This is a genomic window from Flammeovirgaceae bacterium (assembly GCA_015180985.1).
In the GTDB taxonomy this organism is placed as follows: domain Bacteria; phylum Bacteroidota; class Bacteroidia; order Cytophagales; family Cyclobacteriaceae; genus UBA2336.
In genome coordinates, this window is record CP054185.1 from 864,934 (window position 1) to 1,095,619 (window position 230,686).

Below are 230,686 nucleotides of genomic sequence, written 5' to 3' on the forward strand. Positions count from 1 at the left end.
CATATCCGGTGCAGGAGGCGAAAAGGTTATTGACGCCTACGTAACCAACAATGTTTCGCTGCGACTGCCGGGAGTGGAGGGCCGGGGGCATGCCTTGCTGGTACTGGAAGAAGATTACCTGGAACTTCGTAATTACCTCGGTACCGATGTTCATGGCATTCTCGGATATGAATTGTTCAGCCGGTTCATCGTTAAGTTTGACTACCAGAAAAAAATCATGACCTTAATGTTGCCGCAGAAATTCAAACCGGGTCGTAAGTACACGCCTATCCCCATCCGCATTCAGGACACCAAACCCTACCTGCTGGCGCCCATCAGTATTGATGAAGGCCACGCACTAAATGCAAAATTGCTGGTGGATACCGGAGCCAGCCATGGCTTAATGCTTGAACCTGAGTCGGACGAACGTATCCGGTTGCCGGAAAAAACCGTAAGCGGCACCATTGGCAGAGGACTTGGCGGCCCGATATCCGGCAAGATTGGCCGAATTGAATCAATTGAGTTGGGCGGGCGCATATTGCGCAGAGTACTCGTTAACTTCCCTGACAGTAACAGTTACTATGCCGACTCGCTATACATCGAACGGGTTGACCGCAATGGTACGCTGGGTGGTGAAATCCTGAGTCGTTTCCAGGTGATCATCAATTTCCCACAGGAGAAAATTTACCTGAAGCCCAACAGTGAGTTTAACAAAGAATTTTATTTTAACCTCAGCGGCATCAGTGTTCGGGCCAAGGGTTCATCGCTCAGTGCTTTTGAGGTATCGGAAGTGCGGCCTGCTTCCGTTGGTGAGCGTGCCGGTGTTTTGCCTGGTGATAACATTGTTGCCATTAACAACATCCCGGCCAATGAAATGAAACTCAATCAGATTAATGCCTTATTCAACTCCAGGCCCGGGCGAAAACTAAGATTGGAGATTGATCGGGCCGGTGTTAAAAAAATAATTAACCTCGTTCTCGAAAATCAGATCTAACGCAACAATTTCAACAATTCGCGCTTGCGCTTGTTATAGGCTTCTGCCAGATATTGCCGGGTTCTTCTGAGTTTTAATGAATTCCTGATTGTATTGTACAGGGCCTCCCCTGTAAGATTTCTCTTTAATACATAATCCGCTATCTCATTGGAAGGCAGGGCCTCCTCAAAGTTGGAATTTTTCAGAACCGTAATCGGCACATCTTTGGTTTTACGATTGGCCGAAAGCGTAGCCACGGTTTGGCTAAGTTCCTGCCTGCCGATGTTATCGTCTATCAGAATAAAGTTCGGACGAAACTGCAACAGCCGTTGCCAGATGCTCTTCAGGTCAAAGGCAATTTCGGCCATTACCCGATACCCAGGCACCCGTTGCAACAACTCGCGCATTTTACTCAACTCAATCGGATTGTTACCGACCAGCAGTACATTTACTGCTTTCTCCGGTTTGGGTGTAGTTTTGATATTAGTTTCCATAAGCCAACTGTAGTTTAAACATAGGAATAACAAAAAAGGTTACTCTTGCCGCATGTCTTTTTATTACCTTTTCTGAAAAAAAAATAACCAACTCAAGTAATTCTTTAAACGATTTGAAGCAGGTTGCAATTATTGGCGGAGGGTTGGGGGGGTTAATCGCTGCCATCCGGCTGGCCGGGGCTGGCGTGCCGGTAATGTTGTTCGAAAAGAAAACGTACCCCTTTCACCGCGTTTGCGGTGAATATGTGTCGAACGAAACCCTGCCTTTTCTTAAACACAACGGGCTTTTTCCTGAAAAATTTAAACCGCCTTCTATTTCCAGGTTTCAGCTGAGTGCAGCAAATGGACAAAGCACTTTTCTTCCGCTCGATCTGGGTGGCTTTGGCATCAGCCGGTACACGTTTGATCATTTTCTTTCACAGCAGGCACGCGCAGCAGGTGTTCAGCTTTTTGAACAATGCGAGGTTACTGATGTACATTTTGATACTAACCGGTTTAAAATACATACTTCAGAAAAAGTTTATGAGGCAGATGTAGCTTTGGGCTCCTTCGGAAAGCGCTCCCGGTTGGATATTCAGCTTAACCGCGACTTCATCAAGAAACGTTCACCTTACGTTGGGATTAAGCATCACATCAAAACTGATCATCCTGATGATTTAATCGCACTGCATAACTTCAACGGTGGATACCTCGGCATCAGCAACATTGAAGCCGGCAAAACCAATATGTGCTACCTGGTTCACCGCAGTTTGCTTAAACGCTACGGAGCGATTCCGGCACTCGAAAAGCATGTGCTCTTTCGAAATCCTCATATCAGGCATATTTATGCAAACGCAACATTCCTGTTCGAAAAACCGGAAGTGATAAACGAAGTTTCCTTTGCTCCGAAAGAGCCTGTTTATAACCACATGCTGATGGTGGGCGATGCAGCCGGCATGATTACGCCCCTGTGCGGCAACGGCATGGCCATGGCCATACACGCAGCCAAACTGGCTGCCGATTTGGTGTTGCAACAAATTGCCGAAAAACAATCCAGATTGTGGCTGGAAAAAAATTATGATACCGCCTGGAAGAAAATTTTTGAGGGCCGGCTGCGATATGGCCGCAGGGTACAGCATTACCTTTTCGGAAGCCCTTTGCGTTCGAATTTGGCCGTTCAACTCGCTATTCACCTGCGGCCGGTAGCCCGTTTACTGATTAAACAGTCGCACGGAGAGCCTTTTTAGAAGGCATCCAACACATGGGTCGAATCCAAAAACAGGTAAATAAAAAATCCGTTCAGGCAGGTGGCAGAAATAAAATTCATCAGCATGGTGTTGGAGTAATTCGCTTTTGATGCGTCTGTTCGTACCCGAAAGAACCAGTAACCAAAAAACAGCAGAACCGGCACCATGAAAACCAAAAACAACACGGCATACTTCAGTTGAAAATAACTGATGAACAAAAAAACAAAGCCGCCAACAGCCAGTGTAAAGATTATAGCGGTAAAATAAAAAGTGCCGTTTATGCCAAGCCGCAGGCTCATCGAAATGTCGCCCCGCTTTAAGTCTTCTTCGTGCTGGTACACCTGCGTAAGCGGATAGCTGCCCCAGAGCATCACACTGGTTAGCATGGCGGGTGTTAAAACACCCGGTCGAAGGAACTGAATGAAGGTAAAGTCATTCAGCCCTACATAGCATGTCAGAAACATGAAAAATCCCTGGAAGAAGCCGGTAATCAGCCAACCGCCAACCGGATATTTCTTTAATCGGGTTACCGGATGGCTGTATGCTTTGGAGGCCAAACCGTAAATGAAAACCATTACGGCAAAAGCGGTGTTAATTTTTACAAAAGCCAGCAGGATGGCCGCACCATCAAACAGCAATGAAATAAAGTATAAACTTTTATTTACCGGTGGCGGATTTTTAAGTCCGCCAATGCTTTTTTCATCACGGTCGAAGTAACTGTTGTACCCATTGCTTGCGGGATATAGAAAAAAATGAAGAATGATAAATACCCACAGCAGCCTGTCTTGATTAAGATTGGGAGCAAAACTGAGGCTGAATAAATAGATGGGAAGCAGAAAGTACGAAAACGGAATGCGCAAGTGTAAGAGAGACGACAACATGGTAACCGGGTTGCGAACCAAAATAGATTATTTTACGGTATTATTGAAAGCATGAGTTTTATAACCGCCATTGGTACAGCTGTTCCGGAAAACCGGTTTAGCCAGGAGGTGATCGCCAGTTTTATGATAAGGGCGATGGGCCTGAATCGCGAAGACAGCCGTAAACTACGCACCATTTTCAAAGCAAGTGGTATTGACTGGCGCCATTCGGTATTAAGTGATTATGGCAAAACAGAAAACTTTTCATTTTACCCCGAAACATTCGATCCGTTTCCTTCTACCGAAACACGCTTGGACGTATATCGCAAAAGCGCCCTGGCACTAAGTGTACAGGCTATTACCGATTGTATACATGATGCATCATTTGATTATCAATCCGTCACACATCTCATCGTAGTAAGTTGTACCGGCATGTATGCCCCCGGGCTGGATATCGACCTGGTAAAGCAAGTTGGATTACGCGAAAACATTAACCGGCTGTGCATCAACTTCATGGGTTGTTATGCAGCCTTTAATGCCATTAAAGCAGCCCATGCATTTTGTACTGCCGAACCGCATGCGCGTGTGCTGGTTGTGTGCACCGAAACCTGCAGCCTGCACTTTCAAAAAAAACCAACCGAAGATAACCTGCTGGCCAATGCCCTGTTTGCCGATGGTGCCGCAGCGCTGCTGGTTGAGAGCAACCCGCGCTCCGGTATAAATTTTCAGCCCGAAGCCTTTCATAATGCACTTGCGTACAATGGAACTGAACACATGGCCTGGAGCATTGGTAATATGGGTTTTGAAATGAAACTATCAAGCTATGTGCCCGATATCATTAAAAACGGAATCAGGAGTTTGACGGAGCACTTGCTTTCGCATTTGAAAAAGCGACTTTCGGATATAAATTACTTTGCCATTCACCCGGGCGGAAAACGCATCCTTGAGGTAATTGAAGCCCAACTGAATATACCAACCAACCAGAACCACCATGCCTATCAGGTGCTGCAGAATTACGGAAACATGTCATCGCCAACCGTGTTGTTCGTTTTAAAAAGAATTTACGATGAGCTGAACGATAAAGATGAAGGCGCCCGTGTTCTGAGTTTTGCCTTCGGTCCGGGCCTGACCATGGAAAGCATGCTATTGAAAACTGTTAAAGCATGAGCCGGTTTTTATTGCGGTCAGGGGCACCGGAAATCATGGACGATCTTGCCTGCTCAGGCGAAGTAGTTGATCAAACCCTGCGCGAACTGGAGTTTATAAACAAATGGCTGGGCGGCAATGCCATCACGTTTAGTGGTATTGATGCCTTGCTGAAAAACCGGGAGCATGCTTCCGTTTACATTGCCGACCTGGGCTGCGGAAGCGGGGAAATGCTGAAACGGATTTCGCACCGGCTGCAAGTAAAAGGAGTCAAAGCAATTTTAACCGGTATTGATGCCAACCCGAACATTATTGAGTACGCTAAGAAAAATTGTGCCGGCATCTCTGCCATACACCTGGTAACCGAAAATATTCTGACAGCCGATTTTCAGCAAAGGAAGTTTGATATTATTGTGGCCACTCTGTTCTTTCATCATTTTTCTTCGGCCCAACTCATCGATATTCTGAAACAAATAAAAAAGCAGGCTGATGTCGGTATCGTTATCAATGATCTGCACCGGCACGCGCTGGCTTACTATTCAATTAAACTGTTAACCTGGTTGTTTTCCCGCTCCGATATGGTTAAGTACGATGCGCCCCTTTCGGTATTGCGCGGTTTTACCCGTTCGGAGTTGACTCAGATTTTAAAGGAAGCCGGTATAACCAGGTTTACCATCCGCTGGAAGTGGGCCTTCCGCTGGCAGGTGGTTATACCGGCTTAATAAATTTACCGTCCAAAATAAATTGATATGCCCAGGTTTAGTCCGAAGAGCGAGCCTTCTGCATCTCCGCCATATTTGGAATAAAACAAGGAGGGCTCCAGCGCAACAATATCGGCCAGGAATAATGCATAACCCACTTCGACTGGAATAACAGAATATGAGTAATCATCTACACTGTAACTTGTAAAGCCAGCGCCCAGGAAGAAACGCCCGCCAACATAATAGCGCGCAAACGGACCGATACCAATAGTTTTTGTGTTGGTTCCAAAGGGTTTATCAACTGATGCATTTAAACCAACTGCAAGGTTATTGATAAGAAAATATCCTCCTTTAACAGAAAGATTAAATGTCACATCATCACCAGAGTCTTCATCCTGCTGGATGCCGTTCAGGCTTGATGAGCCTGCAAGAAATATTGTTCCTTTATCAATCTGAGCAAGTGCCTGACTGATAACAAAAAGGGATAGGATTACTAAAACATTTTTCTTCATGGTAGTTAAAATTTAAAAGTTATTGTCTTGTATATATTGAGATGTGTTCGTTGGCGCCTACATTAACTTTAAACCATATTTCAGTGAAATCGGTCTTGATGTAAATCCGGTAATTAACATCCGCCCAGTAAATGTATACATCATAAAATATTCGGCTGTGCATGCTTGCGATAGCCGTTTGGTTCACACTGTTGTGAATAAGGTCAAAGTCAGTTGTTGCCTCCTTGCCGGTACATACATCGGTCCCTTCACTGTAAAACACACCACCGTTTCTCTTTAATTTCAGGAAGTTGTCCTTACTGCAGTCGGCCACGCTTCCAAAAACGGTTGAGCCATTCACCCATACATCAGTTAATAAATAGATTTTGGTTTCATTGGCCAGGAAGTTCTGCATAAACGTTTCGTAAAGATTACTTCCCCCTGTACGCCTGTCAGGATAATTAGAGTCTTCTAATAACGGATTTCTAAGAAATTCTGGCCAGTTATTCAGTGAGCCGCTCTCAGCATAAGCAACTGAACCCTCCGGAAACTTGTCGTTTGCGCCAAGAATTTCACCCTGTGCATTCGTGGTAAATGTCTTTAACGGGGCTTGTCCATCAAGCCAGGCCTGGGCAGATTGGTAAACTTTAACCGTTGCATTGGGCGCACGTTGCATTTGCCCATCTATGGGCGGTGCCTCGCCATTGAAAACGGTGTAATCGAAATACCCTGGATGACCATCTCCGTCACCTCCGCAACTAAGTGCCAGGCCTGATAACAGGACGAATAAAAGGACTGAATTTTTCAGCATGGTTTGAGTTTTTTTGATTGAAAATGCAAACCTGCTGAAAGAAAAGAATGCTCGATTTTACAAAGCCCACGGATTTTTTTGTAAAAGCTGCACTCTGGTTTATTAACCTATCAGATGCAGTGGATTCTGTTCATGAAATTCATCCGGTAGCTCTCGCCAATAGGGATACGCTGATTACCCACAAATACGTATGCTTCGTCAAACGAGTCTATTCGCTTGAGGTTAACAATGTAGGAGCGATGAATTCTGATCAAATCCGGTAAGGGTGTTTTTTGCATAAATTGACTTAAATTCTGAGAAATTGTGTATTGTTCCGTATCGGTTTTCAGAATTGTGTAGCTCCCGCTTGCCTCAGCAAATCTTATTGATTCTGGTGCAATCTTTTTATGCTTTCCGTTCACCCTGATAAATAAGCTTTGATGAATAAGGGTTTGAAAGTCGGGGCGGCCCGGTTCAATAGCTGTTTTAATTTGAGGGGGTACTTGATTTTGTGAAAAATTGTAAAGGGCCAAATCAATTGATGCAAGTAAGTTGGCAGGTGTAAAGGGTTTGATCAAGAATGCATTGGGTTTGGTGCTTTTGGCCCGGTTATATGTTTCCGGATCTGAATTAGCGGTAATATAAATTACGGGTACTTCCATTCTCTCACTAATCTTTGATACGAGGTAAATCCCATTAAGGGCCCCGGCCAAGTTAATATCAACCAACATTAAATCAGGGGGTTGCTTTAATATTTCCGGTAAAGCTATCTCGGCCGATGGGTAAACCCCGGTAACATGATACCCGTGGTTGTGTAATAGGCTGGAGATGTCCTCGGCAATTACAAACTCATCCTCAACTATTGCTATCCGTATGTTGTTCATGCTTCATGGATTTTACGGGCTTCAGGCTCATGCAAACTGAAAGACCCTTGTTGTATGTAATTTCAATTGTTCCTCCAAGTTTTGTGGTAACAACCTGTTCAACAAATCGTAAGCCAAATGACGATTTAATTTCTTTTTGAGACCTGAACAGACTCAATCCATTGTCAGAAATTTCAAACTTTATCGTACCATTTTGTCGGTATAAATAAATCTTCACTCTTCGATCCGGTTGGTCGGTGGTAAAGGCATATTTCATTGCGTTAGTTATCAGTTCATTATTAATCAATCCAATATTCATCGCTGTATCAACATCCACCCAGATCGGCTCTATACTGATTTCCGGCTTTACTTCAACTGAAAAATTATTTAAGGTTTTGAATAATAACACAAATTGCTGGCTTAGGTACTCCTTCAGGTTGATATTACTTAAATCGTCTGTATTGTAAAGCATTTCATAAATTAATCCTAATGCATAGATGCGATTGACTACATCATCTAAAACGACTTTACTGGACTCATCGGTCGTGCGCGCTTTAATGTTAATGAGGCTTGACATGACCTGAAGATTATTCTTAACCCGGTGGTGTACCTCCGCCAACAGCACTTCCTTCTCTTTATTTTGTTTTAGAAGGGATGTGTTCTGTTCTTCTATTAATCGATTCTTTTGCTCAAGCAGCTCAGACATTTTCTTTTTTTGCCGGAACCTTAAGAAATAAAAGCCAGCCCCTGAACCTACCAGGGCTACTAACGTTATTGCCAGCCCTATCTGAAGATTACGGGCGCGGATACGTGCATCTTTGATTTCGCTTTGCTGGGTTAACCGCTCTACCTCACGTTCCTTAATCGAGGTTTTAAAATCAACCTGAAGTCGTGCCAGATTCACGGCAGTTTCATTTCTATGTATGCTGTCCGACAGGGCTGAATACAAGCCTTGGTATTGATATGCCCTTTTAAAATCGCCCATTTTTTCAAACAGGGCCCTTCCCGCATTATACAGGTTGCGAACATGGATTAAAGAAACCGGCCTGGCCAGTCCAAGACCCTGATCAAGGTGATATTGCGCCTTTTGAAAATCTCCTAACTGGGTATACGCACGTACATAATTGCGATGCTGACCGACTACTGTAAGCCGATTATTAAGTTCTTTGTTACTGCGCATGGCAATATCATAGTAATAGATTGCTGAGTCCGGGCGGCCAAAATGTAAATGAGCATCGCCTATTAATTCAATTATCCAATCATTGTATAATCGTGTTGCCAGGTCTCTCACTTTTAAAGATTGACGATAATAATAAAAGGTAGAATCCTTATTTGCAGCATCCTGATAAGCCATGGCTACATATTGCCATTCAGGAATTTTACCTGCCTGAACCTGCGCCTCACACATTTTGATATAAAACCGTGCTGCCAATAGCGGATTTTTAAGCTGACTGTATGCCTTCCCCAGGTTGAAATAGGCTCTCGAAATCCCGTTTTTGTCTCCGCTTAATCTAAATCGATCTAATTCAATATGAGCCTTGTTTATCTTTTCCAGATAATACAATGAATCGTTAAGCAAACTGCCCATTGCTCCATACGATTCAATTTCAGCTAAAACTTCAGGATGCTGAGCTTCCAGTTGTTCCTTTTTAAAGATATACTCGATTGTTTTTTTAAAATCGCCCTTTCGGTGAAACATTAAGGATATATCGTGCAAAATTCTTATCTGGCCGGCATAATCATCTGCCAACTCAAACGCCTTGAAAGCAATTTCGAAATACTGTAAAGCTGAATCGTAATAGGCCTGATAGTAATAGGTGTTACCAATTATGTTGGCGCAATCCGCAACAGTTTCGTAATCAGCCTGGCCCCTGGCGATTGCAAGTGCAGGAAATAAGTAATTAAGTCCATCCTGATAAAGCCCATCGGCCCATAAATATTTTCCATACATATAACCTGCACGGGCTATACAGGTTGCACAATTGGAAGCAACTGCCTTTTCGTACAACAACCGGGCCTTGGCAACCTCCAAACGGTATTTCATCAGCATCCGCTCTTCCTGCTGCCTGATGGCTGACATTAACTCATTATCCGGGATCTGAGCAATAGTTGTTATGCTTGCTAAACCAACCAGAAGGATGAAAAGCCTCCTGTAATTTATTAACCAGCTCCTATTCCACATTCTTTTTTAATATATAGGTTATTTAGGTGACCCCAATTTAGCTTGGCACAATTTTTCGTACTTTTCGAGCAGACCATCAACAAAATTTATGAAATCGGTTAAAATCACTTTGTTCGCTATACTGACCCTCCTCATTGCCGCCTGTTCTTCTGGGATATTGGGGAAAAAAGTTAAAGAGCCCTTTCAGGGAAATGCCTATGAATCAAACAACCGCTTCTGGCGCGGAACAGGCAAAGGCTCCAGTTCGCAGGATAATATTGCACGCAGCAAAGCCGACCTGGATGCCAAAGCCCAGTTGGCCGGACAGGTTAACACCACCATGAAACAGGTGGCCGACCAGTACCTTTCCGATACCGGAAATGAGCGCGCAGCCGATATAGCCGATAAATTTCAAAGCCTCGTCCGCCAGGTGATGAATACCGACATCTCCGACCTGCGCAAGATTGGCGAAGAGAAATACTACAACGAAAAAACAAAAGAATACACCGTATTCATGGCGTATGAAATAAAGAAAAACGCCATGCTGCGGTTTATGAAAAAACAAGCGAAGGTTGACCAAACCATTAACGAACGCCAACGTGACCTGATTGAAAAAATAATTGATGAGGAATTGAAGAAAGCTGACGCTGCCGATAAAGATTGATCAAAAAAACAAGTTGGCTGTAATCAGTGAAGTTTACCTGATTAATTGTCTGCCAGTGATTTCATCATCCTGATTTGCTGCTCGGTATATTTTTTTCTACCAATCTCCTGTGAGGTTGTTTCTACCGATAGAAGATTGTGCGGCAGGCTATTGGCATCCATGCGGTAGAACATTACATCAAAGACTCCTTTTTTATCGGCTATTTCCGTATTGTTTACCACTTCTTTGTACTGAATAATAATCGGAACAGAAAACCGTGTTATCTCGTGCCAGGTCCATGCCTTTTCGGGGTCAATAGCCACGGTACTCACTTCTGTAATTGAATGTTCGCGTCCACTAAATACTTTCTTCAAATTCTGATTAACATAGTTTGTGAGTGCCTCTGCGGATGGTGTAGGAATGCCCTCGTATTCATTTGAAGTCGTATAAAACTTTTTAAACGTGTACTTACCTCCCAGCACATTGTACCGGGCAAGTCCTTTAACAACAACTACGGCATTTGGTGCACCGCTTATATTGGCTTTGCGTTTAATTACCACTCCGCGATCCCAATACCAGGCCTGGTCTCCGCTATGCCAATACTGCTCTCCTGTTTTGCCCTTTGTACAGGTCGCTTCAATAAGGCCGTCCTTATTTTTCACACAATCGGTAATAACCTGGCTATCGCTAGGCTGTGCATGTACTGCTCCGGCCACAATCAAAATAACTGCGGTCAGCGGGTGGGTAATCAAACGTGTCATATTTCTGGGGTTTTGAATGCTTCAATGAACGACACATTGAAGTTAACCTGTATTCAATGAGAATGTCAACCCCTGATTAGAAATAAAATAAGTAAGAATCCAAAACCTAGTAACTTCTGCAAAATGGCTGTTCCGATCTAACGATACCTTATGCCATCTTTCATCACAAACTCTGTTTTTCTCAATTCCGATATATTCTTTGACGGGTCGCCCTTAACCGCCACCAAATCGGCCAGCAGCCCGGCCCTTATACTGCCAATTTCATTTTCCATGTGAAGTGCTTTGGCATTTACCGAGGTTGCCGCTTTGAGTATTTCTATCGGCTTCATGCCGTACTCGGCCATCAGTTCCATTTCGTAAACATTTTCACCGTGATGATAAACACCCACATCACCGCCCATGCCTATAGTAACTCCGGCATCGAGCGCAATTTTAAAACTTCGCTTCTTTTGTTGCACAAGTGACGGCTCCGGATCTTTTCCTTTCTTCCATCCGCGGTATTGCTGTATGGCGTCAACTGCACCCAGCGTGGCGTAATAGGTAACATTGTGTTGCTTCATCAACTGCGCAATCTCTTCATCCAGGTAGTCGCCATGCTCTATGGTTTCGGCTCCGGCCAGGATGGCGCGTTTCATGGCCTCTTTTGATTTGGCGTGACACACCAGGTAGCGCCCGCTGCTGCGCGCCACTTCATTAACCAGTTTCAGCTCATCCAGTGTAAAGGAGGGGCGGTCCTCTCCTTTCGTTCCCCACCGGTAATCGGCATATACTTTTATAAAGTCAGCGCCCTTTCCAATCTGGTCGCGCACCACGCGGATCAGCTCGTTGCCATCGGCCGGTTCAGCGCCAAGCATGATCTTTGAATCATCATCGTAGCCTTTTGGTCCGTACGAACCCGTGGAGACGATCGCTCTTCCGGCCACAATCATCCGCGGACCGGGAATGATTCCTTCATTAATCGCACGCTTCAATGCCACATCGGCATAGCCTGCGCCTTCAGTGCCCAAATCACGCACCGTAGTGAAGCCGGCCATGAGTGTATTCTTTGCGTGAACCGTTGCCCGTGCTGTACGATAGGCATCGGTTTCTTTCAACACCTGCGTGTCCCAATCGGTAATGTTGTATGGATAAAGAAACAAATGGGAGTGCCCCTCAATTAACCCCGGCAACAGGGTGCATCCGGTTAGTTTCAAAACCGTTGCCTCTTTTGGTGGCTTTACCTGCGAAGCAGGACCGGCCGCGGCAATTTTATTTCCGACCACCAGTACGGCCCAGCCTTCCTGCATCTGTGTGCCGTCAAACACCCGGTCGGGCTGCAGGTAATAGCTGCTCTGACTGAAAAGTTGCGTAGATGCGAACAGTACTAAAAGAAGCAGTGTGTTTTTCATGAAGAAAAGTTAGTTTTATTTATGATTAAATCCACCATGAAAAATTTACTACTGCTTTCCCTTTGTCTGATTGCGCTTTCAGCACTTAGCCAGCAGCCGCCCGGTACCGATATTTACCTGTTTGATCTGAATAAGAAAAAAGGAGCCTTTGTGCTCAGTAATCCGAAGAACATTACGGCCCGGCCGGGTTACGACAACCAGCCGTATTTCCATCCCGATAAACCGCTGCTCTACTACGCTTCGGCTGATGCTACCGGTCGTACGGATATTATGGAATATAATTATGAAACAGGTTCTACCAGAAAATTTACCCAAACACCTGAACGCGAGTACTCGCCTACTGTAACGCCCGATAAGAAATTTATTTCCTGCATTATTCAGCGCGACAACGGTGCGCAGGATCTGGGCAACTATCCCATTGAAGGCGGAGAGCCCGTTGTGTTAATCAACAACCTTACGGTTGGTTACCACGCATGGATGGATGAAAGGCGTGTACTGACATTTATTTTACCTCAGCCGTTTACGCTGCAGCTTGTAGATGTTGAAACAGGCAAGGCAACCTTACTGGCCGAAAACATTGGGCGGTCGTTACACAACATTCCAAAGGAAAATGCCATGAGTTTTGTGCAGCAGCAAGCGGATAAAACATGGGTAATCAAAAAACTCAGATCCGACAACCTTTCCATTACAGACCTGGCCGTGCTGACAACTGAAAAAGAACCTCTGCTAACCTGGACTCCCGATGGCACTTTGCTGCGCAGCATGGAACTGGAGATTTATTCGATGAAGCCCGGCAAGAATAAAACGTGGAATAAAGTTGAAATTCAAAAGGCTTTAACAGGTGTTTCAAGGATGGCAGTAAACTCACAGGGCAACAAAATCGCAATTGTGGTTAGTGAGTGATCGGCTATCTTTGACACCCTTAAAAAAATGACCCAGCTAAAACACATTGCCATCTGCGGAAACATCGGGTGCGGCAAAACCAGCCTGGTTGAAAAACTGAGCAAACACTACGGGTGGACACCGCTGTACGAATCGGTTGACAAAAATCCGTACCTGCGCGATTTCTATAACGACATGACGCGCTGGGCCTTTCACCTGCAAATCTATTTTCTCAACAGCCGTTTCCGGCAGGTAAATGAAATCCGCGCCAACAAAAAAACCACCATTCAGGACCGCACCATTTACGAAGATGCTTACATTTTTGCGGCCAACCTGCATGCCAGCGGACATATTAACGAACGCGACTACCAGAGCTACCTCGATATTTTTAATTCGATGATCAACTTTGTGCCCCCGCCCGACCTGCTCATCTACCTGCGCTCCGACATCCCCAAGTTAGTGCGTCAAATTCAGAAACGCGGCCGCGATTTTGAATACGCCATGCGGCTCGATTACCTTAAAAACCTGAACGAATACTACGAGAAATGGATTAGCAGCTACAAACTCGGCAGGCTGCTCATCATCAATACCAACGACCTGGATTTTGTAGAACGCATTGACGACTTTGCTTTTATTGTAAGCCGGGTTGACCTTGAATTAAATAACCTGTTCACGTAACCTGACCACTCCTGTAACTTCCAAAAATTCATTTCGTTTATTTCAGCATCTTCAAATTAAAATTCCAATCTCATGAAATACGCTCTTCTCATCATCGTAAGCCTGCTTCTTTTTCAAAGTGCCAATGCCCAGGATGAAAAGAAAGATCCGAAACCGGATACCGTAAAAAAAGAAAAACCGAAAAAGAAAAAAGATCTGCCGCTGGAAGCAGCCCGAAAAATAAAAATCAAAACCAACGAAGGCTCGTGGATGTCGCTGGATGTGAGCCCCGATGGAAAAACCATAGTGTTCGATTTGCTTGGCGATTTGTACTTGCTGCCGATAACTGGCGGCAAGGCGCAGCCCTTTATGAAAGGCATGGCCTTCGATTCGCACCCGCGTTTCAGCCCCGATGGCAAAAGCATACTCTTTATTTCTGATCGCAGCGGTGGCGAAAACGTGTGGCACTTCTCGCTCGACAAAAAGGATTCAACACAGGTAACCAAGGGCAACAACGACAACTACCAGTCGGCCGAGTGGACACCCGATGGCCAATACATCGTTGCCAGCAAAGGCCGGTTAAATCTGAAGTTATGGCTCTTCCACAAAGATGGTGGGGGTGGGGCACAACTGATCAGCCGGCCCGATAACCTGAAAGTGATTGAACCGGCCTTCGGAAAAGACGACCGGTACATTTGGTATGCCCAGCGTACTGGAGGCTGGAATTACAACGCCATGATGCCGCAAATCCAGCTTGGTGTTTACGATCGGGAGCGCGGTGAAACCGAGCTAAAAACTTCACGCTATGGTTCAGCATTTACCCCCACCTTATCGCCCGATGGTAAGTGGCTGGTTTATGGCAGCCGATACAACGAACACACTGGCCTGGTGCTTCGCAACCTGGAAAGCGGTGAAGAGCGCTGGCTGGCTTACCCGGTACAGCGCGATGAACAGGAGTCCATCGGCACGCTGGGCATGTTGCCGGCCATGTCCTTCACACCCGACAGCAAAGAACTGGTGGCATCCTATGGCGGCCGGTTCTGGCGCATACCGATAGCCGGTGGCAATGCTGTTGAAATTCCTTTTGAAATGGATACGGAAGTGGAGGTGGGCCCGCTGCTGGATTTCAAATACCCTGTTACAGATGACCCAACATTTGTGGTAACCCAAATCCGCGATCCGCAGGTTTCGCCCGATGGTAAGCGGGTTGCTTTTACTGCGCTGAACCGGCTTTACGTTATGGATTTACCCAGCGGCACGCCCAAACGGGTAAGTACTTTTAATTTCACCGAAGCACAACCGATATGGAGTCCGGATGGCAATCAACTGGCTTGGGTAAGCTGGGAAGGAAACGGAGGACACATTTATAAATTTAACTACAAAGCCAAAGCCCCAACGGTTCAGAAATTAACATCAACACCGGCACTGTACAGCAATCCGGCATGGTCGTACAAGAATAACCGTATAATTTTTGAGGCATCGCCTCCCCAATATTTTAAAGATCAGGACGGACCCGTTGGTTTTGCTGAGCGAAATATCGGTTGGATTTCAGCTGATGGCGGAACTGTAACGATTGTCGATAAAGCACGCGGAAGGCACACCCCGCACTTTACCAAAAGTGACGACCGTATCTACTTGTCGCACGGCCAAAAAGGGTTGGTATCCGTCCGGTGGGACGGCTCCGATGAAAAAGGACACGTTAAAGTTACCGGCATCACCACCTTTGGTATGTCGGCCAAACACCATTGCATGATGGTGGAAAGTGAACAGGAGCCCACTCCGCAGCCCTCGCCAGCAGCCGTCATCCTGATGGCCCCGGAAGGCGATAAGGCGCTGGCACAAATTAACAATGAAGTTTATGTGGTAACTGTTCCGAAAACCGGTGGTGAAACGCCCACTATTGCAGTTGCCGATGCGGCTAATGCGCAGTTCCCGTCAAGAAAACTGACTAAACTGGGTGGTGAATTCCCATCGTGGGGAAGTTCCGGTAACGTGGTGCACTGGTCGCTGGGTAACGCGTTGTTTTCGTTTAACCTCGATTCTGCCCAGGCCAAAGAACTTGAGTTGAAAAAGAAAAAGGCGGAAGAAGAAAAACTGAAAGAGCAGGGAAAAGGCGAAGAGAAAAAAGAAAATGAAAAGGCTGAACCCGAAAAGAATGGCAATAAAAAAGAGGAGAAAAAAGACGAAAGCTATAGGCCGACCGAAGTGCGCATTAAGGTAAACGTACCGCGCGATATTCCGAAATCGAAGGTGTTGTTACAAAATGCGCGCATCATTACCATGAAGGGTAATGAAATTATTGAAAGTGGCGATCTGCTTATCGAGAACAACCGGATAAAACAGGTTGGCGCTGCCGGTACCATCAGCGTGGATGGCAGTGTACAAAAAATGGATATGCGCGGGAAAACCATTATACCCGGTTTTGTTGATACACACTCGCACATGTGGCCGGCGTGGGGCATTCACAAGAGTGAAATCTGGATGTACCTGGCCAACCTCGCCTATGGGGTAACCACCACGCGCGATCCGCAAACGGCCACCACCGATGTGTTAACCTATGCCGATATGGTTGAGGCCGGCCAGATTATGGGGCCGCGTGTTTATTCCACCGGCCCGGGTGTTGGCTTCTGGGCATACAACATTAAGGATGCCGATCAGGCCAAAGATATTCTCAAGCAATACTCTGATTACTACAATACCAGGTACATTAAAATGTACCTGGTAGGAAATCGCCAGCAACGACAATGGGTTATTCAGGCTGCCCGTGACCAAAAACTGATGCCCACTACCGAGGGCGGACTGAACATTAAACTGAACATGACGCAGATTATTGACGGCTACCCGGGCCACGAACATGCGTTTCCGGTTTATCCGCTGTATAAAGATTTCACCACTTTCGTAGCCGAATCAGGAACTACCTACACGCCAACATTGCTGGTTGCCTATGGCGGCCCTTTTGCCGAAAACTATTACTGGGCAACCGAGAATCCGACAAAAGATGAAAAGCTGAACCGGTTTACACACAAAACCGAACTCGATTCCAAAACACGCAGGGTTGACAGCTGGTTTATTTACGAAGAGCACGTCTTTCCCGATCATGCAAAGTTTGTAAAGGATCTTGTAGAAGCTGGCGGTAAAGCAGGTGTTGGTTCGCATGGCGAAATGCAGGGCATCGGGTTCCACTGGGAGTTGTGGTCCATGGCGTCCGGAGGTTTATCAAACCACGATGCGTTAAAGGTGGCTACCATTCATGGCGCAAAAGGATTGGGCTTGGATGGCGACCTGGGCAGCATTGAACCCGGCAAACTTGCCGACCTGATTATTCTCGATAAAAATCCGTTGGAGAATATCCGCAACACCAACACCATCAGTAAAGTGGTGAAGAACGGCCGGATATACGATGGCAACACCTTGGAAGAAACCGGTACCGGAAAGCAAAAGCCTACTTTCGAGTGGCAGCAGAAGAAACCGGAAAACGTTCCCGGCATCCGCTAATAAAAAACCCCTGCACTTACGTGGCGGGGGTTTTATTTTCTGCTTGTAAGTTCGCTACATTCGCCTTGTGAAGCGCTGGATTGCCATTCTGTTTCTTTCTCTCTTCGCATTAAACTTTGCGGGCATTTACCTGTACTTTGCCTTCAGGCTGATACGTATAAAACAGGAAATGCGTTTTGCTTTGAAAACCCTGCCGGAAGAAAATCTGACAAAACTGGTGTTAACCGAAACTGAGTTTAAGCGCTCACGCGTTGAAGAACACGAAATAAAAGTGGATGACAGAATGTATGACATTGCCCGTGTTCAGTATGATGGCGAAAAGGTTACTGTTTGGTGCTTGCACGATGAGGCAGAAGATAACCTGATGTCGTTCCTGGATGCTGTTTCAAACCGCGCTCATCAGGATTCAACCCCGTTGCCGTTATCAATACAGCAGTTTCTTTCGCTTACTTTTCTGGTGCCTGAATTTCAGCTACACTTTATTTATATGGCTGATGCAAAAGCAGAAACAGCCTATCACCTGCCGGTGTATTCGATTTTAATACCGGTTCAAAGCCCGCCACCACGTGTTTAGATTTCTTTTCTTCTATTAGTAATGATCAGCAGCAGTTGTTGCTGAACAATATTCTTTATTCATTAATCTATTGTCGAATGAAACACATCATTACCGTATTGGTATTGATGTGGGTTTATTACTTTCCTGTTTATGCACAGGAACAAAAGGATACAACCTACATCAATCCGAAAAATTTTATTCTTGACGAAACGGTTGTTTCGGCAAGCCGGTGGGAGCAGAATATACGCGAAGTTCCCAACCGCATTACAAAGATCAGTGCGGCTACCATTCAGTTTCAAAACCCGCAAACCGCAGCCGACTTGCTGGGAGTGTCCAACCAGGTATTCATTCAAAAGAGCCAACTTGGTGGCGGAAGCCCGATGATTCGCGGGTTTGCTACCAGCCGTGTGTTGCTGGTAATAGATGGCGTTCGGATGAACAACGCCATCTTCCGCAGCGGCAACGTGCAAAACATCATCTCGCTGGATGCCAGCACCATTGACGAATCGGAAGTGATTTTCGGTCCGGGTTCGGTTATCTATGGCAGCGATGCCATTGGCGGGGTGATGGACTTTCACACGTTAACGCCCCGGTTTTCTGAAAACGGAAAACTCCGGTTCAACGCGAATGCATTCAGCCGGTATTCATCGGCCAATAACGAAGCAACCAATCACCTTAACTTTACCCTTGGTTCAAAGAGGTGGTCATGGGTGGCGGCTTATACCCACTCCAATTATGACGATTTACTGATAGGGAGCAAAGGACCTGATGAATATTTACGACCCGATTTCCAGCGAAGGGTTAACAATACCGATTCCGTTTTTGTAAACAGTAATCCACGGCTGCAGGTACCTACCGGTTACAGTCAGGAAAATATTTTGCAAAAACTGGCCTTTCGCCCGACTGAGAACATTACGCTGCTGTATGCCTTTCATTATTCCAGAACTTCGGATGTGCCCCGGTACGACCGGCTGATTCTGAAAAATTCAGGCGGCACCTTTACCACTGCCGAGTGGTATTATGGCCCACAAAAATGGCAGATGCACCACCTGCAGGTAGCCGTGGATCAGCCTACGGCTATTTGGGATCATGCACGATTTACGCTGGCTCACCAGGATTATAGCGAAAGCCGCCACACCCGAAACTTTGGTTCATCCAACCGCACCAACCGGTTTGAAAATGTAAAGGCGCTTTCGGTTAATGCCGATATTGATAAAGACCTGTCGGACCGGACTAAACTTTTCTACGGCCTGGAGTATGTAAGCAATAAAGTGGGTTCAACAGCTTATCGGGAAAACATAAACAATGGCAACATCTCTACAGCAACTACCCGCTATCCCGATGGTTCAACCTGGGCATCCATTGCCGGATACGCCAGTGTTCGCCATAAACTGAGCGACCAGTTTTTACTGAACAGCAGTGCACGGATTACCAATGTGCAAACAGAAGCAACCTACGACACCGCTCTCTTTGATTTTCCATTTACATCAGCAAGCCTAAACAACACCGCGCTTAACGGCAGCGTGGGACTGGTTTACAATCCAAATCCGAACTGGAAGTTGTACAACAATCTTTCCAGCGGCTTCCGTGCACCCAATGTTGACGACATCGGTAAAGTATTCGATTCACAGCCCGGTAGCGTGGTAGTTCCCAATCCGAACCTTGAGCCGGAACTGGCATATAATGCTGAGCTTGGAACAACCGGTCGCATCGGGCCGGTAGAAGTGGACGTTGCCGCTTACTACACCCTTATTGATAATGCCATTGCCCGTGCACCGGATACGTTTAACGGGGCAGATAGCATTATTTATGATGGTGTGTTAAGTGCCGTGCTCTCTCAGCAGAATATCAGCTCGGTTAAGGTTGCCGGTTTCCAGCTGGGCTTGCGTTGGAATATTGCCCGATACTGGTTGCTAACCTCCCATCTCAACTATCAAAAAGGCAAAGAAACCTATCCGGGCAGCAGCGAAACCTATTCGCCTACGCACGTTGCACCCTTGTTTGGCGCTACTCATTTGGTTTTCTCCTGGAATGATTTACGGGTTGATTTATACTCGGTTTACAATGGCGAGATTAGCTACGATAACCTGGCATTATCCGAAAGAGCTGATGCACATTTGTATGCGAAGGATGCCAATGGCAATCCGTACGCACCTTCGTGGTGGACGTTGAATCTGAAAACATCGTTTCAGGCAGCAACGTATTTAACGGTTGATGCCGGTATTGAAAACATGCTTGATAAACGCTACCGCCCGTATTCTTCAGGCATATCGGCACCCGGCCGCAATGCAATTATTACCTTGCTGTTTAAAATTTAAAAACCCAGACCTGTCAGGTTTAAGAAACCTGACAGGTCTTAAGGTTTTAAAAAGATGGACAATAATAAAAACATAGCCCGCGCCACCCGCTTCTACCGGAAAATCCATAATTGGATTGGCACCTTCCTGTTTGTGTTTTTCTTTTTCATTTCGGTTACCGGATTACTCTTGGGCTGGAAAAAACATTCAGGCGGATTGATTCTTCCAAAAACCGAAAAAGGTGTTTCTTCAAATATGAAAGACTGGCTTTCGTACGATAGTCTGCACACCCTTGCCGTAAAAGCATTGCACGATTCTTTTCCTGAAAATCTTTCTCCGGCACTGGACCGTATTGATGCCCGGCCGGATAAGGGTGTTGTAAAATTTGTATTCAAAAATCATTACACCGAAATACAATTGGATTGCACTACCGGCAACGTACTGGCAGTTAATACCCGCACTTCAGATATCATTGAACAAATTCATGACGGCTCCTTACTCGATTTTGCTTTCAACACCAGCGATGGGCAAATTAAACTGGGCTACACAACTATTGCAGGGGTAAGCCTGCTGTTGCTGACAGTTACAGGATTTTTTTTATGGTACAATCCTGTTCGGATACGGTCATCAAAGAAAAGTTCTCACACCTGAATCATTAACAGGATATCTTCCACATACTCGCGTGTATTGGAAAGCCGGGGTACCTTATTTTGCCCGCCTAATTTACCGCGCTTCTTCATCCAGTTGTAAAACGTGCCCGGATCTACGCTGTGAACTTTTGGGGCCACCAATGCCAAATCGTGGGATCGCTTGGCATCATAATCACTGTTTATTTGACGCAGCGTTGTGTCAAGCACGTAGGTAAATTGGGCCAGGTCAGCGGGTTTAACTTTAAACTCAACTATCCATTCATGCCCGCCCTTTTTGTTAGCATCCAGAAATATAGGAGCTGCCGTATAGTTATCAATAATAGCACCTGTAGCCTCGCACGCCTTTGTAATAGCCACTTCGGCATTGTCAACAATAACCTCTTCGCCAAAGGCATTGATGAAATGTTTGGTCCTTCCGGAGATTTTTATGCGGTAAGGCGATAGGGATGTGAATTTAATGGTGTCGCCAATGTTGTAGCGCCACAGGCCTGCATTGGTGGTAATAACCATTGCATAGTTTTTCCCGATTTCAACTTCACGTAAGGGAATAACTTTTTGTTTGTTATCTCCCGCTTCATCCATTGGGATAAACTCATAATAAATGCCATAATCAAGCATCAGCAGCATTTCATCAGAGTTGCTCCGGTCCTGAATGCCGAAAAAGCCCTCACTTGCATTATAGATCTCCCAGTATACCATATTTGGATTAGGTATGAGGTCTTGAAACAGTTTCCGATAGGGTTTGAATGAAACAGCTCCGTGAAAAAATGCTTCCAGGTTGGGCCACACTTCCATGATGTTTTTCTTTCCGGTTAATTCAACCACACGCTGAATGAGCAAAATGGTCCAGGTGGGTACACCGGCAATGTTGGTCACGTTTTCAACCGATGTTTCCTTAGCCAGTTTTTCAATTTTCTCTTCCCAGTTACTCATCAAGGCTGTTTCCAGCTTAGGCGTGCGAATGAACTCGGCCCATACCGGCAGGTTTTGCATGATCACAGCCGACACATCGCCATAGTAGGAAGAGGCCGTTGGATCATTTTCATTTACCTGGTGGCTTCCGCCAACAGCAAGCCCTTTGCCATCAAAAATTTTTGTATTCGGATTATTGTTCACGTAAATGGATAGCATATCCTTGCCTCCCTTAAAATGACAATCCTCCAACGCTTCGTAAGAAACGGGGATAAACTTGCTTCGTGCGTTGGTGGTACCTGAAGATTTTGAGAACCATTTAATTTCGGTGGGCCAAAGCAGGTACTGCTCTCCGCGCATCAGCCGTTCGATATAGGGGTATAACTGTTCATACGTGTGAACCGGAACCCGCTGCCTGTACTGCTCATCATTTTCGATACCGGCAAAATCATAGGTTTTTCCAAACTCAGTTGCCTTGCCTGCGTGAACTAACTTTTTATAAAGTTCTTCCTGCACTTCATGCGGATATTTCATAAAAAGCTCCATCTGGTGGATGCGCTTTTTCATTACCCAGGTAAGGATGGAGTTGAGCAGGCCCATAGGTTAAGAAGAACTCCAAATATACAGAAAGGCAATAAGGGTTGCGCGTAAGCAACACCTATTGCCCATCGGGCAATGTTACTTTTGCCCTGCGCAGTTCAAAGTTTTGTCCGAGATACACTTTGCGAACCTGTGGGTCGTTGGCGAGTTCTTGCGCTGTTCCCGACTTAAACAATTTGCCGTCAACCATCAGGTAGGCCCTGTCGGTAATCGACAAGGTTTCATCTACATTGTGATCGGTGATGAGAATACCGATGTTTTTATTTTTGAGTTTTGCTACGATAGACTGAATTTCTTCAACGGCAATCGGGTCTACTCCGGCAAAAGGCTCGTCCAGTAATACAAACTTCGGGTCAACAGCCAGCGCCCGGGCAATTTCGGTGCGCCTGCGTTCACCGCCCGAGAGTGACATGCCCAGGCTTTTGCGCACCTTATGTAAGCTGAATTCATTAATCAGTTCATCTACTTTTTCTTTTTGCTGTTGCCGTGTTGTGTTGCGCATCTCGAGCACGGCCATAATATTTTCTTCAACCGTTAGTTTTCTGAAAACGCTGGCCTCCTGAGCAAGGTAACCTATGCCCTTTCGGGCCCGTTGGTACATGGGCATGGGTGTGATCTCTTCTGAATCGAGAAAGATTTTTCCTTCATTGGGTTTGATGAGCCCCACTATCATATAGAACGAAGTGGTTTTGCCGGCACCATTGGGGCCAAGCAGACCAACAATTTCTCCCTGAGCAACCTCAACGGATACATGATCAACAACGGTGCGTGTTTTATATTTTTTAACAAGGCTTTCTGCTCGCAATACCATATTTGCCAATCAGTCAAATTTAATATCCTTTACCCGCAATTGAATGCTGGTGTTTCCATTATATACGTTCTCTTCAAGGTTAAACACCATTCTGAATCGCTCGCCAATTGAAAGGCGGTTATAATGTTCGGCCAAATCAAACGCAACAACCTGCAAAACAGTGTCGCTCCCTTCTTGCATAGCCAAAAAGCGCAGATGCTTGTCTTTAAAACTTGTCAGCGCGTTGAATACAAACACATTCCGTGCCTCAAATACCGGCTTGTGGTTTCCCGGTCCGAACGGTGCCATTTGCTTTATAATGCTCATGAAGCGGGGTGTAATCGCTTCAAACTTAACAGGAACATCAATTTCGATTACCGGTGTTAGCTGCTCAGCGGTAATTTGGCTGCTAACCACTTCTTCAAAACGTTGCCGGAACGCTTCAAGGTTTTGCTTTTCCAGGGTGAGCCCGGCCGCATACTTGTGCCCTCCGAATTTCTCAAGCAAGTCGCTGCATTGTTCAATAGCTTCATATAAATCAAAACCGTTCACGCTGCGGGCAGAGCCTGTTATCTTACCATTTGATTCGGTAAGGATAACCGTAGGCCGGTAAAATTTTTCAATGCAACGCGAAGCAACAATGCCGATGACACCCTTGTGCCAGGAGTCTTTAAACAGAACCGTTGAACGTGCCGTTTTGAAAGATTCATTTTCTTCTATCATGGCCAGCGCTTCTTCGGTAATGCTTAGATCAAACTCTCTGCGCAAATCATTCTTATCATCAACGTGTTGAGCAAGGTCTGCAGCCTGGCCTTCGGTTTTAGTAATAAGCAATTCAACGGCCGCACTTGCGTGAGCAACCCTACCGGCTGCATTAATGCGCGGACCGAGGGTAAACACAATTCCTGAAACATCCAGTTCTTGTTTTAATGCAGAAACTTCCTTCAACGCTTTTAGTCCCGGTAGTGGATCATCATTAAGTTTTTTAATTCCATAAAAAGACAGGATGCGGTTTTCTCCGATAATTGGAACGATGTCGGATGCTATGCTAACCGCCACTAAATCCAGGTACCGATAAACATTCTTTTCAGTTCGATACCGCCTGGCAAAGGCCTGAATAAGCTTAAAGCCCAATCCGCACCCGCTCAGTTCTTTGAATGGATATGTACAATCGCTCCGTTTTGGATCGAGCACGGCTACGGCATGTGGAATTTTTTCATCCGGCAAATGGTGGTCGCAGATAATAAAATCAATGCCTTTACTGTTGGCCAACACCACCATGTCCGATGCTTTGATGCCGCAATCCAGTGCAATTATCAGCGTAAAATTATTTTCACCGGCATATTCAATTCCTGCCTTAGAAACACCGTACCCTTCTTTGTTGCGATCGGGGATGTAAATTTCGCAGTGGGGATAGAATTCATTCAGGTAATTATATACCAGGGCTACCGCGGTAGTGCCATCCACATCGTAGTCACCATAGATAAGGATCTTTTCATTATTGTCTATTGCCCGCTTTAGCCGTTCAACAGCTTTATCCATGTCGCGCATTAAGAACGGGTCGTGCAATCCTTCCAGCGATGGACGAAAAAATTCTTTAGCTTTTTGTGTGTTGGTAATACCACGCTGTAGCAGAATGGCTGAGAGGTATGGATTAAGGTTTAAGGCCTTTCCAAGCGCCCGGATGTCCGCTGCCGGTGGAATTGTTTTATAAGCCCAACGCTTCTCCACTTGTCTTAGTTGGTATGAAATGTCACTACTCCATCTTTCCCCCGAACACCCCCTGTACCTTCGGCACCGGGCAGGCCGTCTTTTCCGTTTTTGCGTGACGGCCCCAACCCCGCTGAACCCTGATTACCACGTTTACCTGCCAAGCCGGGTATGCCTCCGTAATTTTTAATAATAAGTTTAGTGCCAACCCATTCTTTCACTGTCAGTGCCTGGGGAGACTGTATAAGTAAATTGCCTCCGTTGCCCCCGTCACCACCACGGCCGCCATTACCGCCATTGCCACCGTTGCCACCGTTGCAGTGAACCGTTCCGGCACTGCCGTCACCCCCGGCTCCGCCATGGCCACCGTTGCCTCCTCTTCCTCCGGTAAGAATTATGGTTAATTGACCATTGATGATGAGGCGATCGAAATACAAAAAGAGGTTTGTTCCATTAACACCGGTAAGCCCTGCGGTGCCCATCGTTCCGTCTGTTGCATTTTTGCACGGCCCCGAAGCAACTGTTCCGGGTCTGCCATTGCGTCCATTAGCTCCGTTGGCACCGTTACCCATAATGCTGGTGGCCTTTCCGGCAATAATAACTTTTGAACGAATATAATTTTCGGCCCGCAGGGGATTCAGCATAATGGTGGATGAATCCATCAGGATGAGCGTATCGGCTACAATGATATCGGATTGGGAATCAATTTTGAATACTTCGCGAGGCTTGATAACAAGCTTGTCAACCCGGATTTGCGAAAGTGCTGCAGTGGTAGTAGCTATCAATCCAAGTAAAATCCCCCACTTTTTCATGTAGCAAACCTGCACAATAACCGGCATTCTTAAAAATAAAAAAGCAGCACCAACCGGTGCTGCTTTGGTGTGTTGACAAAAACTGACTATTCCGTTCCTTGCTTCTTTTCAGCAGTTACATTTTCAAGCACTTCTTTGATTTCGGTGCGCTGTCCGTCCTTATACGGCACAATCCAGGCATCTTTAACGCCCATTTCGCGCATATACTTTTTAAACTGGTCGGCTTCCCAGTAATCACGGAAGATGCCTATGGTTACACGCTGTGGTTCATTTTCGCGCACCTCGCCTCCAAAATTCGGGTTGTTATCAAAGTACTTCGACAGATCTTTGTTCTTAAAAGCACCCACCTGCACTTTAAACACCACTCCTTTCGAAAAATCCATCGGGTTGATAACCGGAGATTCCTTTAACTGCGCAAGTTCGGCACGGGCAGCGGTTAACTGGCCGCGTATTTGCGACAGTTGATCTTCCAGTTCGGCAATGCGCGCATCTTTATTACTCATGGCACTTTGCATCTCCGAAATTCTGCGGTTTAATGCAGCAACCTGGTTATCGGCATTTTGCTTGTCTTCCGTTAACTGTTTCAGGTTAGCGGGCTGCTTGGCGTATTCTTTGGCTTTTTTCTTCCACTCTTTCTTTTCCTGCTTGGAAAGCTGGGCGAAAGCTTGAGTGCCCGCAAAAAGTAAAGCCAGACAGAAAAGTAACGTTAATTTTTTCATTGTGAGGAGTTTAAAAAGTTTACTAAAAGTACGAAATATTTTCAATTTCCTATTTTTTCACAGGGTGCCTACCATTTTCTCGGGCCGTACCCACTGGTCAAACTGTTCGGATGTAACAAGGCCCAGTTCAATGGCAGCCTCACGAAGTGTTTTATTTTCTTTGTGGGCCTTCTTGGCAATTTTGGCGGCATTTTCATAACCAATATGCGTATTCAATGCGGTAACGAGCATCAGGGAGTTCTCCATATGGCGTTTAATAATATCATGGTTCGGCTCAATACCTTCAGCGCATTTATCATTAAATGATATACATGCATCTCCAATGAGTCGTGCGGACTGCAGCACATTGGCAGCAATAACGGGCTTAAAAACATTCAGTTCAAAATGTCCGGTGGCCCCACCTACCGATACGGCTACATCATTGCCGATAACTTGTGCGCACACCATGGTTAATGCTTCGGGCTGCGTTGGGTTTACCTTGCCCGGCATGATTGATGAGCCGGGCTCATTATCAGGAATGATGATTTCGCCAATACCTGAGCGCGGGCCGGAGCTGAGCATGCGGATGTCGTTGGCAATTTTCATTAGCGCAACGGATGCCCGTTTTAGCGCGCCCGATAATTCCACCATGGCATCGTGCGCAGCCAGTGCTTCAAATTTATTAGGTGCGGTTACGAACGGATAGCCTGTCAGTTCAGCAATTTTTTTTGCTACCAGCACATCGTATCCTTTTGGTGCATTGAGCCCGGTACCCACGGCTGTGCCCCCCAACGCAAGTTCCCTTACCATTTCCAACGCATTTTTAATTGCCCTGACGCTGTTTTCCAATTGTTGAACATACCCTGAAAACTCCTGCCCAAGTGTTAGCGGTGTGGCATCCATGAAATGCGTGCGGCCGGTTTTAACAATGTTATTATACTCCTTTGATTTTCGCGCGAGCGTTTCCTTGAGTTTTTGCATTCCCGGAAGCGTAATCTCAACTACCTGCTTATAAGCCGCAATGTGCATGGCTGTGGGAAATGTGTCGTTGGAGGACTGGGATTTGTTTACGTCATCGTTAGGATGAAGCACTTTTTTCTCATCGGTTAGTTTTCCTCCGCTGAGAACATGCGCCCGGTAGGCAATGACCTCGTTCACATTCATGTTGCTTTGTGTGCCCGAGCCGGTTTGCCAGATTACCAATGGAAACTCGCCATCCAGTTTTCCGGCCAGTATTTCATCGCAGACGTTCGCAATCAGATCTTTTTTCTCAGCCGGCAGCACACCCAGTTCATGGTTGGCCAAGGCGGCTGCCTTTTTCAGGTAAGCAAAAGCATAAATGATTTCCTTGGGCATGCTGCCTTCAGGGCCGATTCTAAAATTATTGCGCGAGCGCTCGGTTTGTGCTCCCCAGTATTTATCGGCCGGCACCTGTACTTCGCCCATCGTGTCCTTTTCAATGCGGTAGTTCATTTTATACAGTTTTTTTCAAAGGTAGGAAAACATCAAAAACAAAAATGCCGGAGCAGACCCGGCATTCAGCTTAATATCCGTCCTTTTTCCTGAAATATTTGTCCTCATCAAATTCATCTTCAAGCGACTTGGGGATAACACCAATCTCCAGAATTTTAAATTCCGTTCTGCGGTTTTTTTGACGACCGGCCGGATTATCCGAACCGTCCGGATTGGTGTTGCGGGCAATCGGGCGCGATTCTCCGTACCCTTTTGCCACGAGACGGTCGTTGGCTATACCCCGCTTTACCAGGTAGTTCACGGCCGACTCTGCACGTTTTTGCGACAGCCACATGTTGTATTCTTCGGTATCAACACTATCAGTATGTGAGCTTAACTCTATCTTGATCTCCGGATTATCCACCAACAATTGCACAAGTTTATCCAACTCGCGTGCGGCATCCGGCCGGATATCGTATTTGTTGAAATCGTAATAGATGTTTTCGAGCACAAAAATTTTATTGATCTCAATCTTATCGAGTACCACAATTGTATCGAACGTGATGTTGGTAACCAGTTCGGTAAGTGTTTTCGGATCAACCGATTTTCCTTTTGTAGTGTACTCCTGGCGCTTTACCAGGTAGCCTTCGGTTTCACCCACCAGGTTGTAATCTTCATTATCGTATACTCTGAACAAAAACTTACCGTCATTGCCGGTAACATAATCCTGCATCAAATCACCTTTTGCATCAAGCAGGCTTACTTTGGTGTTTGGAAGAATCTGAAGTTTCCCTTCTTTATCCGGTGTATAGGTTACTCCGGCCAGGTAGTAGTTGATAACCCGCAAGTCAGGATCTTCATTGACGAAGGTGTAAATATCATCATCGCCTTTGCCGCCCTCCCGATTGGAAGTGAAGAACCCGCGGTCAGGTCGGAACAGGAATAACCCAAAATCATCGCCAGTTGAGTTAACGGGTTCACCCAGATTCTCTACTGTAGTAACACCTGACGATCGTTTTATCACAAACAGATCAAGGCCTCCATAGCCCGGGTGGCCGTCCGAAGCAAGATACAGTTTACCATCATCAGCAACATAGGGAAACATTTCGTTACCGGGGGTATTGATTTCGGGGCCCAGGTTGCGCACCCGCGAAAACCGACCGCGCGAATCAATTTGTGCGGCATATAAATCGGTACCGCCATAACCGCCTTTTCGGTTTGAAGCAAAATACAAGGTGCGCCCATCCGGACTGAATGCGGGAGTTGAATCCCAAAATTCCGGAGTGTTAACCCCTCCGGTAATGACCTGCGGCTCCGACCAACTACCGTTTCTAAAACGCGAAATGTACAGGTCAACGTCTTCCGCTCCTTTTTTCTTCCCGGTGTTACCTTTAGCAAATACCATGGTACGGCCATCGGGCGTAAAGGCTATGCATCCGTCATTCACATTTTCGGAGTTGATTCCTGCGGGCAAGGGCGCCAGGGTGGACACATCCACATTGGCTCCGCGACTGGCCACTTTATACAAATTGGTAAATGGCGTTCCCGTAGCTGCATAAAGTTTTCCGTTACCGCGCGATGAAGTAAAGTAAAGCTCATTGTTCAGATACACCGGGTTGTACTCGCTGTGTTGCGTGTTGAGCGATTCGAGATTCTTTACCCGGTAATAGTTGGGTTTATCCCGCAATTTTTCCAAGTAGCCCAAGCCGTTTAATTCAATGGTTGCCCTGTCTTTAAGTTTTTCATTCGAGGTACGGGCTATCAATTCTTCCAGTTGCTTGCGGGCATCATTGTATTTTGAGTTAGCCTTGAGTGCCTGAGCATAATAAAACTGAACGGAGTCTTTGTCTATACCACGCCCGCCTGCTTTGGCATAATAGGGCTCGGACTCTTTTAACCGGTTGGAAAGCCTGTATGACTCTGCAATGAAATAATTTGCCTTTCCCTGATCTTTCGGCTTTGCCGATTTGAGGGTGTTGATGGTATATTGATACTCTCCGCGCTGAAAAGATTTAATGGCTTTCCTTTCAGGGCTGCAGGAGGCCGCCAGGCCAGCAATACTTAGTAGAATAAAAAACCGCATCTGTTTCAATCAATCACTAAAACTACAAAAGAAACCGGTTTTTACTGACATCAGGCCGGTACCCTGTTCAGGTATTTTTTAAGCCACGTTTTACCGGCAGGTGCAATAAACCGATCTCTAAAACCGGCCATCGTGTTTACGGTTATATCAAAAACCAACGTATCTGCATTCCATTTATTTTCTGCCAATAAAGATTGAAGTTCTTTAACCGGAACAGTATGGGGTGTTTCGTTCTGCAAAAAAGTTAATACCATCCTGTTAAAAAGCCCTAAAGAAAAAAACTCATCCAGTTGCCGGATTAGGCGAGTTGACTCATCGATAGAACACCCGCTGGGCGCCTGTACAAGCTCATCTGCAGCCAGCACAATAAACTGGTTGTGTAAAACTTTAAACGATCCCTGCACAGGATTGCCGTGCGTGCTCCAGCCTTCAATGAATGTGTGAAGCCTGCTGCTAATCGTGGCTATTTCCTGGGCACTTAATTGTCTTTCGGCCTGGTAAATCCACAGCCTGGCGGTTTCCGGCAGTTGATCAAAAGGGATGAACATTTTCTATCCGATATCTTAAGTTAAACCCTGCGCTTCGGCAATTAGTTCGGCCAAATCTTTAACGCGCACCTCGTCTTCTTTCTCCTTCGCTTTAACACCATCGGTAAGCATGGTCATACAGAATGGACAGGCAACGGCAATGGTACCGGCACCGGTTTGCAGGGCCTCTTCTGCTCGCTCAAGGTTGATTTCCTTTTTACCCTTTTCAGCATCTTTAAACATTTGCGCCCCTCCTGCTCCGCAACACAGGCCGGTTGCACGACAATGTTTCATTTCAACCAAATCTGCATCGAGTGCCTCGAGCACTGCACGCGGAGCTTCATAAATGGTATTTGCCCTACCCAGGTAGCAGGAGTCGTGGTAAGTGATTTTTTTTCCTTTGAAGGGACCTCCGCCAGCCACTTTAATCCGGCCTTCATTAATCAACTGCTGCAGAAAGGTGGCGTGGTGAATTACTTCGTACGTGCCACCCAATTCGGGATATTCATTCTTCAGGGTGTTAAAACAGTGCGGACAAGCTGTTACAATCTTTTTAATTCCGTAACCGTTCAGCACCTGGATGTTATTCATGGCCTGCATCTGAAAAAGAAATTCGTTGCCAGCCCTGCGGGCCGGATCGCCCGTGCAGGTTTCTTCTGTGCCCAGCACAGCGAACTTCACGCCAACGGCATTCAAAATTTTTACAAAGGCTTTGGTAACCCGTTTATACCGATCGTCATACGATCCGGCACAACCAACCCAAAAAAGAATTTCGGGTATCTCGCCTTTTGCTGTTAACTCGGCCAATGTGGGTACGTTCATCTTCCTTTAAATTTTAAGTTAGGCATCTTTAGCCCAGTTAAACCGGTCGGCCGCTGAAAACTTCCACGGAGCAAAGTTGGTTTCGATGTTTTGAAACATGGCGTTCCATGCGGGCGGTGAGCCAGACTCTTCCATAGCTACGTACCGCCTGAGCTCAACAATAATTTCGAGCGGATTGATTAGTACCGGGCAGGACTCCACACACGCATTGCAACTGGTGCAGGCGTTGATTTCTTCCTTTGTAATATAATCGCCTAAAAGCGATTTACCGTCATTCAATCCGGGGCCGCCTTTCGCCAAACTGTGTCCAACCTCTTCCATACGGTCGCGCGTGTCCATCATGATCTTACGAGGTGATAATTTTTTACCGGTTAGGTTGGCCGGGCACTCCGAGGTACAGCGTCCGCATTCGGTACACGCATAGGCAGCAATAAGGTTTGCTTGTGACAGATCATTAACATCTTTCGCACCAAATCGGCCAGGCTCAGCCGGAGGTGTTACGCCTTGCGTAAGTCCAAGCATGGATTTCACTTCGTTGGTAACCACCGGCATGTTATTGATATGACCTTTCGGTTCAAGCTTAGCATAGTACGTATTAAGAAAAGCCATGAAAATGTGGAGGTGCTTGGAGTACGTAATGTAAACTGCAAAGCCCAGAATGCCGATAATGTGAAACCACCACGCGCAGCGCTCAATGAGTAGCAAAGCAGGAGTACCTGCATTTTGAAAAAGTGGCATCAAAAAACCACTGAAATAAAGTGAACCGGTTATTGTGTAGTGTTCATCGCGGGTTTGCAAAATCTGGTCTGCGGCATTCATGGTGAGGATAGCGAGCATCAACACAATCTCGGTAACCAAAATTAGATTGGCATCCAGCCGGGGCCAGCTTGTCATTTCGGCTGACCAGAACCGCGGAAGCTTGAGCACATTTCTGCGGATAAGGAAAAACACGCAGGCGAGCAGTACGGCAACCGCAAGAAACTCAAAAATGTTTATCAGCCCGGTATAAAAACTGCCCAGGTATGGAGCAAAGATGCGGTGGGTGCCGGTCAATCCGTCAATAATAAATTCCAACACCTCCAGGTTAATTACCAGAAAGCCTACATAAATGAAAAGGTGAAGTATGGCCGGAATAAATCGCTTGAACATTTTCTTCTGACCGAATGCTACCAGCAACACATTTCTAAACCGTTCAGGCTCCCGATTGGTTTTTCCGATCGGCTTTCCCAATCGGACGTTATTGCGTAGCTGCAGCACCCGCTTTCGGATAACAAATCCGAAGAAGGCCAAGGCAAAAATGAAAAGCACCTGCTGGATCATGACGTAAATAAATGATTATGGCGGCAATCTCAAAAAGCAACGTCTTCTTGGCACCGATTATAAATTTACATACTTTTGTGCCCCTCTTGCCGGATTTCGGCAAGAGTCTTCCGGTGACGTAGCTCAGTTGGTAGAGCAAAGGACTGAAAATCCTTGTGTCGGGGGTTCAATTCCCTCCGTCACCACGGTTAAAATTCTTGGGTCAGGAGTTCAACCCTGACGTGGCCCTGGCCAGTCAGGGTGCTGACCGGAGCGTCAGCATTCCCTCCGTCACCACAAGCTAAATGCTGGTCTGTGGCCGGCATTTTCGTATTTCCGTGGAGTACTACGTTTACATCCTCCAAAGTCAGTTTAACTCATCTTTCTACAAAGTGCATACTGATAATCTTATCCGCAGAGTAGCTGAACACAATGCCGGTACCATCGTTTAAAAATTGTTTACTTTGGTTCCGCATGCGGTTTGAAGGCCTTGAAAATGAAATTATTGCGCGCACAGGTGCCACTTATTTTGCAGAAATGCTGATTGGGATTATCCTGGCGGCAACGTTTTATTATTTCAGCAAACTATATAATCGCCATTACCTTTCTACCTGGGCCATCAGTTGGGTATTTTTTTCGCTGGCAGCATTTTCGTTGGGCTTTGGATCATGGTATGGGTACTCCCGCATGGACTCCGTCAGGCTAGCAAGCACCTACATTACCCAAGTGGGTAATTTTCTTCATGTTATCTTTCTTTTAGCCGGCCTGATAGAATACAGGCGCGGAAAAAAAATAAGCGTAACTTACTTGTTATTCATCTCCACTATAACACTTGTTGCGAGCTTTGTTTTGGTTTGGGCTTACCGGGATTCGACTAACGATAACGAAGTTCTGCTCCGCTATTTTCTACGGGTAGGGGTACGGTACTTTGTAGTGGCGGCCGGATTTCTTGCAGCCGGCATTCTGGCGCTTCGCAGCAAACTCTTTTTACAAGGCATTGGCCGCAGAATTTTTACTGTTTCATTCTTTCTTTATGCCTTAACCTATAGTTACTATTTTTCAGTAGCCTTGGCCAATTTCATGGGGAAGAATTTTGTATTCCCATTCTTCTTTGGCATGATCGAAATGGTCATTATCAGCGCAACCGGCCTGGGTATGGTTATCTGGTTGCTTGAAGATGAGCGCGAACGCCTCAATAAAATAAACAAGGAACTCGACAGTTTTCTTTATAGTACCTCTCACGACTTACGCTCACCCATCGCCTCCATTCTCGGTATCACCAACATCGCCAGGCTGGAACTGAAAGACGAGATCACCAAACGATACATGGAAATGATTGATGACCGGGTGAAGCGACTTGACCTGGTCATCAGCGATATCCTCAAACTTTCGCGCAGCAAAAAAATTGAATTAAAAATTGAACCAATTGACTTTAACGCCTTGCTAAAAGATGTTATTGCCGATGTAAAATTCAATGAAAATGCCCCGGCTATCCGCCTCGACTACACTGAAAACACGGCCAACGTATTTCAATCGGATTACCAGCAGATGAAGATTGTTCTCGGCAACCTCATTGCCAACGCAGTAAAGTATCATGATATAAGCAAACCCGATCCGCTGATACGTGTTCAATTTCTACGCAACGGCAGCAGGGTTGAAGTAAGCGTTGAGGATAACGGACAAGGCATCAGGCCCGAGGCCCTTCCAAAAATCTTTGATATGTTTTATCGTGCAACTACAACTTCCGAAGGCACCGGGCTTGGCCTTTATATTGTGCAGGAAGCTCTTTCGAAGGTTGGCGGAACCATTACCGTTAAATCGGAACATGGAAAAGGAAGTACGTTTACCATTGTGCTTAATGATGCCTGATTACTTAAAATGTTTCAGGCGAAGAATTTCATCGGGCCTCAGAAACCTCCACTCCCCTCGTGGTAAATCTTTTTTATCAAGCCCGGCATAAACGGTTCGGTCCAGTTTAACCACCTGGTAGCCCAGCGCTTCAAAAATCCTACGCACTACACGGTTCCATCCGATGTGAAGTTCCAGGCCAATGGTTTTGGCATCTGGCGAAACAATGGCCAGATCATCAACCATTGCCCGGCCCTCTTCTAACGGAATTCCTTCCAGAATTTTCTGAAAGTCGGCTTTGGTCAGCGGCTTATCCAATTCAACCTTATAAATCTTTTTAACATTATAGGATGGATGGGATAACTTCTCGGCCAGGTCGCCATCATTGGTCAGCAACAATAAACCGGTGGTGTTCCGGTCAAGCCGGCCAACCGGGTACACCCGCTCTTTCACAGCATTACCAATGATGTGCAATACGGTATTTCGCTCCTGCGGATCGCGGGTGGTGGTTAAATATCCCTTCGGCTTATTCAATAATATATAAACAGGTTTCTCCGCACGCAGCACCTTGTCTTCGTACCGCACTTCGTCACCGGGGTTTACCTTGTAGCCCATTTCGGTTATTACTTTTCCGTTTACCGAAATCAGCCCCATGGCTATCAGGTTATCGGCCTCACGCCTGGAGCATACTCCGCTGTTGGCAATAAATCTGTTGAGCCTTATTTTTTCTGATTGCCCTTGCGGCTGTGTTTTCTTTTCCCTGAAATCTTTTACAGCTTTTTTATTATCAAACTTTCTGCTTTTGAAAAAACCGCGCCTTTCCTTATCAACCTCCTCATTACGTTTGCTTCGCCTGGCATGGGTTTCATTACCCGGTTGGGTGTAGCGGGTTCTGGCAGATGCTTTTTCTTCCCGCTTATCGCTTGCTCTTTCAGAGCCTTGCGATGATTTAGCAGCTGACTTGCGCCAGGGTTTGCCTGTTTGTGCAACAGCACCTTTAAAATTTTTCAGTGGTTTAACGCGGCCGCCTGTGCTGCGTCCGGCTTTTCCTTTACGGGTGTGGCCGGATGATTTAGGCCTGGGCATCGGGCTCTTTTAAATCGGGTTCTTCGCCAATGGTATTGATCTCACCGGAGAAATCTTTTGGTGTTGGCAGATCGGATAAGTCGTTAATACCAAAGTACTCCATAAATTTCGGTGTCGTGCCGTACAGCAACGGCCGGCCAACTGTATCGGCTTTGCCGGTAATCTCCACCAAACCTTTATCCAGCAATTTCTGGATGGCATAATCGCAGTTAACACCGCGGATGGTTTCAACTTCCGGTTTTGAAATAGGCTGCCGATAAGCAATAATGGCCAATGTTTCCATGGCTGATACCGACAACCGTTTTTTGGATTGTTGCTTGAGTAAGATGCCGATACTGGCCTGGTAAGCCGGCTTGGTAAGAAACTGGTAGCCACCGGCACTCCGGTTCAGTTGAAAGGAAAACTCATCCGACTGGAATTTTTCATCAAGCCTTTTTATGGCATTAACTATATCCTCTTCCGGAACATCAGCATTAAACATTTCGGAAAGACACGCCCGGATATCCGCCAGTTTGATTGGCGTGGGCGAACAGAAAATCAATGCTTCAATATGGTTTTGCAGAAAATCCACCGTTGTTTGATGCTTATTCTGTTTGCATCATTTTCGCTTCAATGGATTGCGTGGTGTGAGGCACGGCAATCAATCGCTCTTTCGGAATCAGCTTACCGGTAACGGAACAGATACCATACGTTCCGTTCTTAATCCGCACCAGGGCATTCTCCAGATTGGTAATGTATTTCTGCTGACGGGCGGCCAGTTGGCTTAGATTTTCCTTTTCAGCAGTTTCGGCACCATCTTCAAGAACCTTGGTGTTCCCTCCCGATGTCGCATCCGTACCCTCATCATTATTTCGGTTAAGGGTTTCTTTCAGAATACGGTACTCGCTTCGCGCCTTTTCCAGTTTCTCGTTAATCAGGTTTTCAAATTCCTTTAGCTCCTCATCCGAATATCGAGTCTTGTCTTCCGGGGTTAAACTTTTAGCCGGCTTGTGTGCGATGGGGCGCTGGGTTAAAGCCGGAAAAATAGTGAGATGAGGCCCGGTTGTTTTAACCTGACTTTTTTCTGTTTTGCGCGCAGCAACCGGCTTAGCCGCTACTTTCTTAGGTGCAGATTTGGCGACCGCCTTTTTGGCTTTTGGTGCTGCTTTTTTCGCTTTGGGCTTTGCCTTACCAGTTTTTTTGGCTGCTTTGGCGGTTTTCTTTGTTTTTGCCATAATCCCCTCCTTTAAAGTTGCGCAAAAATACGTGGACGGTACTGAAACAAAAAATAAAGCGATATTAATTGCCATAAACTCCCCGGCCTTAAACGTTAAGACGCATGCGCACACTTGGTGTTGTTTCGCTCTTCTTTATTACCATTTCCTGTTCCGTTTCTACTACCGAACTTGATCGCTGGAAAGAACAGGCAGCGCGGGTTACGATTATCCGCGATGATTTTGGTGTACCGCATATTTATGGTAAAACCGATGCCGATGCAGTCTTCGGCTTATTATACGCACAATGCGAGGATGATTTTAAACGCATCGAACGTAACTACACCTGGGCCATTGGCCGGCTTGCCGAAGTGGAGGGCGAGGCTGCATTGTACAGCGATTTACGCGCCAACCTTTTTATGACCAACGCGGAAGCCGTTAAACAGTTTAATGAAAGTCCGGAGTGGTTAAAGAAATTATGCCTGGCTTTTGCTGATGGCATTAACTACTATCTGTACACCCATCCTGAAGTAAAACCAAAACTGCTTACCCGCTTTGAACCCTGGATGCCTTTTTACTTCAGCGAGGGTTCTATTGGCGGGAATATCGAATCCATTTCTGCCGCAGCTATCAGTGCCTTTTATGAAAAACAGTCACTTGCCTATATGCCTGCTGTTACAATGGCCGATGAGCCGCAAGGCTCCAACGGCTTTGCTATTTCCGGTAACCTTACCGAATCCGGAAAGGCCATGCTGCTTATCAATCCGCATACGTCATTTTATTTCCGTGGCGAAGTACACATGGTGAGCGAAGAAGGATTGAACGCGTATGGCGCGGTAACCTGGGGACAGTTTTTTATTTACCAGGGATTTAATGATAAAGCCGGCTGGATGCATACCAGCTCAGCCACTGATGTAATGGATGAGTTCATTCAAACCATTGTTGAAGAAAACGGAAAAAAGTTCTATAAATATGGAGATGAACTTCGCCCGGTGGTTGAAAAGGAAATCACATTGAAATATGCTTCAGGCGACTCGCTTAAGGAAAGAACATTTACCGTCTATCGTACACACCACGGCCCTATTACACACACCATTGATGGCAAGTGGGCAGCCACCGCCATGAACTGGCAGCCGGCCAAAGCACTTGAACAATCCTTCATGCGGACAAAAACAAAGTCGTTGGAAGAATTTAAGCAGGTATTGGACTTGCGCACCAATTCATCAAACAATACGGTGTATGCCGATGCGGATGGAAACATCGCATTCTTCCAGGGCAACTTTATACCTAAACGCGACACAACCTTTGATTATTCTAAACCCGTGGATGGAAGCAACCCCGCAACCGACTGGCAGGGACTGCACGAAGTAAGCGAAACCATCCAGGTGATAAATCCCGGTAACGGATGGATACAAAATTGCAACTCCACGCCATTCACCTCAGCCGCAGAGTATAGTCCGAAGCCGAAGGATTATCCTTATTACATGGCCACCGAGCCTGAAAACTTCCGGGGTTTACATGCCATTAAAGTGTTAACGGGCCGCTCAGGTTACACATTAGACAAGTTGGTTGAAACGGCTTACGATCCCTACTTACCCGCATTCGAAAAACTTATTCCGGGTTTGGTCGAGGCGTTCGATAAATCAGGAAAAAAATATGCCTCACTAAAACCAGCTATCCATGTACTGCGCTTGTGGGATAAAACCGTGTCGAAAGAATCGGTGGGCATGACACTGGCTCATTTTTACATAACCTTCTATCTTCAAAAGGGGCCCCGCCCGGAAGGCCTGAATTTCATGGAGCGGATAAACTATTTCGGAACAGGAACACCGCACGAAGAACGTTTACAGATCTTTGCGGAAGTTATTCAAAAGCTTACCGATGATTTCGGTACCTGGAATATTGCATGGGGTGCGGTAAATCGTTTTCAACGGTTAACCGGTGACATCCAGCAGCAATTTGATGATGCTAAGCCCAGCATCCCGGTAGGTCTTGCTTCGGGCAATTGGGGTGCATTGGCGTCTTATGGTGCACGGGGTACATCCAATACCAAAAAAATCTATGGCTCGTACGGAAACAGTTTTGTTGCCGTAGTGGAGTTTGGCGATAGGGTTCGTGCTAAAAGTATTCTGGCTGGAGGGCAAAACGGAGACCCGGCTTCACCGCATTTTATCGATCAGGCGCAACGCTATGCTGATGTACATTTTAAAGACGTTGCTTTTTATAAAGAAGATGTTGAACAACGGGCCGTACAAACCTATCAACCCGGAAAAAAACAATAACGAGTATGAAAAAGATTTGCTGCCTTATCTCGCTGTTGGTTGTTGCTGTTAACATAACTGCACAATCCAACCTGCTGCTTCAAACCAGCGAAGTGCACAACCTGATGGTGAACTACGAAGCCGATCGCGGAAGCCTGTACCGGTTTTACACCATCACCAACTCGCCTGAACGCAGGGAGCGTCTCAAAACATTTTACACCGACTACCTGAACCGGCTGCAGCAACTTCCATTCGAAAATCTTTCGCAAGGAGGCAAAGTAGATTACGTGCTTTTTAAACGCGACCTGCAGGAGGCGCTTTACCAATTGGCGGTTGAAGAACGGGAATACAACCAGATTAAGCGGTATGTAACCATGGCCGACCCATTGTACGACATTGAAAAGAAACGCAGGCGTGGTGTGAGTCTGAACAGTGAAGAAGTTGCCGGACAACTGAACGAGATCCAAAAGAAAGTAAACGAGGCCATCAAAAAACTTCCTCAGGAACCGAGCTTCACACCCGAACTGGCCGAGCGTGCCGAACAAACCGTGCGTGGGCAAAAAGCAGCCTTGCGCAGCGTGTATAATTTTTACAACGGCTACGATCCGCTGTTTACCTGGTGGGTTGAAAAGCCCTACCAGTTGCTTGATACCGCGTTGGGCACTTATGCCGCACAGCTTAAAAAGAAAATCGATCCGACCAAACTACCCAAGGATGACGGCAGCGGCATCATCGGCAACCCCATTGGCCGGGATGAAATCATCCGCCAATTAAAATACGAGATGATGCCCTACACCCCCGAAGAACTGATTGACATTGCCAATAAAGAGTTTGCCTGGTGTGATCGTGAAATGCTGAAGGCCAGCAACGAAATGGGTTTTGGCAACGACTGGAAAAAGGCGCTGGAAAAGGTGAAACAAAGTTTTGTACCTCCGGGGAAACAGCCCGAAGCCATGGTTGATTTGTACAACCAGTCGATGGATTTCATCCGCAAGAATGACCTGATTACAATACCGCCTTTGGCGGAAGAAACCTGGCGTACGCGCATGATTCCGCCCCAACAACAATTGGTGAGTCCGTTCTTTTTGGGTGGCGAATTATTTCAAATCTCCTACCCAACCAACACCATGAACCACGAGGATAAGCTGATGAGTATGCGTGGTAACAACCCGCACTTCTCGCGGGCCACCGTCCATCATGAACTCATTGCCGGGCACCACCTGCAACAGTTTATGAACAACCGCAACAAAGCGTACCGGAATTTCCGCACGGCCTTCTGGACGGAGGGCTGGGCCCTTTACTGGGAAATGATTTTGTGGGACATGAACTTTCCGCGCAATGCCGAAGATCGGATCGGCATGCTGTTCTGGCGTATGCACCGATGTGCGCGCATTATCTTTTCCCTCAACTACCACATGGGCAAGTGGACTCCGCAACAATGCATTGATTTTTTAGTTGACCGCGTAGGCCACGAGCGCGCCAATGCCGAAGGCGAAGTGCGCAGGTCATTCACCGGGCGGTATGGTCCGCTCTATCAACTGGCCTACATGATGGGTGCATTGCAATTTTATTCGCTCAAGAAAGAACTGGTTGACAGCGGCAAGATGACCTACAAACAATTTCATGATGCCGTGATGAGCGAAAACAGCATGCCAGTAGAAATGGTGCGCGCAATTTTAACCAATCAAAACCTTACAAAAGACTTTATCACACAGTGGCGGTTTTATGGAAGTAGAAACTAGAAGCCATCTCAAAAATCAGGCTAACCACAAAGTAGCACAGAGAAAGCACAAAGGTCACAAAGAAAGAGGTCAGTATATTGTGTTTCTCCGTATTCTTTGTGTGTACTTAGTGGCCTTTGTGGTTAAGTTTATTTTTGAGATGGCTTCTAATAACGTGCGGCAACCACAACCCGTTTTCTGAAAGTCTCTACTGCGCCAGACGAATCAAAAACCTCAAACCACACCACGTAATATCCGGGGCGTGCTTTGATGCCGTCATTGCGGTCGCCATCCCACCGGTAAAAACCTTCGGTTGCCAGGGTTTCGTTGTTGGCAATTTGTTTGATTTCTCTTCCCTGCTGATCAAGAATTTTGATGTTGGCCACTTTGCCTCCCTGATCAAACCGATACCGGATCTCGGTAAAATCGGGTTGGCCGTAAAGCGGAATAAACAACTCGGGTTCTATTTTAACCTCACCTGAAATAACCGGTGTAGTTACTGAATTTGAGTTTGGCAAACCGGGTGTGGCAAAGCCTGCTACCGATGCAGCCGATTTCCAGTTGTTCGCATCGTTGGTAGGACTGTTCATGTGTATACGTTCGAGCGAAACACCCTCCTTATCGCGAAGAAACACTGAATGGTAATCGCGTGAGTACCTGAAATTATCAAGCACAATGCCACCTTCATTAACGATACATGATGTACCTTCATTATCAGGAAATGATGGAAGTGAACTTACTTTTATAATCATCCCTGATTGTGCCTTCGGGTAATGTGAAAGAATGGTAAACGGATCGGTAGTAAACGCCATTATCTCACCAGGCGCTAAAAGTAAATCATCAGTGGTAAGAACTTTGGGGTTAGCCGGCACTCCATTATCAAAATTGCCGACAGAAAAATTTTTAAGATTAATGTACTTCTGTGAGCGGTTTAACACCTCCAAAAAATCAACTCCGAATGGCTTTGGATTAAACAGTATTTCATTGATAACTATATCAAAAGGGTTTGCTTGCTCAGGTAAGCCAAAATTTACGGTGGTAAAGTCTGGCTGAATCTGGTTGCCTGCGCAGTCATAAATGTTATTTACTGTAATCGAATAGGATTGCTGCGGCTGAAAGGCGGTTGTCACATCCAACCATACTTCCCGAAGCGATGATGATGCAAACGAAACAGCCGTAACTGTGTTGGGTGGTGTGATCAAGAAGCTTCCAGCTGCGGGCAGTGTATTTTCCAATCGCTCATCAAAGCGAAGTTTCAACTGTGTTGCCGTTACCGGAATAGCGGATAGCAATTTCGGGCCGGTCAGATCGGGTTTGTTTGCTTGAACGGAATTTTGTTGCCCGGGCGTTCCCCCGGAAGGATGTTCCGAAGCCACCCAGTTATCTTCTTCAGCACAAATATTTTCAGGATCAATAAGTTCTAGTGTCCAGCCTCCCTGTTTCTTATCATCATTTTTATACCAGGCATCGGTGTAATTAACCTCATCAATAAGTTGCAAACCGGCATCCTGGAGTTTAATGTTATCGCCACTGTTGTTGAGTGTTGGAAAATTAGAAACGCCCAATGTAGCTCCAAAAGCAGCGTAAGCTGCTGCTGATGTAGTGGTCGTTATAACTACGTAAGCGCCAGGAGCAAGAACATAGTTTGGCAGTGTAGCCGTTGATGACAGATCGGCAAGCTTCCAACCTGCCAGGTTAACCGGGCTGCTGCTGCGGTTGAACAACTCTACAAACTCGGCTTCGGGCAAACCGATTACCGGGTTGGGATCAGGAAAAAGTTCTGTAATAATAACGTCTTTGAAATTTGATGGCGGAGGAGGGGCGTACGGATCGCCTGTAACAATGAAGTCATCGAAATAAAAGTGCGAAGAGCGGGTTGAGGTGTAGCTGCAATAGACACCGAAGTAAGCGGAGGTCGGATGCACCACATCATTCACGGTGCCTTCCGAAATAAAGGTGCCCGTTATTCCGGCATCCGAAAACAGTTCCCAGTTGCCGTTGTCATCCCGTATTACTTTTATCCGAATTATCACCGGATCGGCATTTACCCTTCCATCAAGGCCGTCAATAATTTTTGTGCGCGTGGTTCCGGTTTGCCGGTACAGGCTCACCTCATCGGGTGTATCGCCTATAAGAACAAAATACCCGTTAAATGCTGCAGAAAGATCGCTTTGACTGGACGAAAGATATACCCGTGCAAAGTTGCTGGAAGACGGATTAAAATTGAGCTGTACGGAAAACTCCCACACTGCATTATTAATTGCCGTGCTGGCAGTTGACAGATACGCCATGTCGGCCACGGCCGGGGCCTGGAGCCGAAGCCGCCCGGCATCTACAATAAATTTTGAGTCAGTGCCTGCCCAAACTGGATTGGCTGTAAAATCCCCATCCGAAAAATTGTCGGTAAACTGGGCAATACAGGATGGAGAGCACAAACTAAAAATCAATACACCTATTACCATACCCCTCAGAGGGGACAACGGGGGGTGTTGATTATTATCATGAACAATGGATATCACCACTATTACCAAAAATACTATTTTTGCGCGGCCGTTCGGGAAACCGGCCGGCTCTGCAGTTGAGTTGCCCGTCAGGGCTTTAATCAGAATGCCAAGAGAAATGAAATTAGCCGTTGTGGGGGCCACCGGTTTGGTTGGCCAGGAAATCCTGAAAGTACTTGAAGAACGAAACTTTCCTTTTGACGAGTTGTACCTGGTAGCCTCCGATAAATCGGTAGGCCAATCCGTTACCTTCAAAGGAAAACCGTACGAAATCAAAAGCATTGATGAGGTTTGCAAACTCGCACCCGACATCGCCATTTTTTCGGCAGGCGGAAGTACCTCGCTGGAATGGGCGCCCCGTTATGCCGAGATGGGCACCATTGTTATTGATAACTCCTCGGCCTGGCGGATGGATCCGACCAAGAAATTAATCGTGCCCGAAATCAACGGCCATGAATTAACCATTGATGACCGCATCATTGCCAACCCGAACTGCTCCACCATTCAAATGGTAATGGTGCTGGCCCCACTGCACGTAAAATATAAGTTGAAGCGCGTGGTGGTTTCAACGTATCAATCCGTTACCGGCACAGGCAAAGATGCTGTACAGCAACTGATGGACGAACGTGCACAAATAAAAGGAGCCAAAGTTTATCCGCACAACATTGATATGAATGCGCTGCCGCATATCGATGTGTTTCTCGACAACGGGTACACCAAGGAAGAAATGAAAATGGTTAACGAAACCCGCAAGATTCTGGGCGATCAGACCATTGGCGTTACGTCAACCACCGTGCGCGTTCCTACCATTGGTGGGCATGCCGAAGCCGTAAATGCCGAATTCTATCACGACTTTGCCTGCAGCGAAATCCGGTCCATTTTGGCCAACACCCCGGGCGTTATCGTGCAGGACGATCCGAAAAATAACATCTACCCGATGCCCATCAACGCCAAGGGCCGCGATGAAGTGTTTGTAGGGCGCATCCGCAGGGATGAATCACAGCCTAATACTGTTAACCTCTGGATTGTTGCCGATAACCTGCGCAAAGGCGCAGCAACCAATGCGGTGCAGATAGCCGAGTTTATGTTGGAAAAGAGTTTAGTGTATTAATTTCCATCTCAATCTTACAATATAAAGCCGGAGCCAACCGGCTTTTTGCTTTTCATACAAACGAAAAAGTTTTGCAACTTCCGGCAGTCATGATACATGATTTAGCCCAGTCGAATATTCAGCAATTTATCCGCGACCATGAAAATGATGATGTGCGGGAGTTGGTTCTAAAAAAAGCTTTTATTGAAGGAACACCTTCATCCGTAATTGCCAACCAGATTGCCTGCCGCAGAAAAGCAAAAGAGAAACTACCGTTATGGTACAATACAGCCGGAATTATTTACCCCCCCATGGTAAATCTTGAGCAGGCCTCATCAGAAATAACGGCTCAGTTCAAATATGAGGTGCTGACCAACAGAATAAACCCTCCGTTCCCCCGGATTAAGGGGGGTGTCGGAGTTGACTTAACCGGAGGCTTTGGGGTTGATTCTTTTTTTATTAGTCAGTCATTCGGACAATTCCACTATGTGGAATCAAATGCCGAACTGGTTGAAATTGCCCGGCACAACCACCGGCAGCTTGGAAGTACAAACATTACTCATCACTGTACTGCTGCTGAAGAATTCTTGCAGGCCTTTCCGGGTACAATTGATTTTATTTACCTCGATCCCTCGCGCAGAACAACCGGCAGCAAAAAAGTAGTACAGCTTAGTGATTGCCTGCCCGATGTACCTGCATTATTGCCCGCACTGCTTGAAAGGTCATCGCTGGTTTTGATAAAAACCTCGCCCCTGCTGGATATTCAACGCGGATTGAACGGTTTGAGATCCGTACGCAATGTATTTGTTGTTTCCGTAGCCAACGATTGCAAGGAGGTTTTATACTTGTGTCAATCAGGTTTTTCGGGGGAGCCGGTCATCCATGCTGTAAACCTGCAGTCGCCCGATGATGAATTTACCTTCTGTATAAGCGAAGAGAAAAAAGCAGCAGTAGAATTTTCATATCCCCTCGCCTATTTGTTCGAGCCAAATTCTTCACTGATGAAGGCAGGAGCATTTAAAGTTACGGCTGAGCGTTACGGGTTGTTCAAACTTCATAAGAATACTCATATCTATACTTCTGACAAATTAAGTTATGAATTTCCAGGACGGATTTTCAAAATAAAATCGCTGGTTACGCCTTCGGAGATTAAAACAGTATTTGCGACAAAACAGGCTAACATCATCAGCCGTAATTATCCGCTAACAGCCGAACAACTGAAAAAGAAACTCCATCTTCGTGATGGCGGATCTGATTACCTTATTGCGGTTGCCGGTCTAAAGAAAAAATACTTAGTCGCAGCCGGCAGGATAAAGTGATTAGGGTATCCACGCCATAATCCAGTAAAGTGCATAGCAAATAAGGGCCGCCAAACCATACACCTTAATAATCTTTCTGCGGTTCTGCACATCCTCCCACCAAAGCATGAGCCAGGGTTTAAAAAGACCGATGGTCAGGAAAAGCAAACAGGCCATCGTAAGCAGTAAGAAGAAAAAGCGAACTTGTTCCATCGCCTCAATGTACAACTACCTTAAGTATTAAGCATGCGGATTTATAACAGGCTTATCTGAAATCCGAAAAAAGATAGCCCGGAACAGAGCGCCTTCAGCATAACATTGCCTCCTTGTTGTCCTGAGCCAGCGAAGGACCTCTTATCATTGATAATTATCCACTACGAATATGGGAACTATTGAAGAATCTTAACATTCAATTTTACAAACATCATTTATCTTTGCAGCCCGCAATAAGCGGATCGATTGAGGGCGAGTGAGTTTTTAAACCAGTATTGCGCGGATAGTCTTGTACAGACCGTAGCCGCAGGAATTACTGCGCCCGATACTCAGAATATCCTCATAAAAAATCTTGCCGGAAGTCTGGATGCGGTGCTTGTCGCTGCGTGTTTCCGCTTACATCCCTGCGATTACTTTATTGTACTGCACGACCGGGAAGAAGCAGCCTATTTCCAGAATGACCTTCAGCAGCTATTAGAACGTGAAATTTATCTGTTTCCGATGTCGTACAAACGGCCGTATGAGTATGAAGAAACAGAAAATGCCAATGTGCTTATGCGCACCGAAGTACTAAACCTTATCGCAACAAAGAATCAACCTCAAATCATCGTATCGTACCCTGAAGCACTCTCAGAAAAGGTTATCAGCAAGCGCTCGCTCACCTCAAACACGTTTCAGGTAATCACCGGTTCCAATCTGGATATCGGTTTTCTTGAGGAGTTTCTTCACACGTACGATTTTGAGAAAACCGATTTTGTTTACGAAGCCGGGCAGTTTGCCGTGCGGGGTGGCATTATTGATGTATTCTCCTACGCGCACGAACTTCCTTACCGGATTGAACTAATTGGCAATGAAGTGGAGAGTATCCGTTCGTTCGATCCGGGAACGCAGTTATCCATTGAACTACTCAATCAGGTTAACCTGATTCCCGATGTACAAACCCGGCTGGTAAAAGAGCAGCGGCAATCGGTTTTTGAATTTCTGCCGAACGATACCGTATTGTGGTTTAAAGATTACCAGCTCACCCGGGATGCGGTTCAGCAAAATTTTAATAAGGTAGCAGATTCCTTCCAGAAAATCCTCGCTGCGGCCGGAGGGGCATCCGTGGCGCTCAAACCTGTTGAACTATTTGAATGTGCTGACGATTTTCTTATCCACACCGGGGCTTTGCGGAAAATTGAATTTGGCAACCGGTTTTCATTAACCCCTGCAAAGACGTTCGAGTGGTCGGCCGGTGCGCAGCCGGCCTTTAGCAAAAATTTTGAATTGCTGTGTACTAACCTCCTCGATTTGCAGCAAAAAGGATACACCAATTGTATAGCGGCCGAAATGCCCCGCCAACTCGAACGGCTCACCGGCATTTTTGAAGAAATCCGCCCGGAACTTCGTTTTACCCCGCTGGAGTTTCCGCTTCGGCAAGGTTTTGTTGACCAAACCCTGAAACTTGCCTGTTATACCGACCACCAGATTTTCGAACGCTTTCATCGTTATCATGCGCGCGAAAAGTTCAGCAAATCAAAAGCGCTTACGTTGCGCGAACTGCACACCCTTCAACCGGGCGATTTTGTTACCCATATCGACCACGGCATTGGCAAGTTTGCAGGCCTGGAAAAAAAAGAAGTGAATGGCCACGAGCAGGAAGCCATCCGCCTGGTGTATCGCGATGACGATGTACTGTACTTAAGCATTCATTCTCTTCATAAAATTTCACGGTATACCGGCAAAGAAGGTTCACCACCGGTAATCAGTAAGCTTGGTTCGCAGGAATGGGAGAGTAAAAAGGCCAAAGTAAAAAAGAAGGTAAAAGACATCGCCAAGGAACTGATTGAACTTTACGCCAAACGCAAATCGGCCCCGGGGTTTTCGTTCTCGCCCGACAGCTACCTGCAGGCTGAACTGGAGTCATCCTTTATTTATGAAGACACACCCGATCAGGCCAAGGCAACTGAAGACGTTAAACGCGACATGGAGGCCCCTCACCCGATGGACCGGCTCATCTGTGGTGATGTGGGTTTTGGTAAAACGGAGGTGGCCGTTCGGGCAGCCTTTAAAGCCGCCACCGATGGCCGGCAGGTGGCTGTGCTGGTGCCCACTACCATCCTGGCCATGCAGCATTTCCGCACGTTCAGCGAACGATTAAATGGTCTTCCGGTAAAGGTTGATTACATCTCGCGCTTTCGTACCCATCAGGAAATAAAAAAGATTCTTGATAATGTTCGCGAAGGCAAAACCGATATCCTTATTGGCACCCACCGAATTGTAAGCAATGATGTACATTTCAAAAACCTGGGCCTGCTCATTGTTGACGAAGAGCAAAAGTTTGGCGTTAAGGTAAAAGACCGCTTGAAGGAATTGAAGGTGAATGTTGATGTGTTAACACTAACGGCTACGCCCATACCACGCACCCTGCATTTTTCCTTAATGGGCGCCCGCGACTTAAGTATTATTTCCACGCCTCCGCCCAACCGCCAACCGGTAACCACCGAACTGCACACCTTTCACGAAACGATTATTCGCGATGCTGTTAGCTTTGAATTGCGCAGGGGCGGACAGGTTTTCTTCGTACACAACCGCATCAACGATATCGAAGAAGTTGCCAACATTATTTTCAAACTGGTTCCTGATGCGCGCATTGCTGTTGCGCATGGCCAGATGGAGGGCGACCGGCTGGAGAAAACAATGCTGAAATTTATTAATGGCGAATGTGATGTGTTGGTTTCAACCAACATTATTGAATCGGGGCTGGATATACCTAACGCCAACACCATCATCATTAACCAGGCCCACCTTTTTGGATTATCCGATCTGCATCAGATGCGCGGCCGTGTTGGTCGTTCCAACAAAAAAGCATTTTGTTACCTGCTTACCCCGCCTGCCTCTCTGCTCACGTCCGATTCACGAAAACGATTAGCCGCCTTGGAAGAATTTTCAGAATTGGGCGATGGGTTTAAAGTAGCCCTGCGCGATCTGGACATTCGCGGGGCCGGTAATTTGCTCGGTGCCGAACAGAGTGGTTTTATCAATGATCTTGGCTTTGAAACCTATCATAAAATTCTTGACGATGCCGTTCAGGAACTCAAGGAAACCGATTTCAAAGATCTGTTTGCCGCAGAACTTGCCGAAAAGGTCAAGCTTATCGTTCAGGATTGTACTATCGAAACCGATCTCGAAATTCTTATTCCCGAAAATTACGTTAGCAACACCAGTGAGCGCCTCCAACTGTATGCACGATTGGATAATATCCGGGATGAAACCGAGTTAAGTCGCTTCGTTACCGAATTGCGCGATCGGTTTGGTGAACTCCCGCAATCGGTGGAGGCGCTTATCAATACCGTGCGGCTGCGTTGGCTTGCCGAACAACTTGGCTTTGAAAAACTATCGTTAAAGAAAGGCGTGTTAAAAGGATACTTCGTAAGTACAAATGATGCGTACTTCAATTCTGAAACATTCGGAAAAATTCTCCGGTATATTCAAAATCATCCCCGGCAGTGCCGGTTACGCGACCACCAGGGCAAAGCCATGGTTACTATTGAAAACATCGGGGATGTAGCGTCTGCCATGTCCATTATGGTTCAACTGACAGGTCTTGAACATAAACCGGCCAGCGAAATGATTTCAGGATAAGGCCGGTTCAAGCAGGCAATCAAGCGCAAACAATACGATGCCCCACCTGTCGGACCCCTGCATTTTATCTTTTATCTTCACTTATGGCAAACCACCGGAGAACGCCTTCTCCTATTGGGATTAGGCCATCTTAAAACAATACTTACTGCCATGTGGGCGTTATCAGTTTGGATTGTATTAAAGATTTATCAATAAAAAGTCTTCTGCTTGGAAAACACGCGTTTATCTCTTTATATTAGCAGTTGCTTTAAAAACTAAAGTAAAATGAGGAATTACATTAAGGTTCTTTTACTGCTTGCCGGAGCCTCTGCCGTTATATCAGGGTGCTCACTTTTTGGTAGGGGAGGCGGCAAACCCACAGCCCAAAACCCCGGATCGGTAAGTTCGGCAACAGGTCTGGCTTATAACGATGAAGACGAAGGCGGATTTATGGTAAATCCCTACGAAGGCCAACCCGATGCCCCCAACATGGTGTTTATTGAAGGAGGGCGGGCAGTTATGGGTTCGTTCGAAGAAGATGTGATGTCCTATCGCGATAACATCGAAAGAACGGTTTCGGTAGCCTCATTTTATATGGATGAAACCGAGATTGCCAACATTCATTGGCTCGAATACCTGCACTACCTGGCCCGCGATTCTTCACAAGAGGTATATCAGGCTGCAAAACCCGATACAACCGTGTGGGTAGGCAAACTCGCTTTTAATGATCCGTACGTTGAGCACTACCTGCGTTATCCGGGATTTCGTTATTTCCCTGTTGTTGGTGTAACCTGGAACCAGGCCAGCGCTTATGCCGTATGGCGTACGAAGGCCGTGAATATGGACCTTGCTAAAAAAGCCGGTGAAGAATATGCTGAAACTGACGGGCGCATTCCGCTTGAATCAGGGTTTGTAGTGCCCGCGTATCGATTACCTACTGAAGCCGAGTGGGAGTATGCCGCCCAAGCCATGATCGGAACACAGTGGCTTGAAGAAATGCAAACCCATCAACGAATCTATCCGTGGGATGGCCACGCTTTACGAAATCCGTACGGTAAGCAAATGGGCTTTATGCTGGCCAACTTTAAACGGGGCCGTGGTGACTACGCTGGTATTGCCGGTCGTTTAAACGATGGTGCACTTATCACTACCTACATATACGAATTCCCTCCGAACGATTATGGCTTATACAACATGGCCGGTAATGTTAGCGAATGGGTGCAGGATGTTTATCGTCCGCTATCATTTCAGGATTTTGATGACCTGAACCCGATACGCAGAGATGGTTTCCTCGATAAAGCCTCTGGTACCGAACAGGAGGGCAACGTGTATAACAACGTTGACCGCAACCCCGAAAGCTTTACCTCACTTATTACTGACAGAGCCCGGGTTTACAAAGGCGGAAGTTGGAAAGATGTTGCCTACTGGATGTCCCCCGGTACGCGCAGGTTCCTCGATCAGGACAGCGCCACCGCTACAATTGGTTTCCGCTGCGCTATGATTCGGGCCGGCTCAAATTACTAGCAATTAATTAGCTCCTTCCATAAAAGCCTCCGGTAAATACCGGGGGCTTTTTTATTCGCCCGCATAGGCAACGCTTACCGCGCTTAACGTTGCGCAGCCCGCCTGTAATAACACGCTGCCACAGGCTTCTATGGTTGCCCCGGTGGTGATAACATCGTCTGCAATAAGCACGCGCTTGCCTTCAATAGCCCGCGGGTTTGCTACAACAAAAACTTCGCTCACATTTTCCCAGCGCTTAAGCCGGCTTTTTCGTGTTTGAGTTTCCGTGTTAACCGCGCGTTTTACAACCGTTGTTTCAACCGCTACATTTAAAGCAGCCGCCAGGCCAATGGCAAATTCTTCGCTTTGGTTGTAGCCCCTTCGCTTTCTTTTCCATTCGTGAAGGGGAATCGGAATAATTACATCGAGTTGCCGGTCATACCCTGCCTGTGCCAATTCATTTCCGTAAACGCGCCCAAGCGTCTGGCCTATTTCAGGCCGGTTATTGTATTTTAATTCGTGGAGTAACTCCTGCACAAGGCTGCCTTTACGGAATAAAAGGAATGCGCCCGCAAATTGTAACGGCAACCTGCTGCCAAGCCTCAGGCGTAGTGGGTTATTATTAACCCGGTGATAATCAGTGCGCGGCAGATGATGAATGCAGCGGGTGCATAATATCTCCTCTCCCTTTGCCAGGCCCGATTTACAAGCCGCGCAGTAATTTGGATAAACTAGTGATACCAGGTCAGAAACAATATCGGCCAGTGCAGATTTCAGTTTGGTATATTTACGCCCATTAAGGTATTAAAAATTAAAATCAGCAGAAATGGGACTGGTTACCGACTTCAACAATTATCGAAGCAAAATGAATGAAAAGATTCTGGCTTCTGATAATCTGATCATCAAACGCATCTTCAACCTGGACACAAACGCTTACGCTGCGGGTGTACTCGATTTGAAGACCAAAGAACTTATTGGCCTGACCTGCTCGCTGGTTTTGCGGTGTGATGACTGTGTAAAGTACCATCTTGGCAAGTGTAAAGAGGTTGGCCTTGCCACCGAACAGGTAAACGAAGCCATGGGTATAGCTACCTTAATTGGCGGAACAATTGTTATTCCTCATTTGCGCAGGGCATACGAATACTGGGAAGAGTTAGCTAATGTATAAGCGCGATCTCGATCTGGAACGAAGGTGGCAGAAACTGCTTGACAAACTCACGGATGCTATTGGCAAAAAACCGAAAGATTTAAATGCCGTGTTGTTCCTCATCGGTGTACAGGAACTGGGTCAGGGACAAAAGTCCTTCTCAAAAGAAGAAAAACAGGATTTGATGCACATTGCCATTTGCCGGGTACTCAGCAGTTCAGGATACTACAGTTTGCTTGGGCTGGATGAACAAGGATGGCCACATTGGAAACTGGAAAAAAAACTGCCCAATTTCGATCTGCTTGAGCAAGAAAAGCTGCTGAAAATGCACATCATCGACTATTTTGAAGAAGAATACAACTGGTCGTTTGATGCCCGTTCAGCCGAGTAGCTCAAATACAAAACCGTTTGCTCCCTGCCGGCAGAGCATTTATCTTTAGGATACTTCCAAAAACTTTGGGGTTACTGTTAACGTTTCCATCTGTATACTGTTAAGCGCATGGGCCGCATTGATCAGATTGAAGAGAAGATAAATACATTCCGCAAGAAGTATTACATCAACTTGTTGGTAAGAGGCCTTATCCTCACGCTAACGGTGTTGCTTGCTTATTTTATTCTGGCGGCCTTATTTGAATTTGCTTTCTGGTTAAATGGTTCACTGCGTTTTTTTATCCTTCTATCCTTTTTTGTGCTGGCCGGGTATTGTTTTTGGCGGTTTCTGAGCCAGGCTGTTTTGTTTTTGTTCTCCGGTAAGGGCATCGATAATGAACAAAGCGCCCGCCTGATCGGTGAGCGACTGCCAACCATCAGCGATAAACTCCTTAACCTGGTGCAGCTTTTAAAGGTATCGGGCAATTCAAGCCTGGCTTACGCCAGCGTTACACAAAAAGCTGGTTTGTTTGAACCCATTCGATTTGACACCGTTATTGACCTTCGCGAGAATCTCAGGTACCTGCGTTATCTGGTTATTCCGGTAATAGTTGTTGTTCTGCTGCTCGTGCTGAACAGCAACATGCTTACACAAAGTGCTCACCGGATACTACACTATAATCAGGCCTTTACTCCAACGGCCCCCTTTCAATTTATTGTTACCAATAAATCGTTTACCGCTTATCGAAACGAAGATTTTACCGTATCGGTAACACTGGAAGGTACTGCTTTACCCGAAAGCGTCTATCTGACCTACGGCACACACCGTTTAAAAATGGAAACAGTGGATGGAAGCCACTTTGTCTATACGTTCGAAAAAATTCAGGAACCAAAAACAATCCGGTTTGAAGCAGCCGGATTTTATTCAACTCCGTTTGAAATAATTTTAGCTGAACGGCCTGAATTAACCCGGTTAACGGTAACGCTGGAATATCCCCCTTACCTCCATCGCAAAAATGATGTGTTTGCCAATGCCGGAAACCTTGAGGTGCCTGATGGTACAGTGATTACCTGGCAGGTGCAGACAGCGAACGCCAACAGCGCCTCCATTCAATTTGGCGAACAAGCACCCGACCCTATGCAGTTGATTGATAATCAAAGCTTTACGTTAAAAAAACAACTGCGTGAATCGGTGGGTTATGAAGTTAAGCTGGAAAACAAGTTCAGTACGAATAAAGACCGCATTGCATATTCTATCGGGATCATTACTGACCAGTTTCCGCAAATCAATGTGAACAATTTCAACGATTCCGTTTTCTACCGGCAAATTGTTCTGGGCGGCATGGTTTCAGACGACTACGGGCTAAGTGAATTACGATTACATTTTTCTGTAAAAGATGCAAGGCGCGAAGAGGTTGCTAAGAAAAGTCTATCCATACCTATTTATAAAAATCAGCAGCAACAGAGTTTTCTTTTCAACTGGCGGCTTGACTCGCTTCAGTTAAAGCCTGGTGAGCACCTTGAATATTACTTACAGGTTTGGGATAACGATGGGGTTAATGGTCGAAAATCAACCCGCTCAGCCTCCTATTCCTTATTTATACCCGATAGGGATCAGATTACTGCCGATATATCACGATCGCAATCCAAAGCGGAACAGGCCCTTCATGAAAGTGCTGAGCAAGCCGAGCAACTTCGAAAAGATATTGAAGACGCTAACCAAAAACTTAAAGGCAAACAAACACTTGACTGGCAAGAGAAGAAGCGCCTGGAAGAACTTATTGAACAACGTAAAAACCTGGATCAGCTAATTCGGGATTTAAATGAAGCCAACAAACTGTTGGAGAAAAAGAAGGAATCATTCACTGAACAGGACGAACGCATCAGGCAGAAAGCCGAGCAGATACAAAAACTGATGGATGAGCTGCTTGACGAGGAAACAAAAAAGTTGCTTGAAGAACTTCAAAAACTTCTTCGTGAAAACGCCAATGTGTCCGAAATCCAGAAGTTAATGGATAAACTGAACAGGAACTCCAAAAACCTGGAGAACGAACTGGAGCGCACCCTTGAACTTTTTAAACAACTGCAGTTCGAATACAAGATGGACCAGGTGATTAAAGACTTGCAAAAGGATGCCGATGGGCAAAAAGAGCTGTTAGAAAAAACCAAACAACTGGAAGAGGAGGGTAAAGAAAAGGGGAATATAAAAAACGAAGAAAAGACCGCTAAAGCGCAGGAGTTGGCAAAAGAACAGCAGGCATTAAGCGAAGAATTCAGGAAAACCGCTGAAAAAATTGAAGAGCTCAATCAGCTTGCCGAAGAATTGGATAATAATCAAGACCTTCCTGATCAAGTTGATGTTGACCAGATTGATGAACTTCAGCATCAAAGTAAAGAAAACCTGCAACAAAATGCGCCTGACAAATCCCGGCAACAGCAGCAGAAGGCCATCCAGAAAATGAGCGAAATGCAGCAAAAGATGGAGGAGATGCAAAATGCCATGGAAATGGATATGCAAAACATAGAATCCCTCCGCCAGATAATACACGGCCTGGTTAAGCTCTCATTTGATCAGGAGTCACTTCTAAACCAGTTTAACGAACTGCAGGTTAACGATCCGCGTTTCAACAGCCTGGCCCAAAAGCAATTAAAACTTAAAGATGATGTTAAAGTGCTGGAAGACAGCCTGTTAGCGCTTTCAAAACGAGATGAAATGATGGGCTCTTTCATCACACGCGAGATAAACGAACTTAACGACCACCTTACTAAAGCAATTGATGCTAACCGCGAACGAAGAAGGCAGCCGGCTTTAAGTGAAATGCAGTTTAGCATGACATCCATCAATAATCTGGCATTAATGCTCGACAGCCATTTTGATATGATGATGCAGATGTTGGCCAACGCAAAGCCTTCAATGAAATCGAAAAAGAAAGGAAAAGAACCCAACCTCTCGCAACTTCAACAGCAACTTAATAACCGCATTGAGCAACTTAAAAACAGTGGAAAGCAGGGGCGCCAACTCTCCGAAGAATTAGCACAAATGGCTGCCGAGCAAGAAAGGATACGCAGGGCCCTGCAGGAAATGCAGGAAAAAATGCAACAAAAGGGAACAGACGTGCCCGGAAGCGACATTCCTGATAAAATGGAAGAATCTGAACTTGATTTGGTTAATAAGCAACTGACCGATCAACTGATCCAGCGCCAGCGAGAAATACTGACCCGACTATTAGAAGCCGAGCGATCAATGCGTGAACAGGATTTTGATGAAGAAAGAAAAGGTGAAACGGCCAAAGACTATCAAAATGAGATTCCGAAAGCCATTGAGGATTATTTGAAATTAAAAGAAAGGGAAGTAGAACTGCTTAAAACCATGCCGCCTAAACTTTATCCGTTTTACAGAAAAGAGGTTAGTGAATATTTTAAGCGATTGCGCGAAAACTAAGCGATATTGCGAAGAATGAACACAATCAGTATTCACATTCCATCTATACTCGATAATATCCGGATTATTGAAAGCTTTATTGATAACGCCAAGGAGCGATTTCAGTTAAATGACGACCTGTATGGCAATATTATGATTGCCGTAACTGAAGCAGTAAACAATGCCATTAAGCACGGAAATGCAGGGGATAAGCAGAAGAATGTTCACCTGAGCCTTTCTCTTGATTCATCATTACTTCGATTCACCATAAAAGACGAGGGAAGCGGCTTTAACTTTCAAGACCTTCCGGACCCAACTTCTCCCGAAAATCTGAATAAGCCTGGGGGAAGAGGCATATTTCTGATGAAGCACCTGTCTGACGAAGTGGAATTTATGGATGGTGGCCGGGTTGTCGTGCTTAGTTTTTATATGAATTCCTGATAATGCCTATCCGCTATTTCTGCGAAGGGGTACAGTTTCAGGTATTACAGCCCCGAAAAAAATCGAAATGGCTGAACGCGGTGGTTAACAAGGAGGGCCATTCAGTTTCCTTAATCAATATTATTTTTTGCTCCGATTCATACCTGGCCAAACTAAACCGCAGGTATTTAGGGCATAAAACCTTAACCGATACTATTACATTTCAATATTCAGCACCACAAGAATCCATCGAGGGCGATATTTTCATCAGCATTCCTCGTGTTAAAGAGAATTCAAAAAAATTTAAAGTTGATTTTGACATTGAATTAAGCCGGGTCATGGTTCATGGCGTTCTTCATCTTTTAGGCTATTCCGATAAATCATCCTCAGATAAGGCCATAATGCGCCTTAAAGAAGACACTTACTTATCTTTGCGATAGTTTCACGTGAAACCACAAGGGTTGTGGATAATGTTTGTGGAATTGTTAATAAAAATTAACGGTTCCACGTGAAACAATAAAAAACCATGTTTCCAGAGTACGATATTATAGTTGTGGGGGCGGGCCATGCCGGGTGCGAAGCCTCTGCCGCGGCCGCCAAAATGGGGTCAAGGGTTTTGCTTGTAACCATGAACATGCAGACAATCGGCCAAATGTCGTGTAACCCGGCTATGGGTGGTGTAGCAAAAGGGCAAATTGTACGAGAAATTGATGCGCTGGGGGGGCTTTCCGGGATAGTCTCCGATAAATCAATGATTCAATTCCGCATGCTTAATCGGTCAAAGGGGCCGGCAATGTGGAGTCCACGTACCCAAAACGACAGAATGAGGTTCTCAGAAGAGTGGCGTTTGGCCCTTGAAAAAACGCCCAATATCGATTTCTGGCAGGAAATGGTTACTGGAATCCTGGTCGATCAAAACAGGGTCTGCGGAGTTAAAACATCCCTTGGAATTGAAATTAAGGCAAAAGCAGTAATACTTACCAATGGCACTTTCCTGAACGGGAAAATTCACATCGGTGAAAAGAGTTTTGGCGGTGGCCGAACCGCTGAAAAGGCTGCGGTTGGAATAACGGAGCAATTAATACAATTGGGTTTTGAATCAGGACGGATGAAAACCGGTACGCCACCACGGATAGATGGCCGTAGCCTTGATTATAGCCGAATGGAAGAACAAAAGGGAGATGAAGCACCCGGCAAGTTTTCATTTACCGATACACCACCTCTTAAACGCCAATTAAGCTGCTGGATCACGTATACCAACAATCAGGTTCATGACCAACTGAAACGCGGCTTTGAGAAGTCACCAATGTTTAATGGCCGGATTGAAGGGTTGGGGCCTCGCTATTGCCCTTCAATAGAAGATAAAATTAACCGGTTTGCTGAGCGTGAACGGCATCAGATATTTGTTGAACCGGAGGGATGGAACACTGTTGAAATCTATGTTAATGGATTTTCCACATCTCTTCCTGAAGATATTCAGTATCAGGCACTTACAAAAATACCTGGCTTTGAAAACGCCCGAATGTTCCGGCCGGGCTATGCTATTGAGTACGATTATTTTCCGCCCACACAACTAAAACCTACTCTTGAAACACAACTAATTGATAATCTGTACTTTGCTGGGCAAATTAACGGCACCACCGGCTATGAAGAAGCGGCATGCCAGGGTCTTGTTGCCGGCATAAATGCCCATAATAAACTAAACCAAAAAGAACCATTCGTTTTAAAGCGTTCTGATGCATACATCGGAGTTCTTATCGATGACCTGGTTACGAAAGGCACGCAGGAACCATACCGTATGTTTACCTCCCGCGCAGAGTACAGAATACTCCTGCGACAAGATAATGCAGACCTGCGGCTTACCGAAAAAGGGTATGAACTAGGGCTTGCCAGTTCGGAAAGGATAACCGCATTATTGAGCAAGAGAAAAGAAATAGAAGAAGTACTCACTTACCTTAATACGATTAAGGTGGACCCTGACATGGTTAACTCAAAGCTTGCAGGCCTAAATACCGCCTCCTTGCGAGAAAAGACTACGCTAAGCGCACTGTTAAAGCGGCCGGAAATCGGAGTAAATCACTTGTCAGTTTTGCATCACGATATTGAAAAACTTCTCCAAAAATTTTCAGCTGAAGCGCGTGAACAAGCTGAAATTGCTGTGAAATATCAAACCTATATCGAGCGTGAGGAAAAACTTGTTCAAAAAATTTCAGGCCTTGAGGATTATTCCATCCGGCCTGATTTTGATTACGACAGGGTAAAGGCCCTATCTGCCGAAGGTCGCGAAAAACTTAAAAGAATCAGGCCGTTAACAATAGGGCAGGCCTCGCGAATTAGCGGAGTAAGCCCGGCTGATGTGTCAATCCTTACCATTTACATGGGCCGGTAATGGAAGAGGTGCTTTCTTGTCCGGTATGCAACTCAGTTAAATTTGAGCACCATCTCGAGTGTATGGACCATGCACTGACCAAAGAAAAGTTTACACTAAAGCGGTGCATTCAGTGCGCGCTGGTAATTACTTCGCCCAGGCCCATTTCAGATAATCTAGCCCGGTATTACAATTTTTCTGCTTACATATCGCACACAGGCAAAACAGATTCACTGCTCACAAGCTGGCTTTATAAATCAGCACGCGGCATTATGCTGCAACGTAAATATTCAATCATTAAAAAATTATGTACAACTGGCCGGATTCTTGATGTTGGCTGCGGAACCGGGGAGTTCCTGAACACCATGCAAAACAGGGGTTGGGATGTAACCGGGGTGGAACCCTCGTCAGCAGCGAAAGCAAGGGCAGAAAAGTTGCTACAGAAACAATTATTTACCACGGTAGACGAGCTTTCTGAAAACGGGTATGATGTCATTACAATGTGGCATGTGCTCGAACATATAGGTGGGCTTAATGAAGTTATCACTAAGCTGCGGAGTTTATTAAAGCCTGGTGGGCTATTGTGTGTTGCGGTTCCCAATTATCATGCTTATGACGCTCAAAAATATGGCAGCGGCTGGGCCGGATATGATGTTCCGCGGCATCTTTGGCATTTTACAATAAATAGTATGACGGGCTTTCTTGAAAACAACCGATTCAACCTATTGCAAACAATTCCAATGAAACTTGATGCATACTATGTTAGCCTGCTGAGCGAAAAATTGATTAATCCTGATAAACCAATTACAAACTACCTGCGGGCATTATATTCAGGCATATTATCAAACCTTAAAGCACGCAAAACATCAAATTATTCAAGTCTTATATTCCTTGCCAGGTTAAAACCGAACTGATGCGGGTTCTGCTGGCTGTCTGTTTGGCGCAACTCAGTTTTAGTTGTGCCAAACAGACAACACCTACTGGGGGCCCCAAAGATGAGGGTGCGCCACAGTTAATTCGTTCGGTTCCGGCAAATCGGCAAACCAATTTTAAAGGCGACCAGATTGAATTGGTGTTCGATGAATATGTTCAGGTAAACAATGCACGTGAGCAAATTGTAATCGTCCCAACAGTCGGCAAAAAGTTCGAGGCGATAGCCAGGAAAAACAAAGTAACAATAAAACTTAACAGCACACTTCTTGATACCACAACCTATACCATTAACTTCAGGGAATCCATCCAGGATTTAACCGAGAAAAATCCTGCAAAAAATTTAAAACTTGCTTTCAGTACAGGGCCTCACATTGACTCGCTGTTTATAAAAGGAACCGTTAAGGATTTGCTGAAAGGAGTGCCTGCAGAAAATTTTACAGTAGCTATTGCTCCGCTCAACGACACGTTTAACATCTTCAACCACACAGCCCAATTTTTTACGTTAACCGATAAAGAAGGTGAGTTCGCCATAGAAAATATTAAAAGGGGAAATTACCGCCTTTACGCCTTCGAGGATAAAAACAAAAATCTGAAGGTCGACAGTCGCAGTGAATCATTCGCATTTGTTTCTGATACACTGAGCTTAACACAATCAATTAACAGTCAGGTGTTGTATGCCATTCGCCTCGACATGCGGCCCATCCGGTTAATTTCTGCCAAGCCAATTGCCAATCACTTTTTAGTCAGGCTCAATAAAGGATATTCAACCAGTACTATCCAAAGTGTTTTAAAGGAATACAAGGTGCAATACGATATCCCTGAATTTTCAAGTTTACGCTTTTACAATACACTGACCGGACTTGACAGTTTGCCGGTTCGCCTCGTTTTAACTGATAGCCTTTTAAACACACTGGATACCACTTTATATATATCATTTAACAAAACCAGTCTGCAAAAAGATCGCTTTGAATTAAAGCCTCAGAACATGAGTTATGTGGAAAACAAACAATTGGTTAAAGGCGAACTCGTATTCACCAAACCGGTGGCTCATCTTGTGTATGACAGCATTTATATCCGTGCAGATTCATTAACTACAGTAAAATTTACCAGCGAGGATTTTACCTGGGATGCAACCAATACAATTGCCAAAATCAACAAGCCGCTAACAAAAGCACTCGATTTGACCGCGATCAAAGTGTCCAGAAACAACCCTAACCAACAAAGCCCGCGACTACCCGGGCAAGATACCAGGCGAGCCACTTCAGGAGCTAAACCGGCTATAAAACCCACGGCCTCTAAACCCTACAATCAACTAATTATTGCAAAGGGCGCATTTATATCTGTCGAAGGCGACACAGTGGGTCATACCAGTCAGCCCTTTTCGGTAACAAAACCAGAAAATACCGCAACACTGTTAGTTGAAGCAGTTGGTGCCGGTAACATTATCGTGCAGCTACTAAATGCGGACTATAAGGTTGTTACTGAATCAACCCTAAAAAAACCGCGTTTTGATAATCTTCTGCCGGGAGAATACCAAATCCGTGTTGTACTAGATAAAAATGACAACGGAAAGTGGGATCCGGGAAATTACCATCTGAATATAGAGCCAGAAATGATTACCTTTTATACAGACGATACCGGCAGCAAAAAACTAAACCTAAAAGCAAACTGGGAGCTAGGACCCTTGTTAATTCGATATTGATAACATGTGGAAAACTATCAGTAAAAGAGTACTTGCCTGCCTCCTTAAGTAAAAACGACTATTGCACAGAAAATATGTTTACTAAATCAAGGTTAACCACATCCATTCACAAACCGTTTAATCAACAAAAGATTGCTATGCATAAATACCCATGCTGTTCATTACTATACTAAGCTGTTATAAACTAACCGGTTAAAACTCACAATAAATCCACAGGAAATAAAAAGTAACTTAGAGGTTTGAATCTATCCACAAATGCCCACCGCTAATTATAACAATACTATTATTAAATACGTTTTAATAATAAGCCATTTGACCTTGTGGTTAGAAACAGGACGAGCACAAAATCAAAATGAAATTCAGTTAGCAAACGAGTATTTATTAAAAGGAGAGAAATCAAAAGCACTGGATATTTACCGCGATCTTGCCAAGAACGAGGTGAATGTTCCGTTTATTCATAATAACTATATCAACTTACTTGTTGATGTCGGTGCCGCTGAGGAAGCACAAAATTACCTTAAACGGGTATTGCGCAGAGATGCGGATAATTTGCAGTACCGTGCTGATGTGGGTATAGTTTATGTTCGTTCTGGTGATCTTACCAGGGCTGATAAAGTTTTTAAAGAACTGATTGCAGAGAATAAAACCAATGTATCCCGGATTAAAATGCTTTCGGATTACCTGGCCAGCCGATCGTTGGCGGAATATGCCATCGTTGCGTTAACAGAAGGACGGGATGCCCTTGGCAATCCGTATTTATTTTGCCTAGAACTGGCTTCGCTGTACCGGATTAAAGGGCAGAAGGATAAGATGGTACAGGAGTACCTTACCTACGTTATGCAAAGTTCGGCCAATACTCAGTATGTAAAGAATGTAATGCAGGTATTGCTTACTCAGCCCGAAGAACTTGAAAGCCTTGAGAAAATCTTGTACGAACGTGTGCAGAAGTACCCGGATATGGAAGTGTATTCCGACCTGTTGGTTTGGGTTACTATGCAACAGAAAAATTTTAGCGCTGCCTTTATTCAGGCTCGTGCGTATGACAGGCGAAACAAAAAGTTTGGTGAAAAGTGCCTGGAGGTGGCGCGGGTCGCGCTGGATAATGAAGATTACAACAACGCCCTGTCCGCCTATGCCTATGTGGCGCGCGAATACCCCGATGGACCGTTTTATCTCCAGGCACGGTTGGGGCTTATACGAACGCGCGAAACACGGGTACGCAACACCTTTCCGGTGCAAGCCGATTCGGTGCGGGCACTAATAACAGAATACAAAAAGTTTATTAGTGAAAACCCCGACAATACCAATTCATACGAAGCGCAACGAAGCGAAGCACTGTTGTGGGCATATTACCTTGATGATAAAAGCAAAGCCGTTCAGTTACTTAACCAGTTAATAGGCAATTCCAGAGCTTCCTTGCAGTTAAAATCAAAAGCAAAGCTGGATTTAGGGGATATTTATTTACTCAATGGCGAACCCTGGGAATCGGCATTGCTGTATGCGCAGGTGGAAAAGTCATTAAAAGAAAACCCGCTGGGATATGAAGCCAAACTGAAAAATGCCAAACTCTCATACTATAAAGGCGACTTCCGGTTAGCGCAGGAGCACCTGGATATATTGAAAGAGGCTACCACCCGCGAGATAGCCAACGATGCCATGGAATTGAGTATGCGCATAAAGGAAAATATTGCACTTGATTCAGCCGGACTGGCTTTGCAGGCATATGCAGTTGTTGAGTTGTTGTTGTATCAGAACAAAACCGATCAGGCACTGGAAGCAATAAAACAATTGAAAGAGGGAAGGTCAAAATTTTCAAAAGAAGATGCTTTCTTAAATAACTTTTCATTCGATGCTGCAACACAAGGCGATTCAGTTTGGGTAACCTTCAGCAACCACACTATTCTTGATGATGTGTACTGGCTGGAAGCAACCCTGCGGATGAAACGTGGAGAATTCGACAAATCGCTGGCCTTGCTTCAAAAAATTCTGGATGACTATTCGGAGGACGTCCTGGCTGATGATGCCTTTTTTATGCAGGCCGAAATCTACGATCGTCAACTAAACAACAAGGATAAGGCTATTGAAATGTACAGGGAATTTCTGAACCGCTACCCGGGCAGTGTTTATGTAGCCGAAGCCCGCATGCGGTACCGGGTGCTGCGGGGGGATTTTGCCAATCCGCAGATAATAAACCCGTAGAGATTTCGTTTACGATTTGCAAAAACTCCCGGAGTTGATTACTTTTCTTTAAGTAACCATTGGGTTTATGTGTCTGCTGAAAAATTTTGCTGCTTTTTTTTCGCTGGTTATAATACTTAGCGCATGCGAGCCCTTTGAATCAGGGCCCTCAGTTACAAGCCTGGAGCTGCCCCGCACCCCCTTTCAATACAACGTTCCCGGGGCTTCTGATAACCTGGTAACCCTGGGTCGGGTGTTGTTTTATGATACGCGCCTCTCTGTCAACAACGCTATTTCGTGTGCGAGTTGTCACAAGCAGGTGTTGGCTTTCTCCGACAACGTTGCCTTTAGCCGGGGCTTTCAAAACAAACTCACCTTGCGCAACTCCATGCCCATCCAGAACATTATATCCGATGTTTTTGCCGACAACGTGATTATTGAAGAAGATTCCACACCCGTAGTACTACCCGATACTGTTTTTGGATATTTGCCAGGTGTAGTGCCCCCTCCTGCATTTTTCCGTACAGATACACGACTTTTCTGGGACGGCCGCGAAACATCTCTTGAAAGCATGGTAACGCGCCCCATTATGGATCATATTGAAATGGGTATGCACGATTTGCCCACCCTGGCAAAAAAATTGAAAACAATATGGGAGTATCAGCATCTTTTTACCAAGGCCTTTCCTGATGAAGATAATGTTACCCCGGATAAAATTTCCCTCGGGCTAAGCGCCTTCCTGTTAAGCATCCGTTCCAGCAATTCAAAAGTAGATAGGGCATCTCGTGGCGAAGCCAAACTCAGTGCCAGCGAAGAATTTGGCCAATTTCTGTTTACTCAAAAATTTGGTTGCGATGGCTGCCACGCGCTTGGCGGGTTTGCCAACATCGGGCTTGATGCACTTTCATCCGACCCGGGCCTTAGTTCGTTTACGGGCAATCCGAACGATGCCGGCAAATTTAAAATACCGGCTCTGCGTAATGTTCAATTAACAGCACCGTACATGCACGATGGCCGGTTTAAAACACTTGAGCAAGTGCTCGATCACTACAGCAGCGGCATAAAAAATAATCCAACATTAGATGGACTACTCCGTACGGAGGATGGTAAGCCCGTTCGTATGAACATGACTGCGGCAGAGAAGGCAGCGCTGATAAGTTTTTTAAATGCGCTTACAGACCACACGATGATCACAGACCCCCGCTTTTCAAATCCGTTTAAACAATATTAACATCGTAGCACTTTGTTTTATAAGCTGGTTGCCTTTTTAGCTTTTTCAGTTGCAGCAAACGCCCAAGCAGTTTTTTTAAAGGGATACTTCATTGACCACACCGGTTACCGAAGCGAGTGCTTTATACGGCCCGAAAACTGGCGACAGGATTCTTACCTGAATTTCCGTCTTCACCTTTTGGACACACTCCATCAAAAGCCCGTAGTTGAGTTACGGGAGTTCGCTATTTACGGCAAGGTAAAGTACATTATTTCGAATGTGTATGTTGATCGCCCGGAGGATAGTCCGCAGAACCCCGAATGGCTTGAACAAAAAGTCTTGTTGAATGTGCTGGTAGAAGGTAAAAGCAGCCTGTACTTTACACAGGTTGAAAATAAAAGATACTTTTTTTGCCGTGAAGCAGCCGGTCTTATCATCCTGCTTTCACCAACACCTGCGGTAACCGATACAACAGCAAAATCATTTCACCTGCTTTTAAGAAACAGGTTTAATTGCCAGGGTAATCCTGACAGCTATTTTAGGTCACTTAAGTACGAAACGGCAAATCTGTCGGAATACTTCGTTTTCAACAATCGCTGTCTCGGCCTGGAGGCCATAACTTACCCCGGCCTTGGTTCGCTGGTATGGGTGGGTGAAGCACAAAAAGTTCCGAAACAAGCGGCTCGACCGGTTTCGGAAGGAAAGCCTGAATCACAAAGCATAATCACCGATAAACAAGAAAGTCCTGAGCAGAACACAGTACAAACCAGCACGAAGCGTAACTGGCATTACATAAATGTGGAAATCAACCCGCTCATCAGGCAGGTCTTAAATTTCAGCGATGAATCCACGCCCACCAATAATCCGTTTCAGTTGCAATACGCAGCCAACAACAAAACAACAGGGGTTGGATTTGCCGGGGCATTTAGCTATGCCCGCGAAAAATTTTCAGACAACAGTAACGGAAATGATTTTGAAACAATAACGAGAGATTTTGTACTCCGGCTTGGCTATGAACACAAACAGCAGGCAGGCACCCGGTGGATATATCTTTATGGCTACGACCTGTTGATTATAGGAGGCAAGGAAGAAACCACGTTAGACAATTTTGGGGGAGGCATAACCATAACCACCAAACGAAGTGGCTGGGGTATGGGTCCCCGGGGCGGTATTATGTTTCAGTTGGCCACCCAGGTGTTTATCGGAACTGAAGTAAGTCTTTATTACTCCTCGGTGGTCCGAACGGAAGAATTTCCAGATGTACCCGAAACTAAACAGCGGACTCAAAAAATAGAAGTAAACCTGCCGGTAGCTATTTTCCTCGGAATCCGACTGGGTAAGTAACTATTTCGCACGATCGTATCAGGTCAATTAGCGCAAGGACCCTCAATTATTTTTCCTTTTTTCTGATCAACATCAGTGCAATGATTACCCGTCTGGTGTAAAATTTTACCCTCATAAAAAGGAAGATGTATGAAATTTGAAAAAATTCATAACAAAGGTCAGGCCCGGTTGTTTGAAAATCCATTTCTGGAAATGCTTACCAAAGCCCACCCGCTGGTAATCTGGGGTATGTATTTACCTGTAATTTTTTACCTGCTGTATTACAGCCTCACCATGCTGCAATTTTCAGGAATACGCATTACCGTAACATTTTTTGCCGGTATGTTTTTCTGGACATTTTTTGAATACCTGGCGCACCGGTTTATTTTTCATCTGGTTCCAAAATCAGAAACGGCCAGAAGAATGGTTTACATTCTGCATGGAAACCACCATGAATTTCCACGCGATAAACAGCGCCTGTTTATGCCACCTGTGCCCAGCCTGATCATCGCTTCTATAATTTTTGGAGTAATGTTTCTGATTATGGGTAATTATGCCACCATGTTCTTTCCCGGTTTTATGCTGGGCTACCTGCTTTACGGAAGCATGCATTACGCTATTCATGCATGGAGCCCTCCCTTCCGCTGGATGAAAGGCCTGTGGCGAAACCACCACCTGCATCATTATAAAAATGAACACATGGGTTTTGGCGTCAGCTCTACCCTCTGGGATCACGTGTTCGGCACGATGTTCGACTTAAAAAATGAGAAGGAGGACAAAGAAAAGGTAATGGAGCTGATGTATGGGCCGCGCAGTTAATGATTCTCCTTCGCTTCACGCACCATTAAAAATTCAGCAACATTTTCGGTATCAAGCATCCCGATAAGCGTGCTGGTTTTCAAAACCGGGGCTGCCGATTTTTTGGCGTTACGCAGATTAACCCAGGCTTGCTCAAGCGGCATATCGGTGGTAAGCTCAATGAAGTTTTTATCCATCGCATCGGCTACTGCATTATGTGCCTTTCCTTCGCGCAAGGCTCGGATGATCTGATCGCGGTTCAGCGTTCCAACAACACGGGCGTCATCTACTACAATGAAGTTTTTGTTTTGCGAGGACAAAAGTTTATCAGAACTGAACTCGATGGAGTCGTTCGGATGAAGTACAGGCACATCGCTCATCAGCGCATCGGCTACAGTAAAACCACTTAGTAATGATTTCGCCTCGGCAAATTGTGCTTCGGCCTGTGCGCCCAGGAAGATGAAAACACCGATAAAAATTAAAAACGGGTTGTTAAAGAAGCCGATAAACACGAATCCTACGGCCAGTAATTGTCCTACCGAGGCAGCTATGCGCGTAGCCACATGACGCTGAAATCTGAATGAAAGAAGGGCCCTGAACACTCGGCCTCCATCCATTGGAAAAGCGGGTATCATATTGAACACCGCCAGCCAGATGTTTACCACCATTAACGAGAAAAGAAAGTTGTGGTGACTTAACTTACTTAAATCCAGTTCATCAATCAGGTTTGGATTTAGCTTAACTACCGGAAAAAGCAGGAGCGCAATAAGTACATTAACTGCCGGTCCGGCCAACGCAACAACGAGTTCTTCCTTAGGTTTTTCAGGCATCGATTCAAGTTGAGCAAGCCCACCAATGGGTAACAAGGTTATGTTTCGGGTTTTAATGTGATATCGTTTGGCTGCAAGGGCGTGGCCCAGTTCGTGTGCGGTAACACAGGCAAACAGGGTAATAATAAACAGCACACTCCACAAAATGTCAACCGGGCTCATTCCCTGCTTCAGATTGACAAATACAATCCAACCGATGAGGATGAGAAAAGTCCAGTGTACAAAAATCTGGATGCCAGCTACTCGGCCAAGCGAAAGGGAATATTTCATATTCATCGCGAGCGTAGTTAAATTGGAAACCGATAATGAATCTTAATTTACTAAAGATATGCACCAACTGTGTAAATAAACGTGATAATTTCATTTCAGTTAGCTTACTTGTAATCCTATAAACAATCAGCAATGAAGCATACGGCATTACTTACCCTGTTCCTGCTTTTGGCGGGCGGCATATCCCAGGCACAAATTAAGGCTTTGGTTGGCGGAACACTGATAGATGGATATGGCGGCAAGCCGCTTCAGAATTCAGTCATCATCATTGAAGGCGAACGCATAAAAGCAATCGGACAAGTCGGATCAATTGATATTCCAAAAAATGCAGAAGTCATTTCCACCGAAGGCATGAGCGTTTTGCCCGGCCTGTGGGATATGCACGTGCACCTGATGATTAACGGGCACAGTGATTACACACACTGGGATAAAACCTATCTGAAAATTGCAAAAGATGTGATCATGCCCTCATCGGCACACCAGCTTTTACTGGCCGGTGTTACCAGCGCGCGCGATTTAGGTGCACCGCTTGAAGCCAGCATTAACGTGCGCGATCGCATTAACAAAGGAGAAATACCAGGCCCCACGATGTACATGAGCGGACCATTTATCCAGCACGAACCGTATCCGGGCACGGCCGAGTTTCGCTGGGGTGTTAAGGGCGAAGCCGATGCACGGGCTAAAGTGCAGCGCCTGGCTAAAGCCGGAGTGAATTGCATCAAACTTATTGATCAGGATGAAATGACGGAAGCAGAGTACCTGGCCGTGGTAGATGAGGCGCACAAGAATAAATTAAGGGTTGTCGCACACGCGCACCGCCCCGATGAAATACGCAGAGGGTTAAAAGCAGGTGTGGATTGTTTTGAGCATACCGGATTGGCTGCTGCGCCTGAATATCCGGCCGATATTATTGCCATGATTAAAGAGCGGACTGCGAAAATGAGTTTAGGCCCATTATTCTGGACGCCCACCGTTGAAGGACTTTATAATTATGAATATGTGCGCGACAACCCCGAACAACTGGATAACACCAGCTGGCACCTGGGTTTGCCCGATTCGGTCATAGCCGATATTAAGCAGTCGATTAAATACCCGGGCAGGCTTTCTTACTTCGGATTGAACCCATTGCGAAAACCAACACTGGAAACGAAGATTAAACAGTTGAAGGAGGCTGGTGTGGTGTTGCTGATAGGTACCGACAGCGGCATTCCGATGAAGTTTCACAGCCAGAGCACCTGGAACGAACTGGATGTATGGGTTAACAAATTTGGCTTCGACCCGATGTACACTATTCGTGCGGCCACGTACTGGCCGGCCGTGGCGATGGGCGTAGAGAAAGATTTTGGAACCATCAGCGAAGGCAAGTATGCCGATATTATTGCCGTGAAGGGCGATGTGTTGCGGTATATCGCTTTGCTGCAACGTGTGGATATGGTAATTAAAAAAGGGAAACGCTATAAATAAACTATAAACAAACCTGTCATGATTAAAAAGTTCTTTCTCCTTTTGTTGCTGTTGTTTCTTTTTGTTGTTGGGATAGTATTGTTCAACACGTTTCAGTTTCAATCCAATCAACAAGCGGTTGAGTCCGTACCTGCGCCTGAATTAACAGAAGCATCCCTGCAACACTTTCAACAAGCGCTTTCTTACAAAACCATTTCCTATGGCGATCCATCGTTATTTGACTCAACACAATTTTTAAACTTTCGCAAATTCCTTGAGGCAACTTATCCAAAAACCCATGAAATACTTTCACGTGAAATTGTAGCGGGATATAGTTTGCTCTACAAGTGGGAAGGAAAAAATCCCGAACTGAAGCCCGTGGTACTGATGGCCCACCAGGATGTGGTGCCCATTGAAGAAGCCACCAAATCCATGTGGACAGTCGATCCGTTTGCGGGCGTGATAAAGGATAATTTTATCTGGGGGCGTGGCACTACCGATGATAAAATCAATGTGATTTCCATTATGGAAACGGTGGAGAAATTGTTAACCGAAAATTTTCAACCCGAGCGTACAGTGTACCTAGTTTTTGGCCACGATGAAGAAATTGGAGGAAAGGGCGCTACAGCAATTGCCAAACTTTTAAAGGATAGAAACATTGCAGCCGAATTTGTGCTGGATGAAGGCGGGCTGATTACAGCAGAAAAAGTTCCCGGGATGACAAAGCCCATCGCCTTACTCGGCACTGCCGAGAAGGGATATCTTTCATTAAAATTATCGGTTAGCCTTCCGGGCGGCCATTCTTCTATGCCCGAAAAAGAAACCGCTATTGATGTTTTAGCTAAAGCACTAAACACGCTTCGCAGCAAACCCTTCGAACCGGAGTTTTCCGAACCGATGCATGGCCTTATAGAAAGTCTTGGCCCCGAAATGCCGTTTGTTCAGCGCATGGCGCTTGCCAATCCGTGGTTGTTCAAGAAAATGATTTTAAGCACGTACTCCCAAAGCAATACAGGCGATGCGATGATCCGCACCACCATTGTGCCAACCATTATTGAAGCCGGCATTAAAGACAATGTGGTGCCCACGGTAGCAACAGCCGTTGTCAATTTCAGGTTGTTGCCGGGCCATACGTCTGACCAGGTAATTGAAGAGGTGAAAAAGAAAATAAACGATGAACGCGTTAACGTTGCGCCATTGAATAAAAATGTTTCAGAGCCATCGCCCGTAACGCCAATAAATGGTTTTGGGTATCAGAAAATTGCCTCTACAATTAAAAAAAGTTATCCGCAGGTAATCACCTCGCCATTTCTGGTTATTGGCGCAACCGACTCCCGGCATTTTACGGAAGTGTCATCCAACATCATCAAGTTCAGCCCGATGATTGACCCGATTGGTTTTCACGGCATTGACGAACGCGTGAGTTTGGAGAGTTATAAAACAGCCTTGTGGTTTTATGAACAGTTGTTGAGGGATTTGAATTAAACACAAATTCTCTGTGCTCTTAGTGTAAACTTTGTGACCTCTGTGGTTTTGCATTTAGTAAGCTTTAACCGAAATAAATTCAAACACCGATATGAAAAAAGTAAGCCTTCTTATCGCACTGCTCATTACACTATCTGCAGCATTCGCCCAGGTCACGATTGATAACCTCCTCAACGTACCCTTCCCTACAAACCTCACCGCCAGTAGCGATGGCAAGCGTATTGCCTGGGTGTTTAATGATCAGGGTGCGCGTAACATTTACGTGGCCGATGCACCTGATTTCACTCCGAGAAAAATTACCAACTACAATCAGGATGACGGACAGGAAATAGCATCGTTGCAGTTCACGAACGATAATGCGAAAATCATTTTCATACGCGGAGGTGCACCCAACAGCGCAAATGAATTACCCAACCCCATTGCGTTACAGCCCAGCGTTGATCGCGCCATCTGGATGATGAATGTGGATGGCAGCGATTTGAGAAAGCTGGCCACCGGCTTTTATCCCAAACTTTCACCCGATGGAAAATCATTGGCTTATTTAAGCAGCGGCCAGGTGTGGCTGGTTAAACTCGATTCAGCAGGCAAGGGCAAAAAGCTTTTCCATTCGCGCGGCACGCAAAGCAACATGCGCTGGTCGCCCGATGGCCGTAAACTGGCTTTTGTGAGCAGCCGCACCGACCATTCGTTTATTGGTGTTTATGATTTTTCAACCAACACCCTTCAGTTTCTTGACCCAAGTGTTGATCGGGACGGTAATCCGGTTTGGTCGCCCGATGGAAAGCAAATCGCTTTTATCCGCACACCCAATGTACGCAACCGCCTGCCCTTTGTTCCGGCACGTGAAGGCCATCCCTGGTCTATACGTGTTGCTGATGTAAGCACCGGAACGGCAAAAGAAGTTTGGGCCGCTAAACCCGGCAAAGGCAGTGTGCTGCACACCGGTATTCCGGTAGGGGATAATATGCTTTGGTGGATGGCCGACCGCCTGGTGTTTCCGTGGGAGCGCGGTGGCTGGCAACATCTGTACTCGGTTTCCATAAACGGAGGGGAGGCGGTATTGCTTACCCCGGGCGATGGCGAAGTGGAATCAGTTGATGTGGCGCGTGACGGAAAGAGCCTCATTTATGTAACCAACATTGGCGACATTGACAGGAGGCATATTTTTAAAGTGGCCGCTACCGGAGGTAAACCACAACAGCTTTCAACGGGCGATGGCATTGAATACTCACCGGTTGAAACAACAGCCGGATTGGTTTGCCTTCGTACCGATGCCACTACGGCCGCCTGGCCGCATGTAGTAGCAGCCAACGGACAATCAAAAATGATTGCGGCCGATTTATTCCCTAAAACTTTTCCTAAAAAAGATCTCGTAACCCCGCAGGCCGTGATGATCACAGCTACGGACGGAATGAAAATCCCAGCACAACTATTTCTGCCGAAGAGCGCCAAGGCTGGCGATAAGCGGCCGGCTGTGATCTTCTTTCATGGCGGCTCGCGCAGGCAAATGGTGCTGGGGTTTCATTACAGTCAATACTATCACAACGCCTATGCACTTAACCAATACTTTGCCAGCCAGGGTTATGTGGTGTTGTCGGTAAATTACCGTAGCGGTATTGGGTACGGATTGGATTTTCGTGAAGCGATTGATTATGGTGCAGCCGGTGCCAGCGAGTATCGCGATGTGGAAGGTGCGGGGTTGTACCTGGCACAACGCCCCGATGTTGATCCGAAGAAAATCGGGCTATGGGGAGGTAGTTATGGTGGTTACTTAACGGCCATGGGCCTGGCTAGGGCATCCGATTTATTTTCTTGCGGTGTGGATATTCACGGTGTGCACGACTGGAATATGGTGATCCGGAATTTTGTGCCTTCCTATCAGGCCGAAAAGCAACAGGCTTTTGCGCGCCTTGCTTTTGAATCGTCACCCATGCATTTTATCAAAGGCTGGCGCTCACCGGTGTTGCTCATCCATGGCGATGATGATCGCAATGTGCCCTTCAGTGAAACGGTAAGCCTGGTCGAAAACCTGCGCGAACAAGGTGTGTATTTTGAGCAATTGATTTTTCCGGACGAAGTGCACGGATTTCTGCTGCACAAAAACTGGTTAAGTGCCTATAAAGCTTCGGCCGATTTCTTCAAGCGTATGTTTGATAAAAAGTGAAATCCATAAGTCAACAAATACTCAGCTATGTTTCCGGGACAATTGTTGAGAAACGACCAAGTGCAGTAAGCGGAGAATTGGAAGTATGGTATCAAAACGGAACGCATGTTCTGCACTCTCCCGATGCAAATTATTCGTTCGACACGCTGCATAAAATATTTCAAAAGACGTTTAAAAAATTTGAAGTAAAGAAGCGGAATCCAAAAACTGTTTTAATTCTTGGATTTGGTGCAGGCAGCGTAGCCAGTATTTTGTGTGATGAACTGAAGCTTTCGCCTGAAATTACCGGTGTGGAATTTGACCCCGTAGTAATTGATCTGGCAAAAAAATATTTTCAGCTTAACCGGCATGAAAAGCTTTCGATACACATTGCCGATGCAGCAGCGTTCATTCAGCAAAGCAAGTCAACTTACGATTTGGTTGTAAGCGATGTGTTCATTGATAAACAAGTACCTGAAAGTGTTGTACAGAAAGCGTACGCAGAAGATTTGGTACGGCTTACGGCCCGGGACGGTATGGGCATGATGAACTGGATTTGTGAGACAAAAACACAGCACCGCTTAAGGACATCCATGGAGGCATGGCTGAGGAGTTTGGCAACGAAAACGGAGGTGTACCGTGCCTCCTCCGTCAATTATTTGCTTATTTGGTATCGATAGAAAATCTTAATCAAAACAAGTATGGCAACAACGAAGATTACAGTAAACAGCAACGGTTCATTACGGGTTGAAGGCGATTTTGAGCTTGTTGATATGCAAGGCAAGGCCTATGGCTTGCAAGGCCGAACACTGGTATCACTTTGTCGATGTGGCCGCTCCAACAACAAACCGTTTTGCGATGGCTCGCACAAGGGGCATTTTGATCATGAAGCCAAGGCATTTGATTTGCCCACGAAAAAGGCATGATGGGACAAAAATTCCAACAAATAGTATGCACGCATAACAAATATTTCTATATTCGTATCCCTTTCGGGGATTATGAAGCGCGAAGAAACTGTTGATTACCACATTCGGTCTGCCTGGCATGCCATTTCGCGTATGTATAACCAGCAGGCGGCCCGTTACAATGCCACCATGGCCATTGGCTTCGTTTTACTCAACATTGATGCTGAAGAAGGAACACCGGCTACTAAGATAGGCCCGTTAATGGGCCTGGAACCACGAAGCTTAACCCGGTTGCTCAAGTCACTCGAAGAACAGGGGGCAATCTATCGCGAGGTGGATAAATCCGATAAACGTTCGGTGCGCATTTTTCTTACGGATGAAGGTAAAAAAGGCAGGGAGCGCTCAAAAGAAATTGTACTTCGGTTTAATGAGGCCGTACGCGAAGAAATACCACAGGAGAAACTCAGTGTGTTTTTTGAAGTGATTCAAAACATCAATAAAATTATTGAACGAAATACTATTTACGAACAAACGTATAGTTGATGGTTGTTGGTTCTTAGTCCGTAGATGAACAAAGCCAACATCCGTCAACCAACAACTAACAACTACTTATGAAACGATCCATCCGCAAAGTTGCTGTTCTTGGTTCAGGGGTAATGGGCTCTTCCATCGCCTGCCATTTTGCCAACATCGGTTGCGAAGTGTTGCTGCTTGACATCGCACCGAAAGAGCTTACCGAAGAAGAAAAAGCAAAAGGACTTTCACTCGATAACAAGCAGGTGAAGAACAGAATTGTTCAGTCATCATTTGATAAGTGTATCAAGTCTTCACCCGGCCCGATCTACAGCAAAAAATTTATATCGCGTATTACGCTCGGCAACTTTGATGATGATCTTCCCAGGATCAAAAACTACGATTGGACAATTGAAGTGGTTGTAGAAAATCTCGACATCAAGAAGAAAGTATATGAGCAGGTAGAGAAATACCGAACGCGCGGAACGCTTATTACCTCCAATACTTCCGGTATACCAATACACCTGATGGCCGAAGGCAGAAGCGATGATTTTAAGCGCCATTTTGCGGGTACACACTTCTTCAACCCGCCCCGGTACCTGCGGTTGTTCGAGGTAATACCCACAGCCGATACCGACCCGGAGATAACTAAATTTTTACTCCATTATGGCGATCTGTACCTGGGTAAAGTATCCGTACTCTGCAAAGATACGCCCGCTTTCATCGGAAACCGGGTGGGTGTATGGGGCCTTCTAAAGGTTATCGACTCCATGCGAAAATACGACCTGAATGTAGATGAAATTGACAAGCTGACCGGCCCGGTAATCGGCCGCCCAAAGTCGGCAACGTTCCGTACTTCTGATGTTGTTGGATTGGATACACTCGTAAAAGTAGCCAACAATTTATATGCAGGTTTGCCTAATGATGAAGGCCGCGAAATTTTCAAATTGCCTGATGTAGTAAACAAACTTGATCAAAATAAATGGCTCGGTGATAAAACCGGTCAGGGCTTTTATAAGAAAGCAAAAGACGCAAAAGGCAAAACTGAAATTCTTACGCTCGATTTAAAAACACTCGAGTACAAGCCAAAGCAGAAAGTAAAATTTGCAACACTTGAAACTACGAAGACAATCGACAACTTGCGCGATCGGTTTAAAGTATTGCTGGCGGGCAAAGACAAAGCCGGAGAATTTTACCGCGATTGTTTTTACGGATTGTTTCAATATGCATCGAACCGGATTCCGGAAATCAGCGATGAACTTTTCAGAATTGATGATGCCGTGTGTGCGGGTTTTGGTTGGGAACTCGGACCGTTCGATACATGGGATGCACTCGGTGTAGAGAAAACCGTGCACGCCATGGAAGGCATGAACTACAAACCCGCACAATGGGTGTACGACATGCTGGCCAGCGGCAACAAATCATTCTATAAAGTTGAAGGTGGTCAGCGCAAGTATTACGACATTCCTTCAAAGTCATACAAAGTCATACCGGGCAAAGAGGCTTTCATCATTCTTGAAAACCTGAGCGATAAGGTGGTCTGGAAAAATGCTGAAAGCAAAGTAACCGACCTGGGCGATGGGGTCATCAACTTCAGTTGGCACAGCAAGAGCTATACGCTGGGCAGTGCTGTGATTGAAGGGCTGAATAAAGCCCTTGATTTGGCAGAAAAGGACTACCGGGGCCTGGTGGTGGGCCATCAGGGGCCGGATTTCTCGCTCGGGGCCAATCTGGGGCTGGTTTTTATGTATGCCATCGAGCAGGATTATGACGAAATCGACTTTATGGTGCGGGCTTTCCAGAATTCGGTCATGCGCCTGCGCTATTCGTCTGTTCCCGTAGTGGTTGCCCCACAGGGCCGAACCCTGGGCGGAGGCTGCGAAATGACCATGCATGCCGACATCGCAGTAGCTGCCGCAGAAACCTATATCGGCCTGGTAGAAGTGGGTGTTGGTTTGATTCCGGGCGGAGGTGGAACGAAAGAGTTTACCAAACGGGTAAGCGATCGCTACCTGGAAGGCGATGCCGAAATGAATGCGCTGCAGGCCGCATTCATGAACATCGCAACGGCAAAAGTGGCGTTGTCTGCCGAAGAAGCCCGCGAAATGGGTGTGCTGCGCGCACAAGACCGCATCGTTATTAATAAAGACAGGCAGATACTTGAAGCAAAATCAACGGTGATTGAATTGGCCGAAGCCGGTTACACCATGCCCGTACAAGCACGCAACATTAAAGTTTTAGGCAGGGCAGGCATGGCACTCTTTGCAGCAGGAGTAAACGGAATGAAAATGGGTGGATACATCTCCGATCACGATTTGAAAATCGCTATGAAGATCGCCAACATCATGTGCGGTGGCGATTTAACATCGCCCCAGGAAGTAAGCGAGCAATACTTACTGGATCTCGAACGTGAGGCGTTTGTTTCATTGTGCGGGGAGCGGAAGACGTTGGAGAGAATTCAAAGCATTTTAACAGGGGGAAAACCTTTAAGAAACTAGAAATTAGACGAAAGACGTAAGTAGCAAGACTTAAGAAATTTGCTGCTTGGTCTTGCTACTTAATACTTAAGTCTTACTACTAAAAAAGAAAAAATATGGACGCATACATCGTAGCAGGTTTCAGAACAGGAGTAGGCAAAGCAAAAAAAGGAGGCTTTCGTTTTGTAAGGCCCGATGATTTGGCGGCCGATGTGATTAAACATCTTGTTAAATCCGTTCCCGGATTGGAGAACAGCATGATAGATGATTTAATCGTAGGCAATGCAGTACCCGAAGCAGAACAAGGCATGCAGATGGGAAGGATGATTTCCCTGCTTGCGCTCGGTATTGATACGCCTGGTATGATTGTGAACCGTTACTGCGGAAGTGGTGTTGAAACCATTGCTATCGCAAGTCAACGCATACAGGCCGGCATGGCGGATGTCATCATTGCCGGAGGAACGGAGTCCATGTCGCTGGTTCCGGTAATGGGTATCAAAACAGCGCTCAACTATAAAATTGCTACGGAGAATCCAACGTATTATACAAGCATGGGCCTCACAGCCGAAGAGGTTTCAAAGCAATTCAAAATTTCCCGCGAAGAGCAGGATCAGTTTTCGTATGAATCGCACATGAAAGCTGCGGCAGCATGGAAGGACGGAAAATTTAAAGATGAAGTTGTTCCCATCACCGTTAAGGAAGTGTATGTGGATGAGAACATGAAAAAGAAAACGCGCGAGTTTGTAGTGGCTACCGATGAAGGTATCCGTGCGGACACAACCGTAGAAGGTTTATCAAAATTAAAGCCGGTCTTTGCCATGAACGGTACCGTTACAGCCGGCAATTCATCGCAAACATCCGATGGCGCTGCCTTTGTGCTGGTAATGAGCGAGCGTATGGTAAAACAGCTAAACATAAAACCGATTGCGCGCATGGTGAGCTATGCTGTTGCCGGTGTTGACCCGCGCATCATGGGCATTGGCCCGGTGGCTGCTATACCCAAAGCATTGAAACTGGCCGGAATGAAACTGGATGACATTGACCTGATTGAGCTTAACGAAGCCTTTGCCGCACAAGCATTGGCCGTAGTGAAAGAACTGAACATTGACCGTAAGAAGCTAAATGTTAATGGAGGCGCAATAGCTGTTGGCCACCCGCTCGGATCATCCGGAGCACGCTTATCCGTGCAGTTGTTTAATGAACTCGGCAGACAGAAAAAGAAATACGGAATGGTAACAGCCTGTGTGGGCGGAGGACAAGGCGTGGCGGGGATTTATGAGCTTTTGAATTAGACATAAGACAAAAGACGTAAGTAGTAAGACGATGCATAATTTCAAAGAGTTAAAAGTTTGGCAACTATCGAGACAACTCGTTAAAGAGATTTATGAATTGACGGTCGACTTTCCTTCTTCGGAAAAGTATGGATTGATATCACAACTTCGCAGATGCACAGTCTCAATTCCAACTAACATTGCTGAAGGTGCTGGGCGAAATACAGATAAGGACTTTGCACAGTTCTTAAACATGAGTTTGGGATCGGCCTATGAGCTTGAAACGCTTTTGATTCTTTCTTTTGATGTAAACCTGATTACTCAGGAACAATTGGATTTTTTAACGAATAGGATTTCCGAAATACAAAAAATGACTTTTGGCTTGATCAAGACGTTGCGCCAGGAGTCTTATGTCTAATGTCTTGATACTAATGTCGAAACAACACAAAGTATGGCAACCGAAGTAGCAACAACAAGCGCAATTAAAGGAGGCGAATTCCTGATCCGTGAAACGCAGGCAAATGAGATCTTCATACCCGAAGAATTCAATGAAGAGCAGTTGATGATCAAGCAGCAATGCGAAGATTTTCTGGCCAAAGAAATCTGGCCAAGGCTGGATGAAATTGATTCCATGAAGCACCCGGAACTGATGCCCTCCTTACTGGATAAGGCCGGTGAACTTGGGTTACTGGGCACATCCGTGCCGCAGGAATTGGGCGGCTTTGGTATGGATTTTAACACCGCTATGCTTATTGCTGAAGTGCTGGGCGCAGGCCATTCGTTTGCTGTTGCGATTTCTGCACATACCGGCATCGGTACACTACCTATCCTGTATTATGGCAACGAAGAGCAAAAGAAAAAGTACATTCCAAAACTTGCATCGGGCGAGTGGAAAGCAGCCTACTGTTTAACCGAACCTGACTCGGGCTCGGATGCCAACTCCGGTAAAACAAAAGCTACACTCAGTGCAGAGGGTAAGCACTACATCATCAACGGACAAAAAATGTGGATTACCAACGGAGGCTTTGCCGATGTGTACGTGGTGTTTGCCAAGATAGATAACGACAAAAACCTGAGTGCCTTCATTGTGGAAAAGGCTTTTGGCGGTATTACCATGAACGAGGAAGAAAAGAAGATGGGTATTAAGGGTTCTTCTACGCGCCAGATTTTCTTCAACGATTGCAAGGTGCCGGTAGAAAATATGCTGAGCGAACGCGAAAACGGTTTTAAGATTGCCGTGAACATCCTCAACATCGGCCGGATTAAACTTGGCGTTGCTGCGGTTGGCGGAAGCAAGAAGACTATTTCAACGGCTGTAAATTATGCCAAAGAGCGCAAACAGTTTGGAACATCCATTGCCAACTTTGGGGCTATCAAGCATAAAATTGCCGAGATGTGCACCAAAGTGTTTGCATCCGAATCAGCGCATTACCGGGCTTCGCAGAACATTGACGATGCCTATAACGCTTTTGTAGCCGGGGGCATGGAACCCGGTAAGGCGAGGTTAAAGGCACTGGAAGAGTTTGCGATAGAATGTGCCATCCTGAAAGTACATGGCTCCGAAGTGCTTGACTTTGTGGTTGATGAAGGCGTGCAGATTTATGGAGGCATGGGCTTTTCGGCCGAAGGGCCGATGGACCGTGCGTACCGTGATGCACGCATCAACCGGATATTTGAAGGCACCAACGAAATTAATCGCCTGCTCACCATTGATATGCTCCTGAAACGCGCCATGAAAGGCTCACTGGATTTAATGAACCCGGCCATGGCCGTTCAGAAAGAACTGATGTCGATTCCGGATTTCGGAGCCAGCGAAGAGGGGGGCCTGTTTGTTAAAGAAAAGAAAGTACTGGCCAACCTGAAAAAGGCCGGCCTGATGGTAGCCGGTGCGGCCGTGCAAAAGTTCATGATGAAACTTTCGGATGAACAGGAAATTTTAATGAACCTGGCCGATATGCTTATTGAAGGCTATGTGGCCGAATCAACATTGCTACGCGTGGAAAAACTGATTGGCCAGCGAGGCGAAAAGGCTTGTGAGATGCAGAAGGAAATGGCGATGATTTACCTACATCATGCGGTGAACAAAGCAGCCACAGCGGGCCGTGAAGCAATTACCTCCTTTGCCGAGGGCGATGAACAGCGCCTGATGCTGATGGGACTGAAACGCTTTACTAAAATTGAACCCTATAACCTGAAGGAAGCCAGAAGAAAGGTGGCAAATTATGTAATTGAGAAGGGGGCGTATCCTTTTTAGTTGTTAGTTCTTGGTTTATAGTTGATGGGAGCGTCCTAACACGAATAACGTTCAACTAACAACTCAAAAACCCGGGAGCAATTCCGGGTTTTCTTTTTATCAGGTAAGCGGAAGAACGTTGTTATTCCTGGTACAACCCGCTACAGTAACCCTTTTTCTTCCAGCCGGTGCTTCAATTTTTCATGGTTGGCCCAAAACCGTTCTTCAATTTGACGCACTACCCGTTGAAATTCTGGTGAACGTTCAATGGTTGTCTGAAGCGGATCTTTGTTCAGGAAAAGTACAATCCAATATTGGATGTTATCCTCTTTCGCAAAAAGTTGTAAATGCTCCAGGGCTTTTACAGCGTCACCGGTTCGGCTATAATACATGGCCAATCCAAGATTCTTGTAAGCTGTTGGGTCCGTATCCAGGTATTGCCGGTAACTCCGAATAAATTCATTGGCTTTATCCTTCAGTCCAACCTTCGCGTACACCATAGCGATCGTCATATCTTCATGCCGGTAGATGTCTAATTTCATTTTTTCCCGGTAATAATTAAATCGTTTATAACACTGGTACGCGCTGTCAAAGTCTTGCAGGTAGTAACTTACTTTGCCGATTTCTTGCAGGATATCGATGCGCATTGTGTCTTTACGAAATTCAATGGCCAGCAAATCGCGTGTTTGATTTAGATCACCATTTTTTGCAAAAAGCGTGAAGGCACGAAGATACCGGGAGTATGCATTTTCAGGATAATAGTCAAGTGATCGGTTAACATGCTCCAGTGCCTGATCTGCAAAGCCGTTTTGTATAAGTGCATTGGCCAGCCTTAAATGAAAGTTGCTGATGGCAACCGAATCGCCAGACTGTGCCCCCAAACGCAACCCTCTCAGGGCATATTCAAGGTATTTACCGGTGTTGGGCAGTTGATTGCCATAGAAATCGGCCAGTAAACTCAATGCAAGCGTGGAGTTGGGATTATACTCCAGCCCCTTTTCGAGGTACGGCAACGCCTGGCTGTACTCTTTTTGTAACAGAAAATACATGCCTTTTGCAGTATAGCCTTCGCTAAGCGTTGGGTCAAGGCGCATGGCCATGTCGGCATAGGTACCCAAGGTATCAAGATGTGGTTTTTCCGATTGATAGATATCGATGTAATAGCAGGCAATACTGGCGCAGGCGTATGCCATGGCAAAAGTTTTATCTTCAGCAATAGCACCCTGAAAGTACGAGAGTGCTTTCGGGAAATTTCCTGCCCCGGGTTTATTCAGTAGTTCTAGCCCTTTCAGAAAAAGAGTGAAGGCCGTTGTGTTTTGAGTAAGCGGTTTTTCAAGGCGATTCTTTTCATCAGGTGTGATGAATACCTGCACTTCTTCCACAATATCGGTGGCAATATCCTGTTGTAGTGCAAAGATATCCCCAACCTCTCGCCTGTATTGCCGGCTCCACAATTGCCGGTCGGAGGCATCAATTAACTGTACGTTCAACACCAGGCGATTGCCTATTTTCTGACCGCTGCCTTCAACAAAATAGTTTACATTCAGTTCCCTGGCCATTTCCGGAATGGTTTGCCGAAGGCCCCTGTACTTTTCGGCTGATGTCCGGCTGATTACTTTCAGGCTCTTAATTTTTTGCAGATTGTTCAAGACGGCTTCCATTAAACCGTTAACAAGGTACACGTTGGCAGTATCGTTGCTTTCGTTCTTAAAAGGCAGCACTACAATAGCTTTCTCCTGCACCGGTATATTTTTGCGCGACAATGCCGGGTAAGCAAACCACCCGGCAACTGTTGCAACAAGCAAGCTGATAAAACCGGCAATAAGTAGTGTCCTCTGCTTGCGGTTCGATGGAGGCAAATCAACCGCTGGTATGTCAGGCCTGTTTAACCGCTTATTTACTTCGCCAGGCGGATAGCCATAATGCTCACGAAAGCATTTTATGAAATAAGATGTGCTGCTAAAACCCACCTGCACCGCTACTTCTGATACATTGTATGTACCCGTGCGCAATAACTCCATACTTTTTTGTAGGCGCACCTGGCTGATGAGTTGGCTGACCGATAAATCAGAGGCTTTCTTAACTTTTCGCAGCAGGTTAGAGCGGCTCATGTTCATGGCATCGGCCAATTCAGTAACACCAAAATTTTCATTGCTGATGTTGGCAGCAATTTTTGCGTTTACCTGATTTAAAAACTCCTTATCGGCCTGCGCCATGCTACCGCTTATTGTTGATTTGTTTTATTAAAAAAAATAGGTACTTCCGGGTGTAAAAATCGCCATTTGCACCATAGTTTATATGATTGCGTCAAAATTTACATGGGTTTCCGCAAAGTTCATGGTTTTGTGTTCATGGTTGTTTAACCTGCCCCGGCCTGCCCGGTTTATTTGCAGCATAAAACAAAACCATTGTACACCACATGAAAACAAAAGTAAACCTGATTAAAAATGCCGGTCATTTTATTCTGCTACTATTACTGGCAGCCTGCCAGGGTAAAGAAAGCGGAGCTCAAACCCGCAGCACGTCAACTGTTAAACCGCCTGATGTTGACTTGCATACGGCTATCCTGCAGGATAACCTGGATGCAATTAAACTACATATTGCTGCCGGCAGTGACCTAAACATCAAAGACCCGTTTGGTGGCTCAAGTCCGCTTATCAGCGCGGCTCTGTTCGGCAAGACAGAAGCGGCCCGCTTACTGTTGAAGGCAGGCGCGGACATTAACTTCCAAAACAACGATGGCTCAACCGCCCTGCACACAGCTGCTTTTTTCTGTCGGCCCGAGATTGTTAAGCTGCTGTTGGAAATGAAAGCAGACAAGACCCTCAGGAATAAATTCGGAGCCACTCCGTATGATAATGTGGCTGGCCCGTTTGACCAGGTGGTAAGCATTTACGAAATGATGGAGAAAGCACTTGGCCCCATGGGCTTGAAATTAGACTACGCGTATATTAAGAAAGTGAGGCCCGAAATCGCAGCCATGCTGAAGTAACTATACTTAGTGAGAGCATTGAGCACAGGCATTTTACCTGGCTCAATGCCTATCCTAGCGCTGCTCAACCTTTCTGCACAACTTAAAACTATCCACAACACAATGAGACGACACGATATGGATTGGCTTCGTGTAATAGCCATCGCGCTGCTGTTGGTTTATCATGTTGCCATCGGATTTCAGCCGTGGGGAATGATGATAGGATTTATCACAAATAAGGATTCATGGCCAGCGCTGTGGCTACCGATGTCTGCGCTAAACATATGGCGCATACCGCTGTTGTTTGTGGTGTCGGGCATGGGCGTGTATTTTGCCATGCAACAAAGATGTTGGATAGCGCTTTTTAAAGAGCGTATGCTGCGCATCGGAATTCCTTTTGTGTTTGGCATGATTGTAATCGTACCACTGCACTTGCTGGTGTGGCAATACTATTATCAGATGGAACCAAGCTATCTGGTAAACCCGGGCCATCTATGGTTTTTAGGGAATATCATGCTGTACATGATTTTGCTTACCCCTTTGTTTTATTACTTCAACCGTAATTTAAAGGCACAGTATTTTATTAAGAGCGTATTAGGGAATCCGTTAGGGTTGCTGCTTGTTGGTGCAATTTTTATTGCCGAGGCAATACTTATGCAGCCGGTGCCCTATGAGTTATATGCAATGACACCCCACGGGTTTATTCTTGGACTGCTCGCTTTTTTCTTTGGATTTTGTTTTGTGCTTACCGGAGAGGCCTTCTGGCAGATGATTCAGACCTGGCGCTGGTTGTTTGTGACCGCAGCCTTTACATGTTTTGCCTTCAGACACTTTTATTTTGGAATGACTACCCCCCTATACCTGTTTGCAGTTGAATCGCAAGCCTGGATACTGGCTGTTTTGGCGTTTGGCAGCAAATACTTAAACCGTCCCGGTCGCCTCCTTGGCTACCTGAGCAAGGCGGCTTATCCGGTATATATTCTGCACATGGTTTTTTTATACCTCGGCTCCCTTTTGATTTTTCAAACGACTTGGCCGGTGCCTGTGAAATTTACAACCGTACTTATTTTTACGGTTGGGTGTTGTTTGGTCGCCTATGAAGCCATACGCAGAATCCGGTGGCTTAACCCTTTTTTTGGCATAAAGACTACGTAGCCAACCAGCTTCAGCACGGTAAGTTGGTAGTTCTTAGAACGAACGCTGTTGGTCAGTTGCCTTCAATAAGTAGTTTTTTTAGGTCGGCCTCTTCAATAAAGGTGGCCGGCCCGCCATCGGCCAGGTATGTTGTACCATCTTTACGGATTACCACAAAACCCGGAGTGTTTTTGATTTTGTACGTCCGGGATAGGTCAGAATTTCCTCCGATGCGGTAATTCACGATGCCATCAGCAAACAGGTTATAGCGCACGACCCGCTCTTCCCAAAGTTTGGTATCGTTCTCTTTCGAAAGAAAAATAACCATCAGGTGGTTCCGGTAAACTTTATGCAGGCGCTTAACTTCCTCCAGTTGCTGTACACAACTGCGGTCGCAGGTATTATCCCAAAAAACCAGGTAAAGCATTTTTCTGTTCTTGCTGAAATCTGCAAGCCAGTTAAACTTCTCATCAGCCTGCTCACCGCCCTGTGATGTACTCCACTCATACTTCTTATACAAATCAAACTGCCGGCTCAGTGGAATACCTTTGCCCAAATCGTAGATGATTCGATCTTCCAGGGGCGTTGTTTTCAGCATATTGTGGTTACTCCAGAAACCCGAATCATAAGGAATGGTAAGCAGTTCGGCTTTGCCCGGCTCCTTGCCCTCAAATCTGAGTTTCGGATCGCGGTTGATTCCGCCTGACATCAGTTCAATGTGAAAGAAATGGCGGCCGCTGTCAGAAAAATGGGTTTCGCCTTCCCGTATGAAATGATACGGGTAATACTTGTCGTTGTATTTCCGGTAAAAAGCCGAGGTTTTAACAGTTACACCGGCATCGTACTTCAACTCCTCCACTTTTACAAAAGCATACGTGTCGGTTGTAATGTACAGCATACCTTTGGCATGAGGCGCAGGCACGTACCCGGTTGTGGTTAAGATAGAGTCTTGCTTGTATGAGAAGCTTATTTTATAGACATCGCGTCCGTCAAACGCAGTGATGCCCTCAAATTTAAACGTGTAGTTTTCAAAGTCCGTTTTCAGGTTGCTCACCTCCTCGTACATTTTCAGGTAATTACTTTTTTCAAGCAGTTGGTAGCCCACCAGATCGGCCTGCAGAATGCTGCGCAGTGAAATGGGGGTATGCCCCTGTGCAGTTACGGTGTTGTCGAGGCTTCTGCGCAGTTGAGTTACACGCATTTCCTCCTTCTCGCCCGCCTGTTTTCGAAAAGGCTTGTAGCCCTGGTGTTTCCAAACATCAACAAACGCCTCAATCAGGCGCCCGTAAACAGAGTCATCTTTACAATAGTGCCTGTAGAAAAATTGTTGCAGAAACGACTGGTTTTCGTAATTACGGTTGGTATTGGCAAATGCCCGCTGTACAACCCTGCGGGCATTAATGGGCCGGTGGGTAACAACAATTTCGCTAAGTTCAATGGTGAACGGAGTCAGGCGGATGAGCTTCATATCTTCTGGTGAACTGACCATCAATGAAACATATCCCACGCATGAGACTTTTATAGACGCCCCCTCCGGTATCAGCAAAGTAAACTCACCATCCAGGTTTGAGCTGGTGCCCATGGCTGTACCCAGTACGCCAATCGAGGCAAAGGGAATAGGATTGCCCGTTTCGCGGTCAATAATCTTGCCTTCAACTTTTTGCTGACTATAGCCAGGTGATTGAACCAACAGAAAAAGTACCAACCCGATGCTTAACCCGCGATACATTATTACAACAACATGATTTTACAACCGAAAAATAGACTTATCTACAAGTTATCAAAGAATTTGTTTATAAGCCCGAAGTTCTTAGCCAAATACGGTCACTGGCATACGGTTACTCATAAAGTTTTTCGATGGCCGCTTTGTGTTTAAGTAACAGGTTGCTGCGGATCATTTTAAAAGAAGTAGTCAGTTCGCCCGAGTCAACCGTCCATTCGGCATCACTCAGTATAAATTTTTTTATCCGCTTATAATTTTCAAGGTCGGTATTTAACCGGTCAATTTCCTCCTGCATCTTTTGCTGCACCTTTATGTTGTGAATCATAAAAGGCGGGCCGGTCCAGTGTACACCGGTTTCTTCACACCAGCGTTTCAATAATACAAAGTTGGGTACCAACACCGCACTGACAAACGGCTTGTTAAACCCGACAACCATGCATTGTGAAATGAACGGTGAGGATGTGAAATGATCTTCCAGTTGTTGTGGCGATATGTAAATACCGGCCGTGGTTTTAAAGATGTCCTTTTTTCGCCCGGTGATCATCAGGAATTTCCGGTCAACAAATTTCCCCACATCGCCTGTCCGCAACCAACCGTTAATCAGTACCTCGGCTGTTAGGTCAGGCCTTTTATAGTACCCTTGCATGATATTTGGGCCCCGCACCAGAATTTCGCCCTCACCGTCTTCGTTGGGTTGATCAATGAGTACTTCAACTCCCGGCACGGACAGCCCCACGGTTCCAAACCGATTCATACCGGGCTGCGGGCGGTTAACCGAAATAAAGGGCGAGGCCTCCGTCATGCCGTAGCCGGAAAGGACCATTACACCGGTAGCCGAAAACAACTGGGCAATGTCGGGCCGCAGCGCTGCAGCGCCTACAATAACAAACCGTGCCTTTCCGCCTAAAAAATTGCGCCAGTGATTAAGCACCAGCACTTTAGCAGTGAAAAGTTTTAAACGGAACAGGAGCCCCCTTCGCAATTCATCTTTGTAATGCAGCCCAACGTTCATGGCCCAAGTGATGAGCTTTCGCTTAACTATGTTTTTGGATGCCCGCTGTTCAAGCAGGTAGTCGTACATTTTTTCCAGCGTTTTCGGAACGCTGGTGCAAAAAGCAGGTTTAACTGATTTAAAATCAGCATTGATGCTTTCTTTGGAAGAACTAAAATAAATGTTCACCCCAAAGGCCATGTAGGCGTAGCAAGTTGTTCGTTCAAAAATATGACTGAAGGGGAGGAAACTTAAGGCCCGTTCACCGGGATTAGCCGGCAATACCGGAAGAATGGATTTAATGTTGCTCACCACGTTTTTATGCGATAACACAACGCCCTTTGAAACACCGGAAGTACCCGAGGTATAGAGTATAACCAGTGTATCGTTTTCGCGAACATTGCTTTTAACCGACTCCAGGCGCTGCCTTGTGGCGGTTGCTGCCTTGCTGCCCAAAGCAGAAAAATAACCTTTCTCAGTTTTTTCGAGGTGAAAACATTGGTTTATACTTTTGGCTTTTGCACCAACAAGTTGTGCTTTAAAATAAAGTCCTGCTGTTGCCGTGATGCAAAGTTTGGCCTGCGTTTCGTTAAGGATAAACAGCATTTCTTCCGGTGAGGTAGTGGGATGAATGGGAACCACGATCATCCCGATTTGCTGACAGGCAAAATCAATAATCATCCATTCCGGACTACCCATAAGCGGTACAATGGCAACAACGTCACCGGGCACATAGCCCTGTTCCAGCAGCCAGCATGATGTTTCATCAATACGTTTTTGAATTTCAGCCGTTGACCAGGCTACCCATTTGCCGTTGGTAAATGAATGGAGGCTTTCCTGCTGTGGAAACTTTTTCTGCTGGTAAGCAACCAAATCAAACACACGGGTAAAATCTATGGTCGATGCGGGATTCATCAGGATTTGACTGAAACGGGGGCCACATACAGAATATCGTAAAGCACCTCATAAAATTCCTTAAAGTCCGGAAGATTGTTGTGCCGGGCACCCTCGATGGCATGCAATGTAATTTTATCGGGGTACAGGTTTTTAAGCATGGTGCTTTGCTTAAAGGAAATGAGCCTGTCGTGTGTGCCGTGGATGATATGAACCGGGCATAGTATATTTTTCAGGTATAGATCGGTGCGCAGGTCGTAACGCAAGATCCACTTCATCGGAAATAGAAACCCATACCGGTTGGCGTTATACAGAAAGCTGAAATAGGGGGAGTCAAGCACCAGCATACGCGGTTTATTCCATGAAGCAATGCGTGCTGCAATGCCGGTACCGAACGAGCGGCCAAAAACCACAATGCGATCTTCTGGATAGTGCCTGGTAAGCCACCGGTACAGAAATTGTGCATCGTCTAAAAGTTTGGTTTGGGTGCGTTTGCCACGGCTCTTACCAAACCCCCGGTAATCCATCATAAAAAAATCATAGCCGTTGCTTACAAAGTCTTTAGCGAATTTTCCCCAGCCTTTAATGCTGCGCGAATTACCTTTTAAATAGTAGATAACCCCCCGTGAATTTGGTACGGTAAAATGAACGGCATTGATGCGGCCGCCATCTTCCATTTCGAATGTATATTCTTCAAATGGAAAAGCGTATTGAAACTTAAAATGCGATGCGAGTATCTCAGGCCTGAAAAAAAACAGGTGTTGTAAAAAATATAACAGCAGGCATAATCCCACATAAATAATGGCAATACCGCCAAGCAATGTAACCCACATTGCTACAAGTTACGCGGGCCATGCAGTTGGCGCAAGCACTACTGCAAAGCCTCAACAAGTTTGGCCTGGTAAAGTTGAAACCCGCTCAGGTTATCATGGGTGCCACCCTCAATAATTATAAACTCATCATGTGGACTCAACACGCTTTTTAGCTTCAGGGCCGAGTGAATCGAAACGATGCGATCTGCTGTTCCATGAAAAATCAACTTTTTGCACGGAACTTGCGCAAGCCTGTCGATGGTGGGGAAGGTATATCGAAGCGGGAAAATCCGAACCAATGGCCTGAATACAGGGTTCACCGCGCCCTGCAGGTTATCAAAGGGAGTTTCCAGAACAAGCAGATCCGGATTGGTTTTTGCAGCCAGGTAAGAAGCTACTGCCGAACCAAGCGAACGGCCGAAAAGAATTAGTTTTGCCGGCTTCAGATTTTCATGTGCCCATTGCCAGATCGCATCCGCATCGGCATACAATCCGTGCTCGTTGGGTTTACCGGTACTCTTGCCGTAGCCGCGGTAATCAAATGCCAATACAGTGTAATTATACCGGGTAAGTTCCGATGCAATAGCACCCCACCGCTTCAGGCTTCCGGAGTTTCCGTGAAAATATATGATTAATCCTTTTGAAGAATCGGGTGGAGAGAACAGCAGTGCATTAAGAACTTCACCATCGTGTGTGCTGATGGAAATTTCTTCGAACGGAGTCTGAAATGAATAAGCAAAATCCGGGTTTAGCTTTTCGGCCTGGAAAATCAACGCATCCTGAAAAAAGAAAATAAGTATAACCGAAATAATCGTAACCACAAGACCAAGAATGGCCAGCCATTTTAGCCATTGAAGTAAGCGGGCAATGTGCAAAGTGGTGTTGATTTATGTACAGATGATATGTTCGAAAGCGTACAAATAAACAGCTACCTGATTACGCCATCGTTCATTTATGAATCAAAATTAAGCATTTGGTTGGTTGGTCGGATTTTTGAAGTTCAGCTCAGAAAACCATTTTCATGGCAAAAGGCTGTGCTTCAGTTTTTCTGATCTTCTTGTTAATCATCACGCTGCCCGTGTGGATTGGCGTTGGCGGAGTTCTGCTGGGTGTTTTCGGAGGTATTTTAGGCGCTGTTGTGGGTTTGGTAGCCGGCATTTTTACCGCCATCATCGGTATTATCGGTAAAATTTTTGGCCTGGCTTTCAGCGGTGCATTTTACCCCATCAGCCTGAGCCCACTTGCGGTGGTGATGATAATCCTTGTTATCATCCTGCTGATACGTTCTGGCAATAAAACGGTTAAGTAATCGGATGTTTATTATAAAGTGCCGGATTTAAAAAATATTTGCTGTACACCGGATACCGCTTTACGGCAATCAGGTTTGGTTTGTTGTTATCCGAGAATACAACACGGTAGTAAAACTCAAATCCTTTTTCAACCCGAATTTGCCGCTTAAGCATGTACCATTCCTTGTTATGGGGGTTAAGTACTTTTACCTGGAGGGTGTATAAACCGGGTGTGCTGCGAATGCGCACAAAATTTTCCGGGTCTTTGTTGTACAACTTACCGTTAACGAACACCTGAATGGAAGAAAATTTTTCGGCCTGAATGGCAATGGCCGATACGTAGGCTGAACAGGCAATACTGCCAAACACAAAAACACCAACTGTTATCAACCGCTTCATAAAATCAACTTTGATTGAAAAGTACAACCATCATGCCAACTGCAGCAACCTTTAATTTATTTTCATTTCGTTTCGCAATCCTTTAATAAAATTTTGCAGAGCCTGCTGCCAGGTGGTATCGGCATCCCATTTGGGACCAAGAAAAACATGGCCAAATTCAATATGCCGCACATAAAATTTGTGCACCTCCACATCGGCAGCAATGGTTTTTATTTGTTCCTGGCCGTTCGGATAGGTAACCGAAACCAAAGCGCTTTCGCCTTTGCTCATGTCATAACCAAGTAATTGTTTGGCGGCAGGACCCCGCGTGTGGATGTGCCTGAGCAGATATAAGGATCCTTGTTTGCGAAGTTCAGCCTCGGGCACGTTAGCCTCCACCAGTTTATATTTAAACGGATAGTTTTTCATGATTTCTTCCAACTCGCTGTCTATTTTTTCATCTCCGAATTTTTGTACCGCGAGGTTATCTACTTTTAAATCGTACGCAAAAAGTTCGTTGCGGTTGCCTGTGAACAACGGAATTGTCAAGTCAATTTCGGGAACTTCGTTAATAAGCAGGTTTTGTTTTCGCTTGCCGGCCAGTGCAGTGCGGTATAAAGTCATGAGTGCTTCGTCCAGCGTGCGGTCCTGTGTTTTCCATACAGAAGCGGGAATGGTAAGCGTGTTGTTCTCGGCAACAACCAGCGGGACAATCATCAGTTCATAACCCGGGTTGTTTTTAAAAGCAAAAACCAGGTTTCCCACTTCGCGATTTTGCAGGTATTTTATAAATGCCTGGGTTATATCAGCCCCCGCAAAGAGTTTGTCAACCTGGGTGTAACCAACGGCATCAACACCGGTTTTTACCAAACCGGCATGAATGGTGTTAATTTCTTTTTCGGTAAATGTGTAATCGGTGAAAACAAAAACCCGTGTGCTCAGAATAGTTTCAGGTATGGGCCCGTTACCTGCCCGTTGCAAATCGGCAATACGTTGTCCGAAAACAAAGGATGGAATCAATATCAGAAAGCAGGCGAACAGGTTCATATGAGCTGAACGGAAAAACCTTCTGGATATTTTTAATTTTTTAATAAATGCCCACATAAAATCCGGTTGCATCTGCTTTAATCGGATAGGTGATTAAATCGGCCGAACGTGCTGCAAGTTCACGGCCGGTTTGCAAATCAAAACAGTAATTGTGCCACGGGCAAATAATTTCGCCCAGGTGGTTAACCATACCTTTGCTGAGCGATTCACCGTTATGGGTACACCTGTCCTGTACCGCAAAAAACCGCTTGTTGTGCTGAACAAGACAGATACGCTTACCATGAATAATCGCTAACTGCGGCTTGTCGGGCATTAACCGGTTGCATGCTTCCGTTTCATCAGCAAATAGTTTTACCCATTCCATAATACCCGTTGGCCGAAGATCAGGTTTTTTCTATCTTGTTTCAAATCAAAAATCCGATGAAGAATATTATCGCACTTATACTCGTGTTTGCCAACCTGGTTGCAGCAGCACAGGTTAACCCGAAACTTCAGGCCAGCATTACCAAAGCAGCTTTGAACATTGAACCCAGGATGATTGACTGGCGCAGGAATATTCATCAATACCCGGAACTTTCAAATCGTGAATTTAAAACTGCACAAAAGGTTGCTGAACACTTAAATCGGTTGGGGCTTGAAGTGCGAACAGGTATTGCCCATACCGGTGTTGTCGGCATACTTAAAGGAGCAAAGCCCGGCCCGGTAATTGCCTTGCGGGCTGATATGGATGCGTTGCCCGTAACAGAGCGCAACAGGTTGCCATTTGCTTCACGCGAGCGTGTTGTATTTAACGGCCAGGAAACAGGCGTGATGCATGCCTGCGGGCATGATACGCACGTGGCTATTCTGATGGCCACGGCTGAAGTGCTGGCCCAACACAAAAATGAGTTGAAAGGTACTGTTGTTTTTATTTTTCAACCTGCTGAAGAAGGGGCCCCTGCCGGTGAAGAAGGCGGTGCTGACCTGATGGTAAAGCAGGGTGTTCTGGATAATCCGAAAGCTGACGTCATTTTCGGATTGCACATCAGTTCCGGAACGCCAATAGGCGAGCTTACCTACCGGCCCGGTGGATTACTGGCCGCTGCCGATAATTTTTCAATTCGGGTGAAAGGCAGGCAATCGCATGGCTCAACCCCCTGGATGGGCGTGGACCCGATAGTCATTTCATCGCAGATTGTGCTGGGGCTGCAAACCATTATCAGCCGACAAACAGAACTAACGCAGGAGGCTGCCGTCATAACGGTTGGCCGTTTTCATTCGGGCATTCGTGAGAACATCATCCCCGAAGAAGCATTTCTTGCCGGTACCATCCGCACGCTTGATACAGCCATGCAGAACCTGATCCACAAGAAAATTATTCATACAGCAACCGCGATTGCCGAAAGCGGAGGCGCAACTGCCGAAGTTAAAATTCAGCGTGGCACACCGGTAACTTTTAATGATCCGGAACTTACCCGCAAAATAGGGCCCAGTTTACAGAAGGCAGCCGGTGTTGAAAAAACTTTTGAAATAAAAGCCATAACAGGGGCCGAGGACTTTGCTTTTTATCAGAAAAGGATACCCGGCTTTTTCTTTTTTGTAGGAGGCATGCCGCCCGATCAGGATCCGGCTACCGTGCCCGCACACCATACACCCGATTTTATGATTGATGAACGCGGCCTGCTAACCGGCCTGAAGGCCATGCTGCAGGTAACACTGGATTATATGTTTATGAAGTAAGCTTCAATAGCATCGTTTCGTTACACATACCGCTCAACGTTGGAATTCACCAATGGTTAGATTGCCGTAGCAATACCTCCTCTATTTTTGCATCCTTGCAATCCGAAAACCTGTCGCCATGAAAAGACTCTCATTAATCATTCTCCTGTTTCCGTTTCTGCTCTTCGGGCAGACCAAAAAGCCCGTTGTTGCTTCTGATTTGATGAAGATAGCCACGGCCAACCAGATTGACATTTCGCCCGATGGCAGCAAAGCGATTATGGTGGTTACACGCAAAGCCGTAAAGAACGATAACGATTATTACTACACCCGCCATTTATACCTTGCCGATCTTACCGGCAAGCAGGAGGTGAGGCAGTTGACATTTGGCGATAAGAGCGACAGCCAGCCGGTGTTTTCGCCCGATGGTAAGCAGATTGCTTTTGTACGCACTGATGGCGAAAAATCGCAGGTGTGGATATTGCCGCTAACCGGGGGAGAGGCTTACGCAATAACCAAAGCTGAACATGGTGCATCCAGTCCCATGTGGTCGCCTGACGGAAAAAAAATCATGTTCACTTCGTCCATCCCGGCTTATGCCATAGATGGTACCGTTACCTGGAAGGATGAGCGACCAGGCCGTACACCAGGCGATGAGCCAAATTTGAAAAACCTGAAGCCTGAAGAGCGCAAGAAGATCAAAAACAGTCCGGACGGAACCCTGGAAGAAGTGCGGGCCTGGCTTGCCAAAAATGCCAGCGAGAGCAACCCAAAAGTAATTACCCGACAGGACTTTCTGGGCGAATTAACCCTTCAACCACTGCGGAATTTCACACACCTGTTTATACAAGAAGCAACGGCCGATGCCAAAGCGAACCAACTAACAACCGGCTATCAGAATTTTCAATCGCCAGCGTGGTCGCCCGATGGGAAGACCATCATCTGTCGTTCGAGGATCTTTACTGTTGATCCGGATCGCGAACCAGATGGCGATTTGTGGGTGATAGACGTTGAAGCTAAAAAGGCAGCCGAATTTTTACGATGGGAGAACTATTCGCTCAATAATCCTGAGTTTTCCCCTGACGGAACACAGGTAGTTTTTAACGCATCCAATACGCAAAACCGCCATGCCATGCAATCGCAACTGGCAGTGGTGCCTGCTGCCGGTGGCAAACCCACATTATTAACGGCAACATTGGATCGCGATGCCGGTTCAGCTCGCTGGTCATTCGACAGTAAAACAATTTACTTCACGGCACAAACCGAAGGCGATATTGTACTGTATTCTGTTCCTGCCAAAGGAGGCCCGGCAACCAAAATAATCGGCAACGACAGCGGTGTAAATGATTATGACATAGTTGGTGATAAACTTGTGTACGCATTAACCGAAACAAAAAATCCGTGGGAGGTTTACCTGTACAACCTCAAAGACAAAAGCAACAAACAACTTACCCGGTTAAACGAAGAGTGGCTGAGAGACAAACATATTGTTTATCCGAAGGAGTACTGGTTTACCCGACCTGACGGAACCAAAATTCAGTATTGGGTAATGGAGCCTGCCGGGAGAAAAGAAGGATTAAAATATCCCACTATACTTAATATCCACGGAGGACCTGCCGCCATGTGGGGCCCTGGTATTTTTTCGATGTGGCATGAATACCAATTGGAAAATAGCTGGGGTTATGGTGTAGTGTATTGTAATCCTAGAGGCAGCGGTGGGTATGGCGATAAATTTAAAAAAGCAAACTACCGGGATTGGGGAACCGGCCCCGCTGGCGATATTCTTGCATCGCTGGAAGAAGCCATGAAAAGCCACGCATGGATTGATAAGGATAATCTGTTTGTGGAAGGCGGAAGTTATGCCGGCTACATGGTGGCCTGGATAATCGGGCATGATAACCGGTTTAAAGCAGCCAATGCCCAGCGTGGCGTTTACGAACTTACCACCTTTATGGGCGAGGGCAACGCCTGGCGGCTCATTCCAACAGCATTCGGATACCCGTGGGAGAATGGTGTAAAGGAAATTCTGGATGCAAACTCACCCATGAGTTATGTTGATAAGATAAATACACCCTTATTGATCATCCATGGTGATCAGGATTTACGCACCGGGGTGTCGCAATCGGAAATGTTGTACAAGAGTTTGAAGATACTGAACAAACCCGTTGAATATATCCGCTACCCGAAAGAAGGGCACGAACTTACCCGCAGCGGCAATCCGGGAAGGATGATGGATCATTTGCTGCGCGTGATTGAATTTTTCGAAAGGTATGCGCGTCATCCGGAGCCACCAATAGCTGTTCAGTCCTCGTCAGGTCAATGAACGTACAACACCAGTCCTTTCAAATATTCACCTTCGGGATGGTAGATGGACACCGGGTGATCGGCAGGTTGGCCCAAGCGGTGCAGCACGTTTATTTCCCTGCCGGCATTCAGCGCGGCTGATACTACGGTATCATAAAACAACTGCCTGTCTACAACCTGTGAACAGGAAAAGGTAAAAATTATGCCACCGGGATTAATTTTTTTCATTGCAATTGTGTTTAATCGCTGATACCCCTTCATGGCCTGGTGGCGTGCATCGCGGTGTTTGGCAAAAGCCGGAGGATCAAGAATAATAAGGTCATAGGCTTCGGTGCACCGTTCCATGTACTCAAATGAATCGGCTGTAAAGCAGGCATGTTCAGTTGAACTAAACCCATTCAGTTCAATATTCTGGCGGGTGGCTTCAATGGCTTTCTCTGACACATCAACCGAATGAACAAGTTTTGCTCCGCCTGTTAGCGCATACACCGAAAAGCCTCCGGTGTAGCAAAAGGTATTCAGTACGGTTTTGTTTTTAGCGTAACTGCCAAGAAGGCTGCGGTTATCGCGCTGGTCCAGAAAGAACCCGGTTTTTTGTCCACCTTCCCAATCCACATAAAAACGATTTCCGTTTTCGCTGATGAGGTGGGGTACTGCCCCCATGCCATGTATGTATTCGTCTTCCGCGGTAGTACGAAACCGTGCAGGCAGGGTTGACCTGCTTTTATAATACACTGCCTTTAGTTTTTCTTGTAGCACGCTCTGCAATGCATCAGCAATTGCTTTTCTATCAATATGCATTCCTGCTGAGTGGGCCTGCATAACGGCCACTCCATTATAGTAATCAATAATCAATCCCGGCAAACCGTCACCTTCGGCATGGATTAAACGGAAAGCATTGGTTAACTCAATCGGTAACCCGGCAGCCAATCGTAAAGCAACCGCAGTCTCAATCTTGGTTGTCCAAAAGTTTTCAGCGGGTAAAGTTGAATTAAAGCTCAGCATCCTGACCGTAATGCTGCCTTTTTGATAATGACCAAATCCAATGGTTTTATTCCTGGCGTCAGCTACCTCCACCCATTCGCCATCTGCCGGATTACCTTCGGTAGAGTGGATGGCCCCCGAAAATACCCACGGATGAAATCGCTTGAGGGATTGTTCTTTACCGGGCTTCAGGCGCAACTTGCCGCTTATCATCATGGATTGCATAATCAAGGAAACAAAGGTATTTTTTGCGAACTATACTATGCCTATTTCCGTATTAGGTTTTACCAGAAGGCAAGCAGGCGTTGTACAGACTTGACGGTGAGAACAGACGTAAAAAACCTGACAAAATTTCGCAAAAACACTGAAAATCAGTCAATTTTAACCGATTTGCCTGCTTTTTGCTTTCGTGATAATCCACAAAAAAATTCTGAATGGTTATGAAACGATTTAGTGCATTATTGGCAGCTGCAATACTTGGAAGCCTGTTAACCCTTGGTGCTTACCAGTATTTTTTTAAGCCTGAGCAACCGGTTACGGTGCAATATGTATCAGGCACCCCTATATCCAGGATTGCATTAACAAAAGATGAAAGCGGTAATACAGTGCCACTGGATTTTACAGCAGTTGCAGAAAAAGTTACTCCTGCGGTGGTGCATATTAAGAGCACGCAAAAGAGCAAAACAACACAACCCCAATATGTGGATCCGTTCCGCGATTTCTTCGGTCCCCGCAACTTTGGCCCCAGCCAGAGTTCAGGGTCAGGCGTTATTATTAATGCTAACGGATATATTGTTACCAACAACCATGTGGTGCAGGATGCTGATGTGGTTGAAGTAACCTTGTTCGATAACCGTACCTTCAAGGCTGAGGTTATTGGCACCGACCCTGATACCGACCTGGCTGTTGTAAAAATCAATCAAAGCAATTTGCCATTCCTTTCGTTTGTTGATTCCGATCAATCAAAAGTTGGCGAGTGGGTACTGGCGGTAGGAAATCCGTTTAACCTGAACTCAACCGTTACAGCTGGCATCATCAGTGCGAAGGGAAGGAACATTGATATCATAAACCGGAATAATGGTGAAGGCAATACAGCAATTGAATCCTTCATCCAAACCGATGCCGCCATTAACCCCGGTAACAGCGGAGGCGCATTGGTTAACCTGGGTGGCGGATTGCTGGGTATTAACACCGCTATTGCAAGCCCTACGGGTGCTTATTCAGGTTACGGATTTGCTGTGCCTTCCAATATTGTAAGTAAAATTGTTGAAGACCTCATCAAGTACGGTACAGTACAACGCGGTTGGCTGGGAGTAACCATTACCAGTGTGAACAGCCAACTGGTAAAAGAACATGAGTTGGAAGTAACCGAGGGCGCTCTTATAACCGGGTTTGCCGAAAAGAGTTCCGCTAAGGATGCAGGCCTGAAAGAACAGGATGTTGTAGTGAAGATTGATAACACGCCAATAAAAACCAGTGCAGCGCTGATTGAAATGGTGGGCCGTCATCGCCCGGGCGATAAGCTGATGATTACCGTAAACCGTAAAGGAAAAGAAGTGACTGTGCCCGTTGTATTGAAAAACCGCGATGGCGAAGTTTCGGTGATAAAACCTGAAGATAAACCGGTGTATGCAACACTGGGTGTAACACTGGAAGACCTGGATGCAAAAACGCTGAAGCAGCTCGATTTAACGAATGGCGTTCGCATCAAAGCACTTGGCAACGGCAAACTTTCAAAGTATACTGATATCCGCGAAGGGTTTATCATCACTAAGGTTAATGATGAGCCAGTAAAATCGGTTAAAGAATTCAACGAGATCATTAAAAAGAAAAAGGCAGGCGAATTGGTTATCCTTACCGGAACCTACGAAGATTTTCCACGGGAGTTCAATTACGCCTTCAGAATGTAAGACTAAAACCGGATGTTCATGAGGAAACTGTTTAGAAAAGGTGAGCGTGTACGCAGCAAGATTGACGGCAAGGTGATGGAGGTTTTGCGTTACCTGAAAAACAACCTGGTAGAGGTAATGACCTTCGATCCGCAATCGAAAGAAGTACGAACAAAACAGGTGCGTGAAGATAAATTATCGAAAGCCGCCTGAAAGAACCGGCAGCAGAGTAAACTTATTGGTACTTTTGCTGTTACAGAGGTAAAAACAGCGGCCATCAAAAAATTCAATATTCCAGCGTGGTACCGGTCGTCCATAGCCGGCCGGATCAAAGAAGCGCGTAGATTAAACGATCTGCGCAAACAGGATTTTACGCCTACGCTGCTCGACTTTGGCCCGGTACGCTTTTACCTGGCGCGCCACTTCGGGTTTTGCTATGGCGTAGAAAACGCCATCGAAATCAGTTATAAGGCACTGGAAGAAAATCCCGGCAAAAATGTGTACCTGCTCAGCCAGATGATCCATAACCAGGAAGTGAACCGCGACCTGCAGGATCGCGGTATTCAGTTTATTATGGATACTGATGGTACGCAATTCATTCCATGGGAGAAAATCGGAAAAAACGATGTGATAATCATACCGGCTTTTGGAACCACGTTGGAGATTATGCACCTGCTGCACGATAAGGGGGTTGAACTGCACACCTATAACACTACCTGCCCGTTTGTAGAAAAAGTATGGAACCGGGCTGAGAAACTGGGCAAAGCCAACTTTACAGTTATCATTCACGGCAAACCGAAACACGAAGAAACGCGCGCTACTTTTTCGCACAGTTCGGCAAGCGGCCCTTCTGTAATAGTGCGCAACATGGAAGAAGCGGTAAACCTTGCGGCATACATTAAAAGAACAAAACGGAAAGAAGATTTTTATGAGGAATTCGCCTGGCGTTACTCCGAAGGGTTTGATCCGGAAAGGGACTTAAGCCGTATAGGCGTGGTTAATCAAACTACCATGCTTGCATCTGAAACGCAGGCCATTGCCGATTACTTTCGTTCTGTGATGATATCCGTTTACGGTGAGGATGCACTGCGCGATCATTTTGCCGATACCCGCGATACGCTGTGCTATGCCACCAACGATAATCAGGATTCAACCTATGCCTTGCTGGATACCGATGCCGACCTGGCCATTGTGGTGGGTGGCTACAACAGCTCAAATACTTCACACCTGGCTGACTTGTGCGCGCGGAAATTTCCAACCTATTTTATCAATGCGGAAACAGAAATTTACTCTGCTTCGGAGATACATCATTTCCGGTATGCTACCAAAGAGAAACTGGTTAGTTATAATTTTTTACCCGATAAAAATCCGGTAACGATAGTGCTCACAAGTGGAGCTTCCTGCCCGGATACACTGGTTGACCGCGTCATGTTTAGGCTGCTGGAATTTTACACAAACAGGCAGTCGGTAGAAGACGTACTTCGCCAGGTGGGTATACCAGCCTGACTATTTCTTTGAGGTTTTCTTCTTGGTCTCTTCCACCCGCTTACCTCCGCGGTGCTCGCCAAGAATAATCACGTCTTTGGTTACTTCGTACATCTTGGCCGCCTGCATCATTGCTTCGTACGTATCGCGAATGATGATGGTGCCCGGGGTCTTTGCCCCTTTGTTGCGTATTTCAATATAAAATCCGTCTTTTTTCTTTTTGGGTACGGTAGGAGGTCTTCCCATGGGTTGGTATAATTTAAGGTTCTTTTTGCTGTAACCAATCGGTAGGTCAATTGGTTCAAGCCGCAAGATGCGAAAAAAGCAGGAACAATCGCACGGCTTTTACAGCAGCCGCAAATTGCGGTTATGGACGTTTCGGTTTCACCACAAGTCTAACTTGTGTTTTGCGGTTTTCAATAATTGCCTCGGGCCTGGCATTAGTAAAATAGCGCAAGGCGCTGGTATCAACGCCAAGTGCTGCCAGTTGCTTCATTACTTCTTCGGCCTGCTTGTTTGTTCGGTTGTTATGCCATGTGCGCTGCACCACTACACTGTCGCGCTGGTACAACTGGCCCAGCGAATCAATGTCGTTCAATTGAATGATTACAGAGTCCAGGGCAAGTTCCGTCAGGTCGGCATTACTTTGTACAGAGTCCTCCTGGTAGCCAAGCAGCAATACCTGAAGTTCGTATGAGAACTGCGGGTTGCCTTTTAGCAGGCGCGAGAGTCTTCGTAATTCCGAATCGGCATCATTAAGTTGGCTTGAATTGGGTTTGAAGCCAAGCGCATCCAGTTCCAGCTCATCACCTACAGCCAGCGGTTTTAGGGCTGTACTGATGCGTTGAACGTTCAAGTTAGGATTATTGGTTAGGTCAAACCGTTTAGAAAAATAGGTATAGTTGCCACTTTCCGGATCGATGGATAACTCATATACGGAGCCTTCCTTCAGGTACACAAAATAACTGCCATCTTTAGCATCAGGTCTTCCGCTGTAAAACCGGTTATTGGTTTTTATGTCGGTTACAGAAACGTAAGCCGGCACCATAGTGCCTGAAATTTCAGTTACGGTTCCTTCCAGTTTCATTACACCGCGGGGCCTGAGTTCATCCGGGAACAGGTACTCCACTAATTCACTTTTCGATTTTCCGGGGCTGTCGCGTAGCAAATACCGGCCATTCGAAGCGACACTGACAAACTGATCATCCTTTTCGGTGTTTACAAAATCAAGCGGTACGGGGGCCGACCAATTGCCGTCTTTCAGTTTAGTCACGAATAAATCCATACCGCCCTTAGTAGGCGATAATTTATCGGAAGAAAAAATCAACGTTTCGGCATCGGCCATAATGCGCGGAGTTTGCGAGTTGCCGGTATTGATGTGAGCAGGTAATTCAACAGGCTCTGCCCAACGGCCTCCTGCTCCTTTCTTTGAGAAAAACAGCTTGCAGTTTTCGGCTTTATTGGCGTCCATTTTTTCGCAGCGCATAAAATAAATCGTATTTCCATCGGGTGTAAGCGAAGGGCAGCCTTCATGGCTTTTGGTGTTGACGGGCAGAAACATATTTTCAAGTTCACCCCACGAGTTGGCCTTGAGGTTGCCTTGCCAGATGTCGTACCCCCCAACCCCGCCCGATTTAATAGACGTAATGTAGATGGTTTTACCATCAGCACTAAGGGCATAACCCCTTTTATAATTCAGCGGGTTATTGATGTGCCTGGGCATGGCCACCGGCTCCTTCCAATCGCCACCCTGGCGTTGGGTGTAGAAAATGGTTAGTTGGTTTCCCTCTGCATAGTCAGACATGTAAATAAGCGTGCTTCCATCGGCACTGATAAACGGGGCCGAAACATTTATTGACGGGTGGTTAATGGTCATCGGTAGTTTGCGCACTTTAGCTTGTGCGTAAATGCCAAATGCAATAAACATTCCGAACACGATTGAACAACACGCCTTCATATGCTCTAAAATTAATTAAATCTTTACGCAAAATCATTGCCACATCTTCGGGGTTCTTTCAATTCGAAATTGTAACTTGGCCATCCGGTTTTGTTAAGAATGATTCAGGTAATTCCATCCATTGCCATCCGTAAGGGCCAGGTTGTTAAAATGCGCAAGGGCGATCCGGCCAGCGAGAAAGCCTATGGCGAAAATCCGCTTGACCTGGCCAAGCGTTTTGAAGATCATGGCATTGAAGTAGTTCATCTGGTTGACCTGGATGGTGCGGAGCGGGGCGCACCCGTAAACTATCACATTGTAGAACAAATTGCCGGTTATACCGATTTGAAAATTGATTTTACCGGAGGCATTTCAACCGATGGGGATATCAGCAAGGCCTACGAAGCCGGTGCGGACTATATTACGGCTTCCAGTATCGCTATAGCTAACCCTGAGTTATTTGCTTCCTGGATAATGTCGTATGGCCGCGAGAAGATCACGCTCGGTGCAGATGTTACGGATATCACCACCAAAAAACTGTTGTTCAGAGGCTGGCAGAAGAAATCGGAGCTGACTTTGTTTGAACACCTCGACTATTTTTATTCGCGAGGCCTGAAGTATGTTAAGTCAACCGATGTGTCGCGCGATGGCGTACTGGAAGGTCCTGCATTTGGATTCTACCAGGAAATCCGCGAACGCTTCCCGGAAATTTGTGTGCTGGCCAGCGGTGGTGTGCGCGGCATTGACGACATTAAGCGGCTTAATGACATGGGCATTTTTGCCGTAATCTTCGGCAAGGCATATTACGAAGGCATACTAAAACTGAAAGACCTGGAACAATTTATTGCGCATGCCAGGTGAGTTATGACGGAGTTTCGCTCCTTCATCATTGCTGAATTTTACGGTTACCCCCTTGTGTAGTAACCTGGCCTACGACAAATAAACAGTCAGCACAAACGTAATGTCAACATCCGTTTCACCATCTAACGAAGTGGATGTGCCGGATTTAATTCCAGGCTGGTGCTTCAATACAATGCGGAATGACTTATCGGATACCTCTACGTTGTCGGTCGTCCAGCGGGTTAATAATCCAAGGGGCCTGCCATTGGTATCTTCGTCCAAATAGTTGATGTCGTCAACCGGAGTGGAGGGATTGTCCTTAATATTTCCTGATCCGGTAGGTGTGGAAAAAACGCCTGTGGAAAACCTGAAGAAAAACTGGTGTTCATCGGCCTCTTCTTCAATTTCAGCAGTCAGGTTATACCCGTCATCAGTCGGGTCAAGTAATCCGTTAAACAACTCGATGGAAAGATCGTAGGTTGTTGACTGCATGAGCTCGATGGGTCCGTCAGCCACCAAATCCTGAGGGCCGTTGCCATCCGGATCGGTTGCAGTAACCACTACGGCACTACCACCTGCAATGGGTGTAAAAGTAAGTTTAACCTGGGTAATCAGTTCGGGAACATCTTCCCTTGCAGGGTCATCATCGCAACCCGAAAGAATGAGACTGCCGGCAACCGACAGGAAGAGAAGCAGGTGTTTGGCTGAATTCATACATCAAATAGTTAATGCAACATTGTTGCAATAATAATCAGATTTTTGTGAATCTCAAAAACTTAATTTGAGCGATAAAGCAATATTGCGTCCTACCTCATCGGCATAGTAACGCATGCGGTTGGTGTATTCGCGGTAGGCATTGTTTAGCAGGTTCGTGGCCCGAAGGCGCACATCCAGTTTTGAGTTGCCCAGTTTATGTGAAAAACCGGCCTGCAGGTTCAGCAGAAAATAGGCCGGTGGAGCTGCGACAAAGTCAAAATTCCGATTATCATTTTCAAACGGATCTTCCTGTTGTGCATAGGCATCCAGTATTTCATCAACGCTCACTACACGCGGGGCCCTGCGCTGTTCATCAACAAAGGTACCCCAGGCTTCAATTGAAAAAGTTTGGCCGGCTGTCTGCATTTCTTTTCGCCATTCAGCACCTAGTTCATAACGGTTGGTCGGAACATAAATCAGGTAATCGTTATTTGTGCGATCGGCTGCCCGTAGTAGCGAAACCTTACCGGATACTGAAAACTTTGTAGTGGGAGTTAGTTTTCCAAACAGATCAGCTCCTAAAAAAGTGGCATCGGTTTGTGTGTAATGGAAGAAAGGGTAAACACCCCGTACCGTTTGGGTAACGCCATAGGGCTTCAGGTAGATGTAGTTAAAAATATAGTTTGCATGACCGGTAATTTCAGCAGTAAACCAATTTTTAGAAATGCGCCAGGTGTTCACCCATTTCAGTGCTTTTTCGTTTTGGAAGTCCACCGAGTTAAAATCAAGCACTTCTCCGGTAGCCAGGTCAAGCAGCAGGCCGTATTCAATGGCGGCTGCACTTTGGTGTACACCAAAGCTGTATAATTCCGATACGTGGGGTGGGCGCCACGAACTGGCCAGGTTGGTGGTAAATACACCACGGTTGCCTAAGGTGCGCGAAGCACCAAACGAAAAACTGGCATTGCCGAAGGAATAGGAATCGGTATAACTCCGGTTGGCAAAATCAAAACCGGCCACATCGTAATGCCGGTAATCATAACGGGCGCCAAAATCAACCAACCAGGTTTGAAGGGTTAATTTACCAACGTAAAACACTCCACCCGTCAGACTGGTGAAGTCAGGTATAAACGGGATGCGCTGTGTGCCCGGCACATTGTTGTTTACCTGCATCATGGCATTAATGCCGGCATTTGATAAGAATTTTTTTGAAGCGTGTTGCTGCCATTCCATATCCAGCGTATTCGTGAACAGATCGAGATCAATGGCAGGCGCGTTATTCAATGATGCTCTGCGGATATCAAATTCCTGCCGGGTGTTGTACTGAAAGCCGTATTGAAATTTGAAATCGCCATACCCAGAATGGAGATGACCCTTTACTTTTAACAAATTATGAGCAACCACCTGACGTGGATTTTCAATGGTGTAGGCAAACGGTTGCGTAAATTGCGGAGGCTCCCGCTTCATAGCATTGCGTAAATCTTCGGTGCTGCTGATAGAGCTTCCTTTCAGAATGCCAAGTTCCGTTTGAAACCGGCTGAAGAATACATCAATACCTTTTGCTTCCTTATGGATACCGGCCGCGAGCGAAAAGTTGAATTCGGTAAAGCCGGTATTGCTCAGGTTATAGGCTGGTGTATGGCTGTCACCTGATTTTCTTCCTGTACCCTGTACCCGCCAGCCGAAGCCCTTAACTTTTTCGCTGCCGCCTTCCACCATGCCTGAGATAGTACCTGCCCGTCCATTTGTTTGCGCTACCAGATTTATTTCACCGCCAATTCCTTTTTGTTCCGGTAAATCAGCCGGATTAACGACAACAACACCACCCAAGGCATCGGTTCCATACTTTATGGCCGAAGCATCTTTGATGATAATGATATTGGAAGCGATGAATGGATCAATCTCCGGAGCATGTTCAGCGCCCCATTGCTGTCCTTCCTGCCGGATGCCGTTATTTAACATAAGGATGCGCTGGCTGTGCAGCCCGTGAATAACCGGTTTAAAAATGGAGGGTCCCGTTTGAATACTGGATACACCGGAAATTTTTTTCAAGGCCTCTCCCAAGGATTGTCCGCGTGTTTGGTCCAACGCATTTCCGGTAAGTGTTGCCTGGTTGTTTGTTCTGGTCACATGCTCAAAGTGATCGTGTACTTCAACCACCTCAAGCATTGTTTTTTGTATAACCAATACAACTTTCAGGGTGCTGGTTTCGGGGATTGTAAATGATGCCTCGAATGGATTAAAACCTACAAACCGGATGCGGATTGAATACTTTCCTTTACAAAGCTTATCGAACTGAAACCGACCCTGATCATCGGTAACCGTTATGCCACTGGTAATTAATTCAACCGTTGCTCCGGCCAGTATTTCTGACGTTTCGGTAGTTACTGTACCCGATAGTTTGTAAGTACACGGCTGGCCTTTTGCACCGGCATAGAACAACAAAAGCAAAATGACGTAAGTGAGTTTCACGTAATGCAACAATGTTGCAAATTTAAAACATTGTTATGTAAAGCAGGGAGCTTATGAAAATTTAATCTACAATATCCGATAGTTTAAACCGCTGGATGATGTAGTAAAGAAAATTAAACGACAGGATGTCGTCTTGCGGATTTTCGTTCTTGGTATCAGATTTACGGGAAGCAGAAGGCTTTATGGTTACCGAATCGCGCACAACCTCGCGGTTGCTGAAAGAGGGTTTATTATAATTGGCTTTGCTGCTCTCCGCTTCGGTGGTCTCCAGTTGTTCGGTGCGGTCATTCCGCAGCGGACCAAGTTCCTCCTGCGCCACTGCCTTGCTTGCCCACCCCATACACATGAGGAAGGCACCAAATACAAGGGTGCGTGGGAACAGGTTTTTCATCGGTTGGTGAAGTGTAAACGCAGAATTTTTGACTTCTGTTACAGGAAAGGTAAAAATTTAGTTTGGAGTTGCCGTCCGGAATTAGACGAATTACCGGTGACAATAGACAAAAAGGCGATTTTTAGCTCTATTTTTGGCTTTATGACCATTTCCTGGGAAGATTTTTTGAAAGTGGATATGCGTGCCGGTACGGTAGTTCGTGCTGAACCTTTTCCACGGGCCCATAAGCCGGCCATTAAACTATGGGTTGATTTGGGCGAACTGGGCATTAAAAAATCCAGCGCCCAACTTACCGCACTTTATACTCCCGAAGAACTGGTGGGCAAACGTGTAATCTGCGTAGTTAACTTTCCGCCACGGCAAATTGCCGATTTCATGTCGGAAGTGCTGGTTACGGGCTTCCCCGATGAACAAAACCGAGTTGTATTATCAACCCTTGAGCGGCCCGTACCCAACGGAGCCCGTTTGTTTTAGCTATGAAATTTTCAGACCTGCCGTTAATAACCGGAGGAACCCTCGTTTCGCTTCATCGTGACCAGGCGCTAACTACGCTTATTACCGATAGCCGCAAAGCCGTAGTAGCCGAAGGATCGGTTTTCTTTGCCGTAAGTGGTGAGCGGCACGATGGCCATGCATTTGTGCGATCAGTATATGAAGCGGGCATCCGGCAATTTGTTGTGGAGCATAATTTCGATTGGAAAAACTATCCGTCAGCCAATGTGCTGAGGGTTACCTCTGCGGTGCGGGCGCTTCAGCAAATAGCGGCCCATCACCGGCAGCAGTTTTCGTTGCCGGTTATTGGCATTACCGGCAGCAACGGGAAGACCATCGTAAAAGAATGGCTGTACCAGTTGCTTGCCCCCGACTACACCATTGTTAAAAATCCGGGCAGCTATAATTCACAAATCGGGGTGCCGCTTTCGGTATGGCAGATTGAGCCCCATCACCAGCTTGGCATTTTTGAGGCCGGCATCAGCAAGCCAGGTGAAATGGAACACCTGGAGGCCATAATAAAACCCACCTATGGGATTTTTACAACCATTGGTTCGGCACACGATGAATTTTTCGAAAACCGGCAGCAAAAGATTAATGAAAAACTGAAATTATTCAGGCACGTTAAAAAACTTATCTACTCCACCGATTATGCCGAGCTTCACCAGCAGATAAAGCAAGATAATATCCCCGCCTTCAGTTGGGGAACTTCAGCGGAGGCGGACATCCCGGTGCGAAAGGAGGCTGGTGGGCTTTCCGTTTTATGGAAAGCCCGGTGGCACACTATTCAGCTTCCATTTACCGATGAAGCCGGTATTGAAAATGCCATGCACGGGGTTGCGTTGCTGCTGCTGCTGGGGTATGAACTTAAGCAGATTCAGAAGCGGCTCCTGCTGCTGCGGTCAGTGCCCATGCGGTTGGAAGTAAAAGAAGGCATTAACAACTGCCTGATTATTAATGATGCTTATAATAACGATTTGGCCGGCCTGCAAATAAGCCTGGATTTTCTGGCGCACCAGAGGCAACGCAGCAAACGAACGGTTATCCTTTCCGATATTCTGCAATCAGGACTTAATGAAGAAAAGCTGGCACAGACCATTGCCGGTAAAGTTGCTGCCAGCGGAGTGCAACGGCTTATTGGAATTGGCAGCGGGTTGAGCGCTCACCAAAAGTATTTTACGATTCCCTCTGTTTTTTATTCATCCACTGAAGAATTCATAAGCCGGTTTTCAACCATTCCGTTTTCGGACGAAGTAGTTCTTGTAAAAGGTTCGCGCCCATTCCAGTTCGAAAAGATTGCCGCCTTGCTGCAGCGCAAGGTTCATGGAACCGTATTGGAAATTGATTTGGGTGCAGTGGTACACAACCTTAACTTTTTCAAATCGAAATTGAAGGCCGAAACAAAACTCATGGTAATGGTGAAAGCCCTGGCGTATGGCAGCGGCAGTGTACAACTGGCCGGTTTGTTGCAATACCATCGTGTGCATTACCTGGGTGTTGCCTATGCAGACGAAGGCGCTGACCTTCGCCAGAACAACATTGTTATTCCGATTATGGTGATGAACCCGTCACCGGAAAGTTTTGAGAGTTTAATGAACCATAAGCTGGAGCCTTCCATTTATGGGTTGCCGGTTCTGAAAGAACTAATCCGTTTTTTGAACGGCCGGCCAATGACGATTCACATCAAACTGAATACAGGCATGCACCGTCTCGGCTTTGATGAAGACAATCTGCCGGAACTGCTGGCCATATTAGCCAAGCACGATAACCTTAACATCGCATCGGTGTTCAGCCATTTGTCAGGTGCAGACGATGAGCAGTTTGATTCATTCACTGCATTACAGGCCGGGCGGTTTCAGGCAATGAGCACAAAACTTGAGCAAGTAATAAAACAGAAACCCCTGCTACACCTGGTAAATACAGCCGGCATACTGCGCTTTCCGCAATACCATTTCGATATGGTGCGGCTTGGCATTGGGCTGTATGGCGTGGAACCTGTTGCAGCAGAAAGCAACCTGAAGCAGGCCGTAACCCTTAAAACAACCATTTCGCAAATCCGCAACATCAAAGCTGGCGAAAGTGTGGGCTATTCCCGCAAAGGGATTTCTGACAAAGAGAGAACTATTGCCACCATTGCCATTGGTTATGCTGATGGATACAGCCGCGCATTTGGCAATGGAAAGGGCATTGTTCTGGTAAACGGAAAGCGTGCACCCGTGGTGGGCAACGTGTGCATGGACATGACCATGATTGATGTTACCGGTATTAACGCCCGCGAAGGCGACAATGTGATAATTTTTGGTAACGGGCTGCCTGTTACCGAAGTGGCCGAACGGATTGGAACCATTCCATACGAAATACTAACCAGCACCAGCGATCGGGTAAGACGTGTATTTGTGGCCGAAGGGATTTGATGAAGAAAATAATGCATGAAATCACTTACCTGGTAAAGGTTTGATTGGCCCAGGTAAAAAACTCAACCAGACTGAAGACCCGGATTTCTTTGTTACCGTTCTTCTCGGTGGTGTATTTCCGTTGACTGACCGCACCTTTCAACCAGTTAAGGGCACCGGCTTTCCAGCCGGCTCCATCAATCAAAATCAGAATAGACGTTTCGGGCATGGCCTCGATGGCATTCAGGTACAGGTACGGCAGTTTTTCATCTACCGAGCCGGCCACCTGCTGCCACTTGCATTCGATGCGCATTTGCAACTGATATTTTTTGGAGAGAAGCAAAAACTCGGTGTTTCCGCGGTGCCCGTAAATTGTGGTAAAGGGTACGTTTTCAAGCAACAATTCTTCACCAAATTTTTCTTTTTGTTTTTCCCACAGCCGGTAATTAACCAATTGAAATCCTTTTCCGGTTAACACGGTTTTTACGGCCACTTCAAGCTGGTTTCCGGTAATGTTGCTTTTTGTTCCCTTTTCCATCTAGCCTACCGCATAGTTGGTAACGATGATTTCATTAATTGCCCCACGCTTTTTCGGGTTGGAGTTGATCAGGCGTTTGGCGGGAACCCGGGCAATATGAAAACCCCGGTACAGGTCATCAAAAAACGTGTCTTTCCGATCATGGTTTTTTGGGTCCGAATTGCTGAGCATCACCTTAGCTCCCTTCCTATCCAACTGCTTAAAAAGCCGGGCAAGTTGTACCTGCTCAGTATCGGCAAAAGTCTGCCGGCTGTAGGAAGTAAAGTTTGCTGTTTTGCTGAGGGGCCGGTAGGGCGGATCGAAGTAAACGAACGATTGGGCCTTTAAATCGGAAATCACCTGCCGGAAGTCGGCCCGTTTTATCTCGGCAAGTTGCAGCACGCGGTGTACGGCCACCAGGTTTTGTTCATCGCAAATAGTGGGGTTCACGTAATCACCGGCCGGTGAATTGAATTCGCCTTTTGAGTTTACCCGGTACAGGCCGTTATAGCAGGTGCGGTTGAGAAAGATTAACTGAGCCGCCCGTGGAAACCATTGTTCGGAATAGGTGTCGTAATCAATGTTGAACCGCTGCAGGTTGTAGTTCGTGCGCTGGTCGTAGTAAAACGCAGTGCGTTGCTTTTTATCCAGTTTCAGGTAATTTTTCTGGTAGCGGTATAAAAAGTCAAGCAGCCTGGCAACATCCTGCTGGATGACGCGGTAGGTCAGAATAAGTTCTTCGTTGATGTCATACAGGTAGGCGCTGTCAATGCCGTACTGCTGGGCGATGTTGAAGAAAACCGCACCGCTGCCCAGAAAGGGCTCGTAAAAGGTTTTCAGTTTTTGTTGCCGGAGTTGTTTGGGGTAGAACTGTTGAAATTTTTCGATAAGCTGCCCCTTGCCCCCGGCCCATTTTAAGAAGGGTTTGGCTGCGGCCTTATCCGGAAGAGTAGGCTTTTGCCCTGCCAATTCATTGATAATGATTTTACTTTCTTTTGAGGGAGCCATTATTTGGTGCGAAGGTATGAACCTTAACGTTTGAAGATGGTAAAATATTCCTCAAAGGCAAACAAGCGGTTGCGCTTAGCACCCGTCATTTCATTTAAAATACGCAGACGCATAAAATCATCTAATAATTTGTATGCTGAAACCAACGATAATCGGGTAACACGTGAAACTTCTTCTGCATCAACAATAGGCCGCTGATACAAATAATCCAAGAGTACTTTTGCGGAATTGATTTTCTTTCCCAGTTGATAAATTCTTTTTTCTTCACAATCTTTTTTCAGCGCGAGGAGATCTTTTAACGCCTGCGAAGCACTTGATGACGTCTCCAATACACCTTTAAGAAAAAATTTTACCCACCCCAGCAGATCGTTGTGTGTACGCACTCGCGTTAAATAGTCGTAGTAAAATGTTTTGTTTTTTTCGAAGAAATCAGAGAGGTAAAGAACGGGTTTTTGTAAAATTCCTTTGTCCACCATAAATAAAGTTATCATTAGCCGGCCGATTCGACCGTTGCCATCCAGAAAGGGGTGAATGGTTTCGAACTGGTAATGAGCAACAGCGATTTGCATCAGGCTGGTCAAACCGTTCTCTTCGTTATGCAAAAAATTTTCCAGGTCACCCATAAGGGCTTCAACCTCTTCGTGAGGTGGCGGTATAAACACTGCGGTCCTGATGGAAGATCCGCCTATCCAGTTTTGGCTCCTGCGAAATTCACCTGGCAGTTTATGCCTGCCCCGTACGCCACTTAGCAATGTGGCATGTGCCTGCTTAAGCAAGCGGGAAGAGATGGGCAAAGCGGGCAGCGATGCTATGGCGTCATTAAGTGCATGAATGTAGTTGTTTACTTCTTTCCAGTCATCGCGTCTTTCGGGGTGAATATCCGTTTCGTTCAACATGGCTTCCTCCATATTGGTTTGTGTTCCCTCTATTCGGCTGGATACTGTAGCCTCTTTGGCAACGTACATCCTGATAAAATGGTCAATATTGGGTATTTGGTGTGAGTAGGCATCCAGTTGACCAATTGCAATAGCTGATTTCTCCGCCAGCCGGGTGAGTTCATGGTCTGTCCATGACCACGTTGTATTGATTAGTTCAGGAATAAATGACTTATAATCAATTACTTCCCGAAAAAAGCCGGATTTATAATGGTCTATTACCTTCATGTAGAAACTTAAGTAAAATTTATATTATTTAAGTTTAAGTACTATAAAGTTAAATAATAAAAGTCTTATTTAACCTTTGTAAAAACACAATTTTGGCCTCAGATAGGCCTATTTTTGTTAAAGGCTTGGATTGAACTGCTGAAATTTTTCGATAAGCTGCCCCTTGCCCTCAGCCCATTTTAAGAAGGGTTTGGCTGCGGCCAATACCGAAGCAGCAGATTTTTGGGCAACCATATGTTGTGTGCTATTTTTTCTTTTTTGGCTGGACATCAGCTGAAATGACTGACAGATTTTATTTTGGCTGTAAAAATATACTAGTTTAAAAGTCTTGAGTAAACGATTCATTTTGATTAAATAATGCATCTTTTGATGATCCTTTTGCGATCGTTTTCACCAACTCTGTATTTATTGAACATTGCTCCAAAATCTCACGAAATACCAAATCATATTCGTGGAGATTGAAACAAACATTTATTAAAGGTGCTTTACCAAACCTTATCAAGGTACCCGATTTTTCTTTACTAACTAACTTAATTTGGACAGCTTGCCCATTTAAACTGTCCGGATACCTCATCTCCTCAAAGGTTTGAAGAGCTTCAATAAATTTTCGTCTAATTTTGGGATCAAGTTTTCTTTCAGAGCAATGTTTATTGTAGATATTCGAAAGGTTATGTCCGTATTTTTTCATATTTGGATCCTTAGTTGATTTGACGATACTAATCTTTAGAATAAATTCAAATGCTCTGTGGGCATTAATGCCAACGGTGTTAAAGTAACCAGCGTGAAATGCATATCTGCCGAGGATATAGTGCTCAATTCCAGTCGTAGTCATTTCTGAAAGCATAGCCTCTATCATCGTTAGCTAACTTGTAACCTTACCCGCACCCCAAATTCTTCTTCAGGTCGCGGTCGGGTAAAATGCCGTACCCGGTGTAACCATCGGTTTCGGGTGTACGCTCAGGCAGTTTTGTTTTCTCTTTCGTTGCTATCTTCTTTTTTCCTTTAACCGGTTTTTTCTCTTTCATAATTATCAAAGCTAACAACTGATGCCCATCATTGCACGGCAAAGGCCGGCCCTCTATATTTGCCTTGTTTAAAATAAATCTAAATAAGCGTGAGCCGCACCATTGCCACAATGAAAACTGGCGAAATGGCCATAATTTCCGGGTTTTTAGACGAATACCTGTCAGTAAAACTCATGGAAATGGGTTGCCTGCCCGGGGCAACGGTTCGGTTTAATTTTACCGCCCCCCTGGGCGACCCGGTGTGCATTACGGTTGCCGGCTACGAACTTTCGCTGCGGCTGGAGGAGGCCTCCACGGTGTTAATTATCAACTGATGACAAGGAGGCTAATTGTTGCGCTGGCGGGTAATCCCAATTCGGGTAAGTCATCGTTGTTCAATCACCTTACGGGTCTCAATCAGCATACGGCAAATTTTCCGGGTGTAACGGTTGAGAAACATACCGGTACCTGCCGGATGCCTGATGGAACTACTGCCGAAATAGTTGATTTGCCTGGCATTTACAGTTTGTACCCGCGTAGTTTAGATGAGCGCATTGTTTCGGAAGTATTGCTCAACCACCGCTCGCCCGAGTGCCCCGATGTGGTGGTGGTTATTGCCGATGCCACCAACCTGAAACGCGGACTGCTGCTGCTAACGCAGATTATGGATGTGGGCCTGCCCACCGTACTTGCATTGAACATGATGGACCTTGCCGCACGCGCAGGCGTTAGTTACGACATCCAGTTGCTGGGTAAGCGATTGGATATTCCGGTAGTGCCCATCAACGCCCGGACAGGCAGTGGTGTAGATGAGTTAAAGCAAACGTTACTACGAAAACTCAACCCCGCTGACCAACCGGTGTTCAGGATATACGATGAAGCCCGACCCGCGGTAAATGAGCTCAGGGAAAAACTTGGTGTAGATAATGACTATGAAGCCTACCAGTTTTTAGAACAACCGCATGGCCTGCAGTTTCTTTCAGCTCATGACCGCCACGTTGTTGAGGAAGTGCGGCAGCGGCATCATATTTTCCCCGGTAAATTTCACGGAGCTGAAACAATTACCCGGTATAGTTTTATTCAGCATTTGCTGGAAGAAGTTACCCTGAAGCCGGCTGATGAAGGATGGAAAAAATATTCATACCGACTGGATAAAATTTTAACTCATAAATACTGGGGCATACTCATTTTCATGGCGGTGCTCTTCCTGATTTTTCAATCCATTTTTTCATGGGCAACTATCCCCATGGATTTGATTGACGGCTGGTTTGCTTCACTGAGCAACTCCCTGGAAGACCATTTACCGGATGGCCCGGCAACCCACCTGCTTACGGAGGGCGTTATCCCGGGCATTGGGGGCATTGTGATTTTTGTGCCGCAGATTGCCATTTTATTTGCCTTTATTTCCATACTCGAAGAGAGTGGTTACATGGCACGCGTGGTGTTTATGATGGACAAAGTGATGCGCAGGTTCGGCCTGAATGGAAGAAGCGTGGTGCCGCTCATGTCGGGTGTGGCCTGCGCTATTCCGGCCATCCTTTCTACCCGTATGATCGACAACTGGAAGGAGCGGATCATTACTATCCTGGTAACTCCGCTGATGAGCTGCTCGGCCCGCATTCCGGTGTTCACGATTTTAATTGCGTTAATCGTTCCGCAGAAAACCCTTTTCGGGTTCTTCAACTTGCAGGGGCTGATGTTAATGGGTTTATACCTGCTGGGGTTTGCAGCCGCCTTACTTTCAGCCTGGGCAATCAGCAAACTGATAAAAGTAAAGGAGCGCAGTTTCCTGCTGATGGAATTGCCAACATACCGGGTGCCCAAGTGGTCGAACGTGGGGTACACCCTTGTGGATAAAACCAAGGCGTTTGTATGGGAGGCAGGCAAAATCATCATGGCCATATCCATTATTCTTTGGGTGCTGGCCAGCTATGGCCCTGGCGATAAACTGGAAAATGCGCGTGAATATGTTTTACAGGATGCCGCGAACTTACGGCTAACCGAACAAGGGTTGGAAGATCGTATTGCTGCGTACAAACTGGAGCATTCCTACGCAGGGATTATCGGTAAAGCCATGGAACCGGTTATCAGGCCGTTGGGGTACGATTGGAAAATCGGCATCGCGTTGCTTACCAGCTTTGCCGCCCGCGAAGTATTTGTAGGTACCATGGCCACCATTTACAGCATAGGCAGCACCGAGGACCAGTCATCTATTAAAAGCCGTATGCAGGATGAAGTAAACCCCGACACCGGTGGCCCGCGGTTTACATTTGCGGTGGGGTTATCGTTGTTGTTGTTCTATACATTTGCTATGCAATGCATGAGTACCCTGGCCGTGGTGTATCGCGAAACCAAAAGCTGGAGGTGGCCGCTAATCCAGTTGGTTTACATGAGCGCGCTTGCCTATGTTTCGGCCCTTATGGCTTTTCAGTTACTAAACTGAATTTGCGGCTTTCACGCAAAATTGCCTTATCTTTAAAAAACCAAGTATTATCCAATGAGCAACGACTATCAGTTTGGTTTGTTATACCTGGTGCACTTGCTGGTAAGTGCCGATGGTGTTATTGATGATAACGAGCGCACGGCATTACAGCATATAAAAAAACGTGAGGGGATATCGGATGAGATTTTTGCAAAGTTTGAGCATGACATAAAAACACGTAAAGAGCGGGATATTTACCAAACAGGTATCGAGCGGTTAAATAATTGTTCGGACGATGAAAAGCTTAAAGCCTTTGTTCTTCTTTACAAGATGTCGGAGGTAGATGGACGGGTTCACGTTAAAGAAGTGCGCTTGTTACTATACTCAATAAAAATGGCCGGGATAGAGTTTGACGATGTGGTAAGCGCAGCGGCCAATGCCCCTTCGTTGTAAAATAAAAGCCCCGCCAACAGCAGGGCCTTTTCATCCTTCAAAACAGCAGAAGTTATTTGTTAGCCTGTGGTTTCGGGGTGATCCCCATTTTTTTAAGCACCAGGTCAGAGATGTCAATTTTTTCATCGGCATAGAGTACTACATCCAGGCCGCTAATCTGGTTATTGATAATGAGTGAGTACCCGTGTTCTTTTGCCGTTTCTTCAATAGCCTTGCCCACTTTCGTATAAACAGGTTCCATCAGTTGGCTTTGCTTCTTTTGAAAATTGGCCTGTGAATCCTGCTGCAACTTTTCAATGTTGGCTTGCATTTGCTGCAGTTCACGCTCGGTATTCTGGCGAACGGCATCCGGAACGGTAGATCCATACTGCTGGTATTCGGCTAACTTTTTCTGAAACTCAGCTACTTTGGTGTCGATCTGATTTTTCAGTTGAGTTTGTAAGGACTGAAGTTCTGATTCAATTTGTTTTGCTTCCGGCATTTGGCTGAAAATATACTCCACATCAGCATAGCCGATTTTGTGCGTTTGTGCTTGCGCGATTTGCGTGGCGAATCCGAAAGCAAGTAAATAGACAAGTGTTCTCATCACAGTAAAGTTAAATCAATAGTTAGTTTTTTATTTTATCATTGGCATCGCCTAAACCCAATTCATCCAGTACAAAGTCAGTATAATCATAGCGGGGATCGGTATAAATCATCACCAGTTCGCCCGATTTATCAAAAACAATGGCGAGGTTGTTTTTCTTGGCAACTTTATCCACGGCATCCCACACTTTGTCCTGAATGGGCTTTATTAATTCCTGTTTTTTTAAAAAGTACAAGCCGCCAAATCCGAAAACCTTTTTTTGGTATTCCTTCAAATCGGCCTCTTTCTTATGGATGAAATCAAGTCGTTCCTTGCGCATGGCATCAGTCAGCAAAACCTGTTCGGCCTGCAATGCACTGTAAAGCCCCTCAATGTTTTTCATCATCGTTTGAATTTCTTTTTCCCACAATTCCGAAAGCCGGTTTATTTCATCCTGGGCTTTTTTGTATTCGGGCATCTTATTCAGGATAAAATCCGTATCGATGTAACCGAACCGTTGAGCCTGGACAAAATTCAGGCCGAAAATGACAAAAAATATCGGAATAAGGTAAAACCGCATGTTTTTAACGGATTTGCTGGCCAATGGTAAACTGAAACTTGGAGCCGCCCACGGGGTTATCCGAACCAAGCGGGAAGGGATCAAACGGCAAGCCCCAGTTTAAACCGATTAGCCCGAAAGCCGGCATAAAAATACGAACGCCAAATCCGGCTGCTTTGTATAAAGAGTAGGGATTAAAATCCTGGTAATTGTTCCAGTTATTTCCGGCCTCAGCAAATAAAAATCCGTAAATGGTGGCTGCGTTACTGGTGGTAATGGGATAGCGCAACTCCATGCCCATTTTGGTATAGACAATGCCACCCCTGACGGAATTGTCCAAGGAAGTATACGGTGGTGTAATCTGGTTATCATCATAACCGCGTAACCCGATAACATCCTGACCCAACACAAAGGATCCAAAACCACCGGCAAGCCCGGCACCACCCAGGTAGAATCGTTCAAAGGGGGTGTAATCAAGTTTTGAGGTGTAGCGTCCGATAAATCCGAAATGCGCTTTGGCTTCAAATACAAGTTTATTCTTCCGGTCGAGGGGTATGTAATACTTCGCATCGAACATGATTTTGTAATACTCTACCCACTTATAAATTTCTTCACTGGTGGCTGTTTCGTAGTTAATGTTGCGCCAGGACGAAAAGGGAGGTGTAAATGTGCCACTTAACGAAATGGTAGACCCTTGCGAAGGATACATCGGGTTATCAATGCTGTTGCGCGCAATGGTGGTGTTGAGGGTAATGGAGTTAGATGTACAGTTTACGCAACCGGGAATAAAGTTGGGCGCATTACGAAGATCATAGATGGTGAAGGACAACGAGTTGGCCAGCGTAAAATAATTATCGGGCCAGTTTAATACGCGGCCCAACCCGACTGAAATATTGCTAACGCCAATTTTGGTTTCGATTTCACGAATCACGCCACTGCTGTCGGCACGATTATAAAACTGCCTTGATAATGATTTATTGGCGCTGATGGAAAATGATTGCGGCTTACGGCCGCCAAGCCAGGGCTCACTAAATGAGACGCTGTAGTTTTGAAAATTTCTTCCGTTTGCCTGTATCCGAAGGGATAACCGCTGGCCATCGCCCACCGGAAGCGGCCTCCACTTACTGGGGTTGGTAATGTTGCGGGCCGAGAAATTGTTGAACGTTAATCCCACCGTACCGATGAAACCAAAGGCTCCGCCCCAGCCTCCGGAGAGTTCAATTTGATCATTGGATTGTTCCTCCACCTGCCACTCCACATCAACCGTACCCGTTGCGGGGTTGGGTGTCAGGTTGGGATTGATAGTCTGCGGATTGAAGTAGCCAAGCTGGCCCAGTTTCTGTTGGGTACGTATGATATCGGAGCGTCTGAATTTCTGCCCCGGCAATGTATAAAGTTCACGTCTGATAACGTGGTCGCTGGTTCGTTCGTTGCCGGAAATCAGCACTTCGTTAATGGTAGCCTGTTCGCCTTCGTAAATACGCATCTCCACATCAATGGAGTCACCGCCTACCGCATATTCAACCGGGTTAATTCTGAAAAACAGGTAGCCATCGTCCATATAAAGCCCGCTGATGTCGGCTCCTTTGGGGTTGAAGGTGAGTTTTTTATCGATGAGTTCGCGGTTGTACACATCGCCTTTTTTAATGCCCAGAATGGCGTTTAATGTTTTATCGGTGTGGATGTAATTGCCCGTCCAGATGATGTTGCGGAAATAATACTTGTTTCCTTCCTCTACACGCAGGTCAATATTAATCGTTCGCCTGTCGTTGGCAAACACCGTGTCGGCCACGATTTCGGCATCGCGGTATCCTTTGGAGTTGTAAAAGGCAATTATTTTCTGCTTATCATCTTCATAGTCGTTTTGAACAAACTTTGAGCCTTTGAAAACATTAAGTTGAATGTTCTGGCTAAAGGCTTCGCGCACTTCATTCCAGGTTACTGCGTACGAAGTATCCAGAAACGCTTTTACATCGGAGGTATTAAAAGCCAGTAATTTTCGCAAGGCGGTGCGATGCAATTCAATGCGTGGGTACTCGCTGGTTGATTTCATTTTTGCTTTCAGGGTATTGTCCGAAAACTTCTCGTTGTCAATAAAACGAATGCGGTTGATTTTAACTTTCGAACCGGTGTTTATGCTAATTCGCAGCCGGATACCATCGGTCAGGGAATCGCGTTCCTGAACCACCCTTACCTCGGTGTTGAGGTAGCCCTTTTTTACGAAGAATTTTCGCACCGCCAGTTCGGTGTTCCGAATCATGGCATCGTTAACAATCTTTCCCCGGATAAGTGTCAGATCTTCTTTGAGTGAAGACTGTTGTGATTTGTTGATGCCTGTAAAATAAAAGTTGGTAAGCCGCGGCCGTTCGGCTAGTTGTACAGTCAGCCAGACATTGCCGCCTTCAATTTGCTTTACGGCTATGGTGGCATCGCCAATGAGCCCGTGTTTCCAGAGTTTGCGTATGGCGCCCGAAATGGCGTCACCGGGAATTTTAATTTTATCTCCAACACGCAACCCGGTAAGGGAAACCATGGCGTTGGGGTCGAGTATTTTAAGGCCGGTAACGTCAATGCCGGCAATGGTGTATTCCGAAGGATTCGTATAATTCAGGTTGTTATCAACGGCCGATGAACGTTCGCGGCTGCGCCTGAACTGACCGCTCGCTTCCCATCCAATTGTTACCAGCCACAAAATCAGCAATACAATTCTCATTCAGTTTACCGGATTCAGTTGTTCGCTTGTTTTACCAAATCTGCGTTCGCGCTGCTGGTATGACCAAATGGCTTCGTACAGGTGTTCTTTACGAAAGTCCGGCCACAGCGTAGGCGTAATATAGAGTTCCGTATAGGCTATTTGCCACAGCAGAAAATTGCTGACGCGCATTTCACCACTGGTACGGATGAGCAATTCCGGGTCGGGAATGCCGGCCGTGGTCAGGTAGCGTTCAAAAACCACTTCGGTTATCGATTCGGCTTTCAGTTTCCCGGTTTCAATGTCTCTTCCTGCTGCTTTTGCGGCCTCTGCAATTTCCCAACGGCCGCTGTAACTGAGCGCCAGCATCAATACCAGTCCGTTATTTTCTTTGGTCATGTTCACAGCCCATTTCAGGTTTTCCTGGCAGTTTTCCGGAAGGTGGGATGTATCGCCAATGGTTAATAGTTTTACCTGATTTTCCATCAGGGTGCTGATTTCCTGCCTGAGGGTATTCACGAGTAATTCCATCAGGCCTTCAACCTCTTCTTTGGGTCGTCCCCAGTTTTCGGTCGAGAATGCATATAAGGTCAGGTATTTAATACCCAACTCGCCACAGGCTTCGGTTACTTCGCGCACGGCCTGCACGGCATTTCGGTGACCGAAAATGCGCATGGCGCCTTTCTTTTTTGCCCACCGGCCGTTGCCATCCATGATGATGGCGATATGCCTGGGTAGCCGTGTAAAGTCAATATGTTCTTTAAAAGAGGCCACAAGGGGGGCAAAATTAGCTTATTTTACCAATTCATTTTTAACCTTACTATTTATAAGGATTGGTCGGGCAGGGGATGTCGTAAAATGTGCGTGTTACCGTTATGCCAACAAAAAAGTAGTTGTCGTTATCGTTCGGATTTCCGTATCGGTAATTCTTCTGAGTCTGATCTCCTCCGCTGATATTATCCAGGTAATCGAAGAAAGTTTTCCGGATACCGACCTCAAATGAAATGTAGTGCTTGGGGTTAACAATGTATTTAAAGCCGCCTCCGAAAGGTATTGCCCCCTGAACATTGCTGTACTCCACAGGTTTAATGTCGTAACCGGAAATTCCGAACAACCCAAACCCAGCGAAAAGATAGGGGGTATAACGCATGGGCCGTTTACTATCGCGCCAGTCGAGAAAATGGTATTCAAAGCCGAGAGCGGCCTCAAAAAGAAAAATATCAAAAGAAGCGTTACGCATGCGTGCAGCTGCATCAAGAGGCACTTCTGTTGCTCCGAGTTTTCCAAACGAAATGGTTGAACGCAGGCTAACCACCTTGCTGATGTTGTTGCGATAAAAAATGGTGCCAGCCGGTTCCAGGTTCGAAACAGAGAAAGTTCGCACCAGGTCACCTGTGTAATTAAATGTGCCTATACCAAATCCGACCTCAGAGCGCTGGGCAATTAACGATGTTGACAATACGGCTAATAGAGCGGGGAGTGTGCGCTTACCTAATTTTAGCATCATCTGAATTTAGCCCGGTGGAAAGTTTTCCCGAGTATGTATGTCAGGCGAACAGTGGTTACCATATACACATCGCGGTTGCTGTTATTGCCGCGAAGGTTATCGGGGTGTTCGGTTCCATAACCGGCTAACACGTTGTAGGTTTGTCCATCACGCCCTGTGTAGGTGTAATTTGGTGTTGCTACTTCGTTGCTGCGGTACGACATTGCCCGTGCCAGTGTATTATCAAATACTCCTAAGTCGACATAATTGCCGCTTACATCATCGAGGTAGTCGGTAAACGTGTACCGGAATCCAAACTCAGCCGCTAAGTCCATCACTTCATTTATTCTGAAACGAGCGCCAACGCCAAATGGTATGGAGGGCTGAATTCTTTTGTATGGCTTTATGCCATAGTTAACATCGGTGGGGTTCAGGTTGGCAAACTGGCCCTCGGTACCAAGGGGCTGCAAGTCAACCCATTGGCCTTTTTTACCAGTTGGATTGCCGGCCGCATCAAATTCAGGAGCCTGCGCCTGTGGGTTGTGGTGGAAAACGGCAATACCCGCATAAACATACGGTGTCCATTTTACCCGGCTGATGTAGGTGGCCTGATTCTCCCAAAGGTCAACCTGGGCGACAACGGATAATTCTTTAATTCGATTTCGGAAGGATAAGTTGCGGTTGTAGCGGAATACTCCGTTTTCTGTGTCGCCCTGATCAGCCGATTCAACATCAGCCCCGCGAATGCCACCGTACGTGAAAGCTGCCTGTAATTGATAACGCGGGCCAAACCGATGGGTAAAGGATACACCAATAGCAGGCCTTGTAAAGCCCAGGTCGGTACTTACCCGTTTTGGAGAGGGGGATAAATCGCCATAATAATTGAGGGCATTAAGTGAGATACCCAGCGCGTTGTATACTTTGTCTTTGCCGAAATGGGATTTTTTGCCCCGAAAACTGGCAATTCGCTTGTTGTTTTTCTTTATGTTTCTACGGTTCATCTGCCCATAGGCTTCCTCGTATCCAAGCGAGAGGAATAGATACGCAACAAGTAGGTAAATCAGTTTCCGCATACCGAGTAAGTCTTTAGCAATCAGTGAACTACAAATCTAAGAAAAAATCAATTCCTAATATCCAATCCCCAGTTAAGCTTTTGGCGCAGGGTTTTGAAAAAATGCTGCCCTTTTAGCTGAATGAGATTGGCCTTGAAATCAGCCTTTACCACCTTCAACTTTACCGTGTCATCAATCTCGGCATAGCGCGAGTCCAACGTAACCAGGAATTTCTTTATCCGCCCCTCTACCTGAAAAGTAATCGCAGAGGTATCGGCCACTACAATTGGCCGCACGGTAAGGTTATGCGGGCTGACCGGGGTAATAACGAAATTCCCTGAACGGGGAAACACCAGCGGCCCCCCACAACTAAGCGAGTAACCGGTTGAACCGGTTGGGGTTGCCACAATAATGCCGTCTGACCAGTAGCTGTTTAAGAAGGCGCCATCAATAAATGTATGAACGGTTATCATGGAGGAGGCCCCCTTTTTCATCAGCGTAAAATCATTGAGGGCGAAGTTTAACCGGCCAAAAATTTTTTTATTCGATTCCAGTTTTAAAATAGCTCGCTTATCCAGCGAAAAGTCGCTATCAAAAACTTTAAGCAGGGCATGTTCTGTTTCGGTTTGGCTAATCGTAGCCAAAAAGCCGAGCCGGCCAGTGTTAATTCCCAGTATCGGGATTTCGTACGGTCCGATATACGTTACGCTTTCAAGCAGGGTACCATCGCCACCAATGCTGAGAAAAGCATGCAGCTTTTTCAGGCTAGCGCCATGCGAAAAGGTTTTCCATTTAAAACTTCTGAACGCTGCGGCAGACAAAAGCTGTGAAAATTTATCGGAAACATATAAATCAACTTTATGTTTCTGCAGTAACCCGAAGATGCTGCGTATAAATGGAACAGACTGGCGGTTGAATTCCTTACCGTGGACACCAATTTTCATAGGCAACGCGGTTTGTTTAGGGCTGGCCAGTTGATGAGTGAAATAGAAATAAAGGTACAAGGATTTACCGACAGTTAAAACCTTGTATAAATCAGATGTCAAGGTAGCGCAGCAGCATATCGATGCGCTCTTTTTCGGAACCAACCGGTTTCGATTCCTGATAACGCCCGATTACTTTATAACCAAAACGTTCCAGGGTAGCTACTATTCGCGAAAGGTCGAGTTGATTCAGTTTTAACGTAAGCCGGATTTTGCCGGGATCGGCAGGGTCTTCTTTAACGATACTGCTAAGAATTTTTGCACGATTCTCTTCGATAAGCCGGCTGATTTCGGCCATCGAGTAATCGGTGTGGTTCATGTATAACACCAAAATACCCCCCGGCATCTGAACTGCAGCTGATTGTGCAAATGAAGCGAGGGTATCCTGTACGGTAATTACGCCAGCATAGTGCCCGGCATCGTCCAGTACAGCCACCATTTGCAATTTGTGTTCGGATGCGGTCTTTAAGATGTCGTAAAAATGGGTATTAAGGGATACGTGGCAGGCTGAACCAACCAGGTCAAAATCGCCAACTTTGCGTTCAATGTTATTGCTTTCCAGGATGATTTCTTCGGAGATAAAACCAAGTAGCCGGCCGTCTTTTACTACCGGCATGTGGTGGCAGCGGAATTCATCCATCCACACAATGGCTTTATGCGCATCGTCATCCGCCTTGAGCGGAGGAATCATGTGGTTGATTAAATCTTCGGCTATCACAAAGCAAATCGTTTCACATAAATACGCTAATTCATCAAAAAGTCTTCCACCAGTGTGTTAAATTTTTCCGGGTGTTCCATCATGGGCGCGTGGCAACATTTATCAATAAACCGGAGGGTTGAGTTTGGAATGAGGCGGTTAAACTCATGGGCAACCATGGCTGGGGTAATGGTGTCGTTGAGCCCCCATATTAACAACGTGGGGGTATGAATGTTTGTTATTTCAGTTGCCAGGTTATTGCGCTGGGCTGATTTTGCAATGGCCACAATCCGTAAACATTTCGGAATGCTGTTGGTGGTTTCGAAAACCTCGTCCACCAGTTCTTTGGTGGCTACGGCCGGATCGTAAAAGGTGTAGGCCACCCGCTCCCGTATGTATTCATAGTTGCCGCGTTTTGGGTAGGAACCACCCATTGAATCCTCAAATAATCCGGAACTACCGGTTAGTATAAGTTTGGTAACTTTTCCAGGATTCTTCAGGGTATAAACCAGCGCAATGTGACCCCCCAGGCTGTTGCCCATGATAATCATCTTATCCAGTTTTTTCAACGCAACAAATTCTTCCAGAAAATTGCGCAACCCTTCAAGGCCCGCATCCTTAATAGGCATTTCGTATATCGGCAGCATGGGAATAACCACTCTGAAGTTTTTTGCAAAGCGGTTTACAACACCCTCCCAGTTGCTGAGGGCACCAAAAAGGCCATGTAACAGCAACAGCGTTTGTCCGGTACCCTCATCCACAAACCGGAATCCTTGTTCATCTTTAACCGTTAGCGCCATACAGCCTTTTTACAACCAAAAAGTAGTGAAAAAAAATTCAACTGAAACAGCCTGTTAGGCTATTCTGTGCCGGGCCTGAACAGATCGGAAAAGGCGGGCATAAACTCCCCTATCCAATGAGTGGTTTTTGGGGCAAAATTGGCAACAAATCCGTAAAGCGATGACTCGTTGCGCCAGTGGCCGGGCAACTCCAGTGAGACAGATTCGGTAAGCCACAACATGATGCTTATCATGAAAATAGTTTTTACTGAACCCAGCAGTGCACCGGCTGCCTGGTCGGCCCGACCCAGGGTAGTTTTTTCGAGCGAGGAACGAAGCAGGGAGCCCAGTAGTCTTACAATTACCGCAATGAGTACAAAAACAAGTGCGAATGCGGCATAGGGCAGTATGCGGGAATCAATTTCGTAATACAACGACAGCTTAACCATAACAATGCCCATTAACTTAAATCCGCCCAGCACACCTAAAAAGATAGCCAACAACGAAAAGAGCGAATACAAAAAACCTTTCTGATAACCGGCTACAGCGCCTACCAGAATGATGATCGCCAGCATAACATCAAGGATATTCAAGGCTGCAGGAGTTTTTTCGCCAGTTCGGAAATAAGTTTTCCGTCAGCCTGCCCGGCCAGTTTTTTGGTGGCCGCGCCCATTACTTTACCCATGTCCTGAGGTCCTTTTGCGCCAACCTCGGCTATTACTTTTTTTACCTCGGCAACAAGTTCATCTTCTGAAAGTTGTTTGGGCAAATACCGGCTAATAACCTGTAATTGAAAAAGTTCTTTCTCGGCCAGGTCGGCACGGCCCTGCTGCTGAAAAATTTCGGCCGACTCTTTGCGTTGCTTGGCGGCTTTCATCAGCAGTTTGTTTTCAGCTTCGCCTGATATGTCGGTGGCCGCACCTTTCTCCGTTTCGGCCAGCAGGATTAACGACTTGATTCCGCGCAGCGCCTCAAGTTCTTCTTTGTTCTTGGCCAGCATGGCAGTTTTAATATCCGCATCGATTTTGTTTTTGAGGCTCATGGAAGTTTGTTTTGGCAAATGTAAAAAGAATAGATTTTTTGAGCGGAGTTCTTGTAATTTCATCCTTTGTAATGACCCGGTTAAGTGTAAACATTAACAAGATTGCAACCCTGCGCAACGCCCGTGGCGGCAACAACCCCGATGTAATTAAAGCCGCTGTGGATTGTGAGCGGTTTGGTGCGCAGGGAATTACAGTGCATCCGCGCCCGGATGAACGGCATATTCGCTATGCCGATGTGCTTGAACTGGCAAAGGTTGTTAAGACAGAATTTAACATTGAAGGCTATCCGGATACCCGTTATCTTGAGTTGGTTGCAAAAGTAAAGCCCGCACAGGCCACCCTGGTGCCCGATGCGCCTGATGTGATTACTTCGAATGCAGGTTGGGACACCGTTAAACACGCTTCTTTCCTCACAGAGGTTATCAGCGAATTGAAAAAATCCGGAGCGCGTGTGTCGTTGTTTGTTAACCCCCTGCCTGCCATGGCCGATGGTGCCGCCAAAGCCGGTGCCGACCGCATTGAAATGTACACCGAGCCGTATGCGAGGGGCTATGCGGCAAACCGTGAAGAAGCGATAAAACCCTACCGGGCGTGCGCCTCAGCCGCCAAAGCTGTTGGCTTAGGGGTTAATGCAGGGCACGACCTGGATTTAAACAACCTGAAGTTTTTAAAGCAATCCATCCCGTTTCTGGATGAGGTGTCCATCGGGCATGCGCTGATTTGCGATGCGCTGTACTTTGGTTTGGAAAACACCATACAACTTTATTTGCGGCAATTACGGGATTAGTATTTTCTATACCTTTAATAAAACGCCTTACCCATGAACTTGCGCAACACATTCTCAGAAGCAGATATGCAGCAGATCAAAGCCGCTGTGCATGAGGCCGAATCAAAAATCTCTGGTGAGATTGTTCCGGTTATCGTTCCGCGCAGCGGGTATTACAACATTGCCAACTACAAAGCGGGCATTATGGCTTCATCGCTGGTGTTTCTGCTGATTGTGGTTTTCGATAAGTTTATTCCGGCTTATGCGGTTTACGATCCGCTGCTCATTTTCCTCATTGTAATAACCGGGGGGTTGCTTGGCGCGGTGCTTCCCAATTTTTCCGATGCCATACGTAGAACGCTTGTTTCGCAAGTACACATGGAACATGCTGCACGCCAGCGTGCTGAAAATGCTTTTCTGAAAGAAGAAGTTTTTAACACCCGCCACCGTACCGGCATCATGATTTTTGTTTCCTTCTTTGAACATGAAGTTATTGTAATGGCCGATAGGGGAATCAGCAAAGTTGTGGAGCAAAAAATTTGGGATAAAATTGTGCGCGATCTCACCGAAAACATCCGCAAACGAAAAATTACCGAGGGCATTGTTGCCGCCATCAAACAATGCGGAGATGTATTGCTGGAGAAAGGGTTTAAAAAGACCAGTGATGATGTAAATGAGTTACGCGATGATTTGCGGATTAACTAGCCCGGTTGCGCGCATGAAAAAATTACTTGCCTTAACTTCTTGCCTTTTTGTCGCAGCACTGCTGGTAGCCCAACGTCCCGTACCGGAGTTGTGGGGCATGCGGGTACATGATGAGGCCCGTGTGCTATCGCAACAGGTCGTGCAGCAGCTCGAAACACAGCTTAAGCACTACGAAGACTCCACCTCCAACCAGATTGCCATCCTAATCATTCCTTCATTAAACGGTGAGGTACTGGAAGAATATGCCCTGCGCGTGGCCGAGTACTGGAAACTCGGACAGAAAGACAAAGACAATGGTGTGCTGCTGCTCATTGCTATTGATGACAGGGCCGTTCGCATTGAAGTAGGCTACGGCCTTGAGGGCGTACTGCCCGATGCCATTTGCAACCGCATCATTCGTAACGAGATCATCCCCAACTTCAGGCGCGATGATTTTGATGCCGGAGTATCGGCTGCCGTTACAGCCATTACACAGGCCATTGGCGGAGAATATGTAAGTGATGATGCAAATGGATTTGACAGCGGAATGACCTGGCAAGAACAAGCATTAATAGGCGTGTTTGTTTTCACAATACTGGGTGTGTTTACGTTTATCGGGTTAAAACTGAAGGGCGGCCAGAGTTGGTTTTTGTATGTGTTTCTTATTCCTTTTTATGCCACCTTTCCGGCTTCAATCTTTGGTTTCAAAGCAGGCATGGCCATACTGATTGGTTATGTGGTGTTGTGGCCCATACTTAAATTTTATTTTAAACGAAAGGGCTGGGATACCATGCAAAGCAGCAGTGGCGGCTCTTCGCGGGGAGGCGGATGGGTTTCAGGAGGGGGCTGGTCATCCGGTGGTGGCGGATTTTCGGGCGGAGGCGGAAGTTTTGGCGGAGGCGGCAGCAGCGGGCGGTGGTAAACTGGAAAGATATGACCTGTTGGCAATCTTGATTACTGAATTGGCTTATTTTTGCCTTTCGTTTTTAACCCGGCCCTGATGAAAAAAGATAAACTGGTCTTCGATCTCATTGAAAAAGAAAAAGAACGGCAGCAACATGGCATTGAGCTGATTGCCTCCGAAAATTTTACATCGCCCCAGGTTATGAAAGCCATGGGCACCGTGCTAACCAACAAATATGCCGAAGGGCTTCCGGGAAAACGCTATTATGGTGGCTGCGAGGTGGTCGATGAAATAGAACAACTCGCTATTGATCGCGCCAAAGAATTATTCAATGCCGAGTGGGCCAACGTGCAGCCACACTCAGGCGCACAGGCCAATGCTGCGGTAATGCTGGCTTGTTTGAAACCCGGTGATAAAATTCTTGGGTTTGATCTTTCTCATGGCGGTCACCTCACGCACGGCTCGCCAGTAAATTTTTCCGGTAAACTTTACCAGCCCTCGTTTTATGGGGTGGAAGAAAATACCGGCCGTATTGACTTTGATAGAGTGATTGAAACTGCCAAACGCGAAAAACCAAAGCTGATCATTTGTGGTGCATCGGCCTACAGCCGCGATTGGGACTATAAAAAATTGCGCGAAGCGGCCGATGCGGTGGGCGCTTTGCTGCTGGCCGATATTGCCCACCCGGCCGGATTAATTGCAAGAGGGTTACTCAATGATCCGATGGAGTACTGCCACATTGTAACTACCACCACACACAAAACCTTGCGCGGCCCGCGCGGAGGTATGATTATGGTAGGCAAAAACTTCGATAACCCGTGGGGCCTGAAAACACCTAAGGGAGAAATAAGAAAAATCACCTCCGTGCTCGATTCCGGAGTGTTTCCCGGCACACAAGGCGGCCCGCTTGAACATGTTATTGCTGCCAAAGCCGTTGCGTTTGAAGAGGCGTTGAGCGATGACTATTTGCGCTATGTTGTGCAGGTTGTAAAAAATGCAAAAGCCATGGCCGATGCGTTTGTAAAGAAGGGATACAAAATTATTTCAGGCGGAACGGATAATCACCTGATGCTGATTGATCTGCGTTCCAAAAACCTTACCGGTAAAAAAGCCGAAGAGGCGCTTATCAAAGCCGATATTACCATTAACAAAAACATGGTGCCCTTCGATACACAATCGCCTATGGTAACTTCAGGTATGCGTATTGGTACACCGGCCGTTACTACGCGTGGCATGAATGAGAAAGACATGCTTAAAATTGTTGACCTGATTGATGAAGTTCTGAAAGCGCCCGATGATGCCGCTAACCTTAATTCGGTTAAGAAAAAAGTTCACACCTTTACCCGCAAATTCCCTTTGTACGCTTAAGCAATGAGTGAAGAAAAAGAGATGACGTTTCTCGACCACCTGGAAGAACTCAGGTGGCACATCATCCGCTCGTTGTTTGCCGTGATTATTATTACCATTGCAGCCTTTATCATGGCCCCCTGGATTTTTCAGCACATCATCTTTGCGCCCGCACGGCCTGATTTTATTTTTTACGATTGGATGTGCGCTTTAGGAAAGTTGGTTGGTAATGAAGAAACCCTGTGCGTAAGCGAAATCCCGTTTAAAATTCAAAGCCGCTACATGACGGGCCAGTTCACCATGCATATTACCGCCTCGCTGGTAATCGGTTTGGTTGCGGCATTTCCGTATGTGGCCTGGGAAATTTGGCAATTTATTAAACCCGGCCTGATGAAAAAAGAACGAACCTATTCGCGCGGGGCCGTATTTTTTATTTCGGTGTTGTTCTTTATGGGCGTTTCTTTCGGGTATTTCATTATGAGTCCGCTGGCCGTATATTTTCTTTCTACCTACCAAATCAGCGACATGATTGTTAATGAGTTTGATATCACCTCGTATGTTTCAACTATTGTAACGCTGGTATTTGGCAGCGGCCTGCTCTTCCAGTTGCCCATTGTGGTTTACTTTTTGTCAAAAATCGGCATCCTTACGCCTTCCTTCATGCGCAAGTACCGCAAGCACGCCATTGTTATCATCCTGATAGTAGCGGCCATCGTAACCCCGCCCGATCCCTTTAGCCAAACGATGATCGGCATTCCGTTGTTCTTGCTCTATGAGTTCAGTATCTTGATATCGGCATACGTGGTTAGGCAGCAGGAAAAAGAAGAGAAATTAAACAACCAGGCAACATGACTATTGCAGCAGGAAGCGACCATGCAGGTTTTGAGCATAAAGAATTGCTTAAAAAGTGGCTGGAGCACAAAGGCCATACGGTGGTGGATTTTGGCACCAGCAGTCCCGAATCAGCCGATTACCCTGACTATGCACATCCGGTGGCCGATGCTGTGGAGAACCATCAGGCTGATTTTGGTTTGTTGATTTGCGGTAGCGCCAACGGCATGGCCATGACAGCCAACAAACACCAGGGCATACGGGCGGCATTATGCTGGAATGAGGAAGTGGCCGCGCTGGCCCGCCAACACAATAACGCAAACATTGTGTGTATACCCGCCCGCTTTACAACGTCCGCACAAGCGGAGGGAATTCTCGAAAAATTTTTATCGTCTTCGTTTGAAGGCGGCCGGCACGAACGCAGGGTAGGAAAAATCAGTTGCTGACAGCCTCCCAGCCAATCGCTGATTTTTTGTACCGGGCGGCAAGGGCCGGAAGGCGGTTAAAGAAGGGCTGCATGCGGCTTTCCGGATCAATAATTACCTGCGGGGGATCGGCCTTGAAAAGTTTGTTTACCAATAATACGCTGCGGTATTCGTCAGCATTATCAAAAACAACCCGGCTTAACTCCCAGTTTATAAACGGTGGCGATAAACGGTTCTGTACCCACAACTCAGGGTGATTACCCAATACAAGAATTTTTTTACCCGTTACGGATTGCATTGCCGGTACGAACAAACCCGACCAGTTTACCGGAAGCAGTTCGTAACGGGCAAGGTAGCCAGTGGTTGTAATGCCTGCCACAAAAACCCACGCATAAAATTCAACAAACTTTCTTCGCCTGATGAGCAGGAAGAAGTGGGTAAGTAAAAAGGCAACGGCAGGTGCAACAGGCAAAAGTGTTTGTGGGCGTAAGTCGGGTGAGAGCCAGGCATGCATGAGGGCAAATACAAACCACAAAAACATAGCTTGTAACAATTGCGACTGGTACTTGGTAAGCCGGGCGTTGCGGTTAAGTACCACAAGTGCCGGCAGCAGGTAAATCAGCGGAATGCTGCACAATACCAGCAAACCGGTAAACGATATTAAAGCAGACCGCCCGATAAAAAAGTTGTAGTAATAAAACCGCTGAATCAGATCGAACTGATGGTCGGACAGGAAGTAGATTGTAAACACCAGCACATGTGGAAGCAGAAAACCGAAGCACAGTAAAAGGTATTGCCGTACGCTGCTTCGGGTAAATAAAATCAACAGCAATACAAAAGCAGGAAAGAAAAGAAGATATGAGAATGTAAACAGCGAAGATAAACCAAGGTAAAGCCCCATGTTTACCAGGGTTTCATCGCGCTGAACCCGAAATTCAATTTGCTTAAACAAATTATTTAGTGCCAACAGTAAAAAGCCAAAGGCTGCTAAGTCGGCCGTTAAAGTTATTATATCAAAAGCAAGAAGCGTTAATATCGAAAATATGAATGACGGCACGTACGTATTTTCGGTAAAGGCTTTTTTTTCAATAAACATCATACCGATAAAGGCACTTTGAAGAAACAAAATGATAAAGGCGAAAATATGCCGGGCCAAAAGCGAGCGACCGAACAGCCAGTTGCAGAAACCGTAAAACCAGGAAGCCAGTGGGGCGGTATGATCAATAATTTCACTGTAAGGCATAAAGCCCTCAGCTACCTTTTCGCCAACAACTAATCCCTTAAGTTCAACAAGGGTTACAGGCGGCAGGTCAATGAGCTGCGGTGTGAAAAGCAGCCCAATCAGCGCCAATAAGCCGAGCAGCCGGTAGGGATCATTAATGCGGAAGTAGCGAATCATGCATTCGGGCGCTGAAAAATAGAAAGGAATAGGCACGCTAAAAAATGCACCTAATTAGGCAGGCCCACCCCAGCGGCTTGTTATTTGGGCCGTGATGCGGCATATTTGCTTTATGGCCGGCACCACCAGGCAACAGAAGTTTGCAAAACTGATTTTAAAGGAGATCAGCGATATTTTTCAACGCGATAAGCGGGGCATTTTGGGCAACTCGTTTATAACAATAGCCGATGTGCGGGTGAGCCCCGATTTAAGCGTGGCCAAAATCTATATCAGCATGATGCTGGAAAAAAACAAGCAGGGCGTGCTCAATAAATTGAATATACATAAGAGTGAAATCCGGAAGGCCCTTGGCGATCGCATCCGTAACCAGGCGCGAATTATTCCGGAATTGATTTTTATCCTGGATGAAGTAGAGGAGAATGCCGCCCGCATCGAATCGTTGATAAAGAGCCTGAATATACCGCCCGCAACCGAGTAGGTTATGAACTTTCCTTTGTTTGTTGCGGGGCGCTACCTGGTATCGAAACGGAAGAAGAATTTTATTAACATTATATCGTTGCTTTCGCTGGCAGGAGTAGCGTTCAGTACAGCCGCCCTCATTATTGTGCTTTCAATATTTAACGGTCTTGAAGATCTGCTCCGGTCGCTCAACAACGCGTTCGATCCCGAAATTAAGATAGAAGCCAGCCGGGGCAAATCGTTTTCCGTAACCGATTCGCTGCTTGCTGCCATCCGGCAGGTACCCGGTGTGGAAACCGTTACCGAAGTAATTGAAGATTATGCCTACCTGCGCTACCGCGATGCCAACCAGGTGGTTACCATGAAAGGTGTGAGTGATGATTTTTTAAAGGAGCATCGGATTGATGATAAGATTGTGGCCGGCCGGCTGCGGCTGAAAGAAGGCGATGTGAATTATGCCATCATCGGCCGCGGTATACAATATAATCTTTCCGTAGCGGTAGATGACAATCAATATGCCCTGCAGGTTTATTACATCAACAACGTAAATTCGGGAACGCTGGATCCGTCAAAACTATATTCGCGCAAAACACTTTTTGCAGGCTCGGTTTTCTCCATTGTTCAGAACTTTGATGAGAATTACATTATCGTGCCGTTAGCGTTTGCCCGCGATTTGCTAAACATGGGCACCAAACGAACTTCGCTGGAAATAAAAACAAAGCAAGGTGCGGATGAAAGACAAGTGCAAAAGCAGCTGAAGGCACTGCTGGGTGAAAATTTTTTAGTGCTCAATCACCAGGAGCAGCATCAGGATTTATACCGGCTGCTTAAAATGGAAAAACTCTTCACCTTCCTGGCTTTTGCCGTACTGCTGGGCATCAGTTCAATAAATATTTTCTTCACCCTGATGATGCTGGCTATAGACAAAAAGAAAGACATCTCGGTGTTATCGGCCATGGGCGCAAGCCAGCCGTTAATCAGGCGGATATTTCTAACCGAAGGAGCCATTATTGCATTTTTGGGCGCTTTTATCGGACTGGTGTTGGGCGGCATTTTTTGCTGGCTTCAATTAGAGTACGGCATTATTTCCATGGGCATGGAAACTTCCGTTACGGAGGGCTATCCGGTTAAAGTGGTACCCATGGATTTTATAAGCACGCTGCTGGTGGTTGCAACGCTTACAATGCTCACCTCCTGGCGCCCGGCCGTGCTGGCCGCACGGTTTGCCTCGGTACAAAATCTGTAGCCGGCAGTGGAAATAGCTTAAAATTTTGCGCTATTCTAAACACAAAAATCCCTAATTTGGATGTTCCGTTTTCAGCAAAATGCTTAAGAACGGCTTGCTAAATGAAGGTTTCAGCATCTCAGCCCTTCCAGATTATCTACTCGTTATACGTGCACGAGTACCTGGGCTTTTTGTTTGAATCCTACATTGTGCACCTTGACGAAAAAGGGCGGCTTACCTACCAGCACCAGAACATTTCAGCCAAAAATGCACGCGAGTTTGCCAGGGGCCTGGATGAGCGCGACTTTGAACTCATCCGGTTGATGGACCAGATGCAACAGGATGCGGTGGCAAAGAAATTTACCGGTAAGCCCATCAAAGCCGAAGAATTTTACCCCAAGGTTTACCATAAAACCAAGGGCAACGGGCCGCTTCAGGAGCAGATTGAAGTTTACCTGGAGGGAAAGCGTGCCGAGGTTTTGGAGCTTCTAAGGGGGAAGCAGGTATTCGAAATGGGTAATGATGGGGAGCCCACCCATCGTAAAATTGAAGTGCAGGACGAACGCGCCACCATCCAGTTTCATTTTATGCGGGGCGCAGAAGGCACCAATTACTACCCCACGATATTTCATCAGGGAAAAAAACTGGAGTTGCCCAATCCTTCGGCATACCTGGTTTGCAAAAACCCGGCCTGGCTGGTGCTGAATGGAAAACTATACGGCTTTGAAAAATATGTAGACGGAAAAAAGCTGCTTCCGTTCCTCACCAAAAAATTTATTGTTATTCCAAAAAATCTGGAAGAGACCTATTATGACAAATTTGTTGCTCCGCTCATTGCCTCGTTTGACGACATTGAAGCAAAGGGTTTTGAAATTAACAAGAGCGAATACGATCCAAAGCCTGTATTAACACTTTACGAACTGCAAACCAACCAGGTGCAATCGGCTACCTTATTTGCTGACGGGCAACCCCCGGAGGAGGATAAGAGCGATGAATCGGGAAAAATTGTATTTGACCTTTCCTTTAAGTACGGTAAACATAAAGTGCAGGGCAAATACCGGGCTCCTGTTAATGTTACCGTTGAACATCACAACCACGATTACATATTTCATCGGGTTGTGCGAAAACTGGATAGCGAAAAAAACTTTCTGGCTACCCTTCAAAAACTGGGCTTAGGCATGAAAGACTTTCAGGCGGTGGTGCCCAAATCAGAGGCCTTCTCGTGGTTGAATGAGAACCGGGTCAACCTGCTTAACCTGGGGTTTGAAGTAAGCCAGCCCCAAAACCACGATAAAAAATATTTTGTGGGCAAAGCGGTTATTGAAGTTGAGGTAAAGGAAAACATCGATTGGTTTGATATCCATGCAAAAATCCGGTTTGGTGAATTTGAAATTCCGTTTAAAGAATTACGGAAACTCATCCTGAAAAAGAAAGTTGAATTTAAGTTACCCAACGGTGAGATTGCCATTATACCCGAAGTGTGGCTAACCAAGTATGCTGATTTGTTTGCGTTGAGTGAACCGGAAGGAAAGAATGAAAAACCGGTATTGCGCAAGCACCACCTTAACCTGGTAAAGGAACTGGAAGAGGGTAACCTGGCCAAGGTACACATCAGCGAAAAGTTACGTTCGCTTTCATCGTTTAGCGGCATTAAAAACTATCCGGTACCACAAGGCTTTGTGGGTGAGCTTCGGCCTTACCAGAAGGCCGGTTATAACTGGCTTCGGTTTTTAAACGAATATAAACTGGGCGGCTGCCTGGCCGATGACATGGGCCTTGGCAAAACCGTACAAACTTTAGCGCTGCTGTTATCAGAGAAAGAAGCAGGCCGCGGTACTTCGCTGCTCATTATGCCTACATCGCTGGTGTATAACTGGGAGATGGAAGCCGCCCGGTTTGTGCCCGGGCTGCGGGTGTTAAATTATACCGGCACTTTGCGCAACAAAGACATCAGGCGGTTTGAAAGCTATGATGTGGTGTTAACCTCTTACGGCATCACCCGGCTGGATGTGGAGTTGTTTAAGCAGTTCTACTTTAATTACATTATTCTGGATGAATCGCAGGTAATAAAAAATCCGTCATCAAACATTGCCAAGGCTGTACGTGAACTGAAATCGCGGTTTAAGCTGGTGTTAACGGGCACCCCACTTGAAAACACCACCCTCGATTTGTGGTCGCAAATGAGTTTTGTAAACCCGGGCATGCTGGGGCCGCAGAGTTATTTCCGAAACGAATACCAGGTGCCCATTGAGAAGAAGGGGGATGAGGCCAAATCTAAAAAACTTAATGCCATCATTAAGCCGTTTGTTTTGCGCAGGCACAAGTCACAGGTGCTTACTGAATTGCCAGAGAAAGTGGAGCACATCCAATACTCGGTAATGACACCGGAGCAGGAAAAGCGCTACGAAGAAGTGAAATCATATTACCGCAGCAGGATACTTGACCTGATTGATCGCGAGGGCATGAGCAACAGCCGGTTTATGATTCTGGAAGGACTAACCAAACTCCGTCAGTTGGCCAATCATCCGCGCATGGTGGAGCCCTCGTACCCGGGTGATTCAGGCAAACTGGAGGATATTACCCACATGCTTGAAAACGCCATGGCCGAAGGGCATAAGGTACTCGTGTTTAGCCAGTTTGTAAAACACCTGGAGTTGGTGCGGCAGTACCTTAAATCGAACAAAATTGATTTTGCCTATCTGGATGGAAGCAGCATTGACCGAAAGGAGCAGGTAGAGCGGTTTAATAAAGAGGCAAAAGTGAAGGCCTTTTTGATTTCAATTAAAGCAGGCGGGCTGGGTTTGAACCTTACGGAAGCCGACTATGTGTTTATTCTCGATCCGTGGTGGAATCCGGCAGTCGAGGCACAGGCTGTTGACAGGGCCCACCGCATTGGCCAGAAGAAGAAAGTATTTACCTACAAATTCATTACGCGAAATTCTGTTGAAGAAAAAATCCTCACCCTTCAGCAAAAGAAATTAAAACTTACCAGCGAACTCATCACAAGCGAAGAGAGCATTATGAAGCAGCTGACGCGCGAGGATATTGCCCAGATGCTCGCTTAAGATGGCGGGTTTTCCACCGGTTGTGCGACCAGAGCCAGCCGGCCGGATTTTCGTTAATAACGTGCTCTACTTCCTTTATGTAGTTTTGCAGTACGATTTCTGAACCGGCATTATAGGGGGGCTCGGCAATTTTCACCAAGGTGCATGCATAATATCCTCGTTTAAGTTGCTTTACGGCTCCGTACAAAACCGGGTATTGCGTTAACGTTGCCATTTGCTGGCTGCCGGTGAAGAAAACCGTTTTCTGATTCAGGAACAGGGCTTCGTACTTTTTGTCCTGAGACCGGCCCGGGTACTGGTCGGCTACAATGGCAATGCCGCGCACGATATTTTTTCGCTTTGCCAGTTCGCGTGCCACTTCATTGCGTTTGATGGGATAGCCGCCAAACCGGGTACGACAACGCAACATTAGGTAGTCTGTAAAGCGTGTTTGAATGGGCTGATAAACAAAGTCTATAGGTGCGTTAAGCCACAGAGTACCTGCGGCAAGTAACCACTCCCAGTTAAACTGATGAGAAGAAAGAAGAATAACGGATTGATTCTGGCTGGTATACACTGAAAGTAATTCAGGATTCGTGTAATGCATACGGATTTTCAGGTCATTCTCTTTAATTGTTAAAAGTTTCAGGGTTTCAACAACATAATCACAGAGGTTGCGGTAGAATTGTTTGGCGATCACCTTGCGCTCCGCAACTGATTTATCAGGAAAAGCGTTACGAAGATTTTTGTTAACCAAATTTCTTCGGTATCGCACCAGGTAATAACTTACAAAATACAGGCAATCCGAAATACCATAAAGTATGGGAAAAGGCAGCCGCGATAGAAGGGTAAGAAAAAACATGAACCAAACTGTGTCAGGGCAAGTTAACAACTATTCTTATTTTTGTCCGCTACACAGCTATGCAGAATAAAGTAGTTGTAATAACAGGAGGTAGTTCGGGTATTGGTAAAGCACTTGCTTTCGAGTTTGGTAAGCACGGTGCTAAAATACTGATTACCGGCAGAAATGCTGATGAGTTAAGCCGCACCGTAACAGCGTTGCAGAACGATGGAATTACAGCACATGGTTTCCAGGCAGATGCCAGCGTTGAAGACGACAACAGGCGGATGGCGGAAGAAGCCATTCGGTTGTATGGTACTATTGATGTACTTATTGCCAATGCGGGTATCTCCATGCGTGCATTGTTTGAAGAAGTTGATTTACAGGTAGTGAAGAAAGTAATGGATATTAACTTTTATGGGGTGCTTTATGCAACAAAGTATTGCCTGCCTGAAATTGTAAAGAACAAAGGCTCGGTGGTTGGAATTTCTTCCATTGCCGGTTACCGCGGGTTGCCGGGCCGTACCGGCTATTCGGCATCGAAGTTTGCTTTGAACGGATTTCTGGAAGTGCTGCGAACGGAATATTTAAAGCGGGGCGTACATGTGCTCACGGCATGCCCCGGTTTTACGGCTTCCAACATTCGCAAACGGTCGCTGACAAAAGATGGAAGTTCCCAGGGCGAATCGCCACGCAATGAACAAAAGATGATGACCGCTGAAGAATGCGCGCGGCATATCTACCGCGCTACGGTAAACCGAAAACGTACCCTTATCCTCACCACCCAGGGTAAACTGGCGGTCTTCCTAAATAAATGGTGGCCCTCGCTGGCTGACAGGATGGTATATAATGTAATGGCGAAAGAGGCGAATGCGCCTGTCCGGTAATCAGGTCTTGTTAAGTAAAACAAGTTTTGTGTTATCCGCCTTGTTTATGTTTTTGTAAAATTCTACCAGTTCATTGTAGGTTTCGGCAGGAAATTCCCCTTTTTCAATCCGTAATTTTCGGATGTAAACAACATCACCGGCATCAATGGTAACGCTTGCTTTATACTCGCCAAATCGTGATTTAATATGAACCGGCTCAGGAAGAAACTCCGGGTATAACCCCTCCGGCACATGGTACCGGATGGTGTCCAGGTCAGTGTATGCCATTCTTCGTACTACCTGGGTCTTTCGGTTATCATTGCGTTCCGGTACGAATGAAGAACGGTTCATCAGGTTTGGGGTAAGAAATAACCTTTTCCCACTTATTGAAGCCATTCGCGGTAAGGCAAGATCAAGCTTAACAACCACAGAAGGTATTTTTTCGCGTTTTTCAACCATCGTAAACGAACTAATATCAAAACTCGGAATGGAAGTATGGTTTTGAATCCATTTCTTTTCTTTATCAGACTGACCGAGGATAAAATTCAACCCATCGTTTTCTGACTGCAAACCACGGTAGGTTGTTTTGATTTTTGCTGAGGCGTTTCCTAAGTTATCAATAACCACAACTGCGCTTCGTGATTGCACATTATCCTCGGCTGTATAAACCGGTGTGTTGACTAACTTAGCACCGTTATCGGTAATGGCTAACGCTTTGCGGTCGCCAGTAAATGTTCCGGCATAACCAAACGGGTTGGTTTGACTGGTACACTCCAGCCAAATGGTATCGGCTTCCATCGGTACGCAAACCACCGCATGGTTGAATTGCGAAGAAGGGAAATCAAGTTGCATCGGTGCGGCATCGCGGCCGGCACGGATGAGTGTATAGTGTGATTTTATACCGATGACATCAAGCATTGAAACCATGTAGTTAGACAGGGCTTTGCAGTCGCCATATCCGTTTTTCTCAACTACATTGGCCTCAAAGGGTTGAAACCCGCCAATACCCAACTGAATGCTGACATAGCGAGTTCGGTTTTGCATATACTCGTAAACGGCTTTAACCTTTTCTTCGTTGGTTTGGTGGTTAGCCGCTATTTCTTTCACTTTTGCTTTGGCCTCATCGGGTAATTGATTTCGACCTTTGTTTAAGGAAATAATCCACTTACCAAAATCTTCCCAGGTATCAGTTGAGCCCTTGTAGCCATCAAACTCAAATTGCCTTGGTGCAACCATAATGTGCGGTATCAGATCTTGGCGAGGCGGACTATACGGCTCAAACTTTACCGGCTTAATATTTTGAAAACTCCACGTTAGTGTTTTTTTGCCATCAGCAGTTGTTCGTTCAGTTGGATGGGTGGTGATGTTAACGGCTTTATACTTTGGGGCAAGGGTTTCTGGGAATACAAGTTGAAAGACCGAATTCTGCACACCTACTTTTTCATCCGGAATAACGGAAAAGCCGGGAATCATAAACAGGTATTTGAATTCGATTTCATACTCAAATTCAACTGTGTAGGGGTAACTGCCATGCATAAGGTTGGCTGCCTTTAGCCGGTTATCGCTGTACAAACTAAAACCGTCAAAGGCACTTTGATCATAAATCTCAGATTGCTTCAAGCGCTTGATAAGTTTACCGGTGGCATCATAGGAGGCACCGTTAAACAACGTTACTTTGCTGAGCCTGTCGTAGCCGATTACTTCCTGCGCGTAATTTTTGCCGTTATCATTTAAAATTGTTACCACCTGGTAAACATAAAGTGTTGCCCGGTTTTGGGCATGGATGGTAAACCGCATCTGATCCTCACGAAAAACCACGTTGGCATTTTCTTTTAACTCAGCAGGAATTTCGCTTACGGGATATTTCAGGTCGCCAGCCACTAAGGCTGAGCTAACTCCGAATACACAAGCCCAAAAAACAGATTTCATGTTTTCTTCTTTAAAACAATTTGTTCGGCCTGCTTGGCTACTACCTGATTGTAAAATTCACGTAACATAGGATACTCTTCCTGGCCGAATATGTTGCGGTTTATCTGAAAATTACTGACAACAGTAATGGTGTTCCCCACAACAGAGGCGCTGTAGGTGTATTTAGCAACTCCCCCCGGCATGGCAAACATGCGGCTTTGGGGTAATTCATCAATCACATAGTTATCCGGGATTGTTATGCGACTAATGTACATTTTTTCTTGTAAACTACCGTAATCTACGGGATAGGTTCGCTCGGACTGGGTGAACGGATTTTTTTCAAGCTGGTCGGTAACAAAGGGATTGATGTACATCTGGCTTCCCGCAAGGGTTACATTTTCATTGATAAGTAATTCGTGATGCTCCTTCGCTGGCTTGGAAATGTCATCCATGTTTTCAAAGTTGGATTTCGTGATGTGCCAGTTCATTCGTGATGCTGTAAAGTTTTTAACATACTCGACTTCTCCTTTGGAAAAGAAATTCTTTCGCATAGGAACGGCATCATATCCGTCTCGGGTATAGCTGATGCTCCCCTTTAAATCACCGGAATTATCCAGCAGCAGGTCGGCATTAATCACAGTACGGGCTTTAGTTTTAGTTTCCAGCGATATCCATCCGTGAAAATTTTTTGAAATGATCAGTCCCTGACCATTTAAGCAGCGTTCGGGTAATATACCTATAGGTAAATACCGCTCCGTGGCATCCAATAGAAGAGGCTTCCCATCTATACGAGCCGCACAAACCACGTAGTTAAACTGCTTTGACATCGGGTATTGCTGCCGTATAAAGCCGTGGTCACGCGTGCTGATTAAGACCATGTCAACCATAAGTCCGGCTTTATCCAACATTGAACCCAGCAAAAGATTTAAATCGCCAGCAGAGCCCTGCTTTTTGTCAATAACATCCTTAAGATTATCCGTTTCAAAATCGTGGTACCCTGTCCATTGAAAATTATCCCGCACGTACTTAAAGATAGCTTCTGCTTTCTGAGTGGGGTCAGTTATTCCTGCCACAAGTTCCTCTGTTTTTTTCTTCAGAAAGCCGGAGCCTGTAACCGCCTGGCCAAAATAAGAACTTTCTAATAACCGTTCATTTAACCGTTGCCATGTACCCATTATTTCTTCCGGGGGCCTGCCGGGAAAGTTAACATAGGCCAGCGCAAAGTTTATTTTAGCCATATAGTCGTTTTCAGTTGTCATGAAGGGCTCTGGTTTAAAAGCAGGTATATCTTTCATGACCCAGTGAAATACTTTATCGGAATAATTTGACCGTGATAAATCTTTTACTTGATAGGCTGTAACCGGCACATACCCCTGCATGTATTTCTCCATAACAAAAAATTCGGGTATCATGGCCCAGTATTCAGACCAGCGCACCGGAATTTTATATTGAAATTGCCAGTTGGGGAAATTGGTGATAAACCCGGATTGAATTGTATAGGAATACTCCAGCACTGAACCTTCCCGCACACCCGGCAGTGTGAACTTTAACAGGTTAATATTGCGATTAAACTTTTCTTTAAACGTTCCATCTTTGTTCATTTTGGTTTCAACAATTTTGTCACCTTCCAGGTTGTAGGTCGAGGCCTTCAGGTTGGCAACGCGTTCTTCAGAAGCCCCAACATGAAATAACGGAATAGCAGCATCAGCCCAGCTTAAGCCCTCTTTTTTGAGGATCTTAATCCGCACGTGTCGTTCAAAATTGAGTATGACGCTTACAGAGGATACGGTAACATAGGCCTGGCCATAGTCAGTTAATACAACGGCAACAGCTGATGAATCTTTATTGTAAATTGTCATTTTCATGTCCTCCATTGGGATTTCACCAAACTTAATCGGGGATTTTTGCGAAAATACGTTATGGAAAAGAGCAAGCATGAGAACCACAGCCAACAGGTATTTCATAACGTTTTCGGTTTAGGATATGGCAAATAGTTTAATTGCCAATCGAATTACAAGTGAATGTAAAGTTTCCAGCTAATTTTAACAAAAACCAAACGTGGCAAAAACCAAAACCCTTTTCTTCTGCCAAAACTGCGGGCACGAGTCGGCCAAGTGGATGGGCAAGTGCCCCTCGTGCAGCCAATGGAATACGTTTGTTGAAGAAGTAGTAAAAAAAGAACCGGCCGGAAAGGTTGATTGGAAAACCACGGAAGGTTCAAAGCGACAATCAAAGCCAACTCCGTTACAGGAAGTTAAAACAGGCACCGAGATTCGGCTGATAACACCCGATGCCGAACTGAACCGTGTACTTGGAGGAGGGATTGTTCCGGGCTCATTAATTCTTATTGGCGGTGAACCCGGTATCGGCAAATCAACATTGATGCTTCAACTCGCCCTGCAACTTTACCAGCTTAACGTGCTGTATGTTTCAGGCGAAGAAAGCGAGCAACAGATTAAAATGCGTGCCGACAGACTCACCCCCCTTAATCCCCCCTTGAGGGGGGACAAGGGGGGTGTTAACCTCTTTACCGAAACAAACACCCAAAATATTTTCCTGGCCATCCGGGAATTGAAGCCGGATGTACTGATCATTGATTCCATCCAAACACTCTACTCGGATTTATTAGACTCAACAGCCGGCAGCATCGGGCAGGTAAGGCAATGTGCCGGTGAGTTGATGAAGTTTGCCAAAGAAACCAATACACCGGTATTTCTGGTAGGCCACATCACCAAAGACGGCATGCTGGCCGGACCAAAAGTACTGGAGCACATGGTGGATACCGTGCTGCAGTTTGAAGGCGACCAGCACCTTGCATATCGGATTCTGCGCACAACAAAAAACAGGTTTGGCTCCACTTCCGAAATTGGTATTTATGAAATGCAGGGCAGCGGCCTGCGCGAAGTGTCCAACCCGTCTGAAATACTTATCTCACAAAAGGATGCTCCGTTAAGCGGAGCCACCATAGGCACAACTATTGAAGGCAACCGGCCGCTGCTCATTGAAATACAGTCACTCGTAAGCCCGGCTTCATACGGCACGCCCCAGCGTACACCCACCGGTTTTGACCATAAGCGACTGAACATGTTACTGGCTGTGCTGGAAAAGCGCTGCGGCTTCCGCATGGGTACGCAGGATGTTTTTGTGAACATGGCCGGTGGAATTAAAGTAGAAGATCCGGCTATTGACCTGGCCGTGTGCGTTTCCATTGTTTCATCGTTTGAAGAGTTGCCGGTGCCGGAAAAAACCTGCTTTGCTGCCGAGGTGGGCCTGGGCGGTGAACTGCGGGCCGTGAACCGCATCGAGCAACGCATTGCCGAAGCAGAGAAACTTGGTTTTACTAAAATTTATATTTCGAAATACAACCAGAAAACGTTTGATAACAAATCGATAAAAATTGACATACGATCGTTCGGAAAATTAACCGAGGTTTTTCAGGATTTGTTTGGCTGATGGGGGTTTACCCGTAATCTTTGCGCACGCAAAAACAGCAGTATGGAAACTTTCTTTACCCAAACGGTAGGCCTGCCCGAAAACTTTTTCAGCTACATCATCCTGCCGCTGCTCATTTTCATGGCGCGCATCATGGATGTGTCCATCAACACCATCCGCATCATTTACGTGTTGGGTGGACGCAGGCTAACGGCAACCGTCCTCGGCTTTTTTGAATCGTTTATCTGGCTGATGGCCATCCGCCAGATTTTTGAACACATGGACAACTGGGTGTGCTATGTGGCATACCCCGGAGGGTTTGCCATGGGCATTCTGGTGGGGATGATGATTGAAGAGCGCATCGCCTATGGCAAAGTAATCGTGCGGATCATCACCCGTAAAGATGTGAGTGAGTTAATCGATTTTATCACTAAAAATCAGTTTCGTTACACACGCGTTGCCAGTGAAGGACTTGATGGCCCCGAGAGCCTGGTGTTTACCGTACTGCCCCGCGAAAACCTGGAGAATCTGCTCGGTAAGATGAAAGAAATTTTGCCAACTGCTTTTTACACGGTTGAAAAAGTGAACCGCGCAGCCGATACCGGTGCTGTTGTACAAGAAAGTACACGCTGGAGCATTGCCAGCTGGCTGAAGGAACGAAGAGGGGTCTAGTTTTTTACGAACCTCCAGACTTTCCGGCTGTGTGAGGTTTGTATGATGGCCAGGTAAACACCAGGAGGCAACGGGCGCACGTCCAGTATACCCGGCAGGTGAAGAATTCTGTTATTAATCAGAGTCTTGCCAGTAACATCAGTAATCAGTATGCGCGTGGGTGATTGAGTTCTTCCGTCAAGCCTGAGAAAATCGGTTACCGGGTTGGGATAGACTTCAATATCTGCCAAATCGTTTTCTGTTTCATCTGTTCCGGTTATGATTTCAGGCGGGTACAGGTCGCGGGTATAGAACAGGTAATTGATGTCGTACCCGTAAAGTCCGGAGTTGGTGCACGATCCTCTTACACTGATCACATACGGCAAGTCGCGTTCAATGGCCGGATGATGCGTAAGGGTTAGTAGCCCGACTTTTATGGAGCCGCCCAGCGAATCGTAGGTAGTAAACGACAACACGTTGTTAGGGTGATCAATTAGATCGGAGTAAACATTCAGGGCGATAGCTGCTGGATCGCCCTCTGTTTCAAAAATTACTTTCACCACTTTGCTTTCAGACGCGGGCACATAAACACGATTGTTTTCGTCAAGATTGGCTTTGTCGGAGATGGTTCCGGTAAAGGGGTCATCGGTAAGCGTTATCTGCACATAGTGCAGAACGGACGCAACCAGCACAGCCTGATCGTTTACTTTACGGAATAAGCGGGTGTAAACCGGAAACAGGTAGGCGCCAAGGTTACCTGGTTTTGAAATGGAGTGTCCCAGGTGATCAATCCGTTATGGGCATTGATGCTGAAATTTTCAGGTATGCGCAACGGGAAACTATTTACAGGGATGCTGTACGAGAAGAACAGGTCATCCGTATTAGCACGAGCAACGGATAAGGACAGCGGCAGACCGCCTTTGGCCAGCATATACGGTTCGGCCAGCAGTTCACCGGTCGACTCAAAGTCATTGAATGGGTCAAACACAATCAGGGTTTCCAGTGTAAGCGGGGTATTGGCCGAATTGCTGACGTTAATAATCCCTTCCAGCAGGTTGGTTTCGGAATAGGAAATAATGTAAACACCCGGACTGGCGTAGGTATGCACGTAAGTAAACGTGGCCATGCCGATACCGGGCCCCAAATCGGGCCGCGCGATGGACGGAGTTTCAGGTATAAGGATGAAGTTGCCGTCTCCCAAATCCAATATATCGCCATCTCCGCCAAACAAAATTGCCGACCCGGTATTGGTGTAAACGGTAAGTTTTATCTCGGTTTGCAGGTTAAGCGGGTTGAGGCGTTTGGCCGAAATGTAGCCGTAGCGGAGGTGGGTGGCAACTACAGGGTTAAAAAGGATAATTAATAAGATGATGCCGGTAACCTTTAACATTTACCAATTTTGGTCTTTAGGAAAAAACGCCTTTCAGCGCATTTTATTTTTAAAGGGTCAAAAATTTTACTCAATGGCAATCTTCCTGACCTCATCCCTGCCGTACAGAACAGGGAAATACATCCATTCGATTTTTGCCGGGTTTAACGTATAGTTCCCCTTAAAACGCGGAATAAGGTCTATCTCAAATGTATAAGGCCCCGCATGGAGGTTTTCGCAATAAATTCGTGTTTCGTGCCAATCATATTCACGATAAACTTCACCGTTTTTCCGGCTTTGTGATTTTGATTGATAAGAACATCCTGCCGGGATCGGAACATGAATCATTACGTACTCAGCGTCTTTTTTTACGTCTACATTTATTTGAAGTGTGACAGGTTTTCCGGTTTTTAATTTCTTTTCTTTATTTTTCCATTTTGTAATTATGATCAAATCATTTTTTACAGGTTTTGGATTTGTGTTCCAGATTGTTTCGTAAGCTGTGAAGTAAACCGGCTCCTCTCCTGTTTTTTTGACATCGATAAGTTGTATGTTGTCCAATTCTTTTTCAAAAGGAAATCGTGTAATTGAAACAGAATAATCGCCCGAAATAACTAATTCAGGCTTGGAATGATTTTGTGCTCGTTGCAGAGCGGGTAACAAAACTTCAATTATTCGGGCCGACTCATAGGTGTTGCGCCAAGTTCGGTTACGTTTCTCCAAAAAGTAGTTTCTGATTTTAACCAGGCTGTGGTCATCGGGATTTTTCTTTTCCAGCATCTGATAAACTATCAGGGTGTTATCGATGTCATTATCCCACAGCGATTTCTTTTCTTCACCCCAATAGTAATTTCCCTTCAGCGTTTCTTTTCGCTGACTGGTAATCCAACTCCAGTCGGGTTCTTTACCGGTTAATTGATTTAGTTGCATAGTAAGAAGCCGGTAATGCATTTTGTAATTTTTACCTCTTCCCAACGTATCAGTGAGCGGATTTATAAATACCTTTTCGCCTGCTTTAAGCAAATAAATCCATCGATTGAGTGAGAGGTTGTTGTCCAAAAAGTTTTCTTCGGTTAAGTATTTATACAGCGCTCTTTTATCATAGGGAACATTAATGGCGAGTCGTTCTGCCCATAACAAGGCTTCGGCAACATGAAGCGTGATCCATAATGAACTTTTACCACCTGACCACCAACTCCAACCCCCGTCTTTATTCTGTTTAGAGACCAATTTTTTTATCACTTTTTCAACCGACTGGGCATGTTCGAATTTTTGTTTACGGTAATTACGGATTGTTTTTTCAGCAAGCAGTGCTATTAATTTTGAGGCTAATTGCTCGTTACATTCATAAGGGTATGTTTTCAGGGCTTCAATTTCATCAATCAACACATCAAGCACATCAGCATGAGCACGTATAATCAATGATTTAACAGGGTGATCAAAAGTTAACCTGAAAGTGGTATCATAAGGCAACGCGGTAAAAATGCCCCGCGATTCGCTGGTACCCACTGGTAACACGTGTAACTTTCTGAGTTCTCCATCAACATACTTGTTGTGAGTTATTTCATACGAAATGCGCAGACTATCATCAGTCCCGTAAAGCATGATTGAGTCGAGCATAGAGTTTTTGATATACCTGTGTTCCGTTAAGTAGGTCTTACCATTAATCTGAATGCGCTTTGCAAGATTTAAAGAGTCATATGAGTAATTGGTTACTTTGCCAATAGCCCATGCTGTATCTCCAGCAATTAAAAAATGCGGAATGCTCAACTGAGCAATGAGTGGCTTAAAGGATTGAATCTGTGCTGTGGCTGATCCGGTTCTTCTTTTTGATGCCATTGCCAGTGCCTGAACATTCCAGCCGGTTATGTCATCCGGGAAAATTGTTGTAAATCTTGCCTGGCCCGATTTGTCCGTCCGAAGACGTGGCTGCCAGAATGCGTAGTCCCTGAAGTTTTTTCGAATGGAGTTCCCGGGAGAACCTGCGTCTGCGACAAGTAAAGACTCCTGCTTGATTATCTTCATTTGAAGCAATTGATCTTTTGTTATACCAGGTTTGGTTGAAATTAACACCACACCATTAGTTGCCTGATGACCGTACCTGAAAACAGCTTCATCTCCTTTCAGTATCTCGATAGCCGTTATTTGAGACGGGTCAATGCTCATCAGTGGGGTAATGATGCCATCAACAATGATCAGTGCGTTATTCGCTGATAATGATGAAAGCCCTCTTATACGGACAGTAAGTGAATCGGCTGAACCAGGCACACCCTTTACAAAACCCTGTAATTGATTGACAGATGAAACTGCGTATCCCATCGACTTGCCAGCCCGGTTAAGCCCTGCTGCTGTTACGACTACTTCACTTAACTGTGTAACATCAGAAAATAACTGAGCATCAATTGTTGCCCGATCGCTAGTGTTGATTTCCTGAGTTTGCAACCCAATAAATGAGAAGATTAATGTTGCATTGAAGGGTACATATAGCCTGTAATTTCCGTCTAAATCCGTAACGGTTCCAATTGTTGTTCCTTTAACAAGTACGTTTACACCGGGCAATGGACTGCCATCCTCCCCGGAAATTACCAGGCCGGTTACCCACCTGCCGCCTGAAAAAGTTTGCCCTTCGGTTGTTTCCCGATAGTATAATTCGCGGATGCTTTGCGCTTCCCTTTTACGGTCGGGCTCCAGGTAATTACTTTGCTTAATCCACTGATCAACTATTGATATAATACCCTCGCTGAACTTATCAGCCTCAAAAAATAGCTCATCACCCAGGTTGTAATAGGTGGTGCCATAAGGTTTTACAAAAACAGGTTTTGGTTTTAAGTACCGGTGGTCATCAAAAATTATCACAACCTGGTATAATCCGGGTATAAGGGGACCAAGGTCACGATGGGTTGGCGGAAAAATGTAGTACTCATCCGGGTTATCCAAATTAAGAACATAAGTGGCAAGTTTCTTAATTTTTAACGTATTGTGATTTTGCTGAACAGAAAGTCGTCCAACCCGTTTGCCCACAGGATTTGTATCCGGATACTTTCTTTGCAGGGTTAGCTTTGGCTCCAGGCTTCTCCAGTAGGCCTGGATGCGATTTTCTGTGAAAGCCAGGTCTTTAAACGAATAACTCAACTGGTGAAAGCCGAGGTATCGGGGTATTTTTTTTGGGGAAGGCGTACGATCAACTACGCCCGATCTGAAACTATATTCAGACATGGCCTTGAAGGGAAACGTCAGTTCAAAATCAGATTTAAATGTAACCCACCCAGGAAATAGCGGCCCGGCCAGGTATTTTGAAGAATAGTATGAAAGGCCCGGTTCGAAAAGATTAAAATTAGATCCTTGCTGAAGGTAGGCATGTTTTAAGCCAGCCGGGCGGTTAACCCAGATTAGATGTTGAGTAATTCCTTCATACTCATCGGAAGATAATTTTAGAGGCATTTTGATAACGGTGGCGTATGCTGGCAGCCGATCCAGGTCCACACTCATGATAAGTTTCTTACCATTCATGATTGGTGGTTTGTTTAAAATAATAAGTTGATCCAGCAACCGGATGGCTATCTGATTGGGGTAGTCATCAACCCTGAATGAATAGGGCTGTAGTGTTTCAACCCGATGAAAGTATTTGAGAACTTTATCGAAATATATGTAATAGACAGGCTGCACTTCTCCATTTCGTACTACAAATGGTGCAATCTCTGTCGTATTTTCGTCTGTTGAAGAATACACGATAAATCCACCATTCCTGGGATAAATGAATTGATAATAAGTAATGCTATCAAGCCTCAATCGTTCTCGCCAGAAATGGTAAAGCAGTTTCTGACGTAGTACTGGCGTTTTAGCACTGCCGGTATAAAATTCATTAAAGTATTTTCTGGGTTTAAACTTTTCAAAGCTGGGCACTGCTGAATGATTCTTCTCACCGAACTTTTTGGTGATGGCATAAACAGTAAGGTCGGCATCAGGCACCGGATTATTAAGTGCATCTTTTACACTTACTGATAAGTCAATCGATTGCCCTGGAAAAACAGTAGCGGGTTTTGTAATGCTAACAGCAAGGGATTTTTGATGAAAGAGCAAATCATAATTTTGTTGCTGGGGTTTTCCGGCCCAAATGTATTGAATTGACAAATAATAGCGTTGGTCTTTGTCTGTTCTCAACCGTATATCAAGGGTTGTGTCATTGCCTTGAAAAGTGATTGTATTGTTTTTGAAAAGCTGGTAACGAAACTGAAGTTTTCGGGGATTCAAAACAGCTATTGAAAGGCTGTCTGCTGTGCGGTTTCCCACTACCTGCAGTAAATCATTTTGAGCGGCTAAATTGAAAATCTTTAGAATTTTACCCCCCTTTTCAAAATAATATAGTTCACCGTATGGCTCCACCCTTTCTTCATGGGGCAGTTTAATTGACTTCTTACGAAGGATATTTTCATTTTGACCTATGATCAGCATTTGTAAGCTATCAGCAGGTCCGTTAACGATTAGCTTTTCATCCGATAGTTTTACATCCAAACTGCTGTCACCATCATAAATCAGTTCAAGCTGTTTTGATTGCCATTCATTTTCTGCGTTTGTGAAAGTGGCCGTCACCAGGTAGCTTATTGATGCTTCTGGGTAAATAGAATCAGGCAAAATGATTTTTGTGTCGCCCACGGGTTCGAGTTTGAATGTATATTTCCATAATGTGTCTGGTATGAAAATTAATTTTTTAAAATATTGCTGAACCGTTTTTGTTGTTACAACTACCTCACAACGTATATCGAATAAGGGCATATCATTGGTATCCGTAGCCTTAAGCAACAGCACGGCCGGTTTTGTTGATACATTGGCTGGTGATTCTTTAAGTGTATATACGTTTTGCTTTAATTCGTATTGTTCAAACCTGAACTGATCCCCGGGATAATTGTTATCGGTATTGTCGTCAAGCTCTACATAATAGTCATGATCAAGCAACAATTTCAGGCTGTCATTAAGAACTGCTTCAAATGAATAGGCGCCTTTCCGATAAGGTTTAATTTGTCCGATAGTTTTCCGCTTGGTAGGGTACGATCTGTAATTCGTTAGGTTTACATTAAAATCTTTGTTGACAGGCCTCCCCCTTCTTGTAGTAATGAAAGCTTTAAACCGCAAGGTGTCACCAGGCTTGTACTTCGGCTGGCTTAATACCATATAACCCTTGAATGTCTTACCTTCAAAAGACCTTCTGATTCTGTAATATATACCCGGTGGCTGTGCATGTTGATACTTAATCAAGCCTCTGATTAAATTAATCGGATATGCGACTATTGAATAAAGATGATTTATCGGGAAGGTGCTTCTTACTCGTTTGGCAAAAGTGTTGTGGTAACGTCTGCTTAAGAAAAAGAAATTGAGATGCCCGTTATGTTCAACTCTGACCAAACCTTGCCTGTTTGTTTTCGGAAGCCTGTAGACCCTCATCGACTTATCAAATGGAATGACTTTATTGCCAATGACTGGTTTTAGCAACTCCAGCTCAAAACCATGCTTGTCTGTAAGTATCAACTGCAAATCACGGCCGTTACTTAGTGCATGATAATCAACGTTATTTTCTGACGTTAATTCACTTTGAAACTGGTTGCCGACCGTTTTCACAAACAAGTAATGACCCACAGGCAGTTTTTTTGTATAAACTGAATCGATGTGATGGAGGTCGTGTAAAGTATGGAAGAAAGATATGGGAATGATCCTGTCGGGTTTGGAGTATATTTTCTCCGCCTCTTTATCAGATATTTTATAAATGAAAACTTGACTGCTGGTTATGCGGATATTACCAACATCCTGACTCCTTCCAACGAAAGAGCACCCAATCAATAGCCAAAGTATTCTTTTCATAATTTATGCCTCGACCGCAGTCCTCCACTATGTAAGATAAGAATTGTGCAGCCTCTTGTAAATGCGCCTGACTTGATTTCTTCAACAACAGCCCAAAATAGTTTGGCAGTATACACCTTATCCAAGAGTACTAGCCAATTTCTTTCAGCTTTCATAATAAATGTGCGTAGATCCCCGGAGACCTTAGCATACCCTCCGTGGTGATAAGAAGTCAACACGCTCCAGTTTCCATACTCAATCGAAGAGTATTTTTTTATATCCGAAACAAGAAAATCCCCACCTTTTAAAACTGAAACACCCAGCAGGCACTTCTCTTTACCCACCCCCCTAACCAACCCCGCCAGCGTGCCGCCCGTGCCCACCGCGCAGCAAAGGTAATCGAAGTCATTTCCCAGGGTTTGGGCAAACTCCTCCACGCCTTTTACGGCCAGTTCGTTGGTGCCCCCTTCGGGTATCAGGTAAAAATCGCCAAACCGGTCATGAAGTTCATTAATAAATGCAGGTTCGTGCTTGTGCCTGTACGCTTCGCGCGAAACATAGTGCAGGCGCATGCCGCACAGCCGGGCAAACGTTAAGGTTGGGTTTAAGGGCAAAGTTTCTTCACCGCGGATGATGCCGATGCTTTCATGCCCCAGCTCCTTTGCCGCAGCGGCCGTTGCATAAATGTGGTTTGAATAAGCGCCCCCAAAAGTGAGGAGTGTTTTCTTTCCCAGGCGCTGTGCCTCGGCCAGGTTGTATTTCAGTTTCCACCATTTGTTGCCCGAAACATAAGGATGGTTCAAATCCTCGCGCTTCATCAGAACACGCACTCCTGCTTTGTCGAACATGGTATCGTGAATTTCCTGAATAGGTGTGGGTGTGTAGCGCAACATCTGACAGCTAGTGTCTTGCAAATTACACAAACGTTTCAGGAGAGTTATTCATCCATTACCTTGTCCTGGAAACCCCCTCTCCGTTGGAGAGGGGGTTTGGGGGTGAGGTCAAATGGAAAACTATTTCAAAGGTCGTGGCTCACAGCTAAAAACCGAAAACCGGTTTTTGAAGGCGCACTATGTTGCTGCGCATGTGGAAGGGTTGGATGAACCCTTGCTATCTTCTCCGGAAACACAGCTCTTTTTCGAAAATTCAAAAACCGTTGTTAATAAGGTTAATAGTCCGGATTTGGGTATGGCCTGGTCGCTCAACCCGTACCAGGGCTGTGAGCACGGATGTGTGTACTGCTACGCACGCAACACACACGAGTATTACGGCTTTAGTGCTGGCATTGATTTCGAGAGTCGCATTATGGTGAAGCGGAACGCTCCGCAGTTGCTTGAAAAATTTCTGCTGAAACCAGACTGGCAACCGGTGCCCATCAGTGTTTCAGGCAATACCGATTGCTACCAGCCCGTTGAGCGAAAATTGAAAATTACCCGCGGGCTGCTGAACGTTTTTGCCACGTACCGCCATCCGGTTGGCATGATTACGAAAAACAGCCTTATCCTTCGGGATCTTGATTTACTAAAAGATCTGGCTTCCGATAACCTGGTGCATGTGTACATTTCCATAACCACTTTGAATGAAGACTTAAGAAGAGTGATGGAACCCCGAACCGCCAGCGCGGTGAAGCGACTGAAAACCATTGAAGCGCTTGCAGCAGCCGGGGTTCCGGTAGGGATCATGAATGCACCCATCATTCCCGGATTGAATCATCACGAAATCCCTGCCGTGATAAAAGCGGCTGCCGACCACGGTGCACTCGCTGCCGGCATGACGGTTGTTCGATTAAACGGAGCAATAGGCAAAATTTTTGAGGACTGGCTGCAAAAAAATTTTCCGGATCGGTTTACTAAAGTGTGGAACCAGGTATGCTCGCTGCATGGAGGATCCGTAAATGATTCAAAGTTCGGCAGGAGAATTAGCGGTGAAGGGAATATCGCAGCGGCTATTCACCAGTTGTACCGGGCTGCAAAGAAAAAATATCTTGCCGGCAGAACCATGCCCCCGATTAATTTAACCAAATTCAGAAGAGGCGGGAGTCTTAACCTGTTTGAAACGTTATAGACTTATATCAATCTGGCCATCTAACAAATCATCAAACCCTTCAGCCTCCCGTATCAGTTTCGTCTCGTTATTGATTATGAGTGCTTCGGCTGGGCGCAGACGAGAGTTGTAGTTGGAAGCCATTGAAAACCCGTAGGCCCCAGCATTTTTAATGGCCAGTATATCCCCTTCGCGAACCTCATTCAACTTTCGGTCGGCACCCAGGGTATCGGTTTCGCATATATAACCCACCACCGTGTAAAGTTTTTGTTCTCCAGACGGATTGGAAATGTTTACAATGTGGTGGTATGCATCGTACATCATGGGGCGCAGCAAGTGGTTCAGTCCTGTGTTTACACCAACAAACGTTGTTGAAGGTGTACTTTTTACAACCGTTACTTTGGCAAGCAAAACGCCCGCTTCGCTTACAATAAATTTTCCGGGCTCAAACCACAGTTCCAGTTTGCGGCCGTATTGTTTGCAAAACGCATTGAACGACTCAGTAAGTTTTATGCCCAGGTCGAAAACATTGGTAACGGTATCGCCTTCTTTGTAGGCCACTTTAAAACCGCTGCCAAAATCAATAAACTTCAGGTCGGGAAAATCGCGGGCCACGCTGAAAAAAATATCGGCCATCTTCAGAAACACGTCCGTTTCGGTAATGTCAGAGCCGGTATGAATGTGCAGCCCGTTAACCCGGATGTTGTACTGATTTACTACCTCCATAATTTGCGGAAGCTGGTACACGGAGATTCCGAACTTCGATTCGCTGTGACCTGTGGATATTTTAATATTGCCACCGGCAAGGATGTGCGGGTTTAACCGGATGGAGCAGGGATAGGAACTCCGGTATTGCGATCCGAATTTTTTCAGGTACGATAGGTTATCAATGTTAATGGTGAGGCCTAGTTTAACGGCCTCTTCAATTTCGCTGAAGTCGGCACAGTTGGGCGAAAACATAATTTCTGCAGGTAAAAAACCGGCTTTCAACGCCAGGTGAACTTCCTGTATGGAAACAGCATCGGCACCGGCTCCGTGCTTTTGCAGCAAGCGTAAAACAGAAAGATTGGACAACGCCTTGATGGCGTACTTAATCTTCACATCGGAATTGGAAAAAACGGTGCGAAGGGTTTTTAGCTGGTGAATGATTTTTCCGGCATCGTAAACATACACCGGTGTACCAAACCGCTCAGCAATGGTAGCAACGCGTACATCCTGAATAACATAGTGCCCGTCTTTCAATTCCATACCGGTACAAAGTTCAAATATACTTTCCATACCCGACTTGAACAGCGGGATTGCTTATTTTTGAAGATGGAGTTGTTTTACCGGGAGTACGGAAGCGGACGTCCGCTGATCATTCTGCACGGGCTGATGGGCTCATCGGATAACTGGTTGCCCCAGGCTAAAATGTTGGGTGAACACTACCACGTGTATGTAGTTGACCAGCGCAACCACGGGCAATCGCCACACAGCGAGGAGTTCAATTACCATGTATTGCAGGAAGATATCCATGCATTTATCCATCAGCATAACCTGAATAACCCAGTTATATTGGGGCACTCCATGGGAGGTAAGGCAGCCATGAATTTTGCACTCGCTTATCCTGATAAACTGAGTGCGCTGATTGTGGTTGACATTGCTCCCAAGGCGTACGAAGTTCGTCACGATTATATTGTTGAAGGACTTAAAGCTGTGCCTATTGATACCATTCAATCCAGAAATGAAGCCGATGAAGCATTATCGCAACACGTTGCCAGTCCTGCGGTGCGACAGTTTTTGCTTAAAAACTTAATGCGCAAACCCCAAGGTGGCTTTGCCTGGCGCATTAACCTGGAAGTAATTGATAAAAATCTGGAAACGATAGGCGGGACACTATTGCATGAAGACATTTTCGAAAAGCCGACACTCTTTATCAGGGGCAGTAAATCCGATTACATCCTTGATGAGGACAGGCCCGGTATCAAGAAAATTTTTCCGAATTCAACGTTAGTAACACTGGACACCGGCCACTGGGTACAGGCCGAAAAACCGGCCGAGTTTGTTGAAGTGGTCTTAAACTTTCTTCATGACTAAGCCGGGCACTTTATTCCTTATACCTAACGTCATCGCAGAAGGAACAGCAGATGAGGTAATCCTTCCCGGAGTAAAACAAGTAATAAAGGGTATTCAGTATTTTCTGGCGGAAGATATCCGTACGGCCCGAAGATTCGTTAGCAGCCTGAAGGTTTTTGATTCGGTGGAAGCGCTGCAATTCAGTGTACTCAATAAGGATACTGATGCGGCTGAATTGAACAACTTACTGAAGCCGCTGATCAATGGCAACGACATGGGGATTATTACCGAATCGGGCTGCCCCGGTGTGGCTGACCCCGGTGCATTGGCGGTGGCGTTTGCCCAGCAGAAAAATATTCGGGTGGTACCGCTGGTGGGGCCCTCTTCCCTGTTGCTTGCGCTGATGGGGTCCGGCCTCAACGGCCAGCAGTTTTCTTTTCATGGATACCTGCCTGTCCAGCGGGCAGATCGGGAGAAGGCCATTGCCGATTATGAAAAAGACTCGCGAAAGAAAGGAGTTACGCAGATTTTTATTGAAACACCGTACCGGAACAACCAGGTGTTCGAATCGTTTCTTCATACACTGGCAGGCGATACGTTGTTGTGTGTTGCCGTTGACATTACCGGCCCTGCCGAATCAATCAAAACCAGGAAGGTTTCTGAATGGAAAAAGCACAAAACCGAGTGGCCTAAACTTCCGGCTGTTTTTCTGTTTTTAGCCCGCTGAGTAATGTTTTTTTGTTTTACGGGCATTCATCTAAATTTGCCGACTTATTTAAAATAATTTAACCCACATGCCTTATTTGTTTACCTCAGAATCTGTATCGGAAGGTCATCCGGATAAAGTAGCTGACCAGATCTCGGACGCGTTGATTGACTATTTTCTTGCCTACGACCCCAATTCGAAGGTGGCCTGCGAAACGTTGGTAACTACAGGGCAGGTGGTACTGGCCGGTGAGGTTAAGTCGGAAGCGTACCTCGATGTGCAGGATATTGCCCGTGAGGTTATCCGAAAGATTGGTTATACCCGAAGCGAATACATGTTTGAAGCGAACTCGTGCGGAATTTTTTCTGCCATCCACGAGCAATCACCCGATATTAATCAGGGTGTGGAACGGAAGAAAAAAGAAGATCAAGGGGCTGGCGATCAGGGTATGATGTTTGGCTATGCCACCAACGAAACGGACAATTACATGCCGCTTCCGCTTGAAATTGCACACTCGTTGTTGCGCGAATTGGCGGCCATCCGAAGAGAAGGGAAACAAATGACGTACCTCCGACCGGATTCCAAATCGCAGGTAACCATAGAATACAGCGATGACAACAAGCCGCAACGAATTGACGCCATTGTTGTCTCTACTCAGCATGATGATTTCGATAAAGACGGCCCCATGCTGAAGAAGATTGAGGAGGATATTAAAACCATACTGGTGCCGCGGGTGATGAAAAAGTTACCGGGCCGCGTACAAAAACTCTTCAATGGTCAGATAAAATATTTCATTAACCCTACCGGCAAGTTTGTTATTGGCGGCCCTCATGGTGATACCGGGTTAACCGGCAGAAAGATTATTGTGGATACCTATGGTGGCAAAGGTGCCCATGGTGGTGGTGCATTTTCCGGTAAAGATCCCAGCAAGGTTGATCGTTCGGCTGCCTATGCAACACGCCACATTGCCAAAAACCTGGTAGCAGCCGAGGTTTGCGATGAGGTACTGGTACAGGTGGCCTATGCGATAGGCGTAGCGAAACCCGTAGGGCTTTACGTTAATACTTTCGGAACTTCCAAAGTGAAATTGAGTGACGGTGAAATTGCCAAACGCATTGAAAAGATTTTTGACATGCGTCCGTATTTCATCGAAAAGCGATTCAATTTGCGTTCACCGATTTACTCTGAAACGGCAGCCTATGGGCACATGGGCCGGGAACCAAAAAAAGTTGAAAAGATTTTCAACAAAGGCAAGCAAAACGAAAAACGCGTTACCGTTGAACTTTTCCCCTGGGAAAAACTTGACTATGTAGAGAAGGTAAAGCACGCATTTAAACTCAAATGAAAAAGGGCCTCAAGGCCCTTTACATTTTATACTCTTCCGTTCTTTACTTTAGTCTTAAACTTTTTCAATTGTGTCTTCAGCGCTTCGGTGGCCTGATCGGTGGCCGCTTCGAATGAACGGGCCTTTTCAGCGGCAAACAACTGGTTGCCGGGCAAATTCAGTTTTATTTCTACGGTTTTGTTTTCAACGCCTTCATTGTTCAGTCGAAGAAAAACCTCACCATCCACCATCCGGTCAAAATAGGTTTCCAACTTGTCAACTTTCTTCTGGATAAAGTTCACCAGCTTCTTGTCAGCATCGAAATGAATGGATTGCACTTTCAGTTTCATAATCGTAGAAATTTATTGTTGAACAAATAGTTTCAGGCTTTTGGGTGCGCCTGGTCGTACGCTTTTTTCAGTTTTTCAATTGAATTATGGGTATACACCTGGGTAGCGGCCAGGCTGCTGTGGCCGAGCAAATCTTTAACAGCGTTTATTTCCGCTCCTTTATTTAACAAATGGGTTGCATACGTATGGCGCAACACGTGGGGGCTGCGCTTATCGGCTGTTGAATTGGCATCCAGGTATTCTTTTACAATACGGTAAACCATCATCGGATAGCAAGGCTCACCTTTATCGGTTACAAAAAGAAAACCGTGCTTTTTTAGGGCTACTTCTTTATTGCGGATTTGCTGATACGTTTTGATTAGAGGAGTAATGGGTGCAGGAAAGGGGATAACCCGTTCCTTATTCCTTTTACCGAGTACCTTAACGGTTCCGTTACGGAGGTCAACCTGCGACTCCTTGAGTGTAATGAGTTCGGAAAGACGCATGCCCGTTGCATAAAAAAGTTCCAGGATAAGTTTATCGCGCCAGCCGGCATGCGAGTCTTCAAATTGAACGGTATCCAGCAGGCTGGCTATTTCTTTTTCCTGAATAAAAGAAGGCAGCCGTTTTTCGGTTTTCAGCACCCTGATTTTGAGCATCGGGTTTTTTGTAATAACCTGTTCGCGTAGCAGAAATTTGTAAAATGTTCGGAGGCTGGCGATCTTTCGGTTTACCGAGGTGGCTTTTGCTCCTTGTTCTACTACCTGAATTATCCATGAACGGATGACACCATAGTCAGCGTGCTCAGGCTTAAACTCCGGAAAAGTCAGGTTAATAAATTCAGTAAACTGTGCGAGGTCGGTTTGATAGGCTGTTAGCGTGTGTTTGCTTACCCGTTTCTCGAATTGCAGATAGTTTAAAAATGATTCAACCATACACAGGTCCCCTCAGGTACTCCAAGGTAAAAAATAATCCCCACTGTTATGTAACGGTGGGGATTGGTATAGGTTGGGAATAGCGGAAAGCGCGGGGCGCTTCAATCTATTGATTTTCCTGCATTTTCTGACGCTCGCGGTAGGCGGCACGGATAATTTCGTTGCGCCTGCGAACGGAAGGCTTTTCGAATGCCGTGCGGGCGCGTAACTCCTTCAGAATGCCGGTTTTTTCAAACTTTTTCTTGAATCGCTTAAGCGCCTTGTCAATGGATTCGTTTTCCTTAATGTTTACGATAATCATTGCTTTTGTTTTAGGGCTGCAAATATAGCGAAATGGCCTGCTAAATTGCAAAATCACTTCAAAATAGCCCTCGATATAACCAGCTTCTGTATTTCTGAGGTGCCCTCGCCAATGGTGCATAATTTGGCATCGCGGTAGTATTTTTCAGCCGGGAAATCCTTGGTGTACCCATAGCCACCAAAAATCTGCACACAATCATTGGCAATTTCTACAGCTACTTCTGACGCGTAGAGTTTGGCCATGGCCGACTCCTTATTCACATTTTGACCTTTGTTTTTTAACTCGGCTGCCCGATAGGTAAGCAGGCGGGCGGCTTCAATTTTTGTGGCCATATCGGCTAACTTAAACGAGATTCCCTGAAATTCGGAAATCGGACGGTTAAACTGATGGCGCTCTTTAGAGTATTTCAGGGCAGCTTCGAAGGCCCCCTGGGCAATGCCTAAACTAAGGGCAGCAATGGAGATACGCCCACCGTCAAGAACTTTCAAGGCTTGCACAAATCCTTCGCCTTCTTTACCCAGCATGTGTGACTGATGAATCCGGCAGTCGGTGAAGATGAGTTCGGCAGTTTCGGAGGCACGCATACCCAGTTTGTTTTCTTTCTTACCTGCAGAAAACCCTGGCGTACCTTTTTCAATAACAAAGGCCGTCATGCCATGCGAGTCACCCACAGAACCGGTTCTTACAATGACAACGGCCACATTACCCGATTTGCCATGGGTAATAAAATTTTTTGCTCCATTGATTATGTAATGATCACCATCCTTCACAGCCACCGTACGCATGTTGCCGGCATCCGAGCCTGTATTTGGTTCGGTTAACCCCCAGGCGCCAATCCATTCGCCTGTTGCCAGCTTTGGCAAATACTTGGCCTTTTGCGCTTCGTTACCAAATTGTAAAATGTGATTGGTACAAAGTGAGTTGTGGGCTGCCATGGAAAGACCGATGGAACCATCAATTTTTGCCAATTCGGCAATAGCAGTTACATACTCCAGGTAGCCGAAACCGGCACCTCCGTATTCTTCCGGAACTAAAACACCCATTAAGCCGAGTGTTCCCATTTTCCGAAAAAGATCAACCGGAAACTCCTGGCTTTCGTCCCATTCCATCATTTTCGGTTTGATTTCGCGCGATCCAAAATCGCGTACCATCTGTGCTACCATCCGCTGGTTTTCACTCTCGGCCAATTCAATGCCGTTATACATTTCTTCTGCAATTGCTCCCATACCGGTTTTGCCAATTTTAATTTGGGCTACGAAGGTAAAAATATTACGACCACCAAACGAATGTTAGTTTGTAAATTCTTCAATGAGTTATTCCCCATGGCCAAATCACTATTTTTGCCCTTCATTTTTAAAGATTATGAAGATAACCGTTGTTGGAACCGGGTATGTTGGGCTGGTAACGGGCACCTGCTTTGCCGAAACAGGCAATACGGTAACCTGTGTGGATATTGATGAGGAGAAAGTCAGGAAGCTATCCTCGGGTACGTTAACAATCTTTGAGCGCGGATTGGATAGCCTGTTCCATAAAAACATAAAATATGGAAGACTATTTTTTACAACCAGCCTTTCTGAAGGGGTTCGTGATGCCAAGGTGATTATGCTGGCACTGCCCACCCCGCCTGGCGAAGACGGCTCGGCCGATTTACAGTATGTGTTGAAAGTGGCTGAACAACTCGGGCCGCTCTTAACGGATTATACCGTGATTGTTAATAAAAGTACCGTACCGGTGGGTACTGCTGATTTGGTACGGGAACGAATTGCAAAAAATGCAAACGTTGAATTTGATGTTATCTCCAACCCTGAATTTTTGCGAGAAGGACTTGCCGTTGAAGATTTTATGAAACCAGAACGCGTGGTAGTGGGTACACGGTCAGAGCGGGCAAAAAAAATCATGGAACAGTTGTATGCACCTTTTACAAGGCAGGGCAACCCGATTATTTTTATGGACGAGCGTTCCAGTGAGTTAACAAAATATGCGGCCAACGCTTTTCTGGCTACCAAGATTACCTTTATGAACGAAGTTGCTAACCTGTGCGAACGGTTGGGTGCTGATGTTGATGCGGTACGTATTGGCATTGGTGCCGATAGTCGCATTGGTAAACGGTTTTTGTTTGCCGGCATCGGTTACGGTGGCAGTTGCTTTCCGAAAGATGTGCAGGCGTTAGCCAAATCGGCTCAACAGGCCGGATATGACTTTTCCATTCTTCAGTCAGTTATGTCGGTTAATGAACGACAGAAGGTGAGACTTGTAGAAATGATGGAACAGTTTTTTAAAGATGGTTTAATAGGAAAAAAGATTGCTTTATGGGGGCTGTCCTTCAAGCCGCATACAGACGATATCCGGGAAGCTCCTGCATTATACATAATCGATGTACTAAAAAAGAAGGGAGCTACTGTACACGTTCATGATCCGGAAGCTATGGAAAATGTAAAGCGTGTAATTGGTAATTCCGTTGAGTATGGCGATGAGCCTTACGATGTGTTAAAAGGAGCCGATGCCCTTTTAATTGCCACGGAGTGGCCGGAATACCGTACGCCCGATTTTGATAAAATGGCCACACTGATGAAACAGAAGGTTATTTTTGATGGGCGCAACCTCTATGATCTGGCAACAATTCGTGAACTTGGGTTTACTTATTTCAGTATTGGCCGAAAAAAAATAGTTCAATAAGTGAAGCGAAGCATACTTGTTACCGGTGGCGCAGGGTTTATAGGCTCCGCTGTGGTGCGCCTGCTTGTAAAAAAATACCCCGCTTACCAAATTGTTAACCTGGATAAACTTACCTATGCCGGTAACCTCGAAAACCTGCATGATGTTGAACAGGCTGATAACTATAGGTTTGTTCGCGGTGATATACTTGATGTTGAACTGATATTCCGGATATTTCATGATTACCTCATCGATGGTGTAATTCACCTGGCGGCCGAGTCACACGTTGATCGATCCATTCACAACCCGGACGAGTTTGCTCAAACGAACATTATCGGAACCATTCGTTTACTCCGGGCAGCACAAACCGCCTGGCATGGCAGTTATCAGGGCAAATTGTTTTACCATATTTCAACCGATGAAGTATATGGATCCATTGAGAACGGATATTTTACCGAAACAACAGCACTTGATCCACGCTCACCCTATTCGGCATCAAAAGCAGGCAGCGATCATTTTGTTATAGCATTTCATAACAGCTATGGCCTGCCGGCAGTTATCAGCCGGTGTTCCAACAATTACGGACCGTACCAGTTTCCTGAGAAACTGATACCCCTGATGATTAATAACATCCTTAACGGCAAACCGTTACCTGTTTACGGAAAAGGCGAAAACATCCGTGACTGGTTATACGTGGAGGATCACGCACGTGCTATTGATGCCATATTTCATAAAGGCCGGCCGGGCCACGTATATAATATCGGGGGCAATAATGAATGGAGGAATATTGATCTGGTAAAGTTGCTGTGCCAGATTATGGACAAAAAACTTAATCAACCAGCCGGCACGGCTGCCCGCCTGATTACGTTTGTCAAGGACAGACCGGGGCATGATTTACGATACGCCATTGACCCTTCAAAAGTGATCAGCGAAACAGGCTGGCGACCGGAGACCGATTTTGCAAAGGGCCTTGAATTGACGGTGGACTGGTACCTGGCTAACAGCGAGTGGCTTGCGCACGTTACATCGGGCGAATACTTGAAGTATTACGATAAAATGTACTCAAATCGTTGAAAAACAAATAGTTACAATTATGAAGGGCATTATCCTCGCAGGCGGTTCGGGTACCCGGCTTCATCCCATAACGCTGGCCATCAGCAAACAACTGATGCCCCTGTATGACAAGCCGATGATCTATTATCCGCTTTCGGTGCTGATGATGGCCGGCATTCGCGAAATCCTCATTATATCCACTCCACACGATTTACCCCTATTTAAAAAGTTACTGGGAGACGGCACCCATTTAGGCTGCGCTTTTTCTTATGCAGAGCAACCAAAACCGGAAGGTTTGGCACAGGCTTTTATAATTGGTGAACAATTTATCGGTAACGATACGGTGGCGCTGATTCTGGGCGACAATATTTTTTATGGTTCAGGATTCGGCCGCTTGGTTCAGTCATGCACCAACCCTGATGGCGGAATTATTTTTGCTTACCATGTTAATGATCCGGAGCGGTACGGAGTTGTTGAGTTTGATGCCGCTATGAATGCGTTAAGCATTGAGGAGAAACCAGCCAGGCCGAAATCGCAATACGCTGTACCCGGCTTGTATTTTTATGATAATAATGTAGTGCAGGTAGCCAAATCAATAAAGCCCAGCGCACGCGGTGAATTAGAGATAACCGAAGTAAACAACATTTACTTAAAGCAGGGTAAATTAAAAGTAGCCGTAATGAACCGGGGCACCGCCTGGCTGGATACCGGCACCTTTGATTCATTGATGCAGGCAGCCGTATTTGTTCAGGTTATTGAGCAACGGCAGGGGCTGAAGATCGGTTGTATTGAGGAAGTGGCTTACCGCATGAACTACATTAATCGCGAACAGTTGCTGGAACTTGCCAGGCCATTGGAAAAAAGCGGCTATGGCGAGTATCTGAAGGGCATTGTTTGAATCATTCCTGATAAATCACGTGCAGCAAGGTGTTGCCAACAGCCTGCAGTTTCTCTTTACTAATCAAATCCATATTGTCCTTGCGGGTATGGTGAAAGTCGCCAAAAAAACCAAGTTCAGGGTCGTAGCTGATGATGTTAATCATCGGAATTTTGGCAAACTCATTTACAAAAACATGATCATCCGTAATGCTCCCTTCTGTTTTATTAATGAAAATGTTTCCATAACCCAGGCGCGCTGCGGTTGACCATACTTTATTTACAATACCGGGTGCATATTCCATGGAATAACCCTCTTTAACAAAAACTGAGTTTTGCCCGCCAACCATATCGAGTAAAATGCCAAAGTAAGCTGAGTAGTTTGGTTTATGTTTGTTCTTCGACCAGTACTGCGACCCCAGGCACCACCACGAATGAAGATTTTTCGGCAACGGGTAATCCACTTGTTTACCGTACAGCGTTTCGGCTGTAGCCTGGTCAAACCCCCAGTCTTCACCATCAAATAGTATTAAATCAACGCCAACTGACGGAGGCGCTGCGGTATGCAGGGCACGCGCAATTTCTAGTAATACCCCTACGCCACTTGCCCCGTCATTGGCCCCGTCAAAATACCCGCGTGGCTTTTCGTTATCCTTATCTGAAAACGGGCGTGTATCCCAATGGGCAGCCAATAAAATCCGTTTCGAACGTTCAGGATAATATGAGGCGATGATGTTTCGTAAAGAAAGTTTCTGTTGATCATAAGTGGTGGCGGTAAATTCCTGCACGGTAACCTCAGCTCCGTATTGTTTCATCAGTGCAACAAAATAATTGCCTGCCTGGCGGTGTGCATTGGTGTTGGGTATGCGTGGCCCGAAAGCCACTTGCCGTTCAATGAAATAATAGGCTGAGTCGGAGTTGAATGCGGGTGCAGGGATGGTTTTTACAGGCTTTTCGCCAGTACCATTATTTTTATTTTCAGGCCCTGTTTTACACGAAAGCACCAATAAAAGTGCGCTCAAAGAAACTATTAAATAGAGGCGATTACGCAGCAACATTTTTTCAAGAGGCAAATGATTTTGCAAGTAATTCAAAAAACGCATACTTTTGCATCGAAGTTTATGAATAACCAAGACGAGGGGACAGAACAGTCCCCTCTTTGTTTTGGTGGTTTTTATGGAAATACGGGATAGCATACGGGAATTGGCCGAAAAATACCTGAAAGACAACTCGCAGTTTATTGTGGACGTCATCGTTTCCCTGCGCAGAAACCCGAAAAAAGTTTTAGTGATACTGGATGGCGACCAGGGTGCTACCATTGACGATTGTGCCGACTTAAACCGGGCGCTTTCTGAATCACTCGATAAGGTGAACCTGATTGAGGGACGGTACGTGCTGGAAGTGTCAACTCCGGGGCTTGATCATCCGCTGCAACTAAAGCGGCAGTATTACAAAAACATAAACCGCAAGGTGCGTGTAAAAACTGCTGCTTCTGCTGTTGAAGGCGTGCTGATTGCGGTAACTGATGAATCAATAACAATTCGCCAGACTTCCGGAAACAACAAAAAAAAGGAGATAAAGGAAATAATTATTCCGTTTACTGAAATAGAAAAAACGTTTGTGTTGGTTTCATTTAATTGATGACTATGACAACAATGAATGCTGCAAACCTGATTGAGTCGTTTGCCGATTTTGCGAAACAGAAAAACATCGATCGCCCCACCATGATCCGCATCCTTGAAGATGTTTTCCGGAACATGATTAAAAAGAAGTACGAAACCGATGATAATTTTGACATCATTATCAATGCCGATAAGGGCGATCTGGAAATCTGGCGCTTCCGCGAAATAGTTGATGACGACTCCGAAGACATCTGGGATCACGACAAAATCGCACTGTCGGAGGCACGCAAGATTGAACCGGATTTTGAGGTGGGTGAGGAAGTGGCTGAGCAGATTTACCTGGAAGACTTCGGCCGCAGGGCAGTAACCACCGCGCGCCAAACCCTTATACAAAAAGTTAAAGACCTGGAAAAGGATATCCTCTTCCAGAAGTACAAAGACCTAGTTGGCGAAATCATAACCGGTGAGGTTTACCAGGTGCTGAGCAAAGAAGTGTTGCTGATTGATGCCGAGGGCAATGAAATCTCCATCCCGCGAAGTGAACAAATTCATAAAGACCGGTACCGCAAGGGCGAAAGCGTACGGGCCATTGTGCACAAAGTGGAGATGGTAAACGGCAACCCGAAAATTATTTTATCAAGAACCTCGCCCGTGTTTTTGGAGCGTTTGTTTGAACAAGAGGTGCCCGAAGTGTATGACGGACTGATTACTATTAAAAAAGTAGTACGCGAGCCTGGCGAACGGGCGAAGGTTGCCGTTGAATCGTACGATGACCGGATTGACCCCGTAGGCGCCTGTGTGGGTATGAAGGGTTCGCGTATTCACGCCATCGTTCGTGAATTGCAGAATGAAAACATTGACGTTATCAATTATACTGAAAACCTGGAACTCTATGTTCAACGGGCACTGAGTCCGGCAAAGATTTCATCCATTAAAATTGATAAAGAGAATGGCCGTATTTCGGTTTACCTCAAACCCGATCAGGTATCGCTGGCCATCGGTAAAGGCGGACTAAACATTAAGCTGGCAAGCCGGCTGGTAGGCTATGAAATTGATGTGTTCCGCGAACTGGATGGTCAAACTGAAGAAGATGTAGATTTGGACGAATTTGCCGATGAAATTGAAGGCTGGGTGATTGATGAACTCAAGCGCATCGGGTTGGATACCGCCAAGAGCGTACTTAACCTGAATAAAGATGAGTTGGTTCGAAGAACCGATCTGGAGGAAGAAACAGTTGAAAGCGTACTGCAGATTCTGAAGAAGGAATTTGAATAAATCGTTAAATACCAGTCGGCAGCGGCAGTAACTTTTTAAAGTCCTTAAAAAAGGGCAATATTTGAGCATGGCAGAAGAAAAAATGATAAGGCTAAACATGGCGGCACGAAAACTCAACGTGGGCGTGCACACGGTAGTTGAGTTTTTAGCTAAGAAGGGTTTTGCCATCGATGAGAACCCAAACACCAAGTTAACGCCTGAGCAGTTTGCTCTCCTGTCCAAGGAGTTTGCCAATTCAGCAACTGAAAAACTGGAGGCCTCCGGATTAACCATCGGCACCAAGCATGGTGAAAATATTACCATCGAGCGCGAAAAGGAGGCAGCCAAGAAACGGCTTGAAGAAGAGGAAAGCATCCTGATTAAAAACCTGGTTTCAAAAGATCTGAAGGTTAAAGAAGAAGCAAAACCTGAAAAGATAGAGCGCGAAAAACCAAAACTTGAAGGCTTTAAAGTAGTGGGCAAGATTGAGTTGGAAAAAAAGAAAGCCGAGCCTGCCGAAGAAAAACCCGAACCAGCACCACAAAAGGAAAAAGAAGAAGTTAAGAAGCCCGAGCAGGAAGTGATTAAAGCCAAAGCGGATAAACTTCAGGGTTTAAAGGTGCTCGACCGGATAAGCCTACCTGAAACGGACAAGAAGAAAGATCAGCCTGTTGCTTCATCCGATTTAAAAGAGGATGCAAAGAAAGGAAAGCGCCCGCGCAAGCGAATTGCCCCGGCTACCGATGAACAGGGCAGGCCCCGTGGCGGCAAGCCCGTTACTCAGCGCAGTTTAAAAGAAGAACCATCCGAAAAAGAAATTCAGGAACAGATTCGTGCAACACTGGCTAAGCTTAGTGGTGGCTCTAAAAAAACTGCCGGCTCGAAATACCGCAGAGAAAAACGACAGGCCATTTCAGAAGCACAGGAACAACAAATTCTTCAGGAGCAGGCAGCCTCTAAAACCCTTAAGGTTACCGAATTTATTTCGGCCAACGATTTGGCCTCCTTAATGAATGTTTCGGTAAACGATGTAATCTCCACCTGTCTTGGACTCGGCATGTTCGTATCCATTAACCAACGGTTGGATGCCGAGGCGATAACCGTAATAGCCGATGAATTTGGTTATGATGTGCAGTTTATAACCGAAGAGGAAACGGAACCGGTTAAAGAAGTTGAGAGTGAAGAGAACCTGAAACCCCGCGCCCCCATTGTTACCATTATGGGGCACGTTGACCACGGTAAAACTTCATTGCTGGATTACATACGCAAAACAAAAGTTACCGCCTCCGAAGCGGGAGGTATAACCCAGCATATCGGAGCGTATGATGTTACCACCAAGAATGGTAACAAGATTGCTTTTTTGGATACCCCCGGCCACGAAGCATTTACCGCTATGCGCGCCCGCGGTGCCAAACTTACCGACATTGCCATTATTGTTGTGGCTGCCGATGATGATGTGATGCCGCAAACAAAGGAGGCCATCAACCACGCGCAGGTGGCCGGTGTGCCCATTGTAATTGCCATTAACAAAATTGATAAGCCAACCGCCAACCCCGATAAAATCAGGGAATCGTTATCGAAGATTAATATTTTGGTTGAGGAGTGGGGAGGAAAATACCAGTGCCAGGAAATCTCGGCCAAATCGGGCAAGGGGGTTGATGAGTTGCTTGAGAAAGTTTTGCTCGAGGCCGAGTTGCTAAACCTCAAAGCCAATCCTGATAAACCCGCTGTTGGTTCAATCATCGAAGCTTCGCTGGATAAAGGCCGTGGATATGTAGCAACAGTTATGGTGCAAAGTGGCACCCTGCATATTGGCGATGTTATGCTTGCCGGTGCTCATTATGGCCGTGTAAAGGCCATGTTTGACGACACCGGGGCAAAAATAAAAGAGGCGGGTCCTTCAACCCCGGTGCAGGTGCTTGGTCTTGATGGCGCCCCGCAGGCAGGTGAGAAATTCCAGGTGATGGAGTCGGACAGGGAAGCGCGCGAACTGGCAGCCAAACGCGGACAGATTTTGCGCGAACAGAGCATCCGAACCAAAAAGCACATTACACTTGATGAGATCGGGAGACGCCTGGCCATTGGCAACTTCAAGCAGCTGAATGTTATTGTAAAAGGCGATGTGGATGGCTCGGTAGAAGCGTTGTCGGATTCGCTGTTAAAATTATCTACCAAGGAGATACAAGTGGCCATCATCCACCGTGGTGTTGGCCAGATTTCTGAATCGGATGTGTTGCTGGCTTCGGCTTCCGATGCCATTATTGTAGGTTTCCAGGTGCGGCCGTCCTCATCAGCCAGAAGGCTGGCTGAAAATGAAGAGATTGAAATAAGGCTTTACTCCATCATCTATGATGCCATCAACGAAATTAAGGCTGCCATGGAAGGCATGCTGGCTCCGGAGCAGGAAGAAGTGATTGTGGGCAATGCCGAAGTGCGCAACATCTTTAAAATATCAAAAGTGGGTACCATTGCCGGCTGCATGGTTACCGATGGATACATTAAGCGCACCAACCCTATCCGCCTCATACGCGATGGCATTGTGGTGTATGCGGGCAAGCTGGCTTCGCTGAAGCGGATGAAAGATGACGTAAGCGAAGTAAAATCGGGCTACGATTGTGGTATGGGCATTGAAAACTTTAACGACATCAAAGAAGGTGACGTTATAGAAAGTTACGAGATGCGCGAAGTGAAGCGAACGCTTTAATAAGCAATCGTCCTACGACTTCAAGCCGCAGGACGATTAAACCAAAAAGAACTAATCAAAACTTTACAGTTGGAGCAACCTCCGATCCCTGAGCAGCCTGGAAGCCTTTACGGGTTTCAAAGGTTTCGCCTTTTCCGAAGGTTGACAAGGCCATGCTTTTAAAGTAGCCCCGGATGTAGGCGTTGTATTCTTTAACCGCTGCGTTGTAACGTTGGCGTGCCACGTTAATGCGGTTTTCGGTTCCTTCTAATTGCGATTGCAAATCCTGAAAATTCTCAGTCGAGCGGATTTGCGGATAGGCCTCAAAGGCCAGGTTAATGGCCGTATTTATCTGACGGCCCGCGCGATCGAGTTCTTCCGGAGTTTTGGCATTAACAATGCCGGCACGTGCCTGAGTTACTTCGCGCAAAATGGTTTGTTCATTCTCGGCCGCACCTTTAACGGTAGCCACCAGGTTGGGCACCAGGTCGGCCCTGCGTTGGTAAGTGGCTTGTACATCTTCCCAGGCCTGGTTGGTTTCCTCCTGCAGTTTTACTGCGGTGTCGTACACACCGGTGCCCCAGAAAAAGAAGAACAGGCCCCCCAGGATGATAATGGCCAGTATCCCTCCGATAATTGCTAATAATGTAAACATACCTCTGTTCATAGTTTAGTTATTGAGATGATAAAATGAAAATTAGCGATTATTTTCAATTAACCCCGGTAGCGGATTAAAAAATTACACCGCTGTTCCTTCCGTCATTTTTTCGGCACTGTCGGCAATGCGCAACTGCTCAATGAAGTCATCAATTTCACCGTTCATAATGGCGGGCAGGTTATGCTGGGTAAACCCGATGCGGTGATCGGTTACGCGGCTTTGCGGATAATTGTAGGTGCGGATTTTTTCGGAGCGGTCGCCACTGCGTACTAATGATTTACGCGCTGCACCAATTTCATTTTGCTGTTTTTGTACCTCCAACTCATACAACTTTGCTTTCAGCATTTGCATAGCCCGTTCGCGGTTGCCGTGTTGCGAGCGCTCAACCTGACATGTAATTACAATACCGGTGGGCTTGTGGGTGAGTTGAACTTTGGTTTCCACCTTATTCACGTTCTGACCGCCTGCACCACTCGAACGGGCCGTTTGTACTTCAATATCGGCCGGGTTAATTTCAATATTTACATCTTCAACTTCAGGCAAAACCACCACCGAAGCAGCTGAAGTATGTACACGCCCCTGCTGTTCGGTAGCCGGTACCCGCTGAACACGGTGTACACCCGATTCAAATTTTAAGAGGCCGTAAGCATTATCACCACCAACACTGCATATAATTTCTTTGTAACCACCCGCGGTTCCTTCGGTAAAGTCAATCACGCTCATTTTTAATCCTTTGCGGTCGCAGTAGCGTTGGTACATGCGCCACAAATCACCGGCAAAAAGGGCTGCCTCATCGCCACCGGTGCCGGCCCGGATTTCAAGAATGCAGTTCTTATCATCGTTGGGATCTTTGGGAATCAGCATCTCCTTGAGTTCCGATTCTAGTTGCCCGATGCGGGGTTCCAGGTCATCAATTTCCATCTTCGCCAGTTCCCTCAACTCGGCATCTTTTTCTTTTTGAAGCACTTCGCGCGCATGCTGATAACTGTTTTTGGCACTTAACAACTCGTTATATTTTACCACTATTTTTTCGAGGTCTCGGTACTCTTTACTGAGTTGGGAGAATTTCTTCTGGTCGTTCAGTATCTCAGGCTGTACAATTAATTGCCCTACTTCTTCAAACCGCAGTTTAATATCTTCGAGTTTAGCAGTCATGGCTAAAAAATGACCCCAAAGTTAACAAATCCGTGGAAGACAGTTTTTTAACCTGTAGATTTGAAGTGATGATGCACCGTGCTTTGCTTTTATACCTGTTCATCCTTGCCGCGTGTGGTGGAAACCTTTCAGACGAACAGCGCAGGCAGTTGCGCGATGCACAACAACTGCAGGCTATACGGAAAATACCTGAAGCAGAGTTGCTCACTGAAGCTTTTGACCGGGGCCGAAAAATAGTGAGGATACTGCAGTCTCGGCAGCCCCGGGCACAACAACTTGATTCGATAAGTAAGGCGTACCTGGCAGTGATTCGCTGGCGTGAACTTTCGGCATCCAATGCCCTTGACATCGAACAACAGGTGATTGAAGCGTATCTCGCAGCAGCCGGCTCCGGTGCTCCTGTTGCTGACAACGTGCAGCGTATCAGTACAGACAGCCTCCTTTACACCATGCCGCTCACGCGCTACCGGCCCGACAGCGTGCTTGAGGTTACAGGGGTTTGGAGCATCCGCATGGCTATACGCGATGTTGTGCTGGGAATGAACAACCAGTAACTATTCCGGTTTTTTTACCAGTAAAATTTTTTCCTTGAAAAACCCTTTACGGATAAGGTCTGTAAGTTTTTTTGATGTGGGGTCTATTACATATCGGGGGTTGCCATTGGTTGCGGTTTTTATAACCGGTACTTCAGCGTTTAACCTCTCAAGAAATTGTTTTCGTTCTTCTTCGTTTTCAGGAACATTCTCCATTTCCATTAATTGCAGGTCGCCATTCTTTTTGCGTTGCAACACGCGAAGGTGCCAGCTATAGGTTGCCCGGCTGTTTACAAAGTAGTACCCTTTGTAATGCTTTAGTATCAGGCTGTCGCTCAGTAAAAATTCTTCTACTTTTTCATTTTTGTCTTTGGGCTCCAGCCGGTATCCGTTTTCAAAAATTACCAGTATGTCGTCAAGCCGGATGCCGTCTTCAGTAAGGTAGTAGCTTCCCTGAAGTTTCCTGGGTACTTTGGCCAATGCCGGCACCCCTTTTGGCTGGGGTTCCTTATAGGTGATTTCCAGGCAAGACGTGGCCAATACGGCAATGATCAGAATAAAAAAGTAACGCATACCCTACGAAAGATAAGGAAAGTGAAACATCTGTTGCAACGAGCCTTTCTCTTTATGTGTCTAACCGGGAAGACGTATTTTTGTACGATGAGGTTATCGCAGAGGTTTTTTCTCGTATTGCTGTCGGCTGCATTTTCCTGCAATCCGGGCGATGGGGAGGCGCCATCGGTACTTTCTTTATCATACGACTTTGCACAGACTGATCACGGCTGGACCGGTGATTTTGCCGATTATCCCGAAGGAGACTCAGTGACCTACGAACTTGTTTTTAAACATGACACACTGCCCACTAACCTGAACAACAACGGTACGCTGAAGGCTCTGATGATCTCGGGCAATAACCTGAGCGATGATTTGTTCATGTTCATTAAGAAAAAGATTGCAGGCCTTAGGCCTAACACGGTTTATCACATCTTGTTTAACGTCCGGTTGGCATCCAACGCGCCTACAGACGCAGTTGGCATAGGCGGTGCTCCGGGTGAGAGTGTTATTTTGAAAGCGGGCCTAACGCTAACCGAACCGTTAAAAATACTGGATGATGACTCCTATTATCGCATGAATGTGGATAAAGGCAACCAGTTACTGGAGGGAGAAGATGTAATAAACCTTGGCCATATCGGGGTTGCAACAAATACTACACAATACACTACCATCTTCAGAAACAACAATAGTGGCTTTCCCTTTCAGTTTACTTCAGACGAAACCGGTGAGACCTGGGTGCTTATCGGAACGGATTCGGGTTTTGAGGGGAAGACCACTCTGTATTACACGAAAATTGATATTCTTTTCAATGAAGTTGGACCAAAATAGCAACTCTTTATTTTTTTTGATCTTGATTTTTGCTTTTTCCTATCTTTAAAGCCCAACAAATACATCTTATGAGATTAGCCAGTTTATTAGCCTGTGCATTGTGCATGGGTGTTTCATGGTATGGCCATACCCAGGGAATTGTAAACAAGCTGAAACAAAAGGCTGCCCAGGCAACTGAACGGGCTATTGAAAAAAAGATTGACCCAAATTCAGGAAATCAGAACAGCCAGGGTAATCAGCCCGGCAATCAATCCGGCAATCCTTCCAACACCAGCGGGACGGGCCTGGTAATTACCCCACCGGATGTGAAGCAGAATATTGCTGAGGCGGAGGCTTCCTTCAAGGCAGGCAATTATTCAGACGCACGCTACGCAATACGGCAGGCCATGTTGGGCGTTGAAATGGAGATAGGTCAGAAAGTACTGGCTTCACTGCCCGAAAGTGTGGTAGGCTTGAAAAAAGAGACGGAGTCGGATAAAGTAACCAGCATGGGATACGGATGGGTAGGTTTAACCATTCACCGCGAATACTCATCGGGTAACAAGCAACTGTCAGTTGACATAGCCAATAACTCAGCATGGATGTCGGCTGTAAATGCCTATCTCGCATCGGGTGGTTACGCCCAGCAATCATCGGGCGGGCAGCAAAACTGGAAGCAGACGAAAGTGAAAGGGTATAAAGGTATTATTGAATTCAATGAAGGCTCGGGGTATAAACTCAGCGTACCCATCGGTCAATCATCATTAATCGTGTGGCAGGGGATAAATTTTGCTACCGAGCAGGATGTGATGAACGCAGCTAATGCGTTTGACATTGATGGTATAAAGAATAAACTGGGAGAGAAATAAGTAAGGTATTATGAACAAATCAGTTATCTACGGTATTCTGTTTTTTTCAGCACTGAATACTTCGGCACAGGAATTTGAGAAGAGCATTGCCAGTGCACGTTCAGCATATGGTTCGGGTAATCTGGAAGATGCGCGGTTTAACCTGGAAGGAGCTTTACGCGAAATTGATATTGCCATCGGCAAGGAAATTATGAAAGTATTGCCAACAACATTAGGGGGAATGGCTTACAACGCAAAAGATGATAACGTTACCGGAACATCGGGCGCACTAATCGGAGGACTGTATGTTCACCGCACGTATGGTAAACCGGATGGAAAAAATGTAACTCTTGACATCATCAGCGATTCGCCCCTGATGGCCGGAGTAAACGCTATTTTATCCATGCCCATGATTATGAACAGCAGTGATGGCACGCAGAAGGTGATTAAGGTACAGGGATATAAAACCTTACTTACTAAGCGCAGTAATGAAAACGGCCAGACAACAGGGTACGATGTGCAAACACCGTTTGGCAACTCCATGCTTACGCTCTATTGCCAGGGGATAACCACTGAGGCCGAAGCTACTCAACTGGCCAATGCCATTCCGTTGGAGAAGGTGATCAAACTCGCACAATAGCAATTGGCTCTAATTTTAAATTAGAAGGGAGTGAACGGACTCACTTTTTATTCGTTTATCCAGATTATCTTATCATCAACCGGATTGCGGTTGCGAGGTCTTGGCGATTCTTTGAGTGAACCGATATGAAAGAAACCGAGGATTCGATCATCCGGGCCAAGACCAAACGCGGTTTTTGCTTCTTCAAAATAAGTTATCCCCCCGGTGCTCAGGTAACAGCCTAAGCCATATGCAGTGGCCGTCAGATACATGTTTTGAATGGCACAAAATACAGCCCCGGCTTCTTCAATTTCGGGTATCGATTTTTTTTCGTCACGCTTCATATACACCAATACAATGTGAGAAGATTCCATGGGTTTGCGCAGCAGGTTTTGATAGCGCTCTTCTTTAAACGTGCCATCTGCCTGAGTTACCTTTTTATATACAGCAGCCTGCAATTCAGCCAGTTTTTTTCGGCCTTCACCTGAATACACAATAAACCGCCAGGGTTCAGTGAGTTTATGCGTGGGTGCGCAATTTGCATTTTCCAGAAGTTGAAGTACAATCTGATCATCAACCGGAATGCCGGAATAATCCTTTGGGAAAACCGATCGCCTGGCCTGAATGAGTGCAGTTGCCTGTTCGGGGTTCATAGCAATTTATTTTTTTGAAAGGTAGTGAGGAAATAAAAAAGCCGCGGTTAAGCGGCTTTGATTTTTTCCTGATCGTTTATTCTACTGACCGGGAGTTGGATTTACCACCGCATGCGCAATAAACCATACTCCGTCATTGACTACATCCGGATCGGCAAAATTGATTGTATATTGGTAATAGGTCGAGCCGCTGGGAAACTTAACCGTATGCCCGTATTGACCGGGCGCGGCCGTAGTTGGCCTGTTATCGGCTGCATAAATGTGCAGTTCTTTCATCGTCCACCCAGTATCAATTATATAAGTAATTGTACCAATGGCCGTTGGGTTACCATTTATCACCACAGTAGCATACTCCACAGCCAGCCGCCCAACTTTTGTTCCCTTGGTTATATCGTTTTTGGCAGCACCGGCATAAATATCAAATGAAAATTCAAGGGGCTCATCAGCATTAATGGCCCAGCCCCAACGGTTTGAGATATTTAACCCCGGCAAGCACTCCGGATTAAACTCGTTGCAACCACCCTGCACAAAAACCCAGTTGCCTTTAGCGAATGCCGTTTCATCATCGCTCACCGGGGGTTCGGGTGCGCTGCAGCAAATAATCTTGTACTTCATAATAAAGGCCCATCGGTTAAAGCAAGGGATGGGGAAATCACCTCCGAATGCATGCTCGCCATCCACTTCGGCATACGCAACGAACAGCAGATTTTTATTGCAATCCAATTTGCGTTTAGCCAGTTCGTCCAGCGAAATGGTGAATGTATATGTGCTGGCGTTATTTGCATGGGCTTTATAAAAGAAGTTAACCAGAACAGGATTACCCGATTGGGTGCGCGGCATGTCTTTCAGATCGGCACCAACCCACAGAAAAAGTTTTTGCAAACTTTTAGTGGTAAAATAGGTAACATACAGATTCTTATCATCGTTGCTGATGGTAACACTGCCCAAATCTTTATCGCGGGCAAACAAATCGTAAACCGCGGGAGCGGTACACGGCTTAACATCGGGCGGTAAGGTAAGCGGCCCGTTATCGCCCTTGGGTTTACTGTAACGTGCGGCTGACGAGGGGTCGTATGCTTCCCATAAATCCTCTTCTTCACCGGCAGCGGCCAGTTCTTCGGCATCCTGAACCTGGCACGATAATACCAAGGCCGGAAAAAGCAGCCATATCAGTTTCTTTTTCATGGGTGTTGTTTGACAATAGTAAAACTAAGCAAAATTTCCTTAAAAGCCTTCAATTCAAGCGTTTAGAAAGCTAAATAGGTGTAAGTGCCTGTAAGTAACCCTATTTTGGGAACATTTTGGGATCGATGGCGGGGATCAACTTCAAAGCATTTTTGTAGTAAACCTTCTTCAATACCTCATCGGGTAGTTCCATGCCGTACATCCGCCAGAAGGCATGGTACCGCTTGTGGTAAGGGAAATACTCATCGGCTGTTTCAAGCACCCGGAAATAGGTAGTGTATTCTTCGGGTACCCACGAATCTTTGCCAAACAGCACGCGGTCCTGGTAGCGGATGATGAAGTCGCGGGCCGTGCGTGGCTGCCTGCCCAATTCGGCTATTACCGCACCAATTTCAACATACATATTGGGCATAGCGTCCATCAGCTCGCCCAGTTTTTTTAAGTCGTTCGGGTACCAGCCCATGTGAGCATTGATGAAGGTTGTCTTCGGGTGTTTTTTAAAAACATTGTGCTGCTCCTGAATCAGCTGTTCCCATGGTGCCGGATCAGTCTCACTTCGCTTGCGCGATGGAACAGTTTTCAGCTCAAGCCAGCGTTCGTTTTTTTCGTCCATCGGATCCCAGAAGGATTTCGGGTCGGCTGTGTGAATGAGTACGGGTATTTTAAGGTCTCCGCATTTCGCCCAGATGGGATCGATGCGCGGATCATCCACCCGGATGCGGTTGCCCTGGCTGTCGCGGGCACTCATGCCCAGGCTCTTGTAAATTTTCAGGCCCATGGCTCCCCGTTTTACATCGGCTTCAAGTAGCTTGAGTGTGCGTGCCTGCCATTCCGGATTATCAATATCGGTGAAGTCTATATTGGTGAAAAGAATAAAACGCTTCGGGTAATGCTGATTAATTGCCTCGATGGATTTTTCCAGATGGTCTCCGCTTCTGCGAAACCCGCGACCGCTCAGATTTACCATTACGGCCATGTTGAGTTTATCCATTTCTGCAATCAATGCGTTCAGGTTGCCGGGCGAGGTCATATCGCCCTGGTGGTTGTGGATGTCGATAAACGGAAATTTGGCACGCGTAAGTTTATGCTCTTCTACCACAAGTGTTGAAGGAGGATCGTACGCCTCGAAATCCATTTTTAATTCCTCCTTTTGCTGGCTCTTGGCACAAAAGAACAGGCCGAGAAGGATGGCCGAAGCAGTGCAGCGTAGTAACATGGGTTAAGTTTTACATAAAAATACGTGCGATAAGACCCGGAGGTTAAAGAAACCTATGGGTGTACTTATACCATGTTTGAATGGCACTATTCGTGTATGAATACGCTAACCCGTCAAATTTTGATAACTTGGCTGCGTTAAAACAAAAAGTCTGATGAAGTTATCCCGCTCCCTACTCACCTGCTTTATTTTGTTAGTCATCAGCCTTCAGGCGCAGGACCTGGAAACTGTCCGAAAGAAGATCAAGGCACAGGATTTTAAAGGGGCAAAAGCCGACCTGACAAAAATTATTGACGGCAATCCGAAAAACAAACATGCATTGGCCTTGCGTGGGGAAGCCCGCATGGGATTGAATGATTTTTACGGGGCCATCAGCGATTACACATTTGCATTGGAAATTGACTCCACCTTTGCCGAAGCGTTAAACCTGCGCGGTGAAGCGAAAGTAGCCCTTAGCGATAATGAGGGAGCTATTGCTGATTTTGATAAAGCCATCAGGTTCAACCCAAAGTTTACCGAAGCCTATACCAACCGGGGTTTTGCCAAATACAACATTGAAGATCTGCAGGGCGCTTATTTTGATTTTTCGAAGGCACTGGAACTGGGCCCGCCCGATGCCGATAAATATTTCAACCGGGGTGTTGTAAAAGCAGAGCTGGGCGAATACGTAAGCGCAGTGGATGATTACAACAAAGCGATTGAACTTGATAAATCCGATGCCAGCCTGTACAACTACCGGGGGGTGGCCTTTTACAACCTGAGTAATTTTGACCGGGCTATTGCCGATTACAACGAAGCCATCAAACTCGACCCGAACGATCCGCTGAAGTATGAAAACCGCGCGCTGGCGCGCAGCGCCAAGGAAGATTACAAAGGTGCGTTGGACGATTACAACAAGGCCATTGAACTCAATCCCGATGATCCGGAAACACTAAACCTTCGCGGTGTTGTTAAGTTTAATTTAGATGATCATGACGGGGCGATAAAAGATTATACGCAAGCTATTGAACTGGACCCCACCAACCCGGTGTACTACGATAACCGTGCGCTGAGCCGCACAGAAAAGGGCGACCTGGCAGGCGCGGTTGAAGATTACTCATCTTCCATTGAATTATATCCTACTGATCCGGAAACCTTTTACCAGCGGGGCCTTGTAAAACTGCAGATGGGCAACAAGTACGATGCCTGCCTGGATTTTAAAACGGCAGAGAGTTTAGGTTCAGCCGAAGCGAAAGCGGCTATTAAAAAGAACTGCAAGTAATGAGGGAATCGGCCTCATCTCACACCCCCCTTAATCCCCCCTTGAGGGGGGAGATGGGGGGTGTAAAAACGGTTGCCATAATCCTCAATGGAATTTCCCTCAAGAAGGATTATTTCTATATCAAAATTCTGCCTGCACTTCAGCATGTGGCTAAGGTACACGTGCATGAAACCCGCACCCGGCACGATGCCATTTCGCTGGCTTCTAAAGCCGTTGAAAAACGGTATGACGTTATCTATGCGGCCGGGGGAGATGGAACCTTAAACCAGGTGGTGAACGGTATGCTGGCCGGAAATGAGAATACGTACAAACTTCCTGTGCTTGGCCTCATCCCGCTCGGCTCCGGTAATGATTATGCACGCACCGTAAATATTAAATCAGATGCAGGGCATATCATCGGCCTGCTTATGGGGTTTGCCGCCAAGCCGGTAGATGTGGGCCGCATAACCTTTACCGGTGAGCCCGACAAACCCGTGTGTTACTTTATAAACATTGCTGATGTGGGCATGGGTCCGCAGGTGGTAAAGCGTCTGCTCGACAGCGGCCGGGTGTTCGGAACAACGTTAACGTACTACACTGCTATTCTGCAAACCTTTGCCACGTACCGGCTTCAAACTATCACGGTGAAAACACCCCAGTGGAGCTGGCAGGGTAAAGCACGGGTGGTGGCCGTAGGCAACGGCCGGTTTTTTGGCAGCGGCATTGGCATTACGCCCGAAGCCATACCTGATGACGGCCTGTTTAACTGCTGCATCGGAGGCCGTGTTTCGGCTTTTGATTTTTTAAAACTGCAAGGCAAAATGCGCAGTGGCAGGAGGGTGGTTCATCCGCTGGTTCACTATAACCAGGCTCAGTTAGTTGAGCTTACTTCCGATAAACCCTGCATGATCGAAGCCGATGGCGAACTGGCAGGAAACCTGCCGGTTACCATTGAAATGCTTCCCGGCAGGTTGAATTTTTTGTGGTAAGAAAAAACTCAAACAACCACTTCAAGTGACAGGTTGAAAATTCGCCTGATTAATTGGCCATGAACAGGGCACCCATTAAAGAAGCAAAAAAGACGAAGTAGAGAACGACAAAGATGGCCGTCCAAATCAAAGCCGCTTTCGCCCAGTTCGATTTATTTGGGTTATTGCCAGATGAGAATGCCCAGACAAAGAGCATAACAATTCCTACAACCGGAATTGCACAAATGAGTATGGTGATCATCCAGTCTTTAACCGACATCACCGGGGCTTGTTGATTTTCCATAATGTTTAGGGTTTAGTTAATGACTAAAAATAATCGCTTGTACTGAAAAATCCGAGAATTAATTTCATTTTAGAGCCTCATCCAAACACTATGAATCAGGAACTTGATCGGGTCTTCAGCCGGCTGGAAACCGCGCGAGTAAAGTTAGAAAAGCAGTTTTCTTTGGTAACGGAAGAAGACTGGCAACGTTCGCCCGGCCCCGGTAAGTGGTCAATGGCCCAGGTGTTTACCCACCTGCTTACTTCCGAAAAACTTTCGCTTGGCTACATGAAGAAGAAAGCGCAAGGCATCGAACAAGCCGGCACTTCGGGTATGTGGCAATCACTGACTATGCTTATCCTGATCATTTCCCAGCGCCGGCCTATGCTGAAATTCAAAGCACCAAAAGTGGTGATGGATAATACCCCACCGGCTATGAACAAACAGGATTTGTTTGTGGCCTGGGAAGAATCCCGGTTGGAATTAAAGAATTTTCTGGAAGGAATTAACAATACGCATGCGCGTAAACTGATTTACAAACATCCGGTGGCGGGCCGGCTTGATGTACGCCAGGCGCTGGTGTTTTTTGGTGAACACATCCGCCACCACCGGCCCCAGCTTATGCGCCTTCTGCATAAGAAGTGAGCAGGCCGGCAAATAATCCGTACAATCTTTTCTATACTTGTTCTTTCAAGCGCAGTTCCAATAATGCACCGTCACAACACTAAACACAGCCGCCACTGATTTATTATTATGCGTTTGTTTACATCAGCTGATGCTTCGCCCGCTCATGGAGCGGTTCAGCATAACAAAATCCCTGGTGCCCTGAGTAAGCGAAGGGCCTCTGTCAAACATCATGAACATTTAATGGTAATTTAAGGACATCCTAATCGCTAACGTATATGAAAAAGCATTTGTCATTATTATTCTGCCTGCTGTCAACGATTTATGCCTATGCCCAGCAAAAACTATTGAGTCCGAAGGAATTTCTTGGTTACGAACCGGGCGATCGGTTTACACGTCATCATCGTGTGGTAGACTATTTTCAATACGTAGCCAATACCTTGCCCCATGTAGATTTTCACCAGTACGGTGAAACCTACGAACACCGCCCGCTGGTGTATGTGGTGATTGCCTCACCCGAAAATTATGCACGGCTGGAGCAAATCCGCCAGGATAACCTCAGGCGTGCGGGCATGGCCGATGGCAGTCCGTCAACCAAAATCTCCATTGTGTGGCTGAGTTACAATGTGCACGGCAATGAGGCTAACTCCATGGAGGCATCTATGCAAACCCTGTACGAACTGGCCGATCCGAACAACGCCAAATCAAAAGAGTGGTTGAAAAATACGGTGGTGATTATGGATCCGTGCATCAACCCCGATGGGCGGGACCGGTATGCAAATTTTTATAATCAATACGGCAACCGAATTATAAACCCAAACCCGGAAGCAAAAGAACACCGCGAACCCTGGCCGGGCGGCCGCAGCAACCACTATTGGTTTGATTTGAACCGCGACTGGGCGTGGCTTACGCAAACCGAATCGCAGCAACGCATAAAAATTTATAACCAGTGGATGCCCCACGTGCATGTGGATTTCCACGAGCAGGGCTACGACAGCCCGTACTATTTTGCACCTGCTGCCGAGCCATACCACGAAGTGATTACCCCCTGGCAACGCGAGTTTCAGGTGATGATTGGTAAAAACCATGCGAAGTATTTCGATCAGCAGGGTTGGTTGTACTTTACCAAGGAGCGTTTCGATTTGTATTATCCCAGCTATGGCGACACCTATCCCACCTACAATGGCGCCATCGGAATGACGTACGAGCAGGCCGGAGGCGGCTCGGCCGGGCTGGCCATCCGCACGCGCGAGGGCGACCCGCTTACACTCAAAGACCGGCTTACACACCACCACACCACCGGCCTTTCCACCGTGGAGATTACCGCCATGAACGCCAACCGCGTGGTAGAAGAGTTTGAAAAATACTTCCGTGAAAACCTCAACAACCCGGCATCACCTTACAAAACGTATGTAATCAAAGCGGATAACAATCCCGATAAGGTAAAGCGGCTTACCGCTATTCTTGATGCACACCTGATTCGCTACGGCCATCCTTCAGCCGGCAAGGCAACACGCGGATATGAGTACACCACACAGTCTGCACAGAATTTTAACCTTACCACCGAAGATCTGGTAATAAATATTTACCAGCCGAAGTCGCGGTTGATAACAACGCTGTTCGAACCGGTTTCAAAACTACCGGATTCAGTAACGTACGACATCACCGCCTGGAATTTGTTTTATGCTTATGGCCTGAAAGGCTATGCGTTGAGTGAACGGATTAATCCGGGCAAACCGTATCAGCCCAAAGAAGCGGCCAACAAACCGGCTGAGGGTAAACCGTACGCGTATGTGTTCAACTACAACAGTGTTGCCGATGTGGAGTTTTTATGTGCGCTGATGAAAAAAGGTATTAAGGTGCGTTCATCGCTTGCGGCATTCAAGGTAAACGGAGAGAGTTTTGATGCCGGGGCATTGGTTGTTACCCGAAGGAACAACGAAAATGTAACCGACTTTGATAACCTGGTGCAGGGACTGGCGAAAGAGTATAACCGCAGGTATTTGGCGGCCAGTACAGGATTTGTAGAAACGGGGAGTGATTTCGGATCCGGATCCGTGAATTACTTAAAGCCTCCACGCGTGGCCGTGCTGGTGGGCGATCAGGTTTCATCGTTGTCAGCCGGGGCCATCTGGCATTTTTTTGAGCAGGAAATCAAATTCCCGTTAACCCAGATTGGCACGGAATACTTTCGTTCGGTTGATTTAAAAAATTACGATGTGCTGGTGGTGCCGGAAGGGCGTTACTCATTATTTGATGAAGAGACAATGAAAAAAGTTACGGACTGGGTTTCAGGTGGTGGTCGCCTTATTTTGATTTCCGGTGCCCTCAATTCATTTGCCGATAAAAACGGATTTGCCCTGAAGAAGTATGCCACCGAGGATGCAAAGAAGGAAGCGGAGAAAAAAGAAAAGGAAGAACAGGCGAAAAATGCGCTTTTAGCCTATGAAGAATCCGAGCGCAAAGGCATTTCAAGCCTTATTTCCGGTGCCATCTACAAAGTGGCGCTGGACAAGTCGCACCCGCTTGCCTTTGGATTGGGTAATACTTACTACACCCTTAAAACCAACGAACTTTATTTCAGTTACCTGCAGGGCGGCTGGAACGTGGGCGTTATTAAAGGAAAAGCAAAACCCATACAGGGTTATGCCGGCTATAAGATAAACGCAAAACTGGATAACTCTTTTGTGCTGGGTGTTGAGGATAAGGGCCGCGGTACGGTGGTGTATTTTGTTGATGATCCGCTGTTCCGGAATTTCTGGGAGAACGGCAAAATGCTGTTCAGCAATGCGGTGTTTATAGTAGGGCAGTAACCTCACCCCCGTCTCGCTTCGCTCGACTTCCCCCTCTCCTGCAGGAGAGGGGGATAGGGGGTGAGGTTATAATGCCGCCAGCGCAGCATCATAGTTTGGTTCCTGACCGATGGCCGGCACCAGTTCGGTGTATTTGATTTTTCCCTGTTTATCAATAACCACCACGGCACGGGCGCACAGGCCGGCAAAGTTGCCGTCAACCAGTTCAACGCCATAGTCTTTCGAAAAACCCCGGCCGCGGAAATCGGTAGCGGTAATCACATTACTTATTCCTTCTGCTCCGCAGAAGCGCTTCATGGCAAACGGCAAATCTTTTGAAACGCAGAGTACAGTCGTATCGGAAAGAGAGGCTGCCCGCTTGTTGAATTCACGAACGGAAGTGGCGCACACGCCCGTATCGATGCTAGGAAAAATATTGAGCACCACATTTTTTCCGGCGAACTGGTTCAGGGTTATGTCCTTCATGTCGTTACCGGTTAAGGTAAAGGCCGGTGCTGCTGAGCCGGTTGCCGGCAGGTTGCCGATGGTGTTTACTACGTTTTCGCCAAGTTTGGTTTGTGCCATATTCAGGTGGTTAAGGGTTCAAGGTTTAAAGTTCAAAGTTCAGCATTCATCAGTCGTTATTCAGGCAACTGCTGAGTTAACAAAATTCTAAAGCATTGGTTTACTCAATGCCCTGCTTAATTCCTTTCTCCACAGCCGGCACACCGCGTTTCATCCAGTCGGGCATGGGTGCGTCTTTCAGGTAGTGATCAAAAAACTGCATCATCCGCTTGGCAAAGTCGGTGCGGTCCTGCCGCTGGGTAAGTCCGTGGCCCTGGCCGTTGTAGTTCAGCATCCATACCGGTTTGCCCAGCCTGCGCAGGGCCATGTAGTACTCAATGCCCTGGTACCAGGGCACAGCGCCATCGGCATCGTTGTGCATCATCAGCAAAGGCGTTTGCACTTTGTCGGCAAAAAAGATGGGCGAGTTTTCGATGTACAGCATGGGCTTTTCCCACAAGGTGCCGCCAATGCGGCTCTGCGATTTTTCGTACTGGAACATCCGGCTCAGGCCGCTTTCCCAGCGGATGCCCCCGTACGCGCTAATCATGTTGGCTACGGGTGCGCCCGCTTCGGCTGCGCGAAACAGGTTGGTGCGGGTAATCATGTAGGCAATCTGGTAACCGCCCCAGCTGTGCCCCTGTATGCCGATGCGTTTTTCATCTACAAATCCTTTGGCAATCAGCGCGGTTACACCCGGCATGATGCAGTTCAGCGCGCTCTCACCGGGGTACCCGATTTTGTACACTACATCGGGAACGAAAACCACATACCCGTTGCTGGTATACAGCGAAAAGTTAATGAACGAGCGGATGGGGGCAGGAGCATAATGCTGGTGGATGTCGTCTGCATATTTTTCGTAGAAGTAAACTATCATCGGATACTTCTTTTTTGGATCGAACCCTTCAGGTTTGTAGAGCAATCCTTCGAGCGGAATGTTGTCGGCAGATGTCCACTGCACCCGTTCAACGGTGCCCCACAAGTACCGGCTCATCTGCGGGTTGGCGTTGGAGAGTTTTCGGGGCGATGCAAAGGTGGCATCGGCCGTCCATACATCCGGAAACTCCCGGAAGCTTTCGCGGGTGAAGGCGAAGGTATTTGCTTCGCGCGCTTTGATCAGGTTACCAAAACGGTAATCGCCCATAATCAGTTTGGTAAGTTTACCGTCTTTGAGCGATAGTTTGTAAAAACCCGATTGCTTTGTGGTTTCATTAAAGGCGCTGAGGTAGAGTTCTTTTTCCGGATCGATGAAGCGTTCTTCCGGATCGAGGCGCAGGTAACGGAAGCGGGTTTTCTCCTGCCTTCCGGTTTTTGTCAGGTTTACCGGTGCTTTTTTGTTTTCCGGATCGAACAGCCAGATGTCGTACCGGTCATACACCAGCAGCGAAGCATCGTTGGCGGTAAAGCCGGCCAGGCCGTACGATGACGGGTAGTCGGGATGATCATCTTCTTCGTCAGCAAATCTTACCTTCAGGTTTTCGGTTAGCTTCACTGTTTTTTTGCCGGCAACCGAATAGCTGTACCAGGCCGTATCCGGACTGCTGAACCAAACCACGTAACTGGCCTTGGGCGAAAGGCGTGCATTGCCTTTTACTTTTTGCTGAATGATCTGCGTTGTGCCGTCATTCACATTGACCAACGTCAGATCTTTGTACACATTCGTGTCCCAGGTGCGCATTACCAGGTAGGGCGTTTCGTTTTGCGCAAGGGCGATACCGGCATTGCCTTCATCACCGGTTTCGATGGAAGGCATTTTTTCATGGGCCAGCTGAACGATGCGGTTTGGTGTTGCAAGGTGAATTACCGAAGCGTATGATCGCCTCTTGTCTTCCTCCAGCCTGCGGTTTTGCATGGGGTAGATGTAGTCATCTTTCCAGGTCCATACTTCCACGTTTACAATTTCTTCACTTAACAGGGTAGTATCCTGAACAACAGGCTTTGGAGAAATGCCTAAAAACAATTTGGAGCCGTCTTTCGAAAATTGCGGTGTGTAATTTTCATTCACAATCCAATCACCGGGCAAACCGTTGGTTTTTTCATCAGCCAGCAAACTGGATGATGGACTCCCTTTTTTCCAGTGGTACAGTTTGTGGTAGCGGATTAGTGCCTTGGTGGTGTCGGCATCTACCAGAAAAGCCGTTTGGGTGCCGTCATCGCTGATGGATAAGCCTTTTACTTTGTGTTTGCTTTTTACTTCAAGCAGTTGGCTGAGTTGATTGGTTTGCAAATCGTACCAGTAAATACCTGCTTTTAATGTTGAGTCGTTGCCCGTTGAATGAAACAACAATCCCTGCCCGTATTTGGCAAAGGTATAGTCCTTCACAAAACCAAAGCGTGTTTCTGTGTTGGTGTTCAGGTTTCGAAGCACCAGGGTATAGCCGTTATCATCGGTATTCTTTTTAACTTTTTTGGGTTTTGTGTTTTTCCGGGCCGTGTCAGGTTTTGTGGCCGGAGCCGGTTTACTTTCTTTTGGCGCTTCAAGCTGGTAAGCCAGCCAGCCACCTGATTTTTGCGGCACTTTGAACGACTTTACATCCGGAATTTTTTCGGTCTTGCGGCTGCTGAAAGAAAACAGACCGAGGGAGTCTTTGGGGAGATCGTCTTTTTTCTTCTTCTGCCTGCGCAATTCTTTTACCAGGTTTTTCTGCGGTTTGATTTTAAACACCGCATAACGCCCGTCCCAGGTAAGTACAATATCAGAAGCGCGCTTCACCGAATCCTGTGTATTTGTTTTCAACGAATGAAAAACAATTTTGCCATCGCCATCCTGCGGGTTAATGGTATAAACTGCAAACGCGCCATCGGGCGTGAGCGCCCGGTAGGGTATTTCTTTCCAGTTGTCGTACACATCGTGCGAGAGCGGTTTCTTGGGTTGGGGTTGAGCGGCTTTCTGTTTTTGCGGATAGGCCGCGACAGCAATCAACAGCGCTGCGGAAAAGCAAATCAGTTTTTGCATGACGTTGAAAATTTTTTGAATAAACATAACCAAACCCATCCGGCCGGCAAACGGGTTTTTTGCGGGTGAACCGGGCTTTTCAACTGATGGTTTTTCCTGTATTTTGCGTGCCCATCCGCAGAAAAAATGGAGTAATTATGGTAAAGAGGGCGTTTTTAGTGTGGACAACCATTGCAGCAGTGGTTTCCGTATTGTTTGTATCGGGTTGCAATGACGATGAAACGCCCTCCATCGGTTTTAAAACCGAAACCTCAACGGTTACCGAAGGCAGCACGGTAAAGGTGCAATTCAGTGCATCGGTACCCAGCGGAGTAACACCGTTAATTGAGTTGAGTGGCACAGCAACAGAAGGTACTGACTACACGTTCACCATGGATGCAAAGGAGATCACCTTTACCGTTCCGGACGATTTTATGTACGACCCCAACGAGACCATCATTGTTGAGATAACTGATTTTGACGGCAAGGCCAACGTAGGAGGCAAAAGCGTTCACACCATCACGATAACGGATAAAGACGAAACCGCCACCCCCGGATTGCGTGTGGAATTGCGCTGGGATGTTGACCCGGTAACCACCGGCAACCAGCCTGGCGATGTGGATATGGATTTGTTTTTGTGGATTGAAGAGCCTGCCGGTTCGGATGATTATGAGTTGATTGACGGATCGGTTCAGATAGGGAACGGATTTGAGTTTGTGTTTCTTCCCACCAACAACCCGACTGATTATCCCAATCGGGCTTACGGACTGGGCTATAACTATTACAGCGGCTCATCGGATAACCTGAAGGTAAATGTGACCTTTAAAGTGTTCAAGGGAAATATTGACGGTGGCCTGAACAAACTGGAGTCAACAGCTACATATACATTGGCCAACATAAATCCATGGGTCGATACTGATGAATTTTACATCGTTCAGTTCTTTGAAAAAGAGAATGCCAACTTCAACAACTTCACCGACATTTTTGTGCCGGTAAGCGGCTCGCGCGCAAAAAAACTGCAGGCTAAACTTACCGAAGCACTGAAGGAAAAGAAGAAGCGCAGGTAAGAGTCGTCCTACGACTTAAAGTCGTAGGACGACTGCTCCTCTCTAATTCCTTTATCCGTTTCTTCAACCGGCTAACCAGCCAGGTTTGAAATCCTACTGCCACAGCCAAGGCAGTATAAATCAAGATTTGAGCATAGGTGGTATGAAGTTTAAAAAATATTCCGATTATCAGGAGGACGGAACATATAAAATACACTAATCCTTCATATTTCATGTCTTGCTAATAATTAGTGAATTATCAATCGACTTAAAGTCGTAGGACGACTTTTCTCAGTTATCCCAACTGCACGGTTCCCAATCCGTACCGATCGGCTGGCCGGGCGGGGCCGGCACTAATTTTTCACTCTCAAATTTGCCCGGATGTTCGCGGTAAGCCTGTATCGTGTTCAGCAAATAGGCATAGTGCGCCTTCCAGCTTTCGGTGGTGGTTGACTTCGATTTTTCAGCGAGCCAGTTTTTCAACTGATCAATTTTAAGCAAGGCTATGGCACGTGCCGGTGCCGAGGCGTTATTGTTGCTGCTTAAGTCAATCAGGTTATTCAATGTTGCATAGTTGACGGTCATCTGCACCAAGCCATTGTAACCCGGCAAGCCGTTACTTTTTATGGTCGAATTAATCACCCGGTCGATTACGCTTTCCAGCGATGGCTGCTGGTTGCTTAACGCATTGTGCTGTACCAAACGGGTAGCGCGTGCAGGATTGAACAGTAACCTGAGCACCATATCGGCAGCGCTTTCGGCATAGGCCAGCGGATCGAAAGCAAGGTCGGTGCGTGTGCGGATCACTTCACGGCTGCGCGGATACCCGCTGGGATGGGGAGGAATGTTTTTGATCAGTTCGGCCGGCAGCGTGAGAGATTGGGGCGTTACTGTGTTGAGCAATGCATCCAACGCTTTTTGCTGCTGCGCAGCAGGAATCATTTCGGCAACCGGCTGGCCATCGCCCCGCAGCGCGTACCGGTAATTCAAACCTCCGAGGATTTTCGAAGCGGCTTCGGCCTGGTAGCGGTGAAAGAAGTACATGGGCACCAGCACAACTTCAAGCATGGCCATGGGTGTGCCTTCGCGTATGTTTTTCTCACCGAAGTTTTTTAACGCTACCGATCGGATTTGCATAACCCGGTTCAGTTCATCGGCTGCATCCTTGCCGTTATCCCACAGGTGGGCGTACGGGTGTGCGCTTCCTTCGGGCCGGGCGTCCTGGTCAGACAGGAAAGTAAGGCCTGCCCGCAAACTGTTTTGAATAATTTTTTCGAGCTCTTCTGCTTCGCTGGTGCCTTCCGGAAAATGCTGGTAGCCGTAAGCGATGGAAACTTTATCCCACGCCCCGATTTTGTCGTCATAGGCTCTGGAGAGATCAATTTTTCCATCAACAAGGTTTACCACCGGGTGGGGGTAATCCATTACCGAAGCCAGGTTTTCAGAAGAGGACGCATAGCTGTGGGCAAGCCCCAGCGTGTGGCCTACTTCATGAGCGGAAAGCTGACGCAGGCGGGCCAACGCCATTTGCTGCATCTCAGGCGGAACGGTGCGGCCATCGGCATAGGGAGCCAGCAGTCCTTCGGCAATCAGAAAATCCTGCCGCACCCGCAGCGAACCCAGCGACACATGGCCTTTGATGATCTCACCGGTACGCGGGTCGCTTACCGAAGCGCCATACGACCACCCGCGGGTGGAACGGTGTACCCACTGAATTACGTTGTAGCGTACATCCATGGGGTCGGCATCTTCGGGCATCAATTCTACAATAAAGGCATTGCGGTAACCAATTGCTTCAAAGGCCTGGTTCCACCAGCGGGCGCCATCCAGTAAGGCGGAGCGGATCGGTTCAGGCGTTCCGCGATCGAGGTAATACACAATGGGTTTAACCGGATCACTGATGGATGCTCTCGGATCTTTTTTCTCCAGCCGGTGGCGGTTAATAAAACGCTTTTCGATGGGCTCCTGGATGGGTGTGGCATAATCGTAAAACGAAATGCCGAAGTAGCCGGCCCGCGGATCAAATTTGCGTGGTTTGTAATTGGCATCGGGTAACTGTACAAATGAATGATGCTGCCGTACGGTAACACTGTTGGGGGTGGGCGTTACACTGCGGATGTAACTGCCCGTTGCCTGCCCGGTAAACGTGAGTGTAACTTCCACCTCGGTGTTCTGCGGAAAGTTTTTGGTGCGCGGCAGGTAAAAGGCCGAGCGCGTTTTATCGAGTGTGTAATTGCCTTGCTGCATGCCGCGCAACCGGCCGGTAACATCGTGCGCATCCTGAAAGTAAAAATCGGTGGCGTCAACCAATACCTTGCCGGGCTCTTCGGCCGTTACGGTAAAGCCCCACAACACCGATTGGGCAAAGGCCTGCTCTACGGCTTTTTGTTCCTCCTTGTTATCGGTGATCGCGCGGAAGCGGTAGTTCGGTTGTACCATTAAAATTTTTGGTCCCCTGCGTTCGAACTTTACGATGCGGTCATCACCCAGCTGCCCGCGATCGAGCCCGATGTCGTTGGAGCCGATACCGGCAGGCAGGGAATTGACGTACAGGAATTCGGTATCGAACTTATCAATCAGCAGGAAAATCCTGTCCTGCTTTTCATCGTAGTAAAAATCAAAGTAGCCGGGATAGTGCTTCATGCCGGTCACTTTGGCGGCAATGCCTGTGGCGGGTGGCTGGGTTACGGGTTGAGTATCGGGTTTTTTCTTTTGGGCGGATGCTTCAAAAAGAAGAAGGGCGCAAACGAGGAGCAGCAAATTTTTCATAATGAAAGGTTAAGGCAAGTAAGCTAAGAAGTTTGGCGGGTATGGCAAAGGTGGTTTATTGGAATGTGGTCACCGCAGCAACTGCACCCATCCTTTAGCTGTTCCTATCTTTCCGTTTTTGCCTTCGTAACGTAGCAGCCAGTAATAAACCCCCGCTGGTGCATTGTTGCCATCCCACCCGGTCTCTACATCGCGGGTGTAAAATATGCGCTGCCCCCACCGGTTGATGATGGTTAAATCAGCATCCAGCATGTGGTCAAACGCAATGGGTTTAAACACGGGGTTGTAGCTGTCACCGTTGGGCGTAAACACATTGGGCATGTCAATAACGGGGTCTTCAAACCGGAAGTAAGACGCGATGAAGTTGGGTAGGCCAACTATGTTTTTTCTTCCGCCTAATGAAACACCTTTACTAATAAAATTGCAGGCTTTACCTTCCTGGCCGGGGTTGTTGATGACGGCCAGATGTTCCGAATCATTGGTAATGTCGTTGCAGCGCGAAATGTAAATGCGCCCGTCAGGCCCAAGTTGCATGGCGTTGAGCGAGCCAACAAATTCCCCAACTTTTGTTAGGTTTTTCGAACGAATTGAATATTGCCATACTTCACTCGGGTCTTCAGCAATATTAACACCACATGCTGACAGCGCTAAGCTATAAGTAAAATATACCTGCCTACTGTCAGGGGAAAATTCGATTCCATAATATTGGCCAAGCCGATTGTCTGAATGAGCGGTAAAGGAGTCAATCAAGCCAGTGATTTTACCGGTGCCGGAGTCAAAAAAAAAATCTCGACCTTTCTAGAATAAAAAATCACCAACCCCAGTAACGAGCCATTTGGTGAAATTTTCATGCCTCCCATTGCATTGTAATTATAGCTTATTCCTGGAACCGTGTCCCCGCCTCGATGCACCGTGCCAACGCAACTGATCACAGGGGGCATTTCAATCCCGTCTTTAGTAATCAGATAGGACCTGAAGCAGTTGCTTTCCCACTCATGGAACACCACCCAGATGTCGGTGCCGTTGGCATGGTGTACGGCTGAAACTTTTTCGGTGGTTTTTTTGAACAGCAGGATATTTTTTTGTGTGACATCACCTAAACCGCTTTCCAGGCGCATGTTCACAACGGAATAATGACAACCAACAGAATCATTGCCAAAAAGCACATTGTAATTGGGCGACATCGTGAAAATAAAAAAAATAGAATCATTTTTAGGCTGTGGAACAATTAATGTTTGTGTGGTTGAATTGTGGCCCCAAAGGTTTCTACCGTTTGGCATTACCTCATGCAAGCTGTTAAAAACTTTTTCCCCATCAGTGTAAAAAAGCAGGTTGCCCTCCGAATCGGAGATTACCGCTGTTCCTTCACCATGTCCATAAGAAACCTTACCATCTAAAAGTGCTGGTGGCGGTTGTGAACCGAAATTCAATCCAGCCCGGTTGCCAAAGAACCAGTTATAGGCTTCTTTCTGGCCAAAAACCTTAATGCAAACAACCAGGTAAAGAAGGGCGGACAACAGAATACGCATGGCTTTGGCAGAGGCTTACAGTTTGGAAATTGAAAGCGGGAGGCAAAACTCCCGCTTTCAAAAATAATTTTATTCCACAATAATCCGTTGTTCAATACGCTGGTTGGGCAGTTGCACTTTAAAGAAGTAGGTATCTTTCTTTAAATCGCTCACGTCAAGCACCAGGGCATTTTTGCGCGTTGCCCCGCTTTTAACGGTTGCCCCGTTTTTGTCAATCAGCCTGTAGCTGTATTCAAAGTCAACCATTTCCTTACCGCCCGGCTCCAGCACAAAGTTAATCTGCTGTTGTGTGGGGTTGGGGTAGCCCATCATAAATTGCTGGCCTCCGCTGCAATCGCCCGTGAAAAACGTGGTGCAGGCCTGTGGCCCTTCACCGCATGAGTTGGCATAGGCCACGCACAGGGTGTGCTGACCTGCTTGCAGCGGGTTGAGGATAAGGGAAATGTAGGCGTAATGCAAGTCGGTGGTGAGCACCAGGTTACCATCAATATACCAGTTGTAGAGCGGCCCACCGCTGCAGGTTTGGGCGTACAGTGTGTTGCAGGGTTCCAGCACCAGGTTAGAGGGCGCGCAGGCCTGCCCGCCCGGCAGGCCGATGGAAAGACTTTTGAAGGCCGTGCCGCCACACTCGGCAGGCACGGAAGCGGTAATGGTTGCCGTACCGGTAACACCGGGCAGTACGGTTACCGTAAACGGGTTGCCGGTGCCACTGGCCGGAGTAACCAGCGTACCGGGGCCGGCCGTCCAGCTGACCACAGCCCAGCGGCACATTCACGGCTGTAAAAGTTACCGGGCCGGGACTGCACACCTCGTCAGGCCCGATGATGCCGAGCGGCAGGTCGGTGGTGTTGTAGCCGATCAGAAAAGCATCTATACTGGTGGCGGTAAAGGCGGTGAAGTTGCCGCAGGTGGTGAAATCGCCCGTGCCCTGAAAGTTGCCGCCCAGCACCAGCTTTCCGGCCACCAGCCGGGCGCCATTTATTTCGTGTAAGGGAGGGTCAATGTTAAAGTCAATCCTGCGGGCCCACTGGCATGCCAGGTTAGACAGGGAATATTTGGCGTAGAAGAAATTATGAAAACTACCGCTTGAAGTTAGCCTATGGGTACCTGTTGTTGGTCGAAGGCAATGTCAGTCCCGTTAAAAAGCCCGCTCAGGTACAGGCTGCCGGCACCGTCAAGCACCAGCGCCTGGCCCACATCGGCATTGCTACCCCCAATGGATTTAAATGCCTGTTGCGTGCCGGATGAGTTGAACTTAGCGAGGAAAATAATTCCGCCATTGGTGTTGAACGAGCCGGTTACATACACGTTTCCGGAGCCGTCAACAGCAACGCGGTTGCCCAGGTCGCCATTCTGGCCGGTTACCTGGCGGGTCCAGGTGTGGTTGCCGCTGCTGGTGTACTTGCACACGTAGGCGCTGCCATTGGCGCTGTTAATGGTTGGCGTAGAAGCAGTAGGGTGAAAATCGGCTATGCCTGCAAACTGCCCGGTGATATGAATGTTGGCAGAGGCATCGAGAGCAAGGTCCCACAAGTCGGTAGTAGTGGAATTGGCCGGACCCACAATGCGGGCGAGGTTGTTTACACCGGCACTGGTATAGCGGGCAAAGAAAGCCGAACCCTGGGAAGTGCTGACTGAGCTGCCACCAAAATTAACCGATTGTGTTGATGTGGCCCAAAGCGTACCCGCAATGTACACGTTATTGGAAGCATCCACGGCTATAGCCCGTGCACGGGAGGTAACGTTGTTGTTACCTACAGTACGCAACCATTGAAACGTACCATCATTTGTGGAGTACTTGGCAAGGAACAGACCGTGAGCAACATCAGGGTAAGCCACACCCGGTCCCGGGTCAAAATCCGGAGGCGGGCCGGCCCCGAAAAACCCGGTGATGTAGAGACTGCCGGCATTATCGAGGGCGATATCCCAGCCGAAGCCATCATGGCAGCCCACGATCCATTTGGCCCAAATCAGGTCACCGGTACTGGAGTATTTTCCGAACCAGATATCCCTGTCGTGAGCCGGGCCGGCAATGGCCTGGCCTGCTCCGGGGTCAAAGTCGAACGTTTCGGTAAAAGCACCGACCACATAGATGTTGCCGGCAGCATCCGAAGTCATGCCTTTCAAAAAATCGGGACCGGGTCCCGGCAATTGACGAGCCCAGTTTAAGTTTTGTGAAAAAGCGGAGGGAGATTTGGAAAAATAAAATACCATTACTACCAGTAATGAAACGTAATGAAACGTAATGAAACGTAATGAATTTTTCATAAGCCTGAGGGTTTTGGTAATGACCAGCCGAAGTTACCGAAAAGATGGCTAAACTTTTTTGGTGGTTTGCAGTCATTTATTACATCTTTCTTACATCACGATTTGATCTTTTTATTGATTATGTCCAATTTCCAAAACATGTTCGGTCTATTCAGAAAAGATGACAGCGTGAAAATAATCGACCGTGTGTGGCTGTCCACCCCGGCCAAATGGAACGCCTGTGTGGCCATGCTCAAGGCAAACCCGGCTTGCTTGTTTATAGCCTGGTTTGAAGACACCTCATTGCAATTGAAAAGCCTGTTAGGGAACGAGGCACCTGTATTCCTCGCCAACGAAGTGAACTACGTCAACGGCAGGCTGGTGATGATGGTTGAGCATTATCCGCTGGCTCAAACCGAGCAGGATTTCTTTAAGCGGCTGCAGTTGCGTGAAGTGCCCGTGCTTTCGGCTTTGGATGAGCCGCTGTTTATGCAGTTTGGCGGTGAGCGCACGGTGGAGCTGATGAAGAAACTGGGCATGGGCGAGGATGAAATTCTGGGGCATGATCTGATTACTTCATCCATCCGGAGGGCCCAGCAGAAAATTTCAAGAAGTGTAAAGGTAGAACAGAAGGCCCCCTCGCAGGAAAAGTGGTTTGCGCTGAACTTTCGGAATTGATTTGGTGTATGAAGGTGGTGTAGTTCGCAAGCTTATAATGCGAACATGCGTTAATGATATTGACATTAAATTAAAAAGTGTAGAATGAGAAAGACAATAGTTACCCTACTTGCTTTAGCTCCGCTGTATGTGTTTGCCCAACCTTCGGATTATAAAATTTCCTCTTTTCTTACGGAAGGTACAAAGGCCCCAAATACGCATTACATTGGTGAGGCTTGGTTGAATGCCATCATTCACAATGATCCCGACCTGGGGTATAACATCACAAAAGCAACGTTCAGGGCCAACTCCACCCTGGACTGGCATAAACATAGCTCGGTGCAGGTTTTAATAATTGTGGATGGTGAAGCTTATTATCAGGAGCGGGGAAAAGAGCCCGTAATTTTGAAAAAAGGTGATGTAATTAAATGCGATAAAGATATTGAGCACTGGCATTCCTCTACAAAGTATAACGATGTAACCTACTTGGCTTTCTATGGTGGTGACCAGCCTACTATTTGGACGGAGGTACTAACACAGGAATACTATGATAAGGTGGCTGAAAAACTGAAAAGCAGCCGGAGGCCATCTCAAAAATAAACATAACCACAAAAGGCCACTAAAGTACACACAAAGAACACGAAGGATTATTGACCTAATTCTTGGTGACCTTTGTGCCTTCTCTGTGATACTTTGTGGTTAGCTTGATTTTAGCATGGCTTTTAATTGCCAGAAAGTTTTATAACTAACCGCTTGTACTATGATAAAGAAAATTCTGCTCGGCTTTGGTGTACTTATCATCATTATTGCCGGTTATGTCGGTTACCTGATGCTCACCACCAAAAATCACAGTCCGGCAGCCGTGGCTGAATTCCGTGACGGTGATTTTCTGATCCAGGTAAACTATTCGCAGCCCTACAAAAAAGGCCGGCTTATTTTTGGCACCGAAGCTGAAGGGGCGCTGGTGCCGTATGGAATGAAATGGCGGACCGGGGCCAATGAAGCTACCGAAATCAGTTTCAGTGGCGATGTGTTGGTGGATGGCAAATTGCTGAAGGCCGGCCGGTATTCGGTATACACCATTCCGGATGCTGCCGTGTGGACGATTGCCTTCAACAGCAAACTGGGTTACTGGGGCAAAGGGTTTGGCGATGTGTTCGATGAATCGCTGGATGTGCTCCGTGCAGTTGCCAGCGTACAAAACGATTTACCCGAGGTGGAGCAGTTCACCATTTCATTCGCTCCATCAGACAGCCTGATTAACATGCACTTTTCGTGGGATAAAACACGTGCCACACTGCCCATTCAGCGGGTTCAATAATCAGGTATTTTCAAAGCGCTCAATGGCCTTTCGCTGTTCTTCGGGAATGGCGATGGTTTGTTCGTGTGCGTAATCGTAGCACACCAGCACGGCAATGCCTTGCGCAACAACTTCTTCGGTGCCGGATTTTTCGCGCACAACAACCCAATCGAGCGTGAGGCTTTTATTGCCGATGCGCGAGCAGCGCGTGTACACGGCAATGGTATCGTGTAAAAACACGGGTGACTTGTAATCAATTTCAATCCGTGCCAGAATAATTCCAACTTGCTGGCTCCACTTCTTATCGGTGCTCACCACATCTTCAAAATACTTTACCCGCGCCAGTTCAATGTAGGTAAGGTAGTTGGCGTTGTTCACATGACCCATTTTGTCAATGTCTTTAAAGCGCAGCTGGATGGGGAATTTGTGTTTGAACGGGTGCATGGGTTAAGGGTGTGTTTTAAAAGTCGGGCGTTATGGATTTTCTTCTCTGAACATAGTAAGATATACTTTGCTTGCCTTAATCATAGTGGCAGTTATGTCGGTCCAGGAAACTTCTTTCAGCATATCGGGCATAACAGATTGATTTGCTTGCGCTGCTTTTACCTCCGACAATGCAAAAATTAACGACTTTGGCGAAAGAAGCGGATCATACTCCTTGAACTGCGCCAAAAGTTGATTGATTCCCAAGGCTGAAAAGAGGAAATAGAGGTCGATGTAATCTTTTTTTTCGCGTCTGCCGGTAATAGCGCTGAGTTTGAACGCGGTCAGATCGGTAAGTGAGGCCAGCCGGAGTCCCTCCGCTTCAACAGCGGGAGTTTTGAAAGGCATCAGCCAATGGTCATATAACTCAACTTTCAATCCGCTTATCTCTGCCTGAATGCGATCGGGCGACACAAAAAAAACTGTTTCTTTGAATTGATTTGCTAAAATTTTCCGAAGGCTTGCTTTATTGGTTTTTTGGTTGGAGAAGAGGTCAATATCAACTGACTTGCGGTGGCCAAGTTGGAGGGCAATGGCAGTGCCTCCGGCCATCCGGAAGGAAGCCAGTTCGGGAACAGCGCACAATTTTCTGGCGGTTTCCAGTAGTTGCGGTGTTACGGTTTCCTTAAACAGCATAGTAGCCTTGCGGGTCGAACTCAAGAAATAAAAATGCCATCGAACGGGTAACGGGCTTCATTGGGCTGCTGCGAAGCATATCTTTAACTTTTTCAGGGCCATACAACGTAATTACGGCATCAATGTCGGCTATGGAGCCGTATTCAAACACCCGATGTACTACCCATGCGGGCGAATGCGCAAGCACCGAAGGAATGGTCTCTTCAGCAATATCCCAAAATAGTGAGCGCCTGTGTTCAAGGACGGAATTCATGATTTCAAAGATAGGGCATTTGCCGGTATCTGTTGGGCAAAGCCTTAATACGTGAATATGCCGGCAGCTGTTTTAAGCGTTACCTGTTTTTGGTTTGCACCTTCAACCCTTCCGATGACCTGTGCATCTATTCCAAAATTTTTGGAAATATCGATCACTGCTTGAGCATATTGTTCATCCAAATACACTTCCATCCGGTGGCCCATGTTGAAGACTTTGTACATTTCTCTCCAACCGGTGCCGCTGACTTGCTGGATGAGTTTAAATAAGGGTGGAATTTCAAACAGGTTGTCTTTGATGACATGAAGGTTATCAATGAAATGCAACACTTTGGTTTGCGCGCCTCCACTGCAATGCACCAGTCCGTGAATATGCGGCCGAAGTTCTTTAAACACTTCAATCATAACAGGCGCATAGGTGCGTGTTGGCGAAAGCACCAGTTTACCTACAGGGAGCGGAACACCCGGCAGCTTATCCGTCAATTTGTACTTGCCGCTATACACAAGTTCAGTCGGAACATCCTTGTCATACGATTCAGGATATTTTGAAGCGTATTCTTTTGCAAACACATCATGGCGCGCAGAAGTTAATCCGTTGCTGCCGATTCCACTATTGTATTCATGTTCGTAGGATGCTTGTCCATACGAAGCCAGTCCCACAATTACATCACCTGCCTGTATGTTGCTGTTGTCAATTACATTGCTGCGTTTCATGCGTGCGGTTACCGTGCTGTCGACAATGATCGTTCGTACCAGGTCGCCTACATCGGCAGTTTCGCCACCGGTGCTACGGATGTTCAGTCCGTACTGGCGTAACATTTCAAGCACCTCTTCAGTGCCGTTGATGATGGTGGAAATTACTTCACCGGGAACAAGATTTTTATTCCGCCCAATAGTGGATGACAGTAAAATATTATCGGTAGCGCCTACACACAGTAAATCATCCACATTCATGATGATGGCATCCTGCGCAATGCCTTTCCAAACGGAGAGGTCGCCCGTCTCTTTCCAGTAGATGTACGCCAGTGATGATTTTGTGCCCGCGCCATCGGCATGCATGATGGTACAATAATCCGGGTGGCCAGCTAAATGATCTTCAACAATTTTGCAGAAAGCGTTAGGAAACAACCCCTTATCCAGCTTTTGGATGGCCTGGTGCACATCTTCTTTGCTTGCAGAAACGCCCCGTTGGTTGTAGCGGTCGGACATGGTGCAAATATGGTGCGGCTAACTGGCGCCCGCAAATTTGAGTTTACGAACCAACTCCCACACCACAATACCCAGGCAAACGGAAACATTCAGGGAATGCTTGGTGCCCGCTTGCGGAATTTCAATGGCCGCATCGGCCAACTCAATTACCGGTTCGCTCACCCCATTGATTTCGTTTCCAAATACCAGGCAAAGCCTATCGTCAGGCACAAAGCTGGATTGGTGCAGGGGCTGGCTCGCTGTTGTTTGTTCGATGGCAACAATCGTATAGCCACGCGATTTAAGTTTACGAACTGCTTCCTCAGGTTTTTCAGCATATTCCCAGTCAACTGATTCGGTGGCACCCAGGGCTGTTTTGTGAATTTCGCGGTGCGGAGGGGTACCCGTTATTCCCGTCAGGTAAATTTTTTCAATCCTGAATGCATCGGCTGTGCGGAACGCGGAGCCTACATTGTGCAACGAACGAATATTATCCAGCACAATGCAAACCGGGAGTTTCTCCGCATCTTTGAACTGATCAACCGAGATCCGGCCTAACTCTTCCAGTTTAAGTTTTTTCATCGCGCAAAAGTAGCCATAAGTAACAAGACTTTAGACGTAAGACTTGTTAGCTTTACTCCATGAGAAAGGGAGACATCATTAATAATCTTAACAATGAAGTGTTACTCGCTGCATCCTGTTTTAAGGCACTGCCTGAAGAGAAATTTTTTGCCCGGCCGCTGCCCGAAAAATGGTCGCCTGCCGAGCATGCGCAACACCTGATACTTTCAGTGAAGCCGCTTATTACGGCCTTTTCACTTCCGCGGTTTGTATTGCGATGGACCTTTGGCAAACCTAACCGGCCCGGAAGAACATTCGATCAGGTTGTGGAAAAATATAAGGCCAAACTGGCGGCTGGCGGTAAAGCAAGCAAACCGTTTATTCCGAAACGACTTGCTGTGAGTGATAATCCGAAAACCGTGATTCAACATTTTACGAACGCGTATTCACGGTTTGCGTACAGGCTGAGTTCCTGGCCGGAAGAGCAACTCGACCGGTATTTATTGCCACACCCGCTGCTTGGAAAACTCACCCTGCGCGAGATGCTATACTTTACCATATACCATGTTTCGCATCATCATGGCCTGGTAAAGCATATGCAAACAGATTAGCCTTCCAGGTTCTGCAGTTGCGGAATAACGATGTACCCTGTAATAATAGCCAGTGCCGTTGATCGGATGATCAGGATGAGGTATTCGGTGTTGTGCGATTTCATCCAGTAAAACAGCAAAATCAGAACAACAGGTACCATGGATAAGAAACCAACCAGCAGCATTTGCATCCAGCCCTCCATGCCCAGTTTCATAAACACCAGGCCGGTGAGGCATACAGCCCCGCCAATACCCGATACTTTAGTGGCCACCACGCCAAACAATTCCTTAACCGAAGAAATCAAATACGCACTTATAAAATAAAAGGCTGCCAGAGCGAAAAGGGTAAACTGCAAAAGTTCCTGTGGCTCGCCTACAAACCAGGCAGCAAGGGCCAGCGCAGTCAGCACGGCTTCAATTTTAAATTTGTGTTTGGCCAGTTGGATGAAAAACTGTTGTTGTGAGTTGGGTTGAGTGCTCATGGTTACAGCGGTTTGGTTGATTGATTAAATATAAGAAATGCCTACGTTAAAATAAACGCTGGTTGCATCGTTCATGCAAGGAATGCTGCGATTGGTTTACTGAATCGCTCTATATTTGCCTGATGGCCGCAACCACTGCCTCCGAAACCCCGCTGATGAAGCAGTACAATGCCATTAAGGCAAAGTACCCCGGTGCGTTGCTGCTTTTTCGGGTTGGCGATTTTTACGAAACCTTCGGGCAGGATGCGGTAGCCACAGCCAAAGTACTCGATATTGTTCTGACCAAACGTGGCAACGGGTCGGCATCGGAAATTGAGCTGGCCGGATTTCCGCATCATGCGCTCGATACCTACCTGCCCAGGCTGGTGCGGGCAGGCCACCGGGTAGCCATTTGCGATCAACTGGAAGATCCGCGATTTGTTAAAGGAATTGTAAAGCGCGGTGTTACCGAACTGGTTACGCCCGGTGTATCGTTTAACGATACCGTTCTTGAGAAGAAACAGAACAACTTTCTGGCTTCGGTCTTTGCCGGCAAGCAGGCCTATGGTGTTTCGTTTCTTGACATCAGCACCGGAGAGTTTTATGCTGCACACGGAACAGAAACCTACATCCTGAAACTTATTCAAAGTTTTGCGCCTGCCGAAATCATTTTCAGCAAAACGCAACGCGAATTGTTTGAAAAGAAATTTGCGGAAGGTCATGCTACGTTTGCCGTTGATGACTGGGTATATGTTTTTGAGTATGCACATGAAAAACTCATCAGCCAGTTTAAAACGGCAACACTTAAAGGCTTTGGTGTTGATGGATTGAACGAAGCCATTGTTGCTGCCGGTGCCATTTTACACTACCTCGAAGCTACCGAGCATAAGGATACGCAGCATATTGCCTCCATTGCCCGGCTGGATGAAGACAAATACGTTTGGCTCGATAAATTCACTATCCGTAACCTGGAGTTGGTGTCGTCACCGTTTGAAAACGGTGTACCCCTGATACAAATTCTTGATCAAACCGCTACCCCGATGGGGTCGCGGCTGTTGCGCAAATGGATGGTGCTGCCGCTGAAAGAAATAGCACCCGTTGAAGAACGATTACGGATGGTGGATGTTTTCCACCAACAGGTTGAACTGGCTGAGCGGTTAACGGACGAATTAAAACAGATAGCCGACCTGGAGCGGCTGATTTCAAAAGTGGCTGTGGGCCGCATCAGTCCGCGCGAAATGTTGCAGCTAAAACGATCGTTGCAGCGCACCGGCCCGATAAAAGGTTTGCTGGAACAACATTCTTCCGCTGACTTGAAAAAACTGGGCGATCAACTGAACCGGTGTGAGTACCTGCTAGAGAAAATAGAAAAGGAACTTCGCGATGACGCCCCGATGCTTACCAACCAGGGAGGAATCATCAAGGAAGGAATCCATGCTGAACTGGATGAGTTGCGAAGCATCGCTTTCTCCGGAAAGGATTACCTGCTGCAGGTACAAAAGCGCGAAATTGAACGCACGGGAATCAACTCGCTGAAAATTTCTTACAACAAGGTTTTTGGTTACTACCTGGAAGTCAGCAATGCCAACAAAGACAAAGTGCCGGCCGATTGGATACGCAAGCAAACGCTGGTGAATGCCGAACGGTACATTACCGAGGAGCTAAAAGTGTATGAAGAGAAAATTCTGCATGCCGAAGACCGGCTGGTGATAATTGAGCAGAAACTTTTTCAGGAACTGGTGCAGCAGGCAGCTGATTTTGTTTCTCAAATCCAGCAAAATGCCCGCACCCTGGCTGTGCTTGATGTGTTGCTGTCGTTTGCGTGGGCGGCACGGCAAAACAACTACTGCCGGCCCGAAATCAACGAATCGACCACGCTGGATATCAAAGCCGGTCGCCACCCGGTTATTGAAAAGCAACTGCCTGTTGGCGAAAGCTATGTGCCCAACGATGTGTACCTCGATAATGATACGCAGCAGATTCTCATCATCACAGGCCCCAACATGGCGGGTAAATCGGCTTTGTTGCGGCAAACTGCGCTGATTGTTCTGATGGCGCAAATCGGAAGTTTTGTGCCGGCCGAAAGCGCCCGCATCGGGTTGGTGGATAAAATTTTTACGCGCGTGGGCGCTTCGGACAATTTATCGAAAGGCGAATCAACCTTTATGGTGGAGATGATTGAAACGGCCAGCATCCTGAACAACCTCAGCAACCGCAGTTTGATTTTGATGGATGAAATCGGGCGGGGAACTTCCACCTACGATGGCGTGTCCATCGCCTGGGCCATTGTGGAATACCTGCATCAACATAAAGATTACAGACCAAAGACTTTGTTTGCCACACACTATCACGAACTCAATCAACTGGCTGAGGATTTTGTGCGGGTGAAAAATTTCAACGTGAGTGTAAAGGAGGTTGGCAACAAAATTATTTTCATGCGCAAGCTGAAGGAGGGAGGCAGCGAGCACAGTTTCGGTATTCACGTGGCGCAACTGGCCGGTATTCCCAACAAGGTGGTGATACGCGCCAACGAGGTACTGCATTTCCTGGAAAAGGAAAAACATAAAAATGAGCCCAAAAAGAAACTACAAGACCTGCCGAAAGCCACGCACCAGATGAGTTTGTTTGAGATGGACCCGAAGTACAAACACGTGCAGCAACTGCTGGAACATATCGACATCAACACCATCAGCCCGGTGGAGGCGTTGCTGAAGTTGAATGAGATACTTTCTGTTCTAAAAAAATAGGAAGCCCGGATCCTAATTTCTCCTAAAAAGTTTGTTCCCCATAATTTTCTGCAACACCTCATCTTTCAGTGCCCGGCTGATGGGGATGCGGGAAGTGCCGATCAGGATTTCACTGCCATCCAGTGCATTGATTTTTTCCAACGAAACGATAAACGACTTATGAACTTTGAGGAACCGGTCTTTCGGCAACTGTTCTTCCAGGGCCGTAAGTGTTATGTAGGTAATCAGTTTACGGCCGGGGGTGTAAAGGATGCAGTAATTTTGCATGGCCTCGGCATACAGCACATCGGTGTAGTTTATTTTTTCGTATTTATGATCAACCTTAATAAAAAAGTAATCCGGTGCAGCGGAAGGTTTCTGAACCAGTAAATGGTAGTCGTACGCTTTTTGAACAGCCTTCAGAAACCGGTCGAAGGGAATGGGCTTAACAAGGTAGTCAATCACATCAAGCGAATAACTCTCCAGTGCGTAATCCGGGTAGGCCGTGGTAAAAATTACCAGCGGTGGGCGTTGCAGGGTTTTCAGAAATTCAATGCCTGAAAGTTTAGGCATGTGAATATCGAGCAGCATTAAATCAATATTTCCTTGCCGAAGGAAGGAGGCGGCTTTCAGCGCATCTTCGCAGGAACCGGCCCACTGAAGAAAATCAATGTCGTTTACATACTCTTCCAGTCCTTTGCGGGCCAGCGGTTCATCATCAACAATCAGGCAATTCAGTTTTACAGCGCTACTCATTGGGCGGGGTTTACTGGTTGTTGCAGTTTCAGTTCAAGATTCACCACAAACCGATCGGGCGTTTCATTAATTTGCAGGTGATGCCGATCAGGATACAACAGTTCAAGTCTTCGCTTAACGTTTTGCAGCCCGATTCCGCTGTTTTCGGTTGATGCCTTTATGCCATCGATTGTGTTGGAAATGTTCAGGCAAAAGGAGTTACCCCTTTTATCCAGGTCAATGCAAATTGTATTCAGCTTATCGGTAAAGTGCGACACGTGTTTGAAGGCATTTTCAACAAATGGGATAAGGAGTAAAGGTGCTATAGTAAAATTTTTTAAGTCAGGCGAGTATCGAAAGGTGATTTGATACTTATCATCCTTGCGTAGCCGCTGCAGGTTAATGTAATTTTTCAGGTAGCTGATTTCTTTTTCGATCGGGATGTCGGCCCCGTTGCACTCGTACAACTGGTAGCGAAGCATATCGGAGAAGGCAGTAAGTGTTTCGCGGGCCTCGTTGTTTTGCCTGTCGATCATAAAGTAAATGGCGTTGATCGAGTTGAAAAGGAAATGCGGGTTGATCTGGGCTTTGAGGTAGGCGAGTTCGGTGTTTAATTTCTCCAGTTCAATTTTCCGAAGCAGGGTTTGCTGCAGATACCATTGCCTGCTCAGGTACAGCGTTACAGCAAAGGTGAGGTAGAAAATCACAATGGAAAGATTATATAATGAATTATTAAAAAACGACTGTTTGGCGGGCACGTTCAAAACATACCCGTATAAATAAACATCGTGGGTATTTTTACCGGCTACATAAACCGCAAGGGTCAACAGAATCAGACCCAAACTGGTAATCGGATTGCGCTTCTTCGTAAACCGCGGCACGATAACCAGCAGGGTAAAGTAGATGGCCATTGCCAGTAAGCCGTTGCGGATGAGTAACTCCAGCATGAAGTGAACCGGGCCAGCTTCGTGCAGCACATTCAGCCGGGTGTATGCGTGAAAGAAAATCGTAAGCGACCAGAAAATAAGGTGGTCAATTTTGTACCGGAAGAATCGCTCCATAGTTGAAAATTACACCTTTCAGACAGACTGGCCTAAGCCGGTTTTCGCATTTCGTCAAGAAAACCCTGCCGATGGTCAAAGCCGGTTCTCCTGAAAAGCTCAGGCTTCGTTATTTGAACCAAAAAACCACCGGCCATGATTCAAAAACCTGTATTGGTTGCTGCCATTTGTTTAAGTTTTTTAACCGCCTGCACGCAAACAAAAACTCAGCGTGAAGAAGTACTGGGCGGTTCGTGCGAAGATTGTGAACTGCTGTTTGAAGGGATGCCGAAACAGTTGTTTTGGCGTACAACAATTTCAGGACCGGATGAACCCGGTGAACCGCTTATTATCAGCGGAACGATTTATAAAAAGGACGGAAAAACTCCGGCACCGGGCGTAATTCTCTACATCTATCAAACTGATAGCCGTGGGCTATATTCTCCCGCACCCAATCAAACTATGGCCAAAGCACATGGGCATTTACGCGGCTGGATGAAAACCGATGAGCAGGGCCGGTATGAATTTAAAACGATACGCCCGGCCCCGTATCCCAACCGGAATGATCCGCAGCACATTCACCCGATAATCTATGAACCGGGAAAGGGCTATTACTGGGTAGATGATTATTTGTTTGATGATGATCCGTTGCTGACGGAACAGCACCGAATCAGGCCGCCTGAACGCGGAGGCACCGGAATTATAAAGTTGTTAAAAAGCCCTGATGGTGTATGGATGGCCAACCGCGATATTGTTTTATTTTTTTAGATGATTAATCCGTAAAGCATATGAAGTTAACACACAGCGTTGGCGCATGGCTTGCACCGTTTTTGGTAACAGTTTTGACGAACGTCCAGGCGCAAACGTTACCACTTTCAACAAAGGAGTCAAAAATTGTCTGGACCGGCACCAAGTTAACCGGCTACCACCAGGGCACCGTTAACATTAAGGAGGGTAACGTGGCAATGAAAGAAAACCGCCTGGCCGGGGGCTATGTGGTTGTTGATATGAATACCATTGTTTGTACGGATATCCCCGCATCGGATCCTATTCCGAAACGGAAACTGGAAAACCACCTGAAGGACGCTGATTTTTTTAACGTTGCGAAGTTTCCTGCTGCACGATTTGAAATAACCGAGGTGCGACCACACCCCGCCAACCCCAAACGGTACGTGGTATCCGGAAAGCTCACCATCAAACAAACCACACGACTGGTTACAGCCGAAGTAACACCCACCATTCAATCGGACAAGCAGTTTATTGGCGAGGCAGACCTTCGTTTTGATCGGCAGTTGTTTGGTGTTTCGTATAAAGGAATTAAAGATGAACTGGTTCACGATGAGGTGCACCTACGCATTCTGATAAAAGCAAAAAGCAGGTAAAATGAAATTACATTTTCTGATTTCTCTCTTGTTGATTTCGGGCGCTGCATCGGCTCATCCGGGTGTGGGCATTGTAATGGACAGTAAGGGCAACGTGTTTTACACCGACCTGAAACAGGTGTGGAAGATTGACACGCAAGGAAGGAAGTCGGTAGCGGTAAGAAATGTGCATACACACGAGCTATACATGGATGAATCGGACAACCTGTATGGTGAGCATTTGTGGTACAATGGGGAGCGGCTGGATACCTGGGGCCATTATGTATGGAAATATTCTGCTGATGGAAGATTTGAAAAAATCATTCCGGATACGGAAGGATTTTTATCCAACTACAGCTTTGTTCGCGATCATCACGGTAATATGTACTGGGCACATCGCGAGGACAGTTGCCAGAAGATAGTAAAGCACGACCGCAACAGGATAACCACAAAGCTGGGCAATGAGTGTCTGGAGAATATTCGCTGGATGACATCAACAGCGGAAGGAAATGTCTACCTCGTTGATCTGTACGGTATCAAGAAGGTTGACCGGCTTGGCAGGGTGTATACTCTGGCCACTCAACTTCAGGAACGCAAACTGACCCGGGCATTCGTTAATGATCCCCACCAGCTCATGGGGCTAAGTACTGACAAGGACGAGAATGTGTATGTGGCTGTGTATGGAGCAGGAAAGGTAAAGAAAGTGACACCAAAGGGGAAAGTTTCAACTGTAGCAGAGACCAATCTGAGTTGGTCGCCAACAGGCGTGTTGAGTGCCCCCAATGGCGATTTGTGGATTTTGGAGTGCTCACCTGCCAATGCGGTGCGGGTGGAGCGGATAACCCGCGATGGCCGTAGAATTATCTATTAGTGCGGGGCCCGAAACGCTTTCTGCGCGGGCCTCTTCCTTTTTTTCTGAAGTTTTCTTTTCGTTTTGTTTGCGGGGCGTATGCAGGGCCTTCACCTAATTCGGCAGGCAAGGGCATTTTGGGTATCGGGTAGCCAATCAGGTTTTCAATGCTCCGGAACCTGCGCTGGTCGCGCTCGTTCACAAAGGTGATGGCCGTACCGGTAGTTTCTGCACGGGCTGTGCGGCCAATGCGGTGAACATAATCTTCCGGGTCGGGCGGAACATCCCAGTTTATCACCATGCTGATGCCCTCTACATCAATGCCGCGCGAGAGCACATCCGTGCCGATGATGATGTTGATTTGCTTGTTTTTAAAAGCGCGCAGAATTTCTTCCCGCTCCGCTTGCTCTAAATCTGAATGGAAAGCCCGTGCCTGAATGTTCGATCGCCTGAAGGCCGCATCAAGTTTTTTCACCGTTTCCTTTGTGGAAGCAAACAGGATGATGCTGTTCCAGCGATGCGTTTTTAATACATGGTTAAGCAGGTTTCCTTTCTGCTCATCATAAACCACGTAGGCTTCCTGTGCTATGCCTTCGGCTGGTTTGGCAATGGCGATGTTAATCTCAATCGGTTGATTAAGAATCTTGTTGGCCAGCGCCCGGATTTTTGGCGGCATCGTAGCGGAGAAAAGAAGGGTTTGTCGCTCTTTTGGTAAGTAGCTTACAATCTTTACAATGTCATCATAGAAACCCATATCCAGCATCCGGTCGGCTTCATCTAAAATCAGGTGTTTAAGATGCTCAAAGACGGTAGTGCCGGCTGCGAGCAAGGCGATCAGCCTGCCCGGGGTGGCAACAATAATATCGGCACCCTGTTCAAGCGCGCGTTTTTGCTGGTCCCACGCTGCGCCATCGCCACCGCCATACACGGGGATGGAACTGATGCCTGTAAAGTAGGCAAACCCTTCAATCTGCTGGTCGATTTGTTGTGCCAGTTCTCGGGTAGGGGCAATGATAAGTGTATTGAGATGACGGTGATCGGCATGAATCATTTTGTTGATTACGGGCAAAATATAGGCAGCTGTTTTACCGGTGCCGGTTTGGGCGCAGGCGATAACATCGTTGTTCTGCAAAATTACCGGGATGGCCTGCTCCTGGATAGGCGTGGGCTTTTCATAGCCCATGGCATCCAGGCCATCATTTAATCTTTGGTCGAAACCGAAATCAGAAAAATTCATGGGGGTTCAAAAAACAAAGCCAGACGGAAGGCCTGGCTTTGTGTGTGCTTGTTGGAGAAATTAATTATTGACTAACCGTACGTTTACGGCATTCAATCCTTTTCTTCCTTGTGTTACCTCGAAGGTGATGGCATCGTTTTCGCGAACCTTGTCAACAAGGCCTGATACGTGCACAAAAAACTCTTCATTGGTTGCTGTTTCCCTTACAAAGCCGAATCCTTTGGCTTCGTTAAAGAACTTTACGGTTCCTTCTTTCATGGTGATAAATTGTGTTTTTTTGACCAATGGAAGAACCATTGATCGGTGTTATAAATTGATTAAGGCCGTAAAGGTAGTAATAAATACCTAAATCGGCAGGTTTACTGGTAATCCCACCTGATTAGGCTGCTGCTTTCACTTGTTCAAGAGCCGCTGTTTTCTGCCGGTTGATGGTTATAATCCTCAATTTGTCGAGCAAGCGAATGATCAGATATGTGGGGTCAATTTCATGCCAGCGTATGCCACCAAAGTTAGCGCGCGACCCGTGTTTGTGGTGATTGTTATGATAGCTTTCACCCATCATCAGAAAATCAACCGGCAGAAAGTTTTTGGAGGTATCGCCTACTTCAAAGTTTCGGTACCCGTACTTGTGCGCAAACCAGTTAATGATGGCTCCGTGTATGGGGCTTAGCAGAAACTGTATGGGGAGCAACAGCCATAGCCACCAGGTTGTGGCAAACTGCAGATAGAACAACACATAAAGTCCGCCCCATAGAATGCGTGACGGCCACGAGCGTGCAAACTTATCGAACGCATTCCACTGCGGCACGCCCTCGGTAAAGCGCTTATCCACCACAAGTTTACCATTGGCAATAGCCGAATAGATGGTTTTGGTTTTCCACATCATGTTCCAGATGGTTTCATCGTAAGACGGTGAATGTGGATCGTTTTCGGTGTCGGCAAAGGCATGGTGCATGCGGTGCATAACGCCATAGCCATACGCACTCAGGTAATTGGATCCCTGAAAAATCCACGTCAGCACAAAGAATACCTTCTCGGTAAATTTGTTCATGGTAAATGCCCGGTGCGAAGCGTACCGATGAAGAAAGAATGTTTGGAAGAAAAGTGACAGGTACCAATGCGCTATAAAAAAGGCAATAATGATCATATAATTCGGTCAGGTTAATGGTAAAATGCAGTAATCAGCCTATAATCGGCATGATTTACAGTAAGACAAATTACCTTACCGTTTGTGACAAACCGGGGTGGAGAAATTCAGGATTCTTTTTCGGGCTGAAACCAGATGTCGCGTTTTAGCGAGTCAATGAGATCATCAGTATTGCCCAGACAGGCTTTTTTAAAACTTTCCAGCAACGAAGAGGGCACCGGGACATCGAAATGAATCTTGGCCGACTCCTCACTTAACTTCTTTTTTGCGCGTGTAAGGAGTTGGCGGCAATGGTCTTTCTTTTTATTGAGTGTTTTGTGAAGCGTATCGTAATCCAGGTCTAACACTTCTTTTAGCAGGTAAACAGCGCGTTCAAGGGGCTTAAGTTTCTGATGGATAACCTTTATGGCACCGGCCAGGTAAACATCCATATCCAAGTGTGGAAAACTGCTCTCTTTGATTTTGGTTATAAACTCGGGTAACTGCATGGAGTCGAGATACTCCATCTTCTTTCTTTTCAATGCGTTGAGGTGATTCAGGCAGTTATTGGTCACGGCCTTAATCAGGTATGCTTTGGTGTTATTGATTTTTTCCTTTTCGGCACTTAGCCATTTAAGAAAAGTTTCCTGCACAATATCTTCTGCATCGGCTTTGCAACGCAACAGGTTGTAAGCAATTGCCTGCAACATGGGTTGGTAAAGCGTTATAACAGCAGCGTGATTCATCGGGAAGCAAAGGTACGGTAATATTATGGTATTTAAGCCATGAGCTCTGACCTTACAGACGTTCGTACCGGCAACTTTCTGTAAACGGCAATGTATTCGCAGACAAACCGTTACCTTTGTTGTTCGGAGTCAACGTATTGCATACTGTGGGTCCGGTTTATTTTGTAAGTATATGACAACAACATGGGTACCGGAGCCGCGCAGGAAACCGATATTATCACAAGAGATAAGTTTTACGCTTGTGCATTTGCTGCCATTGGCCGCCATCTGGACAGGGGCCACTTTGTTTGACTGGATGGTTTGTATTTTCCTTTACTTCTTCCGCATGTTCTGGGTAACGGCCGGCTACCACCGGTACTTTGCTCACCGGTCGTACAGCACTTCACGCTGGTTTCAGTTCGTTATCGCGTTTATGGCACAAACCTCTGCTCAAAAAGGAGCGTTGTGGTGGGCTGCGCACCACCGGCATCACCACCGGCACAGCGATACACCGGCCGATCCGCACTCGATGAAAATTTATGGTTTCTGGTACTCGCATGTAGGCTGGATTGTAGGACCTGATTTTAAAGAAACGGACTACAAGACCATTGGCGATTATGCGAAATACCCTGAGTTGGTGTGGCTGAACAAATATTACCTGGTGCCACCTGTTTTGCTGGCGCTTGGGGTTACTGCATTGGGCGCTGTGGTAAACGGAGGAAGTATTTCAATGATGTTTACATCACATGGCATGTCAACGTTATTAGTCGGATTCTTTCTCAGCACGGTAATCCTGTATCACGGCACGTTCTCCATCAACTCCATCATGCACAAGTTTGGCCGGCAGCGGTATGAATCCAACGATGAAAGCCGCAACAGTTTGTGGCTTGCGCTGCTTACGCTGGGCGAAGGCTGGCACAACAATCATCATTATTATGAGACGGCAGCACGCCAGGGTTTTTTCTGGTGGGAAATTGACATTACCTGGTATGTGCTGAAGGCGATGTCGTGGGCAGGTCTTATCTGGGATTTGAAGGGCGTTCCCCTGCATATTAAGTATTCAAAAAACCGGGCGCACGCCCGCCAGCTTAAGCAGGAGATGGAGGAGGAACTGCGCCAGTCGGCTTAATTGCACTGATATTGGAATTTTAGAATCGCCTGCTAAATTTGCAGTCCCTTTACGGGAAAAAGCGGGAGTAGCTCAGTTGGTAGAGCACGACCTTGCCAAGGTCGGGGTCGCGAGTTCGAGTCTCGTTTCCCGCTCAACCTCACCCCCAACCCCCTCTCCTTAAGGAGAGGGGGCTTGTTTTTTATAGAGAAGTAAGCGGGGATGCCCGGGTGGTGGAATTGGTAGACACGCAGGACTTAAAATCCTGTGGCCAGTAATGGCTGTACGGGTTCAACTCCCGTCCCGGGTACTTAACTATAACAGTTATCAACTGAAGTAGAAGCGGGTTCAATGCTGACGCTTTCGGTCAGCATCCTGTCATCCGCGTAAGGCGGATCGTCCAGGGCTCCCGTCCGGGTACTCATTTTTTTAAGGCTATCAACCAATGCAGAATAGGGTTCAATGCTGACGCTTGCGGTCAGCATCCTGACAATCGCGAGCGGTGATATGCTCCTCTTGCATTTTGTTAAATTCAGGAGTTTATTACTTCATGTTTCGAGGGTTCTTGCTGTTACTGGGTATCCTTTTCCTTTTGGGCTGCCATCCTTCCAAAAGGAAAAATTTAATCTGGTCAGATGAATTTAATTATTCGGGCTCACCCGATTCTGCCAAATGGAGTTATGATTTGGGCAATGGTTGCCCCGATTTGTGCGGGTGGGGCAACCAGGAATTAGAATACTACACCAAGGATCCAAAAAACGTACGGGTTGAAAACGGAGTATTGATTATTGAAGTGCATAACGATTCAGTGGGTGGAAAGCCTTGCACCAGTACCCGAATAATCAGCAAATACAAAGGCGATTGGCTTTACGGACGCATTGACGTAAGGGCCCGGTTACCGCGCGGCCGGGGTACATGGCCTGCTATCTGGATGTTGCCAACGGATTGGGCGTATGGCGGCTGGCCCGCCAGCGGTGAAATTGATATTATGGAACATGTGGGGTTTGACCCGGGGCTCATTCACGGAACAATCCATACCGAGGCGTATAACCATCAGAAGAAAACCCAAAAGGAAGGCATTATCACGGTGGCTGATGCGCAGGATGCTTTCCATGTGTACAGTATTGACTGGCACGCTGATAAAATTGACTTTTTTGTTGATGGTAAATTGTATCATTCCGTGTTGCGCTTACCTGAAGATACGTTTCGCGAATGGCCGTTTGACAAGCGGTTTCACCTGATTATGAATGTAGCAGTTGGTGGCTTTTGGGGTGGTATGCAAGGCATTGATGATTCCATCTGGCCACAGCGCATGGAAGTGGATTATGTACGGGTGTATCAGTAAGCACAGGGAAAAGTTTCAATGAAGGGTAGCTCAGGATGCCTGTTTGCTTTTTGTAAGGTCCTCAAACAAGCCGTTGAATAAGGATAGTATCAAGCTGAATGCCAGGGCCCACCAGAAACCATCTACCTCAAAGCCATCTACAAACCAATCGGCAAGCTGAATCATCAGCGCATTGATGACCAGCAGGAATAGTCCGAAGGTAACAAAGGTGATGGGAATGGTTAATACCACCAGGATGGGCTTAACAATGGCATTGACAATGGCCAACACCAACGCAACCAGAAGGGCATATCCGTAATGTTCAACATGAACTCCCGGTAACAGATAAGCGGTTAGCAATACCCCAAGCCCATTCAGTAAAAAGCGTATAATCCCATTCATTGCGGCAGGTTTTCGAGGTCGTCCAGATCTTTTTTCCGGTTTGTAGCGGCTTTATTTTTTTTCAGACTTTCCAAATCAAGGTAGGGCAGTATGGTGCCATCAACCACCGTGAGTTGACGTTTTTCATAACATTCACTAAAATGAATTCCACTAACCGATGTCATCACATCGATTCGAAGCGGGGGATAACCGAATTGTACAACTGTATTTTCCTTTGTAAAATCTTCAACAGACAAGTCCTTAAAAGGCCCAAAGCCAAATTCAGCTATACAACTCATTAAGTTAATTGCATTTTCCGGAGTAGGCTCAACCCAAATATCGAGGTCGCCAGTAAATCGTACATAACCATGCAGGCCTACGGCATAGGCTCCAACAACAATGTACCGAACATTATTTTTGTTTAGTAATTCGATAAATTCTTTGAAGTCCTTGCTTAAATGGATCTTCTCCATAATGGCGTTTTCTTAGTGATTCAATTCCGGCAATCCGTTTTGCCGCAGGCTGCGATAGCCAAAAGGTGTAGTCTTTGGGTTCTTCCCCAAGCCGGAATTTCCGGACCACCGTCCGATTCATTTTGAATTCTATCAACACATGTTAAAGATAAGCAAAATGATATTACTTTGAAGTATGTACGCCATTGTGGATATCGAGACGACCGGGGGCTACGCTGATCATCACCGCATTACCGAAATTGCTATTTACCATCATAACGGCAGCGAAATTACCGATCACTTTTATACGCTGATCAATCCGGGACGGAGGGTGCCATATTACATTACCGGCTTAACCGGCATAACCACCAAAATGGTTTCGGAGGCGCCTGCTTTTGAAGAAGTGGCAGAAGATATACTCCGGCTGCTGGAGGGAAGAATTTTCGTGGCGCACAATGCACATTTTGATTACTCATTTTTAAAGAAAGAGTTTGAACAGGCCGGCATAACGTGGCATGCCAGAAAGTTGTGCACGGTAAGGCTGAGCCGCAAAATTATCCCCGGGCTCCGATCGTACGGGCTGGGCAGCCTGGCCGAAAGTTTAGGCGTACGGATTGAAAACCGGCACCGGGCCGGTGGCGATGCCGAGGCAACCGCCAGCATATTTTCGCGTTTGCTGCAACGCGATAAGGACGGGTACATCAGCCGCTCGTTAAAACGCAATTCGGGCGAAACGATTCTTCCGCCTAACCTTCCCAAGGAAGAATTTGACAGGTTGCCTGCTAAACCCGGAGTGTATTATTTTTTGAATGCCCGCGGACAGGTAGTTTACGTGGGCAAGGCCAACAACATTAAAAAACGAATTGCCGGGCACTTTGCCGGTGAGGCGCGTGAATGGAACCGTTCGAAAGTCCGGAACGAAATTCACCACATCCGGTACACATTAACAGGCAATGAACTGGTATCACTCATCCTCGAATCGCAGGAGATCCGCAGGCTTTGGCCGAAATACAACGTGGCACAGAAATTTAAAGTTGATGAATGGGGTATCTTTTCCTACGATGATCAACTCGGCTACAAGCGCTTTTCGGCAAACCAGGTAGCGCGGGGGGCAAAACCACTGATAAAGTTTAATACAAAAGGCGATGCCTGGAATTTTTTGTGGGAGAAGGTGCATGGGTTTGAACTGTGCCCTAAACTAAGCGGACTGCAAGTGAAGAAAGGACTATGCTTCAGTTACCAGACGGGCGAATGTAAAGGCGCCTGTGCAGGATTGGAAAAACCGGCCGTTTACAATAAACGTGTAATGAAAGCCATCCAAACTTTTATTAATATCGATTTATCAATTGCTATTGTGGGCAAGGGCCGGAATGCTGACGAGAAATCCGTAGTGCTGGTTGAAAAAGGAAAGTTTTTTGGTTTTGGTTTTATCAGCAAGAATAAAAAAATCGGCAGCCTTCGTACGCTGAAGCGATATGTAAACAATGGAGCAGAAACAACAACTGTACAGAACATCATCAACTCCTACCTTCTTAATCCGCGCGATTCGGAAGTAATCCGCATTAAGTGATGCGCTTTCTTCCTTCAATTCCGGGGTACAGCGATGGAACCGGGTCGCTTGTAAAAAATTCTTTAGTATCAATATCCATCATCGACAATACGCCCGACCAGCCCGCCCCGGTGTCCATCAACCAGATGCCGCAGGAATGAAGTGGTTTGCCTGACGTGATGGGGGTATGCCCCAGGTAAACTTCATCGTAAACCGTAAGCGGGGCATCAATTTCTTTGTTATAAAAATCGATAGCGATTCGCGCAAGGTTCCGATCCCACAGAAAGTCGTTCAGGGTTTGCTCTTCAATTGGTCTTAATGGATTAAAGCCTGCATGTACAAACAGTTTATTTTCAAGGATGAAGTAAGGTAATGCACGCTCAAAAAAATCTTTGTGGTGTGTATTTACTTTCTCTCTGTACGATTGTAAGGTAGCCAGGCCACCCTGCTCAAGCCACACGTCTTCCCTGATTCCGTACTGCATCCATTTCAGGGCCAGGTAATCATGGTTGCCCAAAATGTAGTGCAGGTTTTTGACTTTCAGCAGTTCATCAACTGCCGCTTTTGTTTCGGGCCAGCCATCGCATACATCGCCTAGGCAAATAAGCAGGTCGGTTTCGTAATCAAAACCTGATTGCTCAAAGCATTGCAACAAGGCCTTTCGGGCACCGTGTATATCACCAATAACAAATCGTTTCATCGGCTTTGTAAGGGTAAATTAATAGATTCGCACTTTCTTAACTTTTTTTTATGAATTGGATAGAACTGGTAGGCTTGCTCGGGGCGTTCTTAAGCAGCATCACCTTTATACCCCAGGTGTATAAAGCCTGGCAAACAAAAAGTGTAGGCGACCTGAGTTTAACCATGATGCTGATTGTGTTTACGAGTACCATCGTTTGGCTTATCTATGGTGTAAAACTTTACTTGCTGCCGGTAATAATCTGCAATGCCATCATCTGTGTGCTGAGCCTCACCCTTATCTACTTCAAATTTGCCTTTAAGAGCAAAGGCGCCTGACCGGCAATGGTTCAAAGCAACTGCCCATCAACATTTTAGCACTAAATCATTAAAATTGCGCTACTTTTGAAATTGGCCTCATAAAGGCCGTGCAGCAAATTAATTGTTGAGTTTATGGAAGCGGTAGAAACCGGAAAGCAGATTGAGCACAAAGAAAAAATCAGGCAGGTAATTTCCGAAGTGGGCAAAGTGGTGGTGGGCCAGGAGTACATGGTAAACCGGTTGCTGATAGGGTTGTTTACCAACGGCCACATTTTGCTTGAGGGTGTGCCCGGCCTGGCCAAAACGCTAACCGTAAGCACACTGGCCCGTGTACTGCATCTCGACTTTTCGCGTATACAATTCACACCTGATTTATTGCCCGCTGATTTGGTGGGCACGATGATCTACAATCAGAGGGAGGGGAAGTTTGAGGTAAAGAAAGGGCCGATCTTCGCCAACATTATTCTGGCCGATGAGATAAACCGGTCGCCCGCCAAAGTTCAGTCGGCCTTGCTGGAGGCCATGCAGGAAAAACAGGTTACCATTGGCGAAACCACGTTTAAGCTGGACAAGCCATTTTTGGTGCTCGCCACACAAAATCCGGTAGAAAACGAGGGAACTTATCCGTTGCCGGAAGCGCAGATAGACCGGTTTATGATGAAAGTGTTTGTCGATTATCCCAGCAAGGAACAGGAACTTGAAGTGATGCGCAGGATAGCAAACATGAAGTTTGATTTCTCTGTAAATCCTGTTCTCACAAAAGAAGATATTTTCAATATCCGGGATGAAGTGAATAAAGTGAAGATTTCTGAATCGCTTGAGCGGTATATTATTGAGTTGGTTTGGGCAACGCGCAAGGCGTTGGATTATAAACTAACGGAACAGGCACCCTACATTCAGTTCGGTGCATCACCTCGTGCCAGCATTAACCTGAACCTAGCTGCTAAGGCTGCCGCCTATATGGAGGGCCGCGATTACGTGTTGCCCGAAGACATAAAAGAGGTAGCGCTGGATGTGATGAACCACCGCATAATTTTAAACTACGAAGCCGAAGCCGATAACGTAAAAACAGCCGACATCATCAAGGCTATTTTGGGCAAGGTGCCCATCATGAAATAATCTGCGGCTTAACATTACCATAAGAATTTTTTAAACTGATTAACAGCCTTGTAACAAAACACCTTGAGCCTCTCCCTGCCAGCCTGGCACATACTCCTGTAAATCAACAAATTAAGAAAACAGTGGTCCTTTAACAATTTAGTAACACTGGCTTGCCGGTGGGGTAATAGTAGGTTCTGACCTTTGCGCCAACGTTCATCAAAGCCAGTGATTTATGACTCAACGGTTTATACTACTACTCGGAGCACTTTTTTTTTCATGCCTGCATGCGTTTAGCCAGGGGTCAATCGGGGGCTTAGTGAAAGATGCTCTTACCGGTGAGCCGATAATCGGAGCCAACGTAGTTATTCAGGGTACGCAGCAAGGTGCTTCAACTGACCTGGAGGGTAAATTTTTGATTACTAATGTAGCCGCTGGTAAATACGTACTGCAAATTTCGTTTGTAACCTACAAAACCCACATTGTTAACGATGTTGTTGTTGATAATGGGAAACGGATTTCCATTGATGTGCAATTATCCGAAGATGTTTCCGAATTAAGCGAGGTTGTTGTGCGGGGTACTCGTACCATTGATAACGATTTTGCGTTGTTGGCATCTATTCGTGAAAGTAAACTTGTAGTGAGTGGCATTTCTGCAGAAATGATCACCCGTTCGCCTGACCGTGATGCGGCTGAAGTTGTTAAGCGGATCCCGGGCGTTACCATCATGGGGGGCCGGTACATTGTTATTCGTGGCGCCAGCGAGCGATACAACGTTACCATGCTTCATGGCGCTTATGCACCCAGTATGGAAGCCGATCGCAGATCATTTGCTTTTGATGTAATACCCAGCGGACAGATCGATCAACTTCTTATTTTCAAGAGTCCTTCACCCGAACTTCCGGGCGACTTTGCCGGTGGCGTTGTAAAGATTACCACCAAAAGTATCCCCGATGAGAATAACATCACATTTGGGTACTCCATGGGGTATCGTACAAACTCAACATTCAATGACTTCTACCAAAGCAAGCGTGATCCCATTCAAAATCTGGGCTTTAACGGAGGAATTAATGATTTGCCGGCAGGCTTTCCTGCCGACCTTCGCGGCATAACCAGCGAAACCTCGTTGCGCCAGGCGGCCCAGTCGTTAAGCAATAACTGGGTGCCCGAGCAGGTTACTTCTTTTCTTGACCAAAGCGCATCAATTACCGGTAACTTCCGGTTCAAGGTTAAAAACATTGAGATTGGAAACATCACGGCCATTAACTGGAGCAATAACCGAAACCGTTTTGCTGTTCGCAGGCAAGACTTTAATCAGTTTGATGAAATCAACAATACCCCATCGCTCATATACGACTATTCCGATGATCAGAACAATCAAAACAGCCGAACAGGCGTACTGTTTAACTGGGCATTTAAGTTTAATGACAACCACACCATCGAGTTTAAAAACCTGTATAACCAGATTAACAACTCTCAGTATATTTTCAGGCAGGGACAAAATTTTGAAGGCAATTTCTATGGGCAGTGGGGTGGTTTTCAGGAAGTATTCCGTGGAGTTTATTCAGGCCAATTACTTGGTAAACATAAACTGTTTAATGGTAAAACAACCATAAACTGGGTGGCCAACCTGGGGCAGTCGTACCGCGATATGCCCGACAACCGCAGATACAGGCGTGATTTAGACCTGCAATCCGGTACCGAGAGAACATATGTACCGGTAAGCGCAGCCCAGGTTTACTTTCTGGGCAGGTTTTATGGCGATATGACTGAGGACAGTTACTCGGGCTCGGTGGGGATCGATCATACACTTGAAATAACCGAAAACTTTTTGCCGGTGTTGTCAGCAGGTATTTTCTATGACAAGAAAGACAGAACATTTATTGCGCGGAACTTAGGGTATGCACGCGATGCCTTTAATTGGAATTCCAGTTTGGAATACCTGCCCATTGAAGAGCTTTTTGCATCTGAAAATATTTACCCCACCACCGGTGATGGTTTAATAATTGATGAACAGACTAATGGCAGCGATTCCTATACGTCAAGCAATGAATTAAAAGCGTATTATGCCGGGCTGTCTTTACCCTTCGGAAAAAAGTTCACCCTTTCGGGCGGAGTGCGTGTTGAGGACAATCTTCAGGTTCTTTCTACAGCTACCAAAACAGGAGACGATATTGCACAACAGGTTCCGGTTAAGCGGGTACTGCCATCGGCAAACCTGTCGTACAATTTTTCTGACAACATGCTGATACGGGCCACTTATGGACAGACCTTAAACAGGCCGGAGTTCAGGGAAATTGCTCCGTTTAGCTTCTATGATTTTGAATTTAACTGGGTGTACAGCGGGGAGCCGAATTTGCGCACGGCCAAAATTCAAAATTATGACCTTCGCTGGGAGTGGTATCCATCAAAGAACGAGATGATAACCTTCGGTGGATTCTATAAAGATTTTACCGATGCTATCGAGGCTGTTTACGTGCCGGGTGCAGGCTCGCAGGGTGCTAAAGGATTTCGTTATGCCAACGCAACTTCGGCTTATGTTTACGGTGTTGAACTGGATATCCGTAAGTCATTGGCAGGACTCACATCAAGTAAGTTTGTGGATAACCTTAATATTCTTTTTAACACGGCCCTTTCAAAAAGTTCTGTTGATGTTGGCACACAGCCGGAACGCCCGCTGATGGGTCAGTCGCCATTCGTTATTAATACCGGTGTGTATTATCAAAATGATGAGTCCGGTTTACAGGTTTCTGTATTATACAATGTGGTTGGCAGAAGGCTCTTTGCTGTGGGTGGTTATACCGATATGGGTGATGCCCTTTATGAGGACATCTATGAAATGCCCCGCAATGTTGTTGACTTAAGTGTAACAAAGCGTTTTGGCGAGCGCCTGCAGGGCAAACTTACCATTGCCGATATACTTAATCAGAAATACATTCTGATGCAGGACGGAAACCGTGACGGGATATTTGACAAAAAGCGCGATCAGATTGTTCAGGAAAACCGGTTTGGTTCGTTGTTCACCCTTGGATTTACCTACCGAATCTGGTAAGGTTTAGTTAACCTTAACGAAGCATTGGTAACTTAAAGTTCGGCCCCTGTTAATATTCAGTTAACAGGGGCCTGATAGTTTTGGGGCATCTAATTGAAAATCAATTTAAACCCATATCGAATGAAAAATTTAATGTTTACATGGCGTAGCCTGCTGGCTTCCACGGCTTTGGCTGGTAGTTTGGTTTTTGTGTCGTCTTGCAGCGATGATGAAGCCGAACCGGCTGCTCCGAGTATTACCCTTGCTTCGCCTTCGTTTACCGGTATTATAGGAGCCGATGCTTCTGTAGTAGCGACCATTGCTGCACCTGGCGGATTGGACGAAGTGGTTGTTTTGAAAAACGGTGGTGCTTTTGATACAGAAACCTACGGTGGTGAAAAAAATGCCACTTATACACTTACCTATGCAGTAGAAAATCTTGCAGTCGGAACAGTAACTAATTTTACCATTCAGGCGATTGATTTAAAGGGCAAGTCCTCAGTACTGGCAACCTATTCAGTTACAGTGTCAAGCAAAGAAATTGTAACGGTAAGTGGCATTATTAATGCCAATACAACCTGGATGAGCAATAAAATTTATCAATTGTCCGGTTATGTTCGGGTTGGTGATGATGCCAAGCGTTCAGGCGGCACAAACATTACCGGAGTTACCCTTACAATTGAACCAGGCACAATTATTCAGGGTTTGCCTAAGAGTGGTTCAACACCTCCGGGAACGCTAATCATCCAACGTGGCAACAGGATTATTGCTAACGGAACAGTAGACAATCCGATCGTCTTCACTTCTTCAAAAGCCCCGGGAACCCGTAACCCCGGAGACTGGGGAGGACTTGTAATTGTCGGCCGTGCAAATAACAACCAAAGTGCTAATGCCGAACTGGAAGGAAATTACGGAGCGTTTCATGGTATAGGCGATACGCCCATCGGCAGCCCCGATACAGATGACTCCGGCTCGCTTAAGTATGTGCGCATTGAATTTGCCGGAACCCCCATTAACCCGAACCAGGAAGTAAACTCATTAACCCTGGGCAGTGTGGGAAGCACCACAACTATAGAATACGTTCAGGCATCGTACGGATTGGATGACCAGTTTGAGTGGTTTGGCGGAACGGTAAACAGTAAATACCTGGTAGCCTACCGAGGACTTGATGATGATTTTGATGTGGACTTTGGCTGGTCTGGGAATGTTCAGTGGGCTATTGGTATTCGCGATAATACGCTGGCCGACCAGTCTGGCTCGAATGGCTTTGAGGTTGACAATGACGGAACCGGCTCTGCGGCAACTCCGTTCACCTCAGGCGTATTTGCTAACGTAACTGTTATTGGTCCAAAAAAAACCAGCGATCTCAACATTCAGGATAATTTCCAGAATGCAGCCCACTTGCGCAGAAACAATAAACTTAAAATTTACAACTCAGTATTTACAGGGTATCCTAACGGAATTTTCATTGATGGCACGGGTACACGCACCAATGCCGATAACGGAGATTTGCAACTTCGCAACGTTTACCTTGCCGGAGTACAAAACTGGGGTGGTAACGGATACGGATCTGCAAGTACTGCCGAAGAGCAAACTGTAACCGGGTTGCCGTTTACCCCCGATTCCAATAACCCTCAGTTACCGCGTGGTTTCATCTTTGCTGCAACGGGCAATATAGGAGCAGTAACTGCTCAGACCTGGTTTACTACTGTGTCTTTCGGTAATGTACTTGAAGACAAGTGGACTGACCTTGGTATTAACTCAAATCTCTTTGATTTGGGCACGCCAACATTTTTACCAGCCGGTGGCTCCATATTGCTAAATAAAACTAATCTTTGGGATAACTGCCCGGCAGCCGGAGCGTTCTTCAATAAAACGGTAAATTACATCGGAGCGTTCGGAGCAACCGACTGGACAGCGGGATGGACTAACTTTGATCCGCGTAACACTAATTACAATAACTAGTATTGGTTGAACATCAGCAAAAGTCGGGGTATCGTACCCCGACTTTTTTGTTTATTAATTTTGTATCGATGAAGGTAATAATCAACAGCCTGACAGTTTTTTTTATTGCGTTTTTTTCCTGCTCGGATAAACAGGATCCTCGAAATTATTTTGATGACCGGCAACGTGATTCATTGTTGGCTGATATCATCACCTACATTTATGTGCGGCCAACAGGTGCCACGTGGGAAACCCGATTCAATCCCGAATTCAGGAAATTTTATGTAACGAGTTTACCAAAATTTAAGCTCGAGAAACTTTACCGCGACAAATCGGATATATATTATTTCTTCATCATCCGCCCGGCACGCAGTGCAGAGGGTGTTCTTCGTGGGGTAGGAGGTAAATTTCGAATAGATGATAGAGGCAACATAACCTCATTCGTTGAAGTGTACAATACACCGGTTGGCCCAATAACTGAATTGCATAAAAAAGGAACTGAACTTTTTAACCACATGGTGAAACATGGCCATGTTGACGAGTACTTATTAAATGATGAATACCTGGAGTGGCCCAACGCATGGACTTATTATGACACCATACGGCACGAGTGGCTTGTTAAGCCCGGAATTTAATGCACCTTTTTCTGCTTCTCCTTGTGCATTTCCACCACTTTCTTTACCTGCTCCAGTGCAACAGCCAGTGAATCCTGGCTTTTTTTATTCTGCTCAATTTTGGTGAGCAGGTTCAGGTATTCAAGTTTGTTGGCATCGAGTGATTTTTCCAGCTGAACCCTCTCTTTTTGATTGTTCTCCAGGCGGATGTTCAGATTTTTATTTTCGGTGTTGAGCCGCTGCTGCTGCCGCTCAACAGCCTGCAAGGCGCGAACTGATTCATCAATTTGTACCTGTATTTTATCGCGGTAAAACTGCACACCAAAATCGTAGGTGAGCCGCTCCAACTCCTTGTTTATTTTTTCTGCTTCTTCGGGGCTCCACTCATCGGCTTTTATCCCAATCCAGGCGGCTGTACGATCGCCCTTTTCTTTGGTGAGTGCGTAAACCGGACTTTTATATACCGATCCGCCAACGGCAAATTCACTCGTAGCTATCGGATTGGCACCCAGTTTAAGTTTTGCAAATGTTTTCATATACTTTGTTAAAGCAGTATTTACCTCATCAACAGTACCCTCCAACTCCACCTCAAAACCATCGGCATTTTTGCCTTTAATGCGCGCTGTTTCTTTTGTTGCCTTAACCGATTGAGCAAATACTGAAAAGGCACTTACAATAAGAATAAGTACGAATACGGTAAACTTTCTCAACACAACCATGTTTCTTAATTTGAGTAATCAAAGCTAACAAAATTGAGTCCAAAAAAAGTACTGATTACCGGGGCCAGCGGATTGGTGGGCAGCCGTCTGACGGAACTGCTGCTAAAGCAGGGATATGAAGTTGCACACCTGAGCCGCCAGGCAAAAGCAGGAAGGGTGCCCGCCTTTGCCTGGGATGTTTCTGCCGGCACTATAGATGAAAAAGCCTTTGAAGGAGTTGATTCGGTGATTCACCTGGCCGGAGCCGGTGTGGCCGATAAACGGTGGACAGTGAAACGCAAAAAAGAAATTCTTGACAGTCGGGTGCAGTCAACCCGGTTGTTGTACCAATTTCTTGGCAGGGGAAATCATCAGGTTAGTTCATTCTTATCAGCATCGGCCATTGGCATTTATGGATTTGGATTACGTGATGAAGTTTTAACCGAGAGCAGTAATCCGGGTAATGATTTCCTGGCAGAGGTAGTAAAGGCTTGGGAGAACGAAGTGAATGCAGTTCAATCGTTGGGTATCCGCACCGCCATTTTACGCATTGGTATTGTGCTAAGTAAGAAGGGTGGAGCGTTGAAAGAGATGGCCAGGCCGGTACAATGGGGCGTAGGCGCTCCCCTGGGCACCGGCAACCAATACCTGAGTTGGATACACATTGATGATCTGTGCCGGATGTTTTTGTTTGCCAAGGAAAATAATTCTGTGGCTGGTGTTTACAATGCAGCCGGGGTTCAGCCGGTTACAAACAAAGAATTTACACGGGCGATTGCCGTTGTTTTGAAAAAGCCCATGTGGTTACCCCCGGTGCCGGCCTTTGCGTTAAAACTTGTGTTGGGCGAGATGGCCGGTATGGTTTTAAACGGAAGCCGGGTTTCATCGGAAAAAATTCAACGGGCCGGTTTTACCTTTCGCTTTACAGATTTGCACAGCGCATTGCTTGATCTCCTGGCCTGACAGGCTTCCGGTTTTTGTCGGGCAAGTTCATCCTTGTATCTTTCGAGAGATAATAACCAGTATGAAGTCAAAAAGGAAGTCGAACAACAATCCGAAAGCCGAGCTCATTCAGCAAGCTATAGAAGATGAACACCGTATTCGCAAAGCGTTTAAAGATAAAGACTGGTCGGAAATTAAGGGCGAAAACAGCTGGATGATATTTAAGGTGATGAGTGAATTTGTGGAGGGTATGGAAAAACTGGCCAAAATTGGTCCGTGTGTAACCATCTTCGGTTCGGCCCGCACCAAACCCGGTCACGCCTATTACAAAACGGCCGAAGAGTTGGCATACCAACTGGTACAACATGGTTACGGAGTAATTACCGGTGGCGGCCCCGGCATTATGGAAGCCGGTAACCGGGGCGCCCATCGCGCAGGAGGAAAGTCAGTTGGGTTAAACATCTTTTTACCGTTTGAACAAAAGGGTAATCCCTATATCGATCCGGATAAACTCATCACGTTCGACTACTTCTTTGTTCGTAAAGTGATGTTTGTAAAATATTCTCAAGGGTTTGTGGTGATGCCGGGTGGCTTTGGTACACTCGATGAATTAACCGAAGCGCTAACCCTTATACAGACCAAAAAGATTGGCCGCTTCCCGATTGTGATGGTGGGCAAGAAATTCTGGCAGGGCTGGCTGAAGTGGGTGAAGGAAATTTTAATTGAAGAAGGCATGATCAGCGAGGAAGACCTGGATTTGTTTGCCCTTGTAGAAACACCCAAAGAAGCCGTTAAAGTAATTGACGATTTCTATTCGAAATACCTGCTGGCACCGAATTTTTAGAAGATTGTCCGTGCAAACACTGGAGAAGAATTTTCCACTCCTGATTTCGCTTCTGTCGTTGATTATTGTTTTGGGTTACGTCAGGTATTCTGATGATCGCATTAAGAAACTGCTTAGTGAAGCCAAAAGAGATCAACAACAGGAGGAAGGAATTTTGCCGCCATCACAATGGGATGCCGAAATACCCCGCTACCTGGCGGTATCCTATGATCTGCCAACTGCTCTAAATTTTGCCGGTGAACCGGTTCCGCTCGAAATCCCCGATGTGCTCGAACGCCTGGATCGCGAACTGCAAATCAATATTTACCTGCACAGCAGTACCATTTTTCTGATGAAACGCGCCAACCGCTGGCTTCCGCAGATGCAGGAAATTTTGCGCAGGCACAACATACCCGATGATTTTAAATACCTGCCGTTGATTGAATCGGGTTTGGTAAATGATATTTCACCCAAGAATGCTGTGGGGTACTGGCAGATTTTAAAAACCTCAGGCCGTGAACTCGGACTGGAAATTGAAAATGATGTTGATGAGCGCTACGACCCTCTTAAAGCCACAGAAGCAGCCTGCAACTATTTAAACAATGCCTATAAAAAGTTTGGTAACTGGACACTGGTGGCGGCTTCGTATAACCGGGGCATTGCCGGTGTTGGGCGTGCGTTAGAAAATCAGCAGGTGGATAATTTTTATGACCTGCATTTGGTTGATGAAACCTCGCGCTATGTGTTCCGGATTATCGCTATAAAGGAAATTATTGAAAACCCTGTGAAGTACGGATTTAATGTTAACCCGAAACACCTGTATCAACCTGAGAAGCTTCGCTATGTGGAAGTAACCCAAGACATCCCCGACCTGGTGAAGTTTGCAAAGCAACAAGGTGTGAATTATAAACTGTTAAAACGCCACAACCCCTGGCTGCGCGATGACCGGTTAACAGTTAAGAAGGGAAAGACCTACCGCATTGCCTTGCCGGCCGAATAGCGTCAGTCTTCCAACTGCTCATAGCCCGACCGAAGCAACAGGTAGCCAAGCGTGCCCATAACAAGGCCAATGGCACCCAAACCCGCTGGTGTTCCCCACCCGTGTTCGGTGGAGCCCATGAAAAATTTTACTGCCATTACAATCGCACCCACGGTTGCTGCAACACCCGTAAGCAGTATACCGATGCCGTAGTAAACCGACATGCCGCCTGTTACCCGTTTTTCAAATTTTTGATTCTTCATCGTATTAGAATTGTTTACCACCCTAAGCCATAATCCTCTCCGTGATTGCTCGATCCGCCCCAGAAACTTCCGTTCTTCCAATCAAAATAGATGGCATTAATCGGACCGCTGGTGCGTTCGCGGTAGGTAATCCGGTAGCCTTTCTGGCCCAGTTCTTTGCGTACCCACGGAGGCATCTGGTTGTTGAGAATCAACCCTCCCGGCTGTTTTTCATGATCACCAAAACTGGAAAACATCTGGTTGGTAATGAAGCTGGGCGCTTCGCAGGCCTCCTGCACGGTCATGTCAAACTCTACCATATTCAGAAAGAACTGAATCAGTAACTGATCCTGTTCATCACCGGCCTGCTTGGCAAATGATAGAAACGGTTTCCCGTCTTTTAATGCAAGGCTGGGTGTAAGCGTAACGCGCGGCCGCTTACCGGGCTCAACCACGTTAAACGGATTCTCTTTCTCATCCAGCACAAAACTTTGCATGCGCTGGCTCATGCCAATGCCTGTATTGCCCGCAATGCAGGCAGGTACCCAGCCCCCGCTGGGCGTAATGGATACCACCCAGCCTTCTTTATCGGCAGCCTCAACACTGGTTGTTCCGGCCGCAAAGTCTTCAAAGTATTTTTCATCAAACGGCCGATACAAACTGCTTTGTGCGCCACCCCAGGTTTTTAGTAAGTGTGTAAATGGATTAACCTTTCCTTCGTAGGGATATGGATCGCCCGGACCGATTTTCGGATCGTTACGTTCAGGGTTAATAAGTTTCGCGCGTTCCTTAGCATATTCTTTGGAGAGCAATCCCTTCATCGGTTCATCCGGAGGAAAGGCCGGGTCACCATAGTAAAAGTCGCGATCGGCAAACGCCAGGTTCATGGCCTGGTAAACCGTGTGTACATAGTTAGCCGAGTTGTATCCCATGCTTTTCAGGTCGAAGTTTTCAAGGATGTTCAGTGTTTGCAGCATCACAGGTCCCTGCGTCCACTGCTGCAGTTTGTACACTTCAATACCTTTGTAGGTAGTCATCAGCGGCTCTTCTATTTTTACTTTCCAGGTGGCCAGGTCCTGTTCGGTAATCAATCCGCCCTGCTCCTGGCACCCGCGAACAAATTCTTTGGCTATGTCGCCTTTGTAAAACCGATCGTATGCTGCGTAGATGGCCTCCTTTCTAGATTTACCTTTTTTTAGTGCCTGCTGTTCAGCATCAACCAGTTTCTGCAGGGTGGCCAGCAAATCTTTCTGCACAAAAATTTCTCCGGGGTAAGGTGCTTCACGGCTTTCGCCCGGATGCGTGAGGAAAACTTTTTTGGAGTACGGCCATTCTTTAATTCGGCTCTTCTCGCGTTCAATCGAATTGGCTGTTTGCGCTTCTATCGGATAACCTTCAGCCATTTGCATGGCCGGTGTGAGCACATCTTTCAAACTCATGGTACCGTACTCGGCCAGCATGGTCATCAGTCCGCCCGGTGTGCCCGGAGTTACGGCTGCCAGTGGCCCGTACTGCGGAGGATATTTCATGCCTTTGTCTTTGAAGAACTGGGCGGTGGCTCCGGTTGGGGCTACACCCAGCGCATTAATGGCGATTACTTTTTTTGTTTTGGGGTTGTAGATGAGTGCCTGCGTTTCACCGCCCCAACTCAGCACATCCCACATGGTGCAGGTAGCGGCCAGCATGGCGCAGGAAGCGTCCACTGCGTTGCCGCCTTTGCTGAAAATCATGGCGCCTGCGGTAGCGGCCAGCGGCTTGCCGGTAACAGCCATCCAATGCCGACCGTGTAATGGAGGTTTTTGTGTGGTTACCGGAAACGTATTGAAGGATTGTGCAAAAACTGAAGTGGCTACAAACAACAGGCAGTTAAGCAAAAGGTACTTTCTCATGGCGATAAGTTTAGGTGTAAGTCATTAAAATTAAGGTATTCAACCGGAAATTCTTGCCGGATCATTACGAAAGTTCTTAACCGGATGCCTGCGGAAATCGTTGTATTTGAATTACTACATTTGAGTTATGCTGCAACAGGTTAAGGAAGCAACCGATTTTATCAAACACAGAATTAACGCCAAGCCCGAAGTGGGCATTATTCTGGGCACCGGATTGGGCAATCGGTTTGTTGAATCCATCCGAAAGCCAGTCATTATTAACTACAATGCCATACCGCATTTTCCCATTACAACCGTTGCAACCCATAAGGGGCAACTGGTAGTTGGAGAAGTAAGCGGGAAGCACGTCATCACCATGCGGGGCCGGCTACACTACTACGAAGGCTATAGCATGCACCAGATTGCCCTGCCCATACGGGTAATGAAGATGCTGGGAGTAAAAGTTTTGCTGATTTCGAATGCAGCCGGAAATCTAAATCCTGCCTGGAAGAAAGGTGAGTTGATGCTGCTGAACGATCACATTAACTTAATGCCCGATAATCCGCTGCGGGGAGAAAACTATGAAATATTCGGGCCGCGCTTTCCGGATATGAGTGAACCGTATTCAGCCAACCTGCAGAAAAAACTGCTTGCCATTGCCGCAAAGAAAAAAATAAAATTACGTCCGGGAGTTTATGCTGCTGTACAGGGACCTTCGCTGGAGACCCGTGCCGAATACCGTTACCTGCGCACCATCGGAGCCGATGCCGTGGGCATGAGCACCGTGCCCGAGGTGCTTACTGCCCAACATGCCGGCATAACGTGTTGTGCCGTATCGGTACTTACCAACGAGTGTAACCCCGACAAAGGTTCGGTTGTGAAACTGGAAAACATTGTGTCGGTTGCAGGCAGAGCCGAGAAGCACCTGGTTACGTTGTTTACGGAACTGATTGCGGCACTCTGAAAATTTAATTCATGATTAAAGAAATTAACCAGGCTGTTGAGTTTTTAAAGAAGCGCGGAATTGACGCACCCGAAGTTGGCGTGATTCTCGGAACAGGTTTGGGAAATTTGTTTGTAGAGGAGATCAAATCAGTTGTGGCCATACCGTACAACTCCATACCACATTTCCCGATTTCAACCGTTGAGTTTCATAAAGGCCGGCTTATTTACGGAAAGGTGAAGGGCAAAAAAGTGCTGGCCATGCAGGGCAGGTTTCACTATTATGAGGGATATGATCTGCGACAGATAACATTGCCCGTTCGGGTATTGAGGTTGCTTGGCATAAAGTACCTGCTCATATCCAATGCGGCCGGCAACCTGAATCCGAAGTGGAGTAAAGGACAGCTCATGCTGCTGGATGATCACATCAACCTGTTGCCCGATAACCCGCTGCGGGGAGAGAATTTCGAGATGTTCGGTCCGCGCTTCCCCGACATGAGCCAACCTTATTCAAAAAAACTGAACACTAAACTCAAACGGATTGCCCGTGCGAAAAAGATAAAACTTAATGAAGGCGTTTATGCGGCAGTTCCGGGGCCCAATCTGGAGACCCGTGCCGAGTACCGCTTCTTGCGCACCATCGGTGCGGATGCCGTGGGCATGAGCACCATACCCGAAGTTATTGTGGCCAACCACATGGGCCTGCCCTGCTGCGCCATTTCAGTACTCACCGATGACTGCGACCCGGATAATTTACAGCCGGTTGACCTGGCCACCATTGTGAAGGTAGCCGGCAAGGCTGAACCGAAACTGACGGAATTGTATGTGGAGTTGATACATGCTATTTGATTTCTTTATTACTGCTAAAGCAATAATTGGCAATAATAATTGCCATTTTTTGTATGAGAACGTTATTAATTACTGTTATAGAAGTAATTAAGTCTAAAAAATCAATCTAATTGTTTTTATTATTATAATTTTACTACTATAACAGTAGTAAATT

209 protein-coding genes and 3 tRNA genes (1 of these 212 cut by a window edge) are annotated in these 230,686 nt (G+C 46.4%); 110 read left to right on the plus strand and 102 right to left on the minus strand.

Going from position 1 to position 230,686, the window contains the following annotated elements:
* Positions 1–973: the 3' portion of an aspartyl protease family protein gene (locus HRU69_04160; protein ID QOI96732.1), read on the plus strand. It extends 263 nt beyond the left edge of the window; 973 of the gene's 1,236 nt are visible here — the last part of the coding sequence; its start codon lies off the left edge, out of view; the stop codon is at positions 971–973.
* Here the strand turns inward: HRU69_04160 and HRU69_04165 are convergent.
* Positions 970–1,446: a hypothetical protein gene (locus HRU69_04165; protein ID QOI96733.1), complete on the minus strand. Its 477-nt coding sequence runs from the start codon at positions 1,444–1,446 to the stop codon at positions 970–972. The two genes, HRU69_04160 and HRU69_04165, sit on opposite strands and share 4 nt — an antisense overlap.
* Positions 1,447–1,559: 113 nt before the next feature.
* Between HRU69_04165 and HRU69_04170 the strand changes: the two genes are divergently transcribed.
* On the plus strand, positions 1,560–2,672 hold the full coding sequence (locus tag HRU69_04170) for an FAD-dependent monooxygenase (GenBank protein QOI96734.1): 1,113 nt from the start codon (positions 1,560–1,562) through the stop codon (positions 2,670–2,672).
* On the opposite strand, the gene HRU69_04175 is transcribed toward HRU69_04170, so the two are convergent.
* The gene (locus HRU69_04175; protein QOI96735.1) at positions 2,669–3,553 is read right to left on the minus strand and encodes a UbiA family prenyltransferase; all 885 of its coding nucleotides are present in this window, start codon (positions 3,551–3,553) and stop codon (positions 2,669–2,671) included. The two genes, HRU69_04170 and HRU69_04175, sit on opposite strands and share 4 nt — an antisense overlap.
* A gap of 51 nt (positions 3,554–3,604) precedes the next feature.
* On the opposite strand from HRU69_04175, the gene HRU69_04180 reads away from it, so the two are divergent.
* Complete coding sequence (locus tag HRU69_04180; protein ID QOI96736.1) at positions 3,605–4,699, plus strand: type III polyketide synthase; 1,095 nt, start codon at positions 3,605–3,607, stop codon at positions 4,697–4,699.
* Positions 4,696–5,400, plus strand: coding sequence for a methyltransferase domain-containing protein (locus HRU69_04185; protein QOI96737.1), 705 nt, complete (start codon positions 4,696–4,698; stop codon positions 5,398–5,400). The genes HRU69_04180 and HRU69_04185 overlap by 4 nt, the downstream gene beginning before the upstream one ends.
* A gap of 5 nt (positions 5,401–5,405) precedes the next feature.
* On the opposite strand, the gene HRU69_04190 is transcribed toward HRU69_04185, so the two are convergent.
* From HRU69_04190 to HRU69_04205, 4 genes are all read right to left on the minus strand, one after another.
* Positions 5,406–5,891: a hypothetical protein gene (locus HRU69_04190; protein ID QOI96738.1), complete on the minus strand. Its 486-nt coding sequence runs from the start codon at positions 5,889–5,891 to the stop codon at positions 5,406–5,408.
* 19 nt (positions 5,892–5,910) lie between these two features.
* Positions 5,911–6,681 carry a hypothetical protein gene (locus tag HRU69_04195; protein ID QOI96739.1) on the minus strand — a complete coding sequence of 257 codons (771 nt, stop codon included), beginning with the start codon at positions 6,679–6,681 and terminating at the stop codon, positions 5,911–5,913.
* A 110-nt stretch (positions 6,682–6,791) separates the two neighbouring features.
* Positions 6,792–7,544: a response regulator gene (locus HRU69_04200; GenBank protein QOI96740.1), complete on the minus strand. Its 753-nt coding sequence runs from the start codon at positions 7,542–7,544 to the stop codon at positions 6,792–6,794.
* A complete protein-coding gene (locus tag HRU69_04205) occupies positions 7,516–9,603 on the minus strand; it encodes a sensor histidine kinase (GenBank protein QOI96741.1) in 2,088 nt (695 codons plus the stop codon). The genes HRU69_04200 and HRU69_04205 overlap by 29 nt, the downstream gene beginning before the upstream one ends.
* A gap of 190 nt (positions 9,604–9,793) precedes the next feature.
* Here HRU69_04205 and HRU69_04210 point away from each other — a divergent pair, with 190 nt between their 5' ends.
* Positions 9,794–10,348 carry a hypothetical protein gene (locus HRU69_04210; protein ID QOI96742.1) on the plus strand — a complete coding sequence of 185 codons (555 nt, stop codon included), beginning with the start codon at positions 9,794–9,796 and terminating at the stop codon, positions 10,346–10,348.
* A gap of 41 nt (positions 10,349–10,389) precedes the next feature.
* On the opposite strand, the gene HRU69_04215 is transcribed toward HRU69_04210, so the two are convergent.
* Both HRU69_04215 and HRU69_04220 read right to left on the minus strand, forming a co-directional pair.
* Positions 10,390–11,088: a hypothetical protein gene (locus HRU69_04215; GenBank protein ID QOI96743.1), complete on the minus strand. Its 699-nt coding sequence runs from the start codon at positions 11,086–11,088 to the stop codon at positions 10,390–10,392.
* Between the two features lie 137 nt (positions 11,089–11,225).
* Positions 11,226–12,476 (minus strand): amidohydrolase family protein, encoded by a 1,251-nt coding sequence (locus HRU69_04220; GenBank protein ID QOI96744.1) that lies wholly within the window; start codon positions 12,474–12,476, stop codon positions 11,226–11,228.
* 36 nt (positions 12,477–12,512) lie between these two features.
* Between HRU69_04220 and HRU69_04225 the strand changes: the two genes are divergently transcribed.
* From HRU69_04225 to HRU69_04250, 6 genes are all read left to right on the plus strand, one after another.
* Positions 12,513–13,379 (plus strand): hypothetical protein, encoded by an 867-nt coding sequence (locus HRU69_04225; protein QOI96745.1) that lies wholly within the window; start codon positions 12,513–12,515, stop codon positions 13,377–13,379.
* Between the two features lie 27 nt (positions 13,380–13,406).
* Complete coding sequence (locus tag HRU69_04230) at positions 13,407–14,036, plus strand: deoxynucleoside kinase (GenBank protein QOI96746.1); 630 nt, start codon at positions 13,407–13,409, stop codon at positions 14,034–14,036.
* Positions 14,037–14,108: 72 nt separating this feature from the next.
* Positions 14,109–17,510, plus strand: coding sequence for a PD40 domain-containing protein (locus tag HRU69_04235; protein QOI96747.1), 3,402 nt, complete (start codon positions 14,109–14,111; stop codon positions 17,508–17,510).
* A 67-nt stretch (positions 17,511–17,577) separates the two neighbouring features.
* A complete protein-coding gene (locus tag HRU69_04240) occupies positions 17,578–18,084 on the plus strand; it encodes a hypothetical protein (protein ID QOI96748.1) in 507 nt (168 codons plus the stop codon).
* A gap of 77 nt (positions 18,085–18,161) precedes the next feature.
* Positions 18,162–20,384 carry a TonB-dependent receptor gene (locus HRU69_04245; GenBank protein QOI96749.1) on the plus strand — a complete coding sequence of 741 codons (2,223 nt, stop codon included), beginning with the start codon at positions 18,162–18,164 and terminating at the stop codon, positions 20,382–20,384.
* Between the two features lie 54 nt (positions 20,385–20,438).
* On the plus strand, positions 20,439–21,014 hold the full coding sequence (locus tag HRU69_04250) for a PepSY domain-containing protein (GenBank protein QOI96750.1): 576 nt from the start codon (positions 20,439–20,441) through the stop codon (positions 21,012–21,014).
* Here the strand turns inward: HRU69_04250 and HRU69_04255 are convergent.
* The 10 genes from HRU69_04255 to HRU69_04300 all read right to left on the minus strand — a co-directional run bounded on the left by HRU69_04255 (position 21,005) and on the right by HRU69_04300 (position 32,739).
* Positions 21,005–22,525: a GH3 auxin-responsive promoter family protein gene (locus HRU69_04255; protein QOI96751.1), complete on the minus strand. Its 1,521-nt coding sequence runs from the start codon at positions 22,523–22,525 to the stop codon at positions 21,005–21,007. The two genes, HRU69_04250 and HRU69_04255, sit on opposite strands and share 10 nt — an antisense overlap.
* 58 nt (positions 22,526–22,583) lie before the next feature.
* Complete coding sequence (gene lptB, locus HRU69_04260; GenBank protein ID QOI96752.1) at positions 22,584–23,336, minus strand: LPS export ABC transporter ATP-binding protein; 753 nt, start codon at positions 23,334–23,336, stop codon at positions 22,584–22,586.
* A 9-nt stretch (positions 23,337–23,345) separates the two neighbouring features.
* A complete protein-coding gene (gene recJ / locus HRU69_04265; GenBank protein QOI96753.1) occupies positions 23,346–25,046 on the minus strand; it encodes a single-stranded-DNA-specific exonuclease RecJ in 1,701 nt (566 codons plus the stop codon).
* Between the two features lie 5 nt (positions 25,047–25,051).
* Positions 25,052–25,864, minus strand: coding sequence for a hypothetical protein (locus HRU69_04270; GenBank protein ID QOI96754.1), 813 nt, complete (start codon positions 25,862–25,864; stop codon positions 25,052–25,054).
* Between the two features lie 59 nt (positions 25,865–25,923).
* Positions 25,924–26,556: an Ezrin/radixin/moesin family protein gene (locus HRU69_04275; GenBank protein ID QOI96755.1), complete on the minus strand. Its 633-nt coding sequence runs from the start codon at positions 26,554–26,556 to the stop codon at positions 25,924–25,926.
* Between the two features lie 57 nt (positions 26,557–26,613).
* Complete coding sequence (gene fumC, locus HRU69_04280; protein QOI96756.1) at positions 26,614–28,008, minus strand: class II fumarate hydratase; 1,395 nt, start codon at positions 28,006–28,008, stop codon at positions 26,614–26,616.
* Positions 28,009–28,078: 70 nt separating this feature from the next.
* Positions 28,079–30,070: a PD40 domain-containing protein gene (locus HRU69_04285; protein ID QOI96757.1), complete on the minus strand. Its 1,992-nt coding sequence runs from the start codon at positions 30,068–30,070 to the stop codon at positions 28,079–28,081.
* Positions 30,071–30,120: 50 nt separating this feature from the next.
* A complete protein-coding gene (locus HRU69_04290; GenBank protein ID QOI96758.1) occupies positions 30,121–30,618 on the minus strand; it encodes a hypothetical protein in 498 nt (165 codons plus the stop codon).
* Positions 30,619–30,633: 15 nt separating this feature from the next.
* Complete coding sequence (locus HRU69_04295) at positions 30,634–31,419, minus strand: (Fe-S)-binding protein (protein QOI96759.1); 786 nt, start codon at positions 31,417–31,419, stop codon at positions 30,634–30,636.
* Positions 31,420–31,437: 18 nt separating this feature from the next.
* On the minus strand, positions 31,438–32,739 hold the full coding sequence (locus HRU69_04300; protein ID QOI96760.1) for a 4Fe-4S dicluster domain-containing protein: 1,302 nt from the start codon (positions 32,737–32,739) through the stop codon (positions 31,438–31,440).
* Between the two features lie 112 nt (positions 32,740–32,851).
* On the opposite strand from HRU69_04300, the gene HRU69_04305 reads away from it, so the two are divergent.
* Both HRU69_04305 and HRU69_04310 read left to right on the plus strand, forming a co-directional pair.
* Positions 32,852–32,924: transfer RNA gene (locus HRU69_04305), tRNA-Phe, on the plus strand.
* A gap of 268 nt (positions 32,925–33,192) precedes the next feature.
* The gene (locus HRU69_04310; protein ID QOI96761.1) at positions 33,193–34,587 is read left to right on the plus strand and encodes an ATP-binding protein; all 1,395 of its coding nucleotides are present in this window, start codon (positions 33,193–33,195) and stop codon (positions 34,585–34,587) included.
* On the opposite strand, the gene HRU69_04315 is transcribed toward HRU69_04310, so the two are convergent.
* From HRU69_04315 to HRU69_04325, 3 genes are read right to left on the minus strand one after another with little or no spacing between them, the layout of a single operon-like run.
* Entirely contained in the window at positions 34,588–35,652 is a 1,065-nt protein-coding gene (locus HRU69_04315) for an rRNA pseudouridine synthase (GenBank protein QOI96762.1), read from the minus strand. It lies immediately after the preceding gene.
* Positions 35,639–36,223, minus strand: a complete 585-nt coding sequence (scpB, locus tag HRU69_04320; GenBank protein ID QOI96763.1) for an SMC-Scp complex subunit ScpB — start codon at positions 36,221–36,223, stop codon at positions 35,639–35,641. The genes HRU69_04315 and scpB overlap by 14 nt, the downstream gene beginning before the upstream one ends.
* A gap of 13 nt (positions 36,224–36,236) precedes the next feature.
* The gene (locus HRU69_04325; GenBank protein QOI98819.1) at positions 36,237–36,650 is read right to left on the minus strand and encodes a TraR/DksA C4-type zinc finger protein; all 414 of its coding nucleotides are present in this window, start codon (positions 36,648–36,650) and stop codon (positions 36,237–36,239) included.
* Between the two features lie 320 nt (positions 36,651–36,970).
* Between HRU69_04325 and HRU69_04330 the strand changes: the two genes are divergently transcribed.
* Both HRU69_04330 and HRU69_04335 read left to right on the plus strand, forming a co-directional pair.
* The gene (locus HRU69_04330) at positions 36,971–39,127 is read left to right on the plus strand and encodes an acylase (protein QOI96764.1); all 2,157 of its coding nucleotides are present in this window, start codon (positions 36,971–36,973) and stop codon (positions 39,125–39,127) included.
* 5 nt (positions 39,128–39,132) lie between these two features.
* Positions 39,133–40,848 carry a DUF885 family protein gene (locus HRU69_04335; GenBank protein ID QOI96765.1) on the plus strand — a complete coding sequence of 572 codons (1,716 nt, stop codon included), beginning with the start codon at positions 39,133–39,135 and terminating at the stop codon, positions 40,846–40,848.
* Between the two features lie 146 nt (positions 40,849–40,994).
* Here HRU69_04335 and HRU69_04340 read toward each other — a convergent pair whose 3' ends face one another.
* Positions 40,995–43,472, minus strand: a complete 2,478-nt coding sequence (locus tag HRU69_04340; GenBank protein ID QOI96766.1) for a lamin tail domain-containing protein — start codon at positions 43,470–43,472, stop codon at positions 40,995–40,997.
* On the opposite strand from HRU69_04340, the gene HRU69_04345 reads away from it, so the two are divergent.
* Positions 43,447–44,439: an aspartate-semialdehyde dehydrogenase gene (locus HRU69_04345; protein ID QOI96767.1), complete on the plus strand. Its 993-nt coding sequence runs from the start codon at positions 43,447–43,449 to the stop codon at positions 44,437–44,439. The genes HRU69_04340 and HRU69_04345 overlap by 26 nt on opposite strands.
* An 89-nt stretch (positions 44,440–44,528) precedes the next feature.
* The gene (locus HRU69_04350) at positions 44,529–45,737 is read left to right on the plus strand and encodes a class I SAM-dependent methyltransferase (protein ID QOI96768.1); all 1,209 of its coding nucleotides are present in this window, start codon (positions 44,529–44,531) and stop codon (positions 45,735–45,737) included.
* Here the strand turns inward: HRU69_04350 and HRU69_04355 are convergent, their stop codons facing one another.
* Entirely contained in the window at positions 45,738–45,929 is a 192-nt protein-coding gene (locus HRU69_04355; GenBank protein QOI96769.1) for a hypothetical protein, read from the minus strand.
* A 246-nt stretch (positions 45,930–46,175) separates the two neighbouring features.
* Here HRU69_04355 and mfd point away from each other — a divergent pair, with 246 nt between their 5' ends.
* Together mfd and gldJ are read left to right on the plus strand one after the other, a co-directional pair.
* The gene (mfd, locus tag HRU69_04360) at positions 46,176–49,553 is read left to right on the plus strand and encodes a transcription-repair coupling factor (GenBank protein ID QOI96770.1); all 3,378 of its coding nucleotides are present in this window, start codon (positions 46,176–46,178) and stop codon (positions 49,551–49,553) included.
* Positions 49,554–49,817: 264 nt separating this feature from the next.
* The gene (gene gldJ, locus HRU69_04365) at positions 49,818–51,056 is read left to right on the plus strand and encodes a gliding motility lipoprotein GldJ (protein QOI96771.1); all 1,239 of its coding nucleotides are present in this window, start codon (positions 49,818–49,820) and stop codon (positions 51,054–51,056) included.
* Between the two features lie 51 nt (positions 51,057–51,107).
* On the opposite strand, the gene HRU69_04370 is transcribed toward gldJ, so the two are convergent.
* Positions 51,108–51,572: a ComF family protein gene (locus HRU69_04370; GenBank protein QOI96772.1), complete on the minus strand. Its 465-nt coding sequence runs from the start codon at positions 51,570–51,572 to the stop codon at positions 51,108–51,110.
* A 289-nt stretch (positions 51,573–51,861) separates the two neighbouring features.
* On the opposite strand from HRU69_04370, the gene HRU69_04375 reads away from it, so the two are divergent.
* The 12 genes from HRU69_04375 (at position 51,862) to HRU69_04430 (ending at position 66,925) form a co-directional block, all read left to right on the plus strand.
* Entirely contained in the window at positions 51,862–52,203 is a 342-nt protein-coding gene (locus HRU69_04375) for a carboxymuconolactone decarboxylase family protein (GenBank protein QOI96773.1), read from the plus strand.
* A complete protein-coding gene (locus HRU69_04380; protein ID QOI96774.1) occupies positions 52,196–52,573 on the plus strand; it encodes a hypothetical protein in 378 nt (125 codons plus the stop codon). The genes HRU69_04375 and HRU69_04380 overlap by 8 nt, the downstream gene beginning before the upstream one ends.
* Before the next feature lie 108 nt (positions 52,574–52,681).
* A complete protein-coding gene (locus tag HRU69_04385) occupies positions 52,682–55,993 on the plus strand; it encodes a hypothetical protein (protein QOI96775.1) in 3,312 nt (1,103 codons plus the stop codon).
* 15 nt (positions 55,994–56,008) lie between these two features.
* Positions 56,009–56,413, plus strand: a complete 405-nt coding sequence (locus HRU69_04390; protein ID QOI96776.1) for an ATP-binding protein — start codon at positions 56,009–56,011, stop codon at positions 56,411–56,413.
* Between the two features lie 2 nt (positions 56,414–56,415).
* Positions 56,416–56,832, plus strand: coding sequence for an rRNA maturation RNase YbeY (gene ybeY / locus HRU69_04395; protein ID QOI96777.1), 417 nt, complete (start codon positions 56,416–56,418; stop codon positions 56,830–56,832).
* An 86-nt stretch (positions 56,833–56,918) separates the two neighbouring features.
* Positions 56,919–58,781: a tRNA uridine-5-carboxymethylaminomethyl(34) synthesis enzyme MnmG gene (gene mnmG, locus HRU69_04400; GenBank protein QOI96778.1), complete on the plus strand. Its 1,863-nt coding sequence runs from the start codon at positions 56,919–56,921 to the stop codon at positions 58,779–58,781.
* Between the two features lie 251 nt (positions 58,782–59,032).
* Positions 59,033–59,674, plus strand: a complete 642-nt coding sequence (locus tag HRU69_04405; protein ID QOI96779.1) for a class I SAM-dependent methyltransferase — start codon at positions 59,033–59,035, stop codon at positions 59,672–59,674.
* On the plus strand, positions 59,674–61,395 hold the full coding sequence (locus HRU69_04410) for an Ig-like domain-containing protein (protein QOI96780.1): 1,722 nt from the start codon (positions 59,674–59,676) through the stop codon (positions 61,393–61,395). The genes HRU69_04405 and HRU69_04410 overlap by 1 nt, the downstream gene beginning before the upstream one ends.
* Before the next feature lie 318 nt (positions 61,396–61,713).
* Complete coding sequence (locus tag HRU69_04415) at positions 61,714–63,594, plus strand: tetratricopeptide repeat protein (GenBank protein ID QOI96781.1); 1,881 nt, start codon at positions 61,714–61,716, stop codon at positions 63,592–63,594.
* Positions 63,595–63,661: 67 nt separating this feature from the next.
* Positions 63,662–64,804 (plus strand): cytochrome-c peroxidase, encoded by a 1,143-nt coding sequence (locus HRU69_04420; protein ID QOI96782.1) that lies wholly within the window; start codon positions 63,662–63,664, stop codon positions 64,802–64,804.
* A gap of 177 nt (positions 64,805–64,981) precedes the next feature.
* Positions 64,982–66,127: a hypothetical protein gene (locus HRU69_04425; GenBank protein ID QOI96783.1), complete on the plus strand. Its 1,146-nt coding sequence runs from the start codon at positions 64,982–64,984 to the stop codon at positions 66,125–66,127.
* 129 nt (positions 66,128–66,256) lie between these two features.
* Positions 66,257–66,925, plus strand: a complete 669-nt coding sequence (locus HRU69_04430; protein ID QOI96784.1) for a sterol desaturase family protein — start codon at positions 66,257–66,259, stop codon at positions 66,923–66,925.
* Here the strand turns inward: HRU69_04430 and HRU69_04435 are convergent.
* A complete protein-coding gene (locus HRU69_04435) occupies positions 66,922–68,010 on the minus strand; it encodes a site-2 protease family protein (GenBank protein ID QOI96785.1) in 1,089 nt (362 codons plus the stop codon). The genes HRU69_04430 and HRU69_04435 overlap by 4 nt on opposite strands.
* 126 nt (positions 68,011–68,136) lie before the next feature.
* On the opposite strand from HRU69_04435, the gene HRU69_04440 reads away from it, so the two are divergent.
* The 10 genes from HRU69_04440 (at position 68,137) to HRU69_04485 (ending at position 80,495) form a co-directional block, all read left to right on the plus strand.
* A complete protein-coding gene (locus tag HRU69_04440; protein ID QOI96786.1) occupies positions 68,137–69,468 on the plus strand; it encodes an amidohydrolase family protein in 1,332 nt (443 codons plus the stop codon).
* Between the two features lie 18 nt (positions 69,469–69,486).
* The gene (locus HRU69_04445; protein ID QOI96787.1) at positions 69,487–70,932 is read left to right on the plus strand and encodes a M20/M25/M40 family metallo-hydrolase; all 1,446 of its coding nucleotides are present in this window, start codon (positions 69,487–69,489) and stop codon (positions 70,930–70,932) included.
* Positions 70,933–71,023: 91 nt separating this feature from the next.
* A complete protein-coding gene (locus HRU69_04450) occupies positions 71,024–73,096 on the plus strand; it encodes a S9 family peptidase (protein ID QOI96788.1) in 2,073 nt (690 codons plus the stop codon).
* The gene (locus HRU69_04455) at positions 73,093–73,755 is read left to right on the plus strand and encodes a fused MFS/spermidine synthase (GenBank protein QOI96789.1); all 663 of its coding nucleotides are present in this window, start codon (positions 73,093–73,095) and stop codon (positions 73,753–73,755) included. The genes HRU69_04450 and HRU69_04455 overlap by 4 nt, the downstream gene beginning before the upstream one ends.
* A 21-nt stretch (positions 73,756–73,776) precedes the next feature.
* The gene (locus tag HRU69_04460) at positions 73,777–74,001 is read left to right on the plus strand and encodes a CDGSH iron-sulfur domain-containing protein (protein QOI96790.1); all 225 of its coding nucleotides are present in this window, start codon (positions 73,777–73,779) and stop codon (positions 73,999–74,001) included.
* Positions 74,002–74,073: 72 nt separating this feature from the next.
* A complete protein-coding gene (locus HRU69_04465; protein ID QOI96791.1) occupies positions 74,074–74,523 on the plus strand; it encodes a MarR family transcriptional regulator in 450 nt (149 codons plus the stop codon).
* 68 nt (positions 74,524–74,591) lie between these two features.
* Complete coding sequence (locus HRU69_04470; protein ID QOI96792.1) at positions 74,592–76,991, plus strand: 3-hydroxyacyl-CoA dehydrogenase/enoyl-CoA hydratase family protein; 2,400 nt, start codon at positions 74,592–74,594, stop codon at positions 76,989–76,991.
* Between the two features lie 95 nt (positions 76,992–77,086).
* Positions 77,087–78,262, plus strand: a complete 1,176-nt coding sequence (locus HRU69_04475; GenBank protein QOI96793.1) for an acetyl-CoA C-acyltransferase — start codon at positions 77,087–77,089, stop codon at positions 78,260–78,262.
* A 31-nt stretch (positions 78,263–78,293) separates the two neighbouring features.
* Positions 78,294–78,659: a four helix bundle protein gene (locus HRU69_04480; GenBank protein QOI96794.1), complete on the plus strand. Its 366-nt coding sequence runs from the start codon at positions 78,294–78,296 to the stop codon at positions 78,657–78,659.
* A 33-nt stretch (positions 78,660–78,692) separates the two neighbouring features.
* A complete protein-coding gene (locus HRU69_04485; protein ID QOI96795.1) occupies positions 78,693–80,495 on the plus strand; it encodes an acyl-CoA dehydrogenase family protein in 1,803 nt (600 codons plus the stop codon).
* Between the two features lie 140 nt (positions 80,496–80,635).
* Here HRU69_04485 and HRU69_04490 read toward each other — a convergent pair whose 3' ends face one another.
* A complete protein-coding gene (locus HRU69_04490; GenBank protein ID QOI96796.1) occupies positions 80,636–82,690 on the minus strand; it encodes a helix-turn-helix domain-containing protein in 2,055 nt (684 codons plus the stop codon).
* Between the two features lie 203 nt (positions 82,691–82,893).
* On the opposite strand from HRU69_04490, the gene HRU69_04495 reads away from it, so the two are divergent.
* Both HRU69_04495 and HRU69_04500 read left to right on the plus strand, forming a co-directional pair.
* The gene (locus HRU69_04495; protein ID QOI96797.1) at positions 82,894–83,466 is read left to right on the plus strand and encodes an ankyrin repeat domain-containing protein; all 573 of its coding nucleotides are present in this window, start codon (positions 82,894–82,896) and stop codon (positions 83,464–83,466) included.
* A 45-nt stretch (positions 83,467–83,511) separates the two neighbouring features.
* A complete protein-coding gene (locus HRU69_04500; protein ID QOI96798.1) occupies positions 83,512–84,600 on the plus strand; it encodes an acyltransferase family protein in 1,089 nt (362 codons plus the stop codon).
* Between the two features lie 52 nt (positions 84,601–84,652).
* Here the strand turns inward: HRU69_04500 and HRU69_04505 are convergent, their stop codons facing one another.
* From HRU69_04505 to HRU69_04520, 4 genes are all read right to left on the minus strand, one after another.
* A complete protein-coding gene (locus tag HRU69_04505; protein QOI96799.1) occupies positions 84,653–86,308 on the minus strand; it encodes a carboxypeptidase-like regulatory domain-containing protein in 1,656 nt (551 codons plus the stop codon).
* Positions 86,309–86,417: 109 nt separating this feature from the next.
* Positions 86,418–88,208 (minus strand): long-chain fatty acid--CoA ligase, encoded by a 1,791-nt coding sequence (locus HRU69_04510; protein QOI96800.1) that lies wholly within the window; start codon positions 88,206–88,208, stop codon positions 86,418–86,420.
* Positions 88,208–89,020 carry an alpha/beta fold hydrolase gene (locus tag HRU69_04515; GenBank protein ID QOI96801.1) on the minus strand — a complete coding sequence of 271 codons (813 nt, stop codon included), beginning with the start codon at positions 89,018–89,020 and terminating at the stop codon, positions 88,208–88,210. Before HRU69_04515 ends, HRU69_04510 begins: the two co-directional genes overlap by 1 nt.
* A 38-nt stretch (positions 89,021–89,058) precedes the next feature.
* The gene (locus tag HRU69_04520; GenBank protein QOI96802.1) at positions 89,059–89,874 is read right to left on the minus strand and encodes an alpha/beta hydrolase; all 816 of its coding nucleotides are present in this window, start codon (positions 89,872–89,874) and stop codon (positions 89,059–89,061) included.
* A gap of 146 nt (positions 89,875–90,020) precedes the next feature.
* Between HRU69_04520 and HRU69_04525 the strand changes: the two genes are divergently transcribed.
* A complete protein-coding gene (locus HRU69_04525) occupies positions 90,021–90,308 on the plus strand; it encodes a hypothetical protein (GenBank protein ID QOI96803.1) in 288 nt (95 codons plus the stop codon).
* Here HRU69_04525 and HRU69_04530 read toward each other — a convergent pair.
* Genes HRU69_04530 through HRU69_04540 form a run of 3 tightly spaced genes read right to left on the minus strand, consistent with a single transcriptional unit; the run spans position 90,301 to position 92,077 of the window.
* On the minus strand, positions 90,301–90,687 hold the full coding sequence (locus tag HRU69_04530) for a hypothetical protein (protein ID QOI96804.1): 387 nt from the start codon (positions 90,685–90,687) through the stop codon (positions 90,301–90,303). The two genes, HRU69_04525 and HRU69_04530, sit on opposite strands and share 8 nt — an antisense overlap.
* Positions 90,688–90,738: 51 nt before the next feature.
* A complete protein-coding gene (locus tag HRU69_04535; GenBank protein QOI96805.1) occupies positions 90,739–91,713 on the minus strand; it encodes a hypothetical protein in 975 nt (324 codons plus the stop codon).
* A gap of 40 nt (positions 91,714–91,753) precedes the next feature.
* The gene (locus tag HRU69_04540) at positions 91,754–92,077 is read right to left on the minus strand and encodes a Rieske 2Fe-2S domain-containing protein (GenBank protein QOI96806.1); all 324 of its coding nucleotides are present in this window, start codon (positions 92,075–92,077) and stop codon (positions 91,754–91,756) included.
* Between the two features lie 56 nt (positions 92,078–92,133).
* Between HRU69_04540 and HRU69_04545 the strand changes: the two genes are divergently transcribed.
* Together HRU69_04545 and HRU69_04550 are read left to right on the plus strand one after the other, a co-directional pair.
* Positions 92,134–93,432: an amidohydrolase gene (locus HRU69_04545; protein QOI96807.1), complete on the plus strand. Its 1,299-nt coding sequence runs from the start codon at positions 92,134–92,136 to the stop codon at positions 93,430–93,432.
* A 118-nt stretch (positions 93,433–93,550) separates the two neighbouring features.
* Positions 93,551–95,734 carry a prolyl oligopeptidase family serine peptidase gene (locus tag HRU69_04550; protein ID QOI96808.1) on the plus strand — a complete coding sequence of 728 codons (2,184 nt, stop codon included), beginning with the start codon at positions 93,551–93,553 and terminating at the stop codon, positions 95,732–95,734.
* Here HRU69_04550 and HRU69_04555 read toward each other — a convergent pair.
* The gene (locus HRU69_04555; GenBank protein QOI98820.1) at positions 95,728–96,912 is read right to left on the minus strand and encodes a class I SAM-dependent rRNA methyltransferase; all 1,185 of its coding nucleotides are present in this window, start codon (positions 96,910–96,912) and stop codon (positions 95,728–95,730) included. The genes HRU69_04550 and HRU69_04555 overlap by 7 nt on opposite strands.
* Before the next feature lie 227 nt (positions 96,913–97,139).
* On the opposite strand from HRU69_04555, the gene HRU69_04560 reads away from it, so the two are divergent.
* The 3 genes from HRU69_04560 (at position 97,140) to HRU69_04570 (ending at position 100,094) form a co-directional block, all read left to right on the plus strand.
* Positions 97,140–98,609 (plus strand): Do family serine endopeptidase, encoded by a 1,470-nt coding sequence (locus HRU69_04560; protein ID QOI96809.1) that lies wholly within the window; start codon positions 97,140–97,142, stop codon positions 98,607–98,609.
* Between the two features lie 18 nt (positions 98,610–98,627).
* Complete coding sequence (locus tag HRU69_04565; protein ID QOI96810.1) at positions 98,628–98,801, plus strand: hypothetical protein; 174 nt, start codon at positions 98,628–98,630, stop codon at positions 98,799–98,801.
* Between the two features lie 63 nt (positions 98,802–98,864).
* On the plus strand, positions 98,865–100,094 hold the full coding sequence (locus tag HRU69_04570) for a 4-hydroxy-3-methylbut-2-enyl diphosphate reductase (GenBank protein QOI98821.1): 1,230 nt from the start codon (positions 98,865–98,867) through the stop codon (positions 100,092–100,094).
* Here HRU69_04570 and HRU69_04575 read toward each other — a convergent pair whose 3' ends face one another.
* Entirely contained in the window at positions 100,095–100,319 is a 225-nt protein-coding gene (locus HRU69_04575; GenBank protein QOI96811.1) for a hypothetical protein, read from the minus strand. It lies immediately after the preceding gene.
* Positions 100,320–100,440: 121 nt separating this feature from the next.
* Positions 100,441–102,000 (minus strand): PD40 domain-containing protein, encoded by a 1,560-nt coding sequence (locus HRU69_04580; GenBank protein QOI96812.1) that lies wholly within the window; start codon positions 101,998–102,000, stop codon positions 100,441–100,443.
* A 129-nt stretch (positions 102,001–102,129) separates the two neighbouring features.
* Here HRU69_04580 and HRU69_04585 point away from each other — a divergent pair, with 129 nt between their 5' ends.
* Positions 102,130–102,870, plus strand: a complete 741-nt coding sequence (locus tag HRU69_04585) for a 1-(5-phosphoribosyl)-5-[(5-phosphoribosylamino)methylideneamino] imidazole-4-carboxamide isomerase (protein ID QOI96813.1) — start codon at positions 102,130–102,132, stop codon at positions 102,868–102,870.
* 69 nt (positions 102,871–102,939) lie between these two features.
* On the opposite strand, the gene HRU69_04590 is transcribed toward HRU69_04585, so the two are convergent.
* The 3 genes from HRU69_04590 to HRU69_04600 form a co-directional block, all read right to left on the minus strand.
* Entirely contained in the window at positions 102,940–103,563 is a 624-nt protein-coding gene (locus tag HRU69_04590) for a hypothetical protein (GenBank protein ID QOI96814.1), read from the minus strand.
* 54 nt (positions 103,564–103,617) lie between these two features.
* Positions 103,618–106,017 (minus strand): TonB-dependent receptor plug domain-containing protein, encoded by a 2,400-nt coding sequence (locus HRU69_04595; GenBank protein QOI96815.1) that lies wholly within the window; start codon positions 106,015–106,017, stop codon positions 103,618–103,620.
* A 61-nt stretch (positions 106,018–106,078) separates the two neighbouring features.
* Complete coding sequence (locus HRU69_04600) at positions 106,079–106,408, minus strand: hypothetical protein (protein ID QOI96816.1); 330 nt, start codon at positions 106,406–106,408, stop codon at positions 106,079–106,081.
* Between the two features lie 141 nt (positions 106,409–106,549).
* On the opposite strand from HRU69_04600, the gene HRU69_04605 reads away from it, so the two are divergent.
* Positions 106,550–106,882: a tRNA-binding protein gene (locus tag HRU69_04605; GenBank protein QOI96817.1), complete on the plus strand. Its 333-nt coding sequence runs from the start codon at positions 106,550–106,552 to the stop codon at positions 106,880–106,882.
* A gap of 2 nt (positions 106,883–106,884) precedes the next feature.
* Positions 106,885–109,314, plus strand: a complete 2,430-nt coding sequence (locus HRU69_04610) for a bifunctional UDP-N-acetylmuramoyl-tripeptide:D-alanyl-D-alanine ligase/alanine racemase (protein ID QOI96818.1) — start codon at positions 106,885–106,887, stop codon at positions 109,312–109,314.
* A gap of 25 nt (positions 109,315–109,339) precedes the next feature.
* Here HRU69_04610 and HRU69_04615 read toward each other — a convergent pair whose 3' ends face one another.
* From HRU69_04615 to HRU69_04640, 6 genes are all read right to left on the minus strand, one after another.
* Positions 109,340–109,831: a 4-diphosphocytidyl-2C-methyl-D-erythritol kinase gene (locus tag HRU69_04615; protein ID QOI96819.1), complete on the minus strand. Its 492-nt coding sequence runs from the start codon at positions 109,829–109,831 to the stop codon at positions 109,340–109,342.
* Positions 109,832–110,818: a Dam family site-specific DNA-(adenine-N6)-methyltransferase gene (locus HRU69_04620; protein ID QOI96820.1), complete on the minus strand. Its 987-nt coding sequence runs from the start codon at positions 110,816–110,818 to the stop codon at positions 109,832–109,834.
* A 23-nt stretch (positions 110,819–110,841) separates the two neighbouring features.
* Positions 110,842–111,981 (minus strand): Fic family protein, encoded by a 1,140-nt coding sequence (locus HRU69_04625; protein QOI96821.1) that lies wholly within the window; start codon positions 111,979–111,981, stop codon positions 110,842–110,844.
* Between the two features lie 117 nt (positions 111,982–112,098).
* Positions 112,099–112,326: a hypothetical protein gene (locus HRU69_04630; protein ID QOI96822.1), complete on the minus strand. Its 228-nt coding sequence runs from the start codon at positions 112,324–112,326 to the stop codon at positions 112,099–112,101.
* On the minus strand, positions 112,301–112,837 hold the full coding sequence (locus HRU69_04635) for a HEPN domain-containing protein (GenBank protein QOI96823.1): 537 nt from the start codon (positions 112,835–112,837) through the stop codon (positions 112,301–112,303). Before HRU69_04635 ends, HRU69_04630 begins: the two co-directional genes overlap by 26 nt.
* Positions 112,838–112,856: 19 nt before the next feature.
* Positions 112,857–113,006, minus strand: a complete 150-nt coding sequence (locus HRU69_04640) for a hypothetical protein (protein QOI96824.1) — start codon at positions 113,004–113,006, stop codon at positions 112,857–112,859.
* Between the two features lie 110 nt (positions 113,007–113,116).
* Between HRU69_04640 and HRU69_04645 the strand changes: the two genes are divergently transcribed.
* From HRU69_04645 to HRU69_04655, 3 genes are read left to right on the plus strand one after another with little or no spacing between them, the layout of a single operon-like run.
* Positions 113,117–113,320, plus strand: coding sequence for a ferrous iron transport protein A (locus HRU69_04645; protein ID QOI98822.1), 204 nt, complete (start codon positions 113,117–113,119; stop codon positions 113,318–113,320).
* Complete coding sequence (gene feoB / locus HRU69_04650) at positions 113,320–115,428, plus strand: ferrous iron transport protein B (GenBank protein QOI96825.1); 2,109 nt, start codon at positions 113,320–113,322, stop codon at positions 115,426–115,428. The genes HRU69_04645 and feoB overlap by 1 nt, the downstream gene beginning before the upstream one ends.
* Positions 115,429–115,482: 54 nt before the next feature.
* Complete coding sequence (locus tag HRU69_04655; protein ID QOI96826.1) at positions 115,483–115,860, plus strand: TerB family tellurite resistance protein; 378 nt, start codon at positions 115,483–115,485, stop codon at positions 115,858–115,860.
* Between the two features lie 52 nt (positions 115,861–115,912).
* Here the strand turns inward: HRU69_04655 and HRU69_04660 are convergent, their stop codons facing one another.
* The 11 genes from HRU69_04660 to HRU69_04710 all read right to left on the minus strand — a co-directional run bounded on the left by HRU69_04660 (position 115,913) and on the right by HRU69_04710 (position 125,715).
* Positions 115,913–116,446, minus strand: coding sequence for an OmpH family outer membrane protein (locus HRU69_04660; GenBank protein QOI96827.1), 534 nt, complete (start codon positions 116,444–116,446; stop codon positions 115,913–115,915).
* Between the two features lie 22 nt (positions 116,447–116,468).
* Positions 116,469–117,005, minus strand: a complete 537-nt coding sequence (locus tag HRU69_04665) for an OmpH family outer membrane protein (protein ID QOI96828.1) — start codon at positions 117,003–117,005, stop codon at positions 116,469–116,471.
* Positions 117,006–117,009: 4 nt separating this feature from the next.
* Positions 117,010–119,697, minus strand: coding sequence for a BamA/TamA family outer membrane protein (locus HRU69_04670; GenBank protein ID QOI96829.1), 2,688 nt, complete (start codon positions 119,695–119,697; stop codon positions 117,010–117,012).
* The gene (locus HRU69_04675; protein QOI96830.1) at positions 119,698–120,450 is read right to left on the minus strand and encodes an isoprenyl transferase; all 753 of its coding nucleotides are present in this window, start codon (positions 120,448–120,450) and stop codon (positions 119,698–119,700) included. It lies immediately after the preceding gene.
* Between the two features lie 46 nt (positions 120,451–120,496).
* The gene (locus tag HRU69_04680) at positions 120,497–121,183 is read right to left on the minus strand and encodes an outer membrane beta-barrel protein (protein ID QOI96831.1); all 687 of its coding nucleotides are present in this window, start codon (positions 121,181–121,183) and stop codon (positions 120,497–120,499) included.
* On the minus strand, positions 121,180–122,235 hold the full coding sequence (locus HRU69_04685) for a hypothetical protein (GenBank protein ID QOI96832.1): 1,056 nt from the start codon (positions 122,233–122,235) through the stop codon (positions 121,180–121,182). The genes HRU69_04680 and HRU69_04685 overlap by 4 nt, the downstream gene beginning before the upstream one ends.
* A 47-nt stretch (positions 122,236–122,282) precedes the next feature.
* The gene (locus HRU69_04690) at positions 122,283–123,158 is read right to left on the minus strand and encodes an NAD kinase (protein ID QOI96833.1); all 876 of its coding nucleotides are present in this window, start codon (positions 123,156–123,158) and stop codon (positions 122,283–122,285) included.
* 91 nt (positions 123,159–123,249) lie between these two features.
* Positions 123,250–123,915, minus strand: a complete 666-nt coding sequence (locus HRU69_04695) for a CBS domain-containing protein (GenBank protein QOI96834.1) — start codon at positions 123,913–123,915, stop codon at positions 123,250–123,252.
* A 26-nt stretch (positions 123,916–123,941) separates the two neighbouring features.
* Positions 123,942–124,694: an alpha/beta hydrolase gene (locus tag HRU69_04700; protein QOI96835.1), complete on the minus strand. Its 753-nt coding sequence runs from the start codon at positions 124,692–124,694 to the stop codon at positions 123,942–123,944.
* A gap of 59 nt (positions 124,695–124,753) precedes the next feature.
* The gene (locus tag HRU69_04705) at positions 124,754–125,266 is read right to left on the minus strand and encodes a CvpA family protein (protein ID QOI96836.1); all 513 of its coding nucleotides are present in this window, start codon (positions 125,264–125,266) and stop codon (positions 124,754–124,756) included.
* Positions 125,263–125,715 carry a GatB/YqeY domain-containing protein gene (locus tag HRU69_04710; GenBank protein QOI96837.1) on the minus strand — a complete coding sequence of 151 codons (453 nt, stop codon included), beginning with the start codon at positions 125,713–125,715 and terminating at the stop codon, positions 125,263–125,265. Before HRU69_04710 ends, HRU69_04705 begins: the two co-directional genes overlap by 4 nt.
* A 71-nt stretch (positions 125,716–125,786) precedes the next feature.
* Here HRU69_04710 and HRU69_04715 point away from each other — a divergent pair, with 71 nt between their 5' ends.
* The 6 genes from HRU69_04715 to rpiB all read left to right on the plus strand — a co-directional run bounded on the left by HRU69_04715 (position 125,787) and on the right by rpiB (position 130,694).
* Entirely contained in the window at positions 125,787–126,503 is a 717-nt protein-coding gene (locus HRU69_04715; protein ID QOI98823.1) for a pyridoxine 5'-phosphate synthase, read from the plus strand.
* A gap of 33 nt (positions 126,504–126,536) precedes the next feature.
* Entirely contained in the window at positions 126,537–127,187 is a 651-nt protein-coding gene (locus HRU69_04720) for a TPM domain-containing protein (protein ID QOI96838.1), read from the plus strand.
* A gap of 13 nt (positions 127,188–127,200) precedes the next feature.
* Positions 127,201–128,088, plus strand: coding sequence for a TPM domain-containing protein (locus HRU69_04725; protein QOI96839.1), 888 nt, complete (start codon positions 127,201–127,203; stop codon positions 128,086–128,088).
* A 78-nt stretch (positions 128,089–128,166) separates the two neighbouring features.
* Positions 128,167–129,438 (plus strand): serine hydroxymethyltransferase, encoded by a 1,272-nt coding sequence (locus HRU69_04730; GenBank protein QOI96840.1) that lies wholly within the window; start codon positions 128,167–128,169, stop codon positions 129,436–129,438.
* 3 nt (positions 129,439–129,441) lie between these two features.
* The gene (tatC, locus tag HRU69_04735; GenBank protein QOI96841.1) at positions 129,442–130,269 is read left to right on the plus strand and encodes a twin-arginine translocase subunit TatC; all 828 of its coding nucleotides are present in this window, start codon (positions 129,442–129,444) and stop codon (positions 130,267–130,269) included.
* Complete coding sequence (rpiB, locus tag HRU69_04740; GenBank protein ID QOI96842.1) at positions 130,266–130,694, plus strand: ribose 5-phosphate isomerase B; 429 nt, start codon at positions 130,266–130,268, stop codon at positions 130,692–130,694. The genes tatC and rpiB overlap by 4 nt, the downstream gene beginning before the upstream one ends.
* Here rpiB and HRU69_04745 read toward each other — a convergent pair.
* On the minus strand, positions 130,684–132,108 hold the full coding sequence (locus tag HRU69_04745; protein QOI96843.1) for a hypothetical protein: 1,425 nt from the start codon (positions 132,106–132,108) through the stop codon (positions 130,684–130,686). The genes rpiB and HRU69_04745 overlap by 11 nt on opposite strands.
* Positions 132,109–132,184: 76 nt before the next feature.
* On the opposite strand from HRU69_04745, the gene rbfA reads away from it, so the two are divergent.
* The 3 genes from rbfA to HRU69_04760 all read left to right on the plus strand — a co-directional run bounded on the left by rbfA (position 132,185) and on the right by HRU69_04760 (position 136,821).
* On the plus strand, positions 132,185–132,550 hold the full coding sequence (rbfA, locus tag HRU69_04750) for a 30S ribosome-binding factor RbfA (GenBank protein ID QOI98824.1): 366 nt from the start codon (positions 132,185–132,187) through the stop codon (positions 132,548–132,550).
* 3 nt (positions 132,551–132,553) lie between these two features.
* Positions 132,554–133,777 carry an ABC transporter permease gene (locus HRU69_04755; GenBank protein QOI96844.1) on the plus strand — a complete coding sequence of 408 codons (1,224 nt, stop codon included), beginning with the start codon at positions 132,554–132,556 and terminating at the stop codon, positions 133,775–133,777.
* Positions 133,778–133,878: 101 nt separating this feature from the next.
* On the plus strand, positions 133,879–136,821 hold the full coding sequence (locus HRU69_04760; GenBank protein QOI96845.1) for a DEAD/DEAH box helicase: 2,943 nt from the start codon (positions 133,879–133,881) through the stop codon (positions 136,819–136,821).
* Here the strand turns inward: HRU69_04760 and HRU69_04765 are convergent.
* Positions 136,775–137,662 (minus strand): lysophospholipid acyltransferase family protein, encoded by an 888-nt coding sequence (locus tag HRU69_04765; protein ID QOI96846.1) that lies wholly within the window; start codon positions 137,660–137,662, stop codon positions 136,775–136,777. The genes HRU69_04760 and HRU69_04765 overlap by 47 nt on opposite strands.
* Before the next feature lie 59 nt (positions 137,663–137,721).
* On the opposite strand from HRU69_04765, the gene HRU69_04770 reads away from it, so the two are divergent.
* Entirely contained in the window at positions 137,722–138,528 is an 807-nt protein-coding gene (locus HRU69_04770) for an SDR family oxidoreductase (protein QOI96847.1), read from the plus strand.
* Here the strand turns inward: HRU69_04770 and HRU69_04775 are convergent, their stop codons facing one another.
* Both HRU69_04775 and HRU69_04780 read right to left on the minus strand, forming a co-directional pair.
* Entirely contained in the window at positions 138,529–140,436 is a 1,908-nt protein-coding gene (locus HRU69_04775) for a DUF3857 domain-containing protein (GenBank protein QOI96848.1), read from the minus strand.
* A complete protein-coding gene (locus HRU69_04780) occupies positions 140,433–142,379 on the minus strand; it encodes a DUF3857 domain-containing protein (GenBank protein QOI96849.1) in 1,947 nt (648 codons plus the stop codon). The genes HRU69_04775 and HRU69_04780 overlap by 4 nt, the downstream gene beginning before the upstream one ends.
* Positions 142,380–142,473: 94 nt before the next feature.
* Between HRU69_04780 and radA the strand changes: the two genes are divergently transcribed.
* On the plus strand, positions 142,474–143,868 hold the full coding sequence (gene radA, locus HRU69_04785) for a DNA repair protein RadA (protein QOI96850.1): 1,395 nt from the start codon (positions 142,474–142,476) through the stop codon (positions 143,866–143,868).
* 42 nt (positions 143,869–143,910) lie between these two features.
* Positions 143,911–144,519 carry a hypothetical protein gene (locus tag HRU69_04790; GenBank protein ID QOI96851.1) on the plus strand — a complete coding sequence of 203 codons (609 nt, stop codon included), beginning with the start codon at positions 143,911–143,913 and terminating at the stop codon, positions 144,517–144,519.
* On the opposite strand, the gene HRU69_04795 is transcribed toward HRU69_04790, so the two are convergent.
* The 4 genes from HRU69_04795 to HRU69_04810 all read right to left on the minus strand — a co-directional run bounded on the left by HRU69_04795 (position 144,516) and on the right by HRU69_04810 (position 152,592).
* Positions 144,516–145,190, minus strand: coding sequence for a T9SS type A sorting domain-containing protein (locus tag HRU69_04795; GenBank protein ID QOI96852.1), 675 nt, complete (start codon positions 145,188–145,190; stop codon positions 144,516–144,518). The genes HRU69_04790 and HRU69_04795 overlap by 4 nt on opposite strands.
* 11 nt (positions 145,191–145,201) lie before the next feature.
* Entirely contained in the window at positions 145,202–145,888 is a 687-nt protein-coding gene (locus tag HRU69_04800) for a hypothetical protein (protein QOI96853.1), read from the minus strand.
* A gap of 66 nt (positions 145,889–145,954) precedes the next feature.
* Entirely contained in the window at positions 145,955–151,036 is a 5,082-nt protein-coding gene (locus HRU69_04805; GenBank protein QOI96854.1) for a carboxypeptidase-like regulatory domain-containing protein, read from the minus strand.
* A gap of 680 nt (positions 151,037–151,716) precedes the next feature.
* Positions 151,717–152,592, minus strand: a complete 876-nt coding sequence (locus HRU69_04810) for a 1-aminocyclopropane-1-carboxylate deaminase/D-cysteine desulfhydrase (protein QOI96855.1) — start codon at positions 152,590–152,592, stop codon at positions 151,717–151,719.
* A 112-nt stretch (positions 152,593–152,704) separates the two neighbouring features.
* Between HRU69_04810 and HRU69_04815 the strand changes: the two genes are divergently transcribed.
* Entirely contained in the window at positions 152,705–153,763 is a 1,059-nt protein-coding gene (locus HRU69_04815; protein QOI96856.1) for a PA0069 family radical SAM protein, read from the plus strand.
* On the opposite strand, the gene lysA is transcribed toward HRU69_04815, so the two are convergent.
* Complete coding sequence (lysA, locus tag HRU69_04820) at positions 153,758–154,990, minus strand: diaminopimelate decarboxylase (GenBank protein ID QOI98825.1); 1,233 nt, start codon at positions 154,988–154,990, stop codon at positions 153,758–153,760. The genes HRU69_04815 and lysA overlap by 6 nt on opposite strands.
* Before the next feature lie 66 nt (positions 154,991–155,056).
* Between lysA and HRU69_04825 the strand changes: the two genes are divergently transcribed.
* The 3 genes from HRU69_04825 to HRU69_04835 all read left to right on the plus strand — a co-directional run bounded on the left by HRU69_04825 (position 155,057) and on the right by HRU69_04835 (position 157,848).
* Positions 155,057–155,818 carry an alpha/beta fold hydrolase gene (locus tag HRU69_04825; protein QOI96857.1) on the plus strand — a complete coding sequence of 254 codons (762 nt, stop codon included), beginning with the start codon at positions 155,057–155,059 and terminating at the stop codon, positions 155,816–155,818.
* The gene (locus tag HRU69_04830; protein QOI96858.1) at positions 155,811–156,524 is read left to right on the plus strand and encodes an SAM-dependent methyltransferase; all 714 of its coding nucleotides are present in this window, start codon (positions 155,811–155,813) and stop codon (positions 156,522–156,524) included. The genes HRU69_04825 and HRU69_04830 overlap by 8 nt, the downstream gene beginning before the upstream one ends.
* A gap of 67 nt (positions 156,525–156,591) precedes the next feature.
* Complete coding sequence (locus tag HRU69_04835; protein ID QOI96859.1) at positions 156,592–157,848, plus strand: methionine adenosyltransferase; 1,257 nt, start codon at positions 156,592–156,594, stop codon at positions 157,846–157,848.
* A gap of 26 nt (positions 157,849–157,874) precedes the next feature.
* Here HRU69_04835 and raiA read toward each other — a convergent pair whose 3' ends face one another.
* From raiA to HRU69_04855, 4 genes are all read right to left on the minus strand, one after another.
* Positions 157,875–158,177, minus strand: coding sequence for a ribosome-associated translation inhibitor RaiA (gene raiA / locus HRU69_04840; protein QOI96860.1), 303 nt, complete (start codon positions 158,175–158,177; stop codon positions 157,875–157,877).
* A 32-nt stretch (positions 158,178–158,209) separates the two neighbouring features.
* Positions 158,210–159,091: a tyrosine-type recombinase/integrase gene (locus tag HRU69_04845; GenBank protein ID QOI96861.1), complete on the minus strand. Its 882-nt coding sequence runs from the start codon at positions 159,089–159,091 to the stop codon at positions 158,210–158,212.
* A gap of 106 nt (positions 159,092–159,197) precedes the next feature.
* Positions 159,198–159,392: a 30S ribosomal protein S21 gene (locus HRU69_04850; protein ID QOI96862.1), complete on the minus strand. Its 195-nt coding sequence runs from the start codon at positions 159,390–159,392 to the stop codon at positions 159,198–159,200.
* A gap of 53 nt (positions 159,393–159,445) precedes the next feature.
* Entirely contained in the window at positions 159,446–160,597 is a 1,152-nt protein-coding gene (locus tag HRU69_04855; GenBank protein QOI98826.1) for an acyl-CoA dehydrogenase, read from the minus strand.
* Positions 160,598–160,754: 157 nt separating this feature from the next.
* Here HRU69_04855 and HRU69_04860 point away from each other — a divergent pair, with 157 nt between their 5' ends.
* Genes HRU69_04860 through rfbA form a run of 3 tightly spaced genes read left to right on the plus strand, consistent with a single transcriptional unit; the run spans position 160,755 to position 163,998 of the window.
* Entirely contained in the window at positions 160,755–162,068 is a 1,314-nt protein-coding gene (locus tag HRU69_04860; GenBank protein ID QOI96863.1) for a UDP-glucose/GDP-mannose dehydrogenase family protein, read from the plus strand.
* Positions 162,069–163,121, plus strand: coding sequence for a dTDP-glucose 4,6-dehydratase (gene rfbB / locus HRU69_04865; protein QOI96864.1), 1,053 nt, complete (start codon positions 162,069–162,071; stop codon positions 163,119–163,121). It begins immediately after the preceding gene.
* 19 nt (positions 163,122–163,140) lie between these two features.
* Complete coding sequence (rfbA, locus tag HRU69_04870; GenBank protein ID QOI96865.1) at positions 163,141–163,998, plus strand: glucose-1-phosphate thymidylyltransferase RfbA; 858 nt, start codon at positions 163,141–163,143, stop codon at positions 163,996–163,998.
* Between the two features lies 1 nt (position 163,999).
* Here rfbA and HRU69_04875 read toward each other — a convergent pair whose 3' ends face one another.
* Positions 164,000–165,034 (minus strand): M28 family peptidase, encoded by a 1,035-nt coding sequence (locus HRU69_04875; GenBank protein ID QOI96866.1) that lies wholly within the window; start codon positions 165,032–165,034, stop codon positions 164,000–164,002.
* Between the two features lie 118 nt (positions 165,035–165,152).
* On the opposite strand from HRU69_04875, the gene HRU69_04880 reads away from it, so the two are divergent.
* From HRU69_04880 to infB, 3 genes are all read left to right on the plus strand, one after another.
* Positions 165,153–165,617 (plus strand): ribosome maturation factor RimP, encoded by a 465-nt coding sequence (locus HRU69_04880; protein ID QOI96867.1) that lies wholly within the window; start codon positions 165,153–165,155, stop codon positions 165,615–165,617.
* Between the two features lie 14 nt (positions 165,618–165,631).
* Positions 165,632–166,873 (plus strand): transcription termination/antitermination protein NusA, encoded by a 1,242-nt coding sequence (gene nusA, locus HRU69_04885; GenBank protein QOI98827.1) that lies wholly within the window; start codon positions 165,632–165,634, stop codon positions 166,871–166,873.
* A 67-nt stretch (positions 166,874–166,940) separates the two neighbouring features.
* Positions 166,941–169,556 (plus strand): translation initiation factor IF-2, encoded by a 2,616-nt coding sequence (infB, locus tag HRU69_04890; GenBank protein QOI96868.1) that lies wholly within the window; start codon positions 166,941–166,943, stop codon positions 169,554–169,556.
* A 55-nt stretch (positions 169,557–169,611) separates the two neighbouring features.
* On the opposite strand, the gene HRU69_04895 is transcribed toward infB, so the two are convergent.
* Both HRU69_04895 and prfA read right to left on the minus strand, forming a co-directional pair.
* Positions 169,612–170,202: a LemA family protein gene (locus HRU69_04895; GenBank protein QOI96869.1), complete on the minus strand. Its 591-nt coding sequence runs from the start codon at positions 170,200–170,202 to the stop codon at positions 169,612–169,614.
* Positions 170,203–170,274: 72 nt separating this feature from the next.
* Positions 170,275–171,348 carry a peptide chain release factor 1 gene (gene prfA, locus HRU69_04900; GenBank protein ID QOI96870.1) on the minus strand — a complete coding sequence of 358 codons (1,074 nt, stop codon included), beginning with the start codon at positions 171,346–171,348 and terminating at the stop codon, positions 170,275–170,277.
* Between the two features lie 68 nt (positions 171,349–171,416).
* On the opposite strand from prfA, the gene HRU69_04905 reads away from it, so the two are divergent.
* On the plus strand, positions 171,417–171,902 hold the full coding sequence (locus tag HRU69_04905) for a hypothetical protein (GenBank protein QOI96871.1): 486 nt from the start codon (positions 171,417–171,419) through the stop codon (positions 171,900–171,902).
* Here the strand turns inward: HRU69_04905 and HRU69_04910 are convergent, their stop codons facing one another.
* Positions 171,903–172,454: a hypothetical protein gene (locus HRU69_04910; protein QOI96872.1), complete on the minus strand. Its 552-nt coding sequence runs from the start codon at positions 172,452–172,454 to the stop codon at positions 171,903–171,905. It lies immediately after the preceding gene.
* 87 nt (positions 172,455–172,541) lie between these two features.
* On the opposite strand from HRU69_04910, the gene HRU69_04915 reads away from it, so the two are divergent.
* From HRU69_04915 to HRU69_04925, 3 genes are all read left to right on the plus strand, one after another.
* Positions 172,542–173,264, plus strand: coding sequence for a hypothetical protein (locus HRU69_04915; protein ID QOI96873.1), 723 nt, complete (start codon positions 172,542–172,544; stop codon positions 173,262–173,264).
* A gap of 68 nt (positions 173,265–173,332) precedes the next feature.
* Positions 173,333–174,112, plus strand: a complete 780-nt coding sequence (locus HRU69_04920) for a hypothetical protein (GenBank protein QOI96874.1) — start codon at positions 173,333–173,335, stop codon at positions 174,110–174,112.
* Positions 174,113–174,122: 10 nt separating this feature from the next.
* The gene (locus HRU69_04925) at positions 174,123–174,731 is read left to right on the plus strand and encodes a hypothetical protein (protein QOI96875.1); all 609 of its coding nucleotides are present in this window, start codon (positions 174,123–174,125) and stop codon (positions 174,729–174,731) included.
* 47 nt (positions 174,732–174,778) lie between these two features.
* Here HRU69_04925 and HRU69_04930 read toward each other — a convergent pair whose 3' ends face one another.
* The 3 genes from HRU69_04930 to HRU69_04940 all read right to left on the minus strand — a co-directional run bounded on the left by HRU69_04930 (position 174,779) and on the right by HRU69_04940 (position 177,764).
* A complete protein-coding gene (locus HRU69_04930; GenBank protein ID QOI96876.1) occupies positions 174,779–175,363 on the minus strand; it encodes a nitroreductase in 585 nt (194 codons plus the stop codon).
* Between the two features lie 81 nt (positions 175,364–175,444).
* On the minus strand, positions 175,445–176,548 hold the full coding sequence (locus HRU69_04935; protein ID QOI96877.1) for a hypothetical protein: 1,104 nt from the start codon (positions 176,546–176,548) through the stop codon (positions 175,445–175,447).
* 100 nt (positions 176,549–176,648) lie between these two features.
* Positions 176,649–177,764, minus strand: coding sequence for an amidohydrolase family protein (locus HRU69_04940; GenBank protein QOI96878.1), 1,116 nt, complete (start codon positions 177,762–177,764; stop codon positions 176,649–176,651).
* 154 nt (positions 177,765–177,918) lie between these two features.
* Here HRU69_04940 and HRU69_04945 point away from each other — a divergent pair, with 154 nt between their 5' ends.
* Positions 177,919–179,025: a tetratricopeptide repeat protein gene (locus HRU69_04945; GenBank protein ID QOI96879.1), complete on the plus strand. Its 1,107-nt coding sequence runs from the start codon at positions 177,919–177,921 to the stop codon at positions 179,023–179,025.
* A 41-nt stretch (positions 179,026–179,066) separates the two neighbouring features.
* The gene (locus HRU69_04950; GenBank protein QOI96880.1) at positions 179,067–179,993 is read left to right on the plus strand and encodes a diacylglycerol kinase family lipid kinase; all 927 of its coding nucleotides are present in this window, start codon (positions 179,067–179,069) and stop codon (positions 179,991–179,993) included.
* A 49-nt stretch (positions 179,994–180,042) separates the two neighbouring features.
* Here HRU69_04950 and HRU69_04955 read toward each other — a convergent pair whose 3' ends face one another.
* Complete coding sequence (locus tag HRU69_04955) at positions 180,043–180,276, minus strand: hypothetical protein (protein ID QOI96881.1); 234 nt, start codon at positions 180,274–180,276, stop codon at positions 180,043–180,045.
* Positions 180,277–180,366: 90 nt separating this feature from the next.
* On the opposite strand from HRU69_04955, the gene HRU69_04960 reads away from it, so the two are divergent.
* Both HRU69_04960 and HRU69_04965 read left to right on the plus strand, forming a co-directional pair.
* On the plus strand, positions 180,367–180,900 hold the full coding sequence (locus tag HRU69_04960) for a DinB family protein (GenBank protein QOI96882.1): 534 nt from the start codon (positions 180,367–180,369) through the stop codon (positions 180,898–180,900).
* 257 nt (positions 180,901–181,157) lie between these two features.
* A complete protein-coding gene (locus HRU69_04965; protein QOI96883.1) occupies positions 181,158–183,692 on the plus strand; it encodes a zinc carboxypeptidase in 2,535 nt (844 codons plus the stop codon).
* 66 nt (positions 183,693–183,758) lie between these two features.
* Here the strand turns inward: HRU69_04965 and tpx are convergent, their stop codons facing one another.
* On the minus strand, positions 183,759–184,256 hold the full coding sequence (gene tpx, locus HRU69_04970; GenBank protein ID QOI96884.1) for a thiol peroxidase: 498 nt from the start codon (positions 184,254–184,256) through the stop codon (positions 183,759–183,761).
* Positions 184,257–184,356: 100 nt separating this feature from the next.
* Positions 184,357–187,191, minus strand: a complete 2,835-nt coding sequence (locus HRU69_04975; GenBank protein QOI96885.1) for a S9 family peptidase — start codon at positions 187,189–187,191, stop codon at positions 184,357–184,359.
* A gap of 86 nt (positions 187,192–187,277) precedes the next feature.
* Between HRU69_04975 and HRU69_04980 the strand changes: the two genes are divergently transcribed.
* Positions 187,278–188,237, plus strand: coding sequence for a hypothetical protein (locus HRU69_04980; protein QOI96886.1), 960 nt, complete (start codon positions 187,278–187,280; stop codon positions 188,235–188,237).
* Between the two features lie 270 nt (positions 188,238–188,507).
* Here HRU69_04980 and HRU69_04985 read toward each other — a convergent pair whose 3' ends face one another.
* The 4 genes from HRU69_04985 to HRU69_05000 form a co-directional block, all read right to left on the minus strand.
* Complete coding sequence (locus tag HRU69_04985) at positions 188,508–190,985, minus strand: zinc-dependent metalloprotease (GenBank protein ID QOI96887.1); 2,478 nt, start codon at positions 190,983–190,985, stop codon at positions 188,508–188,510.
* Between the two features lie 69 nt (positions 190,986–191,054).
* Positions 191,055–191,519, minus strand: a complete 465-nt coding sequence (locus tag HRU69_04990; GenBank protein ID QOI96888.1) for a gliding motility-associated C-terminal domain-containing protein — start codon at positions 191,517–191,519, stop codon at positions 191,055–191,057.
* Between the two features lie 212 nt (positions 191,520–191,731).
* Positions 191,732–192,415 carry a hypothetical protein gene (locus HRU69_04995; protein QOI96889.1) on the minus strand — a complete coding sequence of 228 codons (684 nt, stop codon included), beginning with the start codon at positions 192,413–192,415 and terminating at the stop codon, positions 191,732–191,734.
* A gap of 168 nt (positions 192,416–192,583) precedes the next feature.
* The gene (locus tag HRU69_05000) at positions 192,584–193,153 is read right to left on the minus strand and encodes a T9SS type A sorting domain-containing protein (protein QOI96890.1); all 570 of its coding nucleotides are present in this window, start codon (positions 193,151–193,153) and stop codon (positions 192,584–192,586) included.
* Here HRU69_05000 and HRU69_05005 point away from each other — a divergent pair.
* Positions 193,131–193,505: a hypothetical protein gene (locus tag HRU69_05005; protein ID QOI96891.1), complete on the plus strand. Its 375-nt coding sequence runs from the start codon at positions 193,131–193,133 to the stop codon at positions 193,503–193,505. The genes HRU69_05000 and HRU69_05005 overlap by 23 nt on opposite strands.
* A gap of 101 nt (positions 193,506–193,606) precedes the next feature.
* Here the strand turns inward: HRU69_05005 and HRU69_05010 are convergent, their stop codons facing one another.
* Complete coding sequence (locus tag HRU69_05010) at positions 193,607–194,782, minus strand: SBBP repeat-containing protein (GenBank protein QOI96892.1); 1,176 nt, start codon at positions 194,780–194,782, stop codon at positions 193,607–193,609.
* Positions 194,783–194,920: 138 nt separating this feature from the next.
* Between HRU69_05010 and HRU69_05015 the strand changes: the two genes are divergently transcribed.
* The 3 genes from HRU69_05015 to HRU69_05025 all read left to right on the plus strand — a co-directional run bounded on the left by HRU69_05015 (position 194,921) and on the right by HRU69_05025 (position 196,739).
* Entirely contained in the window at positions 194,921–195,439 is a 519-nt protein-coding gene (locus tag HRU69_05015; protein ID QOI96893.1) for a hypothetical protein, read from the plus strand.
* A gap of 84 nt (positions 195,440–195,523) precedes the next feature.
* Entirely contained in the window at positions 195,524–196,018 is a 495-nt protein-coding gene (locus HRU69_05020) for a cupin domain-containing protein (GenBank protein ID QOI96894.1), read from the plus strand.
* A gap of 160 nt (positions 196,019–196,178) precedes the next feature.
* Positions 196,179–196,739: a DUF2911 domain-containing protein gene (locus HRU69_05025; GenBank protein ID QOI96895.1), complete on the plus strand. Its 561-nt coding sequence runs from the start codon at positions 196,179–196,181 to the stop codon at positions 196,737–196,739.
* Here the strand turns inward: HRU69_05025 and HRU69_05030 are convergent, their stop codons facing one another.
* The 5 genes from HRU69_05030 to HRU69_05050 are packed head-to-tail and all read right to left on the minus strand — an operon-like array spanning position 196,740 to position 199,859.
* Positions 196,740–197,162, minus strand: a complete 423-nt coding sequence (locus HRU69_05030) for an acyl-CoA thioesterase (protein QOI96896.1) — start codon at positions 197,160–197,162, stop codon at positions 196,740–196,742.
* Positions 197,163–197,192: 30 nt separating this feature from the next.
* Entirely contained in the window at positions 197,193–197,837 is a 645-nt protein-coding gene (locus HRU69_05035) for a nucleotidyl transferase AbiEii/AbiGii toxin family protein (GenBank protein ID QOI96897.1), read from the minus strand.
* The gene (locus HRU69_05040; protein QOI96898.1) at positions 197,827–198,090 is read right to left on the minus strand and encodes a hypothetical protein; all 264 of its coding nucleotides are present in this window, start codon (positions 198,088–198,090) and stop codon (positions 197,827–197,829) included. Before HRU69_05040 ends, HRU69_05035 begins: the two co-directional genes overlap by 11 nt.
* A 44-nt stretch (positions 198,091–198,134) precedes the next feature.
* A complete protein-coding gene (locus HRU69_05045) occupies positions 198,135–199,298 on the minus strand; it encodes a phosphoribosylformylglycinamidine cyclo-ligase (protein QOI96899.1) in 1,164 nt (387 codons plus the stop codon).
* 18 nt (positions 199,299–199,316) lie between these two features.
* The gene (locus HRU69_05050; GenBank protein QOI96900.1) at positions 199,317–199,859 is read right to left on the minus strand and encodes an RNA methyltransferase; all 543 of its coding nucleotides are present in this window, start codon (positions 199,857–199,859) and stop codon (positions 199,317–199,319) included.
* A gap of 59 nt (positions 199,860–199,918) precedes the next feature.
* On the opposite strand from HRU69_05050, the gene HRU69_05055 reads away from it, so the two are divergent.
* Positions 199,919–200,449: a DinB family protein gene (locus tag HRU69_05055; protein QOI96901.1), complete on the plus strand. Its 531-nt coding sequence runs from the start codon at positions 199,919–199,921 to the stop codon at positions 200,447–200,449.
* Here HRU69_05055 and HRU69_05060 read toward each other — a convergent pair.
* A complete protein-coding gene (locus HRU69_05060; protein ID QOI96902.1) occupies positions 200,446–200,910 on the minus strand; it encodes a hypothetical protein in 465 nt (154 codons plus the stop codon). The two genes, HRU69_05055 and HRU69_05060, sit on opposite strands and share 4 nt — an antisense overlap.
* Positions 200,911–201,032: 122 nt before the next feature.
* On the opposite strand from HRU69_05060, the gene mutS reads away from it, so the two are divergent.
* Positions 201,033–203,636 carry a DNA mismatch repair protein MutS gene (gene mutS / locus HRU69_05065; GenBank protein ID QOI96903.1) on the plus strand — a complete coding sequence of 868 codons (2,604 nt, stop codon included), beginning with the start codon at positions 201,033–201,035 and terminating at the stop codon, positions 203,634–203,636.
* A gap of 12 nt (positions 203,637–203,648) precedes the next feature.
* Here the strand turns inward: mutS and HRU69_05070 are convergent, their stop codons facing one another.
* Together HRU69_05070 and HRU69_05075 are read right to left on the minus strand one after the other, a co-directional pair.
* On the minus strand, positions 203,649–204,371 hold the full coding sequence (locus HRU69_05070) for a response regulator transcription factor (protein ID QOI96904.1): 723 nt from the start codon (positions 204,369–204,371) through the stop codon (positions 203,649–203,651).
* A complete protein-coding gene (locus tag HRU69_05075; protein QOI96905.1) occupies positions 204,368–205,411 on the minus strand; it encodes a histidine kinase in 1,044 nt (347 codons plus the stop codon). Before HRU69_05075 ends, HRU69_05070 begins: the two co-directional genes overlap by 4 nt.
* Before the next feature lie 135 nt (positions 205,412–205,546).
* Between HRU69_05075 and HRU69_05080 the strand changes: the two genes are divergently transcribed.
* Genes HRU69_05080 through HRU69_05090 form a run of 3 tightly spaced genes read left to right on the plus strand, consistent with a single transcriptional unit; the run spans position 205,547 to position 207,622 of the window.
* Positions 205,547–206,158, plus strand: coding sequence for a hypothetical protein (locus tag HRU69_05080; protein QOI96906.1), 612 nt, complete (start codon positions 205,547–205,549; stop codon positions 206,156–206,158).
* Positions 206,159–206,178: 20 nt separating this feature from the next.
* On the plus strand, positions 206,179–206,772 hold the full coding sequence (locus HRU69_05085; protein QOI96907.1) for a YceI family protein: 594 nt from the start codon (positions 206,179–206,181) through the stop codon (positions 206,770–206,772).
* Position 206,773: 1 nt separating this feature from the next.
* Positions 206,774–207,622, plus strand: coding sequence for a hypothetical protein (locus HRU69_05090; GenBank protein ID QOI96908.1), 849 nt, complete (start codon positions 206,774–206,776; stop codon positions 207,620–207,622).
* Here HRU69_05090 and HRU69_05095 read toward each other — a convergent pair.
* The 4 genes from HRU69_05095 to HRU69_05110 all read right to left on the minus strand — a co-directional run bounded on the left by HRU69_05095 (position 207,612) and on the right by HRU69_05110 (position 210,710).
* Positions 207,612–208,838 carry a DEAD/DEAH box helicase gene (locus tag HRU69_05095; protein ID QOI96909.1) on the minus strand — a complete coding sequence of 409 codons (1,227 nt, stop codon included), beginning with the start codon at positions 208,836–208,838 and terminating at the stop codon, positions 207,612–207,614. The two genes, HRU69_05090 and HRU69_05095, sit on opposite strands and share 11 nt — an antisense overlap.
* Positions 208,839–208,898: 60 nt before the next feature.
* The gene (locus HRU69_05100) at positions 208,899–209,096 is read right to left on the minus strand and encodes a cold shock domain-containing protein (protein ID QOI96910.1); all 198 of its coding nucleotides are present in this window, start codon (positions 209,094–209,096) and stop codon (positions 208,899–208,901) included.
* Between the two features lie 121 nt (positions 209,097–209,217).
* Positions 209,218–209,985 (minus strand): acyl-CoA desaturase, encoded by a 768-nt coding sequence (locus tag HRU69_05105; protein QOI96911.1) that lies wholly within the window; start codon positions 209,983–209,985, stop codon positions 209,218–209,220.
* Between the two features lie 107 nt (positions 209,986–210,092).
* Positions 210,093–210,710: a sigma-70 family RNA polymerase sigma factor gene (locus tag HRU69_05110; protein QOI96912.1), complete on the minus strand. Its 618-nt coding sequence runs from the start codon at positions 210,708–210,710 to the stop codon at positions 210,093–210,095.
* Positions 210,711–210,882: 172 nt separating this feature from the next.
* On the opposite strand from HRU69_05110, the gene HRU69_05115 reads away from it, so the two are divergent.
* The 4 genes from HRU69_05115 to HRU69_05130 all read left to right on the plus strand — a co-directional run bounded on the left by HRU69_05115 (position 210,883) and on the right by HRU69_05130 (position 213,142).
* Positions 210,883–211,818: an acyl-CoA desaturase gene (locus HRU69_05115; protein ID QOI96913.1), complete on the plus strand. Its 936-nt coding sequence runs from the start codon at positions 210,883–210,885 to the stop codon at positions 211,816–211,818.
* A gap of 61 nt (positions 211,819–211,879) precedes the next feature.
* Positions 211,880–211,952: transfer RNA gene (locus tag HRU69_05120), tRNA-Gly, on the plus strand.
* A 69-nt stretch (positions 211,953–212,021) separates the two neighbouring features.
* Positions 212,022–212,107, plus strand: a tRNA-Leu gene (locus HRU69_05125).
* 240 nt (positions 212,108–212,347) lie between these two features.
* The gene (locus HRU69_05130) at positions 212,348–213,142 is read left to right on the plus strand and encodes a glycoside hydrolase family 16 protein (GenBank protein QOI96914.1); all 795 of its coding nucleotides are present in this window, start codon (positions 212,348–212,350) and stop codon (positions 213,140–213,142) included.
* A 30-nt stretch (positions 213,143–213,172) separates the two neighbouring features.
* Here the strand turns inward: HRU69_05130 and HRU69_05135 are convergent, their stop codons facing one another.
* Positions 213,173–213,523, minus strand: a complete 351-nt coding sequence (locus tag HRU69_05135) for a phage holin family protein (GenBank protein QOI96915.1) — start codon at positions 213,521–213,523, stop codon at positions 213,173–213,175.
* On the minus strand, positions 213,520–213,975 hold the full coding sequence (locus HRU69_05140) for a hypothetical protein (protein QOI96916.1): 456 nt from the start codon (positions 213,973–213,975) through the stop codon (positions 213,520–213,522). The genes HRU69_05135 and HRU69_05140 overlap by 4 nt, the downstream gene beginning before the upstream one ends.
* A 175-nt stretch (positions 213,976–214,150) precedes the next feature.
* Between HRU69_05140 and HRU69_05145 the strand changes: the two genes are divergently transcribed.
* Positions 214,151–215,524 carry a GIY-YIG nuclease family protein gene (locus HRU69_05145; protein ID QOI96917.1) on the plus strand — a complete coding sequence of 458 codons (1,374 nt, stop codon included), beginning with the start codon at positions 214,151–214,153 and terminating at the stop codon, positions 215,522–215,524.
* Here the strand turns inward: HRU69_05145 and HRU69_05150 are convergent.
* The gene (locus HRU69_05150; protein QOI96918.1) at positions 215,517–216,203 is read right to left on the minus strand and encodes a metallophosphoesterase; all 687 of its coding nucleotides are present in this window, start codon (positions 216,201–216,203) and stop codon (positions 215,517–215,519) included. The genes HRU69_05145 and HRU69_05150 overlap by 8 nt on opposite strands.
* Positions 216,204–216,253: 50 nt before the next feature.
* On the opposite strand from HRU69_05150, the gene HRU69_05155 reads away from it, so the two are divergent.
* From HRU69_05155 to HRU69_05175, 5 genes are all read left to right on the plus strand, one after another.
* Complete coding sequence (locus HRU69_05155; GenBank protein ID QOI96919.1) at positions 216,254–216,520, plus strand: hypothetical protein; 267 nt, start codon at positions 216,254–216,256, stop codon at positions 216,518–216,520.
* Positions 216,521–216,634: 114 nt separating this feature from the next.
* Positions 216,635–217,621, plus strand: coding sequence for an AAA family ATPase (locus HRU69_05160; protein QOI96920.1), 987 nt, complete (start codon positions 216,635–216,637; stop codon positions 217,619–217,621).
* A 214-nt stretch (positions 217,622–217,835) separates the two neighbouring features.
* Complete coding sequence (locus HRU69_05165; GenBank protein ID QOI96921.1) at positions 217,836–220,652, plus strand: TonB-dependent receptor; 2,817 nt, start codon at positions 217,836–217,838, stop codon at positions 220,650–220,652.
* A 132-nt stretch (positions 220,653–220,784) separates the two neighbouring features.
* Complete coding sequence (locus HRU69_05170; GenBank protein ID QOI98828.1) at positions 220,785–222,596, plus strand: Ig-like domain repeat protein; 1,812 nt, start codon at positions 220,785–220,787, stop codon at positions 222,594–222,596.
* A gap of 68 nt (positions 222,597–222,664) precedes the next feature.
* The gene (locus tag HRU69_05175; GenBank protein QOI96922.1) at positions 222,665–223,210 is read left to right on the plus strand and encodes a hypothetical protein; all 546 of its coding nucleotides are present in this window, start codon (positions 222,665–222,667) and stop codon (positions 223,208–223,210) included.
* Here HRU69_05175 and HRU69_05180 read toward each other — a convergent pair.
* Positions 223,207–223,899, minus strand: a complete 693-nt coding sequence (locus HRU69_05180; protein QOI96923.1) for a hypothetical protein — start codon at positions 223,897–223,899, stop codon at positions 223,207–223,209. The genes HRU69_05175 and HRU69_05180 overlap by 4 nt on opposite strands.
* 42 nt (positions 223,900–223,941) lie before the next feature.
* On the opposite strand from HRU69_05180, the gene HRU69_05185 reads away from it, so the two are divergent.
* The 3 genes from HRU69_05185 to HRU69_05195 all read left to right on the plus strand — a co-directional run bounded on the left by HRU69_05185 (position 223,942) and on the right by HRU69_05195 (position 226,652).
* On the plus strand, positions 223,942–224,850 hold the full coding sequence (locus HRU69_05185) for a TIGR01777 family protein (protein ID QOI96924.1): 909 nt from the start codon (positions 223,942–223,944) through the stop codon (positions 224,848–224,850).
* Positions 224,851–224,911: 61 nt separating this feature from the next.
* Entirely contained in the window at positions 224,912–225,673 is a 762-nt protein-coding gene (locus tag HRU69_05190; protein QOI96925.1) for a TIGR00730 family Rossman fold protein, read from the plus strand.
* Positions 225,674–225,692: 19 nt separating this feature from the next.
* Positions 225,693–226,652: a transglycosylase SLT domain-containing protein gene (locus HRU69_05195; protein ID QOI98829.1), complete on the plus strand. Its 960-nt coding sequence runs from the start codon at positions 225,693–225,695 to the stop codon at positions 226,650–226,652.
* Between the two features lie 2 nt (positions 226,653–226,654).
* Here the strand turns inward: HRU69_05195 and HRU69_05200 are convergent, their stop codons facing one another.
* Together HRU69_05200 and HRU69_05205 are read right to left on the minus strand one after the other, a co-directional pair.
* Positions 226,655–226,894 carry a hypothetical protein gene (locus tag HRU69_05200; GenBank protein QOI96926.1) on the minus strand — a complete coding sequence of 80 codons (240 nt, stop codon included), beginning with the start codon at positions 226,892–226,894 and terminating at the stop codon, positions 226,655–226,657.
* A 14-nt stretch (positions 226,895–226,908) separates the two neighbouring features.
* Positions 226,909–228,762, minus strand: coding sequence for a gamma-glutamyltransferase (locus HRU69_05205; GenBank protein QOI96927.1), 1,854 nt, complete (start codon positions 228,760–228,762; stop codon positions 226,909–226,911).
* 127 nt (positions 228,763–228,889) lie between these two features.
* On the opposite strand from HRU69_05205, the gene HRU69_05210 reads away from it, so the two are divergent.
* Together HRU69_05210 and HRU69_05215 are read left to right on the plus strand one after the other, a co-directional pair.
* Positions 228,890–229,705: a purine-nucleoside phosphorylase gene (locus HRU69_05210; protein QOI96928.1), complete on the plus strand. Its 816-nt coding sequence runs from the start codon at positions 228,890–228,892 to the stop codon at positions 229,703–229,705.
* Between the two features lie 11 nt (positions 229,706–229,716).
* Entirely contained in the window at positions 229,717–230,532 is an 816-nt protein-coding gene (locus HRU69_05215) for a purine-nucleoside phosphorylase (GenBank protein ID QOI96929.1), read from the plus strand.
* The last annotated feature ends 154 nt before the right edge of the window (positions 230,533–230,686 follow it).

Excerpts from the sequence above, each read along its gene's own strand:
- HRU69_05175 (QOI96922.1), top strand. The coding sequence starts at position 222,665 with ATGAAGGTAATAATCAACAGCCTGACAGTTTTTTTTATTGCGTTTTTT.
- HRU69_04625 (QOI96821.1), bottom strand. The coding sequence starts at position 111,981 with ATGAAGGTAATAGACCATTATAAATCCGGCTTTTTTCGGGAAGTAATT.
- HRU69_05130 (QOI96914.1), top strand. The coding sequence starts at position 212,348 with ATGTTTCGAGGGTTCTTGCTGTTACTGGGTATCCTTTTCCTTTTGGGC.
- HRU69_04350 (QOI96768.1), top strand. The coding sequence starts at position 44,529 with ATGATACATGATTTAGCCCAGTCGAATATTCAGCAATTTATCCGCGAC.
- HRU69_04825 (QOI96857.1), top strand. The coding sequence starts at position 155,057 with ATGGAGTTGTTTTACCGGGAGTACGGAAGCGGACGTCCGCTGATCATT.
- HRU69_05100 (QOI96910.1), bottom strand. The coding sequence starts at position 209,096 with ATGAAAGAAGGAACCGTAAAGTTCTTTAACGAAGCCAAAGGATTCGGC.
- HRU69_05155 (QOI96919.1), top strand. The coding sequence starts at position 216,254 with ATGAATTGGATAGAACTGGTAGGCTTGCTCGGGGCGTTCTTAAGCAGC.
- HRU69_05105 (QOI96911.1), bottom strand. The coding sequence starts at position 209,985 with ATGATCATTATTGCCTTTTTTATAGCGCATTGGTACCTGTCACTTTTC.
- lptB (QOI96752.1), bottom strand. The coding sequence starts at position 23,336 with ATGGTATTGCGAGCAGAAAGCCTTGTTAAAAAATATAAAACACGCACC.
- HRU69_04720 (QOI96838.1), top strand. The coding sequence starts at position 126,537 with ATGAACTTGCGCAACACATTCTCAGAAGCAGATATGCAGCAGATCAAA.
- HRU69_04575 (QOI96811.1), bottom strand. The coding sequence starts at position 100,319 with ATGGGAAGACCTCCTACCGTACCCAAAAAGAAAAAAGACGGATTTTAT.
- rbfA (QOI98824.1), top strand. The coding sequence starts at position 132,185 with ATGGCCGGCACCACCAGGCAACAGAAGTTTGCAAAACTGATTTTAAAG.
- ybeY (QOI96777.1), top strand. The coding sequence starts at position 56,416 with ATGCCTATCCGCTATTTCTGCGAAGGGGTACAGTTTCAGGTATTACAG.
- HRU69_05020 (QOI96894.1), top strand. The coding sequence starts at position 195,524 with ATGAGAAAGACAATAGTTACCCTACTTGCTTTAGCTCCGCTGTATGTG.
- HRU69_04590 (QOI96814.1), bottom strand. The coding sequence starts at position 103,563 with ATGAATTCAGCCAAACACCTGCTTCTCTTCCTGTCGGTTGCCGGCAGT.
- HRU69_04775 (QOI96848.1), bottom strand. The coding sequence starts at position 140,436 with ATGAAATCTGTTTTTTGGGCTTGTGTATTCGGAGTTAGCTCAGCCTTA.
- HRU69_04635 (QOI96823.1), bottom strand. The coding sequence starts at position 112,837 with ATGATAGAGGCTATGCTTTCAGAAATGACTACGACTGGAATTGAGCAC.
- HRU69_05165 (QOI96921.1), top strand. The coding sequence starts at position 217,836 with ATGACTCAACGGTTTATACTACTACTCGGAGCACTTTTTTTTTCATGC.
- HRU69_04220 (QOI96744.1), bottom strand. The coding sequence starts at position 12,476 with ATGAAAAACACACTGCTTCTTTTAGTACTGTTCGCATCTACGCAACTT.
- HRU69_05115 (QOI96913.1), top strand. The coding sequence starts at position 210,883 with ATGACAACAACATGGGTACCGGAGCCGCGCAGGAAACCGATATTATCA.
- HRU69_05215 (QOI96929.1), top strand. The coding sequence starts at position 229,717 with ATGATTAAAGAAATTAACCAGGCTGTTGAGTTTTTAAAGAAGCGCGGA.
- HRU69_04200 (QOI96740.1), bottom strand. The coding sequence starts at position 7,544 with ATGAACAACATACGGATAGCAATAGTTGAGGATGAGTTTGTAATTGCC.
- HRU69_04385 (QOI96775.1), top strand. The coding sequence starts at position 52,682 with ATGGGCCGCATTGATCAGATTGAAGAGAAGATAAATACATTCCGCAAG.
- HRU69_04355 (QOI96769.1), bottom strand. The coding sequence starts at position 45,929 with ATGGAACAAGTTCGCTTTTTCTTCTTACTGCTTACGATGGCCTGTTTG.
- HRU69_04915 (QOI96873.1), top strand. The coding sequence starts at position 172,542 with ATGAGGTTATCGCAGAGGTTTTTTCTCGTATTGCTGTCGGCTGCATTT.
- HRU69_04810 (QOI96855.1), bottom strand. The coding sequence starts at position 152,592 with ATGTTGCGCTACACACCCACACCTATTCAGGAAATTCACGATACCATG.
- HRU69_04600 (QOI96816.1), bottom strand. The coding sequence starts at position 106,408 with ATGAAAAACCTGTTCCCACGCACCCTTGTATTTGGTGCCTTCCTCATG.
- HRU69_04195 (QOI96739.1), bottom strand. The coding sequence starts at position 6,681 with ATGCTGAAAAATTCAGTCCTTTTATTCGTCCTGTTATCAGGCCTGGCA.
- HRU69_04665 (QOI96828.1), bottom strand. The coding sequence starts at position 117,005 with ATGCGGTTTTACCTTATTCCGATATTTTTTGTCATTTTCGGCCTGAAT.
- HRU69_04880 (QOI96867.1), top strand. The coding sequence starts at position 165,153 with ATGGAAATACGGGATAGCATACGGGAATTGGCCGAAAAATACCTGAAA.
- HRU69_04165 (QOI96733.1), bottom strand. The coding sequence starts at position 1,446 with ATGGAAACTAATATCAAAACTACACCCAAACCGGAGAAAGCAGTAAAT.
- HRU69_04875 (QOI96866.1), bottom strand. The coding sequence starts at position 165,034 with ATGTTGCTGCGTAATCGCCTCTATTTAATAGTTTCTTTGAGCGCACTT.
- HRU69_05060 (QOI96902.1), bottom strand. The coding sequence starts at position 200,910 with ATGAGCACTCAACCCAACTCACAACAACAGTTTTTCATCCAACTGGCC.
- HRU69_04830 (QOI96858.1), top strand. The coding sequence starts at position 155,811 with ATGACTAAGCCGGGCACTTTATTCCTTATACCTAACGTCATCGCAGAA.
- HRU69_04755 (QOI96844.1), top strand. The coding sequence starts at position 132,554 with ATGAACTTTCCTTTGTTTGTTGCGGGGCGCTACCTGGTATCGAAACGG.
- HRU69_05140 (QOI96916.1), bottom strand. The coding sequence starts at position 213,975 with ATGGAGAAGATCCATTTAAGCAAGGACTTCAAAGAATTTATCGAATTA.
- HRU69_04955 (QOI96881.1), bottom strand. The coding sequence starts at position 180,276 with ATGGAAAATCAACAAGCCCCGGTGATGTCGGTTAAAGACTGGATGATC.
- HRU69_04960 (QOI96882.1), top strand. The coding sequence starts at position 180,367 with ATGAATCAGGAACTTGATCGGGTCTTCAGCCGGCTGGAAACCGCGCGA.
- HRU69_04420 (QOI96782.1), top strand. The coding sequence starts at position 63,662 with ATGTGTCTGCTGAAAAATTTTGCTGCTTTTTTTTCGCTGGTTATAATA.
- HRU69_04605 (QOI96817.1), top strand. The coding sequence starts at position 106,550 with ATGACCATTTCCTGGGAAGATTTTTTGAAAGTGGATATGCGTGCCGGT.
- HRU69_04965 (QOI96883.1), top strand. The coding sequence starts at position 181,158 with ATGAAAAAGCATTTGTCATTATTATTCTGCCTGCTGTCAACGATTTAT.
- HRU69_04205 (QOI96741.1), bottom strand. The coding sequence starts at position 9,603 with ATGTCAGCCATCAGGCAGCAGGAAGAGCGGATGCTGATGAAATACCGT.
- HRU69_04990 (QOI96888.1), bottom strand. The coding sequence starts at position 191,519 with ATGCAACTTGGGCCTGACGGGCGCATTTACATTTCGCGCTGCAACGAC.
- HRU69_04610 (QOI96818.1), top strand. The coding sequence starts at position 106,885 with ATGAAATTTTCAGACCTGCCGTTAATAACCGGAGGAACCCTCGTTTCG.
- HRU69_04550 (QOI96808.1), top strand. The coding sequence starts at position 93,551 with ATGAAAAGACTCTCATTAATCATTCTCCTGTTTCCGTTTCTGCTCTTC.
- HRU69_04945 (QOI96879.1), top strand. The coding sequence starts at position 177,919 with ATGAAGTTATCCCGCTCCCTACTCACCTGCTTTATTTTGTTAGTCATC.
- HRU69_05040 (QOI96898.1), bottom strand. The coding sequence starts at position 198,090 with ATGAATTCCGTCCTTGAACACAGGCGCTCACTATTTTGGGATATTGCT.
- HRU69_04230 (QOI96746.1), top strand. The coding sequence starts at position 13,407 with ATGACCCAGCTAAAACACATTGCCATCTGCGGAAACATCGGGTGCGGC.
- HRU69_04815 (QOI96856.1), top strand. The coding sequence starts at position 152,705 with ATGGAAAACTATTTCAAAGGTCGTGGCTCACAGCTAAAAACCGAAAAC.
- HRU69_05010 (QOI96892.1), bottom strand. The coding sequence starts at position 194,782 with ATGAAAAATTCATTACGTTTCATTACGTTTCATTACGTTTCATTACTG.
- HRU69_04855 (QOI98826.1), bottom strand. The coding sequence starts at position 160,597 with ATGTATAACGGCATTGAATTGGCCGAGAGTGAAAACCAGCGGATGGTA.
- HRU69_04525 (QOI96803.1), top strand. The coding sequence starts at position 90,021 with ATGGCAAAAGGCTGTGCTTCAGTTTTTCTGATCTTCTTGTTAATCATC.
- feoB (QOI96825.1), top strand. The coding sequence starts at position 113,320 with ATGACAAGGAGGCTAATTGTTGCGCTGGCGGGTAATCCCAATTCGGGT.
- HRU69_05200 (QOI96926.1), bottom strand. The coding sequence starts at position 226,894 with ATGAAGAATCAAAAATTTGAAAAACGGGTAACAGGCGGCATGTCGGTT.
- HRU69_04680 (QOI96831.1), bottom strand. The coding sequence starts at position 121,183 with ATGATGCTAAAATTAGGTAAGCGCACACTCCCCGCTCTATTAGCCGTA.
- HRU69_04500 (QOI96798.1), top strand. The coding sequence starts at position 83,512 with ATGCCTATCCTAGCGCTGCTCAACCTTTCTGCACAACTTAAAACTATC.
- HRU69_04285 (QOI96757.1), bottom strand. The coding sequence starts at position 30,070 with ATGCGGTTTTTTATTCTACTAAGTATTGCTGGCCTGGCGGCCTCCTGC.
- HRU69_04985 (QOI96887.1), bottom strand. The coding sequence starts at position 190,985 with ATGAAAAATTTGCTGCTCCTCGTTTGCGCCCTTCTTCTTTTTGAAGCA.
- HRU69_04580 (QOI96812.1), bottom strand. The coding sequence starts at position 102,000 with ATGTTTATTGCATTTGGCATTTACGCACAAGCTAAAGTGCGCAAACTA.
- HRU69_04565 (QOI96810.1), top strand. The coding sequence starts at position 98,628 with ATGAGGAAACTGTTTAGAAAAGGTGAGCGTGTACGCAGCAAGATTGAC.
- HRU69_04905 (QOI96871.1), top strand. The coding sequence starts at position 171,417 with ATGATGCACCGTGCTTTGCTTTTATACCTGTTCATCCTTGCCGCGTGT.
- HRU69_04845 (QOI96861.1), bottom strand. The coding sequence starts at position 159,091 with ATGGTTGAATCATTTTTAAACTATCTGCAATTCGAGAAACGGGTAAGC.
- HRU69_04940 (QOI96878.1), bottom strand. The coding sequence starts at position 177,764 with ATGTTACTACGCTGCACTGCTTCGGCCATCCTTCTCGGCCTGTTCTTT.
- HRU69_04190 (QOI96738.1), bottom strand. The coding sequence starts at position 5,891 with ATGAAGAAAAATGTTTTAGTAATCCTATCCCTTTTTGTTATCAGTCAG.
- HRU69_04765 (QOI96846.1), bottom strand. The coding sequence starts at position 137,662 with ATGTTTTTTCTTACCCTTCTATCGCGGCTGCCTTTTCCCATACTTTAT.
- HRU69_04180 (QOI96736.1), top strand. The coding sequence starts at position 3,605 with ATGAGTTTTATAACCGCCATTGGTACAGCTGTTCCGGAAAACCGGTTT.
- HRU69_04405 (QOI96779.1), top strand. The coding sequence starts at position 59,033 with ATGCTGCAACGTAAATATTCAATCATTAAAAAATTATGTACAACTGGC.
- HRU69_04535 (QOI96805.1), bottom strand. The coding sequence starts at position 91,713 with ATGAACCTGTTCGCCTGCTTTCTGATATTGATTCCATCCTTTGTTTTC.
- HRU69_04860 (QOI96863.1), top strand. The coding sequence starts at position 160,755 with ATGAAGATAACCGTTGTTGGAACCGGGTATGTTGGGCTGGTAACGGGC.
- HRU69_04770 (QOI96847.1), top strand. The coding sequence starts at position 137,722 with ATGCAGAATAAAGTAGTTGTAATAACAGGAGGTAGTTCGGGTATTGGT.
- HRU69_04510 (QOI96800.1), bottom strand. The coding sequence starts at position 88,208 with ATGAATCCCGCATCGACCATAGATTTTACCCGTGTGTTTGATTTGGTT.
- HRU69_04630 (QOI96822.1), bottom strand. The coding sequence starts at position 112,326 with ATGAATCGTTTACTCAAGACTTTTAAACTAGTATATTTTTACAGCCAA.
- HRU69_05035 (QOI96897.1), bottom strand. The coding sequence starts at position 197,837 with ATGCTGTTTAAGGAAACCGTAACACCGCAACTACTGGAAACCGCCAGA.
- HRU69_04410 (QOI96780.1), top strand. The coding sequence starts at position 59,674 with ATGCGGGTTCTGCTGGCTGTCTGTTTGGCGCAACTCAGTTTTAGTTGT.
- HRU69_04225 (QOI96745.1), top strand. The coding sequence starts at position 12,513 with ATGAAAAATTTACTACTGCTTTCCCTTTGTCTGATTGCGCTTTCAGCA.
- HRU69_05050 (QOI96900.1), bottom strand. The coding sequence starts at position 199,859 with ATGAAAAAACTTAAACTGGAAGAGTTAGGCCGGATCTCGGTTGATCAG.
- HRU69_04215 (QOI96743.1), bottom strand. The coding sequence starts at position 11,088 with ATGACACGTTTGATTACCCACCCGCTGACCGCAGTTATTTTGATTGTG.
- HRU69_05025 (QOI96895.1), top strand. The coding sequence starts at position 196,179 with ATGATAAAGAAAATTCTGCTCGGCTTTGGTGTACTTATCATCATTATT.
- HRU69_04935 (QOI96877.1), bottom strand. The coding sequence starts at position 176,548 with ATGAAAAAGAAACTGATATGGCTGCTTTTTCCGGCCTTGGTATTATCG.
- HRU69_04250 (QOI96750.1), top strand. The coding sequence starts at position 20,439 with ATGGACAATAATAAAAACATAGCCCGCGCCACCCGCTTCTACCGGAAA.
- HRU69_05080 (QOI96906.1), top strand. The coding sequence starts at position 205,547 with ATGATTCAAAAACCTGTATTGGTTGCTGCCATTTGTTTAAGTTTTTTA.
- HRU69_04465 (QOI96791.1), top strand. The coding sequence starts at position 74,074 with ATGAAGCGCGAAGAAACTGTTGATTACCACATTCGGTCTGCCTGGCAT.
- rpiB (QOI96842.1), top strand. The coding sequence starts at position 130,266 with ATGACTATTGCAGCAGGAAGCGACCATGCAGGTTTTGAGCATAAAGAA.
- HRU69_05210 (QOI96928.1), top strand. The coding sequence starts at position 228,890 with ATGCTGCAACAGGTTAAGGAAGCAACCGATTTTATCAAACACAGAATT.
- HRU69_04445 (QOI96787.1), top strand. The coding sequence starts at position 69,487 with ATGATTAAAAAGTTCTTTCTCCTTTTGTTGCTGTTGTTTCTTTTTGTT.
- HRU69_04470 (QOI96792.1), top strand. The coding sequence starts at position 74,592 with ATGAAACGATCCATCCGCAAAGTTGCTGTTCTTGGTTCAGGGGTAATG.
- HRU69_04725 (QOI96839.1), top strand. The coding sequence starts at position 127,201 with ATGAAAAAATTACTTGCCTTAACTTCTTGCCTTTTTGTCGCAGCACTG.
- HRU69_04545 (QOI96807.1), top strand. The coding sequence starts at position 92,134 with ATGAAGAATATTATCGCACTTATACTCGTGTTTGCCAACCTGGTTGCA.
- HRU69_04685 (QOI96832.1), bottom strand. The coding sequence starts at position 122,235 with ATGCGGAAACTGATTTACCTACTTGTTGCGTATCTATTCCTCTCGCTT.
- HRU69_04450 (QOI96788.1), top strand. The coding sequence starts at position 71,024 with ATGAAAAAAGTAAGCCTTCTTATCGCACTGCTCATTACACTATCTGCA.
- HRU69_04555 (QOI98820.1), bottom strand. The coding sequence starts at position 96,912 with ATGATAAGCGGCAAGTTGCGCCTGAAGCCCGGTAAAGAACAATCCCTC.
- HRU69_04245 (QOI96749.1), top strand. The coding sequence starts at position 18,162 with ATGAAACACATCATTACCGTATTGGTATTGATGTGGGTTTATTACTTT.
- HRU69_05085 (QOI96907.1), top strand. The coding sequence starts at position 206,179 with ATGAAGTTAACACACAGCGTTGGCGCATGGCTTGCACCGTTTTTGGTA.
- HRU69_04980 (QOI96886.1), top strand. The coding sequence starts at position 187,278 with ATGGTTTTTCCTGTATTTTGCGTGCCCATCCGCAGAAAAAATGGAGTA.
- HRU69_04300 (QOI96760.1), bottom strand. The coding sequence starts at position 32,739 with ATGATCCAGCAGGTGCTTTTCATTTTTGCCTTGGCCTTCTTCGGATTT.
- mnmG (QOI96778.1), top strand. The coding sequence starts at position 56,919 with ATGTTTCCAGAGTACGATATTATAGTTGTGGGGGCGGGCCATGCCGGG.
- HRU69_05095 (QOI96909.1), bottom strand. The coding sequence starts at position 208,838 with ATGAATTTTTCTGATTTCGGTTTCGACCAAAGATTAAATGATGGCCTG.
- HRU69_04460 (QOI96790.1), top strand. The coding sequence starts at position 73,777 with ATGGCAACAACGAAGATTACAGTAAACAGCAACGGTTCATTACGGGTT.
- HRU69_05030 (QOI96896.1), bottom strand. The coding sequence starts at position 197,162 with ATGCACCCGTTCAAACACAAATTCCCCATCCAGCTGCGCTTTAAAGAC.
- HRU69_04730 (QOI96840.1), top strand. The coding sequence starts at position 128,167 with ATGAAAAAAGATAAACTGGTCTTCGATCTCATTGAAAAAGAAAAAGAA.
- HRU69_04655 (QOI96826.1), top strand. The coding sequence starts at position 115,483 with ATGAGCAACGACTATCAGTTTGGTTTGTTATACCTGGTGCACTTGCTG.
- HRU69_04475 (QOI96793.1), top strand. The coding sequence starts at position 77,087 with ATGGACGCATACATCGTAGCAGGTTTCAGAACAGGAGTAGGCAAAGCA.
- HRU69_04620 (QOI96820.1), bottom strand. The coding sequence starts at position 110,818 with ATGGCTCCCTCAAAAGAAAGTAAAATCATTATCAATGAATTGGCAGGG.
- HRU69_05145 (QOI96917.1), top strand. The coding sequence starts at position 214,151 with ATGTACGCCATTGTGGATATCGAGACGACCGGGGGCTACGCTGATCAT.
- HRU69_04790 (QOI96851.1), top strand. The coding sequence starts at position 143,911 with ATGGAAACTTTCTTTACCCAAACGGTAGGCCTGCCCGAAAACTTTTTC.
- HRU69_05170 (QOI98828.1), top strand. The coding sequence starts at position 220,785 with ATGTTTACATGGCGTAGCCTGCTGGCTTCCACGGCTTTGGCTGGTAGT.
- HRU69_04530 (QOI96804.1), bottom strand. The coding sequence starts at position 90,687 with ATGAAGCGGTTGATAACAGTTGGTGTTTTTGTGTTTGGCAGTATTGCC.
- HRU69_04330 (QOI96764.1), top strand. The coding sequence starts at position 36,971 with ATGCGCACACTTGGTGTTGTTTCGCTCTTCTTTATTACCATTTCCTGT.
- HRU69_05075 (QOI96905.1), bottom strand. The coding sequence starts at position 205,411 with ATGGAGCGATTCTTCCGGTACAAAATTGACCACCTTATTTTCTGGTCG.
- HRU69_04235 (QOI96747.1), top strand. The coding sequence starts at position 14,109 with ATGAAATACGCTCTTCTCATCATCGTAAGCCTGCTTCTTTTTCAAAGT.
- HRU69_04290 (QOI96758.1), bottom strand. The coding sequence starts at position 30,618 with ATGTTCATCCCTTTTGATCAACTGCCGGAAACCGCCAGGCTGTGGATT.
- HRU69_04560 (QOI96809.1), top strand. The coding sequence starts at position 97,140 with ATGAAACGATTTAGTGCATTATTGGCAGCTGCAATACTTGGAAGCCTG.
- HRU69_04615 (QOI96819.1), bottom strand. The coding sequence starts at position 109,831 with ATGGAAAAGGGAACAAAAAGCAACATTACCGGAAACCAGCTTGAAGTG.
- HRU69_04800 (QOI96853.1), bottom strand. The coding sequence starts at position 145,888 with ATGTTAAAGGTTACCGGCATCATCTTATTAATTATCCTTTTTAACCCT.
- lysA (QOI98825.1), bottom strand. The coding sequence starts at position 154,990 with ATGGAATTGAAAGACGGGCACTATGTTATTCAGGATGTACGCGTTGCT.
- HRU69_04295 (QOI96759.1), bottom strand. The coding sequence starts at position 31,419 with ATGAACGTACCCACATTGGCCGAGTTAACAGCAAAAGGCGAGATACCC.
- HRU69_04700 (QOI96835.1), bottom strand. The coding sequence starts at position 124,694 with ATGGCGCTAACGGTTAAAGATGAACAAGGATTCCGGTTTGTGGATGAG.
- HRU69_04540 (QOI96806.1), bottom strand. The coding sequence starts at position 92,077 with ATGGAATGGGTAAAACTATTTGCTGATGAAACGGAAGCATGCAACCGG.
- HRU69_05045 (QOI96899.1), bottom strand. The coding sequence starts at position 199,298 with ATGTCCGACCGCTACAACCAACGGGGCGTTTCTGCAAGCAAAGAAGAT.
- HRU69_04315 (QOI96762.1), bottom strand. The coding sequence starts at position 35,652 with ATGCCCAGGCCTAAATCATCCGGCCACACCCGTAAAGGAAAAGCCGGA.
- HRU69_04930 (QOI96876.1), bottom strand. The coding sequence starts at position 175,363 with ATGAACCCCGAACAGGCAACTGCACTCATTCAGGCCAGGCGATCGGTT.
- HRU69_04640 (QOI96824.1), bottom strand. The coding sequence starts at position 113,006 with ATGAAAGAGAAAAAACCGGTTAAAGGAAAAAAGAAGATAGCAACGAAA.
- HRU69_04335 (QOI96765.1), top strand. The coding sequence starts at position 39,133 with ATGAAAAAGATTTGCTGCCTTATCTCGCTGTTGGTTGTTGCTGTTAAC.
- HRU69_05160 (QOI96920.1), top strand. The coding sequence starts at position 216,635 with ATGGAAGCGGTAGAAACCGGAAAGCAGATTGAGCACAAAGAAAAAATC.
- HRU69_05190 (QOI96925.1), top strand. The coding sequence starts at position 224,912 with ATGAAGTCAAAAAGGAAGTCGAACAACAATCCGAAAGCCGAGCTCATT.
- HRU69_04670 (QOI96829.1), bottom strand. The coding sequence starts at position 119,697 with ATGAGAATTGTATTGCTGATTTTGTGGCTGGTAACAATTGGATGGGAA.
- HRU69_04910 (QOI96872.1), bottom strand. The coding sequence starts at position 172,454 with ATGCGTTACTTTTTTATTCTGATCATTGCCGTATTGGCCACGTCTTGC.
- HRU69_04925 (QOI96875.1), top strand. The coding sequence starts at position 174,123 with ATGAACAAATCAGTTATCTACGGTATTCTGTTTTTTTCAGCACTGAAT.
- HRU69_05150 (QOI96918.1), bottom strand. The coding sequence starts at position 216,203 with ATGAAACGATTTGTTATTGGTGATATACACGGTGCCCGAAAGGCCTTG.
- HRU69_04175 (QOI96735.1), bottom strand. The coding sequence starts at position 3,553 with ATGTTGTCGTCTCTCTTACACTTGCGCATTCCGTTTTCGTACTTTCTG.
- HRU69_04780 (QOI96849.1), bottom strand. The coding sequence starts at position 142,379 with ATGAAATACCTGTTGGCTGTGGTTCTCATGCTTGCTCTTTTCCATAAC.
- HRU69_04505 (QOI96799.1), bottom strand. The coding sequence starts at position 86,308 with ATGTATCGCGGGTTAAGCATCGGGTTGGTACTTTTTCTGTTGGTTCAA.
- HRU69_04255 (QOI96751.1), bottom strand. The coding sequence starts at position 22,525 with ATGGGCCTGCTCAACTCCATCCTTACCTGGGTAATGAAAAAGCGCATC.
- HRU69_04690 (QOI96833.1), bottom strand. The coding sequence starts at position 123,158 with ATGAAAATTGGTGTCCACGGTAAGGAATTCAACCGCCAGTCTGTTCCA.
- HRU69_04715 (QOI98823.1), top strand. The coding sequence starts at position 125,787 with ATGACCCGGTTAAGTGTAAACATTAACAAGATTGCAACCCTGCGCAAC.
- HRU69_04440 (QOI96786.1), top strand. The coding sequence starts at position 68,137 with ATGAAGCATACGGCATTACTTACCCTGTTCCTGCTTTTGGCGGGCGGC.
- HRU69_04435 (QOI96785.1), bottom strand. The coding sequence starts at position 68,010 with ATGAATATGAAATATTCCCTTTCGCTTGGCCGAGTAGCTGGCATCCAG.
- raiA (QOI96860.1), bottom strand. The coding sequence starts at position 158,177 with ATGAAACTGAAAGTGCAATCCATTCATTTCGATGCTGACAAGAAGCTG.
- HRU69_04345 (QOI96767.1), top strand. The coding sequence starts at position 43,447 with ATGAAATTAGCCGTTGTGGGGGCCACCGGTTTGGTTGGCCAGGAAATC.
- HRU69_04485 (QOI96795.1), top strand. The coding sequence starts at position 78,693 with ATGGCAACCGAAGTAGCAACAACAAGCGCAATTAAAGGAGGCGAATTC.
- HRU69_05015 (QOI96893.1), top strand. The coding sequence starts at position 194,921 with ATGTTCGGTCTATTCAGAAAAGATGACAGCGTGAAAATAATCGACCGT.
- tatC (QOI96841.1), top strand. The coding sequence starts at position 129,442 with ATGAGTGAAGAAAAAGAGATGACGTTTCTCGACCACCTGGAAGAACTC.
- HRU69_04660 (QOI96827.1), bottom strand. The coding sequence starts at position 116,446 with ATGAGAACACTTGTCTATTTACTTGCTTTCGGATTCGCCACGCAAATC.
- HRU69_04895 (QOI96869.1), bottom strand. The coding sequence starts at position 170,202 with ATGAACAGAGGTATGTTTACATTATTAGCAATTATCGGAGGGATACTG.
- HRU69_04515 (QOI96801.1), bottom strand. The coding sequence starts at position 89,020 with ATGTGGGTTACATTGCTTGGCGGTATTGCCATTATTTATGTGGGATTA.
- HRU69_04835 (QOI96859.1), top strand. The coding sequence starts at position 156,592 with ATGCCTTATTTGTTTACCTCAGAATCTGTATCGGAAGGTCATCCGGAT.
- HRU69_04380 (QOI96774.1), top strand. The coding sequence starts at position 52,196 with ATGTATAAGCGCGATCTCGATCTGGAACGAAGGTGGCAGAAACTGCTT.
- HRU69_04585 (QOI96813.1), top strand. The coding sequence starts at position 102,130 with ATGATTCAGGTAATTCCATCCATTGCCATCCGTAAGGGCCAGGTTGTT.
- HRU69_04490 (QOI96796.1), bottom strand. The coding sequence starts at position 82,690 with ATGGCGCAGGCCGATAAGGAGTTTTTAAATCAGGTAAACGCAAAAATT.
- HRU69_04310 (QOI96761.1), top strand. The coding sequence starts at position 33,193 with ATGCGGTTTGAAGGCCTTGAAAATGAAATTATTGCGCGCACAGGTGCC.
- HRU69_05090 (QOI96908.1), top strand. The coding sequence starts at position 206,774 with ATGAAATTACATTTTCTGATTTCTCTCTTGTTGATTTCGGGCGCTGCA.
- HRU69_04270 (QOI96754.1), bottom strand. The coding sequence starts at position 25,864 with ATGCCGGTTATTGTGCAGGTTTGCTACATGAAAAAGTGGGGGATTTTA.
- HRU69_04850 (QOI96862.1), bottom strand. The coding sequence starts at position 159,392 with ATGATTATCGTAAACATTAAGGAAAACGAATCCATTGACAAGGCGCTT.
- HRU69_04645 (QOI98822.1), top strand. The coding sequence starts at position 113,117 with ATGAAAACTGGCGAAATGGCCATAATTTCCGGGTTTTTAGACGAATAC.
- rfbA (QOI96865.1), top strand. The coding sequence starts at position 163,141 with ATGAAGGGCATTATCCTCGCAGGCGGTTCGGGTACCCGGCTTCATCCC.
- gldJ (QOI96771.1), top strand. The coding sequence starts at position 49,818 with ATGAGGAATTACATTAAGGTTCTTTTACTGCTTGCCGGAGCCTCTGCC.
- prfA (QOI96870.1), bottom strand. The coding sequence starts at position 171,348 with ATGACTGCTAAACTCGAAGATATTAAACTGCGGTTTGAAGAAGTAGGG.
- HRU69_04495 (QOI96797.1), top strand. The coding sequence starts at position 82,894 with ATGAAAACAAAAGTAAACCTGATTAAAAATGCCGGTCATTTTATTCTG.
- HRU69_04975 (QOI96885.1), bottom strand. The coding sequence starts at position 187,191 with ATGCAAAAACTGATTTGCTTTTCCGCAGCGCTGTTGATTGCTGTCGCG.
- tpx (QOI96884.1), bottom strand. The coding sequence starts at position 184,256 with ATGGCACAAACCAAACTTGGCGAAAACGTAGTAAACACCATCGGCAAC.
- HRU69_04185 (QOI96737.1), top strand. The coding sequence starts at position 4,696 with ATGAGCCGGTTTTTATTGCGGTCAGGGGCACCGGAAATCATGGACGAT.
- HRU69_04480 (QOI96794.1), top strand. The coding sequence starts at position 78,294 with ATGCATAATTTCAAAGAGTTAAAAGTTTGGCAACTATCGAGACAACTC.
- HRU69_04710 (QOI96837.1), bottom strand. The coding sequence starts at position 125,715 with ATGAGCCTCAAAAACAAAATCGATGCGGATATTAAAACTGCCATGCTG.
- HRU69_04275 (QOI96755.1), bottom strand. The coding sequence starts at position 26,556 with ATGAAAAAATTAACGTTACTTTTCTGTCTGGCTTTACTTTTTGCGGGC.
- fumC (QOI96756.1), bottom strand. The coding sequence starts at position 28,008 with ATGAACTACCGCATTGAAAAGGACACGATGGGCGAAGTACAGGTGCCG.
- HRU69_05110 (QOI96912.1), bottom strand. The coding sequence starts at position 210,710 with ATGAATCACGCTGCTGTTATAACGCTTTACCAACCCATGTTGCAGGCA.
- HRU69_05070 (QOI96904.1), bottom strand. The coding sequence starts at position 204,371 with ATGAGTAGCGCTGTAAAACTGAATTGCCTGATTGTTGATGATGAACCG.
- infB (QOI96868.1), top strand. The coding sequence starts at position 166,941 with ATGGCAGAAGAAAAAATGATAAGGCTAAACATGGCGGCACGAAAACTC.
- nusA (QOI98827.1), top strand. The coding sequence starts at position 165,632 with ATGAATGCTGCAAACCTGATTGAGTCGTTTGCCGATTTTGCGAAACAG.
- HRU69_05055 (QOI96901.1), top strand. The coding sequence starts at position 199,919 with ATGAGAAAGGGAGACATCATTAATAATCTTAACAATGAAGTGTTACTC.
- HRU69_04375 (QOI96773.1), top strand. The coding sequence starts at position 51,862 with ATGGGACTGGTTACCGACTTCAACAATTATCGAAGCAAAATGAATGAA.
- HRU69_05205 (QOI96927.1), bottom strand. The coding sequence starts at position 228,762 with ATGAGAAAGTACCTTTTGCTTAACTGCCTGTTGTTTGTAGCCACTTCA.
- HRU69_04210 (QOI96742.1), top strand. The coding sequence starts at position 9,794 with ATGAAATCGGTTAAAATCACTTTGTTCGCTATACTGACCCTCCTCATT.
- HRU69_04390 (QOI96776.1), top strand. The coding sequence starts at position 56,009 with ATGAACACAATCAGTATTCACATTCCATCTATACTCGATAATATCCGG.
- HRU69_05135 (QOI96915.1), bottom strand. The coding sequence starts at position 213,523 with ATGAATGGGATTATACGCTTTTTACTGAATGGGCTTGGGGTATTGCTA.
- HRU69_04430 (QOI96784.1), top strand. The coding sequence starts at position 66,257 with ATGAAATTTGAAAAAATTCATAACAAAGGTCAGGCCCGGTTGTTTGAA.
- HRU69_04805 (QOI96854.1), bottom strand. The coding sequence starts at position 151,036 with ATGGTATTAAGCCAGCCGAAGTACAAGCCTGGTGACACCTTGCGGTTT.
- HRU69_04920 (QOI96874.1), top strand. The coding sequence starts at position 173,333 with ATGAGATTAGCCAGTTTATTAGCCTGTGCATTGTGCATGGGTGTTTCA.
- mutS (QOI96903.1), top strand. The coding sequence starts at position 201,033 with ATGGCCGCAACCACTGCCTCCGAAACCCCGCTGATGAAGCAGTACAAT.
- HRU69_04760 (QOI96845.1), top strand. The coding sequence starts at position 133,879 with ATGAAGGTTTCAGCATCTCAGCCCTTCCAGATTATCTACTCGTTATAC.